The 230,686-nt window shown below is 68.9% G+C and carries 190 protein-coding genes and 5 pseudogenes (2 of these 195 cut by a window edge); 87 read left to right on the forward strand and 108 right to left on the reverse strand.

What is annotated here, in order from left to right:
- From AAW14_RS00570 to AAW14_RS00580, 3 genes and pseudogenes are all read left to right on the forward strand, one after another.
- A protein-coding gene (locus AAW14_RS00570) for a phosphotransferase (protein WP_265558629.1) crosses the window boundary here: on the forward strand, window positions 1-98 show its final stretch. It extends 1,795 nt beyond the left edge of the window; the window shows 98 of its 1,893 coding nt (coding positions 1,796-1,893); the start codon falls outside the window, past its left edge; the stop codon is at window positions 96-98.
- Window positions 40-777, forward strand: a pseudogene (locus AAW14_RS00575) (IS5 family transposase). The gene AAW14_RS00570 and the pseudogene AAW14_RS00575 overlap by 59 nt, the downstream one beginning before the upstream one ends.
- A 25-nt stretch (window positions 778-802) precedes the next feature.
- The gene (locus AAW14_RS00580) at window positions 803-1,426 is read left to right on the forward strand and encodes a hypothetical protein (protein ID WP_265559241.1); all 624 of its coding nucleotides are present in this window, start codon (window positions 803-805) and stop codon (window positions 1,424-1,426) included.
- 200 nt (window positions 1,427-1,626) lie between these two features.
- Here the strand turns inward: AAW14_RS00580 and AAW14_RS00585 are convergent, their stop codons facing one another.
- Both AAW14_RS00585 and AAW14_RS00590 read right to left on the reverse strand, forming a co-directional pair.
- Complete coding sequence (locus AAW14_RS00585) at window positions 1,627-1,950, reverse strand: winged helix-turn-helix domain-containing protein (RefSeq protein WP_265558631.1); 324 nt, start codon at window positions 1,948-1,950, stop codon at window positions 1,627-1,629.
- A gap of 90 nt (window positions 1,951-2,040) precedes the next feature.
- Complete coding sequence (locus AAW14_RS00590; protein ID WP_265558633.1) at window positions 2,041-2,493, reverse strand: SgcJ/EcaC family oxidoreductase; 453 nt, start codon at window positions 2,491-2,493, stop codon at window positions 2,041-2,043.
- 96 nt (window positions 2,494-2,589) lie between these two features.
- Between AAW14_RS00590 and AAW14_RS00595 the strand changes: the two genes are divergently transcribed.
- The 3 genes from AAW14_RS00595 to AAW14_RS00605 all read left to right on the forward strand — a co-directional run bounded on the left by AAW14_RS00595 (window position 2,590) and on the right by AAW14_RS00605 (window position 4,431).
- Entirely contained in the window at window positions 2,590-3,090 is a 501-nt protein-coding gene (locus tag AAW14_RS00595) for a MarR family winged helix-turn-helix transcriptional regulator (protein WP_265558635.1), read from the forward strand.
- A 385-nt stretch (window positions 3,091-3,475) separates the two neighbouring features.
- Complete coding sequence (locus AAW14_RS00600; protein ID WP_265558638.1) at window positions 3,476-4,105, forward strand: class I SAM-dependent methyltransferase; 630 nt, start codon at window positions 3,476-3,478, stop codon at window positions 4,103-4,105.
- Between the two features lie 38 nt (window positions 4,106-4,143).
- Window positions 4,144-4,431 (forward strand): Imm49 family immunity protein, encoded by a 288-nt coding sequence (locus AAW14_RS00605; protein ID WP_416223224.1) that lies wholly within the window; start codon window positions 4,144-4,146, stop codon window positions 4,429-4,431.
- Between the two features lie 317 nt (window positions 4,432-4,748).
- On the opposite strand, the gene AAW14_RS00610 is transcribed toward AAW14_RS00605, so the two are convergent.
- Entirely contained in the window at window positions 4,749-5,672 is a 924-nt protein-coding gene (locus AAW14_RS00610) for a DMT family transporter (protein ID WP_265559243.1), read from the reverse strand.
- Between the two features lie 81 nt (window positions 5,673-5,753).
- Between AAW14_RS00610 and AAW14_RS00615 the strand changes: the two genes are divergently transcribed.
- The 3 genes and pseudogenes from AAW14_RS00615 (at window position 5,754) to AAW14_RS00625 (ending at window position 7,315) form a co-directional block, all read left to right on the forward strand.
- Entirely contained in the window at window positions 5,754-6,701 is a 948-nt protein-coding gene (locus AAW14_RS00615; RefSeq protein WP_265558640.1) for a LysR family transcriptional regulator, read from the forward strand.
- Between the two features lie 16 nt (window positions 6,702-6,717).
- A pseudogene (locus AAW14_RS00620) lies at window positions 6,718-7,173 on the forward strand (hypothetical protein); the annotation flags it as partial.
- A complete protein-coding gene (locus tag AAW14_RS00625; protein ID WP_322740991.1) occupies window positions 7,166-7,315 on the forward strand; it encodes a hypothetical protein in 150 nt (49 codons plus the stop codon). The pseudogene AAW14_RS00620 and the gene AAW14_RS00625, both read left to right, overlap by 8 nt.
- Here AAW14_RS00625 and AAW14_RS00630 read toward each other — a convergent pair whose 3' ends face one another.
- The 4 genes from AAW14_RS00630 to AAW14_RS00645 form a co-directional block, all read right to left on the reverse strand.
- Window positions 7,316-8,179 (reverse strand): LLM class flavin-dependent oxidoreductase, encoded by an 864-nt coding sequence (locus tag AAW14_RS00630; RefSeq protein ID WP_265558642.1) that lies wholly within the window; start codon window positions 8,177-8,179, stop codon window positions 7,316-7,318.
- Between the two features lie 219 nt (window positions 8,180-8,398).
- Complete coding sequence (locus AAW14_RS39655; protein ID WP_416223225.1) at window positions 8,399-8,902, reverse strand: zinc ribbon domain-containing protein; 504 nt, start codon at window positions 8,900-8,902, stop codon at window positions 8,399-8,401.
- Window positions 8,903-9,112: 210 nt separating this feature from the next.
- A complete protein-coding gene (locus tag AAW14_RS00640) occupies window positions 9,113-9,466 on the reverse strand; it encodes a hypothetical protein (protein WP_265558645.1) in 354 nt (117 codons plus the stop codon).
- Window positions 9,467-9,546: 80 nt separating this feature from the next.
- Window positions 9,547-9,762 carry a hypothetical protein gene (locus AAW14_RS00645; RefSeq protein WP_416223226.1) on the reverse strand — a complete coding sequence of 72 codons (216 nt, stop codon included), beginning with the start codon at window positions 9,760-9,762 and terminating at the stop codon, window positions 9,547-9,549.
- A gap of 1,378 nt (window positions 9,763-11,140) precedes the next feature.
- On the opposite strand from AAW14_RS00645, the gene AAW14_RS00650 reads away from it, so the two are divergent.
- Together AAW14_RS00650 and AAW14_RS00655 are read left to right on the forward strand one after the other, a co-directional pair.
- Entirely contained in the window at window positions 11,141-12,136 is a 996-nt protein-coding gene (locus AAW14_RS00650) for a Kelch repeat-containing protein (RefSeq protein ID WP_265558647.1), read from the forward strand.
- Between the two features lie 479 nt (window positions 12,137-12,615).
- Window positions 12,616-12,972, forward strand: coding sequence for a hypothetical protein (locus AAW14_RS00655; protein WP_265558649.1), 357 nt, complete (start codon window positions 12,616-12,618; stop codon window positions 12,970-12,972).
- 1,302 nt (window positions 12,973-14,274) lie between these two features.
- Here the strand turns inward: AAW14_RS00655 and AAW14_RS00660 are convergent.
- On the reverse strand, window positions 14,275-14,613 hold the full coding sequence (locus AAW14_RS00660) for an amidohydrolase family protein (RefSeq protein ID WP_416223236.1): 339 nt from the start codon (window positions 14,611-14,613) through the stop codon (window positions 14,275-14,277).
- On the opposite strand from AAW14_RS00660, the gene AAW14_RS00665 reads away from it, so the two are divergent.
- Window positions 14,512-15,111, forward strand: a complete 600-nt coding sequence (locus AAW14_RS00665; RefSeq protein ID WP_416223237.1) for a dienelactone hydrolase family protein — start codon at window positions 14,512-14,514, stop codon at window positions 15,109-15,111. The two genes, AAW14_RS00660 and AAW14_RS00665, sit on opposite strands and share 102 nt — an antisense overlap.
- Window positions 15,112-15,199: 88 nt before the next feature.
- Here the strand turns inward: AAW14_RS00665 and AAW14_RS00670 are convergent, their stop codons facing one another.
- From AAW14_RS00670 to AAW14_RS00715, 10 genes are all read right to left on the reverse strand, one after another.
- Window positions 15,200-15,370, reverse strand: a complete 171-nt coding sequence (locus tag AAW14_RS00670) for a hypothetical protein (RefSeq protein WP_265559282.1) — start codon at window positions 15,368-15,370, stop codon at window positions 15,200-15,202.
- A 154-nt stretch (window positions 15,371-15,524) separates the two neighbouring features.
- Window positions 15,525-15,731 carry a SpoIIE family protein phosphatase gene (locus AAW14_RS00675; protein ID WP_322741002.1) on the reverse strand — a complete coding sequence of 69 codons (207 nt, stop codon included), beginning with the start codon at window positions 15,729-15,731 and terminating at the stop codon, window positions 15,525-15,527.
- Window positions 15,732-15,770: 39 nt separating this feature from the next.
- On the reverse strand, window positions 15,771-16,910 hold the full coding sequence (locus AAW14_RS00680) for a hypothetical protein (protein WP_265558653.1): 1,140 nt from the start codon (window positions 16,908-16,910) through the stop codon (window positions 15,771-15,773).
- A gap of 210 nt (window positions 16,911-17,120) precedes the next feature.
- Window positions 17,121-18,014: an amidohydrolase family protein gene (locus AAW14_RS00685; RefSeq protein ID WP_265558655.1), complete on the reverse strand. Its 894-nt coding sequence runs from the start codon at window positions 18,012-18,014 to the stop codon at window positions 17,121-17,123.
- A 400-nt stretch (window positions 18,015-18,414) separates the two neighbouring features.
- Window positions 18,415-19,209 (reverse strand): DeoR/GlpR family DNA-binding transcription regulator, encoded by a 795-nt coding sequence (locus AAW14_RS00690; RefSeq protein WP_265558657.1) that lies wholly within the window; start codon window positions 19,207-19,209, stop codon window positions 18,415-18,417.
- Window positions 19,210-19,563: 354 nt separating this feature from the next.
- Entirely contained in the window at window positions 19,564-20,598 is a 1,035-nt protein-coding gene (locus AAW14_RS00695) for a zinc-dependent alcohol dehydrogenase (RefSeq protein WP_265558659.1), read from the reverse strand.
- An 80-nt stretch (window positions 20,599-20,678) separates the two neighbouring features.
- Entirely contained in the window at window positions 20,679-20,816 is a 138-nt protein-coding gene (locus AAW14_RS00700; RefSeq protein WP_265558661.1) for a hypothetical protein, read from the reverse strand.
- A 99-nt stretch (window positions 20,817-20,915) separates the two neighbouring features.
- Complete coding sequence (locus tag AAW14_RS00705; RefSeq protein WP_265558663.1) at window positions 20,916-21,806, reverse strand: carbohydrate ABC transporter permease; 891 nt, start codon at window positions 21,804-21,806, stop codon at window positions 20,916-20,918.
- Window positions 21,803-22,765 (reverse strand): carbohydrate ABC transporter permease, encoded by a 963-nt coding sequence (locus AAW14_RS00710; RefSeq protein ID WP_265558666.1) that lies wholly within the window; start codon window positions 22,763-22,765, stop codon window positions 21,803-21,805. The genes AAW14_RS00705 and AAW14_RS00710 overlap by 4 nt, the downstream gene beginning before the upstream one ends.
- Before the next feature lie 85 nt (window positions 22,766-22,850).
- Entirely contained in the window at window positions 22,851-24,224 is a 1,374-nt protein-coding gene (locus AAW14_RS00715; RefSeq protein WP_265558668.1) for an ABC transporter substrate-binding protein, read from the reverse strand.
- Window positions 24,225-24,899: 675 nt separating this feature from the next.
- Here AAW14_RS00715 and AAW14_RS00720 point away from each other — a divergent pair.
- Complete coding sequence (locus AAW14_RS00720; protein WP_265559247.1) at window positions 24,900-25,637, forward strand: SDR family NAD(P)-dependent oxidoreductase; 738 nt, start codon at window positions 24,900-24,902, stop codon at window positions 25,635-25,637.
- Between the two features lie 176 nt (window positions 25,638-25,813).
- Here the strand turns inward: AAW14_RS00720 and AAW14_RS00725 are convergent, their stop codons facing one another.
- Together AAW14_RS00725 and AAW14_RS00730 are read right to left on the reverse strand one after the other, a co-directional pair.
- The gene (locus AAW14_RS00725) at window positions 25,814-27,187 is read right to left on the reverse strand and encodes an alpha/beta hydrolase family protein (protein WP_265558670.1); all 1,374 of its coding nucleotides are present in this window, start codon (window positions 27,185-27,187) and stop codon (window positions 25,814-25,816) included.
- Window positions 27,188-27,275: 88 nt separating this feature from the next.
- Window positions 27,276-27,839, reverse strand: coding sequence for an ArsR/SmtB family transcription factor (locus AAW14_RS00730; RefSeq protein WP_265558672.1), 564 nt, complete (start codon window positions 27,837-27,839; stop codon window positions 27,276-27,278).
- Window positions 27,840-28,199: 360 nt separating this feature from the next.
- On the opposite strand from AAW14_RS00730, the gene AAW14_RS00735 reads away from it, so the two are divergent.
- From AAW14_RS00735 to AAW14_RS00745, 3 genes are all read left to right on the forward strand, one after another.
- Complete coding sequence (locus AAW14_RS00735) at window positions 28,200-28,949, forward strand: phytanoyl-CoA dioxygenase family protein (RefSeq protein ID WP_265558674.1); 750 nt, start codon at window positions 28,200-28,202, stop codon at window positions 28,947-28,949.
- A 402-nt stretch (window positions 28,950-29,351) separates the two neighbouring features.
- A complete protein-coding gene (locus AAW14_RS00740) occupies window positions 29,352-30,953 on the forward strand; it encodes an alpha/beta hydrolase (protein WP_265558675.1) in 1,602 nt (533 codons plus the stop codon).
- Window positions 30,954-31,234: 281 nt separating this feature from the next.
- Complete coding sequence (locus AAW14_RS00745) at window positions 31,235-31,726, forward strand: DUF4231 domain-containing protein (protein ID WP_265558677.1); 492 nt, start codon at window positions 31,235-31,237, stop codon at window positions 31,724-31,726.
- Between the two features lie 333 nt (window positions 31,727-32,059).
- Here AAW14_RS00745 and AAW14_RS00750 read toward each other — a convergent pair whose 3' ends face one another.
- A complete protein-coding gene (locus AAW14_RS00750; RefSeq protein ID WP_265558679.1) occupies window positions 32,060-32,734 on the reverse strand; it encodes a polysaccharide deacetylase family protein in 675 nt (224 codons plus the stop codon).
- Between the two features lie 79 nt (window positions 32,735-32,813).
- Here AAW14_RS00750 and AAW14_RS00755 point away from each other — a divergent pair, with 79 nt between their 5' ends.
- Window positions 32,814-33,077 carry a hypothetical protein gene (locus AAW14_RS00755; protein WP_265558681.1) on the forward strand — a complete coding sequence of 88 codons (264 nt, stop codon included), beginning with the start codon at window positions 32,814-32,816 and terminating at the stop codon, window positions 33,075-33,077.
- Between the two features lie 819 nt (window positions 33,078-33,896).
- Here AAW14_RS00755 and AAW14_RS00760 read toward each other — a convergent pair.
- The gene (locus AAW14_RS00760) at window positions 33,897-34,541 is read right to left on the reverse strand and encodes a LysE family translocator (RefSeq protein ID WP_265558684.1); all 645 of its coding nucleotides are present in this window, start codon (window positions 34,539-34,541) and stop codon (window positions 33,897-33,899) included.
- A gap of 349 nt (window positions 34,542-34,890) precedes the next feature.
- On the opposite strand from AAW14_RS00760, the gene AAW14_RS00765 reads away from it, so the two are divergent.
- On the forward strand, window positions 34,891-35,292 hold the full coding sequence (locus tag AAW14_RS00765; protein WP_265558686.1) for a PPOX class F420-dependent oxidoreductase: 402 nt from the start codon (window positions 34,891-34,893) through the stop codon (window positions 35,290-35,292).
- Between the two features lie 132 nt (window positions 35,293-35,424).
- On the opposite strand, the gene AAW14_RS00770 is transcribed toward AAW14_RS00765, so the two are convergent.
- Together AAW14_RS00770 and AAW14_RS00775 are read right to left on the reverse strand one after the other, a co-directional pair.
- Complete coding sequence (locus AAW14_RS00770) at window positions 35,425-35,631, reverse strand: DUF6417 family protein (RefSeq protein ID WP_265558688.1); 207 nt, start codon at window positions 35,629-35,631, stop codon at window positions 35,425-35,427.
- A gap of 288 nt (window positions 35,632-35,919) precedes the next feature.
- The gene (locus AAW14_RS00775; RefSeq protein ID WP_265558690.1) at window positions 35,920-36,504 is read right to left on the reverse strand and encodes a hypothetical protein; all 585 of its coding nucleotides are present in this window, start codon (window positions 36,502-36,504) and stop codon (window positions 35,920-35,922) included.
- Window positions 36,505-36,932: 428 nt separating this feature from the next.
- Here AAW14_RS00775 and AAW14_RS00780 point away from each other — a divergent pair, with 428 nt between their 5' ends.
- From AAW14_RS00780 to AAW14_RS00795, 4 genes are all read left to right on the forward strand, one after another.
- Complete coding sequence (locus tag AAW14_RS00780) at window positions 36,933-37,439, forward strand: DUF485 domain-containing protein (RefSeq protein WP_265558692.1); 507 nt, start codon at window positions 36,933-36,935, stop codon at window positions 37,437-37,439.
- Window positions 37,436-39,052, forward strand: a complete 1,617-nt coding sequence (locus tag AAW14_RS00785; protein WP_265558694.1) for a cation acetate symporter — start codon at window positions 37,436-37,438, stop codon at window positions 39,050-39,052. The genes AAW14_RS00780 and AAW14_RS00785 overlap by 4 nt, the downstream gene beginning before the upstream one ends.
- 182 nt (window positions 39,053-39,234) lie before the next feature.
- Window positions 39,235-40,116 carry an alpha/beta hydrolase gene (locus AAW14_RS00790; RefSeq protein ID WP_322740992.1) on the forward strand — a complete coding sequence of 294 codons (882 nt, stop codon included), beginning with the start codon at window positions 39,235-39,237 and terminating at the stop codon, window positions 40,114-40,116.
- Window positions 40,117-40,370: 254 nt separating this feature from the next.
- A complete protein-coding gene (locus AAW14_RS00795; RefSeq protein ID WP_265558697.1) occupies window positions 40,371-41,192 on the forward strand; it encodes an SCO6745 family protein in 822 nt (273 codons plus the stop codon).
- A 151-nt stretch (window positions 41,193-41,343) separates the two neighbouring features.
- Here the strand turns inward: AAW14_RS00795 and AAW14_RS00800 are convergent, their stop codons facing one another.
- From AAW14_RS00800 to AAW14_RS00810, 3 genes are all read right to left on the reverse strand, one after another.
- Window positions 41,344-43,053 carry an MFS transporter gene (locus AAW14_RS00800; RefSeq protein ID WP_265558699.1) on the reverse strand — a complete coding sequence of 570 codons (1,710 nt, stop codon included), beginning with the start codon at window positions 43,051-43,053 and terminating at the stop codon, window positions 41,344-41,346.
- 353 nt (window positions 43,054-43,406) lie between these two features.
- Window positions 43,407-44,537 carry an alpha/beta hydrolase family protein gene (locus AAW14_RS00805; RefSeq protein ID WP_265558701.1) on the reverse strand — a complete coding sequence of 377 codons (1,131 nt, stop codon included), beginning with the start codon at window positions 44,535-44,537 and terminating at the stop codon, window positions 43,407-43,409.
- Window positions 44,538-45,083: 546 nt separating this feature from the next.
- Complete coding sequence (locus AAW14_RS00810; RefSeq protein WP_265558704.1) at window positions 45,084-46,436, reverse strand: helix-turn-helix domain-containing protein; 1,353 nt, start codon at window positions 46,434-46,436, stop codon at window positions 45,084-45,086.
- A 281-nt stretch (window positions 46,437-46,717) separates the two neighbouring features.
- On the opposite strand from AAW14_RS00810, the gene AAW14_RS00815 reads away from it, so the two are divergent.
- Window positions 46,718-47,686 (forward strand): esterase/lipase family protein, encoded by a 969-nt coding sequence (locus AAW14_RS00815; protein ID WP_265558706.1) that lies wholly within the window; start codon window positions 46,718-46,720, stop codon window positions 47,684-47,686.
- 409 nt (window positions 47,687-48,095) lie between these two features.
- Here AAW14_RS00815 and AAW14_RS00820 read toward each other — a convergent pair whose 3' ends face one another.
- Window positions 48,096-51,470 (reverse strand): pyruvate carboxylase, encoded by a 3,375-nt coding sequence (locus tag AAW14_RS00820; protein ID WP_265558708.1) that lies wholly within the window; start codon window positions 51,468-51,470, stop codon window positions 48,096-48,098.
- Between the two features lie 892 nt (window positions 51,471-52,362).
- Here AAW14_RS00820 and AAW14_RS00825 point away from each other — a divergent pair.
- Window positions 52,363-52,545 (forward strand): hypothetical protein, encoded by a 183-nt coding sequence (locus AAW14_RS00825; RefSeq protein ID WP_265558710.1) that lies wholly within the window; start codon window positions 52,363-52,365, stop codon window positions 52,543-52,545.
- 112 nt (window positions 52,546-52,657) lie between these two features.
- Window positions 52,658-52,894, forward strand: coding sequence for a hypothetical protein (locus AAW14_RS00830; protein WP_265559284.1), 237 nt, complete (start codon window positions 52,658-52,660; stop codon window positions 52,892-52,894).
- Between the two features lie 22 nt (window positions 52,895-52,916).
- On the opposite strand, the gene AAW14_RS00835 is transcribed toward AAW14_RS00830, so the two are convergent.
- Together AAW14_RS00835 and AAW14_RS00840 are read right to left on the reverse strand one after the other, a co-directional pair.
- A complete protein-coding gene (locus AAW14_RS00835) occupies window positions 52,917-53,558 on the reverse strand; it encodes a methyltransferase family protein (RefSeq protein ID WP_265558712.1) in 642 nt (213 codons plus the stop codon).
- A 414-nt stretch (window positions 53,559-53,972) separates the two neighbouring features.
- Window positions 53,973-55,208, reverse strand: a complete 1,236-nt coding sequence (locus AAW14_RS00840) for an epoxide hydrolase family protein (RefSeq protein ID WP_265558714.1) — start codon at window positions 55,206-55,208, stop codon at window positions 53,973-53,975.
- Window positions 55,209-55,484: 276 nt separating this feature from the next.
- Here AAW14_RS00840 and AAW14_RS00845 point away from each other — a divergent pair, with 276 nt between their 5' ends.
- From AAW14_RS00845 to AAW14_RS00855, 3 genes are all read left to right on the forward strand, one after another.
- Window positions 55,485-55,775 (forward strand): hypothetical protein, encoded by a 291-nt coding sequence (locus AAW14_RS00845; protein WP_265558716.1) that lies wholly within the window; start codon window positions 55,485-55,487, stop codon window positions 55,773-55,775.
- Window positions 55,776-56,671: 896 nt separating this feature from the next.
- Window positions 56,672-56,824, forward strand: a complete 153-nt coding sequence (locus AAW14_RS00850) for a hypothetical protein (protein WP_265558718.1) — start codon at window positions 56,672-56,674, stop codon at window positions 56,822-56,824.
- A gap of 65 nt (window positions 56,825-56,889) precedes the next feature.
- Window positions 56,890-58,824 (forward strand): hypothetical protein, encoded by a 1,935-nt coding sequence (locus tag AAW14_RS00855; RefSeq protein WP_265558720.1) that lies wholly within the window; start codon window positions 56,890-56,892, stop codon window positions 58,822-58,824.
- 174 nt (window positions 58,825-58,998) lie between these two features.
- Here AAW14_RS00855 and AAW14_RS00860 read toward each other — a convergent pair whose 3' ends face one another.
- The 4 genes from AAW14_RS00860 to AAW14_RS00875 form a co-directional block, all read right to left on the reverse strand.
- Window positions 58,999-60,465 (reverse strand): FAD-binding protein, encoded by a 1,467-nt coding sequence (locus AAW14_RS00860; protein WP_265558722.1) that lies wholly within the window; start codon window positions 60,463-60,465, stop codon window positions 58,999-59,001.
- Between the two features lie 422 nt (window positions 60,466-60,887).
- Window positions 60,888-61,538 carry a GTP cyclohydrolase I FolE gene (gene folE, locus AAW14_RS00865; RefSeq protein WP_416223227.1) on the reverse strand — a complete coding sequence of 217 codons (651 nt, stop codon included), beginning with the start codon at window positions 61,536-61,538 and terminating at the stop codon, window positions 60,888-60,890.
- Between the two features lies 1 nt (window position 61,539).
- On the reverse strand, window positions 61,540-61,965 hold the full coding sequence (locus AAW14_RS00870) for a hypothetical protein (protein ID WP_265558724.1): 426 nt from the start codon (window positions 61,963-61,965) through the stop codon (window positions 61,540-61,542).
- A 91-nt stretch (window positions 61,966-62,056) separates the two neighbouring features.
- Window positions 62,057-62,584 carry a DUF2231 domain-containing protein gene (locus AAW14_RS00875; protein WP_265558725.1) on the reverse strand — a complete coding sequence of 176 codons (528 nt, stop codon included), beginning with the start codon at window positions 62,582-62,584 and terminating at the stop codon, window positions 62,057-62,059.
- Window positions 62,585-62,864: 280 nt separating this feature from the next.
- Between AAW14_RS00875 and AAW14_RS00880 the strand changes: the two genes are divergently transcribed.
- On the forward strand, window positions 62,865-63,593 hold the full coding sequence (locus AAW14_RS00880) for a helix-turn-helix transcriptional regulator (RefSeq protein ID WP_265558726.1): 729 nt from the start codon (window positions 62,865-62,867) through the stop codon (window positions 63,591-63,593).
- A 264-nt stretch (window positions 63,594-63,857) separates the two neighbouring features.
- Here the strand turns inward: AAW14_RS00880 and AAW14_RS00885 are convergent, their stop codons facing one another.
- From AAW14_RS00885 to AAW14_RS00905, 5 genes are all read right to left on the reverse strand, one after another.
- On the reverse strand, window positions 63,858-64,028 hold the full coding sequence (locus AAW14_RS00885) for a hypothetical protein (RefSeq protein WP_265558727.1): 171 nt from the start codon (window positions 64,026-64,028) through the stop codon (window positions 63,858-63,860).
- 58 nt (window positions 64,029-64,086) lie between these two features.
- Window positions 64,087-64,443, reverse strand: a complete 357-nt coding sequence (locus AAW14_RS00890) for a PRC-barrel domain-containing protein (protein WP_265558728.1) — start codon at window positions 64,441-64,443, stop codon at window positions 64,087-64,089.
- Between the two features lie 886 nt (window positions 64,444-65,329).
- Entirely contained in the window at window positions 65,330-65,596 is a 267-nt protein-coding gene (locus AAW14_RS00895) for a hypothetical protein (RefSeq protein ID WP_265558729.1), read from the reverse strand.
- A 532-nt stretch (window positions 65,597-66,128) separates the two neighbouring features.
- Window positions 66,129-66,590, reverse strand: a complete 462-nt coding sequence (locus AAW14_RS00900) for a hypothetical protein (RefSeq protein ID WP_265558730.1) — start codon at window positions 66,588-66,590, stop codon at window positions 66,129-66,131.
- 364 nt (window positions 66,591-66,954) lie between these two features.
- Window positions 66,955-67,596, reverse strand: a complete 642-nt coding sequence (locus AAW14_RS00905; protein ID WP_265558732.1) for an NUDIX hydrolase — start codon at window positions 67,594-67,596, stop codon at window positions 66,955-66,957.
- Between the two features lie 182 nt (window positions 67,597-67,778).
- Here AAW14_RS00905 and AAW14_RS00910 point away from each other — a divergent pair, with 182 nt between their 5' ends.
- A complete protein-coding gene (locus AAW14_RS00910) occupies window positions 67,779-69,293 on the forward strand; it encodes a hypothetical protein (RefSeq protein ID WP_265558734.1) in 1,515 nt (504 codons plus the stop codon).
- Here AAW14_RS00910 and AAW14_RS00915 read toward each other — a convergent pair whose 3' ends face one another.
- Both AAW14_RS00915 and AAW14_RS00920 read right to left on the reverse strand, forming a co-directional pair.
- The gene (locus AAW14_RS00915; protein WP_265558736.1) at window positions 69,294-70,775 is read right to left on the reverse strand and encodes a hypothetical protein; all 1,482 of its coding nucleotides are present in this window, start codon (window positions 70,773-70,775) and stop codon (window positions 69,294-69,296) included.
- Between the two features lie 17 nt (window positions 70,776-70,792).
- Window positions 70,793-71,197, reverse strand: coding sequence for a hypothetical protein (locus AAW14_RS00920; RefSeq protein ID WP_265558738.1), 405 nt, complete (start codon window positions 71,195-71,197; stop codon window positions 70,793-70,795).
- Between the two features lie 232 nt (window positions 71,198-71,429).
- Between AAW14_RS00920 and AAW14_RS00925 the strand changes: the two genes are divergently transcribed.
- Entirely contained in the window at window positions 71,430-71,654 is a 225-nt protein-coding gene (locus tag AAW14_RS00925; protein WP_265558740.1) for a hypothetical protein, read from the forward strand.
- Between the two features lie 150 nt (window positions 71,655-71,804).
- Here AAW14_RS00925 and AAW14_RS00930 read toward each other — a convergent pair whose 3' ends face one another.
- Window positions 71,805-72,284, reverse strand: coding sequence for a MarR family winged helix-turn-helix transcriptional regulator (locus AAW14_RS00930; RefSeq protein ID WP_265558742.1), 480 nt, complete (start codon window positions 72,282-72,284; stop codon window positions 71,805-71,807).
- 134 nt (window positions 72,285-72,418) lie between these two features.
- On the opposite strand from AAW14_RS00930, the gene AAW14_RS00935 reads away from it, so the two are divergent.
- Together AAW14_RS00935 and AAW14_RS00940 are read left to right on the forward strand one after the other, a co-directional pair.
- On the forward strand, window positions 72,419-73,369 hold the full coding sequence (locus tag AAW14_RS00935) for a saccharopine dehydrogenase NADP-binding domain-containing protein (protein WP_265558743.1): 951 nt from the start codon (window positions 72,419-72,421) through the stop codon (window positions 73,367-73,369).
- A gap of 5 nt (window positions 73,370-73,374) precedes the next feature.
- Window positions 73,375-74,133, forward strand: coding sequence for an MBL fold metallo-hydrolase (locus tag AAW14_RS00940; protein ID WP_265558744.1), 759 nt, complete (start codon window positions 73,375-73,377; stop codon window positions 74,131-74,133).
- A gap of 167 nt (window positions 74,134-74,300) precedes the next feature.
- Here AAW14_RS00940 and AAW14_RS00945 read toward each other — a convergent pair whose 3' ends face one another.
- Window positions 74,301-76,784, reverse strand: a complete 2,484-nt coding sequence (locus tag AAW14_RS00945) for an RICIN domain-containing protein (RefSeq protein ID WP_265558745.1) — start codon at window positions 76,782-76,784, stop codon at window positions 74,301-74,303.
- A 799-nt stretch (window positions 76,785-77,583) separates the two neighbouring features.
- On the opposite strand from AAW14_RS00945, the gene AAW14_RS00950 reads away from it, so the two are divergent.
- Window positions 77,584-79,410: an RICIN domain-containing protein gene (locus tag AAW14_RS00950; RefSeq protein WP_265558746.1), complete on the forward strand. Its 1,827-nt coding sequence runs from the start codon at window positions 77,584-77,586 to the stop codon at window positions 79,408-79,410.
- Window positions 79,411-79,580: 170 nt separating this feature from the next.
- Here AAW14_RS00950 and AAW14_RS00955 read toward each other — a convergent pair whose 3' ends face one another.
- From AAW14_RS00955 to AAW14_RS00965, 3 genes are all read right to left on the reverse strand, one after another.
- Complete coding sequence (locus tag AAW14_RS00955; RefSeq protein ID WP_265558747.1) at window positions 79,581-80,345, reverse strand: alpha/beta hydrolase family protein; 765 nt, start codon at window positions 80,343-80,345, stop codon at window positions 79,581-79,583.
- A 245-nt stretch (window positions 80,346-80,590) separates the two neighbouring features.
- A complete protein-coding gene (locus AAW14_RS00960) occupies window positions 80,591-82,876 on the reverse strand; it encodes a SigE family RNA polymerase sigma factor (RefSeq protein ID WP_265558750.1) in 2,286 nt (761 codons plus the stop codon).
- Window positions 82,877-83,324: 448 nt separating this feature from the next.
- Window positions 83,325-83,885 carry an ATP-binding protein gene (locus AAW14_RS00965; RefSeq protein WP_265558753.1) on the reverse strand — a complete coding sequence of 187 codons (561 nt, stop codon included), beginning with the start codon at window positions 83,883-83,885 and terminating at the stop codon, window positions 83,325-83,327.
- Between the two features lie 372 nt (window positions 83,886-84,257).
- Here AAW14_RS00965 and AAW14_RS00970 point away from each other — a divergent pair, with 372 nt between their 5' ends.
- Window positions 84,258-85,232 carry an AfsR/SARP family transcriptional regulator gene (locus AAW14_RS00970; protein ID WP_265558755.1) on the forward strand — a complete coding sequence of 325 codons (975 nt, stop codon included), beginning with the start codon at window positions 84,258-84,260 and terminating at the stop codon, window positions 85,230-85,232.
- A 304-nt stretch (window positions 85,233-85,536) separates the two neighbouring features.
- Here the strand turns inward: AAW14_RS00970 and AAW14_RS00975 are convergent, their stop codons facing one another.
- Complete coding sequence (locus tag AAW14_RS00975; RefSeq protein ID WP_265558757.1) at window positions 85,537-87,945, reverse strand: helix-turn-helix transcriptional regulator; 2,409 nt, start codon at window positions 87,943-87,945, stop codon at window positions 85,537-85,539.
- Window positions 87,946-89,697: 1,752 nt separating this feature from the next.
- On the opposite strand from AAW14_RS00975, the gene AAW14_RS00980 reads away from it, so the two are divergent.
- Window positions 89,698-90,516 carry an AfsR/SARP family transcriptional regulator gene (locus tag AAW14_RS00980; RefSeq protein ID WP_265558759.1) on the forward strand — a complete coding sequence of 273 codons (819 nt, stop codon included), beginning with the start codon at window positions 89,698-89,700 and terminating at the stop codon, window positions 90,514-90,516.
- Here the strand turns inward: AAW14_RS00980 and AAW14_RS00985 are convergent.
- The 22 genes from AAW14_RS00985 to AAW14_RS01090 all read right to left on the reverse strand — a co-directional run bounded on the left by AAW14_RS00985 (window position 90,503) and on the right by AAW14_RS01090 (window position 128,901).
- Window positions 90,503-92,269: a choice-of-anchor C family protein gene (locus AAW14_RS00985; RefSeq protein WP_265558761.1), complete on the reverse strand. Its 1,767-nt coding sequence runs from the start codon at window positions 92,267-92,269 to the stop codon at window positions 90,503-90,505. The genes AAW14_RS00980 and AAW14_RS00985 overlap by 14 nt on opposite strands.
- Before the next feature lie 220 nt (window positions 92,270-92,489).
- Entirely contained in the window at window positions 92,490-93,113 is a 624-nt protein-coding gene (locus AAW14_RS00990; RefSeq protein ID WP_265558763.1) for a helix-turn-helix transcriptional regulator, read from the reverse strand.
- A 450-nt stretch (window positions 93,114-93,563) separates the two neighbouring features.
- A complete protein-coding gene (locus tag AAW14_RS00995) occupies window positions 93,564-94,853 on the reverse strand; it encodes an NAD(P)/FAD-dependent oxidoreductase (RefSeq protein ID WP_265558765.1) in 1,290 nt (429 codons plus the stop codon).
- A 28-nt stretch (window positions 94,854-94,881) separates the two neighbouring features.
- Entirely contained in the window at window positions 94,882-95,622 is a 741-nt protein-coding gene (locus tag AAW14_RS01000) for a 4'-phosphopantetheinyl transferase family protein (RefSeq protein ID WP_265558767.1), read from the reverse strand.
- Between the two features lie 27 nt (window positions 95,623-95,649).
- Window positions 95,650-97,443, reverse strand: coding sequence for an acyl-CoA dehydrogenase family protein (locus AAW14_RS01005; RefSeq protein WP_265558769.1), 1,794 nt, complete (start codon window positions 97,441-97,443; stop codon window positions 95,650-95,652).
- A gap of 9 nt (window positions 97,444-97,452) precedes the next feature.
- Window positions 97,453-99,150 carry an acyl-CoA dehydrogenase gene (locus AAW14_RS01010; protein ID WP_265558771.1) on the reverse strand — a complete coding sequence of 566 codons (1,698 nt, stop codon included), beginning with the start codon at window positions 99,148-99,150 and terminating at the stop codon, window positions 97,453-97,455.
- Window positions 99,147-100,772, reverse strand: coding sequence for a PfaD family polyunsaturated fatty acid/polyketide biosynthesis protein (locus tag AAW14_RS01015; protein ID WP_265558773.1), 1,626 nt, complete (start codon window positions 100,770-100,772; stop codon window positions 99,147-99,149). Before AAW14_RS01015 ends, AAW14_RS01010 begins: the two co-directional genes overlap by 4 nt.
- Before the next feature lie 39 nt (window positions 100,773-100,811).
- Window positions 100,812-108,206: a beta-ketoacyl synthase N-terminal-like domain-containing protein gene (locus AAW14_RS01020; RefSeq protein WP_265558775.1), complete on the reverse strand. Its 7,395-nt coding sequence runs from the start codon at window positions 108,204-108,206 to the stop codon at window positions 100,812-100,814.
- Window positions 108,207-108,328: 122 nt separating this feature from the next.
- Window positions 108,329-114,844, reverse strand: a complete 6,516-nt coding sequence (locus AAW14_RS01025) for a type I polyketide synthase (RefSeq protein WP_265558777.1) — start codon at window positions 114,842-114,844, stop codon at window positions 108,329-108,331.
- Between the two features lie 119 nt (window positions 114,845-114,963).
- Window positions 114,964-115,230 (reverse strand): acyl carrier protein, encoded by a 267-nt coding sequence (locus AAW14_RS01030; RefSeq protein ID WP_265558778.1) that lies wholly within the window; start codon window positions 115,228-115,230, stop codon window positions 114,964-114,966.
- Between the two features lie 443 nt (window positions 115,231-115,673).
- Window positions 115,674-116,351: a sterol desaturase family protein gene (locus AAW14_RS01035; protein ID WP_265558780.1), complete on the reverse strand. Its 678-nt coding sequence runs from the start codon at window positions 116,349-116,351 to the stop codon at window positions 115,674-115,676.
- A complete protein-coding gene (locus tag AAW14_RS01040; protein ID WP_265558782.1) occupies window positions 116,348-116,494 on the reverse strand; it encodes a hypothetical protein in 147 nt (48 codons plus the stop codon). The genes AAW14_RS01035 and AAW14_RS01040 overlap by 4 nt, the downstream gene beginning before the upstream one ends.
- Before the next feature lie 41 nt (window positions 116,495-116,535).
- Complete coding sequence (locus tag AAW14_RS01045) at window positions 116,536-117,063, reverse strand: flavin reductase family protein (protein ID WP_322740993.1); 528 nt, start codon at window positions 117,061-117,063, stop codon at window positions 116,536-116,538.
- The gene (locus AAW14_RS01050) at window positions 117,060-117,323 is read right to left on the reverse strand and encodes a hypothetical protein (protein ID WP_265558784.1); all 264 of its coding nucleotides are present in this window, start codon (window positions 117,321-117,323) and stop codon (window positions 117,060-117,062) included. The genes AAW14_RS01045 and AAW14_RS01050 overlap by 4 nt, the downstream gene beginning before the upstream one ends.
- Window positions 117,324-117,529: 206 nt before the next feature.
- Window positions 117,530-118,654, reverse strand: a complete 1,125-nt coding sequence (locus AAW14_RS01055) for an acyl-CoA dehydrogenase family protein (RefSeq protein ID WP_265558787.1) — start codon at window positions 118,652-118,654, stop codon at window positions 117,530-117,532.
- Between the two features lie 216 nt (window positions 118,655-118,870).
- Window positions 118,871-120,058: a thioester reductase domain-containing protein gene (locus AAW14_RS01060; protein ID WP_265558789.1), complete on the reverse strand. Its 1,188-nt coding sequence runs from the start codon at window positions 120,056-120,058 to the stop codon at window positions 118,871-118,873.
- A 38-nt stretch (window positions 120,059-120,096) separates the two neighbouring features.
- On the reverse strand, window positions 120,097-121,296 hold the full coding sequence (locus tag AAW14_RS01065) for an aspartate aminotransferase family protein (protein ID WP_265558791.1): 1,200 nt from the start codon (window positions 121,294-121,296) through the stop codon (window positions 120,097-120,099).
- A gap of 77 nt (window positions 121,297-121,373) precedes the next feature.
- Complete coding sequence (locus AAW14_RS01070; protein WP_265558793.1) at window positions 121,374-121,793, reverse strand: type II toxin-antitoxin system RatA family toxin; 420 nt, start codon at window positions 121,791-121,793, stop codon at window positions 121,374-121,376.
- Between the two features lie 297 nt (window positions 121,794-122,090).
- The gene (locus AAW14_RS01075; protein WP_265558795.1) at window positions 122,091-122,579 is read right to left on the reverse strand and encodes an SRPBCC family protein; all 489 of its coding nucleotides are present in this window, start codon (window positions 122,577-122,579) and stop codon (window positions 122,091-122,093) included.
- Between the two features lie 433 nt (window positions 122,580-123,012).
- Window positions 123,013-125,139, reverse strand: coding sequence for a BTAD domain-containing putative transcriptional regulator (locus tag AAW14_RS01080; RefSeq protein WP_322740994.1), 2,127 nt, complete (start codon window positions 125,137-125,139; stop codon window positions 123,013-123,015).
- Window positions 125,140-126,963: 1,824 nt separating this feature from the next.
- The gene (locus tag AAW14_RS01085) at window positions 126,964-128,388 is read right to left on the reverse strand and encodes an MFS transporter (RefSeq protein WP_265559255.1); all 1,425 of its coding nucleotides are present in this window, start codon (window positions 128,386-128,388) and stop codon (window positions 126,964-126,966) included.
- Window positions 128,389-128,481: 93 nt separating this feature from the next.
- Complete coding sequence (locus tag AAW14_RS01090; RefSeq protein WP_265558798.1) at window positions 128,482-128,901, reverse strand: DUF3291 domain-containing protein; 420 nt, start codon at window positions 128,899-128,901, stop codon at window positions 128,482-128,484.
- Window positions 128,902-129,042: 141 nt separating this feature from the next.
- On the opposite strand from AAW14_RS01090, the gene AAW14_RS01095 reads away from it, so the two are divergent.
- Window positions 129,043-129,660, forward strand: a complete 618-nt coding sequence (locus AAW14_RS01095) for a MerR family transcriptional regulator (RefSeq protein WP_265558801.1) — start codon at window positions 129,043-129,045, stop codon at window positions 129,658-129,660.
- Window positions 129,661-129,721: 61 nt separating this feature from the next.
- Here AAW14_RS01095 and AAW14_RS01100 read toward each other — a convergent pair whose 3' ends face one another.
- The 4 genes from AAW14_RS01100 to AAW14_RS01115 form a co-directional block, all read right to left on the reverse strand.
- A complete protein-coding gene (locus tag AAW14_RS01100; RefSeq protein ID WP_265558803.1) occupies window positions 129,722-130,540 on the reverse strand; it encodes a neprosin family prolyl endopeptidase in 819 nt (272 codons plus the stop codon).
- Between the two features lie 560 nt (window positions 130,541-131,100).
- A complete protein-coding gene (locus tag AAW14_RS01105) occupies window positions 131,101-133,176 on the reverse strand; it encodes a phosphocholine-specific phospholipase C (RefSeq protein ID WP_265558805.1) in 2,076 nt (691 codons plus the stop codon).
- Window positions 133,177-133,512: 336 nt separating this feature from the next.
- The gene (locus AAW14_RS01110; RefSeq protein WP_265558807.1) at window positions 133,513-134,619 is read right to left on the reverse strand and encodes a Ca2+-dependent phosphoinositide-specific phospholipase C; all 1,107 of its coding nucleotides are present in this window, start codon (window positions 134,617-134,619) and stop codon (window positions 133,513-133,515) included.
- Window positions 134,620-135,070: 451 nt separating this feature from the next.
- Entirely contained in the window at window positions 135,071-135,880 is an 810-nt protein-coding gene (locus AAW14_RS01115; RefSeq protein WP_265558809.1) for a helix-turn-helix transcriptional regulator, read from the reverse strand.
- A 77-nt stretch (window positions 135,881-135,957) separates the two neighbouring features.
- Between AAW14_RS01115 and AAW14_RS01120 the strand changes: the two genes are divergently transcribed.
- The 3 genes and pseudogenes from AAW14_RS01120 to AAW14_RS01130 all read left to right on the forward strand — a co-directional run bounded on the left by AAW14_RS01120 (window position 135,958) and on the right by AAW14_RS01130 (window position 137,172).
- Window positions 135,958-136,692 carry a dienelactone hydrolase family protein gene (locus AAW14_RS01120; RefSeq protein WP_265558811.1) on the forward strand — a complete coding sequence of 245 codons (735 nt, stop codon included), beginning with the start codon at window positions 135,958-135,960 and terminating at the stop codon, window positions 136,690-136,692.
- 49 nt (window positions 136,693-136,741) lie between these two features.
- A pseudogene (locus tag AAW14_RS01125) lies at window positions 136,742-136,870 on the forward strand (IS701 family transposase); the annotation flags it as partial.
- An 83-nt stretch (window positions 136,871-136,953) separates the two neighbouring features.
- The gene (locus tag AAW14_RS01130; RefSeq protein ID WP_265559257.1) at window positions 136,954-137,172 is read left to right on the forward strand and encodes a hypothetical protein; all 219 of its coding nucleotides are present in this window, start codon (window positions 136,954-136,956) and stop codon (window positions 137,170-137,172) included.
- An 868-nt stretch (window positions 137,173-138,040) separates the two neighbouring features.
- Here AAW14_RS01130 and AAW14_RS01135 read toward each other — a convergent pair.
- From AAW14_RS01135 to AAW14_RS01145, 3 genes are all read right to left on the reverse strand, one after another.
- The gene (locus AAW14_RS01135; RefSeq protein ID WP_265558814.1) at window positions 138,041-138,619 is read right to left on the reverse strand and encodes a hypothetical protein; all 579 of its coding nucleotides are present in this window, start codon (window positions 138,617-138,619) and stop codon (window positions 138,041-138,043) included.
- Window positions 138,620-138,702: 83 nt separating this feature from the next.
- On the reverse strand, window positions 138,703-139,773 hold the full coding sequence (locus AAW14_RS01140; protein ID WP_265558816.1) for a NucA/NucB deoxyribonuclease domain-containing protein: 1,071 nt from the start codon (window positions 139,771-139,773) through the stop codon (window positions 138,703-138,705).
- A gap of 360 nt (window positions 139,774-140,133) precedes the next feature.
- Window positions 140,134-140,751, reverse strand: coding sequence for a hypothetical protein (locus AAW14_RS01145; protein ID WP_265558818.1), 618 nt, complete (start codon window positions 140,749-140,751; stop codon window positions 140,134-140,136).
- A 523-nt stretch (window positions 140,752-141,274) separates the two neighbouring features.
- On the opposite strand from AAW14_RS01145, the gene AAW14_RS01150 reads away from it, so the two are divergent.
- Complete coding sequence (locus AAW14_RS01150; RefSeq protein WP_265558820.1) at window positions 141,275-141,670, forward strand: nuclear transport factor 2 family protein; 396 nt, start codon at window positions 141,275-141,277, stop codon at window positions 141,668-141,670.
- Window positions 141,671-142,164: 494 nt separating this feature from the next.
- On the opposite strand, the gene AAW14_RS39390 is transcribed toward AAW14_RS01150, so the two are convergent.
- The 3 genes from AAW14_RS39390 to AAW14_RS01160 all read right to left on the reverse strand — a co-directional run bounded on the left by AAW14_RS39390 (window position 142,165) and on the right by AAW14_RS01160 (window position 144,959).
- Entirely contained in the window at window positions 142,165-143,166 is a 1,002-nt protein-coding gene (locus AAW14_RS39390) for a hypothetical protein (RefSeq protein ID WP_322740995.1), read from the reverse strand.
- A gap of 3 nt (window positions 143,167-143,169) precedes the next feature.
- Window positions 143,170-143,790, reverse strand: coding sequence for an esterase/lipase family protein (locus tag AAW14_RS39395; RefSeq protein WP_322740996.1), 621 nt, complete (start codon window positions 143,788-143,790; stop codon window positions 143,170-143,172).
- A gap of 326 nt (window positions 143,791-144,116) precedes the next feature.
- Window positions 144,117-144,959 carry an SDR family oxidoreductase gene (locus tag AAW14_RS01160; RefSeq protein ID WP_265558822.1) on the reverse strand — a complete coding sequence of 281 codons (843 nt, stop codon included), beginning with the start codon at window positions 144,957-144,959 and terminating at the stop codon, window positions 144,117-144,119.
- Window positions 144,960-145,048: 89 nt separating this feature from the next.
- On the opposite strand from AAW14_RS01160, the gene AAW14_RS01165 reads away from it, so the two are divergent.
- The 4 genes from AAW14_RS01165 to AAW14_RS01180 all read left to right on the forward strand — a co-directional run bounded on the left by AAW14_RS01165 (window position 145,049) and on the right by AAW14_RS01180 (window position 149,303).
- Window positions 145,049-145,528, forward strand: a complete 480-nt coding sequence (locus tag AAW14_RS01165; protein WP_265558824.1) for a MarR family winged helix-turn-helix transcriptional regulator — start codon at window positions 145,049-145,051, stop codon at window positions 145,526-145,528.
- Window positions 145,529-145,863: 335 nt separating this feature from the next.
- A complete protein-coding gene (locus AAW14_RS01170; RefSeq protein WP_416223228.1) occupies window positions 145,864-147,822 on the forward strand; it encodes a PAS domain S-box protein in 1,959 nt (652 codons plus the stop codon).
- Between the two features lie 108 nt (window positions 147,823-147,930).
- A complete protein-coding gene (locus AAW14_RS01175; RefSeq protein WP_265558829.1) occupies window positions 147,931-148,503 on the forward strand; it encodes an EF-Tu/IF-2/RF-3 family GTPase in 573 nt (190 codons plus the stop codon).
- 158 nt (window positions 148,504-148,661) lie between these two features.
- On the forward strand, window positions 148,662-149,303 hold the full coding sequence (locus AAW14_RS01180; protein ID WP_265558830.1) for a hypothetical protein: 642 nt from the start codon (window positions 148,662-148,664) through the stop codon (window positions 149,301-149,303).
- Between the two features lie 253 nt (window positions 149,304-149,556).
- Here the strand turns inward: AAW14_RS01180 and AAW14_RS01185 are convergent, their stop codons facing one another.
- Window positions 149,557-150,285 (reverse strand): DUF2993 domain-containing protein, encoded by a 729-nt coding sequence (locus AAW14_RS01185; RefSeq protein ID WP_265558832.1) that lies wholly within the window; start codon window positions 150,283-150,285, stop codon window positions 149,557-149,559.
- Entirely contained in the window at window positions 150,282-150,905 is a 624-nt protein-coding gene (locus AAW14_RS01190) for a TetR family transcriptional regulator (protein WP_265558834.1), read from the reverse strand. Before AAW14_RS01190 ends, AAW14_RS01185 begins: the two co-directional genes overlap by 4 nt.
- Before the next feature lie 100 nt (window positions 150,906-151,005).
- Here AAW14_RS01190 and AAW14_RS01195 point away from each other — a divergent pair, with 100 nt between their 5' ends.
- Together AAW14_RS01195 and AAW14_RS01200 are read left to right on the forward strand one after the other, a co-directional pair.
- Complete coding sequence (locus tag AAW14_RS01195; protein ID WP_265558835.1) at window positions 151,006-153,180, forward strand: MMPL family transporter; 2,175 nt, start codon at window positions 151,006-151,008, stop codon at window positions 153,178-153,180.
- Window positions 153,181-153,311: 131 nt separating this feature from the next.
- Window positions 153,312-153,743 carry a nuclear transport factor 2 family protein gene (locus AAW14_RS01200; protein ID WP_265558836.1) on the forward strand — a complete coding sequence of 144 codons (432 nt, stop codon included), beginning with the start codon at window positions 153,312-153,314 and terminating at the stop codon, window positions 153,741-153,743.
- A 165-nt stretch (window positions 153,744-153,908) separates the two neighbouring features.
- Here AAW14_RS01200 and AAW14_RS01205 read toward each other — a convergent pair whose 3' ends face one another.
- Window positions 153,909-154,937: an MBL fold metallo-hydrolase gene (locus AAW14_RS01205; protein ID WP_265558839.1), complete on the reverse strand. Its 1,029-nt coding sequence runs from the start codon at window positions 154,935-154,937 to the stop codon at window positions 153,909-153,911.
- 231 nt (window positions 154,938-155,168) lie between these two features.
- Window positions 155,169-155,834 carry a TetR/AcrR family transcriptional regulator gene (locus AAW14_RS01210; protein WP_265558841.1) on the reverse strand — a complete coding sequence of 222 codons (666 nt, stop codon included), beginning with the start codon at window positions 155,832-155,834 and terminating at the stop codon, window positions 155,169-155,171.
- A gap of 224 nt (window positions 155,835-156,058) precedes the next feature.
- Between AAW14_RS01210 and AAW14_RS01215 the strand changes: the two genes are divergently transcribed.
- Genes AAW14_RS01215 through AAW14_RS01225 form a run of 3 tightly spaced genes read left to right on the forward strand, consistent with a single transcriptional unit; the run spans window position 156,059 to window position 158,870 of the window.
- Complete coding sequence (locus tag AAW14_RS01215) at window positions 156,059-156,286, forward strand: ferredoxin (RefSeq protein WP_265559259.1); 228 nt, start codon at window positions 156,059-156,061, stop codon at window positions 156,284-156,286.
- Window positions 156,283-157,599 (forward strand): NAD(P)/FAD-dependent oxidoreductase, encoded by a 1,317-nt coding sequence (locus AAW14_RS01220; RefSeq protein WP_265558842.1) that lies wholly within the window; start codon window positions 156,283-156,285, stop codon window positions 157,597-157,599. The genes AAW14_RS01215 and AAW14_RS01220 overlap by 4 nt, the downstream gene beginning before the upstream one ends.
- Window positions 157,600-157,610: 11 nt before the next feature.
- Window positions 157,611-158,870 carry a cytochrome P450 gene (locus tag AAW14_RS01225; protein WP_265558844.1) on the forward strand — a complete coding sequence of 420 codons (1,260 nt, stop codon included), beginning with the start codon at window positions 157,611-157,613 and terminating at the stop codon, window positions 158,868-158,870.
- A 395-nt stretch (window positions 158,871-159,265) separates the two neighbouring features.
- On the opposite strand, the gene AAW14_RS01230 is transcribed toward AAW14_RS01225, so the two are convergent.
- Window positions 159,266-161,071, reverse strand: coding sequence for an alkaline phosphatase family protein (locus tag AAW14_RS01230; RefSeq protein ID WP_265558846.1), 1,806 nt, complete (start codon window positions 161,069-161,071; stop codon window positions 159,266-159,268).
- 504 nt (window positions 161,072-161,575) lie between these two features.
- Window positions 161,576-162,853, reverse strand: a complete 1,278-nt coding sequence (locus tag AAW14_RS01235; RefSeq protein WP_265558847.1) for a cytochrome P450 family protein — start codon at window positions 162,851-162,853, stop codon at window positions 161,576-161,578.
- Between the two features lie 337 nt (window positions 162,854-163,190).
- On the opposite strand from AAW14_RS01235, the gene AAW14_RS01240 reads away from it, so the two are divergent.
- The 5 genes from AAW14_RS01240 to AAW14_RS01265 all read left to right on the forward strand — a co-directional run bounded on the left by AAW14_RS01240 (window position 163,191) and on the right by AAW14_RS01265 (window position 168,101).
- Window positions 163,191-164,810 carry an FAD-dependent oxidoreductase gene (locus AAW14_RS01240; RefSeq protein ID WP_265558849.1) on the forward strand — a complete coding sequence of 540 codons (1,620 nt, stop codon included), beginning with the start codon at window positions 163,191-163,193 and terminating at the stop codon, window positions 164,808-164,810.
- A gap of 57 nt (window positions 164,811-164,867) precedes the next feature.
- The gene (locus tag AAW14_RS01245; RefSeq protein ID WP_265558851.1) at window positions 164,868-165,914 is read left to right on the forward strand and encodes an amidohydrolase family protein; all 1,047 of its coding nucleotides are present in this window, start codon (window positions 164,868-164,870) and stop codon (window positions 165,912-165,914) included.
- Window positions 165,915-166,075: 161 nt separating this feature from the next.
- Window positions 166,076-166,483, forward strand: coding sequence for a hypothetical protein (locus AAW14_RS01250; RefSeq protein WP_265558853.1), 408 nt, complete (start codon window positions 166,076-166,078; stop codon window positions 166,481-166,483).
- Window positions 166,484-166,729: 246 nt separating this feature from the next.
- Window positions 166,730-167,035, forward strand: a complete 306-nt coding sequence (locus AAW14_RS01255; RefSeq protein WP_265558855.1) for a hypothetical protein — start codon at window positions 166,730-166,732, stop codon at window positions 167,033-167,035.
- A gap of 403 nt (window positions 167,036-167,438) precedes the next feature.
- On the forward strand, window positions 167,439-168,101 hold the full coding sequence (locus AAW14_RS01265; RefSeq protein WP_265558856.1) for a protein-L-isoaspartate(D-aspartate) O-methyltransferase: 663 nt from the start codon (window positions 167,439-167,441) through the stop codon (window positions 168,099-168,101).
- A 124-nt stretch (window positions 168,102-168,225) separates the two neighbouring features.
- On the opposite strand, the gene AAW14_RS01270 is transcribed toward AAW14_RS01265, so the two are convergent.
- Window positions 168,226-168,813, reverse strand: coding sequence for a hypothetical protein (locus AAW14_RS01270; protein ID WP_265558858.1), 588 nt, complete (start codon window positions 168,811-168,813; stop codon window positions 168,226-168,228).
- Window positions 168,814-169,334: 521 nt separating this feature from the next.
- Here AAW14_RS01270 and AAW14_RS01275 point away from each other — a divergent pair.
- Complete coding sequence (locus AAW14_RS01275; RefSeq protein ID WP_265558860.1) at window positions 169,335-170,198, forward strand: AfsR/SARP family transcriptional regulator; 864 nt, start codon at window positions 169,335-169,337, stop codon at window positions 170,196-170,198.
- 35 nt (window positions 170,199-170,233) lie between these two features.
- Here AAW14_RS01275 and AAW14_RS01280 read toward each other — a convergent pair whose 3' ends face one another.
- The 3 genes from AAW14_RS01280 to AAW14_RS01290 all read right to left on the reverse strand — a co-directional run bounded on the left by AAW14_RS01280 (window position 170,234) and on the right by AAW14_RS01290 (window position 173,220).
- Entirely contained in the window at window positions 170,234-171,067 is an 834-nt protein-coding gene (locus AAW14_RS01280) for a hypothetical protein (RefSeq protein WP_265558862.1), read from the reverse strand.
- Window positions 171,068-171,246: 179 nt separating this feature from the next.
- Window positions 171,247-171,858 (reverse strand): hypothetical protein, encoded by a 612-nt coding sequence (locus AAW14_RS01285; protein WP_265558864.1) that lies wholly within the window; start codon window positions 171,856-171,858, stop codon window positions 171,247-171,249.
- A gap of 114 nt (window positions 171,859-171,972) precedes the next feature.
- On the reverse strand, window positions 171,973-173,220 hold the full coding sequence (locus tag AAW14_RS01290; protein WP_265558866.1) for a GH25 family lysozyme: 1,248 nt from the start codon (window positions 173,218-173,220) through the stop codon (window positions 171,973-171,975).
- Window positions 173,221-173,561: 341 nt separating this feature from the next.
- Here AAW14_RS01290 and AAW14_RS01295 point away from each other — a divergent pair, with 341 nt between their 5' ends.
- The 6 genes from AAW14_RS01295 (at window position 173,562) to AAW14_RS01320 (ending at window position 182,653) form a co-directional block, all read left to right on the forward strand.
- The gene (locus AAW14_RS01295) at window positions 173,562-177,431 is read left to right on the forward strand and encodes a WD40 repeat domain-containing protein (protein ID WP_265558868.1); all 3,870 of its coding nucleotides are present in this window, start codon (window positions 173,562-173,564) and stop codon (window positions 177,429-177,431) included.
- A 316-nt stretch (window positions 177,432-177,747) separates the two neighbouring features.
- The gene (locus tag AAW14_RS01300) at window positions 177,748-179,238 is read left to right on the forward strand and encodes an AlkA N-terminal domain-containing protein (RefSeq protein WP_265558869.1); all 1,491 of its coding nucleotides are present in this window, start codon (window positions 177,748-177,750) and stop codon (window positions 179,236-179,238) included.
- An 89-nt stretch (window positions 179,239-179,327) separates the two neighbouring features.
- Window positions 179,328-179,834 carry a methylated-DNA--[protein]-cysteine S-methyltransferase gene (locus AAW14_RS01305; RefSeq protein WP_265558871.1) on the forward strand — a complete coding sequence of 169 codons (507 nt, stop codon included), beginning with the start codon at window positions 179,328-179,330 and terminating at the stop codon, window positions 179,832-179,834.
- A 71-nt stretch (window positions 179,835-179,905) separates the two neighbouring features.
- The gene (locus tag AAW14_RS01310; RefSeq protein WP_265558874.1) at window positions 179,906-180,637 is read left to right on the forward strand and encodes a 2OG-Fe(II) oxygenase; all 732 of its coding nucleotides are present in this window, start codon (window positions 179,906-179,908) and stop codon (window positions 180,635-180,637) included.
- A complete protein-coding gene (locus tag AAW14_RS01315) occupies window positions 180,634-180,936 on the forward strand; it encodes an Ada metal-binding domain-containing protein (protein ID WP_265558877.1) in 303 nt (100 codons plus the stop codon). Before AAW14_RS01310 ends, AAW14_RS01315 begins: the two co-directional genes overlap by 4 nt.
- A gap of 250 nt (window positions 180,937-181,186) precedes the next feature.
- Window positions 181,187-182,653 carry a protein kinase domain-containing protein gene (locus AAW14_RS01320; RefSeq protein ID WP_265558879.1) on the forward strand — a complete coding sequence of 489 codons (1,467 nt, stop codon included), beginning with the start codon at window positions 181,187-181,189 and terminating at the stop codon, window positions 182,651-182,653.
- Between the two features lie 222 nt (window positions 182,654-182,875).
- Here the strand turns inward: AAW14_RS01320 and AAW14_RS01325 are convergent, their stop codons facing one another.
- On the reverse strand, window positions 182,876-183,136 hold the full coding sequence (locus AAW14_RS01325) for a hypothetical protein (protein WP_265558880.1): 261 nt from the start codon (window positions 183,134-183,136) through the stop codon (window positions 182,876-182,878).
- 278 nt (window positions 183,137-183,414) lie between these two features.
- Window positions 183,415-183,618, reverse strand: a complete 204-nt coding sequence (locus tag AAW14_RS01330; protein WP_265558882.1) for a hypothetical protein — start codon at window positions 183,616-183,618, stop codon at window positions 183,415-183,417.
- Between the two features lie 176 nt (window positions 183,619-183,794).
- Here AAW14_RS01330 and AAW14_RS01335 point away from each other — a divergent pair, with 176 nt between their 5' ends.
- Together AAW14_RS01335 and AAW14_RS01340 are read left to right on the forward strand one after the other, a co-directional pair.
- The gene (locus AAW14_RS01335; RefSeq protein ID WP_265558884.1) at window positions 183,795-185,447 is read left to right on the forward strand and encodes a sigma-70 family RNA polymerase sigma factor; all 1,653 of its coding nucleotides are present in this window, start codon (window positions 183,795-183,797) and stop codon (window positions 185,445-185,447) included.
- A 279-nt stretch (window positions 185,448-185,726) separates the two neighbouring features.
- Window positions 185,727-186,392 (forward strand): rhomboid-like protein, encoded by a 666-nt coding sequence (locus tag AAW14_RS01340; RefSeq protein ID WP_265558886.1) that lies wholly within the window; start codon window positions 185,727-185,729, stop codon window positions 186,390-186,392.
- Between the two features lie 104 nt (window positions 186,393-186,496).
- Here the strand turns inward: AAW14_RS01340 and AAW14_RS01345 are convergent, their stop codons facing one another.
- Window positions 186,497-186,916, reverse strand: coding sequence for a nuclear transport factor 2 family protein (locus AAW14_RS01345; RefSeq protein WP_265558889.1), 420 nt, complete (start codon window positions 186,914-186,916; stop codon window positions 186,497-186,499).
- Window positions 186,917-187,006: 90 nt separating this feature from the next.
- Between AAW14_RS01345 and AAW14_RS01350 the strand changes: the two genes are divergently transcribed.
- A complete protein-coding gene (locus tag AAW14_RS01350) occupies window positions 187,007-187,588 on the forward strand; it encodes a TetR/AcrR family transcriptional regulator (RefSeq protein WP_265558891.1) in 582 nt (193 codons plus the stop codon).
- A gap of 139 nt (window positions 187,589-187,727) precedes the next feature.
- A complete protein-coding gene (locus AAW14_RS01355; protein WP_265558893.1) occupies window positions 187,728-188,489 on the forward strand; it encodes a sulfite exporter TauE/SafE family protein in 762 nt (253 codons plus the stop codon).
- Window positions 188,490-188,573: 84 nt separating this feature from the next.
- Here the strand turns inward: AAW14_RS01355 and bla are convergent, their stop codons facing one another.
- The gene (gene bla / locus AAW14_RS01360) at window positions 188,574-189,491 is read right to left on the reverse strand and encodes a class A beta-lactamase (RefSeq protein WP_265558895.1); all 918 of its coding nucleotides are present in this window, start codon (window positions 189,489-189,491) and stop codon (window positions 188,574-188,576) included.
- 130 nt (window positions 189,492-189,621) lie between these two features.
- Between bla and AAW14_RS01365 the strand changes: the two genes are divergently transcribed.
- Together AAW14_RS01365 and AAW14_RS01370 are read left to right on the forward strand one after the other, a co-directional pair.
- Window positions 189,622-190,635, forward strand: a complete 1,014-nt coding sequence (locus AAW14_RS01365; RefSeq protein ID WP_265558898.1) for a LysR family transcriptional regulator — start codon at window positions 189,622-189,624, stop codon at window positions 190,633-190,635.
- Window positions 190,632-191,567, forward strand: a complete 936-nt coding sequence (locus tag AAW14_RS01370; RefSeq protein ID WP_265558900.1) for a serine hydrolase — start codon at window positions 190,632-190,634, stop codon at window positions 191,565-191,567. The genes AAW14_RS01365 and AAW14_RS01370 overlap by 4 nt, the downstream gene beginning before the upstream one ends.
- Before the next feature lie 95 nt (window positions 191,568-191,662).
- Here the strand turns inward: AAW14_RS01370 and AAW14_RS01375 are convergent, their stop codons facing one another.
- The gene (locus tag AAW14_RS01375) at window positions 191,663-192,478 is read right to left on the reverse strand and encodes an SAM-dependent methyltransferase (protein WP_265558902.1); all 816 of its coding nucleotides are present in this window, start codon (window positions 192,476-192,478) and stop codon (window positions 191,663-191,665) included.
- 52 nt (window positions 192,479-192,530) lie between these two features.
- Between AAW14_RS01375 and AAW14_RS01380 the strand changes: the two genes are divergently transcribed.
- A complete protein-coding gene (locus AAW14_RS01380) occupies window positions 192,531-192,968 on the forward strand; it encodes a MarR family winged helix-turn-helix transcriptional regulator (RefSeq protein ID WP_265558903.1) in 438 nt (145 codons plus the stop codon).
- Window positions 192,969-193,108: 140 nt separating this feature from the next.
- On the opposite strand, the gene AAW14_RS01385 is transcribed toward AAW14_RS01380, so the two are convergent.
- A complete protein-coding gene (locus AAW14_RS01385; protein ID WP_265558905.1) occupies window positions 193,109-193,804 on the reverse strand; it encodes a TetR/AcrR family transcriptional regulator C-terminal domain-containing protein in 696 nt (231 codons plus the stop codon).
- Between the two features lie 413 nt (window positions 193,805-194,217).
- Here AAW14_RS01385 and AAW14_RS01390 point away from each other — a divergent pair, with 413 nt between their 5' ends.
- The 3 genes from AAW14_RS01390 (at window position 194,218) to AAW14_RS01400 (ending at window position 198,678) form a co-directional block, all read left to right on the forward strand.
- Window positions 194,218-194,889 (forward strand): DUF4386 domain-containing protein, encoded by a 672-nt coding sequence (locus AAW14_RS01390; RefSeq protein WP_265558907.1) that lies wholly within the window; start codon window positions 194,218-194,220, stop codon window positions 194,887-194,889.
- Between the two features lie 161 nt (window positions 194,890-195,050).
- A complete protein-coding gene (locus AAW14_RS01395) occupies window positions 195,051-198,038 on the forward strand; it encodes a trypsin-like peptidase domain-containing protein (protein WP_265558909.1) in 2,988 nt (995 codons plus the stop codon).
- A 46-nt stretch (window positions 198,039-198,084) separates the two neighbouring features.
- Window positions 198,085-198,678 (forward strand): NUDIX domain-containing protein, encoded by a 594-nt coding sequence (locus tag AAW14_RS01400; protein ID WP_265558912.1) that lies wholly within the window; start codon window positions 198,085-198,087, stop codon window positions 198,676-198,678.
- Here AAW14_RS01400 and AAW14_RS01405 read toward each other — a convergent pair.
- On the reverse strand, window positions 198,668-199,891 hold the full coding sequence (locus tag AAW14_RS01405; protein WP_265558913.1) for a hypothetical protein: 1,224 nt from the start codon (window positions 199,889-199,891) through the stop codon (window positions 198,668-198,670). The genes AAW14_RS01400 and AAW14_RS01405 overlap by 11 nt on opposite strands.
- Window positions 199,892-199,953: 62 nt before the next feature.
- On the opposite strand from AAW14_RS01405, the gene AAW14_RS01410 reads away from it, so the two are divergent.
- Entirely contained in the window at window positions 199,954-200,331 is a 378-nt protein-coding gene (locus tag AAW14_RS01410; RefSeq protein ID WP_265558915.1) for a CU044_2847 family protein, read from the forward strand.
- A 264-nt stretch (window positions 200,332-200,595) separates the two neighbouring features.
- Here the strand turns inward: AAW14_RS01410 and AAW14_RS01415 are convergent, their stop codons facing one another.
- From AAW14_RS01415 to AAW14_RS01425, 3 genes are all read right to left on the reverse strand, one after another.
- Window positions 200,596-201,663 carry a S1 family peptidase gene (locus AAW14_RS01415; protein ID WP_265558918.1) on the reverse strand — a complete coding sequence of 356 codons (1,068 nt, stop codon included), beginning with the start codon at window positions 201,661-201,663 and terminating at the stop codon, window positions 200,596-200,598.
- A gap of 550 nt (window positions 201,664-202,213) precedes the next feature.
- Window positions 202,214-203,422, reverse strand: a complete 1,209-nt coding sequence (locus tag AAW14_RS01420; RefSeq protein WP_265558919.1) for a S53 family peptidase — start codon at window positions 203,420-203,422, stop codon at window positions 202,214-202,216.
- A 221-nt stretch (window positions 203,423-203,643) separates the two neighbouring features.
- Window positions 203,644-204,477: a C39 family peptidase gene (locus tag AAW14_RS01425; protein ID WP_265558921.1), complete on the reverse strand. Its 834-nt coding sequence runs from the start codon at window positions 204,475-204,477 to the stop codon at window positions 203,644-203,646.
- A 268-nt stretch (window positions 204,478-204,745) separates the two neighbouring features.
- Here AAW14_RS01425 and AAW14_RS01430 point away from each other — a divergent pair, with 268 nt between their 5' ends.
- The 8 genes and pseudogenes from AAW14_RS01430 (at window position 204,746) to AAW14_RS01465 (ending at window position 215,738) form a co-directional block, all read left to right on the forward strand.
- Window positions 204,746-205,216 carry a hypothetical protein gene (locus tag AAW14_RS01430; protein WP_265558922.1) on the forward strand — a complete coding sequence of 157 codons (471 nt, stop codon included), beginning with the start codon at window positions 204,746-204,748 and terminating at the stop codon, window positions 205,214-205,216.
- Between the two features lie 1,171 nt (window positions 205,217-206,387).
- Window positions 206,388-206,621: a hypothetical protein gene (locus tag AAW14_RS01435; protein ID WP_265558924.1), complete on the forward strand. Its 234-nt coding sequence runs from the start codon at window positions 206,388-206,390 to the stop codon at window positions 206,619-206,621.
- Between the two features lie 486 nt (window positions 206,622-207,107).
- Window positions 207,108-210,173, forward strand: coding sequence for an FAD-binding and (Fe-S)-binding domain-containing protein (locus AAW14_RS01440; RefSeq protein WP_265558926.1), 3,066 nt, complete (start codon window positions 207,108-207,110; stop codon window positions 210,171-210,173).
- Window positions 210,174-210,212: 39 nt separating this feature from the next.
- Window positions 210,213-212,036 carry a thiamine pyrophosphate-requiring protein gene (locus AAW14_RS01445; protein WP_265558928.1) on the forward strand — a complete coding sequence of 608 codons (1,824 nt, stop codon included), beginning with the start codon at window positions 210,213-210,215 and terminating at the stop codon, window positions 212,034-212,036.
- Window positions 212,033-213,142, forward strand: a complete 1,110-nt coding sequence (locus tag AAW14_RS01450; RefSeq protein ID WP_265558930.1) for an enolase C-terminal domain-like protein — start codon at window positions 212,033-212,035, stop codon at window positions 213,140-213,142. Before AAW14_RS01445 ends, AAW14_RS01450 begins: the two co-directional genes overlap by 4 nt.
- A 58-nt stretch (window positions 213,143-213,200) precedes the next feature.
- Window positions 213,201-213,632 (forward strand): annotated as a pseudogene (locus AAW14_RS01455) (amino acid permease); the annotation flags it as partial.
- 231 nt (window positions 213,633-213,863) lie between these two features.
- Window positions 213,864-214,658: a polysaccharide deacetylase family protein gene (locus tag AAW14_RS01460; protein WP_265558931.1), complete on the forward strand. Its 795-nt coding sequence runs from the start codon at window positions 213,864-213,866 to the stop codon at window positions 214,656-214,658.
- A gap of 210 nt (window positions 214,659-214,868) precedes the next feature.
- Entirely contained in the window at window positions 214,869-215,738 is an 870-nt protein-coding gene (locus AAW14_RS01465; protein WP_265559261.1) for a polysaccharide deacetylase family protein, read from the forward strand.
- A 68-nt stretch (window positions 215,739-215,806) separates the two neighbouring features.
- Here AAW14_RS01465 and AAW14_RS01470 read toward each other — a convergent pair.
- From AAW14_RS01470 to AAW14_RS01490, 5 genes and pseudogenes are all read right to left on the reverse strand, one after another.
- Window positions 215,807-216,157: pseudogene (locus tag AAW14_RS01470) on the reverse strand (cysteine hydrolase family protein); the annotation flags it as partial.
- A 138-nt stretch (window positions 216,158-216,295) separates the two neighbouring features.
- Window positions 216,296-216,643: a DUF1330 domain-containing protein gene (locus tag AAW14_RS01475; RefSeq protein ID WP_265558933.1), complete on the reverse strand. Its 348-nt coding sequence runs from the start codon at window positions 216,641-216,643 to the stop codon at window positions 216,296-216,298.
- Window positions 216,644-216,815: 172 nt separating this feature from the next.
- Window positions 216,816-217,898 carry an alpha/beta hydrolase gene (locus tag AAW14_RS01480; RefSeq protein WP_265558935.1) on the reverse strand — a complete coding sequence of 361 codons (1,083 nt, stop codon included), beginning with the start codon at window positions 217,896-217,898 and terminating at the stop codon, window positions 216,816-216,818.
- A complete protein-coding gene (locus tag AAW14_RS01485) occupies window positions 217,895-218,530 on the reverse strand; it encodes a class I SAM-dependent methyltransferase (protein ID WP_322740997.1) in 636 nt (211 codons plus the stop codon). The genes AAW14_RS01480 and AAW14_RS01485 overlap by 4 nt, the downstream gene beginning before the upstream one ends.
- Before the next feature lie 120 nt (window positions 218,531-218,650).
- Entirely contained in the window at window positions 218,651-219,694 is a 1,044-nt protein-coding gene (locus AAW14_RS01490; protein ID WP_322741003.1) for a DUF4232 domain-containing protein, read from the reverse strand.
- Between the two features lie 125 nt (window positions 219,695-219,819).
- Here AAW14_RS01490 and AAW14_RS01495 point away from each other — a divergent pair, with 125 nt between their 5' ends.
- Together AAW14_RS01495 and AAW14_RS01500 are read left to right on the forward strand one after the other, a co-directional pair.
- Window positions 219,820-221,541 carry a hypothetical protein gene (locus AAW14_RS01495; protein ID WP_265558937.1) on the forward strand — a complete coding sequence of 574 codons (1,722 nt, stop codon included), beginning with the start codon at window positions 219,820-219,822 and terminating at the stop codon, window positions 221,539-221,541.
- On the forward strand, window positions 221,538-222,041 hold the full coding sequence (locus AAW14_RS01500) for a hypothetical protein (RefSeq protein WP_265558938.1): 504 nt from the start codon (window positions 221,538-221,540) through the stop codon (window positions 222,039-222,041). The genes AAW14_RS01495 and AAW14_RS01500 overlap by 4 nt, the downstream gene beginning before the upstream one ends.
- 38 nt (window positions 222,042-222,079) lie before the next feature.
- Here the strand turns inward: AAW14_RS01500 and AAW14_RS01505 are convergent, their stop codons facing one another.
- Window positions 222,080-223,066, reverse strand: coding sequence for an LLM class flavin-dependent oxidoreductase (locus AAW14_RS01505; protein ID WP_265558939.1), 987 nt, complete (start codon window positions 223,064-223,066; stop codon window positions 222,080-222,082).
- A 179-nt stretch (window positions 223,067-223,245) separates the two neighbouring features.
- On the opposite strand from AAW14_RS01505, the gene AAW14_RS01510 reads away from it, so the two are divergent.
- Window positions 223,246-224,457, forward strand: coding sequence for a carbohydrate-binding protein (locus AAW14_RS01510; protein ID WP_416223229.1), 1,212 nt, complete (start codon window positions 223,246-223,248; stop codon window positions 224,455-224,457).
- 94 nt (window positions 224,458-224,551) lie between these two features.
- Here the strand turns inward: AAW14_RS01510 and AAW14_RS01515 are convergent, their stop codons facing one another.
- From AAW14_RS01515 to AAW14_RS01525, 3 genes are all read right to left on the reverse strand, one after another.
- Window positions 224,552-225,364 carry a maleylpyruvate isomerase family mycothiol-dependent enzyme gene (locus AAW14_RS01515; RefSeq protein ID WP_265558941.1) on the reverse strand — a complete coding sequence of 271 codons (813 nt, stop codon included), beginning with the start codon at window positions 225,362-225,364 and terminating at the stop codon, window positions 224,552-224,554.
- 211 nt (window positions 225,365-225,575) lie between these two features.
- Window positions 225,576-226,679 (reverse strand): hypothetical protein, encoded by a 1,104-nt coding sequence (locus AAW14_RS01520; RefSeq protein WP_416223230.1) that lies wholly within the window; start codon window positions 226,677-226,679, stop codon window positions 225,576-225,578.
- Window positions 226,680-227,013: 334 nt separating this feature from the next.
- Window positions 227,014-227,433, reverse strand: coding sequence for an MscL family protein (locus AAW14_RS01525; protein ID WP_265558943.1), 420 nt, complete (start codon window positions 227,431-227,433; stop codon window positions 227,014-227,016).
- Between the two features lie 208 nt (window positions 227,434-227,641).
- Here AAW14_RS01525 and AAW14_RS01530 point away from each other — a divergent pair, with 208 nt between their 5' ends.
- The 3 genes from AAW14_RS01530 to AAW14_RS01540 all read left to right on the forward strand — a co-directional run.
- Window positions 227,642-228,550: a squalene/phytoene synthase family protein gene (locus tag AAW14_RS01530; RefSeq protein WP_265558944.1), complete on the forward strand. Its 909-nt coding sequence runs from the start codon at window positions 227,642-227,644 to the stop codon at window positions 228,548-228,550.
- 1,104 nt (window positions 228,551-229,654) lie between these two features.
- Window positions 229,655-230,332 carry an XRE family transcriptional regulator gene (locus tag AAW14_RS01535; RefSeq protein ID WP_322740998.1) on the forward strand — a complete coding sequence of 226 codons (678 nt, stop codon included), beginning with the start codon at window positions 229,655-229,657 and terminating at the stop codon, window positions 230,330-230,332.
- A gap of 189 nt (window positions 230,333-230,521) precedes the next feature.
- A protein-coding gene (locus AAW14_RS01540; RefSeq protein WP_265558946.1) for a dihydrofolate reductase family protein crosses the window boundary here: on the forward strand, window positions 230,522-230,686 show its 5' portion. 399 nt of this gene lie beyond the right edge of the window; the window shows 165 of its 564 coding nt (coding positions 1-165); its start codon is at window positions 230,522-230,524; its stop codon lies off the right edge, out of view.

Genomic DNA, 230,686 nt, shown 5'->3' on the forward strand with positions numbered 1-230,686 from the left:
CAGAAACCTGGGTACCCGCCACACACCGGCAAAGCACCCTTGCTGCCGCCGCGACAGGAATGTCGGAACCGGTACCCCGGCCGCCTTCCCGTGCCTGATCGGGTGGCGTTGGCAGGCATCATCTACGTGCTGCGCAAGGGCGTGGCCTGGCGTGACGTTCCTGTCCAGGTGGTGGGCTGTTCCGGCATCACCAGCTGGCGCCGACTACGGGACTGGACCGAGCCGGAGTCTGGCCGACCCTGCACCATGCCCCTGACTGGACTGCACGCTGCGGACGCGCTGGACATGGACGACTGCGCAGTCGACGGCTCCTACGTCCGGGCGCTCAAAAGGGGGATCACGTAGGGCCTTCGCCCGTCGACCGCGGGCGGCCCGAATCCAAGCATCACGTGATCGTGGACCGGCGGAAACCGTCACGACGTCACGCAGTTGATTCCACTGCACGACGCGATCCCCCGCATAGGCGGACTGCGGGGCCGCCCCCGGAACCGGCCCAAGCGGATGTTCGCCGATCGCGGCTACGACTTCGACAAGTACCGCCGCCTGCGGTGGAAGCGCGGCATCAAGCCACGCATCGCCAGGCGAGGTGTCGCTCATGGCTCCGGCCTGAGGAAGACCCGGTGGGTTGTCGAGCGCACCTTTGCCTGGCTCCACCAGTTCAAACGCCTACGCATCCGCCATGAACGCCGTGCCGGCCTCCACCACGGGCTCCTGCAACTGGCATGCTGCATCATTTGTCTCCGCCGACCGCAGGCATCGTCCCTGGAGGATCAGTAGGGTCGTTGGCGTGCGGGATGTACGGGTGGTTCTGATCGGCGGGACGTCGAACGTCGGGAAGTCGACCGTTGCCCAAGTGGTTGCGGGGAAGCTCGGGTTCGAGTGCCTGAGCACTGACGGGCTGGCCCGGCATCCTGGGCGACCCTGGAGAACGCCGGAGTGGGAGGTGCCAGCGCACGTCGCCGAGCACTACGGATCACTTACGGTTGACGAGCTGATCACGTCTGTTCTCGGCCACTACGATCGACTGTGGCCGCGCATCGAAGAGCTGATCACGGCCGCTGCGACCGAGGACCGCGGCAGGACGGGCCTGGTTCTGGAGGGGTCGGCACTCTGGCCCGTCCGCGTCGCGAGGCTGCAGGTCCCGCGCACGGCCGCTGTGTGGCTCACGACCGACGAATCTGTAGTACGCGCCCGCGTTCACGCGGCGGGCTGCTATGAAGCAGCCACAGACGAGGAACAGGTCCTGATGGACAAGTTCCTGGCCCGCACTGAGCGCTACCAGACACTCATGATCGATGCCATCGACAGGCTGGGCGTGGATCGCATCGATGCGGGTGGCGGACAGTCCGCCGCAGAACTGGCTGACACCGTGCTCGCGGCAGCCGACGCGCAGACCGCGGTGGGACGGTCATCCGCCGGTCGGTGACCACTCGTGGCGGCTCACCTACGGCACATCCCGACGCCAGGCGCCCACCAGCTCATATTGAAACGATCAGTAAGACCGCCAACACCAGCCAGCCCCGCCACCCCGCGTCTGCCCGGGACACGACGCCGCCACGACTGCACAACGAACGAACACCGTCGTCATGTCGTCATGTCGTCAAGGTGAGGCCGGTTGTGATCCAGTCACAGGTGTCGATGAACGCCTGCAGGCGGGCGTCTTTGTACACGTTCAGGTTGATGCCCCCATGTGCTGTCAACCGGTGCCAGGTGCCGGTTGTGGCAGTGCGACGGCTCGAATGTACTGGTAGATCTCGCGTGCCACGTAGCGCTTGAGACACCGGATGATCTCGGGCACTGACAGCGGAGTCCTTGACCATTTTGGCCACCCGGAGTTCTTCCACAGCGCCTTCGCTTGGCCTCCTTCATCCAACCGGTGACCGCTTCCTCGCTGCGCTCCACCCTGCGGCGAGCCGGGACCTGATGGCTGAAGCCGTGCCGGTGCAGCATCTGCGCAAATTCCTCGCCCGCGCTCGGTCGGCGCCCAGACCTGCTCGTGTTCCCACCCTTCTTGGGGCCACCAGGATGCGATGCCGGGGTTCACCTCTCGGCGTCCGGGATGAGGCCCGGGGCAAACCTGTAAGAGATCGACTCCATCAGCGGCTTGCGCTTCGTGTTGTGGAAGGCCGCGATGCGCCACGTGTCGTCCTGCTGCCGTACCAAGGTGTACGTCTGGATCTTGGTGAGCTTGCGTGGCCGTTTGCCCTTGAAGGTGTCGCCGCGCCCGTGGACCACGGCCACGTCGGGTCCGTGGAAACGGATGTCGAGGACCTCGTCCGCGAGCTTGGTGCCCTTGAGGAAGGTCGTGAAGAGGGTGCGGTGACTGTCCACGATGTCCCGGCGCCCCTGGTAGAAGGTGCCGACATAGGTGATGTAGGTGGCGTCTTGGGTGAACAGCTCGCCGTATGCGTCGGCGTCGTGCCGTTCCCATGCGGCAACGAGGCCGTTCAGCACGGAGGTTACTGCGGCGACGTCGTGGGGGGTTGCTGACATGGCGGAGGACTCCTTCTTCTGCCTAAACTGGACAAGACTCTGAACGCAAGCAGTATCTGCACGTGTGCAGATAAACCTAGGAGAGGACCTCCGGTGATGGCAACCCCCTCGGGCAGCGGGGAGGAGCATGTGATCTTCCGTCAGTACCTGGACGCAGTAGGCCTCCAGGGCTTGGCCAGCGCGGAAGCCGCTGGACTGCACACATCGGAGTGGTACGCACTCAGCCTGATCGTCCTGGAAGGTGGCCTCACCTCAGGCGAGCTCGCCACCAGGACGGGGCTTACCACCGGTGCCACCACGCGCCTGATCGACCGCCTCGAGCGGGCCGGATACGCTTGCCGCACCGCGGACCCCAAGGACCGCAGACGTGTGATCGTCGAGCCGATCCCGGGCGCGCTCGCCCGTATCGAGGAGGTCGTAAGCCCCGCCCGCCGCCACATCGCCGAGGTCCTGGCCCGCTACACCCCGGAGCAGCGAGATCTGCTCTTCAACTACTTCGAGCACGCCGCGCCCGCGTTCCGCGCGGCCACCGAGGAGATCCGCAAGACGACGGCTCCCCGGCGCAGGAGGGCCGCCCGGACCCAGGACGGTGACTGACCCCGGACACGCCGGCGTAGCGACCGACAGCAAGAAGCTCCCCCCGAAGGTCGGCGACTGCATGGCGGTCACACCCGCCGGACGGACACCAGCCGGCGAAATCCTAGTGGGTCAATCTCAGTGGCGAGAACGAACCGGTCTATCCTCTGCATCTGCTACCGACCGTTCGCCAAAGGCAGTGCGATCGTGACGCGTTGGAGGTGGTCCTACAGCCGGGCTCGCAGCAGGGGCGCGGACGGCGGGCGCGTAAGCGCGGGATCGGAATCGGTCGGTCCTGCGGTGTCAGTGGAGGCTGCCATCGAGCAGGCGCTCCAGGGCATGCGAGGGGTCGGCACAGCGCCCCCGGGGAAGCTGCGAACGCGCGCGGGTGTTAGCTTCCCTTCCCGTGATGAAGCACCAGGACGAGACCAGGGCGGCCTACGACAGGGTCGTCGAGCTGTATGCGTCGATGTTCACTGATCGGTTGGAGACGCACCCGTTCTCGCGGAACATGATCGCCACCTTCGCCGAACTGGTGCGCGGGACAGGGAACCCGCGGGCAGCCGACGTCGGGTGCGGGCCTGGACATCTGACGGCCATGCTGCACGACCTGGGGCTGGACGCCTTCGGGCTCGACCTCTCCCCGGCTATGGTCGACCACGCCCGGCGGGCCCATCCGGCGCTGCGGTTCGACGAGGCGCGGATGGAGGCCCTGCCGATCGAGGATTGCGCGCTCGGCGGCGTGCTGGCCCACTACTCGATGATCCATACCCCGCCCGGGGAATTGCCCGCGCTGCTCGCCGAGCAGGTACGTGTCCTGGCACCAGGCGGCCTGCTCCTGGTCTCGTTCTTCGCGACCAACGGATCGGAGCCGGTCCGCTTCGACCACAAGGTGACGCCCGCCTATAGCTGGCCGGTGGACCGGTTCGCCGAGTTGCTGGCCGGGGCCGGGCTCGTCACTTTCGCCCGGCTGCTCCACGACCCGGCCTCCGAGCGGGGCTTCCTCGACGCTCACTTGCTGGCCCGCCTCCCCTAGATCGTTTTGGGGCCAGCGCGCTGACTCCGGAGCAGCGGTTGCTGCGCGTACTGCTCGACGATGACCAGCACGCTTTCGAACAGGCCCTCGTCGAGCGGCTTGTGCAACACCGCAAGAGTGCCGGGGCCGATCCGGCCCCGAGGAGCCCTCTGCCGGAGGGGGCCATTGCGCTGGCCGCGCTCGCCTCCCTGGTGCACGGTTGGCAGTTGGGCGTTCGGTCCGCATACCTGCCGAATCGCTGCTGTGCGCCGCAGCAGCGCCCGGTGCCGCCGCCCCAGGCCCGGCGGCCGGGACTGCGACGAGTTCAAGTCCGGGGTCGAAGCTGAAGGGCAGGCCGGTGCCGGGGACGGCGTGGGCCAGTTGCTCGACCGTGGCCGCGTCGCAGAAACCGATGTAGCGGGCTGCGAACAGCGTGGGGATGGCGTTGAAGGTCCACACGCCGGTCGCCGGGGACGACCGCGAGCACGTAGCGAGTGACTCGCCGGTCGATCTTGACGATGCCGGTCGATCTTGACGATCAGGATGAGGCATTGCGCGGCTTCCGACTCCTGGTGTCCACGCAGTGCGCCGACCGTTTCGGTTGTGCCTTCCGGGTCGTGGTCAATGAGTTCGTACACGGTTGCGGTGCTGGCGAGCAGGTCGATCAGACGCTGGTAGGTGCCGTTGTCCGCCGTGGGAGCTCCTCTTTGTTGACGGAGCGGTGGGTGCGTTCGATGCTCTGTCCCCAGTACGTTCCGGTGACCATGAGCGCCGCCCCGAGGCCGGCAAGGACGGTGAACCTTTCGGCGCCGAGGCCGATGCCGACCGCGACGGCCCAGACCGGTTCGGTGCCCAGTAGCAGACTGGCCCGGCTTGCGGAGCTGTTCTGTACCGCCCAGGTCTGGGCGAGGAAGGCGAACACGCTGCAGAACAGGGCGAGATAGACCATCTGGCTCCAGACCGCGGCATCGACCTGAGTCAGTTTCGGAAGGCCGCTTGAGGCCGGCGCGGCGAACAGCGCCGAACCGACAACCGTCTGAACGGCCGTGAGCTGCAACGGCCGGACAACGCGGCCCTTCGTCAGTCGCCCCACGAGCGCAACGTGCACTGCGCGCACCACCGCGGCGGCGAGCATCAGCAGGTCACCGATCCGGGGAGTTTGGAAGCCGCTGTCGGACATGAGCAGTGTGACGGCCATCAGGCACACGCCTGCGGCGGCGAAAAAGCGCGGAGGCAGTCGGCCGCTACCTGCCATGCGGTCCAGCAGCGGGGTGAGCACGATGGTGAGGCTGATGATCAGGCCGGCGTTGGCCGCGCTGGTGTGGGCGACGCCGTACGTCTCGAGAACCAGGACAGCAGCCTGGGTCACCCCCAAGAGGGACCCGACACGCACCTCATCTGGCGTGTAGCGCCCCTCTTGGCGGATGGCGACGAGGACGAGGCAGGCGATCGCAGAGATCGCATACCGCACGAACAGCACCACCAGGACGGGCATGGCGTTGGTGGCCGTCTTCGCGGCCAGATAGCTGGAGCCCCAGACGATGGCGACCAGGAGAAGCACTGCGTCAGTGCGGCGGGCGTGAAACACCCCCCTACGCTGCACTGCTGCCACTCTGAAGCCAAGTACGAGCTTCTTAAGCAACCCTGAAGTATCACTACACTAAGAGGGGTGAATGAACGACAGTTGCAGATCTTGCGAGAGCTCGGCGAGCTCGGAAGCGTCACCGCGACCGCCGAGGCGCTGTTGATGACCCCCTCGGCGGTCTCCCAGCAGCTACGACTGCTGCAACGCTCGATCCCCGTCCCACTCACCGAACGTGATGGACGGAGGCTGGTGCTCACCGATGCCGGGCAAGCCCTGGCCGGCGCGGCCATCGAGGTGGAGACCGCGCTGGCCAGGGCTCGGCACACCATCGAGGAATTCGTCGACCGGCCGGACGCGGGTGTGTCGGTGGCGGCTTTCCACAGCGCGGCCGCCGCATTCTTCCCGCTGCTGCTGCGTGACCGGACCGGCCCTGGGCGCCCGCGGCTCTCGCTCGCCGACGAGGACGTCGCGCAAGACCACTTCCCGCGGCTGACCCGGGACTACGACCTCGTACTCGCCCACCGTCTCGACCAGGCGCCACCGTGGCCGGCTACGGTCGCCGCCAGCACGCTGCTGCGCGAACCGCTCGACATCGCCCTCCCGGCCGACCACCCCTTTGCCGCCAAACGACGCCTCACCCCGCGAGACGTCGCCGATCAACCCTGGATCACCGTTCACGGCGGCTTCCCACTGATGGCGACCATCGACGCCATCGCGACCGCCGCAAACCGGCGGCTCAACATCGTCCACCGCATCAACGAATTCGCGGTGGTCGCCGAAGCCGTGGCCGCCGGAGGCGGCCTGGCCCTGATGCCCCGCTGGACCACACGTCCGCACCCCTCAGTGATCCTCAGACCTCTCAGCGGCGTGAACACCCGACGCCACATCGATGTGCTCCACCGCCCCGAACGTGCCGCACGGCGAGCCGTACGGACGGTGCTCACCGAACTCCATCATGCAGCCGCAACGATCCAGAACCGAGACGTCAACACGGGTTCCGACGCGAATGAGACACTCCCCGACGAAGCCTGAATCGACGAATTGCCATCTGAGACCGGTCTCGAACAGCGCACGTGACAGACCGTCCGAGCACCTCTCGGGCCGGGGGTCACTGCCGGACGTACGCGTGCCTAACGCCTCGGTGGAGGACTGGCAGACCGTCCTTGACCTCATCGACGCGAGCGGGTGGAGGTGCCAGTACTCCGAGGGTGATGCCGTGATGCCGGTGCCGCGGGCAGAGGCAGTGTTGTCCCATCCGGCTGATGCCGAGTGTGCAGAACTGCGGGTCTGGCCGACACCCGATGTGCGCGCGATCTTCCGCTTCCTTGCGGCGGAGGAGGTCGACTTTGACATCGATCTGCGGGAGTTCCAGGGGCAGGAGCGACTCGATGTGCTCTGCGGACTTCTGCGGGCCATCGGGCAGCGGCTGGGCAAGCCGGTGCTCATGGACCCGGAGGGCGACTACGGGCATCCGGTGCTCGGGTTCGATGTGAAGGTTGACCGGACCCAACCCCGTCGTCGCGGAGTCGCTCCTGCACCGTCTGATCAACGCCAGCCACCACGTCATCATGAACGGCCCCAGCTACCTCCCCAACAAGCGCCCGAAGGGACCCACCGACGAGCCCGGCGCATTTTCGAACGGCTGATCAGACGGCCGGCGGCCCCGCCTCAATACGGCGTAGCACCGGGGGCAGACGATCCAGGTCGGGGCCGGTCTGGACCTGCCGCTCGTCCCACCAGGTGGCGCCGGCGTCGTGCAGCGGACCGATCACGTCCTTGGCCTTGGCCGCGTCCGGGGGCGTGGCTCCGCCGAGCACGAACTCGAAGGGGCGTTCGGCCCCGGCCGTACGCTGCTTGCGCACGTAGCCGACCAGCTCCCGTACCTCCGCCGCGTCCGGCACATGACCATGCCGGGCCGTCTCGAACAGCGGCACCGCGCCGTCCCACCGCGCCGCCCGCCGCATGGGCGCACGACGCGGCCAGAACCCGCCGATCCACACCGGCGGACCGGGCCGCTGCACGGTGGCGGGCTCCAGCGTCACGTCCCGGACCTCGTAGTGCTGGCCGTGGTGGTTCACCGGCTCGCCGGACCAGAAGCGCCTCACCAGCTCCAGTCCCTCGTCCAGCCGCTCGGCGAGGAGTTGCGGCTCGGCGGCGTCGCCGAAGCTGCGGTATTCGTCCTCGATCGGACCACCCAGGCCCGCGGCGAAGATCACCCGGCCGCCACTGAGGTGGTCCAGGGTGGCCACCTGGCGGGCGAGTTGCTGCGGACGGTAACGAGGGACCGGTGTCAGTAGGGTGCCGAGTCGGATCCGAGAGGTCGTCAGCGCGGCGGCGGTCAGCAGCATCCAGGGGTCCCCGAAGGGACGCCCCTGGTGCTGTCGGTGCAGTACGTGGTCCCAGACGAAGAGCCCGTCCCAGCCGGCCTGTTCGGCGGCAGCCGCTACGGTCGCGACGTTACGGGGGTCGGCGAAGTCGCCGAAGTTGGGGATGTTGATGGAGAAGCGCATCCCAGCAGGATGCTCAGCCAGCGGTGAAGGAGCAATCGGATTCGGATCCAGGCGGCTTCACGACAGGAAGCCGACAGGCACAGGCCTACGCCGCTCCATCGGGATACGTCAGCTACCCGGCTCTGAGGGCCGGGCTCGCAGGTAGGCCCTACTGGCTGTGAGGTGGCCTTCCGCGTCTGAGCCGTTCAGCCGGTTGGCTGAGCGGCTGGGACGGGTGACTCACGCCTCGCAGTCCACACGTTCGCCTCTGCGCGCCAGGACGTGGGAAGCGTTCCGACAGGCGTACGCACCGACGCCACACGACCGGCACACGAACTCGGCTTGGGAGATGCGGTTGAGCCGGTCGACGTGCCCGCACCGCGTGCACGCCTTCGAGGAGTAGGCGGGGTCCACGAACACGAGCGGGACACCGGCCCGCCGCGCCTCGTAGACAATCGCCGCCGTTCGCAGCTTGCCCGCCGTCACCAAGAGGGCCGGGAACGCTACGGCATCGGCCCCAACACCCGCGGCCGCCTCGATGCCTGCCTGGCCCAGAGCGCAACGGACGGCGCGTGGCCTCTCGCCCTCATCGCCCGCGCTGAACGCGCCTATCTCGACGTCTGCTTCTTCCATCCCTTCGACGACGGCAACGCCCGCTCCGCCTCCCTCGCCCTCGCCTTCGTCCTCGCCCGCGAGGGCGTCGCGCTCAACGGGGCAAGCCTCCTCCGTCGCATCACCTTCCAAGCCGACGACCCCAGGACGCGCCTGGTCGGGGCGCCGCCAGGGTCCGTCACCCGTCAGCAGCCCCCGGGACCGTCGGCAGCCCCTTCCCGGCGACGCGGAGCGACACGGCGTCGCCGGGCACCCCGCCGTCCGCGCGCCACGGGGGTCTGATGCGGCAGTCGCTATGAATGACGGCATCGCCACCACCGTCTTGTGAGGTGCCGCCGGAGATCACTCGCCGGGTCGGAACCGGAGCGCCGACCAGGTCTCGTCGATGGCAACCTGTCGCACGGGGCGCACACCCCGCTCGGAAAGCGCGGCGGCCAGGGTGTCGCGGTTCAGATCCGTTCCGAGCCTCCCGCCCTTCGGGTAGGCCACCCAGGCGAGGGCATCGCGCTGTGCGGCGGCAAGCGCCGCCTGCGCATCAGCCCCGAGAAGGTCACCGGAGGTGGTCACGAAGGCGATCACCGCATCGGCCGAAGCCGCGTCACCCGCGGCCTCGATCTCCAGGTGGACGTCGTTGGGCTTGCCCAGTACAACGACGCTCTGACCAGGCTTGATCTGCAGCTTACTAATGACTGACACCCCTCATCCTGCCATTCGAGGTGTGGGGTTGCACGCTGCCAGCGGGCGGGCCAGCCGCAGCCGCGTGCAGCAGGCGACGGTCAGCCAAGTCCAGCGGTCGGCCGCTCGGGGCTGCGGATCTTCGGGCACGTCCATCCCAGCGTACGTTTGAACAGCCTGAAGGTGTTCTCGACGTCGGAGCACCGCAGGAAGACCTGCCAGAGCAGCTCGAACGAGAGGCGGTGGCGCCGATGCCCGACCACCACAGCCACACCGGCTTCGGAGTGGCGCCGATCACGCAGCGGTCCAGACGACATCGCGCCTCGTTCAGCTCACCCTGGCGAAGGTTCGTCCGGCCACCTGTATCTCCCCACTGGCCCGGACGGCAGCCCCGTCCCGCCGGCCGGATCGAGGCCGTCCGTGACCGGCTCCGCGACCCTGCGGCGGCCCGCGACGTCCTCGGCCTCGACGGCTCCAACCCCCACGTCCAGAAAACGGTCCTCAAGACGCCCGGCTCCCGCGAACTGCTCGACCACCTCCCGGACTACGCCTGCTTTCCCGCAGTGCCCCCGCCGTATCGCCATCGAGTGTGCAGGAGACCGGCACCGTGCAAGCGGCCCCCAGGGACTGCGAATTTGTCGTACCGCGGCGACCGGACAGCGTCGATCAGCCTCGCTGGCACACCGCCGGGGCGCCCTGTCCTCGCCACGGGCAACACCGGCGAAGGACCGCCGCGCGGACCGACGCTTGCGTTCTCTCCTGGCGCGAACCACCGTGGGCTGCCGCGGCTGCACCGACGGCCACCTCTTGGCAATCCACAAGGCTCACGTCGCGAACTGCACGTCGATCCGGTCGCCTTTCCCGTCCCGTCCGACTGCGACCGGGCCGGTGGGTCCTCATGCGCTCCTCGGCTTGCGGGGCTTGGCCCAGTTGCCGTGTGGCCGGTTCCGTTCTCGGTCCAGCATCGCCGCTTCGAACTCGGCCTTTCTTGTCACTGCTCGTGGCTCAGGTACCTGTACTACGGATGAAGGAATGCCCCAAGGGAAAGGAGAGGTGCCGGAGGTGAAAGCTAGTCCCACGATTGCCGGAACGATTGCCCGGTAGGGCCTACGGCGCGCCGACGCGTCAGATCGCGGGCGGTGCGTGGAGATTTGGACGGGAGCCGCCACCGTCCGGCCGGACAGCTCCTCATCCGCTGTAACAACTGCCGCGCAAACCGCTGTCCGGCCTGGACCAGATCACCTCACCGGCGGCGCTGGAGTCCACGGCAGGCAGTTCCATGTGCGAGGCACGGCAGCGCTGAGTGTCCGCGACTTTCCGCGAATTCCCACTGAGCTGTTCCAACTGACTGATCTAATCGACAGTCTGACGATACTTCAGTGGCTGGCCGGTCGCGCCCCTGCGCTTTCTTCAGTGGTAACTATGTCTTAATAGGCAAGGAAGAGACCAATTTGCCCACTGATATCGCGATGTCACTGGGCCAGGACGAAGCGGCGCAGGTGATTGCTGATGCACGAAAAAAGCGACCGAACGAGAAGGCGAGGCAGGTGGTCTGGGGCTAGGCCGACGGCAGGTGCCTGCGGCTCCCCGTGGCGGGGAGTATGGCGGTCGCTGATTGTCTCGGCGCTGACGTCTCTGCTCGCCCTGACGACCACGCTTGCCCACGCGCAGGGCGTATGGCTGACGTTGCCGTCGATGCCCACTGCCCGCGAGTCGCTGGCGGGGGCGACCGCGCCCTGCCCCAAGGGAGTGAATGGACTCAAGGGCACCTGCGTGTTCGCCTTCGGCGGCTTCAACGGCAGCGACCTGAACACGATGGAGGCGTACAGTCCGGCCACGAACACCTGGGCGACGCTGCCTTCGATGCCCACCGCCCGCCATGCGCTGGCGGGGGCTGCAGCGCCCTGCCCCAGGGGGGTGGACGGGCTCGAGGGCACCTGCGTGTTCGCCATCGGCGGTCGGAACGGTTCAGGTTTCCTGAGCACGGTGGAGGCGTACAGTCCGGCCACGAACACCTGGGCGACGTTGCCTTCGATGCCCACCGCCCGCGAGTCGCTGGCGGGGGCGACCGCGCCCTGCCCCAAGGGGGTGGACGGGCGGGAGGGCACCTGCGTGTTCGCCATCGGCGGGGACAACCCCGGTTTCCTGAACACGGTGGAGGCGTACAGTCCGTCGGCGAACACCTGGGCGACCTTGCCCTCGATGCCCACCGCCCGCACGGCGCTGGCGGCGGCTGCCGCGCCCTGCCCCAAGGGGGTGGACGGGCTGAGGGGCACCTGCGTGTTCGCCATCGGCGGCTTCGGCGGCACCTTCCTGAACACGGTGGAGGCGTACAGCCCCTCCGCCAACACCTGGGCGACGCTGCCGCCGCTGCCCACCGCCCGCGACGGTCTGGCGGCGGCGACCGCGCCCTGCCCGGATGTACTGAGGGGCACCTGCGTGTATGCCGTTGGCGGGCATAACGATGGTGTTTTCCTGAGCACGGTGGAGACGTACAGTTCGTCCGCGAACACCTGGGCGACGCTGCCCCCGCTGCCCACCGCCCGCGAACTGTTGGCGGCGGGGTCCGCACCCTGCCCCGACGGGGTGGACCGGCCCTGCGTCTACGCCGTCGGCGGGGACAACCCCTCCGTCCTGAACACCGCGGAGGCCTTCGACATCGACATCGACATCGACGACGGGCACCGGTAGGTCAAGTCAATGCAGGGGGACGCGCTCTGTCGTGCGTCCCCCTGCCACGGCGCACGCCACCCGACCGCTTCAGAGCCGGCTGCGTCTTCCTCGCCGGGTATTCGGCCCACCTCCGTCTCCGCGACGGGAGCCGCCCGCCGCTGCCGAGGGCTCGCCCGGCGGAGTCGACGTCAACGCCCGCATCCGCAAAGCCCAGGTCCCCGGATCGCTCCGACCGCTTGCGGAAGGGACAATGCGATGGATCCTGATATCCGTACCAAGGCCGCACTCGAAGAACACTGGCGGGCATCGGAACGTGGGGATACCGCAGTGGGCTGTCCCTAATCCCCGGTGGAACGCGCGGCGTCAGATGCGGTGCATCGCAAGGCGGAGGGTCGTACTCATACGGGGCGTATTCGGTCGATCCGACAACGCAGCGAGGTGCCGTAGCTGTCGTCGTGCGCCCCCGGGGAGTACGGGACAGCCCTTAGGCTGCGCGCATGGACCAGCGAGAGACTATGCAGCGGGTCATCGGTATCCTCACGGAGGCCCTCGAGATCCGGCGCCAAGTCCGTGAGAACCCCGATACCGAAGTCGTCATCAGCGGAGCTGTCTCGGCACTGCTTGCGGAGGCGCTACCGGAGATCCAGGTGCCCGCCGATGCGAGCGCCGGCACGGTCACGGACATCATCACCGACGCCCTCGGGCCAGCCATCGTGCGCATCTCCAACTGCTTTGCGTTCGCCTTCACGCAGCTCGCCGAGGTTCACGACACCGGCCGAACCGACGCCTCCTCTGCGGATGTTCTGCGGTCTCTGTCTCTGCAATTCGCCCAAGGCGGAGAGGTGCAGCCGTAAGTTGCCTCTCGTGGGACCCCGCACCCCCAGATGTCGTCCTTGGCGCGCCCGGTCGCGTGCGCGTTGCGCACATTGAGCACGTTGAGCGCGTCGGCCAGGCCGCACGTGTTCAGCCACTGTTCGACGGCGGGACAAGTGTGCGGCGTTCCGGTAACCAATGAACGGGATCGCGTCGGTCGTCATGGCTTACTTCCCACGCTCGCGTCGCCCCAGCACCGCCCGTCTGACAGCAGCACCAATCTGGCCTGTCCCGGCGCTTCGGGCCAGTCGACGTCAGCAGGAGGGCGGATGGCCGCCGGTCCATCAGAGTCCTGCTCCTGGAGGAGGCGTAGGCGTGGGATACGCGGCTGTCCCGCGCATCTCCGGGGTGCGGGCATTGGGCAGCACTGGCGGGCCCGTACCCGATCCTCGTCGGATTCGGCCGTCGAGGTGATGACGGTTTCGGCTCCGATGAAGCCGCAGCCGTGGTCCCAGCAGAGTGGGCCCTCGCGGTCGGCCGACTCGAGCGCCCCCTCGGCGGCCAGAGCAGGGGCTGGTGAAGCAGTAGCTTTCGGGCGGCCCAAGTCGAGTGAGGCTGGGCAGCGCCCAGCCTGTTCGAACCGATCGGATGACAACCCTTCCGGCAGCGGCCGCCCTGCCCGCGCCTGCACCCCTCGTCTGCCGAATGCGGTCCCTGTCACCCCCATGTGGCTGTGTCGTCGGTTTCTGAGGGAGTCGTTTCGGCGTGACTTCGGGGTCGTCTTGCGGCGAGCAGCAGGATAAACGTCAGTGACTTTTGGCTTTTGATGTCAGAAGCTCGTTCTGTCCCGCTCTTCCGGTCCACCGCGTCTGGGCCAGACGTCCGACAGCGGTGCCCCTTGCCCTCTGCCTTCTGCCTTCTGCCTTCCGCCTTCTGCCTTCTGCCTTCTGCCTTCTGCCTTCTGCCTTCTGCCTTCTGCCTTCTGCCTTCTGAGGCTCGCCCGATCTGAGCAGATCACCGCGTCATCCGACGGCGCGCGGCCCGCGCCGCGCGCGCTCCGCGTCGACTGCCTTCGGCGAGGTCGGCAGGCGGCGCACGCCCAGGCCACCGCTCTCTCGGCGGGAACCACGGGATCTCCGGTGAGTTCCTCCAGCAGCGGGAAGGACGACTCCATGCCGTCGAGCCCGGCGGCGATGAGGCTGATGAGGCTACCGAGCGCGAGGTGCCAGAAGCGATAACCCGAGAATGCCGCAGGCCACACACGTACGACGGGTGAACTCTCGAATCCCTCAGCCACCCGATACCAGCCCCACCGAGACTGACGCTGAGAGGGCGCGAGCTCTTCAGTAGGTGCGTCCACCGGCGAGCCAAGTGCCCTGGACGCGTACCGATGCCAGGTCCTTCGGGGCAATCCGGAACGGATTCTCGGCAAGCCAGACGAGATCAGCAATGCTGCCGGGTGCGACAACGCCGCGGTGGCCCTCGGCCCCAGCTTGGTACGACGCGCCCGCCGTGTAGATGCGCAGTGCCTGAGGAGTCGTCAAACATTCTTCGGACAGCCACGCCTCGGTCGGCCCGTCATCAACGGTCCGGGTCACCGCGACGCCGATGCCTTCCATCGGGTGCAGGATGCTGACCGGCCAGTCGGTGCCGAACGACATTCGTGCCCCGGTGCCCAGCATGCTTGCCATCGGATACTGCGACGTGCTTCGGTCGCCAAGTCGTGGCACCGTGAGAAGCCGCGCGACGCCGACGCATACCTCAGGTTCCTCACCATCCAGCCCGAGGTCAGCGCCGGACCGGTCGCCGTGACCGGCTACTGCATGGGCGCCGTTCTGGCGATACGCACCGCAGCGGCTCACCCCGACCAGGTGGCCGCCGTCGCCGGATTCCACCCCGGCAACTTGGTCACCGTCGCACCCGACAGCCCGCATCGCCTTGTTCCCAAGCTCGCCGCTCAAGTCCACCTCGGCCACGCCGAGAACGACATGACGCCCAAGGCCATCAGTGAGCTCAACCAGGCCTTGGATGCCGCAGGTGTCGGCTACACATCAGAGACCTACCCCGGCACCGTCCACGGCTTCACCATGTCCGACACCGACGCCTTCAACCCCTCCGCACTGCAGCGCCACTGGGACCGCCTGCTGCCCCTTCTCGACCGCACCCTGGCCAACAGCTGAGGCCCGGCTCGGAAACCAAACCGAAGTACACGGCTCCGGAGTCCTGGCGATGTTTCGAAGCCGGTGTGAGGGCGGGCGCATCCCGCCCTCACCGATTGGGGAGCCATTGATTGATCGCGGCGATGTGGATGGTGGCCTGGTAGCGGACATCGAGTTTGTCGTACCCGGTGGCCACGGCCAGGTGGCGTTTGAGACGGTTGATGCCTCGTTCGACGGCGTTGCGGCCGCGATGGATGCCAGGCTCTTCCGGTCGCGCCAACCGCGACCTGCAGCACCTTCCCTGACTGTTTGTGAACCCCGGTCGCGGACAGCAGCAGATCGGTGGTCGTGCCGGTCGAGGCCGAACTCCGCTTTGTTCGCGTCGCGTGTCTCCACGACGCCGTCGGTGTAGAGCAGGACGTGGTCGCCCGGTTTCAGTCTCGTCTCGTGGACCGCCGGGCTGCCGGGGCGAGTTGGCCGACCAGGCCGATCGGGGGCTGCGGGGGGCTGTCCAGCGCCCCGTCGACCACTCGCTCGGAACGGATCAGCGTCGGCGGAGGGGGACCGCAATTGACCCAGCGCAGCACCCCGGTGACCGCATCGAGTTGGCACAGCGCGCCGGTGCAGAAATGGTCGGGCAGCCACCGGGCGAGCGCCTGGTCGACGGAGCCGACGTTCCATCACCCGGGCAACTTGCTGGTGTCACTGCCCCCGGCCAGACGCAGCGTCGCAAGGGCCGCCATCCCCGCCGCGATACCAAAGGTGACGGCGGCCGGGACGCCGTCGCCGAGCTTTGAGAACAGGTACACAGGCCCCCACACGGTGACAGTGTCGTCCATCGCCATGTGCAGTACTTGGCTCGCCAGCAGTCCCAGCACGGTCGCGCAGACCGCGCCCACCGCCATCGCCGGCACCGTGGTCCGGATGAGCAGGCCGGGCAGCAGCCGCAGCGCCCACCACACCACGGCGAGCATGAGCACGTCGGCGGCCCGGTAGAGCAGCCAGTCGCCGAGCGGCGTGGTCGCCGGGCCCGTCCAGCCGCCGAGCAGCAGCCACTCGCGCAGCAGGTCGCCGGGCTCGGACAGCAGCCCTCCGCCGCCGAACGAGGTCTGGATCCAGGCCGCCACCGATTCGTACGAAAGGATCACCAGCGACAGCGCGATCACCGCGGTCCCGGCGCTCGCGGCCAGGCGGGCAGCGCGCGGCGGCACACTTTGCCGGGGCAGCGGGTCCGCGCCCTTGGCGGTGACACGCGCCACGACCACCGTGAGCAGGGCGGACAACAGCGCTGCGAACACCATGACCGGCCCGCTCGATGCGATCACACCCGCCAGCTGCGGCAGGAACCGGTAGCTACCGTGCCCCCGGGATGCGATCAGCCACGGTGCGGAGACCGTCACGGCCAGGGTTCCGGCCACCGGGCCCCAGGCCCACAGCGCGAGCAGCGTGGCCGGCGTACGGCCCTGGGTCGGCGGGATCCTGCGGACCAGGAGCAGCGCGCCGGCCAGGAAGAACACGAAGACCGCCACGAACCTGATCTGCATCGCGGTGCTGTACAGATCGGCGTACTGGGTGCCTCCGTTCAAGGCCGTGTCCCCACTCGTGCCCCCGCCCGGAGGCCCGCCGGACAACAGCGCCATCGGGGGGTCGTGCGACCAGGGTGCGAGCCATCGCCGGAGTTCACTCGCGGACTGAACGTCGAACACGCCCGTGGTGCCGCGCAGTTGCAGTGCCTGCGCGCTCGCGCCCGCCCACCACAGCAACAGCGTAATCAGCAGGCCTCCGACCAGTGCCGGTATCACCGCGCGCCGATATGTCATGTGCCTTCCCCCGCCTCGGCCCTGTAGCCGTCAATATTTCGATCAGCCGAAGAGTACGGGGTGATGATCACGTGCCGTATGTGCCCTGGCGCGCGGCGGACAGTTCCAGAACGCCGGGAAGGTTCGCGCAACCCTTGGCGCAACGCATAGCCGCAACCCTTGGTGCAACAGTTGTCGCAACCAGCGCCGTTCCCCGAACAGCTTCCCTCTTCACAGTCCGAACAGCCCTGCCGCGTTGTCGTGGCACACCGCACGCAGCCACGCCTCTCCGAGACCCAGCCGCTCCAGGGCGTGGAGCTGGTGCACGTACGGATAGGGGATGTTGGGGAAGTCGGAGCCCAGCAGGATGCGGTCGCCGAGCCCGGCCAGCCGGGGCAGGGCATGACGGGGGAACGGCATGAACCCCTCGCTGAAGTCGGTGAACGCCATCGTCGTGTCCAGCCGCACCTCCCCGTACCGCTCGGCGACGGCGACAAACTCCTCGTACTCCGGCATCCCCAGATGCGCGACGACCAGTCGCAGCCGGGGGTGCCGCGCCAGCACCTGCGCGATCGGCTCGGGACCGGTGTGCTTGCCGGGCGCGGGCCCGGAGCCGCAGTGGATCACTACGGGGATCCGGGCCTCGGCCAGCAACCCCCATGCCTGCTGGAGGAGTTCGTCGGCCGGGTCGTACGCCCCCACCTGCACATGCGCCTTGAAGACGCGCGCGCCGGCCTCGACGGCCTCCCGGACGTATGCCTCGACGCCCGGCTCGGGGTAGAGGGTGGCGGTGTGCAGACAGCCGGGGGTGCGGCGGGCGAAGTCGGCCGCCCAGCCATTCAGCCACTGGGCCATGCCAGGCTTGTGCGGGTACAGCATCGCGGTGAAGGCCCGCACGCCGAACTTTCGCAGCAAGGCTGTCCGTTCCGCCTCCTCCTTGCGGTAAGTGATCGGCCACTCGAGACCACCGGTCAGCGGTCCGAGCGCGTCGAAGTAGTCCCAGACTTTGCGCAGGACGCGCTCGGGCATGAAGTGCGTGTGGACGTCGACCAGCCCGGGAAGACCGAGCCGACCCCAGAAACGGCGGACCTCACCGGACTCCTCATCCAGAGGCACGTCACTCATGGCCCTGCCCAAGCCCACGGCTGCACTCAGCCTTGGCGACCCACGCATAGCACGGGGAACCGTGGGCGCGGCTGCGTTCGGCAGAACTGGCAGGGTCGACAGATGCCGTGCGGTGATCGTTCATGCCGCCCACGATCGGCTCTGGTGGGGTGGCAGGTCCACTCCTTTGCGCAAGGGATCCGTGAGGGATCCATCACCTGGCCTTCCGGCTGCGAGGAAGCCCCGGCATGGCGCATTGGACCGACGGGTGGTGTGGTGCGGGCTTTTGGTCGGCTGCTTTGCGGCCGGGCAGCCGACGGCTTGCCCGACATCTCCGGAAGACGGCCTGCCGGGTCAGCGGCTACCGGCTCCGTGGAGCGCTCTCCACGGTGGTACGGCCCCCTGAGCGTCAGGAGGGCCGCTACTCGGGGGCGACTGTCTCTACGGGGACTCCGAGGTCGCGAATGGCCGTGAGTTCTGCCTCGGGAGTGCCGGTGTCGGTGATGACCGCGTGATAGTCGGCCACGCTGCCATAGGCATACGTGGCGGTCTTGCCGAATTTCGAATGGTCCGCCAGGAGCAGGGTCTGGTCGGCGGAGGCGAGCATGGCCAGCTTGACCTCGACGTAGTCGCTGAGGGGATGGAAGAGCCGGCCTTCCAGGATGGCGGTGGCGGACATCAGGGCGAGATCGGCGCGGATCTGGGACAGGGCGCGGGGGACGGCGGGACCGGTGCAGGAGTTGAAGTCGCTGCGGTAGCACCCGCCCAGGAGGGTGACGCTCACCGCGGGTGCGGATCCAAGACGCTGTGCCAGGCCGATCGAGTTGGTGACGACATGGAGCTGGTCCAACCGAGCCAGTGCGGGGACGAGGGGAAACAGGGTGGTCGAGTCGTCCATGAGCACCGTGCTGCCGGGCCTGATCCGGTCGGCGACGGCCGCGCACAGCGCTTCCTTGGCCGCGAGACTGCTGTTCTCCCGGAAGCGGGTCGCGGTTTCCATGGTGAGGGCCGGGAAGGCGACGGCCCGTCCGCGTTCCTTGCGCAGCAGGTGACGCGTCGCGAGGTCGTCCAGGTCCCGGTGCATCGTCATGAGACTCACGCCGAAGTGCAGGGCCAAGTCGTCGATGCGGGTCTCACCGTGTTCGGCGACGTACCGCAGGACGGCCTGCCTGCGCTCCTCGACGACGGCATGCGACGGTCGCGCACGGGCGGGCACAGCGCTCCCCTCCTTCCCTTTCGCGTCCTGCTTGTTCCACTGGATGCGGAACGGACCGACACCCTTGCACACAGCACCGCGGTTACGGCGCTGTCGACACCCGCTCGCCCCCACCGGTTCGTGCCCCGTCCGTCGGTGGGTTGGTTCCGCTCGGCGGACGGGCCGGAACGAGGATTCGGTGCAGGTGAAGTCGAAGGGCGGTCTGACGACTCCAGTGACGCAGTTTCGCATACGAGCCGGTGGCAGCCCAGGACAGTCTGGCCCCCCCTGAGCCCCCGGCGCTTGCCGGTCGCTGCTTGCCGGGTCGGCACAGACGTCGGCCCGCCCCAGCTCCCGTAGCACGACGGCCGTCCGCTACGGAACGTGCACGGCCACCAGCACCTTGACGTGCTCGGGGTCCATGGATGCGGCGAAAGCCTTGGCGGCGTCCTCCAGCCCGTAAGTGGCTGTGACGATCTCCGCGGTGTCGACGGCGCCCGATGCGATGAGGGACATGGCGGTGCGGTAGTCCTCGGTGGTGTACATCAGGGTGCCCTCGACACGGATCTCCCGATCTTGGACCAGGTCCAGGCGGATGGGTGTGACACCGGCGGCACCCACGCCCACGACGACGATATGGCCGCCCTTGGCCACCAGGTCGGTGGCCTGAGCCATGGACTGCTCGCGGGCCACGCAGTCGAAGACGACGTCGACGGGCCCGTCGAGTAGCGCCCGAGCCTGATGGATCAGGTCCGGGGCGTCGGCGGGCAAGGCCGCGTCGGCGCCCATGCGCAGGGCCCGCTCCCGCTTGCCCGGGAGCAGGTCCGTGACGGTGACACGGGCGGCGCCGGCGTGCCGGGCGGCGACGAGCGTGAGCAGCCCGATCGGCCCGGCGCCGAGAATGGCGACGCTACGGCCAGTGAGGTCGCCAGCCTTGGCAACGGCGTGTACGGGGGTGGCCAGCGGCTCTACCAGGGCGGCCTGGTGGTCGGTCATGTCGTCGGGCACGCGGTGGACGCGGTCGGCGGGAATGGTGAACAGGTCGGTCATGGCGCCGGGCGTCTGGCAGCCGAAGACCTTCAGCTCCTGGCAGATGTTGTAGCGGCCGGAGCGGCACTGGGGGCACCGGCCGCAGTAAAGGTTGGGTTCGACGATCACCCGGTCGCCGGTGGTGAAGTCGTCCGCGCCATTCCCTGCGGCGGCCACGATGCCAACCGCCTCGTGACCCGGGAGGTAGGGCAGGTCGATGAACGGGTGGTGGCCGGCCGCAGCATGGGTGTCGGAGCCACACACTCCGACGATCGTGGTACGCACCAGCAGCTCGTCGTCCCCGGGGACGGGGGCGGGTACGTGCTCGATGGTGATGTCGTCGAGGGAGCGGACGACGACGCGGCGGATCTGGTCGGTCATGGTGGCGGAGTTCCGTTCGGTTCGGGCGGTCACACGCTGGCGAGGCCGGGCTGGATCTGGGGCTGGATCAGGGTCTGGATCTAGATCTGGATCTGGATCTGGATCTGGATCTGGATCTGGATCTGGATCTGGATCTGGATCTGGATCTGGATCTGGATCTTGCGGGCCGATGCCCGCCCTGAGGCCGGCGACCGCGTCCGGGAACGCCGCCTGCGCAAGGCGGCTGCTGAGGGAGACGTCCGGTTCGCTGGCGCCGACGGTGGAGAGATCCGAAGCGCGCCGGAAACTGTGCAGGACAGCCGTGGGGACGGGGGCTCTCATTTGACGGCTCCCAGGGACAGACCGCGCACCAGCTTGTCCTGGGCGGCGAAACCGGCGATGAGGACCGGCAGGGACACCAGTGTGGCCGCAGCACACAATCGGGCCAGGAACAGGCCTTCGTTGGTGATGAAGCCCACCAGGAACACCGGCGCGGTGGACGCACGGGTCGCGGTGAGGTTCACGGCGAACATGAACTCGTTCCAGCTGAAGATGAAGCAGATCAGCGAGGTGGCGGCGAGTCCCGGCATGGCGACCGGCGCGACGATCCGCAGCAGCACGGTGGGCAGCCCGGCGCCGTCGACCTCGGCCGCCTCGAGGATCTCCTTGGGCACCTCGGCGAGGAACGACCGCATCATCCATGCCGCGATCGGCAGGTTCATCGACGTGTATAGGACAATCAGCGTCCAGACGTTGTCGAGCATGCCGACGTCCTTGACGATCACGTAGACCGGCAGCAGGGCCGCGATGAGGGGGAGGAACTTCGTGGACAGGAAGAAGAACATCACGTCGGTCCACTTCTCGACCGGCTTTATGGACAGCGCGTAGGCCGCCGGCACCGCCAGGACGAGGACCAGCAGGGTCGAGAAGACGCTGGCCATGGCCGAGTTGAGCAGGTACGGGGTGATGTCCCGGCCCAGCAGCAGCGCGTACTGGTGGAAGGTGAGCGGCGCGAACAGGCTGGGCGGATTGGTTGCCGCGTCGGACTCCTGGTGGAAGGACGTGAGCACCATCCACGCCACCGGCGCGAAGAAGGCCAGGGTGGCCAGCCAGGCGACGAAGGTCCACAAGGGCGACAGGCGTGGTGCCTGTTCGTCGTCGCCGTGGCGCCGGCGGATGAGCTTCTGCATGAGGGTTTCGGATGCTGCGGGGGTGGTCGTGGCGGTCATCGGGACGCCTCCTCACGGAACAGGGAGGCGACGACCCGCAGAGCGAATGTCGCAATGACGATCGAACCAATCACCACGACGACGCCGGCGGCTGCGGCCTGGCCGTACTCGAACTTACGGAACATGGTCAGGTAGATCTCGTAGGGCAGATTGGTGGTCTGGGAGCCTGGCCCGCCCTGGGTGATGGTGTAGACCGCGTCAAATGTCTGGACGACGAAGATGCTGCCGAGCACGATGCCCAGCTCGATGTACTGGCGCAGGTGCGGCAGTGTGATGTGGCGGAAGGTCTGCGGCGCGGAGGCCCCGTCGACCTTGGCGGCCTCCAGCACGTCACCGGGCTGTGCCTGCAGACCGGCCAGCAGGATGAGCATCATGAACGGGGTCCACTGCCACACCAGCGCGACCACCAGGGCCGACATGGGGAAGGACGACACCCAGTCGACGGTGGGGCCGTTGTCGGCGCCGAAGAGCCGGTACACCGCGTTCAGAGTGCCGTTGAGGAGGCCGTAGTCGGGGTTGTAGATGGCGTGCTTCCACAGCAGCGCGGCGGCGACCGGCATGACCAGGAACGGGGCGATGAGCAGGGTCCGCGCAAGGCCCCGGCCCGGGAAACGGCGGTCGAGCAGCAGGGCCAGGCCCAGTCCGAGGACCACACTGAGGACGACCACGGACACGGTGAGGACGACGGTGTTGACGACTGCGTTCCGCAGCCGCTCGTCGGTGAAGACGAAGGCGTAGTTGGACAGGCCGGTGAAGTGGCGGTCGCCGGGCCTCAGGATGTTCCACCGGAAGGTGGAGATGACGAGCGTGGCCGCGAACGGCAGCTGGGTGACGACGACCGTGAATATCAGGGCCGGCAGGAGCGGGAAGCGACGCTGCCACCTGTTGACGCCCGTGGGTCGGACGTGGCCGGCAAGTGGCCGGCCGTGCTTGTTGAGGGGGTGGGTCTGCGTGGTCATGGAGCGACTTTCTTCCGCCGTCGGCGGCCCGGGGTCAGGGAGACGGTGCCCCGGCCGGGCGAGGGAGCCGGCCGGGGCGAGCGGATTACTTGTAGTTCTTGGCGACGTCCTCCGCCTGCCTCTGGCCGTCGTTGAGTGCCGTGCCCACGCTGGTCTTGCCGGCGATGGCGGCGGAGATCTCCTGCGTCACCTTGGTCCCGAGATCCTGGAACTCGGGGATGGCGACGAACTGGATGCCCACCGTGGGCCGCGGCTGGAGCCCGGGGTTGGACGGATCGGCCTGCTGGATGGACTTCAGGGTGACGTCGCCGAAAGCCGCCGCCGCCTTCCTGTACTGAGGGATCTCATAGGTGCTGGCCCGCTTCCCGGCGGGCACCCGCGACCAGCCCAGCTTCTCGCCGACGAGCTTCTCGTACTGCTTGCTGGACGCCCAGAGCATGAACTTCGAGGCGGCGTCGGCGTTCTTCGTGGTCTTCGGCATCGCCCACGCCCAAGCCCACAGCCAGCCGCTGTTCTTGGTCTCCTGCACCGGCGCGTACGCGTAACCGATCTTGCCGGCGGCCTTGCTGGTGCTGGGGTCTTCCAGTGAGCCGGCCGCGCTGGTGGCGTCGTACCACATGGCGACCTTGCCCTGGCTCATCGCGTTCAGGCACTCGGTGAACCCGGACTGCGCAGCGCCCGCCTCACCGTGCCGACGGATCAGATCGACGTAGAAGTTGGTGGCCTGCTTGAAGCCGTCTCCGTTGACCTGTGCCTTCCAGTCCTTGGTGAACCAGGTGCCGCCGAAGGTGTTGACCACGCTGGTCAGCGGGGCTCCGAGCTCGCCCCAGCCGGGCAGGCCTCGCAGGCAGATGCCCTTCATCCCCGGCTTGGCGCCGTCGACCTTCGCGGCGAGGTCTGCGACCTGCTGCCAGGTCGGATGCTGAGGCATCGTCAGGCCCTTCTCGGCGAAGACGTCCTTGCGGTACATCAGGAAGGAGGACTCGCCGTAGAACGGCAGGGCGTAGAGCTTGCCGTCCGTGCCGGACAGCGACTGCACCATGGGCTTGAGGAGGTCATTCCTGTCGAAGTCCCTGGCCGTGTCGACGTAGCCGTCCAGGTCGCGCAACCACCCGTTCTTGTGCCAGATGGGTACTTCGTAGGCGCCGATGGTGGCGACGTCGTACTGGCCGGCCTGAGTGGCGATGTCCTGGGTGACCTTGTCGCGCAGCTCGTTCTCGGGAAGCACCGTGAAGTTCACCTTGATGCCGGTGTCCTTCGTGAACGTGCTGTCCGTCAGCTTCGCGATGTCCTCCATCTGCGGGTTGCCGACCATCAGCACGTTGATGCTCCTCCCGCCATCCGAGGAACCCCCGGCTCCGGCCCCGGCTCCGGAACAGGCTGTGGCGAGAAGGGCGGTGGCGGCAGAGCTGGCGATGAGGGCGTATCTGGTCGATCGGACGTATCTGGTCGATCGCATGACGGGGGACCTCTCGTGCGGGTGGGTCGGGAATGACGGCTTTGGGGCTCCACGGGCGGCACCGCTCGTGGGTGCAGCGGCTCAGCTGGCGGAATCTGCTCGAAGGCCTGCCTGAGGCCCCGCTGGGCGGACGGGAACGCGTCCCTGGGGTGTCGGGCGCGGCGTCGACGCCGGAATTATTATCAGAGTACTGCGGACTTGTTAACACATTATGCGAGAAGTTCTCGGCGGATCTATCGTCAAACCGCCTTGCGACGGGCGGGGACCTCCGTCCCACCTCCGCTCACCCGCTGACCCGGCCGAACATCAGGCCGCCGGGCGGAGTGTCCACCAGCTCCGGGTTCCGACTGTGTCCACCGCCGCTGAGGAGTACCGCATGTACACCACACCGACACCGCCGGACCGGCCCGCCGTCATCGTCGCCGAGGACGCGCCGGCGGCCCTCACTCACAGAGCTCGGGCGTTCTCGGTCGGCGCCCTCCTCCAGAGCGGTTGCGGTGCCCTGTTGCCAGTGATGCTGTGGAAGTCCGGCGGCCGTATCTCTTGCGTCTTTCTGAGCGGGCAGCCCGTTCCCGAGGGTGTGGCGTGGTCCCCGACGGAGCGGCCGTCCGCTGCCCGGACGGCGGTCGTGCATCTCGACTTCAACGGAAGGAACCGGCCGTGGCATCTGCGTCCATGCAGGGCAAGGTCGCGCTCGTGACCGGGGCAACCAGTGGCATCGGCGCTGCCACAGCGGAGGCGCTGGCCGAACGCGGCGCGCATGTGCTGGTGGCCGGCCGTGACGCCGCCCGCGGAGAACACGTCGTAGGGGCGATCCGGGAGCGCGGCGGAAGGGCAGGCTTCGTGAGCGCCGATCTACGCGACGCCACGGCGGTGCGGCGGCTTGCGCTCGACGCCCTGGGGCTGGCCGGCGGCCGGGTCGACGTCTTGGTCAACAATGCGGGCGTCTACCCCTTCGGGCCGACGAAGGACACGGAGGAGAGCCTCTTCGACGCCGTGTACGCGCTCAACGTCAAGGCGCCGTTCTACTTGGTGGCCGAGCTTGCACCGGGCATGGCCGAGCGGGGCGGCGGAGCGATCGTCAACGTGAGCACCATCGCGGCCGCGCTCGGGTTCTCGGGCATGGCGTTGTACGGGTCGAGCAAGGCGGCGCTGAATCTGCTGACGAAGGCGTGGGCGGCGGAGTACGGCCCGCGCGGAGTGCGGGTGAACGCCGTTCAGGTCGGTCCCACGCGGACCGAGACCACCGCTCAGGCCGAGGAGGAGCTGCGGAGTCTGGCCGCCCAGGCGCCCGCCGGACGGCCGGCGTCCGCCGCGGAGATCGCGGCGGCGATCGTGTACCTGGCCGACGACGAGGCAAGCTTCGTACAGGGAGCGGTGCTGCCCGTCGACGGCGGACGCACCGCCGTCTGACCACACGCCCCGGCCGGCCGTGAAGCCGGGAGCCTGCACGCCGAGGTGGAACAGGCCGACCGTGGCCTCTCGGATGCCCTAAAACTTACCTTGATGCGTTTGCCCCTCGGGTCTGTCTTCAGTCGTGATCAATAGGCGTTCATGAGGCCGCCGGAGTCGTAGAGGGGACGAGGCCGTCACGCAGCAACACCCCACCACACCGCCCACGGTACGAACCCGACCGCGGCGAGCCCGACCGGGGCCAGACGCAGCCAGACCGCCCAGCTCGGCGTCAGCTGTCGGCGCCAGAGCGCGGCTGCCGAGACACAGGCGGACACCACCACGGCGACGGCGAGCACTTGCACCACCAGCCACACAGCCGGGCGGCCCCACACAACGGGCGCCGCCGCAACGTTGCCCGCCACGAAGACGGCGATCGAACAGGCCACCGTCGCCATGACCGCCAACAGGCCGAGCCCGGCCAACCACCGCACCGGGCGCAAGACCGGGCCTTGGCCCAGGAGGGCACTCATCGGATAGGCGGCGAAGCCGAGGAGGAGCAGCGCCGGGGCGAGCCAGGCGTACCAGGCGTGGCCCGGTACGGGGGTGGTGACGAGTGCCTGCCCGGGTGCGGGGGCGGCACTCGACGCCGGTGGGTGGCTGGCTGCCACGGCCTGCACCCATGAGGTCATGGTCTGCGCGTAGCGCGGGGCCAGCTCCCCCAGCTTCTTTCCATGGAACAGTGGGCCACCGATCCGGTCGAACCCGTCCGACGTTCGGTGCCCGTTGTGCGCACCGTCGGCGACGAAGCCGATGACGGCGTGCCCGTTGCCCGCACGGGCCAGGGTCTCGCGGAAGATCCGTGCGCTCTCCTTGGGCGGCACCTGCGTGTCGTGATCGCCCCACAGCGCCAGCACCGGTGTTCGGTGGAGCCGCTCCAGCACCGGCAAGGGGTCGTAGCCAGCCGCGGGGAACAGACCAGTCGAGGCCACGAATTGGGCGGCGGGACCGGCCACGGTGCGACGGAAGGGTTCGCCCACCCCCTGGTGCTGCAGATGCGTGGTGAGGTTCCAGGCCTGGGTACGCAGCGAGTCGTAGCCGGACCCGCCGATGGTGACGACGAACGCGACGTCGGTCGAGCGCGACGCGGCCAGCGGCGCCACCCAGCCCCCTTCGCTGAACCCCCACAGCCCGACCTGGCGTGGGTTCACCCCGCTCCTGGACTGCAACAACCGCACTCCGGCAAGCGCGTCGTCGGCCAACAGGCTGAAGTCCCGGTGAAGCAGCGAGTAGCCGACGGTCCTCTTGTCGTAGACGAGCGTGGTGATCCCGGCCCGGGCGAACGCCTCGGCCTCCTGCCGGTACTCCTCCCGGGGCCCGGAGCCCGAGCCGCCGACGAGTACGATGCCAGGTTCCGGGCCGGGTAGTCCGTCCTTACGGAGGACGGTGCCGTGCAGGACGAGCCCACCGCCGCCCCGGAAGGTGACCTCCTGGCGGACCAGCCCGTCGCCGCGGGCGTACGCCATTGGCGCGGCCAGCAGCAGGAGCGCGCCGGCCAATGCTCCGGACAAAACGGTCAGTAAGGAGCGCATAGGTGATGCGGACGTAGCCGAGAGCAGCACGGCGTGAGCCCCCTTCGTTGTCGGTCGGGCCGCGCGGTCAGTCGGTCTCGGGAATTCCGAGCAACCGGACGAGCACGGTCCGCGCCCCGGGCGCGTTCCCGTGCTCCGGCGCCGAATACCGGTAGAGGAGCGCGATGTACTCCTCGAAGAACGCGTGGAGTTGGTCGGGGTCGACCCGGAGCGTGGCGCGCGAGAAGAGCGCCGCGTCGGCCCAGGGCCCCAGCGTGTCGCGCGCCTCCTCGAACCGCCGGGCGGAGTCGATCAGTTCGGCGAGACTGAGCCGATGCATCTCGGTCAGCGCCTCGCGCATCTCCGGCGTCTGTCGACTGTACGGCGGGAACCGCCGATCCCCCGGCACTGCCCGCCACCACCGCTCCCGCCCCTTCGCCAGCTCCGGGACCTCCTCGACGAAGCCGTGCTTGGCCAGCTGCCGCAGGTGGTAACTGACCAGCCCCGTACTCTCGCCCAACTCGCGTGCGAGCGCGGCAGAGTTGGCCGGTCCCCGGCGCAGGCATTGCTCGATCTTCTGCCGCATCGGGTGTGCGAAGGCGCGCAGCGCATCGACATCGGTGATCTCTTGGGCAGGCGGTTGTTCGGCCACGCCAGAAGGCTACGAGTTGCAAAGGCCATTTGCAAGTGACCCTTGCAACTCTCGAGTGCGGACCGGGCCACCACTTCGCCGCACATTGCCAACCAGCCGCGCACATTGAGTTGGGGTCAAAGCGTGGTTCCAGTGAGATCCTTGAGCCAGATCATCGAGGCGCGCAGGTGGAGGCCGACGAGGTAACTGTCGGGGTCTTGTCGCTGAGGCGGCACCAACCTCATGAGACGGCACACCTGGTGCTCTGACCGCCTAGGTTCGCCGGGTCGGGGGCGCATTGCGGGCCGAGATGGCTTTTGCCTCAAGCGGCGAGAGATAATTCGGTTGTCCGAGTCCTCAACTGCCTGTTGCACTGGCGACATGGGGCAGATCACTGGGGAGATGCGAGCCTCCTTCCTTCGCGACGGGTTCGTCGTCGTTCCGGACGTCCTGGACGCGGCGCAGATCGCGAGAGGGCGGCGGATCGTCGAGGGGATGCTGGAGCGGAAACCGCCGGACCCTGAGCACCGGGGACCGTACTTCCTGGTCCCCCGATTCGGCCCTGCAGGACATCCGCTTCTTGAGTTCTACCGGAGTGCAGGAATCGGTGAACTCGCGCGTGAGCTGCTGCGGCCCGGACTGAGCATGTATGAGCCGGAGTTCGCGCAGCTCGCCCTGACGCTGCCGCCGTGGCCGAACTCGCCCGGAGGTCCGCACGTCGACGGGCTCACCCCACCCGAACCGGACGGACGCCCCGGCACGTTTTCCCTGCTCGCCGGGGTGTGGTTGACCGACCAGACCTTCACCCACCGGGGGAACCTATGGATCTGGCCGGGCACCCACCTGCGCTTTGGGCGGTTCCTGGCCGAACATGGACCCGACGCATTGCGCCTTCAGAACATGGCACCCGGCCCGTACCCGCCCGTTGAACTGGGCGACCCCGTGCAGGCCGCCGGCACCGCTGGAAGCGTTCTTCTTGCGCACTACCTGCTGGGCCACAACATCGGGGATCACATCGGAGGCGAGCGGCGGGAGACGGTCTACTACCGGCTGATGACCCAGGGGCACCGGGAACGGTGGCGCGACTACGTCACTGACCCCCACGTCGAGTTCCGGGCGGAGCCGACGTAGCACCGCGTTGCTCGCCCCTTCCAGTCGAACGAAAGTCACGGTGCACTGCTGTGATCACACAGGCTCGCCAGTTGGTCAGGCGGGAAGCGTCAGGAGGCGTCCGCTAGGGAGGCCCCGGCTCGCAGCAGCCGTGCGCCCGGGCCACGGCCGACTCGACGAGTACGACGAACGCTTCAAGCAGGCCGCGGGGGTGAAGCGCGTACCGGACCTGGGGTTCCAACAGGGAGCACGGGAGGCGCGCCAGCGGTGCAGCCGAAGGTGCCACACAGGAGGCCCAAGACCGGAACGGGGACTTTCACGACGAACGGCCCTGTACACACCTGACCCGGCGTCATACGTCTGGCTCGGTAGGTATCGCATGTGTATTGCATGTGACATTGCACATGTCACATGATTCTTCTCATGAGAAGAATCAGAGCCCTGATATCCGCTGTCGCCGCCATCGGCGGAGCCTTGGCGGGCATCACTCCTGCCTCGGCTTCCGTGTCCGCACCGCAGGACATCGGTCAGGGGAAGCTCACCTGGAGCTCCTGTGCCGACCCCACCGCCCCCGCGCTGCAGTGCGCGATGCTTGAAGTGCCGCTGGACTACGCGCACCCGAACGGCGCCAAGATCAAGATCAAGGTGGACCGGTTACCGGCCACCGCACCCAAGAACAAGCAACAGGGCCCCATCCTGCTGAACCCTGGCGGTCCCGGCGACTCCGGTTTGTGGATGCCCGCCTACATCTCCGGAAAGATCCCTCAGGACGTCGCCTCGACATACGACTGGATCGGCTTCGACCCACGCGGCACCAACGCCAGCGAACCGCACGTGACATGCGACGCCCACTACTTCGACGCCGAGCGGCCGGACTACCAAGTCAGCAGAGGCACCTCGCAGGCATGGCTGGAGAAGTCGGCCAAGTACGCCGCCGACTGCGCCGCGAACTGGAGTTGGTTCCTGCCGCACATGACCACCGTCGACAACGCGCGCGACATGGACAGCGTACGGCGTGCGCTCGGCGTTCAGAAGATCAACTTCTATGGTGGCTCGTGGGGTACCTCGCTGGGTTCGACGTACGGTCAGCTCTTCCCCTCGCACGTACGCCGGATGGTCCTGGACAGCATCGTCGGCCCAACCATCAGTTGGTACGAACACAACATCCTGCAGGACAAGGAGCACCAGCGCCGATTCGACGCCTTCGCGGCGTGGACCGCCAAAGCCGACTCGGTCTACCACCTGGGCACTGACGCTGCCACGGTGGAGCAGAAGTACTACCAGGTCGAGGACGCGTTGCGGACCCATCCGGTGGGTGCCGCCCCGGCCCCCGGCAAGATCGGCCCCGCCGAGTTCGAAGACACCTTCTACGGTGGCGGGTACAACTTCCTGCGCTGGCCGCGGATGGCGACCGTGCTGTCGGCCTACCTCACGAAGAACGACACTCGCCCGCTGGACATCGCCTACAACCTCTACGCAGCCCCAGGTGCCGACGACGGCACATTCCCTGCGTACAACGCGGTGCAGTGCACCGAGAACAACTGGCCGCGCGACTGGGAGTCCTGGAAGAGGGACCAGGCCAAGGTCAACGCCGTCGCGCCCTTCTATACCTACAACAACATGTGGTACAACGCCGCTTGCATGTTCTGGCCCTACGAGGGCAACCGGGCGGGTCGGCTGAAGATCACTGGAAAGGGCCTGCCGCCCGTCCTGCTCTTCCAGGCCACCGAGGACGCGGCCACCCCCTACCCGGGCGCTGTCGCCATGCACAAGGCTCTGCCCGGCTCCAAGCTGGTCGTCCAACACGGCGGCAGTTTCCACGAGATCCTCTTCCACGGCGACGCCTGCCTGGACGACACCTTCACCGCCTATCTGCGGGACGGCAGCCTGCCGACCGGCAATGGATTCATCGCCAAGACCTGCGCCCCCGAACCCGACCCCATCCCGGTCTATGTGACCGCGCCTCCCGCCGGCGTGAAGGCCGAGCCCGCCCTCCCGCGAACCGGCCCCCAAGCCATCCCGTAACGGAACGCACGTCCGCTGCTGGCAGCGCACGGTGGCCGTACCGGGTACGGCCACCCTGCGGCCCATGCTGCAACGACCACTCAACTCAAGATCCGCGGGGCCCGGCCGGCGTTCCGCACCTGCGCGCGATCCGCAGGCTTCGCCCGGATCCTCGTCTAGCTGTGGTCTCTCACGACGTTGGTTCCACAGGTCCGGCTGATCACTGCCCCGTCTCGGGCGGCCTGGCAGGTTGTGCGGCACGCCCCGGACAGAGCGGGACACCATGCCGTAGGGTCACGCGCGTGACAGGCGGCGCAGGTGAAGCGAGCTTCTGGTGGACGGAGTTGCGGGGGTCGGACGGGGCCGAACTCCCGCCCAACGTGCGGGAACGAATGACGTGGTACGAGTGGCACAAGCGGCGGCAGCGGCTCGGCCACTACCTTTCGGAGGCCGTGCTGCTGCTGTTGTCCGCGTCCATACCGGCGTGTGCGGCGGCCGGTGCCTCCGTCACGGTGACAGGAGTTCTCGGTGCGTTGGTGGTGGTCTCGGCGGGACTCCGGCAGCTGTTCCGATGGGGTGAGAACTGGGTACGGGCGAGTTCCGTGCTGATGGCGCTCCAGGGCGAGCTCGTCAACTGGAGCTGTGGGTCGGCCCCGTACGACGGCGCGGACTCCTTGGCCGTGCTGGCGTCGAGAACCGAGGAGCTGGTGCGGTCGGAGGCCGGCGAATGGGCGGAGACACGGTCCTCGGCGCCCCAGCCCCCGGTCGCTGGACCTCCGGCCTCGGGCGGGTGAGCACAACGCCGACGCGCCGTCGGGGAGTGTCTCAGAGCGAGGGGCGCCGCAGGTCCGTACGTGGTCAGGATGGGCGTGAGCCCCGCCGCTGAGACTCGCCAGGCGCACAACGAAAAGCCGCCACCCGCCGAAACGCCACCCCACCAAGCCGGTTCCAGCCCGCGAGAGGCTCGCGGGCTGGAGCCGCCCGCAGTTCCGCAAGCACCGCCAGTCCCGCAGGCCCCGCTTGCTGTTACGAGCGCAATCCCGGCAATTACCGAGCGCAACCCAGGCAATTACTTGACCTTCGACGTAAGGACACGGTCTTGCAGTGGCCTGCCCAGTCGGGGCGTCTCAGGCCGGGAAGCCGTAGCTGTAGCCCTGAGCGTCCAGTTGGTGGAGGAGACGGGCGAGCGCCTGCACCGTCTGCGAACGGTCACCGCCGCCGTCGTGCATCAGGATGATCGCGCCAGGCCGCAAGTCCTGGTTGATGTTACGCAGGATGCCGTCCACACCCGGACGCCGCCAGTCGTTGGCGTCGTCGCTCCAGCCGAGCGGCCGCAGGTGGTTGGCGCCCGCTATCACCCGGACCGTAGTGCTCCAGTCGCCGCCGGGTGCCCGGTAGTACATCAGCTTGGCGCCGTTCCCCGCGGCGTCGGATATCTCGCGCTTGGCGTCGACGATCTCGTGGATGTTGTACTCGACCGGCTTGCGGCTCTGCTGCTCGTCATGGTGGACCGAGTGGTCGCACAGCCGGTCCCCGCCCGCGATGATCGCCTTGGTCAGGTTCGGGTAGCGCTGGGCGAGCGGCCCGATCTCGCAGAAGGTGGCCTTCGCGTGATGCTGGGCGAGGAGGGCCAGCACCTGCGGGGTCCACTGCGGGTCCGGGCCGTCGTCGAAGGTCAGGGCTACTGACTTGCCGCTGCCCTCCACACCGCTCCAGATCACCCGGTCGGAGCCCGTCGGAGCGCTCGGCAGCTGCCCGGCGGCGTTCGCCGAGCCGGACTGCGAAGCAGACCCGGACGGCACCGCGGGGCCGCCTCCGTTACGCCCGGACTGGGTGCCTCCTGTCGCGCGGCCGGATGCCGACGCAGACGGGGAGGCGGACGTGGGCGACGCCGCCGGGGACGACGAGTGCGCCCCGGGCAAGGAGAGCTTCGCCGAGGGAGTCACGCTGCTGGGCGAGCTCTGGGGTGTGTGCCCGACTGCGTGCGGCCCGCACGCAGTGAGAGCGGCTCCCGCGATCGCCGCGGTGAGGGCGGCTGCCGTTATCCCCTTGATTCTGGCCGATGCCACAGATCTACCTCCGTCGGCACCACTCGGTGCCGGTTCGGTGCTGGTACTGGTCACGTCGATGCGCAGGCAGGGCTGAGCACAGGCGCGCCGCCGGTCGATGGGCACGGCGGCGTCCGTGGTCACGTCCACTGGAGGGTCTACTTCCCTGCGCGTCCGCATCCCAGGGGCACGCCCCGGGATTACCGGTCGCTCCGAGCGCTCGGGGGGTCGGTCAGGCGGCGGGCTCCATTGCCCGGCCGCTGATCCCCCGCTCTCGATGGAGACGACCAGTACATCCGGTTTGTGCCTGGATGTCCGACCACAGTAAAGGACCGGCGCCGCCCCGATAAACAATTCCAATCTGTGATGAATGTCGCATTGCATTCCGATATGAAAGGAGACATGCCGAAAACAAGCATTTGGCAACGAAATCGGAGGTGGGATCAGAGCTCCGGTATGAGTCTGGGAGGGTGCCCATTTATTGGCCAGATGGCGTCCGGCATGCAGGCGGCGTGGGTCCGGGCTGTGGCATCCGCGCAGAAGAGGATGTCGATGCGGATGCCGGCCTTGTATTGAGCCGGAACCGTCCAGTTGCCTGTGTGATCGTGTGGCGGGCGTGACCGGCGTGACCGGCGTGACCGGCGTGACCGGCGTGACCGGCGTGGCGGGCGTGGCGGGCGTGGACGGCACCGGCGGAGACCCGGCCGACGGCTGGGCCGTCATCGGCCGGGGCGGGGCGAAGAACGAGCTCGCCGGGCGGCGCCGCGAGCGGAAGGTACAGCTCACTCGAGCCAAAAATGCAGCCGAGGCGGCCGCGCATTTCACGGTACGGTCACCCCCTCGCCGCGATGCGGCTGTGGCTGCGGCTGTGGCTGTGGTGGTGGCTGTGGCTTCGCTGAGGATCCCCGGACGGTCCTCAGTCGGTGCGGCCCGTCGCCGCCACGGTCACACCCAGGCCGATCATCGCGAGGCCCCCTGCCCCGCCGACCATCGACAGGCGGCGGTCCGAGCGGGCGAACCAGGAACGGGCCGCCGAGGCACCCAGGCCCCACAGGGTGTCCGTGATCAGACCGATGGTGATCGGAACCAGGCCCAACACCATCATCTGGAGAGGGACATGCCCCGCCGAGTGGTTGACGAACTGCGGTAGCACCGCAGCGAAGAAGACGATGCCCTTCGGGTTGGTGGTGCCTACGAAAATGCCGTCCAGGACCGTGCGCAGATCGCCGCGCTGCCCACCGGCCGGGGCCTCCATGGCCGCCACGCGCATGTCCCTGCGGTGCCGGAATGCTTGCACGCCCAGGTAGACGAGGTACACCGCTCCCGCCAGCTTCACTCCCGTGAACACAGCCGCTGAGGTCTCCACCAGCGCGCCGAGGCCCCAGGCCACAGCGGTCACCAGGGCGTAGGAGCCGACCACGTTGCCGAGGACCGTCTCCAGGGCCGTGCGGCGGCCGTGTGCGAGGGCTCTGCCGATCACGAACAGCACGCTCGGCCCGGGAACCACGATCACCAGTAGCGACATCGCCGCGAACGCGAGAATGCTCCCCGTGGACACCATGTCCCCGTCACCTCCTGGATCGCTGTGTACGGGGGTATACAAGCAGAGGTTGAAGCGTCCGCTCTAGGCGCTTACCCACGTGTCGATCTCGCGGCGGTCGCTGTCCCTGCGCACAGAACTCCGTGTGCGTGGGCTAGCGCAGTGCCCGCGCTTCCGGCACGCCGAGGTCCTCGTCGAGTCGATTGCGCCGGTCGGGGCTGAGCGTGGCGGTGACGGCGGCACATGTGCCGGATCAGGAGGCGGGGAAAATCAAAGATCCCTATCAGTTCGGGGGGCGGGGCAGGGCCGGGTTCCCTGCCGTGGCTACCGTGGCCCCAATACCCCACTGAACCGACTCCGGAGAGACCCCGTGCCTGTACCCCTCGGCGAGGACCTGGTGGCGCTGCTACGCCGCCCCAGCACGTGCTACATCGCTACGACGATGCCTGACGGCTCGCCCCAGCTCACCCAGACATGGGTCGACACCGACGGCGAGCACGTCCTGATCAACAGCGTTGAGTCGCATCAAAAGACCCGAAACATCGCGCGCGACCCGCGGGTAGCCATCGCAGTCGCCGACCCCTCGGAACCTGCCTCCTACGTCCAGATCCGCGGCCGTGTGGTGCGTGTGACCACCGAGGGAGCGGTCGACCACATCGAGGCGCTCGCGCAGAAGTACCTCGGCGGGCCCTACCCATGGTTCGGCGGCCGCGACCAAGTCCGGGTGATCTATGTGATCCAACCCGAACGGATAAGCAGCCCCCGCGGCTGACAGCTGACACGCACCCACGTCTGCTGCAGCACCGGCAGACGGCGCCACCCGCTCACCTCAGGGCTGCACCCCCGACCAGCACCTCCGCACCTTCGACCGGACAAGGCGCTCACCGAACTGCATGTCACAGCGTCAGTTCACCGAAGGGATGCGAGCGGCGATCTCCCGGGCCAGCCGGCCGGCCTCCTCCGACAGTTCTCCGCCGTCCTGTGCCACCGCCACAAGCAGCCGCAGCAGGTCGTGGGCCTCTTCCAGGCTCAAGAGGGCCAGCCGCTCGGTCGTACCGTCCACGGACGCGAAGTCGATGTGGCCCAGATCAAGGTGCTCGTAGTCGTCCATAGCCTGGGCAACGTACCCGGCCCGAGACCGGTCACGCACAAGCCGCCGCTCCCTTGCCCGGGAGCTGTCCAGCGCTTGGCGTATCACCGTGGCCGACCGTCAGGCTTGTGGCCGGCCACGCCGCGTACATGATCACGCCCCCCGTTTAGGCCTGAACCTTCACCCGGCATCCGGCGGACGGCACGATGGTCGTCCAGCGCTACCGCGGCGCCGTGGGAGAGCGGAGTGCGCGGTCGTCGTCCACACCGCCGACGGCGAGCGCGGCACCGCCTACTTCGCCTCAAAAGGTCACTCTGTGCCTGCCGTGGACCGGCAGTCGTTCCACAGAGCGGCAAGGCGAGCCGGGATCTGGGCGATGGCGGCACATCCCCGGGGGCCGGCGGGGAAACTGTCGCTGGCTACGTAGCGCCAACCGACGCCCGGGCGATCGATGAAGTACTTCATCGCAGCTCCGTCATCCTGCAGGGCGACCTGCTCCGCCTCCGTGCTGCCGGGAGTGAGGTGGAAGCGGGTTCCCGCGTAGAAGAGCCCACCGCAACTGCCGTAGTAGAACGTACCCTTGACCGGGGCGATGTGAGTGAGGGGCGGTTGAGCCTGTCTGCGGTAGGCCGCCGTGACGCTCGCCTTGACAGTGGGCGAGGCCGGCAGCGACCGGCAGCCACCGGTCTTGGCCGAGGAGCCGGCGGCAGTGTGCCCGGCAGAAGTATCCACCGTCGCGGACGCCACGGCCGACGAAGAAGGCGTTTGCACCGAGTTCGGAGTGCTGCTGTTCGCTGTGCTGCCGTTCTGCGTGCAGCTCGTGAGCAGAGCCACCGCGGCAGCGGCCATCCCCAGAGCGGCACCGCGGTACAGGGAGCGGATCCGGTGTGTCATTTCGAGCCAGCCTCTCTTGATACGTTCGCATAGCCCCGAGATGGCGTAAATCGGATACGTTCTCCCGGCCTTGGGGATCAAGACGCCGCGCCATGCACCGCGGTTTCAAGGCGTCCGCGTCGGCTCACCGGGGCACCCGGTCACCGCAGTCGGCGGCGCGGACTCGCCGCCGGCCGTCCTCTTCGACATCGTCGACGGGATCGGGACACCGACCGAGGGCGAGCAGCGTGAGGCCGCCAAGACGACCGATCCGACCCGTGCCGTGTCGGCCTCCGGCCGGTCCGTGCCTGGGGTGATGCCGCATCGACCTTGAAACGTGACGTCCAGCGCCCTACCAGGCATTCCAACCAGTCGGTATCGTGCGCCGCCGCAACCATTCTTTCCAGCTCACCTTTCCCCGGATCCAAGCAGCACTGGAAGGCCAGGCGATGACATACGCCGACGACAACCGGTACCCGCCATCAGCACCGACAGGTTGGCCGCAGCCGCAGACCGAGAGCCATCGGCTCCCGCCTCGGCGCGAGTCGTACGGGCGCGCCCCATGGCCGGAGTCGTACGGACACGACGCCGCTTCGTACGACTCGTACGGGCAAGCCCCTTGGGACGAGCCGTACGCGTACGAGACTCATCGGCACAGTGCCGACCTCACCGCCCTCCGCTCGGCCTACCGTGTGCTCCGCCGGGTCTCGACGCTCACTGCGCTCGGCTCCTTCGTGGTGTATGTCGTGCTGTCCTGCTGGGCGCCTGGTCTGATGGGGTCCAAGATCGCCGGGGAGCTGAGTCTCGGGATGGCCGTTGGGGTCCTCCAGCTCGTCGTCACCTTCGCGGCGGTCTTCTGGTACGGACGTAGCGCACAACGCTCGGTGGATCCGTTGGCGCGCGCCGTCAGGGAGCGCGCGGTCGCCACAGGCCGGGGGGCGGGGGTGGCGAGATGAACGGCTTCAGCTCCGGGACGCAGTCCACCGTCATTGTTGTGTTCACCGTCCTGGTCACCCTCACGCTGCTGATGTGCGTGATGGCGGGACCGGACCGCGACGACCTGACGAACTTCTACACCGGCTACCTCTCGCTGACTCCGCTCAAGAACGGCCTGGCGATCGCAGGCGACTACATCTCAGCGGCCACGGTGCTGAGCACCACCGGCATCATCGCGCTCGCCGGATACGACGGCTATGTCCTCGCGGTCAGCACCGCCCTGTCTCTGGTGCTGCTGATGTTCCTGCTGGCCGAACCGCTGCGGAACGCCGGCAGGTTCACCATGGGCGACGTCCTGGCCCGCAACATGCCCGGACGGGCCGTGCGTATCGCAGCCTGCGTGGTGACGCTTTCGGCGACCCTGCCCTTCCTGGTCGTCCAGCTCTCCGGGGCCGGGTCGCTGCTCACCTTCATCCTGAACATCCCGCACGTCGCGGGCGCCAGGACGACGTGCATCGTCATCGTCGGCAGCCTGATGATCATTTACGCGGCGATCGGCGGCATGAGGGGCACCGCGCTCATGCAGATGATCAAGATCGTGCTCCTGCTCGGCACCAGCGTCGTCGTCGCCGCCTTGGTACTGCGCCGCTTCGACTGGAGCCCCGGCGACGTCCTCAGAGCCGCCCAGCACGGCAGCGGCGCGGGCCCCGCCTTCCTGCGGCAGGGCCTTCAGTTGGGCACCTCGGCCGTTGACCGGGTGGACTTCGTCAGCCTCCAGATCACCGTGGTCCTCGGCGTGGCCTGCCTGCCCCACATCACGATGCGCCTGTACTCCGCGCGGGACGTGCCGGCCGTGCGCCGCTCCATGTCGTGGGCGGTCGGCACGGTCACCACGTTCTGCCTGCTCGTGATCATCATGGGTACGGGCGCGGCAGCGCTGGTGGGATCGCGGTACATCACCGCCGCCGACCCGCACGGCAGGACGTCGGTGCTCATGCTGTCGCAGGTGCTCGGCGGAGCCCCCACCTCCGCAGGAGCGACAATTCTCTACTCGGCCGTGGCGGGCATGGTGTTCATCACCCTGCTGTCCTCGGTCGCGGGGATGACCCTGGCCGCGGCCTCGTCGCTCGCCCACGACCTGTTCGCCCACGCGGTGCGGCGGGGAGAGGCCGAGCCGCGTACGGAGATGACGGTTGCAGCGTGGACGAGCGTGGCCGTGGGAACCGTTGCCATCGGGCTCTCCACCCTCGTCGAGAACTGGGACGTCGGCGTGCTGACCACTCTGGCCGTCTGCATAGGGGCGTCGGCGGTGGCACCCGCGCTCACCTACTCCCTGTTCTGGCGAGGGTTCACGCGCACCGGCCTGCTCGCGGCCCTCTACGGCGGCGCGGCCTGCGCGCTGCTGCTCATGGTCTTCTCCAAGGCCGTTTCGGGCACGCCGTCCGCCGTCTTCCCGGACGCCGACTTCCACCTGTTCCCCATGCAGTCCACCGGACTGGTCTCCATCCCGTTCGGCTACCTGGCGGGCTGGCTGGGCAGCCGTCTGGACCACCGGCGCCGCGCCGCCGACAGCCGCGAGTACCGGCGGCTGTACGAGGAGAGCGAGGCACGGCTGCTCGCCGCAGCCGAATGACCACGGCCGGGGGGCGTTTGCCGTGTCCGGGGATTCCGGCCCCGGGCACGGCGGCCTTCGGCCGGCGTCACATGCAAGCGGCCCGGACCAGTACGAAGGACGCAAAGCGCTCTGCCGTGCCCTTGACAATCCCATGTGCACGACTGGAGGCTGACCGACTAGTCGGTATGAAAGGTCGCATCGTGACCGAGCTGAGCATCTCCACCGCTGCGGGCGTGTTCGACGCGCTTGTGGCGGGTCCGCCCGAGGGCCGCCCGGTGTTGCTGCTGCACGGCTTCCCGCAGACGGGGCTGGTGTGGCAACGGCAGATCGCGGCGCTGGCCGCGCACGGCTACCGGGTGGTGGCACCCGACCAACGCGGGTACTCCCCCGGGGTCCGCCCCGAACGGCCCGAGGACTACCGCATCAGCGTCCTGGTCGACGATGTGGTCGCGCTCACGCAGGAACTGGGCTGGGCGTCGTTCGACCTGGTCGGTCATGACTGGGGAGGCGCGGTGGCGTGGTGGACCGCTCACGCCCATCCCGGCCGGGTGCGTAGCCTGTCGGTCGTCTCGACCCCCCACCCCGGCGCTCTGGCCACTGCCCTGCGCACCGTCCAGGAACAGCGTGAACGATCGCAATACATGATCGACTGGCGCGAAACCCCCGCGACCGAGGAGAGCATGCTCGCAGGCGATGCCGAGGGGCTCCGCGCCGCCTACGCCGGAAGGGTTCCGCAGGCCAGTGTCGAGGCCTACGTGCGACACCTGTCCCAGCCGGGCGCTCTCACCGCGGCGCTGAACTGGTATCGGGCCGGACGCCCTGATGGTGCGATCGGCGTCATCGACGTGCCCACGCTGTACGTCTGGAGCACGGAGGACAGCGCGTTCGGCCCGGCGGCCGCGCAGGAGACCGCGCAGTGGGTCAGCGGGCCGTACCGGTTCGAGACCCTCCAGGGCGTCAGCCACTGGGTCCCCGAGGAGGCGCCCGAGACGCTGAGCCGCCTGCTGCTCGAACACCTGCGAGCGCACGGCGAGTACGGAACCACAGCGAATACTGCGTCTGCCGAATCTCGGAAGACGTGACCCCTCGACCTGCTCCCCCTCGAAGACGAGGGGGAGTCCGCGGCTCTTGCCAGGGGAGTTTCCGCTTCGTCGCCGACTGCTTCTCTGGAGTACTCCGCTGAGGCTGCACCAGCTCCACAGTTGTCGCCATCTGCGGGGAGTCGACCGCGGGCCACCGATCCGCCCCGGTGACGAATCGGCATCACCCGCCCTGCTCTCCGCAAGAGCTGCTTCCTCCCCGGCCTGAAGGCGGGGGAATCCACGGAGGATTCCCGATGAAGTCAATGCGAGCAGCCTGGCGCCGACTCGAGCCCGTGCACGGCATGATCTACTTCGTCCCCGAGGCAAGGCGACGGTACGCGAACATCGGACTGAGCGGACGCGCCGGATATTTCGCGTCCCGGAGCGCCGCCTTTGGCCGAGCATCCGCCGAACTGGTCATCTCGACCTTCTACAACTTCAACCCCGATGTCGTACGGAAGGCTGTCGGCGGGATCTGGGACACGGCGACGCCACAGCAGGTGCTGGACGCGCGGCTCGCCGCCGCGGGCGAGGCCCTGCGACGAGCAGGGATCCACGAACTCCCCGCTTTCGGCGAGGTCTTGGCGCTGACCCGCAGGGCTGCCGAGGCCGCCTGCGAACACCCGCAGGGCCGCCCGCTGTTCGCCGCGCATGCCGCACTGCCCTGGCCGCAGGAACCGGTACTGCAACTGTGGCACGCCCAGACGCTGCTCCGGGAGTTCCGTGGAGACGGCCATGTCGCATGCTTGCTGAGCGAGGGCGTAGGGGGCTTGGAGGCTCTGATCCTGCACGCAGCCACTGGCGAGGTTCCCGTCGGCTTCCTCAAGGCAAGCCGCGCCTGGCCCGAGGAGGAGTGGGCCGCCACCGAGGAGCGTCTGCGCGCGCGAGGTCTCCTCGACGGCGGCTCCCTCAGCCCGGAAGGCGTACGTCTGCGACGGCACATCGAGGACCGCACCGACCTCCTGGCCCTTCCCGCCTACGCCGCCCTGGGTGACGCCGGCTGCGAACGTCTCGCCGATCTCGCGAGCTCCTTCGGCCGCGCCGTCGTCGAAGCCGGGCTCCTCGAACTCGGCTGAAGGGCCGCCCATGTGACGCTCGGTCTTCGACTCCCCCACCGACCGTGGACGACCACCCCATCCTCCTCGACGGTGTCCATTCTCCGACATGGCCACAGCCTGGGTGGGCAGCGCAGGTGCTGCCCACCCAGACTCGAGGGTGGCCGTGGGATCAGTCGCCCTCCCCCACGAGAGCGGCCATTTCGCGATCCACGGCACGCTGATGCTCCAGCGCCTCCTCGCGAGCCTTCCGCGGGCTCCAACGGCCGGCCATGACGAAGATGAACGGCAGGAAGATCAACTGTCCGGCGACACAGATCAGCCACCAGGTGCGCCACTGTTCGGGACCCTGGGCCGCGGCACTCTTCACCTGGGTTCCGTAGCGCTGCAGCAGCGCCAACTGCGGCTGTGCCGTGCGCACGGTGGCCAGGTCGTTGGCCCCGACCTCGCGCACCGCCTGAGCCGCCAGTGCCGGCGGAACTGCGGTCGGAGGGTACGCCTCAAGTTTGGCGAACAGCCGCGAGTGCGCGTCGATGACGGCCAGAGCGGGGGCGGCCTGGACACTCGCAGCCTTCACCTGGGCACCGTGCTCGACCAGTGGCGTGGCCGACGTGACCACGATCGGGACGAACGCTGTGGAGATCGCGACCACCGCCCGGATGATCCATCCCCACACGGCCAGACCGGTCGCCGTGGCGGCAGGGTTCTGCTTCTCCACGGTCTCGGTGAAGCTCGCCATCCAGGGTGCGTAGGTGACTCCGGTGAGCACACCGATGGCGACGAACAGTGCGGCAAAGGTGTAGTAACCGGTGCGCGGCTCCGTGGCGTGCAGGGCGAAGAGTGCGGTGACCACGATCGAGCCGATGGCTCCGGCGAGCATGAACGGCTTGCGCACCTTCAGCTTGTCGGAGAGCAGCCCGGCCGCCACCAGTGCCACCGCATTCGCCGCCCAGTACCAGTTGGCCAGCCCGTTGGTGCGCTGCTCGCTGTAGCCGAAGGTCGCGGCGAAGTAGACGACGAAGCTGCCCACAGCGCCGAAGTAGAGCAGGAGGAAGAGGCTGATGGCGACCGCCGAGCCGACCACGTCCAGCCGCAGCATCTGCCGCCAGTGGCCCTCGACCGCCGTCCTCGGATTGATGCCCTTGGCCCGGGCTTCGACCAGCGCACGGTCCCGGAGGCTGACCATGATCTGGTCACGCAGCCGGGGAGACAGCTCGCGAAGCCCCAGCAGCGCCAACACGAAAACGGCAAGCCCGGCCCAGCCGGAGTAGCGCAGCTCGTCCTGCCAGCCGGCGAAGGACAGGGTGCTGCTGGTGACGACGGTGACGACCAGGCTCCCGATGACCGGGCCCATGGTCCAGTAGCCCATCGCTGTGGCTCGGCCGAGCTGCGGGGAGAAGTCCCGGATCAGCGCCGGGGTGGCCACCAGCACGATGCCTTCGACGAAGCTGAGGCAGGCGAAGAGCACCAGGTAGGTGCCCTTGTCCGGGGCGCTGGGCAGGCCGAAGAGGCTGAGCAGGGCGGCGATCAGAAGACCGTAGACCACCATGTTGGCCCGGCCCCAGCGGTCGGCGAGGCCCGCCACGAGCGAGGCGAAGGCGCCGACCGCGTTGCCGATGACGGAGACCCATACGAAGTAGCTGTAGGTCATGTGGAAGTGCGTGATGATCGACGTGGCAACCGCGTACTGCACGTAGAGGGCGTAGTACAGGACGACGGTGGTCACCACCACGATCGCCAGGTATGCCATGCGGCGTGAGGTGACGGGGTACTGGTTGAGCTCTCGGTGCCACAGCCGGGCGGCGAGGCCTGGCGTTGTCGGCGTGGCGGCATCGGGCGTTCTGAGATTCGTGTCGTCGGGCGAAGCAGGCATGGTCGTCATGCGGCGGCTCCTGGGTTCGGGCCCATGGGCCCGGTGCGGTGGGTGCGGACGATGCGCGGCGCAGTGGCTGCGAGAACTGTTCGGCCGGGTGGGCCGGTTCGGCCGGATGGGCCGGACCCCGGGGTCTCTGTGTCCGGACGGGAAAGGTGTGCGCAGAGGCTAGTACCGACCAGTCGGTACGGCCTAGATGCCTGCGCGGGGATGCCGAAATGTGACCTTGCACCCCGGGGAGGGGTCCCGCTACGGCCGACGTCCAGCCCCGATCCGGGCGGGGAGCCGCGGTTCGGCGGGCGGACCGCCGGCGCGGCTCGACCCCTTTCGGCTGTAACCCGGTGACGGCCCGGTCGGCGGATTCATCTTGCGCTGCTGCGCGACGGGGTGCAGGCGCCGAGTCCGGTTCCGCCGTGGGTGTGGAGGAAGGCCAGGAGGTCGCACACGGACTGGCCGAGGACCTGGTTGTGGCCCGCACCGGGGTAGGTACGGTAGAGCACGGCGGGTGAGCCCAGGCGGCGCAGGTGGGCGACAACCGCGTCGGTCCAGGCGCGCGGTACGTCCTCGTCGGCCTCGCCCTGGATGACAAGCGCGGGGACGGTGACGGCGGAGCGGTCCGGGTCGCCGTAGGCCCCCATCCGCGCCCCCAACCGCCGCAGCTGGTCAACGCTCAACGGCAGCATCCGCTCGGTGTCCAGGCCGTTGAGTACGGGATCGCTGCCCGTCACACAGTCGGCGAGGACCCGGGATGCGGTGGCGGCTGCCGCGGGCTCCAGCAGGGACCGCAGATGCAGCGAGGGGTCGGCGGGGTCGGTGGCGGCCAGTCCGGCCAGGGAGTAGAACGCGAAGGACAACTCGCTGGGCACGTGGGAGGCTTTCACCCCGGCAAGCATCGACTCGAGGTGGCTGGCCGGGGCGATGGCCACCACCGCGCCAAGGTGCTGCGCGCCCGTCCGGCGCCCGGCGTGGGTGGCGAACAGCGCGGCCTGCCCTCCTTGGGAGTGCCCGACCGCGAACCAGACCGTCCCGAGGCCGGGCACGAGCCGACGGGCCGCGGTGACGATGTCGGCCACCGCGTTGCCCTCGTCCGCCCCGACCAGATAGGTGTGCACCCCGGGAGTGCCCAGCCCGAGGTAGTCCGAGGCAGTGACCGCGTACCCGGCACGAAGTAGCGCGCGAAGCTCCTGAGCGAAGGAGTCCGAGCCCATATTCGGCCATTGGGAGGGCGCACAGGCGTCGGCCACGCCGGTGGTGCCATGTGCCCACGACACCACGGGCCAACCGCCCTTGGGAGCGGGACCGGGCGGCAGCAGCACCGTGCCGCTGACCGGGACGTCCGCACCGTGGGTGTTGGTGGAGTGGTAGAGCACCGTCCAGCGCCGCGCTCCCTCCAGCCGCGCATCGGGGCCATGACCGGTCGCGGCGATCAATGCGCCCGGCGCACCGGCCGGCAGCGGATCGGGCACCTGGTAGGTGCGACCCACTGTGGTCACGTCCGGCAGTACAGGCCGGCCCGCGGTGTGAAGGCTCCCAGCGCGGTCCACCGGTTGGAAAAAGGCACAACCGCTCACTGCCGCGGCGAGCGCGGCCGCGACCGCGGCGGTGAGTGGCCCGGCGGCCCTCCGATGCCACGACGCCCTGGCTGGACCTGCCACCGGAAGGTGGAGCGGGCTCGGGATCCCCACGGGTTTACGCCCCTTTCGCAGCGATCTGTCAGCTGCTTCACAAATTCGCATCGCCACCACCGACGCGCATCCGGAGATCCGCCGCCCGCCGCCCACCGCCCGCGAGAGCCGTTCACCAGCGTGCTGAGCCGAACGCGTGAGCCGCACGCGCTCAGGCAGCAGCCAACCGGGTTTGCTCATGCGTCGGCCGATCGTCCGGTTGCACGGAACTGCACGTACTCGACGGTCGCGCCGCCGGGGTGCCGCACGGCCGGGTTGCGGCCCGTGGGCACCTCGTTGGGATCGTCGAGATTCTCCGCGCCGTGTTGCTCGCGCGTGGTGTCACGCCGCGGTCAGCGCGGAACATCGTGCTTCTCAGGTGATCTCCGGAGCCGGGGCGCCGTGGCCGAGTGCGCCCCTGAGGGCGGCTTCGGTCTCGAAGCGGGCGTCGGGGTCGGAGAGAACGTCGCCGAAGAGGCTGTGGACTTGATGGAGACGCTGTCGGGCTGTCTGGGGATGGATGCCGAGGTGTGCGGCGATCTCCGGAGCGGTGCCATGAGGAGTCTGGAGACAGGCCAGAAGGGTGGATGCAACACGTGCGCGCTGTTTGGAGGTGAGCGAGGCCAGGGGCTTGAGGTGCCGACTTGCCATAAGGCGTACCAGAGCAGGGTCTGCCAAGAGGAGCAGTTGGGCGAGGGACGGGTCGGTGAGGGGCGTGGCGCCAGGGCCGGGGGCGGCACCCGCGTTGCGGAGGCTGCGGGCCCAGCGAAGGGAGTCGGCCGTCTGGGACAGGGGTACGGCGGGGCCTACCACGCCTCCTGTCTCGCGGAGCAGCCGCTGTAGACGGGGGTCGGCGAGGAGGAGATGAGGGCTCGGGACGACCAGGCAGGGAGAGGCCCCGTCGAGGTCGGCGAGCACGGGTTCGGGGAGGTGGCGACGGAGCGAACTCCGCGGTACGCCGGAGGCGGGCTTGGGGGCGGCGCCGCTCGCCGCAACGGTGCCCCAGGCACTGAACTTCGGCGCCGCCGTGGCGTAAGACGCACCGCGGCCGGATTCGGGTAAAGGACCGAGCGCGGCGGCGGCGACGCTGTCAGGCAAGGGCCAGTCGGCGTCGGCGGCGACGCGACGGAGTACATCCGGGTCATGGCCGCCGTGGGCGGTGAGGAGGATGAGGAGGCGGTGCCGGCGGCGGCTCGTGGTGTCCGCGGCGTCGGCCTGGGCTTCCGCGTATGCCTGGACGGAGACGGCCGCGATCTCGTCAATGTGTGTGAAGACAGCCTCGGCGAGCAGGGCGACCGCCTCGGTGCCGAGGGCCAGCTTGCGGGCGACGCGTGCGTACCGGCGCCATGCGACGCGGGCACCGAGCCGGTACGCGGCCTGAAGTGCGTCGAGGCTGCGGCCCTCGACCAGCTCTCCGCGTCCGAGCGCGCGGTAGACAGGGACGCGGGCGGCCTCCAGGTGGCCGCCCGCCGAGGTGACACGGTCGGAGAATTCGACGAGGGCTGTCTCAACACCTTGCTGAATTGCGGCTCCGAATTGCCCGGACAGCGGCCGGGAGAATTCAGGAATTTGGGATCTGATCTCGTGGATGATTTCGGCCGCGACGGTACGGTTCTCCTTTTGCAGCTCGGCTCCGAGATGCCGCGGAAGGGCAACCCACGGACCACCGCGCAGTGACCTGCCGGTGTCGGGTCCCGCTCCGGCTGCGGCCCTCTCACTCGACGTCATCTTGTGGAGTATGAGATGAAGTTACCCACGGGTCAAGAGACTTGCCAAAGATCAACCGGCGCCGCCGACTGCCCTCACCTCAGGGTTTCCCAGCTCGCGTCCTTGCTGCCGCAGCAAAGCGCGCACTTGGATGAGCGTTTTACAGGTCGGCACGCCGCAGATATGCAACCGTCCTGAGTGGCCGTACCGTATGCCCGCGCATCCCATTGCTCACCGATCCGGTCTCCCCCTAATTTCGCTGCCGCCCCCACAGCCATTCCAGAACTGGGACGGTACTGGAAATGAGACGCAAAACATTCCGCACTGCTCTGGTCGCCGCAGCCGCGGCGTCCGGGATCTTCGCCGCGAGCAGCGGCACCGCCTATGCAGCCGACGGGCCGCTGGACGTGGAATACAACTTCACCGCCGGCTTCCTGAACGGGTTGTACAGGGCAGGTGAGGCCCCTCCCGGCGCCAACGACTGGGGCTGCCGCCCGACCGCCCAGCACCCCAACCCGGTCGTCCTGGTTCACGGGACGCTGGAAAACATGAACGACATCTGGCGAGGTGCCTCCCCACTGCTCGCCAACAACGGCTACTGCGTCTTCGCCTTCGACCATGGCGGTTCCTCCCCCACGGCTCCGCTCCAGGGCGTCGGCCACATGGCGGACAGTGCCGCCGTCCTCGCGGCCTTCGTGGACCGGGTCCGGGCCGCGACGGGAGCCGCCAAAGTCGACATCGTGGGCCACTCGCAGGGCGGCGGACCCGTGCCTCGCTATTACCTGAAGAACTTCCCGGGTGCTGTCGGCAAGGTCGACAAGCTCATCGGGATCAACCCCTCCAACCACGGCACCACACTGGACGGCCTCACCGAACTGGGGCGCACACTGCATCTGCTGGAGCCGGTCAACGGCCTGCTGGACGACAACTACCCGGCGATGGTGGAACAGGAGATCGGCTCAGAATTCAACCGCAGGCTCGATGCCGGCGGGGACACGGTCGCCGGGGTGGACTACACGGTCATCGTGACCAAGTTCGACCAGGTCGTCACCCCGTACACCAACGGCTACTTGACCGCCGGTCCGGGCGCGTCGGTGAACAACATCCAGGTACAGGACACGTGCGGGAAGGACGCCACCGACCACATGGAGGCGTCCTACGACCCGATCACCCTCACCAATGTCCTCAACGCCCTGGACCCGGCGCATCCGCGCACCGTGCAGTGCCAGACGGTTCTCGCGCTGACCGGACCGGTCGGTCGGGTGGACTGATATGACATCCACGGTCGTGCAGCCGTCCGCTGGGCGGAACGCACGGCCAGTCGGCGGGTAGCCCCACCGCACCAGGGTGCGCCAGACGGCCAAGCGCTCTGGCGCACCAGCGGCTCGGGCGTCGCGGCGCGCAGCGGTGCCGAAGTCCGGCAGCGAGCCGCCCACGAGGAGTCCATCGCGGGCGGCCCGTTGCGAGCCGCGACGCCAAGGCCGGGCAGAACGCGCACAGTTCGGCGGTGACGCACAGTCCCCGCCGGAAGCGGAGCGAACGGGGAACGTCACGTGCGTCGCAGTCGCCCGCTCTGCGACCGTCGATCACCTTGTCCACCACTGCTCGGGCCGAGGGTGCACCGAGCCCGGACCCGCTGCATCCAGTAGTGAGAGAACTGCCTGCCGGTGCGACGACGGCTCACCCGATCTCGACGAGCAGATCGCCGCCTTCCACCTGCTGGATCCGGTTGATGGCCAGCCGGGTCACCCTCCCGGCCTGCGGGGCGGTGATGGTGGCCTCCATCTTCATCGCCTCAATGGTGGCCACCGTGGCGCCCGCCTCCACCTCGTCGCCCTCGGCGACGGCGAGCGTCACCACGCCGGCGAACGGCGCCGCCACGTGGCCGGGGTTGGCGCGGTCGGCCTTCTCCGTGACCGGTACGTCGGAGGCTGCCGCGTTGTCGCGTACCTGGATCGGCCGGAGCTGGCCGTTGAGGGTGGACATCACGGTGCGCATGCCGCGTTCGTCGGCCTCGCCGACGGCCTGCAGCTCGATCAGGAGCCGTACGCCGGGCTCCAGGTCGACGGCGTACTCCTTGGCGGGACGCAGGCCGTAGAAGAAGTCCTTGCTGTCCAGGACGCTGGTGTCGCCGTAAGCCTGACGGTGGGTGTCGAAGTCGCGCGTCGGGCCGGGGAACAGAAGCCTGTTGAGTGTCGCGCGCGGTGCCTTCTCCAGGCCCTCACGGTCCTCGGCGGTCAGCTCCTGGACGGGCTTGGCTCCCGAACGTCCCTGGAGCGCCCTGGTCCGGAACGGCTCCGGCCATCCCCCGGGCGGGGTTCCCAGCTCGCCGCGCAGGAAGCCGATGACGGAGTCGGGGATGTCGTACTTCTCCGGTGCCGCCTCGAAGTCCTCCGGCTTCACTCCCGCGCCGACCAGGTGCAGGGCGAGGTCGCCGACCACCTTGGAGGACGGGGTGACCTTGACCAGGCGGCCCAGGATCCGGTCGGCGGCAGCGTACATCGCCTCGATGTCCTCGAATCGGTCTCCCAGGCCCAGGGCGACCGCCTGGGTGCGCAGGTTGGACAGCTGGCCGCCGGGGATCTCATGGTGGTAGACGCGTCCGGTCGGAGAGGCCAGGCCCGCCTCGAACGGCGCGTAGATACGGCGCACGCTCTCCCAGTACGGTTCCAGGTCACCCACGGCCTGCAGGTCCAGGCCCGTGGGCCGCTCGGAGTGATCGGTGGCGGCCACGAGCGCCGACAGCGACGGCTGCGAGGTCGTACCCGCCATCGACGCCACCGCCCCGTCCACCGCGTCCGCGCCTGCCTGGATCGCGGCGAGGTAGGTGGCGAGCTGGCCGCCCGCGGTGTCGTGGGTGTGCAGGTGCACCGGCAGGTCGAACTCGCGGCGCAGTGCCGACACGAGCCTGGCAGCGGCCGGGGCCCGCAGCAGGCCGGCCATGTCCTTGACGGCCAGGACGTGGGCGCCGGCGTCCACGATCTGCTCGGCCAGGCGCAGGTAGTAGTCCAGGGTGTACAGCCGCTCCGAGGGGTCGGAGAGGTCGGAGGTGTAGCACAGGGCGACCTCGGCGACCGCCGTCCCGGTCTCCCGTACGGCGTCGATGGCGGGACGCATCTGGCCGATGTCGTTGAGGGCGTCGAAGATCCGGAAGACGTCGATGCCGGTGGCGGCCGCCTCCTGTACGAACGCGTCGGTCACCTCGGTCGGATACGGCGTGTAGCCCACGGTGTTGCGGCCGCGCAGCAGCATTTGCAGGCAGATGTTGGGCACGGCCTCGCGCAGGGCCGCCAGCCGCTCCCAGGGGTCCTCGGCGAGGAAGCGCAGGGCGACGTCGTAGGTGGCGCCGCCCCAGCACTCCAGGGACAGCAACTGCGGCAGGGTCCGCGCCACCACGGGGGCGACGGCCAGCAGGTCCTTCGTGCGCACCCGGGTGGCGAGCAGCGACTGGTGGGCGTCGCGGAAGGTGGTGTCCGTGACGCCGATGGCCGGCGACTCGCGCAGCCAGCGGGCGAAGCCTTCCGGGCCGAGCTCGACGAGCCGCTGGCGGGAGCCGGCGGGCGGCTCACCGGCGGGCAGCAGCGGCAGCTTGGTGATCGGGTCGATGAGCTCGGGCCTGTCGCCGTGCGGCTTGTTCACCGTGACATCGGCGAGGTAGGTGAGCAGCTTGGTGCCGCGGTCGGCGGAGTGGCGGGCAGTGAGCAGGTGCGGCCGCTCCTCGATGAACGACGTCGTCACCCGCCCGGCCTGGAAGTCCGGGTCGTCCAGGACGGCCTGCAGGAACGGAATGTTCGTCGCCACCCCGCGGATGCGGAACTCGGCCACCGCGCGCCGGGCCCGGCCGATCGCGGCCTTGAAGTCCCGCCCCCGGCAGGTGAGTTTGACGAGCATCGAGTCGAAGTGCGCGCTGATCTCGGTACCTGCGTGCGTGGTGCCGCCGTCCAGGCGGATGCCCGAGCCGCCCGGCGAGCGGTAGGCGCTGATCCGGCCGGTGTCCGGGCGGAAGCCGTTGGCCGGGTCCTCGGTGGTGATGCGGCACTGCAGAGCGGCGCCTCGCAGGGTGACCGTCTCCTGCGACAGTCCGAGATCCGTCAGCGTCTCTCCGGCCGCGATGCGCAACTGCGCCTGCACCAGATCGACGTCGGTGACCTCCTCCGTCACCGTGTGCTCAACCTGAATGCGCGGGTTCATCTCGATGAAGACATGGTTGCCGTCGCGGTCGAGCAAGAACTCCACGGTACCGGCGTTGCGGTAGCCGATCTCACGGGCGAACCGCACCGCGTCGGCGCAGATCCGCTCCCGCAGCGCCGGGTCGAGATTCGGCGCGGGGGCCAGCTCGATCACCTTCTGATGGCGACGCTGCAACGAGCAGTCGCGCTCGAAGAGGTGCATGACGTTGCCGTTGCCGTCGGCGAGGATCTGTACCTCGATGTGGCGCGGATCGACGACGGCTTTCTCCAGGAAGACGGTCGAATCACCGAACGCCGACGCCGCTTCGCGGGACGCCGCCTCGATGGACTCTCGCAGCGCGGCCCGGTCCTCGACCCGGCGCATGCCGCGTCCGCCGCCCCCGGCAACCGCCTTGACGAACACGGGGAAGCCGATGTCCTCGGCGGCCCGTACCAATTCGTCGACGTCGGTGGAGGGTGCGGAGGAACCGAGCACCGGCACGCCGGCGGCGCGGGCGGCGGCCACCGCACGAGCCTTGTTCCCGGTCAGCTCGAGAGTGTCGGCGCTCGGCCCGACGAACGTGATCCCCGCCTCCTCGCAGGCGCGTGCCAGTTCCGGGTTCTCGGACAGAAAGCCGTAGCCCGGGTAGACAGCGTCGGCTCCCGACCGCCGAGCCGCACGGACGATCTCCTCGACGGAGAGGTAGGCCCGCACCGGGTGCCCCGGCTCGCCGATCTCGTAGGCCTCGTCGGCCTTCAGCCTGTGCAGCGAATTGCGGTCCTCGTGCGGGAAGACGGCGACGGTGCGCGCGCCCAGCTCGAAACCGGCGCGGAATGCGCGAATCGCAATCTCGCCACGGTTGGCGACCAGCACCTTACGGAACATCCTGGATCCCTTCAGCCTGCCCGGCGACACACACCAGAAAGTGTCAGCCACCCCATGCCCTACCCCGCCGCAACGTCAAGAGTCCCAGATGTGATCCATCGCCCAGTCCTTTCGTCGCGTCGTCGGCGTCGTGCGAGCCGCTGCACAGGCTGAGCTGGATGTTCTGCCTGCGAGGAGTCGGCGTACACAGACGACTGCACAGCGCCGGACCCGTGCAACGAGCCGACTGTCTGTGTCCCACGCCACGCCCGAGTCGCCGTCCGGCGACAGCGTCCAGCGGTGAGGCGCTGATCCGCGCCGAGGGTGCTGTTCGGGTCGACGCGGACGGCGAACTGGTGTGGCACCGCGCCACGGGCGGGGATTGCCTCGATGACTGCGGCGCCGGCCGGGCAGGACGGCTTCGCCGGCTGAGGGCCCCATTCCTCACCGCCGGATCGTTGTACGGCCGGCAGGAGGCGACCGCATGGCGTCCCGTGGCCGACGCTCCCGCCGCAAACACGCCGGGCACGGTGCGTGCACTGACTGAAACACACTGTGGGGCACGGCGGGAGGCCCGGCCCGGCGCGGGAGTGCGCCCGGACCTGGCACTGCCGCCCCGCCGCCGGGAGGACGCGTGTCGGTGCGCAGACGCCGGGCACACGACGCGCCGCAACGCCCAGGCATTGGATGTCCGGCCGTGCACGTCGTCGGATCCCGGAGCATGGGCTGCCACCTTGCCGGGGCGGACCCGGATCTCGTGACGGCCGTGCCCGAACCGTCGGCATGGCGGAGGTGGAGGCGCGGGTGACGGCGCAGGTGACGGCCCCACCACCGAACGCCACCCGCGTACGCCGGGTCGGCGGCGCCAGGGTGCCGGGGCCAAGACTCACCGCCGCCGACCTGGACGTCCGACGTGGTGGTGGTCGCCATCGGGACGTTGCCCTGCGACGAGGCGGTGGCCCGCCGCACCGAGCTGGGCGAGGCGAGCGCGATCGCCCTGAGCACGGTCAGCGAGGCGGACGCCGACGCCGTCCGTGGGGCGATCGGCGACGCCCACTCATCGTTCGTCCCGCTGATCAGAATGGCGAAGGCGTGAGCGAAAGCCCGCGGCCTTCACTCGGCACCGTTCGGCGGACTGCCCGGCCCGGCCCGGACGGTTCTGGCGGCGCGCACGGCACGCGAGGCCGGAGACCGTGTGATCGCCGCCCATGTCCAACTCCCGCTCGCCGGCCCGGCGGCCCGGCGGCCCGGCTGGAGGCTTCCCGGGCGGGCAGCAGGTCGACGCGGCGGGTTTCGACGTCCACGAGGACGGTGCCGTAATGGCGGCCCTTGCGGGTGGCGTACACGTCGGCGCCGACCACCCGCCACCCCGGCATCTCCGACTCGAGAAGGCTTCGACCAAGCGCAGGACCGTGCTGCGGCTGACGGATATCCCCAAGACGTAAGTAGGGTGACTCCGGCCCCCGGCTACTGCTGCTCGCCGTCGGCGTGGTGGGGGCCGACCCGGGCGGGACGCGTCCAAGGGATCAGTGCCGGGACGCGGGTGCGGTAGGCGTCGTAGGCAGCAGCGAACTGACCGGCCATCAGGCGGTCCTCAACCCGGACCCGGTGCAGCAGCCAAGGGACGGCGACCGCCAGGAAGGCGATCCAGACTCCGAAGCCGCAGGCGAGCATGCCGCCAACGATCAGGCCGAGCAAGCCGGTGTAGATGGGATGGCGGACCAGCTGGTAGGGACCGTCCGTACGCAGCTCGTGGTGCTCCTGGACCGTCGGAACACTGGCCCACATCGTGCCCAGGACCCAGCGGGCCCACAGCAGCAAGGCGGTGGAGGAGACGACGAGCAGGCCACCCAGGAGCGCGAGCTCAGGCTGCCAGTACTGGAGATGGCGCCAGAAATCGTGAGAATGCCTCACCAGCGTGGAAAACACGTAGGCGCCTGCCATCAGCAGAACCCGACGGGGCAACGTCCGACGCAGTCCACGCACCCAGCCGTGCAGACCGGCCTGGCTCTTCGAACCGAAATAGACAGCACCCACGATCCAGGCCACGACAAAGATCAGGACGCACACGCCGGTGAGAGCAACAAGTGCCGAATGAAGAGAGCCCATGCCTCAAGCCTGCTCCGCCTGCGAAGTGGATCACCACCACCCACGGGTTGATGGAGAGATCTCCACCCACCGACGGAGACCCGACAGCGGGCGGCACCGAGGGCGGCAGCGGCTCCCGACCAGCACCGCCCTACCCAGCCCGGTGGCGCCGCGGTCGCACGGCAGCGGCCCGTACGAATTCAGCTCGAGCGGCACGGCGAGATCGGCGGCGTGGACCGGGGCGAAAAGGTCGCGGTGTCAGCCGAAGGTGAGGCGGGGGTCACATTCCTTGGCGCAGATGTCACACTCCGGGCACACCCGCTGCTCCCCCTGCTCCCCTGCACTCCTGCTCCCCTGCTCCCCTGCTCCCCTGCTCCCCTGCTCCCGCCAGGCAACGTTCGCCCGGCCCGTCACCAGACGAGTCCGCAGGGTCGTTCAGAGCCTGCGGCCGTGGAAGGTGCGGCGCAGGTCGCTCACCCAGGCGTCGGGGTTCTCCCAGGGGATGAAGTGGCCGCCGTGATCGTGGGCGTTGACGTTGACGTGGTTGAACCAATCGGCCTGCGGGCCGGTCTTGAAGGCCCGGACGCGCTCGTCGGCGGTGTGGATGCCGGGCGGGTTCTCGTACGTGACGAAGGTGAGGCCGACCGGTGCCTGCACGACCGGGGTGCGGTCGTGGGCGGGGGCCCAGGGGTAGCGGTTGGCGTTGGCGTAGTAACGCATCGACGTGGCGATGGAGTTGTTCACCCAGTAGATCGTGGCGTGGGTGAGCAGGTCGTCCTTGGTGAAGACGGACTCGACGTCGCCGCCGTTGTCGCTCCAGGCGTTCCAGCGCTCCAGCAGCCAGGCGAGCAGTCCGGCGGGTGAGTCGCTCAGCCCGTGGGCCAGGGTGGCGCCGTCGAGCATGTGCACGGCGAGGTGGGACGCCGAGCGGTGGTCCAGCTCGATGATGCGGGCACGGACGTCGGCGGGCTGGTCGTCGGTGAGGGGCCGATTCCGGGCGAGGTCCCAGGCGCGGGGGCCGTTGAAGAAGTCGAGCGGCAGCCCGGAGCCGATGTGGATGCCGTACAGCTCGTCAGCGTACTTGTGGCCGAGCTGGCTGGAGACGATCCCGCCGATGTCGCAGCCCCCGGCGGCGTACTTCTCGTATCCCAGGGTCTCGGTCATCAGGGTGTGCCAGAGGTCGGAGACCTTCCAGAAGTTGACGTCCGAAAAGCCGGTGAGCGGTCCGGGGAAACCGAAGCCGGGCAGGGACGGCACGATGACGTCGAACGCGTCGGCGGGGTCACCGCCGAACGCGGCCGGGTCGGCGAGCGGGTCGATCACCTTCGACCAGTGCCAGAACGTCCACGGCCAGCCGTGGGTGAGGATCAACGGGATCGGGCTGGGCCCGCGGCCAGGCTTGCGCATGAAGTGCACCGGGACATCGGCGACGCTCGCCTGGTAGTGCTCGTACGCGTTGATGGCGGCCTCGGCCTTGCGCCAGTCGTAGCCGTCCCGCCAGTAGGCGACCAGCTCACGGAGATAGCTGTCCGGGACGCCGTAGGACCAGTCCCCATTCCCCTCGTCCAGCGGCGGACGGGTCAATGTGAGACGGGCACGCAGGTCGTCGAGGACCTCGTCGGACACATGGATCGGGCTGGGCTCCAGGGGGAAGGCGTGCGGGGTGGTCATGGCGTGGTTCCTTCTGGATAGGGGGGAAGGGGTGTCGTCGGCCTGTTGGGTGGTTGGGCGGCGAGCCGGGCCATTTCAAGGAGTGCGGGCAACGATGCGGCGAGTGCCTGCAGGTGGCGCGGGTCGAGCTGGTCGGCCACGGCGGCCAGCGCGGCCAGGCACCCGATGCGCTCCTTTCGTCAAGACTCGACCACCTTGGAACCAGCGCGGACACTCAACGGCTTTGACGATAGAACGTTTCCACATCCGCCCCGGGGCGGGTTGCATGGTGTCGCCGTGACCCTCGTCGTCCACGAGCACAAGCGGCTCGGCCGCGGCATCGAACTGGCCATGCTCGCCGAGGAGCTGAAGGCGAGCGACGTCGGCCTTGAGTTCCTCACCGGCGAGCGGAAGGGCTCACACGAACCCTCCGGCATCGTGTTCACCGCGCTCGCGGCCAGGTCCGGTTGCTTCGCCGCGATCACCATTACACCGTTCGCGGGTAGGAAGCGGCTCGGCGCGGCCCCGCCGGCCGACTTGGCGGCAGCCGGTGCCGCCCCGAACAGCAGTCGACAGTTCAAGGCGTAGGACAGCAACGGCAGTCGAGGGCGGGTCAACTGCTTCAATTCATGCACCGCTCGCTCCACCTTGCTGCGCTTCTTGTTCCGCTCCGGGTGTCCCCTGCTCGGAGGCAGTGCGAACTCTCAGGTAATGGCACGGGGTTGGGGCGCAAGCCGGCCGATCTTGGGTGAGGGCTTGAGCGAGGCTATTTGTCGTCGATTCCAAATCCCCGCCGAGGCCTGTCCGCAGCACGGGGGTTTTCGATTGCGGGGAGCGGAATAGCTGTGCTTGCGTTGCGAAGGTGGATGCGGCGAGGGGACTCCAGCCGGTAACAGGAGTCCCCTCTTCCACCAACTGATGTACGGCCGCGCCCAGGAAGGGGGGACGGCGATTTTCGGGGGCGGGGGTTCCGCTTGTTCAGCTCACCACCGTCCTGGCCGCTGCGCAAGATCTCCCGCTCTTCGGAAGCGTTCCGAACAGCGAACGTGCAGGTGATGGCGGTTCAAGGGCCTGACTGGGCAGGCGCGACGGTGCTGTGGAAGCCCGCCCTGCGGTCGGCATACGGTCGCAGTTTGACGTATTCGGAGGCCTGGCGAAGGAGCCGCTGGGGCACTGGAAAGGGCCGAGGACCGAGCAGAAAACGATGACGGCGGTCCTTTGGATGACGGTGAATGTTCGGGTTGCTTCCAGTCACGCCGAAGGGGTTGCCTCGGTCCGGATGACGGAATTACCTGGGTGCTGTCCGCATCACGGCCGGTAACCGGATGCGGAGCCGTATTCGTCGGCGGATCCTCGCCGAGCCCAGGGAGGGGAAGACTGTGTCACTACGCACAACGCGAGGGCGGCGCCCGCAGGCGACGTCACCGGATCAAGCTCTTTGCGGAGCGACTCTTGCGCCCGGGCACCGGATCACCATCTTCACGGTGATCCTGCTGGTGGTGATCGTCCTCGGGTGCAGCGGGCACTCCGTCAGTGACGCCCTCGGGCTGGTCATGGCGGCCGGAGCTGCGGCCGCGCAGATCGGCTGCTGGCTGAGCGGGCAGCGCCTGGCCGCCGGCTCGTCTGGAGGCATGTGATGGCGGAGTCGGAGGACGGGCAAGGCACCCCGGGCGACCATGGGACGTGGCCTGATCCACGGCGGGTGCGTAACCAGAAGGAGTTGCGCGACGCACTGGGCCAGTTGCGCGAGAGCCGGGGCATCACGCTCAAGCAAATGGAGAAGGCCAGTGATGACGGGTCCGGTAGGAAGCTGGCGCCCGCCACGGTCTCCAACGTGCTGAGCAAAGACGCTCTGCCCGGCAGAGACTTCGTCATCAGGTTTCTGCGCGCCTGTGGTCTGAGCAAGACGGAACAACAGGAACCGTGGCTGACGCGTTGGGAAGCGCTGAAGCTGGACGAGGCGGTACCCGTAGAGGAGGGCACGCCGGAAGACGCGGTTCCGCCTGGCCCCGGACCCGCAGTGGAGGGTTTGCAGGAAAGCCCGGTTCTGCCCGACAACAGCCCGCACCGACCGCCCCCAAGGGGCGGCAGGCGGTGGGTGCGCTTTCCAAGCGGGCGCTGGAAACTGCTTGCAGGTGTGATTGCGTGCACTGTGGTCACCGCCCTCGCCGTCGGTGTCGGGGCATGGCAGCTCCATCAGCAGCGGGTGCATGACCAGCAGGTGCAGGACCGGGCACGGTTCAAGAAGCAGCACTGCGGCACCCTCGATGCGAGCCTGGTCACCGGAGCTGGCGGCGAGTGCACGGGCATCACCGACGGCAGCGACGGCTCTGCCGTCTTCGGCAGCGATCTGGAGCCGGTCATGACGGCCATCGGCGCGGAGAACAGCGATGTGGCCAAGGGCGGGGACTATGTGACGGTGGCGTTCCTGACACCGCTGACCTCAAAGAGTGCGAACAACCTGACGGTCGGCCAGTACGTCGCCGAGCTCGAGGGCGCCTACACCGCCATTGAGGAGGAGAACGACAAGGACAGCCGGCCCAGGATCCAGCTGCTCGTGGCCAACATGGGCAGCAGCGAAACGCAGTGGGCGCAAGCCGTCGGCCAGTTGTCCGCCTTGGCGAGAGCAGGCCGTCTGGTGGCGGTGGCCGGCCTCGGATTGAGCCAGCAGGAAAGCGTCGACGCCGCCCGTCAGCTGAGCAAGGCCGAGCTTCCAATGGTCGGTGACTTGATCACTGCCGACGGTTTCGACTCCACTGGCGCCGTCGACGGCAAGGGACCGATCAACGGACTGGCCCGGGTCGCGCTCACCAACACAGACCAGCTCACCGCCATCAGCAAGGAACTCGGCCCCGCCCAGCGCACCGCGGCCCTGGTCAGCACGCAAGTGACACCCAACGGGACCAAGGACCTCTACACCGAATCCCTCAACCGCGGCTTCCACACCGTCAAGGGCCTCAAGAAGTACCTCGACAACACGTCGGACTTCACCTTCGACCCCCGCGGCGGGCCCGGCACCATCCTGCCCACCATCAGCCAGAACCTCTGCAACACCGGCAAGACGGTCGACACCGTCTACTACGCCGCCCGCGTCAAGTACCTGCCCGACTTCCTCGACGCACTGACGCGCCGCAGCTGCCACGCCCAGCCCATCACCGTCGTGACCGGCTCCGACGCATCATCCCTCGACCCCAAGACGCAAGCGCTCCACGATCCCGACGCGCCGATCACCGTCCTGTACGCGAACTTCCCCAGCGCAGCCCAGTTCCACAGCTCCGACAACCCCGACCACGGTCTCTACGACGCCTTCGCCAAAGACTTCACCGCCTCGCACCACGGACAGCAATTTGCCGGAGAGCACCTCACCAGCAGCTACTGGGCCATCGTCGCCCACGACGCCGTCCTCACCGCAGCAACCGCCCTGCACAACGCCGCAGCACACGGCGACGGCCCCACCAGCCTGCCCAACCGCTACGCCGTCAGAGACGAGCTCTTCGCACTGCGCAACGGCGCCGTAGCGGGGGCGAGCGGCCACTTCGGCATCGACAGCAACGGAAACCGCACGAACAGCACCACCATCGCCACCGTCCACCGCCTCGGCCAACCCCTGCCCACGCCCACCCAGCCCGCCAACTGACCAACCACGACGAACCCCAGGGGGCAGACCCGACACAGGTCTGCCCCCACCGCCAGGTGCCCCCGAACCGAGGGAGCGGCAGCGTCCAGGTCGGCTCAGCACAGTGAACGCCGGTATGAATGGCCACGGCCCGGCTACGACGGCGGTGCACCGGCGCGTCCGGGAAACTTCTCGTCAGAAAATGCCCTGGCCTGGTACCAGGATCCCGCGCGGGTCGTACGTGCGCCTGGCGGTGGAGAGCCTGGGCCAGGCGGAGCCGAAGTGGTCGCGCCAGTCTGCTCGGGTGAAGGGGATCGCGCCGACCGGGTACTGGGTGCCTCCGGCTGCGCGGGCTGCGTCGTAGGCGGAGCGGTTGGCAGTGATGAGGCGGTCCAGGGTTGCCGTGTCGTCCGGTGCCGTGGTGCGGAGGACGGCGAAGAGATACGGCACCGGGTCCTCGGGGGTGCGCAGCAGCGGGGTGTGGATCCGCTCGCGCAGCAACGGGTAGAGAAGGATGACTCCGGGGCCGAGGTCGGCCGGGGTGAGGACGTCCAGGGTGGAGCCCGCGAGGGAGGCGGCACAGCGGCTCGGCAGGAGGAGGTTGAGCCAGGGGTGGGCGTACGACCAGAGGCCGGCCGCCTTCAGGGCGGCAACGTCGGGGGCGATCCGATTGAGGAAGTCGTAGTAGGCGAGGTCGGAGGCTTGGACCCCGGAGGGGGCATGGTGCAGGCCCGCAAGGAGCGTGCTGTCGTCGGGGACGGGACCGACGGGCGGCCCGTAGGCCACGGCCTCCAGGACATACCTGCGGAAGGCGCCGCCGGCGTCGGTGGTCACCTGGCCCTCGACATAGGCGAAACGTCGTTCGCTGACGAGGGCCCGCTGGTCGTCGAGGAAGGTTTGCAGATTGTCGTACGGCAGCAGGTAGCGGCGCACGGTTTCGGGTGCCGGGACGAGGCGCAGGGTCGCGCCGACGATGACGGCGCACTGGCCGAGACCGGCGAGCACGGCGAAGAAGAGGTCGGCGTTCCGCACCGGCGAGCACCGGACGAACTCGCCGGCGCCGGTGACGACCTGCAGCTCGGTGACGTTGTCGGTCTGGGTGCCGTGCCGGTGGGCCTGACCGCCGATGCCGCCGACGGAGAGAGTGCCACCGACGGACAGTTCCAGGTAATCGGTGAAGACGGGTGGCGTGAGACCGAGGGCCAGGGTGGCTTCGACCACGCTGCTCCATCTGGCGCCCGCTCCGACCGTGACGGTGGTGCTGTGCGGTCCCACAGGGCCGATGGAGGCGAGCGGCCATGTCTCGATGATCAGCCCGCCCTGCACCTGGGCCTGGCCGAAAGTGGCGTGACCCTGGCCACGCGGGGCGACCTGCAGCCGGTGCGCGTTGCAGAACCTGACCATGGCGACCACGTCCCGTACCGAACCCGGCCGCAGGACGGCGACCGGGCGGCGGTGGATGATGTGGCCGAAGTCCTCAGCGTCGGCCGTCAGTGACGCGTCGTCGGTGTGGACGGTGCCGTCCAGCCGCGGGATGGCGATGAGTGATCGGTCCGACGCCGTGACCGCCCAACTACGGGTGAACGGATCAAAGCCGGTGACCGCAGCACCGGCGGCCGCCGTTCCGCGCAGCACGGTTCGTCGGGACGGTGTCTGGAACATCAGATTCCCCCCAGGCACCCGACGAGGGCACCCCGCACGGCGGGGACGGGAGCGAGAAGGTCGGCGGTGTCGTCCTTCGGTGGTTGCACCCGCGCGATCGTACAGAAACGGTGGGGTTCAAGTCCTGGGCCCGGCAGACTTTTTGACACAGTTTCTCGCGCATGATCGGGGGCCGGTACCAACGAACCGATTCCAGCGTGGCCGACGGAGTGACAGGCCGTGCGCGATCTCGGGCAGGCCGTCGGAGCTCTTCGCCGAGCCGGGACGACGGCGGGTCACCCGCCCCCGTCGTAGCGCAGCCGGGCGTGCTCGATCTCGTTGATGTAGCACTCCGCCCACTCCCGCACCGCCGCCAGCGGGGCGGAAGCGAAAGCCCCAGATTTCCATGGTGATGCCGGCTTCCTTCTCGGGGCGGGAGTGCGTCAGCCGGGCAGGCCGGTCAGGGCGAGAAATTCGCTCCGGGAACGGGGATCGGTGCGCAACAGGCCGAGCAGGGTTGAGGTGAGGGTGCTGGAGCCGGTGGCCTGTGCGCCTCGGAGGGTCATGCAGGTGTGCTCGGCTTCGATGACCACGCCGACGCCTTTGGGTTCCAGATGGGTCTGAATCCAGTCGGCGACCTGCTTGGTGAGGCGTTCTTGGACTTGGGGCCGGCAGGCGAAGTGCTCGACGACGCGGGCCAGTTTGGACAGGCCCAGGATGCGTCGGCCGGGGAGGTAGCCGACGTGGGCGGTGCCGACGAAGGGCAGTAGGTGGTGCTCGCAGACCGAGCGAAGCGGGATGCTACGGGCCAGGACGAGTTCGTCGTAGCCCTCGTCGTTGGGGAAGGTGGTCAGGTCGAAGGGCCGGGGGCTGAACAACTCGGCGTAGGCGCGGGCCATACGCCCGGGCGTGCCGCGCAGGCTCTCGGAGTCTGTTGGGATGCCAAGTGCGTGCAGAAAGTCGGCAGCGGCGCGCTCGGCCGCCGCCAGGTCCACGCTGTCGGCGTCGTGGACCACTCGCAGTGCGGGAGCGCCGGGTACCGGATCCTCCGGAGAGAGGGAAGGGCGGGGGGATGGGCGGCGGGACTCGTTCATGTCAGCTGCCACCGATACCGAGGGCGGTCAGCAGGACGATGACGACCGTGGCGACGGCGAACAGGCCGTGCGCGACGACGACGGGCACCGGGAAGTGGCGCTCGGCGGATTCCGCGTCACCAGCGCCCGAGGGCGCCCCGCGCACGGGGAGCCAGCGGGCCAGCATGGTGAATCCGAGCAGCGCGACCGGCACCAGCAGGCCGAAGGCGGTCCAGGCCAGAGCGGCCTTGTCGGTGACGAGATAGATGATCCAGACCACCAGGCCTGCGGCAGCGAGCGCGAAGTGCCCGAAGACGACGGGGACGGGCAGGCGGCTGGCACCGCCGGTTTGCTGCTGGCGCGCTCCCCCGCGCGAGATCCAGATGCCGAGCATGTAAAAGCCGCCGAGTGCGGTGACCAACCAGGTGATCAGTGCGGCGAGAGCCATGGGGACGCTCCGAAGAAGTGCAGGGGCTGGCTGTTCGGCAGCCTCGAGGTGGATAAGCATTTCGCGGTCGGAAAGGACAGGCGGCGCCAGGTCAGGACGGGCGGGTGGGGGCGTAGCCATCCGCCTGCGTGGACTCGTCCGCAACCCGGACGCCGTATCGGTAGGCGAGCTTGCCGCCGAGGAAGCCGGAGACGCCGAGCACTCCCAGGCTCATCGCGGACAGCGCGACCATGCCCACACCGACACTCCCGGTTTCCGGTCCGGCGGCGTGCCGCCACGCGAAGTTGACCGCGTACGCGGCGGTCACCAGCACATTCAGTGCCATATGAGTCAGGCCGGTGCGGAAGGCTCGCGTGCCCGTCGGGATGGCGAACAGGTCCAGGAATCCGACCAGCGCGGCCGCCAATGCGCCCAGCAGCCCGATCGCGATCAACCAGGCCGATCCGCGTGCCAGGAAGCCAGGAGCGTGCACGAGGTGGGAGGCGACGTCGAAGATCAGGCTCGCCACCCATGCGCCGATCGGCACGGTGACCAGGATCGGATGGAACGGATGCCCGTACGGTCCGGCCAGCACGGCACTGACCGGCTGCTTCGCTCTCAGCTGGGACTCATCGATCACGATGACCACCTCCCTCTTTCACTAATTAATATTGGTCTTATTGGGGGGACGAGGTCAAGAAGCCGTCCCGTTCTCGAGGCTCCATGACCCTTCCCGATCTTGAGTGAACGGGGGTTCGAGCCCAGGCGCTGCGGTGCCGCCCACGGGAGCAGCAACCGGTCCACCGTGGCCCTGTTGCACCAACTGCAGTGGCCGCTGGCGCCAAGTTGCACCGAAAGGCCCAGTTCCTTGGCCTGCTCGGAGGCCTCCGCCCATGCCATAAGGAGTTACCGTTGGCACTGTGGCAAGCGACTTGAACCCGCACCCGTCCGCGGCCGACGCCGCGCTGGAGTCCCTCAGCGTGCTGGGCGAGGAATCCCGGCGCCGCATGTTCGCCTTCATCCGCCGGGCCGGGCGTCCGGTCACCCGGGACGAGGCCGCCGCCAGTGTGGGCATCTCCCGCAAGCTGGCCGCCTTCCACCTCGACAAGCTCGTCGACGCCGGCCTGCTGCGCGCCCACTACGAGCACCCGGGCGGCCTGCGCAGGGTCGGCCGGCAGCCCAAGCTGTACGAGCCCTCCGGCATCCCCGTCCAGATCTCCATCCCGGACCGCCGCCACGAACTCCTCGCCGACATGCTCCTGGACGCGGTCCTGGACAAGAGCGAGGAGGAGGACGCCCGACAGGCCGCAGCACGCGTCGCCGGGGAACACGGCCGACGTCTCGGCGAGGCCGAACGGAAGGCCACTCGTCCCGGCCGCCTCGGCCCCGAACGCGGATTGACGTTGTGCGAGCGGATGCTGGACCAGCACGGCTTCGAACCCGCCCGCGAGACCCCCACCCGGCTGCGGCTGCGCAACTGCCCCTTCCACCCCCTCGCCGCCAAGGCGCCTGACCTGGTCTGCGCCATGAACCACGCCTTCCTCACCGGCTATCTGGAAGGCCTGCAGGTCAACGGCGTGCAGGCAGTCCTCGCACCCCGGCCCGGCCAATGCTGCGTCCAGCTCGCACCCATCGACCGGACCACCTGACGGCGGGACGGGGCCGGACCGTCGCGCACACGGCCCGGCGTTCGCCCCACGTGCCCAGCCTGCCGCGTGCACCCATGAGCACCGACCCGGAAAAGCAAATAAAATTTAGCTCTATCATGTGGCCGCGGACCACCGCGGACGCCGGCCTTCGGTGCGCGGGTGACGGAAGTAGAACTACCGGGCGCGATGTCTCTCGTTGCCGCTCGGCCCTCTCCTGTCTGGGCGCGGGCCGTCGTGGGCGGCGGCGTCGGTTTTTCGGCGGCCTCACCGCACGGTGTGCCGACCCGAGCGCCGGGACCAGCGCAAACCGCCGAGAATCAGGTCGGCCACGAGGACCACGACGCCGATGACCAGGAGGTAGAACATCCCCTGAGCCACCACGCCGATCAGTCCCAGGACGATCGCGACCAGGATCAGGAACAGGAAGAGCGCCATGGGTGAACACATCCTCCGGTCTGCGAGTAACGAGCGTTCGCGGTGATCGTCGAGCCGGTCAGCCGCGCGCGAGGCGCCGTCCGTGGTCGGTGCCGGGCTCGTAGCTCCTGCCGTAGTGCTTGAAGATCTCTTCTTCACGCTCGGCCGGCAGGACGTCGTCGAGTCCTATGGAAGGGGCCTTCTTCACCAGCCCTCTCGCGTGCGCCACCTTGACGTAACCCGGGCCCAGGGTGGCCTCGTCGAGGGGGACGAAGACCAGCCGCTGCCGGGTCGGCAGACCGGTACGGACCGTGGCCATGGCCGGCGCGTCGGTCGTGCTGTCCACATAGACCGCCTCCAAGGATCCGATCTTGCGTCCCTTGGGATCGATCACGTCGCGGTTGCGCCACTCGCGGATATCGGCTGAATGGATCATGCCTGGCTCCTTGCGCCCGCATACCCACAGCCACCCTGCACCGGGTGGCGATGGTTACGCCTGAATTGCACCGGTTTCACTTTACTCCGGGGGCTCATGCTTCGATCGTGCTTCTGATCCTGCGCGCGATGCCCGGCGTCAGGCGCTCACAGGGGTCGCGTACGGGGTCGCGTACGGGGTCGCGGGGGGTGTGGACATGGATGCGAGGGCATGGATGCGGTGTAGGCGGGTGGACACCGGCGATCCCACCTTGCGCAGGCGGTTGATGCGTTGATTTCGGCGCCGAGGATGTGCGCGGGAACGCGAATGGCTCGGTGCAGTCGTGACCACGGCACAGCGGTGGGACTGTGGGCCCATGGGCCTGTGGATGTCATGGACGCTCGCCGGCGTAGGCACCGCCGGCGCGACAGTGGACGATGTCGAGGCGGCTGTCCGCGCTCTGGAGGCCTCTGTGGAGCGATCACGGCTAGCCTTTGACTCCGCTGGGGACTGGGAGAGGCTGAGAGGTTCGGCAAATCTGGTGCGGGCCGGAATGCTCAACGAGGGGCGTGAGGCAGTGGAGCGGGGTCAGGCGTGGCGGTTGGCTCTCGGTGGTGTGCACGTTTATCTCGCTCCGTCGAAGTAATGTGAATATCTCGCTCCGTCGAAGTGATACGGGGTCCGTCACGCAGGCTCCGGGTAAGGCTCGGGGGCTCTTGAGCGTGCTCACGCGAGCCGCTCGACCGCATGCCCTGATCGACGCTGCGACAGGGTGGATCAAGGCGTGAGAGTGCCCGTGCAGAACGGGGTGTCACTCAGTGAGGGACACTGGGACACCCCGTTCTGCGACGGGTGCGCCTGCACACGGAGGCGGTGGGATTCGAAACCCGTCATTGTTGGGGCGAGCTCACGTGAACTCCAGGTGCAGCCTGATGACGCCGGAGTTGTTGCCCTTTGTGATCGTCCCGTCACCTCCGGCCCCGCGGAAGACCCCGCTGCCGCCCGTGACGACAACAGGAAGGACCTGCTCATCGTCACGGAGCTGAACGAACTGGATGGTCAATTGCCCTCCGGTCAGCCTCAGGGTGAAAATCCCCTGGGATTCGACGACCGAGTTATGCCCTGAACCCGTGACCCGCGTCGTCGTGAACGTGCCGTCCGCGACACCGATCATGCGACCTCTTTAAAACGTCCAGGCTCAGAATCATCTCGTCACCGAGACTTGGCCCGGGCGGACCCCCGAGGTTGAGTTTTTTCACCTGCGCGAATTGTACGTCGAACTGTACGAAGCAGTCGTCTCCATTGGGGTTTGCGGCGCTTGAGACGCGGCAGGGGCGCTGGTGATCGTGCCCGCGGTGGGTAGCTGCTGCTGAGGCAGCAAGGGAGGCGGAGGCTGTCGCCAGAGCGACCTGTAGCTGATCTATCGCAAGTGGATCTGACGGAGTGTCACCCGGCCCGCGGCTGTGATCACGCCACCCGGGGAATACCTGGAGGTGACCCTCACCTCACGAGCCGCAGTACATCGGCAACCCGGGCTGTTCGGCCGGTACTCGGTCCTCGATACGCGGCGCGCGGGACGCCTCGACGGAATGAGTACGCCGAACGTACGGCATGAGTACCTGATCAGCGGCCCCGAGCTGTGCAGCGGCGCCTGTACGCCGACGAGACCGGCCCCCCCCGGACGATCACGTGCCTCACCGGCACGCTCAGCGGCGGATGCGGTCGCTGACGAGTGCGGCCGCACCCGCGACGGCCAGTACCAGGCCGACGGTGAAGGCGAACCATCGGCGCTCGATCAGGTCCCAGGCGCCCCAGTGCAGGACACCGGCCGGCAGTGCTTCCTCCGGGTGGGCGGGATCGTAGACGACGGTGGTGTGCACGTACCCGTCGTCGTCGGCCGCGCCGCTCGGCACATACAGCGTCTGCGCAAGGCTGGGCTCCGCGGTGAACTGCGGAAGACCCGTGGCGTCGTGGAAGCTGAGCCACACCTTGCTCGGGGAGCAACTGCTGCCTCGGCCGGCCGAACATGCCCACTCTATGGAGGCGTCACCCGGCACCTGGCGCCCATGAGCGCGTAGCTCGGAGATCCGGCCGTCCCCCTGAAGCACCTCAACGATGTCGGCCGCAAGGACGCCCGCACCGACCAGCGCCATCACCGCGGCGGCCACGGTGCGGCTCCATCTCCTCGTAGGACTGTTGTTCTGCACCTCTCTACGCTATATGGCTCCGTGATCACCTGGCTTCGACGTGACGCCGGTCGTCGATCCCGCCGAGGGCACGTCAACCAGGTCCGCCGCACGAGCGATTGGACGGTGACCGCTCCCCTCGTACGGGACAACGCACCGTGCGACTCAGGTCGCTCCGGGGAAAGTGAGCGGGGCGCTGTTCGAAGACCACCACGGCACCCCGGACCGCGAAGGGGTCAAGTCAGCAGTTGTCCGCCATCGGCATGTGTCGGACACAGCCGTAGGCACGAACAGCGCGGCCGGGCCAGGGGTCTTCCTGCTCGAGCCGCGCTGTCGCCGGGGGCGGTCAGCGGGATTGCTGCACCAGGCCTCGAATCCTGGCCTGGGCGAGGGCGGCCAGTGTGAAACCGTCGGTCACCCGCCCGTCCAGGATGTGCTGGTCCAGCTCAGCAGGCGTCAACAGAACGGTCCCGCGGATGCCGGCCTCTGTCTCGAGGGATCCGATCGCGGTGAGTTGTGCGTAGTAGAGCCTGACTCGGGTGGCCTGCAGGCCGGTGTCGGGGTGGACGGCTCCCAGAGAGGTGAAGCTGGTGACGGTTGCCGACAGTTCCTCCTGCAACTCCTTGAGGGCATTGGCCTGGGGGTCCAGGCCGTTTGTGCCGAACCCACGAGGAATTTCCAGCGTCCAGGAGCGCAGGGCGTGGCGGTAGTGGTCGAGCATGACCACCTTTCCGTCGAGTACGGGGAGGATGGCGGCGCCTTCGGATGCCGTTGCGGGAATGATGCGCTGATAGGCGCCGATCCGGCCTCCGGGAAATCGGACCGGGTCCCGCACGAGACGGATCCAGGGGTCCTCGTAGAGAAGGCCGACGGGTCCGAGCTGTGGGTCTGCCTGCGCGCGATCGATGATCGTGATGGCTGCCGGGTCGTCATCGTTGCGGAACAGTTCGGGCTGCTCGGTGCGCAGGTCGTCGTAGGCGTCGGACACGACTGTCTCCTCGGTTGGGTGGTGGTCTGCAACGGGCATGTTCTCGGTACCCGTTACGCGCCCCGGGCGACGGCCGGCGCGGCGGGTGGGGCGGATGGTGGGCGTGCTGCTGACCGTAGCTGTCCACTGGATCGAATGCGGGAATGCGTGGGGGCGCCATGCCGTGGTCCCAGTGGGACTCGATGCTGTTGGAGATCACAGCCGAGGTGATGCGGATCAGCGTGGTCAAGACGTTGGACGACATGACGCCGACTGAGCGAAAACAGCTGTTCATCGCCTGCCGACGCAGCCTCGAGCGGGTCTGGGCGGCACAGCTGTGCCGCCTGGCGGCAGGCTTCCCCTCGGACCCGACCGAGCAGGACCACATCGCTGAGACCATCGGCCTGGAGCTGAATGAGCTGCGTCACCAGATGTTTCAAGCCCAAGAGGCAGCGGTATCCGGCTCGGGCGTCATCGAGCGTCCCCTGCCGTCCGTCGACGATGTCCTGCGCACCGGGCCGCGGGCGAAGGTCATGGGCGAGTTGGGTGCCCTGATCAAATCCGGCGACATCATGCTGACGACATTGCGCCCGAGGGCAGCGCGCAACTGTGGGCGGAACGAGACATCCGGGCCGTCGCGGGGAAAGTTGGAGAGGTGGTTCAAAGGCCAGGGCGTTACCGAAGCCGGAGTGTGCCAAATCCTGGATGCGGTAGCTGCCCACAACCCGGACCTCCTCGACCGCGAACTCTGGCTGCGTAGGTATCGCGCCGCCGACGATCCCCACACGGCCCTGGATGCTGCGTTCGAGGCACGGGCCATCCTCGCTGCGGCCGTCGCACATCGCAACGCTGCCGAACTCGCCTTGCTCTCCGGCCTCAAGGAGAATCAGGTCAGGAACGTTCTCCAGTGGTCGACGACGACCGAGTGGCAGCACGTGGAGGCGGTGGTGCGTCACCTCACGGTTACGGAAGCCGCGTTGGGACGACTGCGACGCCTGTGGTGTCTCGATCCCGCGGACAACTCCTCTGCCCGCGCCGGCGGCAGCAAGCAGACCTACGTGGATGCCTCCCCCGCCGCGGCGATTGCCGAGCAGCTCTCCCTGCTGAGGATATGGCTCGAGCGTCTCACCGAGGTGCCCCCCGGCTCCTTCGAGCAGGCGCCTCGGCCGCTGTGGGTGCCATCGTTGAAGGCATACGACGGAGCCACCGTGGGCCAGTTCATGCATGACCTCGGCGATTGTCTCGCGGCTGCCGGTATCACACAGGGCTCGCTGGCCGGGAAAACGGAGCAGAGCCGAGGTAAGAAGCTGAGCCAGCCGACTGTTTCGCGGTACCTGGCGGGGCGAGCCAGTGAGGAGGACGTGGCCCGTCTGATGGATGCGGTCGACAAATGCAGCCCGGAGAAGCGACAACGTGTGCCCGCACGCAATGTGGTGTTGCGTGCATTCCGGTACATCAGTGACCAACGCGGGGCTGAAGAAATGGAGGCAGTGGCGCGCCGGATCCTGAGTCACGGGGTCAACCCCGATGATCTCGAGTCTCTTGCCGGCGCGGCAGGGCTCCGGCCGGAGCAGGTCGCGGAGGCACTGAACTTCCCGCTGCTGGCCGACTGGGAAAGTATCGGGGCGGTGGCCCGGACCCACGGCCTGGACGAGGATCGGCTGCAGCGGCTGCAGCGCCTGTGGGCTCTGCAGCCGCTGCCCGACGACATGGACTGATCAGCTCGTGCGCTGCTGGTCGGCGGCGTTACCGGGGTGCGGCTGGGTGCCGCCGTCGGCAACGTCCGGTAGTGACCGAAGGCCCTTGGCGATCTCTGCTAGGCCGGCGGGCCCATCGGTCATCTGCGCCGAGACAATCGTGTTGGTCTCCTCCAGCGGGCCCAGCTTCCGCCTGCCGTCGCGGACGCAGATCCGGATGGACGTGGCAGCGGGCCGCGGCCGGGCCGGTACGTCGTCGATGTTCGGTGACGTACGCACGACGGGGCCCTCCTGCGTCACCAGCAGTTCGACATATCGGTCCTGCTGCTGGACGATCACGCTCGCTCCGCGGGAGGCCGGCCGGTCGTCCGCCCCGCTACGGATCACGTGCAGCTTGCGCAGCAAACGGTTCGACGCCTTCTCGTGCTCTGCCACCAGATGCGACAATCGCTCCGGCTCGTCGAGTCCCTGCACCGCGAACAGTTCATCGCCGGCCACGATGTGCTCGCGCCACACCTCCTCCTGCCGCAGCCGCACAATGTCGGCAAGGGCCACATCGGACCAGCACGGCGGGACGGGCAGCGGAGCGACCGCACCCTTGAGCCGGGCAACGGCGCGCCCGATTTCGAAGATACCGGGAGCGTCCAGTTCGGCGGAGCCCTCGAGCGAGGCGTCGATCAGGTCCCGCGGCGCGTTGTCGTGCGGCGTCAGCGCCCGCCGCCCCAAAAGGTCCGGCAGCCCCAGGCAGTAGGCAAGGTCCACCAGGTGCTTGAGCGCGCGTACGTGCGCGCCTGGCAGCAGGCGGTACCGCAGGTGGGCCTCCCCTTTGGGGGCGATGAAGGCGTCGTAGACGACCTGCCGCGTCAACGACTGGCCTGCTTCGCCGGTGTTTCGCGCCATATCGGCGACCTGCGGCAGCACGGTACCGGCCAGGTGCGCGGCGACGGTCGGCTCGATGCCCAGCCCGTGCAGGGACTTGGCGCTGATCGCGTCGAAGCGGGACAGGCGATCGGTGAAGGCTCGCCCCAGCACGGCCACACGGGCGCTGTTCTCCGCGTCGTCCCAGGACATGCGCAGGCAGGGGATGCGTGTGTCGACGGCAAGGTCCCGGACTGCCCGGTGCCCGGCCTTGTCGACACTGTAGTCGGCCAGATTGAAGGCGTGTTCCTCCTTGTAGAGGTGCACCACGAACGCGCCGCTTTCCAGGAGGGAGACGAACGCCGAACGGCCGGCGCCCCTGTGACGGAAGGCGTCCTGCAGCCCGGCCGCGTTGAGCATGAAGGCCCGGTTGCAGATGACCTGTTCGTGCAGCGCCAGCGCGCGCCGCAGTTCCGCCCCGATGTGGCTGCGGATGTGCTGCGCCTCCTCCTGCGGGGAACGCCCGCCCTGCACCAGTGCCAGCGGGGTCGACTGGTTGTCCAGGCCCGAGGCGACAACTGCGCCGGGCGCGATCTGATCGAGTGTCCACCGCTCTGCTGGAAGTGGTGTGTTGCTGTCGTACATTGAGTCCTCCCCCTATTTCAGTGCGAGGTTGTGCGCCTCACCCCGCCGGATTTCTGCCTCCTGCTGCGCCGAGGTGCCCGTCGGCCGCGGCGGCTCAGCACGTGCGCCACCGCCGCCACCGTGGTCGTCCACAGCAGGACCACGCCGCCCGCGTACACACACGCTGCGGGCGAGAGGCCAACCGCGCGCCCCACCAGCGCCGGCACGGCGAAGGCGAGGACCGAACTCAAGGCCCACACCACTGCCGCCAGCGCATCCGAGGCCGGAGTCCGTGACGGCAGGACGAGCCGGGTCCGCACCATGAGCGGACCGATCCTGATCTTCAAATCGGCGTTTTCGGTCGGCTGCTCCTGGGACAGATCCAGCTCATCCGGCCGCGAAGCGATCTGCGGCACACGTGCTCGGGCACGTCCCTTTGCCACGGCCCCTCCCCACCCTCGGCAACGGCACGACTGCGTACCGTCATTGGGGGAATACCCGGGCCAACCCCTCAATCTGCGGCACAAGGTGGCGAGATTTATTCACCGCGGGAGCCGACCGGTGTTTGCCGCACGCCCGCAGTGCGCATCATCCGAGTACAACTGATGCCATAAGCGCGCCAGCTGTATGTTGGCCACGCGGCCTCGAAGCTTCACCGCGGGGAAGGACACGATCATGGCAAGTGCGAACAAGCCTCCGCTCCGCACGACCGTCAATCTGACCAACCGCACAGTGGAAGCCCTGGAGTCCGTGACCCGGCTGACCGACTACAGCCGCACTGACGTCATCAATCGTTCCGTGCAGATCTACGCATACCTCGAGGGGATCTGGCGGGACGGAGGCGATGTCTGGGTCCAGGAACCCGGTGAAGAACACCCCTCCAAGCTGAAAGTCCTCTGACGCGCACCACGCATCGTGACCCCTTGAGGGCCGGCTCAACCCAGGGACTCGGAAAGCGTGCCCCCGCTGCGGAAGTGGAGGTACGGGCTTTGACCGCGCTGCGGCGCGCGTCCCGAGACGTGTGCCACGCCTAGCGAGGGCGTGAGGTGCTCAGTGCGGGAAGCGGCTCCGGATGGCCTGTGCGACGTCGGTGCCCTCGAGCAGTGTGTGCAGCAGGCCGGCGAGGGAGTCGATGTCGGCCGCCGAGAGTCGGCCGGCCATCTCGGCGGTCAGCCGACCGGTGGCCTCGCCGAGCCGAGCGGCCACGCTCCGGCCGTCGTCGGTGAGTTCGATCAAGACGGCACGCTTGTCCTGCTGGTGCGGTACGCGACTGACCAGGCCGCGCTGGACCAGGGAGTCGACCAAGCGACTGGGGCTGCCCTGTTCGCAGACCAGCAGCCGTCCCAGGGCGGCCAGGGTGACCGGCTGATGCCCGGCCAGAACGTCGACCACCTCGGCCTGAGCGGGCGTCAGACCAAGATGACGCAGGGACCCGCCGAGCCTGCGGCTGCCCTCCCGTTGGGCGGCCAGGAGCAGGTATCGCAGTTCGTCGTGGGTGGTCCGGGCAGGGCGGCGACGCTCGGCGGTCACGGGCTGTCCTTCGCTTCGCTCGTCGGTTGACTTCGGTACGGGCACCAGCGTATCAATGACACAACATCGATGACACGACATCAATGTTGCATCATTATTTCGGCGGCCCCCTTCCGGGCGGAAAGAGCGTGATCATGCGCAATGACTTCGTCGTACTCGGAGCGTCGGGCGCCACCGGGGGCCTGATCGCCGAACACCTGGTCCGTCGTGGCGCGAGAGTCGCGTTGGCCGGGCGGGACGCCGCACGGCTGGGTGAGACCGCAGCCCGACTCGACAGCGGGAGGGTGTCCGTGTTGACCGTCGAGATCGCGGACGCCGGCTCCTTGGCCGCGGTGGCCCGCGCGGGGCGGGTGCTGGTCAACACCGTCGGCCCCTTCACCCGGCTCGCACCGCCGGTGGTGACCGCCTGCCTCGACGCCGGTACCGCGTACGTGGACCTCGCCAACGAGCGGGCCGCCGTGCGTACCCTCCTCGACCGCGAGACCGAGGCGCGCGAGCGCGGTGTCGCTCTGGTGACCGGGGCCGGGTTCGGCCCGGCCGCCACCGAGGTGCCCGTCCTGGCCCTGGTCGGGCAGGGAATACACCCGGTCGCGGTGACCGTCGCCTCCGCGGCCGCCAGCGCGTACGCCACCGAGGGCGTGCGCCGCACGGTCGCCGAGACCGCCGCCGAGGGCGCGACCACGTACCGCGCGGGGCAGTTGGTCCGCGCGCCGCTCGGCGAGGGCGCCACCACGCTCACCTTCGGTGGTACGACACGCACGGTGATCCCGGTTCCCGTGGGCGATCTGGAGGCGGCGCGGCAGGCCAGCGGCGCGCTCGACGTCACCGCCTACGCCGTGCCGCGCGGCAGCGGCGACCCCGAGGACCGCTCTTACGGCTACGCGCAGATCACCGACGCGGACGGGCGAATCCATGTCGCCGAACTGAGCACGGGCGAGGGGTTCGCCTTCACCGGCGCACTGGCAGCCGAGACTGCGACCAGGCTGCTCGACGGCCCGCCGCCGGGCGCCTGGACGGCCGCGCGGTTGCTCGGCGCCGAGCGGGTCGCGGCTCTGCCCGGTACCACCATCGAGCTGGGCCGGTGATACCAGTGGCCGCTGCCCCTTCCTCGACGCACGCCATCCACCGGCTGGGCGACCACCTGGTCAACTTCTACCTCGTGGACACCGGGGCCGCCCTCGTCCTGGTCGACGCCGGACTGCCCACGCACTGGGACGGACTGATGGGCGCGCTTCGCCGCCTCGGCCGACCCGTCACCGACATCGCGGCGGTGATGATCACCCATGGCCACCCCGACCACGTGGGGCTCGCAGAGCGGGTCCGCTCGGCCTCCGGCGCCGACGTCTGGGTGCACGAGTCGGATGCGCCGATCCTCGCCGAACCGCGGTGGCTCAAGACCGCCTGGCAGCCGGAGCGGTCCCTGCTCGGCTACGCGATCCGCCGCCCGAGCGGCCTTCGGGCACCACTGCACCTGGCACGCCGCGGCGCCCTGCGCACGCCGGCCGTCCGGGAGCTTCGCACCTTCTCGGCCGACCAGCAACTCGACGTCCCCGGCCACCCGTTGGCCGTGCACACCCCGAGCCACACGCACGGCAGCACCAGCTACCTCTTCCCGGACAACTCCATCGCCTTCACCGGCGACGCCCTGGTCACCCACGACGCGGTCGCCGGGCGCGTCGGACCCTGCGTCATCTGCCGGGCTTTCACCCAGGACAGCCGGGCGGCGCTGGCATCGCTGGACAAGATCGCCGAGCATGAGATCGCCACCGTCCTGCCCGGCCACGGAGAACCCTGGACGCACGGCCTGGCAGAGGCCGCGCGGCAGGCGGTGGCGAGCGGAATCCGATAGCTCCCGGCGCGCCCGGCCGCGCGCCGGGGCACCGCACCGCCGCGGTGCCGTGGAGCGCCGGACGCGTCCTCGAGCGTGTGGAGCAGTGGTGCCGCGCCAGCCGCCGAGTTCCTGCCACGCCGGAAGGGGCGGAACCCAGCGGTTGGTGGGTGGTCACTGCCGGCCGGTCAGCCGACCTTCACCAGTTGCCACTGCTGGTTGGTGCCTCCATTGGGGTTCCACTGGATGACCGGGGTGTTCTGATCGGAAGAGGCGCCGGAGACATCGACCAGGTGGCCGCTGTTGCGGGATTCGATGGTGTAGGTGCCGTTGTCCGAGGGGGTTATGGCCCATTGTTGGTTGCTGCCGCCGTTGGGCTTCCACAGCTCCAGTTGCGTACCGGGCAACGTGCTGTACTTGTCGACGTCCAAGGCCTTGGCGCTCCCCACGCCTGTGATGGTGTAGTAGCCGTCGGCGTTGGAGGTCAGCGTCCACTGCTGGTTCGTGCCCTGGGTGGCCGGGTACTGGATGACGGGCGTCCCGTCCTTGGTGCCCTCGCCGCTGGCGTCGAGCAGCATGTGACTCTTGGCGTTGACGAGGTTGTACGTCCCGTTCAGGCTCGGCGTCGCGCCGGCCGTGATGGACAGGTTGGAGTACTGGACTCCGTAGTACCCCCTGGTGGTGGAGTTCCACACGGTGCCGAGCCCGATCTGTCCGGCGCCGTAGGTGTTGTCGCTGAGGTTGGCGACCTGGGTGCCGTCGACCTTCGCGGTGATGGTGCTGCCCTGGAAGGTGAGCGAGAGCTTGTGCCAGGTGTTGGTGCCTGGTGCCGTGGCGAGCTTGCCGCTCGCGCCGGGCAGCGTGGTGAAGTTCCACGACTGGTCGCTCTTCTGCAGTGACCACTTGCCCGCCGTGTCCAGTGTCAGGTGGTAGGCGCTGAGACCGTTGTTGTTCTGGTTCTGCCAGCCGACGCGGCCCAGCAGGTCGGCTCCGCCGCCCGACTGCTCCAGCAACACATCGGCGGAGACGGTGTAGTTGGACCAGTTGACGTCGCCCATCAGGGTGTAGGGCTGGTTCTTGGATTCGCCGGTCCACTGGATCGGCGAGGTGGTGGTCATCTGGCGCAGGCACTGGCCACCGCGTCCACCGCCGCAGGGCGCCGCCTCGAAGGCGCCGTTCATGGCGGCGAAGTACTTGGCCTCCGTACCAGTGGCGTAGCCGGCGAAGGTGTCGGAGTACGGAAGCTTGAGCACGGAGCGCTGCGGGCCCGTGGTGGTACCGGGCGTCTGGCCGGTCGTGGTGGTGACCGTGTAGAGGTGCTTGGGCTGCAGGGTGAACCGGTACGTGCCGCCGGAGGCCGCCAGGTCCGGTGCTGCCACCATGCGCGGGTGGTCGGTACTCAGGTCAGTGGTCCAGACGTGCAGCCTGCCGCCGCGCAGACCGCCCGCGGCGGTCAGGGAGATGGTCTGGTCCGCGGTGGCATCCATTGTCTCGAAGACCGTGCTCCAGGCCGACTTGTCCGGGGCCGCGTAGCTCACGTAGCTGCCGTTGGCCCGGTCGCCGCCGAGATAGCCGCTGGCGGTGTCCAGGTACTTCCAGCCTGGGGAGGTGAACTGGCTGGTCTGAGCCATGACCCACGCGCTGCGGCCGACGTTGTACGCCCCGGACCAGGGCTGGTTGGCCTGGATCAGGCCAACTCCGTTGTAGTCGAGATTGGGGGTGATCGAGGCCACGAGCGGCCAGTTGATGTAGGCGGTCGTCTTGCCGTCCAGGTACCCGCGGTTGATACCGCGGGCCATCGCGGTGGCTCCGGCGTCCGCGTCGTCCGAGCCGTTCTCGCTCGACCACAACTGCTTGCCCGACGCTTGCGCGTGGTCGGAGGCGGAGCAGCTCTTCTGGTCGGATCGGTAGCGGCAGGTGTAGTGCGCACCGATGATGTCCACGGCCGAGGCCAGCGCGGGCCGGCTCACGATGTCGTCGGCGATCGCCCAGTCGTTGTCGGCGCCCACGATCTTCGTGCGATAGCCCTTTTTCGCGAGGGCGGCGTGCAGGGCCTCGTACCAGGCTGGGCTCTGCCCGCTGTCGTACCTCTCGTTCCAGCCGCCGAGGTAGTCGATCGCGAAGTGCTGCTGCTTGGCGCAGTCGAGCCAGCTCATCAGGTAGTCCACCGTGGACGGCGAGCTGGTGGACCAGAAGTTGTGGCCGCCGAGGAAGCCCGGGGCGCCCCACGCGAGGGCGTACAGCTTGATCGCCGGGTTGCGCAGCTTGGCCTGCTGCATCAGCCACCACTCGTAGCCGTTGCCGGCGGTGCAGTTGATGTTGCCGGGTGAGTGTTCGATGCTGGACTCGGCGCCGTCGGTGGAGTTGGTGTCGCCACCGATCTCCACCTTGAGGATGTGCAGGGAGGCGCCGTAGCCGGGCTTGAAGAGGTAGTCGAGGATCTGACTGCGCTGCGGCTCGGGATAGTCGATGAGAAGGCGCGAGTTGCCGCCGCCACCGCTGATGGCTCCGACGCCGTCGAAGGTGCGGCCCGCCGAGTTCCCGTCGACAGCGATCGAAGTGGTTGCGGCCGCGGCGTGGGCGCGGGTTGGCGCCAAGCCGGTGACCAGCGCCAGGCACAGCGCAAGGACTGCCGCTGCGGCCGTCCAGTGGCGTCGGGCTCTCAAACGCACGGGATGTGGGTGCGTTGTGGTGTACACCAGGGTCGTCCTTCCTGAGAGAGGTACTTCAGGTCGCCGAACGGTCGCGTTCGGCGGTCTGGAAGACCGGAGTGGCCACCGTCGCTGTCGGGGTCTTCTGGATCACGTGTACGTGGGCACACGGATAAGTGCCCACTCCTGGCGGCGCGGTGGTCGGCGTGCGGGAGGCGCGCAGGTCTCCAGGTCGTCATGAGCGGTCCCGTCAAGTGCTTCCGGGGGGGAATGACGATGCATTTTGTGACCGAACACCGGGTGAAAGTCAACTAGTTCGCACAAGATTCATCACAACCGTTCAGCCGCCTAGGGCGCGCAGGCCGCCCTCCCCTGCAGCCCGGCACCCGGTGGTCTTCACCGATCACCGACCACGTTCACCGATAGCCGACCACCGACCACCGTTTGCCGACACGCGCAGCCAGCAGGCAGCCGAATTCACCATTGCTCACGGTAACGCAGCGCACCGAGCGTGCAGTTGGGTTGACAAGCGCCGGAACGCGACCCACCATCATCCAACAACTCTTTGAGCAAAACTGCTTGATTCTCATGGAAATCGAGCAGAGGTGAGCACACTTAGCCCCCTTCCGCACGCCGGTTCACCCTTGTCAAGCGCATGTCTCGCCACATGCCGGGTTCTTGTCGCGAACAGTTCGCGGCGAGAGGGGAACGGGCCTGTGCAGAAGCAAGCATCGAGCAGGGCCGGCGTACGGCCGTACGCCGGCATGAATCGGAGCGAGAGATGCCATCTCCTGGAAGGCCCGCCGCAGCGCTGCTCGCCATGACTCTGGCATGCGCGGGCGGCCGCGCGCTGACGCCGACGGCGTCAGCGACGCCGTCGTCCACCACGTACACCGTCGCCGTCGGCGCGAAGGGGTCCTGGGACCAACCGGACGACACCCCGGCGAACGCCTACATCGACAAGAACGGCACGTTCTACTACCAGGAGGCCCACTCGCTCTACGGCGCGAGCGACGACCGCGCGTGGAGCTTCTACTCCGGCATCGACTTCGACACCGCCACTCGCAACGATGCGATCAGCGACGCGCAGAACCCCGGCAATTCCAACGACAAGAACAACGACACCACTTGGCGGTGCAACAACAGCCCCACCGGCCTCGAGGCCACCCACGCGCCCGCCGGGTCACGCTACTCGCAGAGGAACTTCTGCGACCTGGTCGGCGTGTGGGTCGATCCGGACACGGGCGACTGGTACGGGCTGATCCACAACGAGTTCACCCCGCAACCCTTCGGCGACGGAGTCCACTTCGACGCCATCGACCACGCCGTCTCCACCGACCAGGGCAAGACATGGAAGATCAAGGACCACGTCATCACCTCGCCGTACAGCACCAAGCGGGGCGACAGCACGGCCTTTCCCAACCAGACGTTCTCCTATGGCGACGGCGACCAGCGACTGTTCGTCGACACGGCCTCGGGCTACTTCTACGTCTTCTACGGATCCCGCCTGGTGGACAAGAACGGCGGCTGGAAAGCCTTTTACGCACACGTGGCCCGTGCGCCGATCTCGGCCAAGATGGCGCCCGGCTCTTGGCAGAAGTGGTACGACGGCTCGTGGTCGCAGCCCGGAGTTGGCGGCAGGGAAAGCAACATGGTGCCGGTGACCTCCGCCGACAGCACCGGCTACACGCCCGCGGCGAACGAATACGACCCCGCCGGCGCCGGCACGGTGGAGCAGCAGGTCGCGGCCGGCGAGACGCCCCCGACCTCGCCACTTTTTGCCATGGACATCACCTACGACGCCTACCTGGGGCTGTACATCGGCGAGCCGCAGGCAGTCGACCAGAGCGGATCCGCGCCGCAGCAGTTCTACGCCACCGACAACCTCGCCACGCAGAAGTGGACGCTGATCGGCGACACGGGTAGCTACACCAACGCGTCGTGGTACCGCTGGTTCCTCGACGGCGCGAACAAGACCAGCTCCACCGTGGTCGGCAAGGGCTTCCGCTCCTACTGCTCCTATGGCTGTTCGGGAAACTCCGACTCCGAGTACATCAATGTCACGATCGGATCGTCCGCGCCGGCCACCTCGCCCTTCGACGCGGCCAGGACCTACCACATCGGCAGCGGAAGCGGCCGCATCCTCGCTCAGGTCCCCGGAAGCTCCGCCACCACCTCTCTGGCCGCCGCCACCGGAACCGGCCTGGACGCCTGGACCATCACCTCCAACGGCGACGGTTCCTATCGCATCGCCAATGCCTGTACCGGACGGCTCCTCGGCGTCACCTCCCACTCCCCCGCGGGCCGGGCCTGGGGAACCAGACCCACCGTCAGGGGAGTTGGCGCGGGCGGCCCCGCCGTCGGGCAGCAGTGGTTCGTCCTCGCCAACACCTCCGCCGCCGACGGCACCCCCACCGGCACCTACCGGCTGGTCAACCGCTACAGCGGCCTGGCGATCGGTCTGTCCTCCGACGCCGCCCGGCTCGCCGAGACCACACCGGCCCGCTTCTGGACGAGCACCACCGACAACTCCGTGGGGGGATCGCGGACCGCCGCCGATCAGACCCTGACCATGACCGCGGTCGGTGCGGACACCGGCAGTCCGAACGTCACACACACCCGAACCAGGGCCTGTTCGGAGCCGTGATCGATCTGATCTGGAGAAGGCCGATCAGGCCGTGAACCGGACGAAGCGCTGCAGCCCGGCGCTCGGCCGGTGTCGGCCCGGCGGGGCCTGGCCCATCTGGGCGCGCAGCCTCAATCCGGGGCCGCGATAGCGGCGCCCGACTCGCAAGCCGGACGCCGACACCACTTACGTCAGGCCGGAGACGTGACCGCTCGGCCGAGGTGCCGGGCGAAGAACCGGACCGCGCTGTCGGCCTCGAACCGGGGCACCTCCTTGTGCCTGCCCGCGTTGGCGTGCAACGTCTTCTCCTTCGAGGCGAAGGCGTCGAACAACGCGAGACCGGACTGGCGCGAGATGTGCTCGTCGTCCCACTGGAGCACGAACTCGATCGGGATGGTGATCTGCTTCGCCGTCTCGGCCAGGCGATCGGGCCAGTGGAGGCCGAAGACCGCGGCGGTGATCCTGGGTTCGATCGCCGTCAGCGGCACCCCGATCGCGGTGCCCATGTTCAGACCGAAGTAGCCGACCGGCCCTTCGGCGCCGATCTCCGGAAGTTCCTGGAGAGCGTCCAGGGCCGCCTGCCACTCGGGCACGGCGCGCTCCGCCAGGTGGGCGTTGTAGCGGACGACGATCGGGCCTTCCGGCTCGCCCGCCGACCTCGCCCGGTACAGCGCGGCGATCTCCTGCTCGTCGTGCTCCGTGCGCGGCCGGCCGCCGTGACCGGGCGCGTCGATGGTGGCGACATGGAAACCGCAGCCGGTCACGAGGCGGTGTGCACGGCCCACCATGCCCGGCCACTTCTTGTGCGTGCCGCCTCCGTGACCCATCAGCACCAGAGGTGCACGATCGGCTCCGGAAGCCGGCGACCAGAGAGCGCCGGTGACCTCGCCCACGGTGAAGTCCCGTTCGACGACACCGTCCGACGATGTCTTTGCGGTGAAATCCACAGAATGCATTGGTTGTTGCCTTTCGGGAGTGCCTTTTGTTGTGGCGCTCCCGACGACCCTTACGTCAATCGCCCGACCGTGACGAAAAGAGGGAGCACCCACAGGGATACAGCGTTCATGGGTCTCACCTCCTCGGACGATGTCGCGGCCGACTGAAAGCTACCAGCCCTAGCATCTTCCCGCCCAACCCTTTTTCCCTGGCAAAACCGGCTGGGGCAACGGGTCGCGGACAGTGCGTTGGGCGGCGAAACCGGTCAGTCGGCGAAGTCCTGAGTCAGCCAGAGGTTTCCGGAGCTTCCGTGCAGCACATTGATGCCGATGTGGTGGAAGTCCGGGTTGAGGATGTTGCGGCGATGGCCGTCGTTCGGCGGTTGTTCGGCGAGCATCGACTTGGTCAGGCCGACGGCCCGGGAGGCGAGATCGGCGGTGGTGTGGGCGAGGGACCCGTCGGTGCCTATGTTCTCGCCGGCCGCTCCCCAGCGGACGCCGGCCACGGTTTCCCGGTCGCCGAGTTGGGCCTCGCCGGGACACTCGTGCTGCAGGCCGCACCCCGTGGCCATGGTCCGGTTGTGCGCTCCCGAGCTCGATTCCAGGCCGGTGCTGGTCTCGAGGGGAGCCATGTTGTGGGCCGCGCGGGCCTGGTTGATGACTGAGAGGACTTCTGCAGCGGCTGCAGCCTCGGAGCCGGCGACGGCCGAATCAGCCCTGTGGCCAGGGACCGTGGTCCGGGGGATGGAAGCGGGCGTATGTCTCGTACGACTGGGAGCCGCGGTGGGCTCGTGGGGTGTCGTCGCTGCGGGCGTCGGCGTGGGTGCCGTAGTGGTTGCGGGCGCGGGCGTGGTGGTGTGCGGCTCGGTGCTGCCGGCGTCGTCCGGCGCCGAAAGGCCGGGCTGTCGGCCGGCCATCGGCTTTTCGCCGCCCGGGCCTGATGTCAGGGCTCCGATGCCGACCGCGGCGGTGAGGGTGGCAGTGAACGCGGCCGCCACCACCATCGGATTACCGGTGAACGAACCGAGCGAGCGCCCATTGCGGTGCCTGGAATTACGTCGGGTACGTCGGTGGGACACCGGGCCCGTATGGCCGGCCTCGGTCGCGGCGCTCGTCGTCTCGTAGCCGATGCCCGACAGGACGAACGCCGTGTAACCGAGTGGCAGCGGAACCAGGGCAAGGTTGGCCAGCAGACCCTCCAAGGGGACCAGACCTGCGCTCGGACCCCCGCAGGACCCACACCCGCGTACGTGCCGGGCCAGCCGCTTGCGCCACAGCCCTCCCGGTCTGCCGTCCCAAAGGTGGATGGTCCGCTCCAGGTCGGAGCAGCGGGGCGTGACGGCGAGCGCGCGCGCCACCACGCGCGCGATTTCGAGCTGCGACTTCATTCGGCTCACCCGGAGCGTGACGTGGTGCGCGTCCAGGCCGATCGCGGCCACCATCTCCGCCTGGGTCAGATGCCCGGCGGTGACCAGCCACCACAGCGAGAGCAGCTCCCGATCGTCCGCGTCCAGCCAGCGTGTCGCCTCGGCCGCCTCCCGCCGCTGCCCGGACAGTTGAAGCCGGTTCAGCGTCAGATCCACGAAGTCGGCGCCCGGGTCGGCCACGACCGCGAGCTCCTCCAGGACACGCGGCGGAGCAGGGTACGACTCACGGTGCGTGCGGATCTGGCTCATCGTCACCGCGACCAGCCAGGGCCGGAAAGCACTTCCGTCACAGAGCCCGGACAGGCCCCGCACGACACCCAGCATCGTCTCCTGAACCACGTCGTCCACGTCCGATGGTCCCGGCAAAGCCCGCCCGACGATGTTGTAGACGAGCGGCAGATACCGGCCCGCCAGCTCTTCCAGCGCCCCCTGCGCTCCCTGTCGCGCCGCCGACACCAGCTCCGCGTCCGCCGCTGGAAAGTTCATCTTCGCATTCCTTCCATCGACTCCAGTGCTGCCGTTCGTAAGAGAAGACCATGCAACAGCGGGTTCGGTCACAGAAACATCCCGGAGGGAAGCCGACGCACGCTCACGACCAGAGGCTGACGCCAAGTCGGATTCAAGGTCCCGGCGCTCCAGCTCCTGACGAAGCCGGATGAGCGCTCGGTGCAGAGTGCTCTTGACCGTTCCGGCCGGGATGCCGAGGGCGATGGCCGTCTCCTCAGTGGACATCTGCTCCCAGTGTCGCACCACGACGACACTGCGCTGCCTCGGAGTGAGGACCTTCAAGGCGTCCATGAGCAGGGCACGGACGGCGTGCTGCTCCGTGGGGTCGTCCACGGTCGTGTCCGGGAGCTGCTCGGTGGGTAACTCCGCCAACCTCCGTACCCGCCACCACTCGGTACGCGTGTTGATCATCACGCGGCGCAGATAGGCGTCCGCCAGGCGCTTGTCGGCGATGCCCTCCCAGCGGCCACAGGTACGCAGCAGCGCAGTCTGCAGCAGGTCCTCGGCATCGGCCGGGTCGGAAACCAGACGTCGGGCGGTGCGCAGCAGCGCGTCCTGCTGTGTACGTACGTACTCCTCGAAGTCCAGCACCTCGCCATGGTGCTCGCCCAGTTTCATGTGTGTGGTTCCTTACGTCGTAAGTGGGTTGGCATCGATCACTCATGACTCGAAAAGATCGAGGAATGCTGGTCGTGGTTGCAGAGTTCCTGCCCGTGGGTGCCTTCCATCCGGTTGACTCCCCAACGCCCCCGGAGCCGCAACGTATCGAGGGCGCCGGTCGGATGCGGTAGGAGAAATACCGGTCGCGTTCCATGGAATCCGGGCGATCGGCACCTGGCCACACGTGCCGAGCCCAACCCACCGTAGATTTCCCCACGGTTGTCGCGCTGCCAGGCAGGAAGTACGTGCTCTGCATCCCCCGGGATGCAGAGATGAAGACGTCCGTCACAGGTTGGTGCGCGTCGCTGGAAGCGAGTCCCGCTCGTGGCGGCCGGCCGCTGGGGGCAGGTGACCGGCCGCCACGAGCCTCGGGATGGTCAACAGTCGGACCCCGTGGAGTCCCGGCTCATACGCTCATCACCGCGCCGCGCTCCGCGAGCATGCCGCGGTCGCTTGGCTCCACCTCTCGCGGCAGCTTTGCCGGTGGGGCCTTGCCCGCCTCGGCGGAGACTTGTCCCCGCGGCGAATCCGAAGCAATGTGCACCCGTGCCCACACCGACTTCCCGTTCCCTGCAGCCGGGTATGTGTAACCCCAGGCCGCGCTCAGCCCGGCGACCAGCAGCAGGCCGCGCCCAGATTCCGCTTGGTCCGAGGGCTCCCTCAACACCGGGGGCCGGCGGTCCTGGTCATGGACGAGGATCAGCAGATGGTCGGGCATGAGCCTGAGGAGAAGTGAGCATCCGGGAACCTGCGGCCGGCCGGCGGATTCGTCTGGTCCGGAGTTCTGCTCAGGATGGGCGTGCAGCACGGCGTTGGCGATCAGCTCGTCAACGATCAGCAGCGCGTCATCCTTGACGGTGGCCGGAATCGGCCACCTCCCCAGCACGTCCTCTGCATGAAGACGGGCGTAACGAATCGCCGACGGCGTGGAAGCCAGGTCGAGCCGGTTGTGGGGCGGTTCCGGCACTAGTCCTCCTTCACGAGGCGGTCAGCAGCCAGACCTGTAGAGGTGCTTGCTGACCGCTGACTCGATCACGTTGGCAGGGTGATGGCGACCATGTCTGTGCCGCCTTCGACGGGCTTGCCGTCGAAGGCGGCCCCGAGCCTCCACTCGACCACTGGGAGCCCCCACGGTCCTGAGTAACCGTCACTCATGTCCGTCCCGCAGGCGCCGGGTGCGCCGCCGGGCAGGCAGTCCCCATTTCGCGCTGCGCCGCGGGCCCTGGCTCCAGCCCCGCGGGCGTTTGAGTACCCGACCACTCATGAGGCAGGGCCCTGGACTGTGATCACCTCGTGGACGTCACACGGTGCGCATCGCACAGAGCGGGTGGAGGCATGCATGCAGTTCCGACTACTGGGACCCCCTGGGATCTACGACGACGTCAGGCGGCGGAGTGTCCGGCTGACCAGTCCCAAGCAGCGGGTGCTGCTCGGGGCACTGCTGGTACGTATGGCTACTCCGGTGCCTACGGAGGAGCTGATCAACGAGCTGTGGGGACGCCACGCGCCGAAAAAGGCGGGAAACGCGCTGCAGGCCCACGCGTCGCGCCTGCGGCAGCAGCTCATCGCGGTGGAGCCCTTCGGAGCGAATGCGCCGCGGCTCGTCGCACAGGGCCCGGGTTATCTGCTCCACGTGCACCCCCAGGAGCTCGACAGCGTTCATTTCCGTCTCCACGTCTCCCGTGCACAGAGGCTGTTGGAGTCGGATCCCCACGCCGCGTGTGAGCTCCTGCGCAAGGCCCTGAGTCTATGGCGCGGCCCTGCGCTGGAGGGGGGCTGCCAGGGACCGCTGTGCGGTGGTGCCGCGGCACGCCTCGAGGAGGAGCGCCTGCTCGCGCTCGAGGATCTGTACGAGGCCTTGCTGCGATTGGGCCTGCATCATCAAGTCGCCGGGGAGCTCGAGGAGTTGGTTACCGCGCACCCCTTACGGAATCGGTTCCGCGACCAGTTGGCCCTCTCGCTCCAGCGCTGCGGGCGACACAACGAGGCGCAAAAGGCTCGGGACATCGAGCGGCGCCGACCATCCGGTGAAACGGATGCGGATGAGATGCGGCTACGGACCGCCTCGGTGCGGCTGCTGCGCGAGGCCGGCAGCGGGCGACCGGGCCATGAGCCCACGGGGCGCTCAGTGGCGGAGCTCCACGACGAGGCGGACCTCGCCGAGCTCTATGGTCCGCAGGACGAGGAGCTGGTTCGATTGCGGCGGCGGATCGACCAGTTGACCTCGGAACAGCATGCACTTCGTTCGGAACTCGACCGGCTGATGGTTCGGGGGGACAAGGACACCTCCGCGCGGGGCAGGGACTCGGCGTGAGGCACGAGGGGTTCTGCACCCAGAGCACCGGTTGTCAGCGCGTCGATTGCTCCCGGCCTGCGTGACAGTGCGGCTGATGTGCGGCAACACTGCTCGGCTGTCGGAACTGGGGCTCCTGGAACCCGGCGATGGCCGACGCGGTCCGTGCCCCGCCGGAGGTGATGACACACCGCCGAGTTGCACTCGGAGCCCATTCCTGTAGCCAGCCGCTGTTACTCGCGCATCCTGATCACGGCAATCACGGCAATCACGGCGCGACACGATCGCTCGAGGCGTCGGCGGACCATCCGCATCGCTCCGCGGCCTACTCCAGCTCACGCCGGAGAGCGTTGCGCGTTGTGATGCCCAACTTATGGTAGATGCGGTGCAGATGGTTCTCCACGGTACGCACGGAGACCACCAATTGATCCGCGATGTCGCGGTTCGGCAGCCCGGTGGCGGCCAACGCGGCCACTTCGCGTTCCCGGGGGGTGAGACGCGCGACGGCGAGGTCGCTGTGTCGACGGTTCTCGCACTCCAGCCACGGTGGCAGGGTGCCCTGGAATGCGCGCAGCAGCTCCCGGCACGTGGCCCACGCTTCACGGCTCTTGCGGCGCCGGCCGGACGCCCTGTACGCGCGGGCGGCCTGCGCGGCGGCCTCCGCGGAGAGCGGCAGCGCGCCCATGCTCCGGAACTGCGCGGACACCATGGACAGCGACGGCCCGTCGGCCTCGGCCAGCGCCCGAATGTGGTCGGCCATCACCAGCGTCAAGCTCCCCGTGGCCTTCTCCGCAAGCAGCTGGGCCCGCTCGCGGAACCGGAACGCCCCGGCGTCTATGATGCGTACGGCGAGGTGCAGCCCGTCGATCGCCGTCAACGTGCGCCCCGCAGCGGTCGCACGATCCGCAAGCTCCAGGGCTCGGGCAACGGCCCCCGAACGGTCCCCTGTATGGGCTAGGACCAGTGCCCGCTCGTAGGCCACGCCGTCCTCGGCGATCGGGGACGGCATGGTGTGGCTCAGTGATGCCCGTACCTCCACCAGAGTTCGCAGAGACTCGGGGCAGCGTCCCGACTCGGCCAATGCCGCGGCCAGTTGGGCCAGCAGCCGGGTCCGGTCGGCGTGGCGGCCGTCGGACGGGCCGACGACAATGGTCCGCCGCAGCAGCGCAACGGCAAGCTCGGGCTGCCCCATCAGGCGGAGCAGGCGTGCCCGGACAAGGACTCCCTGTACGAACGCGGGTCGACACCCGGTTCTGTCGAGCCGGTGGATGGCGTCCCAGCCCTCGGCCGCGCCGCGAAGATCGCCCATGAGGGTGGAGCAGCGCGCGGAGACCGAGTTGAAGAGAATCGCCGCGTCCGTATCCCAGTTGCGGACATCGTGCCGGTACCGGCTCAGCAGGTCCAAGGCCCCGGCCGGGTCGCCGAGTTCCGTGTGCGCCAAGGCCACGACGGGGAGCAGCACCTCGGTCACGGGCAGGACGGCAGTGTCCGCGCGCAGCACCTGGTCGCCGATGGCGACGGCCTCCTCGAGCCTGTCCGAGAACGCGGCGATCACGGCACGGCTGGCTTGCAGCACCGCCGCGCGATCGGGCTCGGCGGCCGAGACCGCGCGGGCCAGTTCGGCGTCGGCCTCCGAGACGCGCCGCAGGTTGCACGCCATGTTGACCAACCGGGCGTGAGCCGCGGCGATGTACTCCGAGTGGGACACCTCCACACCGGATCCGAGCGCTGTGGCCAGTACCGCCTCGGCTTCCTCATAGCACCCGTTGCCGACCAGAACCTGGCCGAGCAGCAGCGCGGTCCGGACGCAGTCCGTGGCGTGATCCGGGTCCTGCGATTCGTGCTTCACCGCGCGGCAGAGTTCCGCCGCGTACTGCGCCCGGTCGGGCACAGGCTCGCGAAGGGCCCTGTCCACGCCCAAGAGAGTGGCCCGCAGAGCCAGCAGACACAAACGCTCCGCAAGCACGAAGTCCGTCCGCCGAACGGCGATGCGTGCCGCGGCAAGCAGTTTCTCCCGCTCGGGCACGAGTCCCGCCTCGATGCGCAGCGAGACGATGCGCAGGAGGTCGTCCTCCCCACGCGCGCCCGAGCGTTCCAGAGCGTCGGCGACCTGACGGCGCAGCCGCTGGGCGGTGAGGTAGGACATCCCGGATGCCACCACGACCCGGCTCAGCGGTACAGCCAGCCGGAGATGAACGCAGGCCCGGGTGCCCTCCACGCCGACGATGCCGCGCAGCTCGAGCGACTCGGCCGCGTGGACAAGCCCCGACTCGGCGACGATCTCGGCTTCCAAGGGCTCGGCAACGGCGAGCATGTTGACGAGTTCGTGCTCGTCGGGGCTGAGACCGCCCAGCCCGACGCGAATGATGTCGGACAGCCGCTTGCCGAGGCGGTCGGTCAGGCCCTCCCAGGTCCAGGTCCCGTCGACGCAGCGCAGGGAACCGTCCTCCAGGGCGTGCTCGACGAGTTCGCGCAGGATCAGGGCCCTGCCGTGGGTTGCGGCCCACAGGCGCTCCAACGTCGCGGTCTCGGTGTGGCCGCCCAGCCGGGTGCGTAGCACCTCGCCCAGCTCGGTGCTGTCGAAGGGAGTGACTTCGACACGGTCGATGAGTCGCTCGATCCAGAGCTTGTCGATCCCGGCCGGGGCGTGCACATCCTGCCGAACGGTGGCGAGAACGCTGAGGCGTCCCGCCGCGACCAGCCGGTAGAGGCGGTCGCTGGTGGCGGGGTCCACGAGGTGGGCATCGTCGATGCCTACGAGTGTCCGATCCGATGAGGTAATCTCCGGCGTCGAGGTTTCGACCGCCTCCAGGCATTTGGCAAGCGACCCGAACCCCTGGGCTCGTGTCCCGCTTCTCCAGCTCGCTCCGCCGACTGAGAGGACCGTCCCGCCTGTATCGGCGGCCTGCTCCAGCGCGGTGGAAAAGAGAAGACTCTTGCCTACTCCGGGGCCGCCGACGAGAAGGGCACCGCCGCCCCTGCCGAGAGCGGTCTCGATGGCACGGAGTTCCCCCTCCCGCGCGGTTATTGGCCAGTGGAAATCAGCATCCATTGACATCATCCTGCAAGCCCCCGCTTGATGAATGCCAGCATCTTACGTAAGTGATCGCTGAGTGAACAGTCTGCATGTCGAGGGATATGAGGCGGCTCGGGAACCGTGTGCTCCGCTCTTGCCCGGACAGGACCGGCAGCCGCTTTCGTACGACCGGTTCCTGCAGACCCAGCAGAACTGTGGCAAGTATAGACCGGCACTTCGCAAGCCCAACTGGAATCACTCTGACGGTGACCCGACCCGCTGAAAGACCAGGTGGTTCCGGAACGCTGGGTTAGGAGCGGCAACATGACCGGCACTTCTGGCGTCCGGCGGTCGGCCACTCAGACGGGGTTTCGGCGTCTTTCGCTCCCGGGTTTCAGACGACTTTCCTACGACCGGTTACACGAACGTGATTGAGCGGTGATTCCACGTTTACATTGCCGAATTGACAGCCTGCCACACTTCCTGGCCAGTCCCGACGAGGCGGGCCTGTACGCCGGGGCGAGTCGGGCTTTCCCAATTCACTCACCGACACCGTTTACGTGCGCGGAGCGATAATTCGCGTGACGTCAGCCATCAGCCGACCTTGCATGAGATTATCCCGTCCTGCGCATCCGCGCGTCTCCGTATCTGTGGATGAGCCGTTCCTCGAGCCTGTGGCCGTGCGAAGCAGTCATACGACGACTGTAAGAGCGTGCCGAGATGACAGCAGCCGGCGAGCGGGAACACCTTCGTGCGACTCTGCTGCCCCAACAACCGCCCCGATCGGATGAGCGCGTGCGCGCGACCGGATTCTCGACCACGGCGCCGCTGCGATCCTCGAGGATCGTCAGGCACTGCTCGCCGGCGTCGAGGGGCACGCGGACGACGTCCCACTCGAAGCCGACGGCCACCAACCAATCGTCTCCTTGACGTCTTGGCCTGCGGCCGAGCCGGTCCGCGCCCACGACTCGACGGCTCGCGTGAACGCGGAAGCGCTTGATCTGCGAACGGCCGTCCCTACAAAGGTGGTTGGAGCATCCTGCGGGCACATGAACCGCACGAAGGTGTTCCCGGGCGCTCGTCGCCGACCGTCGTCGTCACTGACTGTCGTCGTGGTCGGGCCGACGGGCCGACGGGCTCACGGGCCGACAGGCCGACGGGCCGACGGGCTCACGGACGACTCAGAAGAATCTTGGGCTTCTTCCGTCATAGTGCGGTGGCAACCGCCTCTGTATAGGCGTGGACACGAATTGTCACGCACAGGAACGAGAAGACCGAAGCCGGCGCCCTGCCACCACGCCGAGCCGTACCGACGACCCCGGTGCCGGACCGGGGCCTACCGGCGCGTTGTCGACGGCCGCATCGGTCGGCGGGCCCAGGCCCGTCAGCCCGCGGCGACCGGTGCTGGCCTGCGTCCCCCGGCCCGAAAGCGAGCCCCGGGTGGCGATCTGGTGTTTCGGCGGATTCCGCATGGCCATCAGTGACCGGACCATCGACTGGCTGAAGGTTCGCCCCCGCGCCCGTGCCGCGATGCGATTACTCTCCTTACGGGCGGGTCGGCCGGTGCACAGGGAAACTCTGATAGAGGCGCTCTGGCCAGACGTGCCCGTAGAGTCGGCCATGGCCAGCCTGCAGGTGGCCATTTCCAGCCTGCGTGGTCTCGTGGAACCGGAACGGGGCCGCCGCAAGCCGCGGTTGGTGATCCGCGATGGCGACGCGTACATGCTCAACCTGCCGGCCGACGCCTACCTCGACACCCGTGCGTTCCAGACCGCGCTGACCCAAAACCAGCGGGCGAGGACGGTCGGGGACACCATTGGGGCCGTGCGGGCCCTGCGGGGCGCGCTCGCCGAGTACGGGGGTGAGCTGCTGCCCGAGGACGGCCCGGCCGAGTGGCTCCAGCAGGAACGGGAGATGTACCGGCACCAGGCGGCCAACGCCGCCGCACAACTCGCGTCCGCGGAACTCGCCGCCGACAACCCCCGGGACGCGGTGGCCGCGGCCGAGACGTGCCTGTTCATCGACACGTTCCATGACACAGGGTGGCAACTGCTGGTCACGGCCTACGAGCGTATGGGCGCGCCCGCTGCCGCCGAGCGGACCAGGCGCCGGTACACCGCAACACTCGCTTCGCTCGGCATCGGCACTGCCGAAGCCCCGGTGTCGCCCGCGCCCCGCCGACCTCCCTTCGACACAGGGTCCCGACGGGGCGACGGCGCCACGGCCGACGGGAGGCTGTTCGTCAACCGGTCGGCAAAGCCGCCGACGTGGCGTCCTACGCCCCGGTGACCTTGACGCCATCGATCTCCGGTCCGCACACGCTGGTCGGATCGGTGGTGCTGGTGAAGCGCAGCGTGGTCCGGTCGCCTGGAGCGGTGAACCGCACGGTCTCCAGGCGCCAACCCATGTCGGAAGGTGAATGCCCCGTCGTGTCGAAAGAGAATCGACGCTTGACCCGGCCCACTTGGACCTCCATCGTTTTGACCGTCGGTGTTTGGCACGTGACATTGCCGGCCAGGTGGAAGCTGACCACGTAGTGCCCACCGGAGGCCGTGGCGAAGGTCTGGGCAACCGCCCCGTTGGTGGGTCCGGGCAGATCACCGTTGAGGTCGATCGACTGGCTGCCGTCAGCGGGCTGCTCGTAGTCCGACCGGTGCACATCAATGGAGTTGGCGACGACCGTCCACGCTCCGATGTGCTGCCCCTTGCGGTAGAGCGTCACCGGAGCGGTGGCGGCAGGAGAGTCGAAACCGCCGTCGGCGATCAACGGAGCCGGGCCGGCAGTGGGTGGGTTGGCCGAGTGCGTCGGAGACGCCGAGGGCGTCACACCGACGTGTGTCGGACGCGCTGAGGGCGTCACGCCGACGTGCGTCGCGCTGGGCCGGGCCGGTGGAGGGGCCGACGCGGGGTTCGAGCGCGGCCGGGCCGGATGTCCGACCGGCCCGGAGTCCACCGGCCGGGACGGCGTCGGACGGGGCGACGCCGACTGCCGCGGTGCGGGCGCGGTCGTCACAGCGGAGGCCCTGCTGTGCGCACGTGGCTCTGAGGCGGTACTCGTCGAGGGCAGCGGCGAGGATGCCGTCGCGAGGACCGCCAGGCCGGCCGCGATCGCGACGCCGGTACCGACGGCTCGGGGCCCGGTGCCTTCGGTGCGTCCTGGCCACGACCGGGACGTGTTCTGGGGGTGCTGCCCGTTCGGCCGTGCCGTCCCGTCTGCCGAGTGATGCGACAACGCCGTGGCGTGCGAGGTGACGTAGCCCAAGAACGCCGGCCCCAGGACCAGGGGGCCAAGAATCCCGCGCAGCCTTCCGGAGACCTCACGAAGCTCCAGCAGCAGGCCCGAACAGCGCCGGCACCCGGCGAGGTGCCCTTCGACGTGTCGTCGATCCCGTGCCCCCAGAGAGCCACGCAGATACGCGGCCAATTTCGACGCGCACTTGCGGCACTCGCGTTCCATTTCCCCGGCGGATAAGTGCGCCTGCAGATACTCCGTACGCAGCCCTTCGCGAGCGCGGCTGGCCAGTGCGGCGGTGGCGTTTGCGGACAGCCCGAGCCGAGGCGCCACCTGTGCCGGGTTCTCGCCCTCCACCTCGGTGTGCCACAGCACGGTCTGCCAGCGCTCGGGCAGGGCGGCGAACGCGCGCCCGACCAGTGACGCCTCCAGATCGGCCAGCACGGGGTCCTCGAAGGAGACGGGCGATGTGTAGGTCTCCACCTCCGGGGTCGGGGTGGATCGCTTTCCCTGTGCGGCGGCGCCGGCCGCGATCCGGCGTACAGTCGTCAGCAAGTACGGGCGGAACGCCTGCCGTGGGCCTCCGCCGGCGCGGATGGCACCGAGCACCTGGGCGAAACCCTCGGAGGCTACGTCCTCGGCATCGGCCGGACTGGGCGCGTAGAGGCGGGCCAGACGGCAGGCCGCCTCGAAGTGCCGCTCGTAGAGGATGCCGAAGGCGGCGTCGTCCCCTGCCCGAGCATGCTCGATCAGTTCGGTGTCGGGCCGCTGCTGTGCGTCGTTCCCCTTCACTCCAAGGTCTCCGGACATCGGCCTCGGCTCTCCCATCGTCCCCGCCCCTCCACAGACCCGCTTCGTGCGTTCCGACCCATCGGATGAACTTGCCTCGACAGCCTCGTAAGACCCTGGAAACCCTAGCTGTCCGCGCGCCGGCGTTCCCGGGCTCGGCACATCGCGCGTAGTGACACAACGCTTCGCGGAGCGAGGAGGCGGACCGGATCGGCGGGGACCGGCTCCTCGCACACCGACGTCAGATCAGTCCGTGTCGCATGGCGTAGGCCACGGCATGGCAACGGTTGCGGAGCTGGAAGCGGTTCTGAATGTCGTGGAGGACCTGTTTCACCGTACGCGACGAGTAGGCGAGCCTGGTCGCGATCTCCGCGGTGTCGAACCCCTCGGAGACCAGCCGCAGCACCTCGATCTCCCTGTCCGTGAGGTTGCTGAAGTTCAGCCCGCGTGGCCCGAGTACCTGGCGTTGAACACGACCGACTTGATCGAGCAGCCGACCCAACAGATCCGGCGGAACCGCCCCTTCCCCCGCCGCCGCCAGGCGGACCGCTGTGACCAGCCGATCCGGGGTGGCCTCTCCGCGCCGGACCACCCCCACCACCCCCGCCTCCGCTGCCGAAACGAGATCCGTTCCATCGAGCTCCGTGCTCACCAGCACCAGTCGAGCCTTGCTTGTCTGCCCGACCGATCGCAGTACTTGGAGGCTGTGGTCGGTCACCTCGTCGGCGACGACCAAGGCGACCTTCGCCCGGTCCATCTCCGCGTCAGCGACAACCTCGACCTCCGGCCGCGGTCTGAGCGCTCCGGCCACACCGACCTGCGAGATCGGATCATCTGCGCGGACGCACACAGGAATGCGCTCCATCCATGCTCCTCATCAACCACACAGCGACACCGCCGAACGCGCGGCGTCTGTCCGCACAAGCTTCCCGATGGCTCTGGGCGTCTACTGAACGTGGACCTAACGCGTGGCCGTACGGGCCGAATTGCCGTCGGCTCGGTGCCGTGACTGCGCGTCCGGGCGGGAGAAGCCCCTGATCGGGCGGGCCAACCGGTTGTGCCGGCTGTTGCGCAGCTCGAACGGGAACCGACCTGACCCTTGTTCAGGCATCACTCGGACCGGCGGTGAGGACTCACCCGACTCCGGCCGGCCTCGGCACGAGGCAGCCCAGTTGCTAGGCCCGTGTGCTCGGCCGCCGGTTGACCGGTGAATTTCCTCGGGCGCACGGCCCCCCGCCCCGGCAGTGCGTGAAACAACGCGGCGCGTCCTTGCCCACCCGAACCGGGGGCGAGGACGCGCCTGACGAGTGCGGGTTCAGAGCTCCCGGATCAGCTGCGCCGCGGCCTCCATTCCGGAGGAATACCCGGCCTCGTGGGATCCGACAAGGTCCCGTCCGTGCCGCTTGGCATGGAAGTACGAGCCGCACAACTTCACTCGGGTTCCGACGTTTACGCCGTAGATGTCCTGCTGCATGTTGCGAACGTGAATGTCGATGATGGGGTGCGTGTACGGGAACTCCGCGATGACCGAATCCGGGGCGACCTCTCCCGGGTAGTCGAGCGTGACGAAGTAGTCCTTCTCCGCGGTGAAACCGTGCAGCTTGTTCATGTAGTACGCCACGTACGTGCGGGCCTGACCGCCAACCTCGACCTTGCCGTAGTTCCATGCCTCCCAGCGGTCGCGGTCCACGGGGACCACCGAGGCGTCGGTGTGCAGGATGACCCGCGACCTGTTGTAGCGGACCTTGGACAGCACCTCGTGCTGCCGCTCGGTGGGGTTGTCGATCAGGGCCAGCGCCTCGTCCGCATGGGCGCCCACGACCGCGTAGTCGAAACGCTCGATGCCCTTGGCGGTGGTCACCGTTACGCCATCGTCGTCCGGCTGGATACGCGTAGCCGGTTCGCCCGCCCGGATCTCCGGAGCGATGGCAGCGAGGGCCTTGCGGACGTAGGAGATCGAACCACCGCCGACTGTCCGCCAGTCCACCTGCCTCCCGCCCAGGCCGCCCTCGTCATGAGCCATGAAGAAGGCGATGACAGTGCTGGCGGGCATGTCCCAGATGAGCTCGGCCGGGATCGACCAGACCGCCGAGCAGAGCAGGATGACGTACGAGTTGCGGAATGCCCGGCTGTAGCCGCCGCGGTCGAGGTACCGGCCGAGAGGGAGGTCGGCGCGCTTGCGGATGAAGTCCCTTCGGCCTTCGGCGTGGAAGCGCCGGGCCTCGCGCCAGATCGTGAGGAACTCCTCGGAATAGCGGGCCGTGACCTCGCCCTCGGTCAGGTCGAGTTCGCTGGTGCCGTACTCGAGTCCGGTGTCCAGGTCGAAGAAGTTGAAGGCCCCGTGGTGCTCGACCGTCTCGACTCCCAGCTCGTCGAAGAACGCGCACAGGTTCGTGTAGGCCTGGCGATTGAACACGACGAAAGCGGTGTCGATGCCAAGGATCTTGCCGTTCTCCTCGACCTCCACGGTGTTGGCGTGACCGCCGAGGCGGTTCTCCCGCTCGAAGATGGTGATGCGTGCGCGGTCGCGCAGGTGATAGGCGGCGGAGAGGCCGGCGACACCGGCACCGACGACGGCGATTCGGGGGACGGTGGGCTGCGGCATGAGCATGTCCTTCAAGGTCGGTGGCACTTCATGGTCGGATGTGTCCGAGGTCGCAGAGCGAGAGGTCGGACAGGTCGGTGCGGCGCAGGCCTCCCGGGCGCCCGTCCTCGGTGGCGACGGCCAGGACGTGACTCGGGCCGGGGTGGAGCAGGTCGAACCACCAGCGGGCGTCCGCGCCCGCCGGCTGCTGCGGGTCTCGCACGGCTATGGGGCTCCCGGGCCGGCGCACGAAGGTGAATCCGTCAAGACTCCGGGTGAGGCCGGTGCCCAGTGCCTTCAGATACGCCTCTTTCAGTACCCACAGCTCGCTCGCCACGGCGGCGCGTGTACCGGGAGCGGCCTCGGTGAGCTCCGCGCGCTCAGCGGGGGCGAGGCGGCGGCCCAGGTGGAACGCCAGCTCCGCAGTGGAAGGCGTGCGAGTCACATCGACCCCGCACCGGCTCCCGTGGGTGACGACGCACGCGATGAGGCCGTCGTCGTGGGAGAGGTTGAACCGCACATCCTCGTAGTCAGGCTCCACTTCCGGCCGCCCGTGGGTGCCGTGGCGAAAGCGCCACTGGTCCACGGGGCGGCCGGTCTTGACGCTGAGGGCGTAACGGCACAGCAGGCGCGCGCCGAGGTACCGGCGCCGTGCGGCGGGCGTTGGACGCCGCTCCAGTCGGGTCCGCTCCTCGGCCGCGAGCAGTCGTGTGCCGCCGAGCGCGGCGGCGAAGCCGTCCACGGCAGGCTCGGGCAGCAGCCACAGGGACGTGGGGTCGCTCCGGGACATGCCAGGCTCCTGCATGCGTTGCACTCCTCAGAGGCGGACGGCCGACTCGTCGATGACGCGTTCGGCGAGTGGGAACTGCCAGTGCGAGAACAGCCGGTTCTCGCGGTGGAGTCGGCGCAGCACCTGCATCACCGCGTCGATCGTCGATTCGTCCGCGATGAGCTCGTGCGGGTACAGCTGCCTTCGCAGCCGCTCCAGCTGAAGGAGGAGCAGTGCACCGCTCGGCAGCGGGTGGTCCATGACGTCGTACGAGTGGACGAAGGTGAGCACGCAAGCGGCGACGGCGTGCAACAGGCAGTACTCCTTGGTCAGTTCGAAGAGCTCGGGCGACTGCGGGCAGTTCTTGCCGAGCGCGGCTGCGAGGGTGGTCGCCCTCTTGTTCATGGGGTCGGCCCTGGTGAGCAGTTCCTCGGCGAGGTCCGCCGCGCAACGCAGCCGGTCGTGCTCGGTGCCCGTGGCCTTCTCGGCCAGAGCGCGCAGCCGCCGCAGCCCTTCGGGCGCGGCCAGCACGGCGTCGTCGGAGCCGCGGCTGAACAGCTCCTGCTTCTCGGGCTCGAACACCGGGAGCTCGCGGTCCATGCCGAAGAGAGTGGCGGCGCGTTCGGCGGCGGCCTCGCGGGCGGCGTCCTCGGGCGCATTGGCCCTGTCCAGCAGACGGCCCAGCTGGTGGCCGAGGCTGCGCAGGTTCACCACGGTGTTCCCGTCGGTGACGTCGGTCATCAGAATGTCGCGCAGCATCTTCTGATGCATGCCGTAGTGCGGGTGGTCCCGTACGAAGGTGCGCGCCCCGAGCACCACGGTCAACTGCGCCATCGTCTTCTGCAGCAGCGTCGGCACGAAGTACTTCGCAACCGACGACCAGACGCTGACCTGCTCCGGCACCACCTGAAGGCTCCGGGCGGCGCCGAGGACAACCGCGTCGGCCACCATCAGGTCGGCGAACGCGTCCGCCAACTGGCGCCGGGTGTACGGGACATCGATGATCGCCTCGCCCAGCAGGACCCGGCGCTCGGCGAAGTCCATGGCGAGCCGGAGACTGGTGTCGACCGCCGACAGTGCCAGGTAGAGGAGCACCACACGCGCCGTCAGGCTGGTCTTGATGGCGATCTCCAGGCCCTGGCCCTCCCGTCCGATCAGCGCAGACTCCGGCACGAAGGCCTTGTTCATCCGGATCCCGCTGAGGTTCGCAGCGCGCACGCCATACAGGTTTTCGAAAGGCATGTCCTCGACCGTGTCGGCCTCGGTCCGCCACTTGTCCAGGATGAAGAGCGAGTAGGCAGCCGGGCCGCCGTGCCCGGCGGTGCGGGCGAAGACAATGATCTTGTCTGCGAACGTCGCATTGCCGATCGGCCACTTCTCACCGGTGAGCGCATAACCGCCGTCCACCTTCTCCGCCACCACCTCATTGGCCACCAAGTCGCTGCCGTGAGCGCGCTCGGAAAGACCCCAGGACACTGCGCCGCCGTGTTTGATGTCCGCGATCAGCGAGCGCTTCTGCTCCTCGGTGCCGAGGATCCACGCCGGCATGAATCCGAGGCTGGTGAGGGAGAGGCCGATGGCGGTCGACGGGTCCCGGCGGGCCACGAGCCGCATCAGACAGATCGAGGCCTCCACGCTTCCCGCCTTGCCGCCCTGCTCGGCGGGCAGACTGTATGCAGGGACGCCCCAGCGCCGGAGCAGGGTGAGGAACTGGTATGGATACCTTCCGCGTTCGTCGTGGTCCAGGACCTGGACGAAGGGCATTCGGCCGGCCGGGTCGTGCGGGTCGCCCAGGTACTGCTCCAGCTCCACGGCCAGGGCTGTCATGGCGGATTTGGACATGGTGAACTCCTATGGAATGGGTGCCAACTGGACAGGCAGGGCGGTCATCAGCCGGCCGGCGTCCCGCAGCGCACTGACGGCGTCGAGGGCGGGCAGGAGCAGCCCACCGTGATGCCGGGGATCCACACCCTCGGCGCGGGCGAGCAGGTAGCCGAGCGCCGCGCCCAGCCAACCGACGGAGCCGGGTTCGGTGCCGTACAGCGACCGATCCCGGTTGGCCCGCCACAGCTGGACGCAGGACGCGGCGGCGTGCAGCCAGGCATACCGCTCGGCCGCGTCCAGCGATGCGTTCGGGTCGGCGCCGCGCTGTCGCGCGGCCCGGGTCAGCTCCCCCAGGCCGGCCACGGCGTCGGCGAGGTCCGCCACCAGAGCCGCGACGGGTGCCGCGGTGTCGTCGCCCTCCAGCGCCGCGACGACGAACTCCGCGATCTCCGGCAGCCCGGCGAGCACTGGATCGACGCCCCCCGCGAGCATGTCGAGCCGGGTCGGCTCGTACGGGGGCAGCTGCGCTTCGAGCCTGAAGACGGTCTCGACGGCGGCGGGATGCGGCCTGCCCGCGCCCTCCGTCAGCATGGGCAGCTGACCGGCGTACGACTGCAGGTTGGCCAGCGTACTGGCGTCGATCACCCGGACCACCGCCGAGTCCCGCTGGAGCTTCTGGAACAGCCCCGCCCCGTGCTCGCCCTCGCGCAGGACCGACCTGGTGGCGAGGACCGTGCCGCAGTGCCGGATCAGCTCGTCGCAGGCCTCCGCCACCACGTGCTTGGCCGACAGCGCCCACACGCTGAACGCCTCCGGCACCACGTGCACGCCGCGGGCCGCGGTCAGCGCCACCACGTCCGCCGCCAGGAGGGCCGCCGCGGCGACCGCCAGCTCGCGCCGCGGGTACGGCGACCGAGCGAGGACCGTGCGGCCGAACCTGCGGTTCACGGCGAAATCCAGGGTGAGCCGTACGGCGCTGTCCGCAATGCCGAGGCTGCCGGCCATGCTCATCAGCCGTACGGCCTGCTGGGCCTTGACGGCGGCTTCGAGGCCCTCGCCCTCCTTGCCGACCAGCGCGCCGGGGGGAACCGGCAGGCCGGTGAAGCGCAGCGTCGCGAGGTCGATGCCCCGCATGCCGCCGGTGCGCGGCGCAGGGACCCGGCTCAGGTGCTCCTCGGGGACGTCCGCCAGGTCCAGCAGCACCGCCGAGAAGGCGGCAGGACCCCGCTCGCCGGTGCGGGCCACGACGTACGCCGCCGCGCAGCGCAGGCCCAGACCGACCATCCACTTCTCACCGTCGAGGCGCCCGTCCGGGCTCAGTCGCACCTCGTTCGCCAGCAGGTCGCTGCCGTGCTCGATCTCGGTGAGGGCGAAGCCGACGGCACCGCCTGCGCGCAGTATCTCCATCGCCCGCCGCTGCTGCTCCACGCTGCCGTGCAGTTGCAGACACGTCGCGGCGATGATGCTGAACATCGTGCCGGGCATGACGTTGACGTCCCGGCGGGCGGCCGACCGCACCAGGGTGAGGGCGCGGTCGAACGACTCGAACGTACCGCCCCACTCCTGCGGGAGGTATTCGAGGTGGAACCCGGCCCCGACCAGCGCTTCGCAGAGCGCTGCCGGGAACTCGTCGCGCTCGTCGCGGGCGACGGCGGCGGCGAAACCGTACGGGTTCGAGTCGTCGGCAGGGTCACCGAGCAGTGTCTCCAGCTCTTCCGGGGTCATCGCACCCCCGGAGAGGAGCTTTGGGCCGGGGTCTCCAGCGGAACGGGTCGGTAGTCGGCTGCGGTCGTCGGGATGTGCACACCTGCGCTGCGCAGCTGGGCAACGCGGGTGTGGAACGCGGCGCCGCGCATGAGGTGGTGGGCGACGTCGACGACCCGCCGGTTGCCCGGGGGCTTCAGATAGCTGCCGGTCACCCAGTCGTTGAAGCTCCCCATTGCCGGGCCGCACCAGACCTGGTAGTCCATGGCGCGGTCCTCGTCGCCAGTGACCGCCCAGCGCGACGACATGCCCAGGTACCAGCGGAAGACCAGGGCCATCCGTCGCTTGGGGCTGTTGGCCGCGCGTCGAAGCTGTTCGGGGTCACGCCGCTCGAAGTAGTGGACGCACTCCTGCCAGACGTCCTCCAGCGTGCGCCTGAAGATCTGCTGCTCCAGTTTGGCGCGGTCCGAGGCGGGGATCGACTCCAACCCGTCGTAGGCGTGGTAGAGCTGGTACATGCGTCGGGCCCGCATGGGGAAGAGGGTTCCCTTCTTCAGTACTTGGAGTTCAACACCCATCTCGAACATGTCGGCAGCTGGGGCCATCGCGCAGTCGGCGATGCCGGCCTCGGCGAGCATCGCCTTGGACCGAGTGGACGCCCCCGACTCCAGGCAGGACTGGTTGACGGAGCCGGTGACGACGTAGGCGGCACCCATCGCGAAGGCCGCGGCCACCGCGACGGGTGTGCCAAGACCGCCGCCCGCGCCGACGCGGACCGGCACGGTGTAGCGGCGCTCGCGCTGCACGGTGTCGCGCAGCCGCAGGATGGTCGGCAGCAGCGCGGGCAGTGGTCGGCGGTCGGTGTGTCCGCCTGAGTCCGCCTCCGCGGTGATGTCGTCGGCCAGCGGCACACGGCCGGCGAGCGCGGCCTGGTCCGCGGTGATCAGACCTTGTTCCAGCAGGGCGTTGACGAGGGCCGCCGGCGCCGGGCGCATGAAGCGCTCGGCGGTCTCGGCCTGTGAGATCTTGGCGATCAGCCGGTTCTCGGTGACGGGTCGGCCGTCCTGGTCGCGTCGAAGTCCGGCGAGCCGGTAGCGGACGACATGCGGCGTGAGGTCCATGTATGCCGATGCCTCCACGCAGCGCACGCCGTGCCGCAGAAACAGTTCGACTGCTTCCCGCTCCAGCCGGTCCTCGCTGGGGCTGTGGATCAGATTGACGGCATGGGGAAGTCCTGGGATCTCCGCGGCAAAGCGAACCAGGGCGTTCTCGATCGTCCGGGGCAGCAGCCCCGCCGCGCCGAAGGAGGACAGGAAACCCTCCCTGGCCAGGGCGATCACCATGTCGGCCGAGGCGATTCCGCCGGCCATCGCGCCGGCCATGTACGGCTGCCGCACACCGTGCGCGGCGAGGAAAGCCGCCGATCCGAGCCGTTCGGGAGGCAGCGGCTGGGCGGCGGCGAGCAGCGGCAGGCCGTCGCCGGCGGCCGCGGCGAAACCGCCGGAGACGGCTCCGATCCCTCCGGCGGTGAGGGCGATGAAACAGGGCTGGTCCAGGTCGGCGAGGGCGTGGTAGATCCCGGCGGGGTCAGTGCTGGGGTACCGGTCCCCGTGCCAGCGGAGAGGGGTGTCGCGAATGTCCATGAGGACCGAGCTCCTTGGGCAGAGCAGCTGGACGGTCGGTCAGGCCTCGGCGCTACGGACCTCGATGGCCGCGTCCGTGAGTTCGTAGATGCGCAAGTCCCGCTTCCACAGGCTCGCGTCACCGATGACCAGCAGGCGGTGAGCCTCGCGGCGGACCTCCTTGATGTGCACGTCGAACTGGAGCTCGCGGTCGTGGCGGAGGATCTGACCCCGGTACCTCCACGTCGTCTCGACATCGGTGGCCATCGCGAAGCGGGGTCGCTCGATGCCGTCGGCGAGGTTCTGCTCGATGACGAAGAGCCGCAGGGCCTGGAGGATCGCTTCGACGCCGAGTGACCCGGGCATCACGGGGTCGCGGTGGAAGTGGCAGTCGAAGTACCACTCGTCGGGGTGTACTTCGCGTTGTCCGTGCAGATAGCCGTGGCCGTACCGGCCTCCGTCCTCGACGAGGTCGACGCGGTCCACCAGGGCCAACTTCCCACCGGGAAGGCGCAGATGCCCGCCGTTCGGGTCCGTGAAGGCCGACGCGGTTTCGGACAGTTCGATGCGACGGACGCGCGCTGCGTCCACCTGCCCGCCCTCGATCCAGGGGGCGACGTGCTGTCCGTTGTCGAGGCCCACCTGGTTGGCCAGGGCCGCGTCGCTGAAGTAGCCGAAGAGTGATTCGCCGGTGTAGAAGACCTCGCCGTCGACCGAGAGTTCGTAGGAGAAGTTCTGCAGGACCGCGCCGGAGACCGCACTGGTCATCAGGAGCTTCGAGTGGTGCCGGATGGTCTTTCCGCGCAGGTCGACGTCCTTGACGAGGGTGGCCCGCCCGTCGAGGTTGCGGATCGCGTACCGCTCCTCGGGACTGCCGAGGGTGGCACCGAGGTAGTAGCCGAGGAAGATCGCCGCTTGAAGCGAGGTCTCCATGTACACACAGTTCGGCATGTGCGGGAAGGAGTTCTGCTCGTAGTACCAGGCGTCGTCCGGGGAGTCGTACTCGGTGACCATCTCCGCGCCGGGCGCCAGGTCTCCGCGGCAGCCCTGGAGAGACATGACGCGGTCGACGAACTGGAGGTCGCCGTTGGGGATGTAGGGGGCGCGGCTGTTGCGGTAGATCTCGAACTCCGGGCCCATCGCCGTGTCCAGCAAACCCTTGGCGGCGTGCGCCAGGTGCAGCTCGTTGATCATCGCTGCCTCGCCGGCACGGTTGCGCCGGCCCAGGAACTTCGGTACTCCGCCGGTCTCGGGGCGATAGGAGGAGCCGTCCTTCTCCCGGATCTGGAGACCGAGGTTCTTCATCCTGATGACGGGCTTGTCGCCGAGGTGGACGAGAACGTCAGCGATCACCGTGGGGCGCGGAAGGAGCGTCAGCTCCATCACCTCGACCTCGTAGCGGATCTCCTTGTGGGCCTGGGTGATCTGGCCACGGACCTGGACCTCGATCGGTGTGTCCGTTACGCACTGGAACCGTGCGTCGGGCAGCGTGAGGTGCATGCCCTGGTGCAGCAGGTAGATCTGGAGCAACTGCACGGCGCCCTCGGCCACCAAGGAGCCGGCAAGGACATGGTCGTCGGGGAAGTGGCAGGTGAAGTACCAGGCGTCCGGCTGAAGCCGCTTGATCGCGCTCAGTGTGCCGAGGCCGCGGGGGCCTGCCTTGCGGTCGATGACCACCTCGTCGACCATCCGCAGCTTTGCGTCCGGCAGGCACAGGGCCGGGTTGATGCCGGGGTCCTGGGCGTGGCCGGGACCGAAGACGTCGCCGGGACGGCCCTGGGCGAGCAGTTCCAGGTCGTCCGGGGTCAGATGGTTCTTGCCGGTGTGGGCGAGCGGCTTGAAGTAGCCCTTGGGGAGCGCGGCCCGGGCGGCCCTGTCCTTGTCGGTCATGACGATGCCGAGCGGGGTGTCCAGCTCTTGCCGGCTGAAGAACCCGGCGCACGCGTCGTGCAGTTCGAGGATCAGCTCGCCGTCGGCGTAGCACTCGTAGCTGAAGAAGAAGAGGGTGGTGTCGCCCTGGTGGACGAAACGGTCGATCGAGATGTCGTAGCGCAGGGTCTGGCCCACCCGGGGCAGGTTGCCGCGGAAGATCAGTGTGCTGTCGAGCAAGCGGTAGACGCGCTCCCCCTTGTTACGGAAGTCGATGCCGAGGTAGCTGACGAGCAGCAGGTCGCACTGGCCCGCCTCGACGGTCACGGCCGGCGGGACACCGCCGTCCACGGCGTACCAGGCGTCCTCGGGAACGTCGTACTCGGTGGTGATGGTGGCGGGCTCGAAGGCGCCGGTCCTGCCCTTCAGCGCGGTGACGCGCGTGACGAAGTGGTAGGGCGGTGCAGGCAGCCGTACGCGCTTGGCGTATCCGTCGATCACGCCGAACTCCGGGCCGAACACCTTGGCGACGGAGCCGACGGCGAATTCGAGGAGGTCGGCCTCGTCCCAGATGGCACCCTCCTTGACGTCATCGGCGTTCTCGGAGTCCTCTGCGTACGCCACCACGGCTGGGGGCGGCTGCTCGTCGCCCACGGAGCCGGGTGACGCCAGCGCTGCGGGGCGGACCGGCACGGCGGCCGTGACGGCGGGCTGCTCGACGACAGGAACGCTCCGCGGAGCGGCCGGGGCGGCGGCTCCGTCGAGTAACGCCTCCGCCCGGCTGAGCGTGGCGGACTGGAGGATGTGCTGGGTCTCCATCACCACCGAGTGCGTGACCACCATCTGCCGGCGGATCTCGCGGACCAGATCGGCGGCGGGCGCGTGCGGCGAGGCCACGGCGGTCCTCGGCCCTGCCGGCGCGGTGTCCACGGCGGGTGCGGGGACGGGGGCCGCGGGCACCACCGCGGACGAAGTGGCGGGGCTGGACGGCGCCCACGGCAGGAACGAGACGGGGGTGCCGTCGAAGACGATGACCTCGGCGTCGGCGAGAGTCGGGTCGGCAGGCATCAGAACTGGGTCCTCCGGCGGGACGGATGCGGGCGGCGTCACGGGCACGGCGACGCCGGGGCGGTGTTCAGGGGCAGACCCGGCGACCGGACCGGAGCCCGGGACGATCCGGTCGGCGGGACGGGGGGCCTGGACCGACTCGGCCGAAGGCGGGTATCCGGCGGCGGCTGTACCGGCCGCCGACGCCGCGGTCCTGGCTCCCGCGCCGACGACAGGTGCGGGGGGCGGACCGAAGCCCTTCAGGGCCGCCGCGATGCGACTGGGGGCGGGGTCGGCGCCGCCGACGCGGAACCGCGCGGGGCGGGCGGCCCGGATCTCGGCTGGGCGCAGCAGGGTCATCAAGTCCAGGTCCAGGCCGTGGGCCAGCAGGCGGGCCGCCAGCTGGGCAATGGACTTCGTGGCCGGAAGACCACGGCGGTCCACCGGCACCGCGACGTGCGCCGCATCGCCGAGCGTGTCGTGGATCCAGCGCGAGCAGGTGGCGCTGGGGCCGACCTCCAGGAAGTAGCGGAAGCCACGGTCGTAGGCACCCCGGACCAGGCGCGGGAAATCGATCGGGGAGCGCAGCGTCTGCGCGATGCGATGCGCGATCTCCTTGCGGTCAAGGGCCGGCAGTGGCTCGTAGTCATAGGCGCTCAGCAGTTCCAGGTCGCCGAACGAGCCCGTGGGGTAGTCGTTCAGACCCGCCAGACCCTCCGACTCGGCGTCCACCACCCGGCAGTGCATGACCGCGTGGACGGGCGAGCGTGCCGCAGCGCAGCCGACTTCCTCGACCAGGGCCCGGCACTGCAGCGGGTCCCCGGCGATCACCAGCTCGCCAGGAGTGTTGATGTGCGTGAGATGGACCCGGTTGTAGCGGGGCAGGACCTTGTTCACCGTGTCCGCGTCCGTGAGCAGGACGTAACTCGCCCACACGTCGGCATCCGGCGTGTCCCCGGGCAGGGACCATGCCTCGCGCACCGTGTTCCGGGGACCGCACAGCCGGTCCTTGAAAATCGGTGTGCCGCTGATCAGTTCGTCGTTGCGGCTCTCCGGCAGCCATCCCCGGGTGGCGAAGAGCATGCTCGACTCACCCAGGCTGTAGCCGAATCCGCCGTGCGCCGTGACGCCGAGCATGTCGCGGACCAGGTCGGTGTAGAGGATCGCGAAGCTCGTGCCGGTGGCGAGCATGAACGGGATGTCCTCGCCCAGTTGGGCCTCCAGCCCCATCAGTTCGCGCCGTCCGGGCGTGACCTGCGTCCGCGGGTACAGCGCGGCGGCCCGAAGGTGCCGATCCGGCTCGTCGGCCTGGCTCTCGAACCGGTCGAGGAGGCCGGGAAAGGCGCGGAAGAGGTCCTGGCCCAGTCCGGGGTAGGAGTTGAACGCACCGGGGTAGACCAGCGCGACCTTACCGTCGGGCCCGATGGGGCGGGCCGTGAAGCAGCTTCCGGCCGGGGTCGTCCACTCGCCGCCCGAGGCGTACGCGGCGGGCAGGTCGCGCGCGGCGAAGACGAGTTGGGCCCTCAGCTCCGCCCGGTCCCGCCCGACGAGCACCGCGCGCAGTTTCCGGCCCGGCAGCTCCCGGGCCGCCTCCCGGGCGACGGCGTACGGGTCGGCGTCGCCCCCGAGCAGTTCCCTGTGACGCTCGATCGCGGCGGACAGCCCGTCGAAGGTGTCGGCGGACAGCGGCAGGACGACGGGGCCCCCGGCGCGCTGCCAGTCGGACGGCACCACCGTGCCCCGGGTGCTGCCGGCCGAGAGCACGAGATGGCCGTGCGCGCCCGATGCGCCGATGAAGCTGACCGCCGCGTACCGGCGGGCTCCGTTGGCTCTGCGCAGCCACGGGCGGGAGGTGTCCGGGACGTACAGTCCGGAGGCGGCAAAGTCATCGGTCAGACCGGTGACCGGGCGGCTCCAGCCGCTGGTGCCGGGCAGATAGCCGTGGTGCAGGCAGAGCACGGAGCGGATGATCCCGGCCATGGCCGCGGCGCATCCGGCGTCGCCGATCTGCGCCTTGGCACTGCCGAGCGCCACCTCGGCACCACCGGCCGGGTAGGCCCGGGCCAAGCCGGCGATCTCGGCCCTGTCCTGGGCCTCGGTACCGCCCGCGTGAGCCTCCACGTACCCGATGTCCGCGGCCGTGACGCCCGCGGCGGTCAGCGCCGCCTCGACCGCGGCCGTCAGCGTCGCGGCGTCGGCTTCGGGGACCGTACCGGCCACCGGAGCCGCGTGGCGGATGGCGACCGAGTCCAGGCGCGCGTAGACCGTTGCCCCGGACTCACCGGGCCGGGTGACGACGAGCGCGCCCGCGCCCTCGCCGATCCGGCGGCCCCGACGGCCCTCCCCGAAGGTCAGCCCCACCTCGGCGACCACGTCGGGCCGCAGCAGCAGGTTCTCCGCCGAGCCGGCCAGGTCGACCGCGCCGACCAGGACCGCCTCGATGCCGGGGTCGAGCAGCAGCAGCCGCGCGGCCTCCAGGGCCTCGGCGGTACCGGAGCCGTCGGAGGAGACGGTGAAGGACGGGCCGGTCAGGTTCCACAGCGACGAGATGCGACTGGCCATGATGTTGCCTATGTAGCTGAGGACCTCGTTGGCCACGATCGGATCGACCACCGCGTCTCGCCCGACGGCGGCCAGCGCGGCCAGCCGGTCCTCGTCTACGGTCACGCCGGCGCGATCGAATTCCTCGCGCAGGAAGGCGCCGAGCCCGTACCGGGTGATCCTCAGGTGGGTGGTGGGCTCGATATCCATGGCGACGACGACCGCGATCCGGCGCGGTGCGGGCGAGGTCTCCCCCTTGGGCACGGCACGGCTGTAGCCGGCGTCCTTGAGGGCGTCGTCGGCGACCTTGATGGCCAGGGCGTGCTGGAGGTTGTACGTCCGCAGGTCGGCGGGCGGGATCTTGAGGTCCATGGGGTCGATGTCGAGCCCGTCCACGAACGCACCGTGCGGCAGCGCGTCCGGCGACACCCCTGCGCCGTGCTCGAGCGAACCGCCCCGTGTCTGGTCGAGGCCGCGCCAGCGGCGTTCGGGAAGCGGGCCGAGACAGTCGGTTCCGTCGTGGACTGAGCTCTCGAAGGCGTCGACGGAGTCGAAGGAGCCGAAGTGGGCGCCGAGCCCGACGATGTCGAGTGCGGGGACCTCGGCCGGGGATCGCGGTTCGTGCGAGGCGTCAGCGGCCTCGGTGCCCGGCTCGGAGAGCACCACATGCGCGTTGGTGCCGCCGAAGCCGAACGCGGAGACCGCTGCCCGGCGCGGCCCCTCGCCTCGCGGCCATTCCCGGCCGGTGCGCACCAGCGTGTGCTCGCCGACCCGTCCGTCCTTGGAGCCGATCGGCTGCCCGACTCCGATCGTCGGCGGGAGGTGACCGTGGCCCATCGCGAGGATGACCTTGAGCATGCTGCTCAGCCCGGCCACGGTGAGCAGGTGGCCTACGTTGCCCTTGACCGAGCCCATCAGCGGGACCCTGCCCGCTGCGCCGAAGAACTCGGCCACGGACCGGGCCTCGGTGGCGTCCCCGATCGGGGTGCCGGTCGCGTGGCATTCCAGGTAGTCGATGGCCGCCGGGTCGATACCCGCCTGCTCGTAGGCGAGTTCGTACGAGCCGAGCTGACCGCTGCCCTGAGGTGCGAGCAAGTGGCGTCCGCTGCCGTCGTTGGTCAGGCCGATGCCGTCGACGACGGCGTGGATCCTGTCGCCGCCCCGCACCGCGTCGGACAGCCGCTTCACGGCGACCATGCCGGCGCCCTGACCGGTGAGGATGCCTCCGGACCGACTGTCGAAGGGCTGGCTGAAGCCGTCGCGCGGATAGGCCTGAAGGTCCCCGAAGGACAGATGGATCAGGGTGGGATCGGGCGCGCAGACGCCACCGGCGAGGACCATGTCGGCTTGGCCGGATGCGAGGTGGTGGCAGGCCAGCTTGAGCGCGTACAGGGCCGAGGAGCAGGCGGCGTCGAGGGCGTAGCGGGGGCCGCCGAGTCCGAGCGCCGTGGCGGCAACCGACGCCGGGGAGCCGCTGACGCTGAGATCCTCGCGGTTCAGGCGCTCCCGGTCGATGCGCTGGTCCGCGTGGGCGAGCGCGCCGAGCGCCGGGTGCCCGGCCCTGCGCAGGCCCTCGAGAACCGCCTCCTGGACCAGCGGCACGCTGACCTGGGCCGAGGTGGGTGTGGGAAAGGAGTAGTTGCCGAGGATCAGCCCGGTGCGGGCCAGGATTTCGGGGCGGTCGGCATTGCCGCTGTCGCGCAGCGCCTCCCTGGCCGCGTACAGGGTCCAGTGGAAGATCCGGTCGAGGCCCGCAAGGTGGCGGGCGTCGAGGAGATACCCGGCCGGGTCGAAGGCGAAGTCGCTGATGAAGCCGCCCCGGGTGCAGTGGATGGCGTGCTGGGGATCGGTGTCCCTGGCATCGGGGGTGGGGCCGAAGATCTCCTCTCCCCCTTCCCGTCGGCTGTCCGCACCGGACCGGAGGTTCTGCCAGAACTCGGCAGGTGTCTTCGCTCCCGGAAACAGGCACGAGAGGCCAACGATGGCGTACTTGCTCATGAGAGCTGTCGGGTCCCTTCTGAAGGGGTGACCGGCCCGGGCGGACGGTCAGGGGGTGCCGCCCGGGCCGGCGCGATTGCTCACGTCCGGGTGCGGACCCTCGGGTCCGCCGCGAAGCGTGTTCAGCCGCTGATGAACCTGGCCGCCAGCTGGGGGGCCGAGGTCACGCAGACGCCGTCGAAGCGGGTGAGGACCCGGCCGCCGGGCGCGCACGCGGTGATCGTGAGCGCTGTCGTGGTGCCGTTGCCCCACGGCGTGGGCTCCACGACCACCAGGAACGGCTCACCGTCGGGCAGCGGGTGGTGCAGGTCGGCCCGGGCCACCGAGAGCGGCAGACCGGCCGTGCCGCGGAACAGGCGCACCCATACCAGGCCGCCCTGCAGAAGCAGATCAGCCGTGCCGGGCTGAAAGCGGGCGCTCCCGAACGCGCCTCCTCCCGGGCGGAGTTCGGGCAGGGCGCACTCCAGGACCAGCCGGGACTCGGACTCGGCGAGCACACGGCGCACCCCGCGCAAGGACGCGCCGTGGAAGAGAGTGCCGTCGCTGTAGAGCCGGCCGGCATGCCGGCCGCCGCCCAGGGCCGGCAGTCCGATGACGGTCTCCTTGGCAGGCACGGCCTGCGGGGCGACCACCGCCGCGTAGCGCGGCCGTACGGCTCCCTCCGCATCGGCCGTCCGGAGCGCGACCTGGATGGTGTCCCCGGCCGACGTCATCGTCAGGGCGACCCGCTCGGGCTGGGTGCCGTCGAAGACGATGCCGTTGTGGACCGTGAAGTCACGCACCTGGCGCACCTCCACGGCGTGGGTGCGCTCCACCGCACCGATCGCCCAGCCGAGCGCGACCACGGCCGGGAGCACCGGTGCATCGCCGATCAGGTGGTCGGCCACGACCGGGTCGGTCTCCAAGGCGTCCAGGCGCCGCTCCACGGTGACCGGGGACGTGGTGAGGGGCCGCTCGGGCCGCGACAGGGGCGTCGTCGGGCCGAGCACGGTCACCACGTCGCCCGCCCGCTCCCCTGCGAACTGCTCCGTGAACAGCCGGGCACCCGTGTCCACCGGGATCAGGGGGATGCCGCGCTCCTCGAACACGGCCTTGATCTCCGCAGAGACCATTCCGCTGTCCCAGGCACCCCAGTTGAGTGAGGTGACGTGCGCACCCGGGTGACGCCGCTTCCAGGACGACGCCCAGGCGTTGAGCACCTCGTTGGCCATCGCGTAGTCCGACTGGCCACGGTTGCCGAAGAACCCTGCGACCGATGAGAAGAGCACCACATGGCGCAGGGCATCGGCCGGAAGGGCCTCGCGCACCGTACGCAGTCCCGTCAGCTTGGGCGCAAGGACCCGCTCGATCTCGGACGCCTTCTTGTCGGCGATGAGCCGGTCGGCCAGGACGCCCGCGCCGTGCACCAGCCCCGTCACGCGTTCCTTGTACGGGGCCAGTGCGGCGCCGGTGGCAGCGGGGTCGGTGATGTCGACGGCCAGGTACTCCACCTCGCTGCCGACCGCCCGGATGTCGGCCAGCGTCCGGCGAATCTCCCGGGCGCCGACGACCGCCTGGTAGAGCTGCTCGACCCGCTTCGGGGTGGGCTTCTCACCCGCCGACTCCAGCCGGGCCATCGCGGCGGACTTCAGTCCCGCCTCGTCGATGCCGCGCGCCCACGCAGGCTCCTCGTCCAGCGGGGTGCGCCCCAGCAGTAGCAGACCCGGCCGGTGGGTCCTGGCGAGATCGACGGCGCAGGCGGCGGTGATGCCGCGGCCGCCTCCAGTGACGACCAGCAGGTCGTCCGAGGTGAGCTGCGGAACGTCCACCGCGGGGGTCAGTGGCTGTTCACCGAGGCCGAGGCCGACCCGGCGAGTGCCGTCGTGGCCGGCCTGTGTGGTGTTCGTGTCGGCGTCGTGGGCCTCGTTCAGTACGAGCGTGGCGGCGGCTTCCGGGGTGAGTCCGGGGGCGAGGTCGACGGCCCGGCAGAACAGCTGGGGCGCCTCCACGGCCAGTGTCTTGACCAGACCGGCCACACCCGCGGCGGGGGTGAGGTCCTCGGCCACCCCGGCAAGGCCGAAGACACCGTCCAGGCGGGTGACCGTCACGAAGGCGGCCCGGCCCGCGGCTGCCGCGGCGGTGAGCGGCTCGAGGGCGTGCTTGGCCAGGAGCAGTGTGTGCGCGAGGCGTCGCGTGCCCTCGGACCAGTCGGTGTGGTGAGCGCCGGAGAGGTCGACGACCAGGCTGATCCGGTCGGCGACGATGTCCTCCATGCACGCGGCGAGTTCGGTCACGCCCCAGCCGGACAGGGAGTGGTCCTTGACGTCGGTGATGCGCTGGGCCACGCCCGGCAGCCGCAGCACATGCACGTGGCGGCCGGACTCCATGAGCCGGCTCACGACGGCGGGCACCAGGTCCGCGCCGCCGTCCACGACGAGCGCACCGAAGCCCTTCACGTACGCGTCGACCAGCAGGTCGGGAGTGGGGAGTTCGACCAGAACGGCCTGGGCACGGCCGGTAGCGGGGCCGGGCTTGTCGTCGGCGGCCCCGATCGCGGCCTGTGGAGCCGAGGACGCCGACTGCGTGGCGCCCGCCATGAATTCCGCGATGTGACGCAGTGTCCGCAACTCCGCAAGCTGCTCCGGACCTACGGCCGCACTCCCGCCGAACCGCTGCTGCAACACACCCATGATCTCGACACGCTTGATCGAGTCGATCCCCAGGTCGGCCTCGACGTCCATGTCCAGCTCGAGCATCTCCACCGGATAGCCCGTCTTCCGACCGACCACCTCCAGCAACGCCGACCGGACGTCAGCCGCACTCACACCAGCAGTCGACTGCTCGGCAGCAGCCTGCTCGGCACCCACCGGTTCAGCGGCCACCGGCTCAGCGGCCACGGCAGCGGAAGCCGCTGTACCGGCCACGACCTCCACGATGTGACGCAGTGTCCGCAACTCCGCAAGCTGCTCCGGACCTACGGCCGCACTCCCGCCGAACCGCTGCTGCAACACACCCATGATCTCGACACGCTTGATCGAGTCGATCCCCAGGTCGGCCTCGACGTCCATGTCCAGCTCGAGCATCTCCACCGGATAGCCCGTCTTCCGACCGACCACCTCCAGGAGAACGGCCTCGGCGTCGAGGGCCGGAACGGCCGGCTCAGGGGCAGGCTCGGTGGCCGCCGGGTCGGCAACCGGCACCGCCGGGGCCTGGTCAGGGGCGGGAGCCGGGGCCGACGTCAGCGCCTGTGGGGCGGCGGGAGCCGGGGCAAGCGGGACCGCAGGCTGTGAGGCCGGGGCCATGCGGACCGGGGCGGGGCTCGGGGCTGCCGGGGCGGAGGCGGTGCCCAGCTCGAGGCCCGCCAGGTCGCGCAGGATCTCGTTGGCCCGCAGGTGGCTGCGCCCGATGTCCAGGCCGTGTTCCTTCACTGCGTTCACTCCGGCCAGCACCTGGCCGATCTGACCCTGGTCTGCCGCACGCTCCAGGAGACCGGCGAGGCGCTTGGCGCTTTGCAGCTGACTGGTGAGGTAGTCCTCGTGCAGGGCGAGATGATCGGCCACAAGATCGGCCAGGCGGTCACTGTCCACGTGGGTTGTCTCCATGAGGGTGGGGGCAGGGACGGGCGCGGCCAGGGACGCACCAGGAGCCGTCGCGACGACCGTGGACACCGGAGTCGGCGCTGGTGCCGGTGCGGCGGCCGGAACCGGGACGGGAGCCGGGACCGGAACGGGAGCCGGGACCGGAACGCTCCCCCTGCCGGCGCCGGTGGAGATGGCGGGTCCGCCCCCAGAGGCCGGGGCCGGAGCACCGGGCAGTGTCGGAACGGCGACCCGGTAGCCGTTCTCGATGGCGTCGCGATAGGCCGCCCTGCGCTGTGGAGAGACGTAGTTGATGCCGTTCAGGAGGATCGACATCCCCTTCGTCGGCTCGATCTCGACCGGCGGTGCGACATAGCGGTCGGTGGTGACCAGCGGTAGTCCGAGCACCGCGAGCTGCGCCACCGCCTGCTTCAGCGCGACGTCGGCGTCCCGGGCCGGCCCCCCGTCCAGGGCGACCGCGGTGTGCTCGCGGTTGCCGAGGATACGGCGCACCAGATGGGTGAGGATGCTCTTGGGGCCGAACTCCACGAAGGTCCGGATTCCGCGGGCGTACATCTCCTCCACACGGGCCTGGAAGTCCACCGGGTGGATGAGCTGCTCCGACAGGACGGTGCGGTTGGCGGCTACGTCGTCGCCGTAGACCGCGTCCTTGGTGTTGGCGAAGACGGGAGTGTTCGGCGTCCCGACCTCGGCCCGCTCGACCTCGGCCCGGAACACCTCTACCGCGTGGCCGACGAAGGGTGTGTGGAAGGCGGCCGACACGGGCAGCCTGCTCGCCCGGATGCCGGCCTCCTCGGCCTCTGCGACCAGCCGCTCCACCGCCACGGTGGCACCCCCGACCACGATCTGGTCCGGTGCGTTGCGGTTGCAGACCGCCACGTCGTGCTGCCCGGCCAGCAGGGCGGCCACGCGCTCCTGGGGAGCGACGAGCGCGGCCATCGCACCTGTGTCGAAGCCGGGTTCCTGTGGTGGGGCCATCGCCCGGCCACGGGCGCGGGCCAGCCCGAAGAAGGCCTCGTCGTCGAGGGCGCCGGCAGCCCAAAGGGCGGTCAGCTCACCGAAGCTGTGCCCGAGGAACCCATCGGCGGTGAAGCCGAGTTCCGTGAGGTAACGGAACTGACCGGCCGACAGCGCGCCGATGGCGGGCTGGGCGTACTCGGTCGCCCGGAGCGCGGCCTCCTGCGCCGTGCGCGCGGCGTCGTCGAACACCGGCGGCGGGAAGGCGACACAGGACAGCGGTTCGGTGCCCTCGAAGTGCCGGTTTGCCTGGTCGAAGGCCCCGCGCAGCGGCGGCAGCGCCATGACGGCGGTCCTGCCCGGGTTGACGTACTGGCTGCCCTGTCCCGCGAAGAGGGCACCGACCTTGCCGGTGGATGCGGCGCGGCGCCGGAAGTGGATGCCCTTGGGGTTCGACCAGGCCTCGGCGTCGGGCCGTGCGCGCAGCGCGCCGAGAGCCGCCTCACGCAAGGTCGTGAGCTCGTCGTCGGTGCGGGCCACCAGCGCCAGGCGCGCGTGGCCCGCCGGAGCCGGCCCTCCGGTCGCGGGCGCGCCCTCGGCCAGTGCCTTGGTCAGCATGGCGGTGTCCGGCGCGTGCCACAGGTGTACCGCGGCCACCGGGTACAGGACGCGCAGGTCGTCGCCATCACCGTGCTCCTCCAGGACCATGTGGAAATTGGTGCCGCCGAAGCCGAACGAGGAGATGGCGGCCCGGCGCCTGGGGCGCTCCGGGTCCCGGATCCACGGCCGCGCCTCGGTGTTGACATAGAACGGGCTCGTGAAGTCGATGGCCGGGTTGGGCTCGTCCACGTTGATGGTGGGTGGCAGCACCTTGTGGTGGAGCGCGAGCGCCAGCTTGATCATGCCGGCCGCACCGGCGGCCGCCTTGGTGTGCCCGATCTGCGACTTGACACTCCCGACGGCCGCGTACTGCTGGTTGTCGGTGACCTCGGAGACCACCGCCGACAGCGCGCTCAGCTCAGTGGCGTCGCCGACCGCGGTCCCGGTGCCGTGCGCCTCGAACAGCTCGATGCTCGCGGGCGAGATGTCGGCGTCCTCGTACGCGCGGCGCAGGGCGATCATCTGACCTTCCTTGCGCGGGGCGTAGATGGACTTGAAGCGGCCGTCGCTGGAGGTGCCGAGGCCCCGCAGGACCGCGTAGATCCTGTTGCCGTCGCGTTCGGCATCGGCCAGGCGGCGCATCGCGAGCATGCCTATGCCCTCACCGATCAGGGTGCCGTCGGCGTTTTTGTCGAACGGGCGAATGCGGCCGGACTTGGACAACGCGGGAGTCTTGCTGAAGCACAGATACATGAAGATCGTGTTCTCGGCGTCGCAGCCCCCCACCAGCATCGTGTCGGCACGGCCCTCGAGGAGCTCGCTGGTGGCGGCACGGACCGCGCCGAGGGAGCTGGCGCAGGCGGCGTCCACCGTCATGTTGATGGCGCCGAGGTCGAGCCGGTTGGCGATGCGTCCGGCGACGACGTTGCCGAGCATGCCGGGGAAGGAATTCTCCTCCCAGGGGGCGTACGCGAGGCGGAACTTGGCGACGATCTCGTCGGCGTCCCGCCGGGACAGACCGCAGGAGCGGACGACCTCCTTGAGCACGCCGCTCTGCAGCCGGGAGGTGAGCGGCTGGGTGAGCTGGTTGGCGCCGGTGATGCCGAGCACCACACCGGTGCGCGAGGCGTCGTACCAGGGCTGCTCGGCTCCGGCGTCCTTGAGCAGGTCGCGGGCGACGACCAGGCTGAGGAGCTGGAGGACGTCGGTGACCTCCAGGGTGTTGGGGGGAAGTCCGAACTCCAGCGGGTTGAACGGGACGTCGGGGATGAAGCCGCCGCGCTTGGAGTACGTCTTGTCCGGCGCCGAGGGGTCCGGGTCGTAGTGCTCGTCGACGTCCCAGTGACCATTGGGTACGTCGTCAATGCAGTCGGCGGCCGAAACGACGTTCGCCCAGAACTCCCGCAGATTGCCTGACTTGGGAAAGAGCGCAGAGAGGCCGACGATGGCGATGGGGTCCCGGGCGAGCCGACGGTCGAGGTGAGATTCCTGCGAAGAGTTCACGGCGAGTCCCTCTGGGTCTGGCGAACAGGGGTTTCGTTTTCGGCACCCGGGCCCGGCGGACCGACCCGCGCGCGCCCGGCGAGGCACGGCGGGTGCATGGTCCGGCCCGGTGGCCCGCGTCAGGCCGCGGTGGTGCGCCGCTCGCACTCCTCGGCGATGTGCGCTGCCAGTGCCTCGACGGTCGGGTGGTACCAGAGCGCCGTCGTGCCGAGCTCGAAGCCGAGCCAGCTCTCCAACTCACCGGCCATGATCAGCGCCGTGGTGCTGTCGAGGTCGAGTTCGTCGAAGTACTGGTCCGGCGGGACCTCCGACGGGTCGACGCCCAGGCGCTGCGCAATCTCTTCGGTCAACCACTTCCGGGCTTCGTCGGCCGTGACTTGCATCATGTTCGATCCTCTCCGAAGTGCTTTCGCGCGCCTTTCGGGGACGCTTGGAATATCCCCGGCGGCGCCTTGTACGAGGAAGGCACAAAAGCATTGATCAGCAATGGCCGGATCGGCCAATGGGCTGGTGGCGTTGGCGAATTGAAAACCTAGGGCGACAGGCCTGTCCGGGCAACTGAACTCGGCACCGAAAAAGGCCCATTGACCCGAACTCAATGGTGCGGGCGGCCCATTCGCGACGGCATTTTCAGACTGAGCTGCGGCGATTCTCCGGCAGGAGACGGGAGGCGGTGGCCGTGTCAGCCTGGTTGAAGGCTGTCAGCACCCGTGTCAGCCGCGCCCCAAGGACCGACCCCACAGCCGTCGGCTTCGGGCCGATGCCTCGCCGCGCGGGCGCCCACCCCGCCTTGTTGGCCCGGGCCTCTCCGGGCCCGGGCTGTTGCTGCTCAGGCGGTCCGGCCGCCTGACCGCGCGGTGCTGCGGCGGGGGCGGCGGGCGACGGAGGTGCCGAACAACTCGTCCCAGTAGGGGGCGGAGATCCCGAATCCGCAGGTGTCGTCACGGAAGTGGTGGCGCATATGGAGCGAACGCAGGCGGCGCATCAGCCGGTTCTTCGGGGTGGCGTGATGCAGGTAGAGGTGGCACAGGTCGTAGGTGAGGTAGCCAATGGCGTACCCGGCTCCGAACGTCAAGGGCAGCGAGCCCGGTCCGGAGGCCAGGTATATCGTGCCGGCAACCATGGGGATGCTCAGCAGCGGGCTCAAAATGGAGCGGCGGGCGTCTTGCGGGTAATCGTGGTGGACCCCATGGAGGATGTAGTGGAGCCGCGCCCCGAACCCCTTCTCGGGCTCGTAATGCAGCACGATGCGGTGGCCCCAGTACTCGGACAGAGTCCAGGTGACATATCCGGCCGCGGCCCATCCCATCAGCGCCCAGCTGCCGGCCTGTTCTCTTGCGATCGCGAACCAGACGCAGGCGATGATGACCGGGGTGTACATGGCCACGGTGATCACGGGGTGGACGTGGATGAGGTTGTCCAGCCACGACCAGCCGACGACGGCCGGCGCTTTGCCGCGGCGAATGGCGCCCTTGCTGGTGCTGGGTGCGGGTGTCGAGGAGGTCATGCGCCGGCTCCTGCCGCCGCAGGGACCCTCACCAGCGTCTCGTAGCCCGTGCAGGGGACGATGAACCGCTCGGCGTTCGTGCGGCCGATGCCCCAGCCGCCACCGGCGATGGGCACGGCCTCGTCGTTGAGAGTTCTGTGCACTGGTCCCTCCTGCTGTGTGAGGTGTTCTGGGGGCGAGGTGGTCAGGTGAGTGCGGTGAACATACGGTTGTGCCAGACCAGCGGCGGGCCGCCGCTGCGGCTGTCACCACTGCCGACGCTGCGCACGGTGGCGGTGACGATGGTGTGATCGCCGCCAGGATGCATGTGGGCGACCTGGCAGGTCAGCCAGGCCAGCGCGTCGCTCAGCACGGGCAGGGCGTCAATCTGGTGGTGACGGGTGCGGGCGAAGCGGTCGCCATGGCTGATCGCGGCGTCGGCGAACCGCTCTGCCAGGGGGGCTTGGTCGTGGCGCAGAAGGTTGAGCGCGAAGGCGCCGTTGACCTGGATCCCGGCGAGGGTGCGGCTTTGGTTGCTGAGGCAGACCAGCGCCATCAGCGGATCAAGGGAAAGCGAACACACGGCACTTGCGGTCATCCCACAGGGGCTGGTGCCGTCTGGGCTACTGGTCGTCACAATGGTGACTCCGGTGGGCAGTTGGGCGAACGCGTTCCGGAATGCCTCTGAGGTCACGGCCTGTTCAGGGGCGTGCAGGGCCCTCGGACGGCTCACGGCTGACCACCGCCGCCGGCCAGGGCGGAGGCGAGTGCGTTGTCGCCGTAGCGTCCGTGCGCTGCTGCCACCAGCCTGGTCCTGAACGGTTCCAGACCCGCACGGCGCTCGGTCAGGTCCCGCGCAGGTAGCCCGTGGGCGCTGGGGACCGGGGGGCGGCGGATCAGGGCGACCACATGGCAGCGCGACAGTTGGGGCATCAACGCCGCGCCGACGACGCCCGAGGGGCCGGTGGGTGGGAAGGCGGTGACAGAAGACACGTTCGAGCACCTCACGGGTGGGCGGCGTTGTACGTACGAGAGGCCGGAGCTCCGGGCGGGCGCTTGCTCGCGGCGACACGGTGCACGCACGGCTTGATGGGGACCCGGTGGTTCGTTGCCGGGCGGATGTCGGGGGGCGAAAGGTGAAGGATGCCGGTGCGGGCACGGAACCCGTTCTCCGCCCGCACCGGAAGCGGCGGTCGGAGTCAGGGAATGCGCAGCTCCTCGCCGGCCAGAGTGTCCACCAGCCGGGCGGCCATGCGGCCGCGCGAGGGGGGATGAAAGGCCAGCGCACGGCAGGCGGAGTTGAGGTAGGCGATGTCGCCGGAGGAGATGAAGGCCATTCCGCCCAGGGCCTCCACAGTGGCCGCCAACACGCGGTTGATCGCGTCCTGGGCGGCGTAGCGGCAGATCAGCGACTGAGTGAGGGTGTCCTGACCCATGGGCTCGGTGGATGCGGCCAGGGCCTCGACGGCGAGGACGGCCGCCTCGACGGCGGTGGCGGACTCGGCGCGGACGGCCGCGGCCACCTTCGTGTTGGCCAGGGTGCGTTCCACCAATGCGGAGGCCGCTCCCAGGTAACTGGCGGTCATCAGCAGCTCGAACCAGACGAAGCCGACTGTCTGCAGGTGGTCCAGGCGGCCGTCGTTGGTGACGTCGGTGCGCACCACCAGTTCGGCGGGCACCTCCACATTGTCGAGGACCACCTCGTCGCTTTCGGCTCCGGCCAGGATCGGGCTGCTCCAGAACGGACGGACGCTCACCCCGGGCGCGTCGGCCGGGATCACGGCGATAGCCAGTTGCGGCGTGCCATCGGGGCCGGGCAGCGCGACCGAAGCAGTGAGGAGATTCATTGACCGGGCGAGGCTGCACGGCTTCTTCGAGCCGCTCAGCCATACCTTCTCTCCCTCCACCCGGACGGTGAGATTCGGGGCAAGTATGCCCTGACCGGTGCACCCCTCGGCGAAGCCGGAGGCAAGCAGCAGTCGGTCCTGGGCGATCGCGGCCAGCAGCATCGATTCCGTGCCGTCGCCGTGCGCTGCGGCCTCGACCACGGCGGCGACGGAGAAGTGGTGCATTGTGGTGGCCACGGCCAGCGACGGAGAGCGGGCGCCCAGGGCGCGCTGTACACGCGTTGCGGTCAGCAGATCGGCTCCCCGCCCGCCGTGCTCGCCGGGAACCAGGAGAGCGGGCCCGCCCGCTTCGATGAACGCGGCCAGTGCCGGCCCATCGGGACTCTCCAGGTCCGCAAGTGAATGCGCGGCCAGCTTCCGGTCCAGCCCGGGCAGCGCGTTCTCCAAAGCGGTGCGCTCACGGTGCAAGAACTTCATCTCTACCTTCCCCCTCATGGTTTCGTGACCAACGGATAAATTGCTGCGCCGGGTCGGCAACCGCCGTGGCCTGCGTGAAGGCGACGCGGGGACGCGTCCGCCGCGGTGTGGACGAACCTCTCCGCAGAGGCGAGGACGGCCACTTCCGCGCGCTCCGAGGCGGCGAAGAGCGGACCGGCTGGTACGGATGCTCGGCGGGTAGGCGAGGACGGACCGTCAGGCGCCGTTGACCGTCGCGGGATCCGGCAGGACGCCTTGGCGGACGAAGTACGCCACGTACGTGGAGAACACCGCCTCATCGATGTCCGGGCTTGTGAAACCGGCATCGACAAGGAACTCCCGGGTGGACACATCCGAGAACTCGGCCATCTCGACCTTCTCCGATTCAGCCATCACGCGCATCAGCGGAACCATGGAGTTGGTGACGTCCGCAGCGATGGCCTTCATCCACTTCAGGATGCTGACCTCTGTCAACTCGTACCCGGCGCTGCGCAGCAGACGGAGGATCTCCTCCGGGCCCAGCACATCGGGACTGACCTGGTGGAAGATCCCGCCGATCGCCCGGGGGTTCCGTGAGAGGGCGACGATCGCGGCGCTGACGTAGTCGACCGGCACGATGTTCATGGACAGCCGGAACCTGCGTGGATACACGCCGGCCTGCAGGGAGCCCTTGATGAACCGCCAGACGAAGTCGTTCTCCTGGCAGGCTCCACTTCGTGAGTCGCCCCACACCTGACCGGGACGGTGGATCGTCACAGGTACGCCCCTGCGGCCTGCCTTCAGCACGAGTTGCTCGGCGACCCACTTGCTCTTGGCGTATCCCAGCTGCAGCGACTGCGGCGGCCCGGTCGGGTCGATCTCCGTCCGCGGCGACCGGTCCGCCCTCGGCTCGAACACGGCCGTGGTCGACACATGATGCAAGGTCGCCCCGGCCGCGCAGGCCAGTCTGAGTATTTCGTGGGTCGCGTCGACCGTCGCCCTGCGAAGCCACTTGTAGATCGTCAGGAAGTTGACCTTGGCCGCGGAGTGGTAGATGGCGCCGATCCGCCCGGCCAGCTCGGTGTAGGTCTCCTCCGGCATGCCGAGTCGGGGCTGTGTCACATCACCGGTCACCACCCTCACCGCGTCCAGATCGAGACCGTCGAGGAGTTCGTACGTGCGCAGGTTCTCCGTCAGCCGCTTGAGGCCGGTGTCGCAGTCCGGGGCCCGCACCAGGCAGTGCACGGTCAGGCCATGCGCGAGCAGTTCCCTCAGCAGAAACGCCCCGAGAAAACCGGTCGCGCCGGTGAGGAACACTTCGGATATGGTTTGCGGATCCTGTCCCGCGAAGCCCGTTATGTCGTCGTGCAGCCTGACATCGTCGGCGAATTCTCCGGTGACTTCTGAAAGCGTGGGCGAAGTCATCAGTTGTCTTCGTTCCTTCCCGCCGGCATCGGCTCCGGCTACGCGCCGACGGCGGCGGCCTCGGCCGCGTCGGTCAGCAGGGTCAGAGCCTCATCGAGGTCCTCGTCGGTCGCGACGATGGGTGGCAGCAGCCGGATCGTCGTGGGGCGCGTCATGCACGGGGAGACGACCAGGCCGCGCTCGGCGAGTCCGGTCAGCATGGCGCCGGCCAGCTCGGGCGAGCGGAGGTCGATGCCCCAGAGCAGTCCGCGGCCGCGCGTCTCCGCTACGACGTCTCCGTGCCGCTCCTGGATCTCCGCCAGCCCTGCGGCCATCGCAGTGGCGATGCGGACGCCGTCCTCTGCGTTCGCCTCGATCGTGTCCAGCGCCGTTGGGATCACTGCGGTGCCCAGCGGGTGACCACTGAAGGTCGCGGAGTGCATCATCGGGTCGGCCAGCAGGGGCTCGAAGAGCTGATCGGTGCCGACCGCGGCCGAGACCGGGACGACACCGCCGCCCAGAGGCTTGCCGAGCAGCACGCAGTCCACCGGCAGCCCCGCTTCCAGTGCCACCGAACGGGCACCGCAGCGCCGCAGCCCAACCTGGATCTCGTCGGAGATGACGAACGCGCCGTGCTCGTGAGCATCACGGCACCACTGCGCCAGGACGCGCTCGTCCAGCGGCCGCGCCCCGTTCTCGGCCTGGAGCGGCTCGAAGACGACGGCAGCGACCTCTTGTTCGCGCACGACACGTGCGACGGCCTCCGGATCGTCCGGCGAGACGTGCACGACGCCCTGCAGCAGCGATTCCAGGCCCTTCTTCAGTCGCGGGTTGTCGGTCAGCGCAAGGGCTCCGACGGTCTTGCCGTGGAAAGCTCCGTCGACCGCGATCACGGTCGCGCGGCTGGTGGCCATTCGGGCCAGCTTGACGGACGCCTCGACGGCGTCGGCCCCGCCGCACCCAAAATAGACGCGGTTGAGGGAGCCGCCGAGGTATCCGGCGAGGCTCTCTGCGGCGAGCGGCGGGACCGGGCTCTGGATGGACCTGGTCGACGTGGGCATCACGTCCAGCTGGGCACGTACCGCGTTGACTATCGCGGGGTTCCGGTGGCCGAGCAGGGCGACGGCGTACGAGCCGAAGTCCAGCACGGACCGGCCGTCCGAAAGCGTTATGCGGCTTCCTGCGGCGGATGCCTCGACGGCACCCTGTCCCATGAACTTGCCTGCCATTGCGAGTGCGGGCGAGAAATGGCGCTTCACGCGCCTGAATGTTTCTTTGGCAGCGGTCAATCGAGGATCCGTCAAGATTCCTCCTCCTTCAGAACTCCGGCGTTCTCCTACAAGCCGCGGCTGAGAATTCCCTGCTGGTAGGTCTGCAACGACTTCGCCACCGCGGGGTGGATCATTTCAGCCACCATGGGAAGTCCGATGTCGAACTCGACGTTGAGTTCGAGCGCCACGCCCTCGGTGTCCTCGAGGACTTGCCAATATCCCTCGTAGTGGGCGAGGTCCCCCTCGGTCTGACGAAACTCCCAGCGGAGCCGCTCGACGTCGATGACGTCCTCCTGGTCCCACTCCATCTCCGAACCCTTGAGCTCAACGACCCAGCTACTGGTGCGACGTCCGCCCTCCTCGCCTGTGACGGTGACCTCGTTGACGCCGTCCAGGAAGGTCGGGAAGGCCTCGCAGTCCAGGAGCACTTTCCACACCCGCTCGGCAGATCCGGCACCCTTGCACGTCACATTCAGTACGGCCATGAAACTCTCCTTCGGGACACTTCAGGGACGTATTCGGGACTGTTGGGGAAAGACTGGAATCCCTGCCCATCGGTATTCGCATCCTAGGATGCGCCGTCACTCATCAGGACAGTCAGTGCCCATACCTGACATGCAATTGACACGCTGACAAGCGGACTCCTTCATGCTTGACGGCGCCGGTCGTCCATGAGGTGATCACGACTCGTGGCCCGGCTTCGTGAGTAATCGAGTACTCAAACATCAGCGGGGTCCGGCCCCCGTCAAGTGGCGCCGTCCTACGGTTCTCCCGCGCAGGGCTCACCCCCCGGGCTCCAGGGTGTCCCGTAGGGCCTCGAGGGTGGCCCGCATGGTCACCTGGTTGCGGGCACTGCGACGGACGACACCGGTGGTCAGCGCGGCGACAGTGGTGAACACCCGGCCAAGGAGGCCGCGGCGGTCCTCCCACAACTCGGTCACCTGACAGCCGTCAGGCAGAGGCGCAAAGCTGTAGGTCCAGCGGGACAGCGGGATGGCCAGGAAGCTCACCCGGAAGGCGAAGCAGTGGCCCGGGTCGGCCACGACCACCCGGCACAGGGTGACCCACGGCAGCAGTCGGGCACGGTTACGGCCGAGGAACCACATCCCCGCCATCAGCGGGCCGCGACGCCGGGGCACCCATGCCCCGCGGCATTCGGGGCTCCACTCCCCCATCCTGGCGACATCGCTGACGGCGGCGTAGGCGGTGTCGGGCGGCACACGGATGACGACGGACTCGGTGAGCGAGGTGACAGCGGTCACGGAGCTCATGGCGTAATCCTCAGGTGCGGGGCGGGCGCATGAACGGGTAACCCAGGCGGGCCCTTGATTCGGAACTGCACGCTCTTGCCTCCCAAGTGCGGACGTACACGTACACGGCAGTCGCCGTGCCGATTTCCATACACGAGAACAACATGCAGGCGGCCCCACGGCGTGAGTCGTCGTTACTCACTCTCGACACCCCGGCCTCCGCGCATGAACGCGGCCCGGCCGCCGGCCCGTACACCGGATGCGAGTAGCGGCCACTGAAGCTTTCAGATGCGGACATGCCTCGTCGGCCAGACAGGAGATGCGGCTTAGGTCATGTCCGGTACCGAGACGTCCGGGTCGCAGTGCTCGTCGATGTCCCAACGGCCGTTGGGCACGCCGTCAGCGCGGTCGGCGGCCGAAATGGCGACGGCCGCGTCAGCGTGGCGCGGGACCGTCAGCGCCCGTGCCGGCCATTCGGGCCGGCGGCCCGTCGTCGTGCCTGCGGATCGCCTTCCCTCCGCGGTCGCTGTCCGTCCTGTGGGAGGTTCGCACCAGGCTGATGCGCGAGTTCGGCGACAACTGCGCGGACAGTGAGTCGCGGATTGGTGGCGAGCCGCGCCGCGACAGAGCGCAGCCGTAGCGGCAACTGCCTGCAGAGCGCGACCAGTTCGTCCGTGGCGTCGGGCTCCGCAGCCGTGCGCTCGGGGCCGACGTAGGCCTTGAGCAACGCATGTGCCTCGGTCGCGGACAACGGGTCGAGGGCGATCGGGGTGGCCCCATTGCGCGTCACCAGATCCATCAGCGGATGTTTGCTGGTGACAAGCACCAGGTTTCCCGGCGTGCCCGGCATTAGCGCACGCACCTGTGCCGGGTCCGAGACACCATCGAGCACCACAAGGAATTTGCCGCCCGCCAGCAGACTGCGGAAGAGGGCAGATCCCTCTTCCCGCGTCGCCGGCATCCAGTCGTCCGGTACACCGAGGGAGCGGAGGAACCGAGTGAGCACCGTCCGGACGTGCGCGGGCCCGTCCGGCGCGTCCCCGCCACCCTGTAAGTCGGCGTAGAGCTGACCGTCCGGGAACGCCTCGTGCCTGCGATGGGCCCAGCGCACGGCGAGGGAGGTCTTCCCTATCTCGGAGGGTCCGTGAATCACGGCGATACCCACGGAGTCGCAACTGTCGCGCCGTCGCGCCAATATCTCGTCCAGCGCGGTCAGTTGCTTGTGACGCCCGACGAACGGGACAGGGACCGGCGGAAGTTGCGCGGGCTGGGCGAGGCCGCGAGGTCGGTACGGGGGCGCAACAGGCGTTGCCACGCCCGACTCGCGCGCGCTCTCGTCGGCCACGTCGTAGGCCGGGGACGGCCTGCGAGAGTCCTGCCGCGGCAGGCCTCCAGCTGGTTCTTTGCCCGGAAGCTCGACGCGCCGGCCGTCGCCGTCCTGCGCCAGAATGGTCTGCCGCGCGAGCCAGACCTCGCTGCTCGGCTCAACACCGAGCTCCTTCTTCAACCTCGCTCGCAGGTCCGCGAACTGCCGCAGAGCCGCGGCCCTGCGGCCGCAGCCGGCGAGCGCGAGCATGACCCGCGACTGAAGCTCCTCGTGCAGGGGCTCCTCGTGCGAGGCGACCGTGAGCCGAGGGACCGCATAGGCAGGCCGGTTGAGCCGCAGCGCCAGGTCGGCGAACTCGATGACGACATCGATGTACCGTTGCGCCACCCTCACCACAGCGGGGTGCTGCCACAGCTGGGGCAGGTCCTGCAAGGGCCGTGTCTGCCAGCAGGACAGCGCGTGGTTGTACAACTCCAGTGCAGCGACCGGGTCTGCCGACGCGGTGCGGACGGCCCGGCCGACGCGCTCCTCGAACTGGTGGAGGTCCAGCCGGATCCCATCGCTGTTGAAGACATATCCGCCGTATACGGTGCTGATCCGGCGGCTCCCTGCATCGCGGCCGTGCCCCGTCTCGATGATGCGGCGCAGTCGGGCGACGTAGGTGTGTACCAGGTTCTGATGAGTGGGCGGGGCTTCACCGCCCCAGAGCAGGTCCGAGATCTCTTCATGACCGACTGTCTGGTCCGGCTGCACTACGAGCAGACCGAGCAGGGTCCGCTGCTTCAAGGGCATGGCAACCGGAAGTCCAGCGCACAGCACCGTCAATGGCCCCAGCAGGCGTATCTCGCAAGAGATTCCGGGTGTCTCACCCTTCGTGTCGGCCTCGCACCCGAGCCCGAGGGCGGCGGCCAGGTCGTACCCGACCACGCGTGACATGCGGATCAGCGTTTCCTGCCGGGGATTCCGGACGTGACCGTGTTCAAGATGACGGACCGTCCGAACACTGAGTCCGACCCGCCGGGCCAGTTCCTCCTGTGTCAATCCCGCCCTGATCCGAGCGGCACGCAGCCCATCCCCATAATGATCCTCGGTCATACACCCCGCCTTTCTCACCCGTCGACGCAGAGCAGTGGTCACCTTGGAATCAGCGTCGACCTCTTCACCGAAGCCGCCTTGACTCGGCGGCCAAGAACAAGATGCAGCCGTCTCGATGGACTGCCCGAACAGTTGGAAGGGGTCGGATGCGCGGAGCATCCTCCCCTTCCGCCGCCCTGTCCGGCTTCCACGGAAAGAGAGGCTCACGGCTGCGACTCCCCGCGGCGACTTTGCGAAGTCGCTGTGCAACGGAGGCACACCTCGCCGGTACACACCTTGGCTTCGAGACTCAGGGCAATTTCCTCCTGCAAAAAGTGCCCAGGGTGGGAGCGGTCGCTTCAGTGGCGTTCGCCCACTCGAGGGAGATGGGACCCTTGTGGCCGATAAAGCGTGCCGGGCACGGAAGTCGGCGGCCCTCTCACAGAAGCGCGGCGAACATAACGGGTGGAGAGACGGGTGCGCTGCCACTGTCCTTGGAAAGAGCTCTACTCGATTGCGGCGGGCGCGCGCTGTATCCGGAGACCGTCCGCGAAGGACGGGCAATGCTGGGTGCCGTTCGGATGCGCGAACGGCCAACGCACGAAATCCTTGAGACGGCGACCCGGCAGAACGATGTGTTTCTCGTCCATGTCCTTGGCAGCTCGGGCCCGGTGAGCCGGGGCGGTCCTTGTGGGATTTGCGCTGCGGGGGGATCGACAGCGCTCGGGAGGTGGCGTACCCCGGTCTTGCCGTGAGCACACTTCGCCAAATTAATGGGGGGACGGACAACGTGTTGACTCCTGTCGGTCAAGCAGGACTACACGGACGGTGCTGGGCCTGGGACCCCACGGGGCCTGCACCACACCAAGATTACATGGGATTTATTAGCGAGCGTCACATAGGACGTCCAAGGAATTCTGGAAATTTTCCGGGAACTGGAGGGTAGCTCAACAATATTCCTCGATGATTCATGAGGCACATGGGATGTCTGCCATTGGAACCGTTGACGTCTCTCCATCGTCTTCCCGTCGAGCCGCGCGGAATCCAGCAAGACCGCACACACGGCAGACGCCGGCCGTTCCCGTGTCACGCAGGCCCTGGGGTGTGCTTCATGCAGACGCCACCGAACGCAGTTCGGGAGCAATCCAGAAGCTTCGGTGAACGGTTGTCCCACCAAACCCGATCGGACGTCTCAAGCAGACGTGAGTGCGCCACGAGGGCTGCGGCGCGCTCACAGTGAAGTCGTGCTGGGCAGGTCCAGGCCGGAGTGACCTTGGATCGCGGCGGATGAAACCTCTGCGGCACGGCTTGATCCCGGCGAGGAAGGACTCGCCGGGATCAATCCTTCGACGCGCAGGCCGCCCATGTCGGTAAGGGCTGTCCCGTAATCCCCGGTGGATCGGCGCACGGCGTCAGATGCGGTGCGTCGCAAGGCGGAGGGTCGTCACTCATACTGGGCGTGTTCGGTCGATCCGACAACGCAGCGAGGTGCCGTAGCTGTCGTCGTGCGCCCGCCGGGGATGACGGGACAGCCCTTACCTGCACCGGGTCGTGTCGAGTTCCCGGGCGGAGGAAGCCGAGGCGCCCTTGAGTGTCTCGTTCGCCCGGTTGAGCCGAGCAGTCTCCTTGCGCAGGGCCGCAAGTTCCCCGGATTCGGCGGTGGTCAGCCGGTCGTCGCTCTCGCCGGCTGCCGACCTCGGCCTGCCCGATCCGGCCCCGCGTGGACTCGGTATGCGCGCCCGACTCGACGGCCGAGGGCCTGCACACTTCCTGATCGGCTGTCAGCTGGATCGGCTGTCTTTGGCGTCTCGGTGGGACCTCACCGGCTCGCACTCGGTCTTCGCGCTCCGGAAACGGGCTTCAACAGCCGAGCGACGGACGGCGCGAACTCGACCCGCTGGACGCCCGAGGCGCCACGGGGAGCATGGGCAAGGCAGTGGTTGGTCCCGACTGGCCGGGCGATACTGCGGCGGATCATGACTCACCGCGGTGCTGCCGAGCCTGTCAAACAGAGGCGGTCTGCTCGGTGTTGGCCGTGGGAGCGGTCGTCTCCCCCGGGGTTGGCTTCTCCCGGGGGATGAAGAGTCCGCACAGCCCGCCCGCCACCACAACTGCGGCCCCCACCCACACCGCTGGGTGCAGCCCGCGGACGAACTGCTCGGGCCCCGCCAAACTGCCATGTGCGACGAAGACACTGGTGAGCACGGCGATGCCCAGCGCACCGCCCACCTCGCGTACCGTGGTGTTCGCACCGGATGCTTTCCCCGCGTGCTCAGCGCTCACCGAGTCGAGCACCACGGCCGCGCTCGGCGCGAAGACGAGTCCCATGCCGGCACCGGCGACAATCATGGCGCCCACCAGGTGAGAGTACGGAGTGTTCGTTGTAGCCGCCAGGTTGATCCAGGCGAGTCCGCCCGCCTGGAGGAACAGACCGAGGGCCATCAGCCGGCCACCGCCGACCCGGTCAGTGATCGCGCCTGCCAGCGGCGCGACGAACATCGGCATCAACGTCCAGGCCAAGGTGAGCTCTCCGGCCCGCAGTGGTGTGCGGACCGGGGCTATCTGCAGGTACTGCGAGAGCAGGAAGATCGAGCCGAAGACGCCGAAGTACATGGTCGCCGAAACGATGTTGGTGAGGGTGAAGGCTCGTACCCGGTAGAAGCTCAGGGGCAGCATCGGGTGTGCCACCCGGCGCTCCCTGACCACGAAGGCGGCCAGCAGCACGGTCCCGGCCGCGAAGCCGCCCAGTACCTGGGTCGATGCCCACCCGTCGGTGGGTCCGTGGACAATTCCCCACACCACGGCGAGCAGCCCGGCAGCCGCCAGCAACATGCCGAGCAGGTCGAGGCGGACCCCCGTGAGGGAGCTCTCCCGAAGGGTGGCGCGCACCAGCGGAACCGCGACGACTCCCACGGGCACGTTGATCCAGAAGATCCATTGCCAGGCCAGACCGTCGACCACGGCGCCGCCAACCACCGGACCCATCGCGATGGCCAAGCCGCTCACTCCCGACCACAGACCAAGTGCCAGGCCGCGCAGCCTGGGCGGGACCGCCTCGGAGAGCAGTGTGAGCGACAGCGGCATGACGGCTGCCGCGCCGATGCCCTGGACCGCACGAGCAGCGATGAGTTCACCGCTGGTGTGCGACAGGCCGCATGCGATCGAGGCGAGGGTGAACGCAGCGATGCCGATCATGAACACCATGCGCCGGCCGAACCGGTCTCCCAGCGCGGCCCCGGTCATCAGCAGGCACGCGAAACTGAGGACGTAGGCATTGACGAACCACTGGAGGTCTTGGGTGGAAGCGTGCAGATCCACCGCGAGAGTCCGTAAGGCGGTGGAGACGACGAGGTTGTCGAGGGCGACCATGAACATGGGCACGCTGCACGCGACGATGGCCAGCCACAACGGCACCCGTCGTCCGTCCATGGCCCGGCCATCGCCGGTCTGCCGGTCGGGAGCCTTCTGATTCGTGGACGATGTCATGACAGAGATCTCCTAGCCAGTGGTGAGGGGTGGCGTTCAGTCGCAGGAGGGCTGGCTGCGATCCGCGTGCTCCTGCTCGGCCAGGCGAAGCTTCGCCTCGGACCAGCTGATCGGGAGCTCCTCGGCGGGTACTTCCCAGAAGGTGAAGGCCGATCGCCGCATGGTGGGGCGCAGCCCCGTCATGATCGTCCGATGGGGCTCGGCTTTCGCGTACGCGTGCAGGGCCTGCCCGTCCTCCCAGGCCGACAGGGTCCAGAAGGTCCGCTTGAGCGGTTCGGCGATCAGAGAGGCACCGACGGCGCCCCGCGCCGTGCGCACCTGCCTCCAAGCGGCAAGGGATTTCAGGAAGAAACGCGGGACGTCCCTGAGGGAGCGGACCTCGAGCCGCGATGCCATGATCAGCACCCGGGTGTCCGGCTGAGGGGGATGCGGGGTGGTCCAGGGCAAAGTGGGCACAACTGCGGCCTTCCTCCGAGTATGAGATGTGCGCTGCCACAGGACGTCGCTGATCACCGCCGCGGCGCCCCAAGATTGGAGAGTTCCACTATCCAGCATAGATAGTGGAACTATCGAATTGCCAGTGAGGAAGCGAACCTGATGCGAATCTCCGAGCTCAGTCGGCGCAGCGGAGTGTCCGTGGCCACGATCAAGTACTACATCCGGGAAGGGCTGTTGCCGACCGGCAGGCCGACGGCGGCCACCCAGGCCGAGTACGACGATCAGCACCTGCGGCGGCTGCGGCTGATACGCGCGCTGATCGGTGTGCGCGGACTGTCAGTGAACGCCACACGGGACGTCCTGGAGGCACTGTCGCAAGAGCAGGCCGACACCCACCGCATCCTCGGGCTCGCGCTCGGCGCGAGCCGGCTCGCGGAGGAGACCGCCCAGGAGCACCGGCAGCTGGCTGAAGTCGACACGCTGATCGAGGAGATGGGCTGGCGTGTGCACAGCAACGCGTCGGCACGGACCGCACTCGCCGACACGCTGGCGACCCTGGACGATCTCGGAGTGCCGCTGGACTGGGGGGCGTTGCTCCGGTACGCCAAGCTTGCGGAGCAGACCGCCGGAGTGGACCTGGATCAACTGGAGGGTGCCGAAGATCTGCTGGAGGCTGCGGAGCGCGCCGTGCTGCTTACCACGCTGCTCGAGCCTGCCCTGTTGGCGCTGCGTAAGCTCGCCCAGGAGCACGAGTCCGCCCGGCGCCACAACATCTGAGACCCTGCCGTGTGTTCCGCCCCGGGCGGAACACACAACGCAGCGAGCTGGGATTCGTCGGTCAGCACGGCCCGTTGCCAGGGCCGCCGAGGTGGAAGGATGTCGGAGTCACCGAACCGGAGTCGTACAGCTCCGGGCTCGTCTCGGTGACCGTCAGTTGGGAGGGATCGGCAGAGTCAAGGAGCTGGAAGGTGCTGATCCAGCTGGAACCCGATGCGCTGCCGTCAACGCCGTCCCCCATGGCCTCGCAGGTCACTCCGGTGGCGTGGGCGACCTCGCCGAACGCGCTGATGGTCTGTCCTCGTGTGAAGGTGCCGCCCCAGAGCGAACCGGGGAAGTAGCCGACGGCCTGCCGGTTGTAGAAGACCCACCAGTCGCCCGCCAGGTATTCGATGGCGTACTGGGCGGACCTCCCCGTCCGGACGGCCATGCCGGGCCTGACGCTGCGGGAGAGCCGCACGAAGCCGCAGCCGTTGTAGCAGCTCTCCTGACCGTCGACCCAGTGATAGACGAACAGGTGCGGGCGCAGGTCGCCGTTGAGGCCGAGGTCGACGGTCCAGCCGATCTCCACCGTGGACTTCTGGTCGCTGGACTGGACAGCCAGCTCCTGCAGGGAGTGCGACTCGATGTCGCCGGGGTACAGCTGCGGCGAGGCCTGGAACATCTGGATCGAGGCGCCTCCGGCGTCGGTCTTCTGACGGCCGGTCACATAGTCGAAGCAGGAGCCGTACCAGCAGATCGGACCGTATCCCGCGGACGCGGAAGCCGACGGGACGACAGGCGGAAGCGGGCCGGTTGGCGCCGTGGGAGCCACGCCGAGGAGACCGAACAGGATCGGAAGAGTGGCGGCGGTGCGGGCGATCGAGTGCCGTATGCGCATGGGGGGCATCCGTTTCAGCGAGGGCGGCTGGCACGTCCGACTTGGAACTCGAGCCTGAGTTAAGGGCAGAGTTAAGCTCGCTTACGTAAACGATTAAACTAGCGGCAGGAGCCAGATGAGCGCAACACCCCGTGCTGGGAAGGAAGTTGGCCGGGGTGCGCACGCGTCGGGTGCCCCTGCGGACCCACACCCCCAACGACGCGACGGCCCGCCGAGAACCGGTGGGCCGTCGGGTGGAAACCGCTGAAGGCGGCTGCTACGTGACGTCGAACTGTTTCAGCACGCGCCGGGCGGCTGCGAAGAGCATGCCGACGTTGACAGCGCTACGAGCCACGGCGACGGTGACGAGGTCTTCGTTCCCCGGGCTGACCATGAACAGGTGCACCAGGTTTGTGGGGTGTGGGCGCCACGCAGCTCAAAGCCCTCTGACCCACCGTGGCGCCATCCCGTTGAGGGATGTCAGTAATGCCACTGGGAGAGGGCGTGGTGACCCGCGTCGAAGGTCACCGGCGAACGCCGCATCGTCCGCGCGGCCACGGAACACTGGCCGGAGGCCGACGTCAGCCGGTGACGCTGGTCGCGCCGGTCTCGATGTGACCGGTGGCCCTGCGGCTCCAGCTGGAGTCGGAACTGACGGTCACGGTGAAGTCGTACCACCCGTTCTGGTGGGCCACGGCATTGAAGTGGTCCGAGACCGTCGCCCCGGGCGCCACCTGGTAGGTCCAGGGGCCGTCGGCGCGGTAGTTGGTGGAGGTGATGGTGAAGGTGACGGTGCTGGAACCGGTGTTGGTCATCTTGAACCAGGCCGCCTCCTTGCCCGTGTCCGGAGCCGGCGCGTAGTAGGTCGTCGCCTCGCAGCTCTTGCCGGCAGTGGTCGCATTGCCGGTGAACCGGCGCAGGAAGCGGTTGGGGCCCAGCACGGTCAGGTCGTACTGGCCGTCACCGTAGTTGGCACCGATGTTGAAGAAGTCGCTGGTGCCGCCGTCGGTGCCCGTGGTGGAGTCGTGGGGGGCAACGGTGTACTGCCACGGGCCACCGCTCCGGTACGCGTTGGCGTAGATCGAATAGTGGGCGTGGGCGGTCGCCTGCGGACCCTGGTTGGCCATGTCGATCCAGAGCAGGATCTGGTTGTTGGCGTCGTACTCGATCCGGTCCACCCAGGCGTTCGGTTGGTACGGCAGTGCGCGCGCGGGCTTCGTCCCGGACTCCTGTGTCGGCATGGAGTTCGTGCCGGGGCTGGGGTTGATCATGGAATTGGCGGTGGCCTGGCTGATGGTGGCGCTGGTGTCGGGCAGTGAGGGCAGTCCGTAGACAGGATTGGCGAAGTCGAAGGCGTCGGTGAGGTCACCGCAGACCTGGCGGCGCCAGGTGGATATGTTGTGGCAGACGGCCGGGGTGCCGAGAGCGGCAGTCCAGGTCTCGAGGAAGCGCAGGACGGAGGTGTGGTCGTAGACCTGCGAGTCGACCCAGCCGCCCCGGGTCCACGGAGATACGACGACCATCGGGACGCGGAAGCCGAGGCCGAGGCCGAGGCCGGTGCCCGAGTAGGACTCCGCCGCGGTGCCCGACGGCGCGACCGGCGGCGGAACGTGGTCGAAGAAGCCGTCGTTCTCGTCGTAGTTGAGGAACAGGACGGTCGAGTCGAACACCTCCTGGTTGGCGGCCAGTGCCTGGATGACCAGGTTCACGAAGTGTGCACCGTTCTCCGGCGGTCCGTCCGGGTGCTCGGAGAAGAGCTGATTGGCCACGACCCAGGAGACCTGCGGCAGCGTGCCGTTCAGTGAATCGTTCTTGATGGCGGCGGCGATGTCGTCGGGGGTGGACCCGGTGGATGAGGGGACCGAAGCCATCCCGTTCTGGTGGAGCGGGCTCGACGCGGGGGCGTTGGTGAACTGGGTGAAGTAGGCGAGGGCGTTGTCGCCGTAGTTGTCGTCGGCGTTCTGGTAGACCTTCCAGGTCACGCCCGCGTTCTGCAGGGCCTCGGCGTAGGTCCCCCAGGACAGCCCGGACTCGGAACCGCCGTCGTAGGCGGGGCCGCCGGCGGTGCCGGAGGGGTCGATCCAACCCGACCACAGATAGGTGCGGTTGGGGCCGGTGGCGGACAGGATCGAGCAGTGGTAGGCGTCGCAGATGGTGTAGGCGTCGGCGAGCGCGTAGTGGAACGGGATGTCCGAGCGGTTCATGAAGCCGAGCGTCCGTACCGACCCCTTCGCGGACACCCAGTTGTCCATCTTCCCGTTGTTCCACGCCTTGTGCTGGGTGGACCAGGAGTGGTCGAGCGAGCCGTCGCACTGGGCCAGCTGCTCACCACTCACACCCCACCACCAGGTCTTGGTCGCGCTGAGCTGCCAGGGGTACTGTCTGCCGCTGCCGTTGGGCTGGTCGAAGACACTGTGCCCGCCCGCCAGTTGGATGGTGGCGCGGTCACCGAAGCCCCGCACGCCCTTGAGGCTGCCGAAGTAGTGGTCGAAGCTGCGGTTCTCCTGCATCAGCACCACGACGTGCTTGACGTCGGTGATCGTGCCGGTGGTCGCGGCCGATGCGCGGGAGGCGGTGCCGGGCAGGGTGTCCAGGCCCAGGGCCGCGCCGAACGCGGCGGCGGATCCCAGGAAGGTGCGGCGGGTGACGGGCGCCACGTGAGGCCTCCGAAGCGGGGTTGGAAGGGAGAAAGTGGTGAGGTGCGAGTCCGGTCCCCGGACTGTCGGGCTTCCAAGTGACAACTGGCCAGTAACAAAGTGGCAGCGCGATGAAACGGATCGAACATCTGGACTGGACTCGTTACCGTGCTGCAACCTTCGCCGCTCGGCGCACTCTTGCGTGCGGCTGCAACGGACGTGTCGGCGCGTCAGCTCCGTCAAGCTCCCGCGGGGGAGCGAGCCTCGACAGGGTCTGAGGCATGCCCATGACAGCATTGGGGGCTGCGGTGGTCCATGGCGTGACGCGGTTTCGGGCCCGGTACCGGTCCCAGCGTTTCAGCAGTTGCGGGGCCAGACGGTGAACACACCGGGCACGTCGGTCCAATCGAAGGTGGTCGCGCTCGAGTGGTTCTCCTCAGCGAGGTACCTGACCCGCTCCGTGGCCGCGGCGGGGTCCGGATTGGTGTCGTCCAGAGCCGGAGCCACGCTCTCTGCGGCGGTCTGGGCGGTCAGGTAGTGGTTCGCGCAGTACCAGGACATGTCCCAGCTCATCCAGCTGGTGGCCTGGGCATCGAACATGACGAACCACGGGCGCAGCGAGGGGTCGTAGATGTCGCGGGGATCGCCGCCGCCCGAACCCGGATGCATGTCCGGCCACATCATGGCCTGGTCGAGCCTTCCCTCGGCCGCAAGATCCCGTACGTGTTCCGCGTACTCCTGTGCGGTGGAGAGGTTGTCCAACTGGTAACCCGCCAGCCGATTCTCGATCATACCGGTGATCGGGTAGAGGACGAACTTGCCGCGCAACTCCTTCCAGGTCGGCCAGGCGTCGGCCTTGGCGGCCGCGTCGAGGTCGGGATATCTCCCGGCCAGCATGTCGCTGGGTTTGAAGACCTTGTCCGCGCCGAGGTGCTTCCTGATCAGCTGGTCGAGCTCCGTCGGCCCCATGCCCGCGTTGCTGCGGAAGCCCCACTTCAGCTCCAGCTTGATGTAGATCGGGTCGTGGCCGGGGTGGCTGTCGCTCCAGTCCTTGAGATTGTCCAGGCAGGTGCGCAGGCTGCCGTTGCGTACCGTCGTGGTGAGGGTTCCGGAACCGATGGAGTAGGTGCAGTTGTTCTCGTTGAACAGCGGGTCCGCATGACTGACGACCCATCCGCCGTCCCCGCCGTAGGTGCTGTAGACGTCGAGCTCGAGGAGGTGCGCTCCCTTGTCGAGTTCCTTCGTCAGCCGGTTGGACTTGCTCTGCTCGTAGGCGTTGTGCAGACCGGGGACCGCGATGTGAGCCAGCCGCATGTCATCGAAGCCGCTGCCGGTTCCCTTCGGTGACGCTGCGTGGACCGGGGCCGAGGAGAGCAAGGGCATGGCCGCGGTGAACAGCAGCGCCGCGCCCAGGATCCGGGTCCTGCGGAGCGCATGTCTCAGATCGGCATTACGCACGGGCATCGGAACTCCTCGGGTCGGGCGGCGACTTGCGAGGCACGGCTCACGCACAGGGGCACTGCTTCGAGTGAGGGTCTGCCCGGGGCATGGCACGTGCAGGGCGTGCTACACAACTGTGCTGGCGGAGCTGCGATCTCACGGTGCGCAGTGGAGCGCAGTGGAGCGGCCTCTTCTGCCCGAGTAGGGCGTTGCTGACGAGCCCGAGCGGGACTGTAGCGTCGCCTGGCCGTCGGCGCTACCACTCGGTAAGAGTCAGTCGGGACGCGCATCAGGGGTCGGGGGACCCATGAGGAGTTGGGGCACGCATGATCCAGGGATGGGGAGAGCTACGCGCATCAGCGGGGCGGGGTCGCTTGGCGTATGCCCGCAACGGGCGTACGGCGGTGCGAACTTGATCAGGACCGGCGAGGATTGTGGTGGCCCAACACGTACTCCAAGGAAAAACGGCCCAACACTAGCCGACCGTGCCCGCCACCGAGTAGGTGACCAGGGTCTGATCGGGACTGTCCGCGAGTTGAAGCACGACATGGCTGTAGTCGAGCGGTCCGAGCGTCGGATGGCGCAGCCTCTTCACGCCGTTGCCCACCGCCACGACGTCGTGCCGCGGCCACCACTGCCGGACCTCCTCGCTGCGCCGCTTCAGCTCCCTGATCAGTGCCGCGAATCCGGGATCGTCCGGGTGCCCGGCCGCTGCAAGTCGGAACCTGCCGAGCATGGCCCGGGCCTCCGGCTCCCATTCGAGATACACCTGCCGGGCGCGAGGCGCCGTGAACATCCAGCGCACGAGGTTGCGCTCGTCGGCAGGCAACGCGTCCCAGTCGGCAAACAGCTCACGCGCAGCAGGGTTCGAGGCCAGCACGTCCCAGCGACGCCCTTTGACGAACGTCGGGAACGGCTCGAGCCGCTGCACCAGGGAGTCGACCTCGGGATCAATCCACTCGGCCGGTACCGCAGCGGCACCGGCGCCTGACGAGCCCTCGCCGCCACGTGCCAGCACCCGCAGGTACTGCCGTTCGGCGTCGGACATTCGCAGCGCGCCGGCCAGGGCGTCCAGCACCTGCTCCGAGGGCCGCACCGGACGGCCCTGCTCGAGGAATGTGTAGTACGTGGTGGACACGTTGGCCAGCAACGCGACCTCCTCGCGGCGCAGTCCCGCGGTGCGCCGACGCTGTCCGGCGGGCAGACCGACGTCGCCGGGGCGGAGGCGCTCGCGCCGCGACCGGAGCAGCTGTCCCAGGGCATGCGAATCTCCCGTAACTGCCATACAGCGCAGCCTACTCATGCCAGTACCAGTAACGAGGTGCTCTGGTTACCGGTTTGGGGATCGTCCATGCTCGGCGCATGACGATCACCCGGAAGACCATCACCATCCCTGTTGCCGACGGGACCACCGTGCCTGCCTACCTGGCCCGTCCGGCCGGTCCCACCGCCCCGGTCGCAGTGGTCGTCGCGCACGAACTGTTCGCGGTGAACCCCGACATCCGCGGCGTGGCCGACGACCTGGCGGAGGCCGGGCATCTGGTCCTGGCGCCGGAGTTCTACCACCGCCACGCCGATCCCGGCCACTGGCTCGAACGCACCGACGCCGGGCGCCAGGCGGGATTTGCCCTGCTGCACCAGCTGCACCGGGAGGAGGCTCTGGCCGACGTGGACGCCTGCCTGCGGTGGCTCGACTCGCAGCAAGGGATTCAGCGGACCGCGCTGATCGGCTTCAGCGCCGGTGGCCACCTGGCATATCTGGCAGCCTGTCAGCTGCCGATCAGCCGCACCGCGGTGCTGTACGGGGGCTGGCTGCCTACGAGCGACATCCCGATGAGCCGGCCCACACCCACGCTCGACCTGACCCCCGGGATGAGCGGCCGGCTGCTCTACCTGGTCGGCGAGGACGACGCGCTGATCGACGCAGGCCATCGGGACCAGATCCGCGCAGCACTGGAGCAAGCCGACGTCGAGTACGACATGGTCACCTACCCCGGTGTCGCTCACGCGTTCTTCTGGCCCGGAACGACCGCCTTCGACCAGAAGGCCCGAGACGACGCCTGGACCCGGATCCTGAGCCTGCTCGCCGGCCAGTAGTACTTCGTCAGGTCTTCCGATCTTGCATGCTCAGCGAGATGTTGCTGGTATGAGGCTTGGGGAGGTGGAACGGCTCCGGGGTGAGTCATCGGAGTTCGTTGCCGACGTGTTCGCCTCGCTGCCACGGCGGGACCAGCGCGGCTGGGGCCGGTGTTATCTGCGGGGTCCGATGCTGGACACCACGAAGCCCGGCTGCCGGGGAGCACCCGCCAGCATCACCAACCACAGGCGGAAGCACCACTAGAAGAGGGAGGGCTGACCGTGACGCAGCGACAGGCCCTTGAGCAGTCCATCCGGGCTCTCGGCGGTACGTGGGACACGTGGCGGGCGGTCACCGCGCTTCGGGACGCCGGGTACGGCGAGGGGGATCGCCGGCAGCAGGAGAAGCGCGCTCGCCAGGTGCTACGGGACATCGCCGAGACCGGACTCATCGTGAAGACCGACCCGGACAGCGCCACATACCGCGTCGCCGAACAGTAGGCACAACGGATCGCCCCGCTCCCCCACCGCGTGATGCGGCGAGGAGCGGGGCGTCGTGTGGTGTCAGTCGGTGCGACGTCCGGTGAGGTCGGCCCTCGGTGGGCTACGAGGGCGCTTGGGTGAGCGGGAGGAGGCGGGCGAGTGCCTGCTGGCAGTTCGCCGCAGTCCGAGCCGCCGCCTCCTGTCGGCTGCCAGGGTGGGATACGATCCGTGCCGTCTGGGCTGACGCGCTGGCTTGTGATGAAGGCCCCGCCGTCTCCCAAGGTGCTGCGCACCGCGCATGAGATCCCCTCATGCCTGGAGGCCCCGTGCCCAGCGATCACTTCCGTAAGGCTGCCATCCGCAAGCGAATGGCCGAGACCGGCGAGAGTCACCGGCAGGCCGCGTATGCCATCGACCACCCGCCTGTCGAGTGCCCCGGCACCGGCCCGGCGGATTGCCCCCTGCCGGACTGCTGCGCCTTCGACTACGTCTACGTGTGCCCGAAGTGCTGGTGGGTGTCCGGGGTCGACGAGAGCAGTCACCCTGCAGTTGTAGGTCTCGCTCCGGCCCAGTGCGCCGGTGTAGGTAAAGGTCCAGCAGGACGGCGGCGGCCCGGCGGGTCCGGTGTCGCCTTGTGGTCCCTGGGCTCCGGTGCCGCCGCGCGGTCCGTGGGGTCCGGCTGGTCCTGTCGGACTGGTGGCGCCTGGCTGCCCGACGGTTGCCGCAGCGCCGGATGGGCTGGGTGAGAACCGTACATCCCGCCGTCGACAAAGCGTCCGCGGGCGTAGAAGCCGAGCAGCCGGAGCTGGCGATCAGGGGAGCCGGCTCCTCTCCGGCATCAACGCGAGCCCGGTTCTCAGTCGCGCTCCGGTCGTACTCCTCTGTTTCACTGGCCGTGTGCGGGGTGATCACGACCGTAGCCAACGGTTTTTTTGTCGTACCAGTCGGGGCGCTGTCCCTTGGGCGTCTCGTCAGGCTCGCGCAGAGTGGCGCCGTAGGCGCTGGTGGCCTTGTGGAGTAGGGGTTTTTCTATGGGCGCCGGCCAAAGTTGGATGAGGTAGGTCTCCACGGGGTCGTCGTCGTCGCGTACGTCGCCGTCGTCCCGGTTGCGGCCGTGGGCGAGGAGCCGATATGTGCCGGGGCCCGGAAGGCGGAGGACAAGGTGAGTGTCTTCGTCGCCGATTTCCATGATGGCCGTGGGCCAGGTGATGCTGATCTCTGCAGCGTCCTGCCAGTCGTCCAGGTGCAGGGGCGGCGGGCCGTCCCACAGTTCGGCGGTGACGTGGATGTCGCCTGACTCCTGTTCGGTGGCGATGCCGACGAAGCCTGAATCATGGACGGCGACGAGTCCGTTGCCCGTGAATTCAACGTATTCGTAGCCCATGACGTTCGTGTCGAGGATGCCAAGGCAGTTGGAGTCGAGGGCGACGGCGCTGTTGTCGATGCGGTCGATGAGTGAGGGCATGGCCGGGGCTCCTGCGGAAGGAGAGGGACAGCATGTTCGCTGTCCCCCTGGGGTTTTACGCGGGTCGGTACGCTAGGCGGATGCTACGGGCACTGCACCAGCGGCCGCATCGTCTGGGCGCGGGCACCGGCCGGGATGTCGGTGACGTTGACCCAGAACTTTTCCCGCTCGAAGAGGCGGTTGGCGTTGTACCACTGCTTGCGGTAGTTGCCCTCGTTGGAGTTCTGCGCCTCGGGGACCATGTGGCACGAGAAGTCCGGGTTCAGCGAGGCGCCCTGGTAGGTGGAGGCGAACGGGTACTCGTCGCAGCTCTTACCGGACGGGCGGGGGATGGAGCTGGGGCATGCGGTGCGCCGGTTGCGCTTGATCAGGCTCTTGTCCATCGTCCGCGTCAGCGCTGGGCCGTGGCCCTGCCATCCCCAGTGGTGTCCCAGGTTGCGCTGGGCCCAGTCGATGTGCCAGGCGACCTGGTCGTAGGGGCCGGTGACGGAGATGTTGTAGGTGGGGGTGACGTCGGGGTAAACGCATCCGCCGTCCTGAACGGGGCTCATCTGCGGGGTGTTGTCACACCGCACGTTGATCTTCGGCCCGAGGTCGGTGTCAACCGGCGTGAACGGCGGCGCGGTGAAGACGAGGTGCGGAGCCTGGGCGTCGGTGATCGTCGCTGTGCCGGGCGAGTCGAGGACGAGGTGGTACGTCTTCGTCGCGCCGACGGTGAGTATCTGTGTGGCGCCACCGGTGGAGGTGCAGGAGCCGCAGGTTTCGCTGACGGTGGCTTCGCCGATTTCCGACGCCGGAACATCGGTCGCCGTCTGGGTGAGGGTGACGTCGTCGGTCCACTTGTGGCGGTTGCGGGGGTCGAGCCGGACGTGGGAGGTCCAGTTGATCTCGGAGTAGCCGACGTAGGTGTGGGACGGCTCCTCGTAGAAGCTGATGTCGAGCTGTCCGTGGAGACAGGAGCTGGTGCGATCGATGGTGCCGCCGGTGGTGGAGCAGGTCACATCGCCGGGGGCGCTGACGACCTCGGGCCGTGCAGTGACGGCTCTGATGGTGGCGCTGCCGTGGTGGGGTGTGGGTGCGGCGTTCGCGTCCAAGGCGAACGCGGAGCTGACCGCCAGAAAGGCGGCCAGGAGGATGGTCCCCCGTTTGATCATTTTCACTGAGCATGATCCTTTCGCTGTCTTTGGCGTGACCATGCTTCGCGTGCGCTTGACGGGGCGTCAACGTCATATAGATGCACGGTAGTTCTTTTCGGACGCTGGTGGCCCATGGGGGACTGTCCGTGTGCTGGCTGTGGAGTGTTGGGGGCTGGTGGCAGCTATGGGAATTGTTGTCCGAAACCCCTCTCTCCATATACCGGAAGGTCGGGGACCACGGGCACTGGCCCATTCGGCACAGCGACCCGTCTCCGGATCACGCTGGAGATGGAGCTTTGACGTATATGCGGGTCAATCCGTGGCGGTCAATCTGAGTTCAGGCTGCCTGCATGACGAGGCCGCGGTACGGCAGCGACATCACGGCGAGGATGTCGAGTCCCAGTTCCTTCTCAGGTGTTCCAGGCGTACAGCCGCTTCGGTGGGGTCGTCGGCCATGATTTTGGTTTCCGCGAACACCCCGGCGCCGGCCACCGCTGCAGCAAACACGGAAGTCACCTGCCCGCTCGAGAGGTACCAGACCGTCGCCATCCGGTCGAACCGCCAGCGCCCCCGGCTCCACCGAGTTTGCGTATCACCTCGTCCCGGGCCTGGACGAGATGCGGGAATTTCTCGGATTCCGGCAGCACCGCCCGCCACTGGCCCGAATGCGCGGGTCCCACCGACCAAAAGGCCGTCGAGGAAGAACTTGATATCGCCGCTTGTCCAGTCAATCCGGCTGACGTGCCACGTTCCCCAGGACTTGCCAGTGCCGAGGGCAACTTGCTGCCCGCAGTTGGAGGGGTGCATGAAGCCCGCGACCTGCGTGTCCCACTCCAACTCGGGAAAGTCGATCTCCGAGCAGCCCCCGCCGGACACGGGCCACAGCAGGTGAGCGCTCTTGTATCCGCGGGCGACGTGGGAGACCCGCCACCGCTCCTCGTCGACCCCGTACTTGATGAGTTTGGCCGCGGTGGCGTACAGGGCTTCGAAGTGCATGTCGTTGATCAGCAGCCTGGGGAGCGCGGCGAGGCCGCGCGGGCGGTTTCGCCTTTACGCCAGGCGTTGTTGCGCGGACCAGGGTAGGGAGCGGGCATGGCGGGCCTCCCGGCGCGGGGCGGCCACTGCCAATGGGACGGAGTCCTGCCCCTGCGAACAGTGCTGGTGGAACGGCCGGCCGATGAGACTTCACCGACCGGCTACTGCTGCGGTGCTGGACCGGCACATGCACCACCTGCGGTCGACCCCTCACCAGCAGAGCCAGAACCCAACGAAGCACTACTAGCCTCGACCTGCCGTGCGCCCAGCAGACCCGGAGCTCCCACAAATCCTCAAGGGGGCCGTGTATGGCCGGGCTTCGCTCGAACACTCCGCTTCCGTCTCTCCTCCCTAAGCCCCTGAGCTTCGGCCGCGCCCTGCAATGAGGGGTGGTGAGAGCACCAGGCTGCTGGTACGTGCTGCCAGGTCGAACCGCATAGGCTCGATGCAGAGTTGACGACAGCCGGTGAAGAACGGGAGACCCATGTCCACGCGGAGCGCCGCCCCTGCGATCGCCGAACGCTTCCTGGCTGCGTTCCAGGCCCGGGACTGGGAGAGGTTGCGGGACTTGCTGGCGGACGACATCACCTGGACCATGCCGGGGACCGGCACCATCTCGGGCACCATCACAGGCGCGGACGCGGTCGTGAACCGAGCCCGGCACATCGCGGGCCAAGGCCTGCGCACCGAGTTGCTGCACATGCTCGTCGGCGCGCACGGCGCCGCACTCTCGCTCCGCAACACCGCGACCGCCCCTGATGGACGCAAGCTCGACGAATATCTCGCGACGGTACTGACCACGCGCCACGGACGCATCACCGCCATCGACAGCTATCTGTCGGACGTCGATGGCATGAGCGCCTTCTTCACCGCGACGTGAGTTCGCCGACGGTCGGCAGACCCTGCCGGGAAACCGGAAGGGCAGGCGGGATTCACCCTGCCCAGCGATCACCATGACGGCCACCCGTACATGGACGGTCGCCACGGTCGTCGCGGCAGTTGGAGCCCGCTTCGGAGGCTGCGGTTCGGACGGCGGTTCGCCCCGGATCGAGGGGCGAACGGTCCAGGGTGAGACATGGTGGCAGGTCAGGCCGGGCGGTGTACTGGAGCCGTCGGAGACGGTCCGTGGGCCAGTCGCTCCGTTCGGCCGAGGTTGAGCAGCACGACCTTCGAGCGTCGAGCGGGGGCCCATTCACCCGAGCGGCGGGCCGCCCATTCCCCGGAACTGGCGCCTTGCCTTAATTGTCCGGCTTCCCCCCGTAGGCACCGTGGTCATAACACCAGGGCGGCCTCGAACGGACACTGACGGATGTCTGTACGGCGACCGGAAACCGACGGTACCCGGCACCCGGCGTTGGACGTCAACTCCCGTGTCTACCGGGTAGTTTGGCGGTCACACACGCTGATTCTCAGGCGAGCTTCGCCGCCCAGTACGGGAAGGGCCCGAGCTTCGGAGGGGAGCCCGACCTCGCCGATGTAGTGATCGCCCGCGCGCTGGAAAGTCACCGGCTCCCGTTGCCCGGCGGGCAGGCCCTCGGTGATGGGGTCGAAGCTGTCGTAGGAACCGCCCACCATGGAATTCCAGGCCGCCCAGGCCTGCAAGCCGCCCCCGTCCGCGCCGGGTCCCAAGTCGACGATGAGCCAGTCCTGCCAGTCGGGAACCTGCTCGAGGTGGTCGGAAAAGGCAAAGCCACCGTGGCGCTCGTTGAGCTTGAACACCCGCAGGGTCAGCGTGTAGCGCATCCGCCTGTCATGGGCGGACATGTTCCCCGGTGGCGGGAGCGGCTGTCCGGGCGCGGCGCGGTGTGGTTCGAGAAGGAACGTTCCGACGAGTGTGACCGCACGACCGGTCGTGTCCCGCCCGCGACGGATCTCCTCGTTGAGCTGGATGGGGCACCAGTGGGCGGCCATCTGCTCACTCATGACGATGGACAGCCCCCGGATCGACAGGCGCATGTCGGCCTGCCACACGGGCTCATCCTCAGCGTCCGGGAGGCCCACCAGGTCGACCCGTACCTGCCACCGGCCGAACAGGAACCGCCGCAGATTCTGGTAACCCTCCTCGGAGTTGACCTCACCGTAGCGCCCGGAGTGCGACTTGTAGACGTACGCCCGATGCGCGCGCCGGACATATGCGTTCTCGACGCGCACCAGCCCGTCGCTCTTGGGGCCGACCGCCATCCGTGGAAGCCCGTAGTCCTTCGGGTCGGTGCCGATCAGGCAGAAGATGTCGTCGGCGGCGAAGACCTCCTCCGGGACAGCCTGCGGGTCCCATGTGACGGAGCGCGGGGGCAAGGCGCCGAATTCCACTCCAGGGGTGAGGTAGCCGTACATCTTCTCGGGGGCGAAGATGCTCGACCCGGCAGGCCCGAACACCTGCTAGCCCCAGTCGAGCGCGTCCGACCGGAACGCGATCCCGCCGTGCGGTGTGCCGTAGGTGAAGAACCTTGCCACCAGGTCTTTCGCCGACAGGCGTTTGCTGCCCGGTTGGCGACAGATCTTCTGCATCATGCAGCGCGCGACAAGACCGCCCATGGAGTGAGCCACCAGATGGACCTTCGACGCACCGGTCTTCTCTCGGATGAGCATGATCAGCGCGTACAGGTCCTCCGCCGCGGACTCGATGTCGAAGCCCTCGGCCGTGACCTGCTGATGCATCTTCCTGAAGACACGGCGTACGACATTCTCGTGCGGCGGTGGCAGGAAGGTCGTGGCTGCCTGGTCGTAGAACCGATGGACCCACAGCGACGCCATGGGCACGTCCATGGCGTCGTGGAGGTACTGGCGTTGGTCGCCCTGCACGAGAAGCTGGTAACCCTCATCGGTCATCAGGCGCAGCAACGGCCCCTCGAACTGATAGAAGAGCGGGTCGCCGTCTCCCCCGACCCGCACATGGGTGGCGCCTCGGTTGAACCCGTAGAAGGGATCGTCGACCGCGCTGTCGATGCCGGCTGTCGGCCCGGCGTATCCCCGCACGTACACGATCGGCAACTTGTCCATCCGCGACCTCCGGCTGCATTCGGCACGGTCCCCGGAGGGATACCCAGGACTGGCGGAGGTTTGATCAGCGCTGTGCGGCCGTCACCCGTCTGACGGAAGTGCTCTGGGCAAGCCGCTCCACCTCAACGCAATGACCACCTCCCACTCCACCTTCGCCAGGCCCGGCTGCAGGACCGGCGACGTCTCCTATGCCTCCGCCGTCGGACAGGGGTCGGTCGTCGCCGAGTCCGCCGACCGCCGGGGCCGACCGTGTGACCTGGCCAGGGCCTCGGCAGCCGGAGAACCGTCCAGGCGGCGCCTGGCGGTGATGGCCACGTCTGCCGCGGTCAGGCAAGCCAGTTGCCGGTGACGCCCAAGACTGCGGAGCCGTCCAGGTCGGCGAGCTTGGTGCCGGTGAAGGTGCGGGCCCAGTCCGAGGTCTGGAGCCGGAAGGCGGGACGGTCCGCGGTCAGGGCCTCGATGACGGTTTCGGCGACTTCGGCCGGGGTCTGGGCTCCGGTGCCGAACTGGGCGACGGTCCGGTCGATGTACGACTTCATCACCGGGGCGTACGGTCCGGCTGCGATGAGCTCAGCCTCGACATCGATCCCGATGTTGTCGACGAACTCCGTGGCCACGGCGCCCGGTTCGATGACGCACACAGTCATTCCGAGGACGGACGCCACGGGGGCCAGGCTCTCCATATGGCCCTCGACGGCGAACTTGGCCGCGCAGTACGCCTCGTTGAAGGGCTGCCCAACGACACCGCCGACGCTGGTGACCGTGATCAGGCGACCGCCGGACGCGCGCAGATGAGGGAGGGCCGCCTTGGAGACGTTGAGGACTCCGAAGAAGTTGACCTCCATGACCGCGCGCACGTCGGCGATGGTCTCGTTCTCCAGGGTGCCGACGTGCCCGGCGCCCGCGTTGTTGACAACGGCGTCCAGCCGTCCGTGGTCGGCGAGGACGCCCTCGACGGCGGCGGCGACGGACGTCTCGTCGGTGACGTCCAGCTGGCGGACGTCGAGGTCGACCCCGGCGTCCGCCGCAGCCCGGTGCAGGGCGTCGGCGCGCCGGGGGTCGCGCAGGGTGGCGACCGTTCGCCAGCCGGCGCGGGCTGCCGCGACGGCGGAGGCGAGACCGATACCGGAGGAGGTGCCGGTGATGAGGACGACCTTGGAAGACGACATGGCGGACCTTTCGCTGAATTTCAGAGACATAAGTGTGTGTGCACACATTAAAATTGTGTGCGCACACACGCAAAAGCTAGGCTGGGGGCGTGGCGAAGAGAAAGCTCAATCAAGTGCAGATGCCAGACGCGGACTACGCGTTCTACGGGCTGGTGTGGGCCGGGACCACGCTCGCCCGGCTCGTGGACCGCGATCTCGGCAAGGCTCACGACCTTCCCGTCTCGTGGTTCGAGGTCATGCTGTGGCTCGCATCGAGTCCGGACCCTGTTCCGGCCTCCGTCCTCGGTAACACCACCATGCTCAGCCGCAGCCAGGTTTCCCGCGTCGTCGACGCCCTCCACGAGCGCGGACTGGTCACCCGCACCCCCTCGGCGCGTGACGGGCGGTCCGTCGAGATCGCCCTCACCCCGGAGGGCCGCCGCCTCTTCGAGGAGGCCGACGCCACCCGGCGCGCGACCCTGGCGCCCGTGTTCACCGACATTCTGGAGCCGGAGGAGCTGCGCACCCTCGCCGAGGTGTGGCGCAAGCTCAAGGTGCACAAGGAACAGCCGTCACCCAAGGATTCCTGAGCACGGACGGGGCTACGAGAACCCCCGCCCTGCGACGGCAGCCGACGATGCCATCGATCCCGTACGCCGGGCGTTCGCCCGCCGGTGCCGGTCGCTGTGCACACACGTGCGTACGCGGGTCGGAGCAGCCCGGTGGGACCTGCCCTGAAGCCGCCGGGCGTGTGAGGTGCTCCACCGCGTCGGTTGCGACCGGGCGGACGCGCACCAGGACCGGTCACAGCGGTCGCCGCCTGCGGACACGTTCGGGCGTTGTCGGGCCACTATGCGACATGCCGCCGCACAGCTGTCCGGGCTGCGCTGGGATGGCCCACTCATCGTGAGCCTGGGGGGCGGGGATGAAAACGCGCGACTTGGCCGAAGCGGTACCACCTGGCCCCGCCGACGTGGCGGGGCAGGGGACGTGCCGGTGTGGTGCCCGGAACCGATCGAGCGGTCCGGGAGCCGCGGAGGAGAGGTTCCGGGGGCTGCTGGAGGCGGCGCCGGACGCGATGGTCATCGTGGACGACACCGGGACGATCAGACTCGTCAACGCCCAGACCGAAGCGCTCTTCGGCTACCGGCGCGAAGAACTCCTCGGCCACCCCGTCGAAATCCTCGTCCCCGGCCGCTTCCGCGGCCACCACACCGAACACCGCAACGGCTACGCCCACAACCAGCAGGTCCGCCCCATGGGCGCCGGGCTCGACCTCTACGGACTACGCAAGAACGGCACCGAGTTCCCCGTCGAAATCAGCCTCAGCCCCCTCGAAACCTCCGACGGCCTCCTGGTCTCCGCCGCCGTACGCGACGTCAGCGAACGCAAAGCCGCAGAGGAGCGCATCAACGAGCTCGCCGCGATCGTAGAGTCGTCGCAGGACGCCATCCTCGCCAAGACCTTGGACGGCCGCATCACGTACTGGAACGCAGCGGCCCAGCGGCTCTACGGGTTCACGGCGGCCGATATCCTCGGGCGGCACGTGTCCCTGCTGGCTCCGCAGGACCGGGAGCACGAGGTCACCGCGCTCCTCGAGCGGCTGCGTCAGGGCGAGAAGGTCGAGCACTTCGAGACGCTGCGCGTCACCCGCTCCGGTGAACTGCTGGACGTCGACGTCACGTTGTGGCCGACCCGTGCCCGCAACGGTGCGGTCATCGGGGCGTGCGCCATCGTCCGGGACATCAGCGACCGCAAACGCGCCGAGGCGGAGCTGACGGAGCTGTACGAGCAGCAGCGGCACATCGCCCTGACGCTGCAGCGCAGTCTCATGGGGACGCCGCCCGCCATCCCCGGCCTCGCCACCGCGAGCCGATACCGTCCGGCGACCCAGGGCGCCGGCGTCGGCGGCGACTGGTTCGACCTGATTCCACTGGGCGCCGGACGGGTCGGGGTGCTGATCGGCGATGTGATGGGCCGTGGCCTGGAGGCCGCGGCCGTCATGGGCCAACTCCGCTCCGCCTCGCACGCCTTGGCGAAGACGGGGCTGCAGCCCCGTCAGCTGATGCAGGCGCTGGACACCGTGGTCGCCGACCTCGACGTGCCCGATCAGCTGGTCACCTGCTGTTATCTGGTCATCGCAGCCGACGCGGGCGAATTGACCCTGTGCTCCGCCGGACACCTTCCGGTTCTCGTCGCCGTCCCCGGTGAGGGCGTGCGGGCTCTCCCTGCGCCGGTGAACGCACCTCTCGGTGTCGGCGGAGTGATCTACGAGCACTGCAGCACCATGATCCCCCCGGGCGCCACTCTCGTGCTCTACACGGACGGTCTGATCGAGACCCCGGGTACCGACATCGAGGATCAACTCACCCAGCTGGTCACCGCGCTGGACCAGGTGGTGACCAAGGCGCCCGACCTCGAGGCGGCGGCGGACCAGGTCCTGTCGACCCTGCTGCCCGACGACGACGGCCACGACGACGTCACGCTCCTGCTGACCCAGTTGCCCGAGGCCCCGCTGGCCACGGCGGCGACGGACCTGCCCGCCATGCCGGACTCGGTGCGGAGGGGCCGCGAGTTCCTCGACAAGACGCTCGGTACGTGGGACTGCGCGGACTCGATTGACGACGCACGTCTCCTGCTCTCCGAGGTCCTCACCAACGCCGTGCAGCACGCACAGGGTCCCGTCGGGGTGCATGTGTGCCGCACGGACACCGACCTCACCGTCGAGGTCAGCGACCGCAGTCCCCATCTGCCCCAGCCGCGTCTGGCGGCCGAGGACGAGGAGTCCGGCCGCGGCCTGTTGCTCGTCCGTGCCCTCGCCGACGACTGGGGCGTGCGGCCCACGGACTACGGAAAGACGACGTGGTTCAGCCTTAAGCTCTGAGGACGCACCCGGACGCCGGGGCGTCGGCGGGGGCCAGGGGCCGGGGCCGACTGTGGCGGTCGGCTTCCGCTGCGTCGGTCACGGTGTTGGACGGTGAGGGGAGCGTTGGTGCAGATCGGGGAGAAGCCGTTCCTGATGGTCGTCGAGGATGTCTTCTGCCTGCACCAGGGCAGGGTGGTCATGGCGACCGGCCGGATCGGGCGCGGGCGGGTCCGCATGGGCGATGAGGTGGAGATGGTCGGCTCCCGCGGCGGCGCGATTGCCGGGGTCACCGGCATCGAGGCGCGCGGCCTGCGCGTCGATGAGGCGAGTGCGGGAATGAACGTGGGACTGCTGATGCCGGGTGCGGCGGGGGAAGCGGTGGAGCGGGGGCAGGTGGTCGCGGCGCCGGGATCCATCGGCGCACACATCGCCTTCGCTGCAGACATCGCACTGCTGTCGAAGGAAGACGGTGGGGCGGAGGTGCGCAACGGTGAAGGACTTGACTTCTGCATACACGCCGGGCGAGTCAGGGGCATCGTAACGCTGCCCTCTGAGACCGACGCGCTGCAGCCGCTTCACATGGCCGCGGTGAGGGTAACGCTCGAACGCACCGTCGCTCTTGAGGTAGGCCTGTCTTTCGCCTTCCGTCACCACGGTCGCGCTGCCGGATCAGGGACCGTGACCCAACTCCTGCGCTGATTCCGACCGGCAACGGATCCGGCAGCCGTCAGCCGTGCCGGGAGCCGGGACCCCGGTGGGGCCGTGGGTCGGCGGGTCCGCCAAGTCGGCGCGTATCCATGGCGCGGCATGGTCGGCATAAGGTCTACGTCATGCACGCTGACGATAGTCCGTCTTCCATGTCACGCCGTGTGCTGCTCGGCACCGCTCTGGCCTCGGTCGCCCAACTCGCCGTCGGGTGCGGGGACTCGCACCGCAAGGCCAAGGCCGTCGGCTCGAGCTCGCCGACGGTGAGCGCTGTGGACGGGACCGTGGTGATGGTGATCCGGCACGGCGAGAAGCCCACCTCCGGACGGACCGGGATCGACGACTCGGGGAGGCCGGACCGCAAGTCGTTGACCGCCCGCGGCTGGGAGCGGGCCCGAGCGCTGCCGGGGCTGTTCACGGCGCCCAGGGCGGGACTGGCCAGACCCGCGACGGTCTTCGCCGCCGCCGACCATGGCCCGCATGCGGGCGCCCACCGGATGCGCCAGACCGTGACCCCGCTGGCCCGACACCTCCGGCTGACCGTCGACACCGATTTCGCCGAGGGGTCCGAGCAACAGCTCGCGCAGGCCGCGCTGACCGCGCCGAGGCCGGTGCTGATCTGCTGGGAGCACACCCGCATCCCAGCGATCGTGGCCGGTCTCGGTGCGGTGGACGCCCCCGGGGTGCCGAGCGTCTGGCCGGACCGCTTCGACCTGGTGTGGGTGTTCCGCCACCGGGCCGGAACCTGGTCGTTCACCCAGGTCGAGCAGCACCTGCTGCCCGGCGATCAGTGACCGACGTTCAGTGACCGACAGACAACCACCGACAGTCAATGGCCCACAGTCAATGGCCGACAGACAACGACCGGCAGTCAACGACCGGCAGTCAATGACCGGCAGTCAATGACCGGCAGACACGCCGGATGCCCGCGATCGATCCCGATGCAGATCGCTGCTGGGAGCGGCCGACCGCCCCCGTGGACGTCTCTCGCTGCGGATGCGGGCGCGTTCCGTGCGTTCGCCCGACCGACCTGTCCCCCACACCCCATCACACTGTTGGGCACCCGCTCGAGGCCTTGCTGTGGGTACGGACGGCGCCGGGAGTCAGCTCAAGGCGGAGGACGAGGCCGTCTTCCGTGGCCTGTGCGCCGGTGGCTCGGACACCGGAGGGGAGGGCGCTGAGGGGAATGGTGCGTGGCTTCAGACCCTCGGCCAGTGAGGTGTCCCCTGTGCTGCTGAGGAGGGTGCTGACGGGGAGGGTGCGGCCGAGGACGGTGAGTTCGGCGGGGGTGACGACGAGGGTGTTTGCGCGCAGCGCGATGTGGGTGTGGACGGTGACTGGCAAGCCCAGGGTTCCGGCCGTGCCGGTGAGGGTCAGGCCGGTGCCGTCGGTGCCGGGCGTCCACGCGGTACCACTGCTGGGGCTGGGGATGCGTTTGGCGAGTTGGGCGTAGGGGATGGTCACGGTGGCGTTTCCGCCGTGGATGGCGCCGCTGGTCGTGACCTGGCGCAGGTGGGCGTCGAGGTCCATGGACGTGCCCTGACGCTCTAGTTCGCTGGCGTGGAGTTCGACGTCACCGACGCTGCCGCGGAGCATGGTCACTGACGCGAGCGGGCTGTCGAGGGTGGCGCTGACCTGGCCTACGGGGGCGAGGCGGCATGCGGCGGCGTGGCTGATGCGCTGTTCGGCCCGATGCGTGACCACGACACTGCCGGCCAGCGGCGCCATGACCATGACGGCCGCTGTGGCGGCGAGCAGGATACGTCGGCGGTTCATGGAGCGGCGTGTCCGATCTGTCGCAGGATCTCGAAGGCCCGAGGAAGCATGACGGTCGGTCTGTGGGTTCCGGCGGCCCGGCGGCTGCGCTGCGTGCGCAAGATGGCGCGGACGGTTCCCAGTGCGGCTCCGGCGACCACCGCGGCGTACAGGTCGGCGTCCGGAGTGTTCGCGGGCAGCCGTTCCAGAACCAGGCGGGTGAGACGTTCTTCGAACTCGGCGAAGGCCTGGATCAACCGCGCCGCGATCAACTGCTCGGTTCCGTCCAGGGGGTGGGTGAGGGCCGCCAGGCTGGTGCTCTGGAAAGGGGCGGCCGCGGCCAGGAGGGCGTTGTAGACGGCATCGAGGGGCGGCTCGTTCAAGGGGCGCCGTGCGAGGGCGTGTTCGACTGCGGCGAAGAGTTCGACACCGTCGGGCAGAAGCAGATCCTCCTTGCTGTCGAAGTAGCGGAAGAAGGTGCGGGTGGACACGTTCGCGCAGGCGGCGATGTCGGCGACGGTGGTGTCGGCGAAGCCCTGTTCGGCGAAGAGCTGGGCGGCGCAGGCACGCAGTTGCCGTCGTGTCTGGTCCTTCTTGCGTTCCCGCAGCCCTGGAGTGGGCGATGGGTCGTGAGTGGGCATGGCCCCAAGCATAACTTGTCACTAATGACAAATGGCACTCGTGACACTTTTGGTTTACTGTCGGCCTCCGCAGCCCCTCCCACCTCTGCTGGAGCCTCCTGTGCTTGCACCGTCCGACGTTGAGACGCCGACATCGCCCGCCCCCGCCCCACCCGCCGGCGTGCTCGCCCGGCTCGGCCTGTGGTGTGCCCGCCACCCCGTGGTGGTGATCGCGTTCTGGCTGCTGGCCCTGGCGGCAGCGCTGGCCGGCCGGAACGCCGTGGCACCCGTCTTCAGCGACCAGCTGAGCCTGTCGGGCACGCAGTCCAACACCGGCGCAGACCTGCTCACCGCCCACTCCCCCGGCACCGGCACATCGAGCGGCCGCGTCGTCTTCCACATCGACAGCGGCACTGTGACGGCCGACACTTCAGTGAACCGTTCGGTGACCAACCTCACGCATCTCCCGCACGTCGCGTCCGCCTCAAGCCCGGTGGTCAGCGAGGACGGACACACCGCCTACACCACCGTGCGGTTCGACGTGCAGGCCAAGACGCTCGGCCACGACTACACCCGGAAGCTGGACCAGGCGACACAGCCGGCCCGCGGCGCGCACCTGCGGGTCGCCTACGGCGGTGACCTCGACCAAGTCACCCGGCAGCCCGCCGACGACCGCGCCAGCGAACTGGTCGGCATCGCAACCGCCCTGCTGGTGCTGCTCCTTGCCTTCGGCAGCATCCTCGCCGCGCTGCTGCCCCTCGTCTCCGCCCTGATCGCGGTGGGCACCGGCATCGGTGTCGTCGGCATCGTCGCGGGCACCGTGTCCTTCGCCACCGCCGCCCCGACACTGGCCACCATGATCGGTCTCGGCGTGGGCGTCGACTACGCCCTCTTCCTGACCACCCGGTTCCGGCAGGACCTGATCGAGGGCCACGACCCGGTCACCGCTGCCGCCCGCACCACCGCGACGAGCGGCCGGGCCGCTCTGGTCGCCGGCGTCACCGTGGTCGTGGCCATGCTCAGCCTGTACGCCTGCGGTCTGTCCTTCATCGGCAAACTCGGCTTCGCCGCCTCCCTTTCCGTCGCCATCACCGCGACCGCCGCCGTCACTCTCGTCCCCGCCGCTCTCAGTCTCACCGGCCGCCGTATAGACCGGCTTGCCCTGCGCCGGCCGATCGCCGAGACCGCCGGCGACCGAGACGGCTGGCACCGCTACGCGGCCCGCGTCGCCCGGCGCCCCTGGCGTTACCTCGCCATCGGCACCGCGGTCCTGGGCCTGCTCGCCGTACCCGCCCTGTCCATGCGTCTGGGCCACGTCGACGCGAGCGCCGACCCTGCCGGCACCACCAGCCGCACCGCCTACGACCTCACCGCGAACGCGAGCGGTCCGGGTTTCGGTCCCGGCGCCAATGCCCCCCTGACCGTCGTCATCGATCTCGGCGGCGAGCGCGCCCAGGCGTCCGACCTGGCCCTGACCGTGCAGCACGCCCTGCAGAACACGCCGGACGTCGCCAACGTCACCACGCCCCGGCCCAGCCCGGACGGCAAGCTCCTGACAGCCACCGTCACCCCTGCCCACAGCCCCCAGGACGAGACCACCAGCAATCTGGTGACCGCCCTGGTCGACCACACGCTCCCCGAGACACTGCACGGCACGACCGCCCACGGCTATGTCACCGGTACCACCGCCGCCCAGGTCGACTTCCGCGACACCGTGCAGGAGCGCCTGCCCGCGATCATCGCCACCGTTCTCGCGGCGGCCTTCCTGCTGCTGATGACCGTCTTCCGCAGCGTGGTCATTCCGCTCAAGGCAGTCCTGCTCAACCTGGCCACCACCGCCGCCTCCTACGGCGTACTGACCGCCGTCTTCCAATGGGGCTGGGGCGGCAGTCTGCTCGGCCTGCACGAGCCGGTGCCCATCGAGTCCTACGTCCCGATGATGATGTTCGCCATCGTCTTCGGGCTCTCCATGGACTACGAGATCTTCCTGCTCTCCCGCATCGCCGACGTCTGGCACGCCGGCGCCGACAACACACGCTCCGTCGGCACGGGACTGGCCACCACCGGCCGCGTCATCTCCAGCGCCGCCCTCATCATGACCGCTGTTTTCCTGTCCTTCACGGCCTCACCCACCGTCGTCGTCAAGATGCTCGCCCTCGGCCTCGCCGTCAGTGTCATCCTCGACGCCACCCTGGTGCGCCTCGTCCTCGTACCCTCCACCATGTTCCTCCTCGGCCGCGCCAACTGGTGGCTTCCGGAATGGCTCAACCGCCGCCTGCCTCACCTGCACGCCTGATCCCGTACGGAAAAGCCCCCATGAACACACCCAACCGCCCACCGTCGCCTTCCCGATGCCCCCCGTCACCTGATACACCGGCCGTGATGGTCATGAATCTGTCACATGCATAACCACTGGAGGGTGCGCCAATGACCGCCGCAGACCGCTTCCGCGCCGCCGTCGACAACCGCGACCTTGCGGCCCTGGACGACTTGTTCACCGAGGACGTCCGCTTCTACAGCCCGGTGAAGTTCACTCCGTTCGAGGGCAAGCCGATGGTGCTGGGGCTCTTCGGAGTCCTCCTGCGCACGTTCAAGGACTTCCGCTATGTCGGCCACTACACCGGCACCGCACAGACCGGCAGCGACGGCATACCCGCTCCATCGGCAGTCCTGCTCTTCCGGGCAACGGCCGGCGGCAAGGAGATTCACGGCATCGATCTGCTGCACTTCGCCGACGACGGGCGGATCAAGGAGTTCACGGTCATGGTCCGGCCCCAGTCCGCGGTGCATGCGCTCGGCGAAGCCGTACTCGCCGGGCTGGTCGCAGACGGGCTCGTACCGACACCAACCGAACGGTAGGCAGGGGCTCCGGCCGCCGGCGCAGATTGCGGCGGCCCAGCGCTTTGATCCCCCAGCACACTGTTGCAGCGTGCCGGACCAGACCGGTCAGTGACCGCCGCACCTGCACAACGGCGAGACGCCCCACGGGCACCGACGATTCCTCCTGCCCAGGTCGAGCAGCGCCTATGGTCCGGTGCGCAAGTCGGCGGAGGGAGTGAGCGTGATGCTGGTGAAGGCGTCGAGGACACCGACCCTCGCGCCGTGAGAGTGGCGCCGCACGCGCTCGAAGGAGAGCGGGGTGTCGTCGATGAACTTGCGGTGGAACGGCAGGGGCGCGGCCACAGGGGCGAACAGGTCGTTCCAGTGCGTCAGCACGGCGAGCTCGGGACGCAACGTGCCAAGGGTCGCGTCCAGGTAGTCCCGCGCGAAGGTCTTGTCCACTCGCCCCAAAGTGCCGACGCTCAGGAAAAGCGTGTCTGCGACAACGTCGTCGAAAGCCCCGGGCACCCAGTTGACGGAGCCCTTGAAGAGCATGCGCTGCGCCCGTGCGGACACGAGGAAGTCGTAGGTACCGCCCTCCTTGTATGCCGTGATCGGTGCGGGCTGTGGAAGGGGCCGGTCGATCGTCGCCCCTTCGCCTCCCAGAGGGTGGGGGGAGTGCCGGGAGGCGAACGTGCGAACCGTGAACCCGCCCACAGTGACGGGACGCGTCGGGTCGAGCCCGGAGAGCTGGTCCTCAGGGACCGCGCCACCACGAGCAAGGTTGAGGGTGGACGCCGAGCCGTAGACGGTCGCGCCCGTGCGATGCGCGAGGTGGGCGACGTCGAGCGCGTGGTCGTGGTGCGCGTGCGAGACGAAGATCGCACGCACCCGATCCGCGCCCACCTGATCGAGGGCGTCATCGACGACGCGGGGGTCCGTGGCCACGGGTGTGCGCAGCGCGGCCGCGAGGAGGGGAACAGGGGTGAGGAAGGGGTCGATGACGATCTGGGTCACGCCGTCGTCGATGAGCATCATCGTGGTGCCCAACGACGTCACCCTCACGCCGCCGGGTGGGACGGTCCCGGTCTCCCTGCCGCCCATGAGCAAGTGCGGGAAGTCGGCGAGCGTGCCCGAGCGTCGCAGCCGGCGCTGCCACACAAGCGCGGCACCGGCGGCCCCGGCCACGGCGGCGAACCCGGCGAGGCGGGTGCCGAGTCGGTGTCCGGGCATCGGGACTTCCTCCGTGGGACCTGGTTCGACTGGTGCCCGGGGCGGGTGGGCGAGAGCTCGTTGACAAGGTCAGGGTATCGGCGGCTGACGTCGCGGGGGCGGCCTGCACGCGCCATCAGATCCCGTCGAGAACTGTTGCCGGTTCCGCCGTTCGCGCCCATCCTCGCTGAGGGGTTGACGGTGCCCTTCGCTCTGTGGCCGTAACCGCCGTCGGGCCGGCCGCAGTGGTGGTCATTGCTTGTCGGCGGCGGGGGCGGGCGTGGCGCCCGTCTTGATACCGGAGAACAGCCAGACCAGGGCCTGGGCGACGAGTTCCTCCGGGACGCCGGCGGGGGCGATGCGCCGCTGGAGTACGAGCCCTTGCAGCAGTGCCGTCACGACCGTGGCCACTGCGTCGGCGCGGACCTCGGCCGGTGCGTCAAGATCGGCGAGCCAGGTGGCGATCAGGCTCTCCAGCGCCTGGCGTGGCTCACGCATCGAGGCGGCCATGGTGTCCAGGACGTGCGGGTTGCGGACCGCGTAGAGCCAGAACTCGGCCTGGAGCGGGGCGAAGTCCATGTCCTTGTCGGCGGCGTCCACCAGCAGATGTCCGAGTTCGGCCGCGGCATGCCCGGTTCCGGCCTCGTGGCGGCCCAGAGTGCGGGCGGCCTCGGCGATGCGGTCGCGGCGGCGTTCGGCCATCAGCTCCAGGAAGAGGGCTTCCTTGCTGCTGAAGTTCGAGTACAGCGCGCCGATGGAGAAGCCCGCGGTCTCGGCGATCTCCTCCACCGAGGCCCCGGCGAAGCCTTTGCGGGCGAAGACCTGGGCTGCGGCGTCCAGGAGCAGCTGCCGGGTGCGGGCCTTGGCCTCCGCCCGGGTGAGTCGCCGTCGCACCGGTTCGTCACGCTCAGTATCCATATTGAGGAGGCTATTGAGATGGCGAAGACTATGTCAATCCGCGGATAGTGGGTACAGTTTGAGTAGTGGTTGCTATCTGAATGGTGGGTGCGATCGGGACATGGGAGAGTCAATCGGGACATGGGAGTGTCACCTGCGTCTGCCGATGACCTCCCGGAGGCCGACGGACCCGCCGCACCTGGCAGGAGAGCGAAGAGATGACCACCGATTCCCCTCCGACCGAGCTGCGGCTCGTGGTGGACCTGAACCGTTGCCAGAGCTACGGGCAGTGCGTCTATGCCGCACCGGCCGTCTTCCGATTCCACGGGGAGGAGGCACTGGAGTACGACTACGCGCCGGACCCCGGCAGGCGCCGTGAGGTCGAACGGGCCGCGGCGGCGTGCCCGGTGCAGGCGATCGGTCTGGGCAGGGCCACCGAGCCCGCGCCCTCGGCCGGGGAAGGTGCCCGATGACTTCCCCCGAGCGGATCGTGGTGGTCGGCGCCTCCCTGGCGGGCCTGCGGGCCGCCGAAGCCCTGCGGGACGAGGGGTTCGCCGGGGAGCTCACGCTCATCGGTGACGAGCTGTATGCGCCCTACGACCGGCCGCCACTGTCCAAGGCGGTGCTGTCCGGCCGGCTGACCACCGAGCACACCGTGCTGCCCCGTCTGCGCAACATCGACGCCCGATGGCTGCTCGGGACCGCCGCAGCCGGCCTTGACCTGGGCGAACGCCGGGTCCTGCTGGACGGTGGGCGGCAGGTGCCCTTCGACCGGCTGCTGGTCGCCACCGGCACCCGCGCCCGCTCCTGGCCTGCCGAGGCGGGTGGCGCCCTGCACGGGGTCCACACGCTGCGCACCCGGGACGACGCCGACCGCCTGCGCGGGGAGCTGGCAGCGGGCCCGCGCCGGGTACTGGTCATCGGCGCCGGTTTCACCGGAGGCGAGGTCGCCTCGGTCTGCCGCGACCTGGGACTGGCGGTGACCGTGACCCAGCGCAGTGGTGCGCCCTTGGGGAGCGCGCTGGGCGGTGTCATCGGCCGGGCCGCCCTCCGCTGGTATCACGATGCAGAGGTGGATCTGCGGCTGAACACCACGGTCCGTGCCCTGGAGGGCGACGGTCACGGTCGGCTGCGGCGGGCGGTGCTGTCCGACGGAACCGTGCTGGAGGCCGAGGTGGCCGTGGTCGCGGCCGGGGCCCTGGCCAACACCGAGTGGCTGACCGGCTCCGGGCTGGCCGCCGACCCGCGCGGGCTGGTGTGCGACGGCGTCTGCCGGGCACTGGCCGTCGACGGGACTCCGGTGGCGGACGTCTTCGCCGCCGGTGACGTCGCCCGCTGGCCGCACCCGCTCTACCCCGGGCAGCTGCTGCGGCTGGATCACTGGGACAACGCCGTCGCCCAAGCTCGTACCGCGGCCCACAACATGGTCCAGGCGCCAAGCGACCACCGTACCCACCGACCGCTTCCGGCGTTCTGGTCCAACCAGTTCGGGATCAACCTCAAGTGTGTGGGGCTGCCCGCGCTCGCCGACCAGGTCGTCGTCACCCAGGGCTCACCCGAGGGGCGGTGCTTTGTGGCCGCCTACGGCCGGCAGGGCCGCCTGATCGCCGCGGTCGCGGTGGACTCCCCCCGCGTGCTGGACGGATACGCCGCCCTCATCGAGGCCGGAGCGCCGTTCCCACCGGTGCTCAACGCCACTGACGGACCCGAGGACCTCAACCCGCTCGACGCCACCGACGAACCCGGCGGCCGGCCCACAACGCCTGTACCGGCCGGACGCCGGTGAGGGAGACCGGAATGACCACGACGACCCCGCACGCGGCCGGTGAACTGTTCGCCCAGGCCCTCCGGTACGACAACCGCCCCGACCCCTACCCCTACTACGCACAACTGCGCAGCGAGCCGGTGGTGTGCGCCCAGGACGGGACGTGGCTGGTCAGCGGCCACCGCGAGATCAGCCTGTTGCTGCGTGACCCGCGCCTGAGTGCCGACCGGCTCAACCCGCTGCAGCAACCTGTGCGCAAGAGCCTGCTGATGGAGGACCCGCCTCGCCATGACCAACTGCGCCACCTGGTCGTTCAGCACTTCGTCCCGCGCATCATGGGCATGCGCGAGCACATCGACGAACTCGTCACCGGTCTGCTCGACGCCCACACGAGTGAACGGCCGGGGCAGCTGGACGTCGTCGCCGACCTGGCGTATCCCCTGCCCGTCACGGTCATCTGCGAGCTGCTCGGCGTGCCGCGCGAGGACGAGTCCGTCTTCGGCGGCCTGGCCCGTCGCCTGACCCGGGGCCTGGATCCCGTCAACACCCAGACCGAGGACGAGCTGCGCGAACTGCAGCAGGCCCGGGCCGAGTTGGTGGACTACCTGGAAGGGCTCATCGCCCGCCACGGCGCCACCCCCACGGACGACCTGCTTTCCGCTCTCATGCGCGACCAGGGCCCCGAAGGCTCCATGGATCCGGTGGACCTGCGCGTCACTCTCGGCCTGCTCATGATCGCCGGGCACGAGACCACCGTCAACCTCATCGCCAACGGAACCCTCACCCTTCTGCGCCACCCCGACGCCCTCACCCGGCTGCGCACCGACCCCGATCTGGCAACCCCGATGGTGGAGGAAGTGCTGCGCTACGACCCACCCGTGCAGATGTCCGGACGCAGCACCGTGGCCGACATCGACATCGCCGGGGTCACCATCCCCAAGGGCGCGCGTGTCCGTCTGCTGCTGGCCGCCGGCAACCGCGACCCCCACCGCTTTTCCGAGCCGGACCGGTTCGTCCCCGACCGCCGGGACAACGCGCATCTCGGCTTCGGCGGGGGCATCCACTACTGCATCGGCGCCGGCCTCGCCCGCGCCGAAGCACAGATCGCCCTGACCGCCCTCGCCTGCCGGCTCCGGTCCCCCCGCCTGGTCGCCGACCCCCCGCCCTACCGGGAGAACGCCGTCCTGCGAGGTCCGGAACACCTCCTGATCACCTTCGACCGCCTCTCCCCCGCCCCGGTCCCCACCCCCGTACCAACCGGGTCGACGGCCACTTTCGGCACTTCCGGGTGACACAGCACAAGCCCCACGGCCACGTCACCTGCCCGCGCCCGGTCCGATGGATCACGACTTCGGATCGTGCCGGGAGGGCTTCGTCATAGCGGGCCGGGCGAATAGGGACATCAGCCTCCCCGGCGACCGTTCGACCGCCCGCTCGGGCGGCGGGTGAACCTCCGCCGCGCGGGCGGGCGTTGGGCGGCTCGTGCACAGGCGGTCGGCCAACTGCGAGGCCGCGACCGCCGCGTTCCCATCGACAGACGCTCGGCGTCGGCTCGAGCAACTCTCTTCATCCTGGTGCGGACGGGCCTACGCGCCCGGCCACTGGCGCCCCGCCGAGGCCGTGCGCCGCGGGGCGGCGACCTCGAGCCGGGGGCGGAGCGCGCAGACCCGTTACCCCTACCGGCGAATCAGCCGACGGACAGCGAGAAGGGCCCTGCCAGCGTGGAGTAGCCGTCGTCGGCCAGGTAGTACACGTCGTACGTGCCCGCGCCGTTGAGCTTGCTGGTGGAGAAGGTCAGCGCGCCGCTGGCGTTGGGGGCGTAGGACCAGGTCAGCGCGGACTGCTGGCCGGGGGTGACGCCCGCCGGGTAAATGCCGATCCAGTTCTTCGCGCTCACCTGGGCGGCGGACGGCACCGAGTACCGGAAGGTGACGTTGCCGCCGTTCGCGACTGCGTTCAGGTCGCCGGTGAGCGTCGGCGTCCTTGCGGTGGACGGCGCGAAGGCGGCGTTCAACGGCGTCGCATAGGTGTCGTTGGCGGTCAGACCGGGCAGGCCGAGGGCCGCCTCGATGGTGCGGGCGATGCCGTAGTGGTCGTAGTGGCTCGGGCTGCTGGTCCCGGCCGGCACGGTGCCCTGCGAGCCGACGGCCACGGTGGCCAGGTGGTTGTACGCCTCGTTCTCGCTCTCGTCCCAGGTCAGGAGGAGCAGCGAGCGCTGCTGCGTCCAGGCCGGGGAGGCCAGCACCGGGGCGAGGGTCTGCTTCAGCCAGCCGTCCTGCGTCTTCAGGCTGGTGGAGTTGCCGTTGCCGGAGCCCTCACCGTCGTAGTAGTCGTCGGCGGCGAGCCAGGAGAAGTTCGGTGTGGTCGCTGCCGAATGGAGGTCGGTGGTCAGCTGCGAGGTGTCGAACAGGTGCGCTGCGCAGCGGGACGCGTTGCCGCTGATATCGGTGTAATTGATGAACGGCGCGTCGTCGGGCATGTATTCGCTGTCGTAGTTCTTGTTGGTGTTGCAGGGCGTGCCCATGCCCTGCTCGTAGGCCTTCCAGCTCTTGCCGGCCTCCTCCAGCGTGTCGCCCAGGTTGCGCTCGGGGGAATTGATGTTGGGCCAGTAGGTGGCGCCCTTGGTGTAGGTGTCGCCGCCGGCGACGGCGAGGTAGTTCTCGTCGCTCGGGTGGTACACGCCGTGCGCGTCGGTCAGCGTCGCGCCCTGGGTCATCAGGCTGTGGATGTAGGGCGTGTCCGCCGGATCGTTCATGATCTCGGAGTAGTCGGTGTTCTCCATCATGACCATGAACACGTGGTCGTAGCCGGGCACCTTCGACGCGGGCGGGGCGACCGGGTTCGGCGCGCTGACCGGGGTGTTCAGGGTGAGGGAGAGGTTGTCCAGGTAGCCGGTCTCGTTGGACGTCGACAGGAACTGAACCTCGGTCTGGATGGACCGGGTTCCGGCGGGAACCGGGCCGGTGGCGCTGCGGGAGAGGAACTTGGTGGTCAGGCCCCGGTCGGTCGCGGAGACGGTCGGCAGCTTGGCCGGCGCGCCGATCGGGCGGCCGTTCGCGTCGTCGAAGTGCAGGCTGACCGCGACGTAGCCGCTGTAGACGGTCCAACCGCCGAGCCAGCCGGAGAGGTTGTAGCTCACCCCACCGCCGTCGATGGCCGAGGCCGCCGAGGAGACGTCCACGGTCTGCGTCATCGCGCCGTCGCCGAAGTTGCCGGGCCCGAAGAAGGCCTTGCCGGGTGCCCTGCCGTCGCTGGGCAGTCCGAAGGACCCGGCGGTGTAGCACATGACGTCGGGGCCGCCGGCCTCGGTGGTCCAGCCGGGTACGGTGGTGGCCGCGCCCCAGTCGTTGGTGCAGTAGCCGCCGGTCTCCGCGTCGCCGTTGATGATCAGGTTGCCGCTGCTCCCCGCCGCCTGTGCGGGGGCGGGAGCGGAGACGATCAGTGCGCCCAGGAGGGTGAGTAGCCCGCCGAGAGATCTCCACCGCAGTCGCATTCGTGTACCTCGTCCCGTTGGTGAGGGTGCCGTGAGGAGTGATGGTGTTACGGCCTGGCTGTGCGCCATGAACGGGACATAGGTACCGGTCTCCGCTGTCCAGCGGAAGAACCGCGGTCAAACCTGACTAGACAAGTTTGCGCCAGATGCAGGCGCAGGAGGCGGGCACGCCCGGCCGCTCCCGCTTCGGCCTGCGGGGAACTTACGGGCGGCAAGGCGTTGCCCGCGACAATGGTGAACAGGGCCGTGCCGACGCACGGCCGAGTTGCTCGGCACCACTCAACGGCACATCACTCGACGACCGTTCGCCGTGATGACCGCGACCGTCGTCCGGCCTGTTCCGACGGAGCAGATGCACGGCAATGAGGCGTCAAGGCCTGTACCGCCATCATGTGCTCGGCAGGCGTCCAGAGCCACGCACTCATCGAGACGGATACGGTTCGAAGATCCGCGTGGTCACCGTCCGGAAAGATATGTCAGTGACCGAGGGGTTGTGACGGGATGTCAGTCACCAAGAATTTGTGACGGATCCAGTACGACCGGAAGCCTCTCCAGCCCGCGGAAGGCGGGGAAGGGAACCTTGAGCCACTCTGCCTCGTGTGCGGCAACGGCCAGATCGATGTGCGGGAATTTCTCGAAGAGCGTGGTCAGCGCGATCCGCATCTCCATCCTTGCCAGCGGTGCACCGAGGCAGTAGTGCGGACCACTGCCGAAGCCGAGGTGGGAGCTCTGCAGCCCGGACCGCCTCACGTCGAAGGTGTCAGGTGCGGTGAACTTCTCCGGGTCCCGGTTGGCGGAGGCCACGGCGACTTGGACGAGAGCGCCCTTGGGGATCGTGGTGTCCCTGATGGTGACGTCCTCGAGGGCGTGCCGAAACGTCGCGTTCTCCACGGAGCCCTCGAAGCGAATGATCTCCTCGATGGCGTTCGGCAGCAGTTCCTGGTCCGCCAGGACTTCCCGCAACTGGTCGCGGTGGGTGAGCAGGTTGAACACGGCGTTGCCGATGAGGTAAGCGGTTGTTTTGTGCCCGGCGAAGAGCAGCACCCAAAGAGTCGACAGGAGCTCGCCGTCCGTCATGGCGCCTTGCTCGTCCTGCGTCCGGATCAGAGCACCGAGAAGGTCGTCGGACGCGCTACGGCGTTTCCGATCGATGAGTTCGGCGAAGTAGTCCCGCAAAGCCCCCTCGGCCAGGGCCAGTTTGTCCTTGTCTTCTTTGCTGAACCCCGTGCGCGCCACAACGGAGCACAACTTCTGTACTTCTTGGCGCTCATGCTCGGGAATGCCGATGAGCTCGCAGATCACGATGAGCGGCAGCGGGAAGGCGAATGTCGACAGCAGGTCGATGGGCGCATGCGTGCCGCAACTGTCCAACAGCTGGTTGGTGATCTGCTGAATTCGGGGTCGCAAGGACTCGATGCGGCGGGGGCTGAAGGCGCTGTTGACGATGCGACGCAGCCGTGTGTGCTTGGGTGGATCCGAGAAGAGCATGTTGTCGTCGAGCGCGATGGACGAGTCACCGAAAATGGTGTGGTAGGCGTCGATGGCCGCGTACATGTCCTTGCTGATGCGCGGATCCGTCAGGGCGGCCTTCGCGTCGTCGTACCGCGTGATCAGATAGGTCTCCACGCCATGAGGGGGCGACAGGGGACACACCGGGGCCGACTCACGCAGGCGTGCATACACCGGATAGGGATTGGCGCGATAGGCGGCGGAGCCGCGCGATGCCGCCGAAACCGCCTGCTCCGTTGATTCCACGCTGTCCCGTTCGTCGAGCTGAGTCATTCCTTCGGCCTTTCTGAATGTTCCCGCCACGGCCGCGGGACAGCGGATGCATGAGGTTGGACCAGTTCCTTCCCCGGTCGGATCCCGGCGGCAAACGCGATTCGCCCAATCGAACGTGCAGGGTGAGCCGAACGCCGCGTGGCACCTGCGTACCGCCGCCCGAGCGCTCCGGCACGACGGGTCGGCGCAACCGCCCGGCGGCCACCGGCCGGGTCCTCCGCTGGTCGGGTGATTGTGGGGTATCCCCCGTCAACGCGTGGCAAAAGGAAGAGGACCAAGTCATGGAAACCCTCGGCCGCTGCGTTACGGCGCTGCAGACCGCAGAGGAGAACACGCGATGAATGACCGCGGCGACGACTACGTGCCCGTCCTGATCGTTGGGGGGTCGCTCGTAGGATTGTCCGCATCCGTTTTCCTCGGGCGCCTCGGCATCCAGCACTGCGTCGTCGAGCGCCATGCGGCCACGTCGGCACATCCGCGCGGCCGTGGCAACAACATGCGGACGATGGAACTGTTCCGGACGGCACGCCTCGAGCCCGAGATCCGGAAAGCCGCGGCCACGCTGTCTCGGAACCACGGAATTCTCCAGGTGGGCACCCTGCGCGGGGAAAACCGGCGATGGCTGTCGCCCCGGATCACCGGAAGGCCGCCCGAGGCCGATCTGTGCTCGACGGTCCGATGCGCCTGCAGCCAGAACGACCTCGAACCCGTATTGCTCCAAGGCGCCCGGGATCTCGGCGGCGACGTGCGCTTCAGCACGGAACTGCTGTCCTTCACCCAGGACGGCAACGGCGTGCGCGCCGTCCTACGGGCCAGGGGTTCCGGCGAGACCTACACGATGCATGCGAACTACCTCCTCGCCGCTGACGGCCCCCGCAGCCCCGTGCGCGAGCGGCTCGGCATCAAGCACTCGGGAACAGGGGATCTGTTCCACAACGTCAGCGTCACTTTCCGCAGCAAGCGGCTTCGCGAGGTGGCGGGCGAGCAACGCTTCGTCGTCTGCTACGTCACCGACCCCTCCGGCGAGGGAGTGTTGCTGCCGGTGGACAACGAAGAGCAGTGGGTCTTTCACGTGCCGTGGTTTCCCGAACGTGGACAGACACTTGAGCACTTCACCGACGACCGGTGCATCGAGCACATCCGGGCAGCGGCCGGAGTGCGTGATCTGGACGTCGAGATCACCGGCAGAGCGCCTTGGCACGCGGCGGACCGCGTGGCGAACAAATATCGGGACGGCCGGGTGTTCCTCATCGGTGACTCCGCGCACGAAATGCCGCCGACCGGGGCGTTCGGCTCCAACACCGGTATCCAGGACGCACACAATCTCGCCTGGAAGATCGCCGCGGTACTGCGTGGCTGGGCAGGCTCCGGACTGCTCGAGAGTTACGAGGCCGAACGCCGGCCGGTGGCACAGGCCACCAGCGCACGAGCGACGCTGCAGGCGGCTCGTGAACAGCACCCCGGCTACACCGTCAGGTCGGCATCGAACGACCCCACCGATCTGATGACCACTGCGCTGGGCTATCGATACGTTTCCGGAGCGGTGATCGGCGCGCCTCCGGATGCACCCATCATCCCGGACCAGTTGCGACTGCGCGGCGAACCCGGCACTCGCGCACCGCACATGTGGGTCACCCGCTATGGGGCGACCGTTTCCACCGTCGACCTGTATGAACGCTCCTTCGTCCTGCTCTGCGGAGGTCAGCGCTGGCGCTCCGCCGCCGACACCGTGGCGCAGAAGCTCAACATGCCGCTCGATTCCTACGCCATCGGCAGCGGCGCGGGATACGACCTGGACACCGGCGACGGTCCGGACTGGTCGTCCGTGCACGGCACGACGCCGGAAGGTGCTGTCCTCGTACGGCCGGACGGCTTTGTGGCCTGGCGGGCCGACGGGGAGCCGGAAGACATGGAAAGGGCACTGACCGACGTTCTCCGCACGGTTCTCGGGCGCTGAAGAGACACCGGTTCGACGGATCAGCTCCTGGCGCGCCCAAAGGAATGAGGCCCATCCATGACGACACTGCAGACGGCGGCCGCGGGCGCAGCCCCAGGGCCCGATACGGACAAGGGCGCGTCCGCGGAAGGCGATGCCCGCCGGGCACGCGTGGACGTACATCACCACTACACCGCGCCCGAATGGCTCGACTGGGCCGAGAAGAAGGACATCGTCCATCGCAAGAAGCTGCCGCCATGGACTCGGTGGGACGTCGACAGTGCGCTCGCGCTGATGGACGGGGCGGGGATCCGAACCAGCGTGCTCACCGTGGCCATGCTGGGGCGCCTCCAGGAACCGAAGTTGCGCAAGGAGAGTGCTCGGGTCGCTCTGCAGGCCGCCAGTGACCTCATGGGGAGCCACCCCGACCGCTTCGCGTTCTACACCCCGGTCTTCCTCGACAGCCCTGAACTGTCAAGCTGGTCGCTCGGCCATGGAATGGACGAGCTCGGGGCAGTCGGCGTCAGCACGCGCACCAGTGCGGAAGGGCTCTATCTCGGACACCCCTCCCAGGACCGAATGCTGGCGGAACTCAACGAACGCTCGGCCGTGGTCAGCACGCATCCCATGGAGGTTCCCGGCGGGGATGCCGGACTGGAGGGAGTTCCTCCTTTCCTGTGCGATTTCCTGATGGACACCACACGCGCGGCCATCAGCCTCATCATCAATGGGACCCTGGACCGCTACCCGAACATCACCTTCATCCTGCCGCACGGCGGGGGCTTCCTTCCTTACATCTCAAGCCGCGTCGAGCTCTTCAGCCAGCATCTGACGCCGAAGGTGGAAGCAGCCCGGGTCCGCGACTACCTTCATCGCTTCTATTACGACACGGCCGGCCCCATGTCCCCTTCCTCGACGCCGAGTTTGCTGGCCGCTGTCGGCTCTTCCCGGATCCTCTACGGCACCGACTGGCCGCCTACCCCGTCTCATCTGGTCACCGGTGTCACCGCGCCTTCGCTCGACAACGATCCCGCCCTCGACGAGGATCAGCGCCGTTGCATCAACCGCGACAACGCCCACCACCTGCTGCCGTCACTCGCCCCGGGCCGCCCACGGCAGAACTGAGGTGGTGCCCGGTGTGCTCCTCGCGTCGGCGGTGGACGGCTTCGTCGCGTACGTGCCAGGCGTCGGTGTCGTTCGGGTGAATCCGGCCGGGTTGGTCGGCCTGGTGGCGGGGGCGGGGTTTTGACTGGCCTGGTACGGCCACGAACCCAAGGAGGACCGCCATGCTCGGCAGGACTTTGCTCGCCGCTGCGCTCGTCGCCACCGCGCTCACTGCTCCGGCAGCGCTCCCGGACGCCGACGCGGCGGCGCTGAGCAGAGTGACCCTGACCAACGGTGACGACGGGAGGACGATCAGCGTCCATACCGGCGACGAGATCACCGTCCGTCTCAAGGGCATCGTCGGTGACGGCGAAATGTGGCGGTGGAGTGTGCCCAAGAGCTCGGCCCCCGCGGTGTTGCGCCAGATCGCGGGTGGCACCTCGCCGAACGGGGACAGCCAGGCCGTCTTCCGCGTCTCCGGTGTCGGGACGAGTGACATCACCGCTCAAAAGGCATGTCAAGTCACACGTCCGGGACACATGTGCCCTCACATCGTGACCCGTTGGAAGGTGACCGTCGGGACCCACTGACGGCTCACGGCTTCATCCGCGGCCGTGGCATCCGCCCGGGACGCAAGTCACCGGGGTGCAGGAAGATGCGTGGGCGTGCCGCCCGCGCCGCCGGTGCGATCGGCCAGCCTTGCTGCCCGTGTGTGAGGAGTGTCGCGCGGGGTAAGCGCACGGTCCGGATTCCTCTACGGAAAGGTGCCCGAGATACCCGCATTGTCCGTGCCGCTCGGATGACACACACGATGGGCTGTGCAAGGAGGAAGGATCATGAAGAAGCTGATGTCGCGTATCGCGACCACTGGCATTTCCACCGTGATCGCCGCAGGCGCTCTCTTCGCCGCCGGCGGCTCCGCGATGGCGGCCACCCCTCAGACGGCCGGACAAACCCCCGCCCGGACCACCGTGGTCCACACCAGCGACCACTTCTACCGGCACCTCAACCCCCACCGGCGGATCGATCCCTGGGTCGCGGGCCAGTTGGCGATGTTCGAGCCCGCGGTTGCAAAGCGGCAGGCCATATTCGATCCCTGGGTCAAGGACCAGCTGGCGCTGTTCGAACCTGCGGCCGGGTAGGCACCGCAGAGGCTTGGATCTGGCGGAGTTGTCCCTGTCGCGCGGCGGGTGGGCGTCTTGCTGCTCGGCCATCGTGACTCCGCCGGTTTCCAGCCCCATGCAGTCAGCATTCCGGGAGACAGCCCGGCGCAGGTCGGGCAGCGATGCTGCCGCTGCCCGTCCACGATCCCTGTGCACCGTCCCAGTTGGCCGACTTAAACCGGAAGCGGTTTCCCCGTGCGTCGACGATGTACCGGCCACGAGTCGACAAGGGCGGTTGCCAGGTGGCGGCCGCCGCCGTTCCCGGTTGCCACCGCGCGAGAGGGCGGCGGAACTCCGCGCGGAACAGCGCACGGCCTGCCCGTGTGCACCACGCGATTCCTGCGCCCGCGGCCGCCTACGCTGGCGGTGTGGTGAGGCGCCCATGAACTCCGTGACCGGCCGGCCCGAAGATCTCGTGCGGGCCCTCAGAGCCGCCGGAATCAGGGACGAGCGGCTGCTCGAGGCCGTGCGGACGACACCCCGAACGGAATTCGTCCCGGCCGGTCAGAGGGCCGCCGCCTACCGAGACGTACCCGTACCGATCGGGCAGGGGCAGGTCACCACGCAGCCGTCTCTGTCCGCCATGATGATCGAGAGCCTTGAGCTGACAGGGAGCGAGCACATCCTTGAGATCGGTACCGGTCTCGGCTTCCAGACCGCGCTCCTCGCCCGGCTGGCCGACGACGTGGTCAGCATCGAGATGCGGCCGGACATCGCCCTGCAGGCGCGCGACAATCTCACCCGGCAGGGCGTGCGGAACGCGGAGCTGCGGGTCGGCGACGGCAGCGGCGGTGTGCCGGACCGCGCTCCCTACGACGCGGTCGTCGTGTCGGCCGCGTTCCCACAGGTGCCCGCGCCTCTCGTCGCGCAGGTACGACTGTCCGGCCGCCTCGTCCAGCCGATCGGGCCGGGCGGTCACGAGCAGGTGGTCTGTTTCGAGCGCACCGCATCGGGGCTGGAGCAATTGCGGGTGCTGACCGCGGCCTGCTTCGTCCGGCTGCGGGGACGGTACGGCTTCCCGCAGAACGACACGGAACTCGGCTGAAAGACGGCACGGACTCCCGTGTCTCCCGGGCGGCCCGCCTTGAGGCCTTCCAGCCCCGAGGCTGGTCAGGCCCCTGACATCCGCCGGGGCCTGCCAACGCCCGCCGACCGACCCCGGCGGGCGGTCATTGGATCGGCTTCACCGTCTCGGAGCGAACCTGGAGCGTGAGCCGCGCGTAGAACGAGAGCTGCACGTCCGAAGGATCCTGAGTGGCCGTCTTCTCGGTCATCGGGGCGACCATGGCTCCCGTGTTGTCGTCGGTCCAGGCGCACACGGGGTAGGTCATGGTCCTGCCCAGCTTCTTCTGGGTGAGCACTTCGCAGCTGACCGTGGGCAAGCCGTCCTGTGTGAAGGTCTTCGGGCCCCCGGCCAAGGTCACGCCGTCGGCCTCGGCGGCCCCCTTCAGCATGTTGTCGCGGGCCTCGTTCGTGTTCTGGAACCGACCGTACATGCCGGAGATCACCAATACGCCCTTGGTCTGATCACCACCCAGGGTGTACTGGCCGACCACGGCGTCGGTGACCTTGGCGTCCCAGGCGCCGTCCGCCTCGTCCTTGATGCGCCGCCCTTGGGAGTCGGAGAGGTCCTGGGCAAGCTCGTAGCGACCGTCGAGCAGCGTCTTGGGAAGCGTCAGTTCGAACTTGGCCGCCGGGAAGCCGCTCTCGGCCAACAGCCCGATCAGCGCGAGCACGACCACGATCGACACGATCACACCGCCCACGATGCCGAGGACGAGCCCGACCCGCCGCTTTTTCCAAGGCGGGACCACCGGCGGGGCGCCCCAGCCGTAGGGCTGCTGTGCATAAGGGGCGTACGGCCCCTGGGGCCCGGGCGGCTGTTGGCCGTAGGGGCCTGGCGACTGAGGCGGCTGCCGGGCGTACGGGCCTTGCGGAGGAGTCGCTTGCTGGCCGTACGGCGGCGGAGGGGGCTGCCGGCCGTACGGCCCCGGCGGCGGAGGCGGCTGCTGGCCATAGGGGTTCTGAGGCATGGAAGGCATGGACACGCCAGCACATTACTGCACGTGAGTGAGGTGCTCGGGGCGGCGGTACGGCGGCTCCGGCCTTCTGCCACCCGCACGGCATTCCCCCGCGGATGCCGCTTATTTCCGGATCCGGTTGTCCGGTGCATGTTGTCCGACCCGGAGGCCACCGACACCGGACAACGAACACGGCCTACACAGAAGGTCAGCCGGCTCACAGCCGGAAGCCGAAGCCGTACCGGAACGGGGGCCCTGTGGACGTCAGAGTGCTCGGCGCGCTGGAGATAGAGATCGACGGCGGGCCGCTGCGGCTCACCCGCCGCCGCGAACGATGCCTGCTCGGGGTGCTGCTCCTGGAAGCCAACACCGTCGTGCCGACCCGGCGGCTGGTCGACCTGCTGTGGGACGGCGCGCCGCCTCCGTCGGCCCGGGCCGGCGTGCAGGTGCACATCTCGCGGTTGCGCGCCCTCCTGGCCGCCCGGGACGACGGCACTGCGGGGGTGGGGCTGGAGCGGCAGGCGGACGGCTACGTGGCCCGAACCGACCCGGCCCGGGTGGATGCCCACCGCTTCCAGGCACTGGTCGCCCGCGCCAACTCCATCGCCCAGCAGCCCCGGGTGCAGGCTCGGCTGCTGCGGCAGGCGTTGGGGATGTGGCGCGGCCCACTGCTCGCCAATGAGGCCTCGGACTTGCTGCGCTCCCGCATCAGCGTCCCCTGGCGGGAGATGCGGCTGTCCGCCATCGAGTCCGTCGTCGAGGCGGAACTGTCCTGCGGACGGGCGCGGGAAGTGATCGGGGAACTGGCCACGCTCACGGAGCAGCACTTCCACCGGGAACGTTTCCACGAACTGCTGATGCTGGCCCTGTACCGGTGCGGACGGCAGGCTGAAGCCCTGGAGGTGTACCGCACCACGCGTGCGCGCCTGCGCGCGGACCTCGGCATCGAACCCGGGCCCGGCCTGCGCAGTCTGCACCAACAGATCCTCACCGGGGACCCCGCCCTCGGTTCACCGGGCGGCGGCCCCCACCCGCGCGTGGCCTCACCCGGCCACCGCCACACCCTCTCCTCCCGCAGGAGCACCTCGTCGAGAGCCGCCCGACGAACGTGGCGGAGCTGAGGCCACGCCCCGGTGCAGACACGGGAGGGTCCCCGTCAGTTCTCGGCCTCCGGTCCATATCGCCGCAGCAGGCGCCGGACATTGGCCGCCTGGACGTCCCGAGCCCTGCCCGCGCGGTCGATCTCCGCGGTGTGCCGGGCAATGGCCGTGTCCTGGTACTGCGACTCGACAGCGAACCAGATTCCCGTGAGGTTGGTCGACTTCTTGCAGGCGACGTCGGTCACCGCCTTCCGCACCTCGGCCGCATTCGGCCCGGGGCTGCGTACCGCGGTCATGTCCACCCCGGCGTTCAGCGGGTCCGAGTCCTGGTATCCGTGGCCCTTCATACACGCCGCCCAGCTACGGATGGCTGTCTTGACTCTCTCGTCGGCCAGAGAGGAGCGGAAGCTTTCGCCCTTCACCCGGGCCACGATGCCGCTGTCACCGTGGCCCGGTTGTGTGTCCACCGGGGTGTCCCCGTCAATGGCGCGCGCCGACTCCCCGGCGCATCCACCGTCGGGAACGTTCCATACGCGACCACTCCCGCCGTCGGCCCTGCGGCCGAGCAGGACCTCGCGTGCCCGCTGGGACAGGTTCAGGGCGGGCGGCGCCGATGCCCCGGAATCAGACGGCAGATGGTAACCCCATGTCCGGGCCGCGGCGGCGTCAGTGATGCCATACCGGCGGTACAGCACGGCGAGACGCTGCACGGGGTCACTGCCCGCGGACGGCAGCACGCCGACCGGATAGTCGAAGCCGAACCGTCGCATGCACGCACGGATACCGGCCGCGTAGACATGCCCGTAGGCGGCCGTCTGAGGCGCGGACAGCATGTACTTCTCGATCGGCAGATGAAGTCCGGTGACGTCACCGGCCACCGGTGTGGGCACCGGTTCGGCGGCCGGCGCCCGCGTCGTGCCTTGACCGCATCCTCCAACCAAGGCCATGCACACGGCCGTCAGCGCGACCGCAACCGAACTCCGACAGTGTGGACGCATAAGGCGTTTGTCCCCCTTCGCGAGAGGGGGCCCGCCACCGGCGAGCCCCGTCCCACCCGGCCGCAGACGGATCAGTGACCGAACTTCCCGTAGATCCCGGTGTGGGGGCAGGCCGCGTCGAGGACCGCAATCGACCGGTCGTTGTCGTACGTGGCGGAGAGATTCGCCCCCGTCCACGGGCGCAGCCAGTCGCTGTTCCCCGTGAACCCGCGGGAGTACCAGACGCCGACGTTGCAGTCCGAGGCATCCTCGGCGGACTCGGAGTTGTTGCCCACGATCTGCCCACTGCCCGCACCGTCATTGGTGGGATACCGGTAGTTGTTCAGGTCGTAGACGTAGGCATCCGCGTGGGGATACCCGAAGCCGGCACCCGTGTGGTTCTCCCCGTAGTACAGGCAGAACCAGTTCACCGAGTTGCAGCGAAACGACGACGGCGCGGCCGGTGCCGCCTCCGCCGAAGACGCGAAACCGGCCAGGGCCAACGCGGCCACCCCGACCCCCAACCGCGTAGCCAACTTCTTTGCGATCACGTCGTGTTCCCTCCCGTAGTCCGTGCACTCCATGAGCCGGAACCAGCGCTCCGGCCCCACGACGTCGAGGTTGCCTGCATGCCCCTGCCAAAGCCTTACCACCGGCTTGCCACGACGGGTGTGGCGGGACAGCCGGACAGGGCAGGGATCCACGCGCGCCGAATCCGGCAGACGAGGGCGGAGTGACGATCCTGTCGTCACTCCGCCGCGCAGATCGAAAGACCGCAGGCACCGTCGCGAATTGTCGGACATCGCCCACGGTCTGGTTCAACTCACCAGCGCCAGCCAGGCATGGGGGCCGACGATGCCGTCGGGGGTGAGGTGGTTGCGGGTCTGGAAGGCAACGACAGCGTTACGGGTACCGATGCCGAAGTGTCCGTCGACCGGCAGCCGAGCGCCATGGGCGTTGAGTTCGGCCTGCACCGCCTCGACGGCCGGGCCCCGGTCGCCTTCCCCGACGGTTGTGATGAGTGCTTGCCAGGTCTTGGAGCCGACAATGCCGTCGGCGGTGAGGTGGTTCTGGGTCTGGAAGGCGACAACAGCATCGCGGGTACCGATGCCGAAGTGTCCGTCGACCGGCAGCCGAGCGCCGTGGGCATTGAGCAGGTACTGAACGGTCGCCACCTGCCGACCGCCATACCCCTGCTGGATGACCGGCCATGCGGTGGCCGGTGGCGGTGGGGGCGGCGTATAGGTGCCCTTGGCCGCGAAGTTCTGCAGATCCCGTGCCGTGCCGTTGAACAGGTCCTGGTCGCCGGGAAAGGTTCCGGAGTCGGAGGTCTGCCAGATCGCGTACGTGGACCAGCCGTTCGGCAGTGGATGCGGGGTGCCGGTGTAGCTGCCGATCCAGAGCAGGTTGGTGGCGGCGAAGGCGGAGGAGTTGCCGGTGCACTGCGACCACCATGACTCGTTGGTGTTGATCACCGGGTGACGGCCGGTGCGCGCTCGATACTCCTCGTCGAACGACGCGATCCATTGCACCGTCGCGCCGGGACCGACCCCGTAGCAGGTGGGCAGGCCCGGGGTGGGCTCGACGTCCAGGACGCCGGGCAGGGTCTTGCCGTCGGGCCGCCAGGCGCCTCCGTGGTCCAGGAAGTAGTCGGCTTGGGCGCGACCGGAGGACTTGTCCGGTCTGGCGAAATGATAGGCACCGCGTTTCAGACCGACTCCAGCCGCTCCGTCGTACTGCTGTGAGAAACGGGAACTGATGTAGGAGGTGCCTTCGGTCGCTTTGATGTAGGCGAAGGAGGCCCCGTTGGCGGCGACCGAGGGCCAGTCGACGCTTTCCTGATAGGCGCTGACGTCGAGCCCGCGCACAGGAGCGGCGCCGGTCTGCCGCGTCGTCGGTGCGCCGACCCGGTCGACGCTGCCCCCGCGGCGGGCGAGGCCATCGGTCCGCGCGCGTACGACATCGGAGGTCGTCGTCGCGGACGCAAAGGCCGGTGCGGCGAGCAGAGCGCCGACGGCTGTCACGGCGGTGACGGCGGTCACGGCGCCCAGGGCGGAGGCACGCATACGGCGTTTCGCACCTCGCGACCTCTTCAACCGCCGTGGGGGATTTTTCGGATTCTGATCCATACGTGAATTTCCTTTCGATTCCTTGTCGGCTTCAGCGGTGCCTTTTCGCCATTCCGCCGCCGCAGTCGCGCAGCAGCCGTGAAAGGGCTCCCTCGCGTCTGCATCCGGAGCGCGGCCGACGGCACCCCCGTCGCCGTCGGCCGCTGACCTCGGTTCTACGGCAACGGTGTTGTCCGGTTTCGGCTTGTGGACGCCGGACAACAGAATCCGGACAATGAATCGCCAGATGCTGCGAGCACTCACGGGGAGGGATTCAAGTGCCGCGCAGGGAAAAACCTTTGGAAGACAGCACCAGTCCGTTGGTGCGCTTTGCTGCCGACCTGCGGGCCTTACGTGAGAAGGCGGGAAGCCCGCCCTATCGGCAACTGGCCCAGGAGGCCCACTACTCGTCCACGACGCTCGCGGACGCCGCGGGGGGCCGCAAACTGCCCACCCTCGCCGTGGCCCTGGCCTATGTTCGAGCGTGCGGCGGCGATCCGGGCGAGTGGCAGACGCGCTGGCACACGGTCGCCGCCGAACTGGCCGCCGAACTGGCCGTCACGCAAAGAGGCGAACCGGGCCTCGACACGGAGGACGACAAGGACTGCCCCTACGTCGGGCTCACCGCGTTCCAGCCTCAGGACGCCGCCCGGTTCTTCGGCCGGGACAGGCTCACCAACGACCTGACGGCCCGGGTCCGCTCCCAGCGTTTCGTCGCGGTCTTCGGCGCCTCGGGATCGGGCAAGTCCTCACTGCTGCGGGCCGGGCTGCTGCCAAGGGTTCACAACGGCGAAGAGCGGGGCACCGCCGGGTGGCCCACCCTGTTGTTCACGCCCGGCTCCCACCCGTTGGAGGAGTGCGCCGCGCAGTTGGCCGCGCTGACGGGGGGATCGGCCACCGCGCTGCACGACGAACTGGACAGTGAGCCCCGGGCGCTCCACCTCACCGCTCTGCAGGCGCTGGCCGACCGGGGCGCCGACAGTGAACTGCTGGTGATCGTCGACCAGTTCGAGGAGGTCTTCACCCTCTGCGCGAGTGCCCGGGAGCGCGGCCGGTTCATCGATGCCCTGGTCACAGCGTGCCAGGCCGCCAACAGCCGGACCCGCGTCGTGCTCGGAGTGCGCGCCGACTTCTACGCCCGCTGTGCGGAGCACCCCAAGCTCGTCGAGGTCCTGCGCGACGCACCCTTCCTCGTTGGTGCCATGACCACCGACGAACTGCGCCAGGCCATCAACAAGCCCGCAGTCCATGCCGGTTGCACGGTGGAAGGAGCACTGCTCGCCCGTGTCGTCGCCGACGCCACCGGCCAGGCCAACGCACTCCCCCTGGTCTCCCACGCCCTGCGCGAGACCTGGCGCCGCCGCCGCGGCAACACCCTGACCCTGGGCGGCTACGAGGCGGCGGGCGGCATTCAGCATGCCCTCGCCCACAGTGCGGAAGCCGTCCACACCCAGCTGAGCCCGCCGCAGCGTCAGCTGCTGCGCTGGATCTTCCTACGGCTGGTCGCCCTCGGCGAAGGCACGGACGACACCAAGCGCCGCGTCCCCCGCACCGACCTCTTGACCGCCGATCCCGAGACCGGCGCGGTGCTGGACGCGCTGGCCGAGGCCCGCCTCGTCACGCTGGACACCGACACCGTGGAGATCACCCATGAGGCGCTGCTCCAGGCGTGGCCCCGATTACGCGGCTGGCTCAACGAAGACCGCGCCGGACTGCTCGTCCACCAGCAGCTTTCTTCCGCTGCCGCCACATGGGAACGCGAGGGGCACGACCCCGGCCTGCTCTACCGGGGCGGCCGACTGGCCGCAGCCCGCGAATGGGCCGAACGACACCGCGGCGACGCCGTGTTGAGCGGCCGCGTCAGCGCGTTCCTGACGGCGTCGAGCCGGCATGAGCGACGAGCGGTCACCGTCCGTCGTGCCGCTGTCGCCGTCCTCGCCGTGCTGGCGGTACTCGCCTCGGCAACCGCCGTGATCGCCTTCCAGCAGCGCGCCACCGCACAGGCGGAGCGCAACCGTGCCGTGTCCCAGCAGATCATGGCCGAAGCGGACCAGGTCCGGGGCAGCGACCCCTCACTCGCCGCCCAACTGGACCTCGGGGCCTACCGGCTGGAGCCTGCACCGCAGGCGTCCACCTCTTTGCTCAACGCCCGCAATCTGCCCCTGTCACACCCACTGAGCGGTCACACCAAGGCGGTCTACGCCGTGGCCTTCAGTCCCGACGGCCGCACCCTGGCCACCGGCGCCGGCGACAAGACGATCCGGCTGTGGGACATGCGCGATCCAACTCACCCGAAACCGATGGGCAAACCGCTGGTCGGCCACACCGACTGGGTCTACTGGCTCCAGTTCAGCCCGGACGGCCACACTCTCGCCAGCGCGGCCCGCGACCGCACCGTCCGGCTGTGGGACGTGCGGGACCCCGCGCACCCCAAGCCCTGGGGCAAACCGCTGACCGGCCACTCCAGCTATGTCTTCTCCGTGTCCTTCAGCCCCGACGGCCGTACCCTGGCCACCGCGAGCCACGACCGGACGGTGCGGCTGTGGGACGTGGCCGATCCCGCTCACCCCGCGCCCCTCGCCCATCCACTCATCGGCCACACCGACTCCGTCGCCTCCGCGGCCTACAGCCCCGACGGCCGCACGGTGGCCAGCGCCGGACACGACCACACCATCCGCCTGTGGAACGTCACCGACCGGGCGCACCCGACCCTGTGGCGGCCGCCCCTGACCGGGCACACCGATGTCGTCTACGCCGTGGCCTTCAGCCCCGACAGCCGGATCCTGGCCAGCGTCGGCAACGACCGGACGGTGCGACTGTGGAACGTGGCCGACCCCGCACACAGCACTCCCCTCGGGCCTGCGCTGACCGGCCACACCAACACCCTTCTCACCGTGGCCTTCAGCCCCGACGGCCGTACCCTGGCCACCGGCGGCGCCGACAACACCATCCGGCTGTGGAACATGGCCGATCCCGCCCACCCCACCGCCCTCGGACAGCCCCTGGTCGGCCACACCGGCTTCGTCAACTGGATCGCCTTCAGTCCGGACAGCCACACCTTGGCCAGCGCCAGCGACGACACCACGGTGCGGGTGTGGAACCTCCCCCGAACCGCCCTGACCGGCCACACCGGCGCGGTCACCACGGTGGCGTACAGTCCCGACGGCCGCACCCTGGCCAGCGGCGGCGCCGATGGCACGGTCCGGCTGTGGAACGCCCGCGATGCGGCCCACGCCATGCCTCTGGGACCACCCCTCACCGTTCCCACCGGCGCCGTCAACACCATCGCGTTCAGCCCCGAGGGCCACGTCCTCGCCGCTGTCGGGGACGACCACACGCTACGACTGTGGAGCGCCGGCGACCCGGCCCACCCCAAGGAACTGGCCTCGGTGCCCACCGGGGACACCGACCCGTCGCACACCTTGGCGTTCAGCCCCACCGGGCACCTCCTCGCCACGGACGGGCCCGAGCACGCGCTGCGCCTGTGGGACGTCCACGACCCCGCGAACCCCACAGCGGTCGGCAGACCGCTGACCGGGGCGATCAGCCCCACCCACTGGGCAGGCTTCGGCCCGGACGGCCGCACCCTGGCCGGCGTCAGCGCGGACGACAAGGTACGGCTGTGGGACGTCAGCAGCCTCACGCACGCCCAGCCCGTCTCGGTGATCACCACCGGCGACACCGGAGGGATCTTCTGGGGCGCCTTCGACCCGGCCGGGCACATCCTGGCCACCGCAGGCGCCGACCACACGGTCAGGCTCTTCGATGTGCGCGATCCGGCTGCTCCCCGGGCGCTGGGTGAGCCGTTGAGCGGGCACACGGACTCGGTGTCGTGGGTGGGCTTCCGCCACGACGGCCGCGTCCTCGCCAGCTCGGGCCAGGACGCAACCATCCGCCTGTGGGACACCTCCGACCCCGCACACGCCGGACCGCTGGGAGGACCACTTACCGCCGACCACACCGGTGTCATCCGCGCGGCGGCCTTCGCTCCGAACGCAAGCACGCTGGCCAGCGCCGGCGACGACCACACCATCCAACTGACGGGCCTGAGCCTCGAGCAGGCGATCCGGCGCGTCTGCGCCACCACCGTCGACAACCTCACTCGCCGGCAGTGGGAGCAGTACGTGCCGGAACTGCCGTACGACCCGCCCTGCGCAGCCGAACACTGACCGGCAGCCGGGGACATTGCCGCCGGAGCAGGTCCGGACACGCCCGGCCTGCCCCGGCTGCAACAACAAGCCGACGCCTGGGAGGATCAGTCGGACATCCGGCTGCGGGCTTCGCCTCCAGGCGCTCACCAGGGCGTGCGGCCGCCGGGTGAGGGAGCCGGATTCCGGTGCATCTCCAGCGCCGCGGTCGACCGGTGAGCGTGATGTAGTGCAGACAGCGACCGGGACACCGTCGCCGCCCACCGGACCGCGCGGCGAACGTGATGTCCGATTACCGCCAGCAGGGGGGCACCGCCCGGCGCAGACTGGAACGGTGATGAACGACGACAGCATGTACGAGGCGTTGTGCAGCCGTGATGCCCGGTTCGACGGTGAGTTCTTCTTCGCCGTCTCGACCACAGGCATCTACTGCCGCCCCAGCTGTCCCGCCACCACGCCCAAGCGACACAATGTGCGCTTCTTCGCCACCGCCGCCGCTGCCCAGCACTCCGGTTTCAGAGCCTGCCGCCGCTGCCGACCCGACGCCGTGCCGGGCTCCGCTGAGTGGAATGTCCGTGCCGACGCGGTCGGCCGTGCCATGCGGCTGATCGGCGACGGCGTCGTCGATCGCGAGGGCGTGGCAGGACTGGCCGCACGCCTCGGCTACAGCGCCCGCCAGGTACAGCGGCAGCTGAACGCAGAGGTCGGCGCCGGCCCGATCGGCCTGGCCCGGGCCCAGCGGGCGCACACCGCCCGGATCCTGCTGCAGACCACCGGCATGCGGGCGACCGAGGTCGCGTTCGCCGCGGGTTTTGCCAGCGTGCGGCAGTTCAATGACACCATCCGGGAGATCTATGCCACCACGCCCAGCGGGTTGCGCGCGGCTGCCTCCGGGCGTCCTGCGCGCCCGGGGACGACGCCCGGTCCGGCGAACGAGGCGACCGGGGTGCCCCTCCGGCTGGCCTATCGGGGGCCGTACGCCGCCACCGAGGTCTTCGACTATCTCGCCGCACGCGCCCTCACCGGCGTCGAAGAACTCGTCGGTGCGCGAGGAACCCGCTGCTACCGGCGCACCCTGCGCCTTCCGCTCGGCACCGGTGTCGCCGAAGTCGGTGAGAAGCTCGGGAGGGGCGGCTGGCTCGAGTGCCGCCTGCATCTCAGCGATCTGCGCGACATGACGGCCGCCACCCAGCGTATGCGCCGTCTGCTGGACCTGGATGCCGATCCGTATGCCGTCGCCGAGCGTCTCGGCGCCGATGCCACGCTCGCCCCGCTGGTCGCCGCGCGCCCGGGCCTGCGCGCACCGGGCGCCGCAGACTCCCACGAGCTGGCCGCGCGAGCGGTACTCGGCCAGCAGGTCTCCGTCTCTTCCGGGCGCAGACTGGGCAACGCCCTGGTCGCCGCCTACGGTCAACCCTTCGCGGCCCCCAGCGGCGGCCTCACCCATCTCTTCCCCGACGCGGACGCCTTGGCGGAGGCGTCACTGGAGGAGCTGGGCATGCCCGAGTCACGCCGCGACACCCTGCGTACGCTCGCCGGTGCCCTCGCGTCCGGCACGATCCACCTCGATCCGGGCGCCGAGCGCGACGAGGCGGAGAAGGCTCTGCTGGATCTCCCGGGCATCGGGCCGTGGACGGCCGGCTACATCCGCATGCGGGCGCTGTGCGACCCCGACGTCCTACTCACCGGTGACGCGGCCGTCCAGGCGGGGATGCGGCACGCGGGAGCGGAGGCGGTCGACGCGGAGGCCTGGCGGCCATGGCGTACATATGCCATGCACCACTTCTGGAACGCCGCGGTCGGCCGACGCCGCGCCGCCCCCGCATGAACTCTGCAGTCCGCCGTCCGCATCGGTTCGCAAGGAGCGGAGTCGAAGGCGATGCACGACATGGAATCTCCGGGAAGGGAACAGGACCGATGACGGTCTACACGACAACGGACAGTCCGCTGGGCGAACTCCTTCTGGTGGGCGAGGAATCGTCCGCCGCGGGGGCCGGCATCGCGCTCGCCTCGCTGTCCATGCCCGGCCAGAAGAACGGCGCCGTCGTCCAGCCCGACTGGACCGCGGACGCCGATGCGTTCACGGAGGTCATCTCCCAGTTGCGGTCCTACTTCGACAGCCGGCGGACCTCCTTCGATCTGGACTGCGTCGACGGCGGCAGCGACTTCCGTCGCCGAGTGTGGCGGGCGTTGGACGCCATCCCGTACGGCACCACTGTCACCTACGGTGACATTGCCGCACGGGTCGGTGCCTCAAGGGCCGCCGTCCGCGCGGTCGGCACGGCCATCGGCGCGAATCCGCTGCTGATCGTGCGCCCCTGCCACCGAGTGATCGGCGCCGGCGGCGCGCTCACCGGCTACGCCGGGGGTCTGGAGCGCAAACAGCAGCTGCTGGCTCTCGAAAAGTTCCACCGGCCGACCTGACACGTCCTGCGCTCCGTGGGTCTTCGCGGGGCCCTCCGACATCCTCACCACCGGTGCAAGGAAACCTCACCATGATCGAGACCATCCGCCCGGCGGGCCACGTCGCTTCCCGCGTCGCCGAAGCGGACTGGGACGCGGTGGCCCACGAGCTCAACGAGCACGGCCACGCGCTCACCGGCAGTCTGCTCACTCCCGAGGAGTGTCACGAGATCGCCGCTCTCTACGATGACGCCGACCGCTTCCGTACGACCGTCGACATGGCACGACACCGCTTCGGCTCGGGTCAGTACCGCTACTTCACACACGAACTCCCCGTCGTCGTACAGGAATGCCGAGAAGCCTTCTACCCGCGGCTGCTGCCGATCGCCCGCGACTGGGCCGACAAGCTGCGCATGCCCGCTCCCTGGCCCGACACGCTCGAGGATTGGCTGACGCTGTGTCATGACGCCGGGCAGGCCAAGTCTGCGCAGATTCTGCTGCGTTACGGTCCCGGCGACTGGAACGCCCTGCACCGCGATGTCTTCGGCGACATGATTTTCCCGCTCCAGGTCGTCGTCGGACTCGGCCAGCCCGGAGTCGACTTCACCGGCGGTGAGTTCCTGATGACCGAGCAACGGCCCCGCGCCCAGTCCCGGGGATCGTCCATGACCATCCCGCAGGGCCAGGGACTGGTCTTCACCACGCGCGACCGCCCCGTGGCCACCAAGCGCGGCTGGTCGAACGGGCCGATGCGGCACGGCGTGAGCACGGTCCGCTCCGGCCGACGGCACACGCTGGGCCTCGTCTTCCACGACGCGGTATGAGCCACCCGCACCTCGACGCGAGCGGGCACCGGCGCACGTACACTCTGATCGGCCGGGACCGGCTGCCCTTTCGCAGCAGCACCCCGGGCGCCCTCGGCGGGCACTGGCGCCTGCGTCTGTACGGACGCCTGGACTGCCCGTCGGCACGGCGCGCCATCGCTCGCGGCCACTACGTCAGGTACCGGGTCTTCTTCCGGGACGAGGCCACCGCGATCGCAGCCGGATACCGCCCTTGCGCGGCGTGCCTGCCCGCTGAGTACGCCCGTTGGAAGGCGGACCGAGAAGGCACCCCACGATGATGTTTCCGACGGACCGCGCGATCTCCCACTCCCCCTGATCGGCGCCGGGGAACTGGCCGCCCACCGGGGTGACGGCGTGAGCGCACTGACCTCGACGGTCCCGCAGTGACTCCGAGGGCGACCGTGGCGTGCCGGGGAGGACCTCGGTGGCGACCACCGCGTGCGGGTGATGCAAGCGACGCTGCTCGAAGGTCCCGTTTCCGTATGTCCCCGTAAGCTTCGTCGAGGTTCTGAACAGGGGGAGGCATCAGTGGGGCGGGACAGGGTGCTCGGCGGCCGGTACGAGCTGGTCGAGAAACTCGGGCAGGGAGGCATGGGAACGGTCCATCGTGGAGTTGACCGGAGGCTGCGCCGCACCGTGGCGGTGAAGCTGCTCTCCTCGACGTTGGCCCACGATCCCCAGTCACGGGCCCGCTTCCGGCGCGAGGCACACGCGGCCGCCGCGCTGAACCACCCAGCCGTCGCGACCATCCACGACGTCGGCGAGGAACCGGACCCGGACGGCCCGCGCCCCTACCTGGTCATGGAGTACGTGCAGGGCACCACCCTCGCCGAAACCCTGAACGGCGGCCCCCTGCCGGTGGCCGAGGCGATCAAGGCGGCATGCGCGGTGCTGGAGGCACTGGGGCACAGCCACGAGCGCGGCATCGTGCACCGGGACGTCAAGCCCTCGAACATCATGCTCACCGGGCCGGACACCGTGAAGGTCCTCGACTTCGGCATCGCCAAGGCGTTCACCGAGGCCGCCACCCGCATCACCGGAAGTGGTGCGGCGATAGGCACCCCCGCCTACCTCTCGCCCGAGCAGATCAGCGGAGCGGAGGTCGACCACCGGGCCGATCTGTACGCGGTGGGATGTCTGCTGTACGAACTGCTGGCCGGGCAGCCGCCGTTCCGTGGCGAATCGCCCTTCGCCGTCATGCATCAGCACCTGTTCACCGAACCCGTGCCGGTCTCCCGGCTCCGACCGCAGGTACCGCCGGCTGTCGAGGCGGTGGTCGAGCGCGCCCTGCGCAAGGACCCCGCGGAGCGGTTCGCCGATGCGGGGCAGATGGGCGCGGCCCTCGCGGGCGCCCTGGCACAGGCCTCCATGGCGACGGTCCGGGCCACCACGTCCTTCCCGCCGGAAAAGCGATCCGGCGGCTCAACCCCGCTCCGGGACAGGTTCCGATTCTCATGGCGCCCTTCGCCGGAGAGCGCTGTGGCCCTGCTCGGATGCCTGCTGTCGTTCCTGTGCGCACGCGGGCAACTCGTGGACACCGCTCACTTCGGCTGGGTCGCCATCATGGCCGGCGTGTTCGGACTGATGACACTGCCCTGGTCGGCACGCCTGTCGTGCGCGGTGGCCTGGGGACCGGTGGCCGAGGCCGTGGCGGTCAACTCCGAACTGCGGCGCGCCTACGCAGGGTGGGACAGCTCGTACGTCGGCATCGCCGCCTTGCTGGCGCTGGCCGCCGTCGGCTGCCTCGTCGGCGCGGCACGCAGCCGGGGGCGCGGCGCCGGCTCACTGGTCGCCTTCTGGTTCAGTGCCACCGCATCGATCTGGTACGTCCTCGACGACCTGCACAAGCTCTTCGTCTTCTACCTGCTGCTGTCGCTGATGGCCATTGCCACCCTGTCGTGGGAGACCGCCGCACTCGTGCGGCGCCGGGCCGGGGCGGGGCGGGCGGCGCCGGAAGGGCCGCCCGCCAAGGCCGCATCGCCGCAAGAGCGGTGAGCGGGCCGTCGGGTGTTGAGGTGTCCCGAAGCGGCAGGGGCGTGACGGCGGGGCAGATCAGCAGGAGCCGGCCGTCGGGTTGCGGCGCTGCCAGGAGGTGGTCGGCCCAGAACAAAGAGGGCTGCAGGATGATGCCGTGGCCGTGAAGGGTGAGGTCGAGGTCGCGGGGAAAGCGTGCTTCAAGGGTCATGCCGCGCCAGCGGACGAACGGCGCCAGCCCGGTCAGGGCAGCGGCAGTCCCTGCTGGGCGATGATGCGGGAGCGCCAGGCCGCCTCGGCATGGAAGCCGGCCCGGATACGGGGCCACGCCTCGGTGATGACGTCGGCGTGGGCGGTGCGGACGGCCCCTTCGAGGGTCTGCCAGGCGTGCCGGTCCCGCTCGGCGAGCCGACGCACCCAGGGAGTGAGCGGGCGGTCGATGACGCACATCCGGCGCAGCTCCGCGCCCGCCCGGGCTCGGGGCGTGGACAGGGTCTGGTCCATGCCTTCTTCGAGACCGTGACTGGGTGGGTCCAGGAACAGCGGCCCGGCGCCCAATGGGGAGACCAGCTGCAATAGGGCCGCGCTCGCCGCGGAAGGGTGCGGGCCACGCGCTGCCGCCACGGAGTGAACACCGGGTGTGCATCGCGGCGCTGCAGCATTTCGAAGGCCAGGCAGAGTTCGGCCAGCGGGGCCGGCTGGTCGGCGACCGTCACCTTGAGCAGATCCTCTGACGTGCAGTGGACACGCAACACGTCAACCCCCGCCGATGCACGAACAATTCAGCTTTCACTCAAAGCATCGCGCCCCTCCACCGGAGCGGCGAGTCTGTTACACGCCAGACAACTGGCCCTCACACCGGCCATCGCAATCGCATCGGCCGGCGCGACCAAGCCGGACGGGGCGGAGTTGGCGGCGATGGCCGAACCCCAGTCGTGGCCGACGATCACCGCGCACTGCTCCCCCAAGGGCTCAATGCCGATCATGCTGCGCCGTAGGATGCCGCACCTCCACCCGAAGCCGACATTCACCGGGCCCGGTGCGAGGCGCCGCGTCGTACCGGCGGACGATACTCCCGCGGAATTTTTTGTGACCGACCGGCCTGCGCGGGGTCTCCACTTACGTAAACAGCATGGACGGGCTTTGTCGGAAGGAGCGCGAGATGACATACACCCAAGGGGACGCGCAGCTGGTGGCGGCGGCGCGCGAGGGAGTGCAGGAGGCACTGGACGAGCTGGTGAGCCAGTACCTTCCGCTCGTCTACAACATCGTCGGGCGTGCTCTGCTGGGACGCGCCGATGTGGACGACGTGGTGCAGGAGACGATGCTGCGCGTGGTACGGGGCCTGTCCGGGCTCCGGGACGAGCAGGCGTTCCGGTCCTGGCTCGTCGCGGTGACCATGAACCAGATTCGGACCTACCGCCAATCGCGCTCGACACCCTTGCACGACCTGGACGAGCTCGCGGCCGTGGCGGACCCCGGTGCGGACTTCGCGGACCTGACGCTGACCGAGCTCGGCCTGTCCGGACAACGACGGGAGACCGTGGAAGCAACCCGGTGGCTGGATGAGGACGACCGGGAGCTGCTCTCGCTGTGGTGGCTGGTCACGACCGGACACCTCACCCGTGCAGAGCTGGTGGACGCGGCAGGCCTGGACTCCCATCATGTGACGGTCCGGGTGAGCCGGATGAAGGCACAGCTGGAGACCGCGCGCATGGTGGTACGTGCGTTGGCCGCGGACCCCCGTTGCCCCGAACTGGCCCAGACCATCCACATGTGGGACGGCCGACCGAGCACGCTGTGGCGCAAGCGCCTGGCGCGCCATCTGCGCGAATGCGTGCACTGCGGCAGTCTGGGCGCGGATCTGGTCCCGGCGGAACGCCTGTTGGTGAATCTTGCCCTGGTTCCGCTGCCGCTCGGCATCACGGCGCTCGTCCTGGCGCGCACAGCGGGGCAGGCGGCGGCGCCCGCGGGATACGCGATGTCAGCGCCGTCGACGCATGACCGGCCGGTACCCCGCCGACGTATCCACGCACCCAAACACCGCGCCCGGCGCTCGCTCGCAGAGTTCACCGGCAAGCCGCTGTTGACGGCTGCCGCGGTCACGGCCACCGTCACGGCGGCAGTGGGCATCGGTGTCCTCGCCTCAGGCCCCGGCAGCGGGCATTCGACGGTGGGCCAAGAGCGCCTCGACGAGACAGGCGAGACCAGCGGTACCCCGACGCCGAGCGCGACAGCGACTCCCTCGGCCGAGACAACCCCTCCGAAGCCTTCACCGAGCAAGACCCCCAGGCATACCGCTTCCCCTTCCCCCACGCACACGGCCTCCTCCAGCCCTCACACGACGGCTGCTCACCCGCTCACGGCGTCTCCGTCCGCCGCCAGCCCGGAGGCCGCGGCCGCCGCGCAGGTCCTCGCCGTCATCAATCAGGCCCGCGCGGCGCAGAACCTGGCGCCGCTCCAGCCGCTCACGGGCCTGGAGTCGAGCGCGGGAGCGCACAACCAGACCATGGCTGCAGGCTGCGGCCTGCAACACCAGTGCCCTGGCGAAGCAGCCTTCGGCGACCGGGAGCACGCAGCAGGCGTCTCCTGGGGCGCGGCCGGCGAAAACATAGGCACCGGCGGGCCCATAGCGCACACCACGGCCGCACTCACCGACATGGCCGTGGGCATCACCAAGTCCATGCTCGCCGAGCAACCACCCAATGACGGCCACCGCCGGAACATCCTCAACCCCGGCTTCCGTCACATAGGCATCCAGATACTGCACGACAAATCTGGCACATTGTGGATGACTCAGGACTTCTCCGACTGAGGGCAGTCGCCTTGGGGAGTGCGTTCCTGCGCCGCCGCATCGCTCCGCGACTCCCTCTTGGAGCGACGCGTGCGGACGGCTCGGCAGCCGTCGGCGCACGCCGATCCTGCGGCCTGGGTGTGACGGTTTCGGCAGGCCTCCGTTGGAACCGGATGGTGCCGCCGATGGTCTGCTCATGCAAAAGGGCCGGGTGCACCCGCGGTTGGTGTCCCGGCGCTGTTGTCGAACGACGGGGAACGGGAACGGACGACGATGAAGGCCGGGAAGACGTTGAGGCGGGTGCCGGGCACCGCTGTGTACGTGACAGCCCTGCTGTCGACCGCATGGTGGCTGAAGGGGCAATCCGCTGCCGAACGCGCCCGTTTCGTGCGTCACAACAGCAGCAACGTCCATCACATCGACGTCGGCAAGTGGTGGACCCTGTTCACCAGCGGTCTGGTCGTCGACGGCGTCCCTGCGCTGGTGGGCATCGGGGCCGTGGCCGCGGTCCTGGGATGTGCGGAGTGGCGCCGGGGCACCTTGCGTGCCTGCACGGTGTTCGTCTACGGCCACCTCACGGCAACCCTGATGACCGAGGGCTTCCTGTGGCTGATGCACGTAGTCCGTCTGCCTGGTGTTCCCACCCGCGCCCGCGATGTGGGCATCAGCTACGGGCTGGTGACCACGGCTGCCTGTCTGCTCGCCCTCGCCGGGGGGCGCCTGGCCCGTTACGGGCTGGCACTGCTCGCCTCGGTGCTGACCGTCGCATTGCTCTACGACCAGGAACTTGCCGATGTCGGCCACCTGATCTCTCTCGTGCTGGGTGCCCTCGCGGCCCGCACCGACTGGCTGCGTGCCCCATCGGGCCCGGCAACGGCCGCGCCCGCCGCGCCGGCATCTCCTGACAGCGAGGAGTGGACAACTCCACGCCACACCCCGGCGCATACGGCGGGCCGTCAGGAGTAGTTCGGCGGCCTACGGTCGTCCAGCGCGTCGAGCGCGCCTCGGGCCCCAGGCACTCGACACGGAGCGGTCCGGCACGGCCATTTGCAGTATGACGAAGCCGGGCGCTACAGGGAGATGCGACGCTCGTCGGGGGTGATGGGCAAGTCGTTGATGCTGGCGTAGCGCTTGCGCATGAGGCCGTTTGCGTCGAACTCCCAGTTCTCATTGCCGTAGGCGCGGAACCAGTGGCCTTCGGCGGTGCGGTACTCGTACTCGAAGCGCACCGCGATCCTGTTGTCGGTGAATGCCCACAGCTCCTTGCGCAGCCGGTAGTCGAGCTCGCGCTCCCACTTGCCGCGCAGGAACCTGACGATCTCGGCTCGGCCGTTGATGAACTGGTCTCGATTGCGCCACTCGGAGTCCTCGGTATAGGCGAGGGCGACCTTTTCGGGGTCGCGGCTGTTCCAGGCGTCCTCGGCGAGCTGGACCTTCCGTCGGGCGGTGTCCTCGGTGAACGGCGGAAGCGGGGGGCGCCGGTCGGCCATGACATTCCTCTCCTCAAGGGAGAACGTTCGTTCTCCACTCTGTCGACTACAGTAGGAGAACGATGGTTCTCGCGCAAGAGGAGGGGTTCTGTGGCCACCGTAGACATCGAAACGCTCAGGACGCAGGTGCTGGACGCGGCCGAGAGCCTCTTCTACGGGCAAGGCCTCCAGGCGGTGGGGATGGACGCGATACGCTCCGCCGCCGGGGTCTCCCTCAAGCGGCTGTACCAGCTCTTCCCCTCCAAGGAGGACCTGGTCGAGGCCTACCTCTCACGCCGTGACGCGCGCTGGCGCGAGGAACTCGCCCGATACGTGGACGGCCACGGCTCCCCCCGCGAGCGCCTGCTCGCCGTCTTCGACTGGCTCCACCAGTGGTTCAGCGAGGAGGGCTTCCGTGGCTGCGCCTTCATCAACTCCTTCGGCGAGCTGGGCGCCGTCTCTCCGGGCATCACTCAAGCCGCCCGCGCCCACAAGGAGGCCTTCCACAGCTACCTGGCCGGTCTGGTGGCCGCAGCCGGCGAACCGGCCCGGCTGACCGAGCAACTCGCCCTGCTGGCCGAAGGAGCGATCACCACGGCGGCGATCTCCGGATCCCCCGAACCCGCCCGGCATGCCCGCGCCACCGCGGAGCACCTCCTGAGCGCATCGCCCGCGGCCACCGGCGCCCGGTAGCGCATCGCCCGCCCATGGCCTCACCCTCGCAGACCGCTCGCACGGCGTGGACCAAGAGCCGTCCGGCAGGTGCCTGCACGGGCAAGGACCTGTTCCCGATCCCCGGCCGTGAGTAGCCTGACGTTTTTGGACCGTTTGTATGTCCGAGAGGCTGCTGCCGGTGACGGGTGGGTGGGCACCGGGCCTGTTGCTGGGCGGGATCGTGCTACTGGGTGCCTGCGTGCAATGGCTCACCGGGATGGGGTTCGCGCTGGTCGCCGTTCCCGCGCTCGTGCTGCTCCTCGGGCCGGCCGAAGGCGTCGTACTCGCCAACTGCGCCGCCGGGGCCGTCAGTCTCGTCGGTCTCGCTGCCGGGTGGCGGCGGGTGCGGCTGGAGGCCATGGTGCCGTTGTGCGTCGCGGCCGTGTGCACCGTACCGGCCGGGACGTGGGTGGCGCGACGGCTGCCCGAGCCTTGGCTCATGGCCTGCCTGGGGGCTCTCGTCACCGCGGCTGTCGTGCTCGTGATGCACGGGACGCGAGTTGCCGCTCTGCGCGGCGGCGCCGGTTCGGTCACCGCTGGGGCCTTCGGCGGATTCATGAACTCCGCGGCGGGTGTGGGCGGCCCTCCCTTGTCCCTCTTCGCCCTCAACGCGGGGTGGTCCGTGAGGGAGTTCGTGCCCAACGCTCAGTTCTACGGGGTCGTCGTCAACACCGTCTCGGTGGCGTCCAACGGTATGCCGAGGCTCAGTCCCCCTGTATGGGGTCTCGCCGTCGCCGCAATGGCCGCGGGCGCTCTGATCGGCAGGCAACTCGCCGGGCACGTACCCGAGAAGCGGGGACGTCTGCTCGTACTCCTGCTTGCCCTGGCAGGAGGCGCGAGCACACTCGGAAAGGGGCTGTGGGGGCTGTGGCGGCCTTGAACACCGGGGCGTCATCCGGCGACCTACCAAGGACTCCCGCCCGGTGGGCAGGTCGGGCGAGAACGGACACGAGCTGCGTTGCGGTTACTCACACGGGGCGAGAGCCCGCGCGACAACGCGCGCCGCGTCGGCGATCAGCCCGTCGTCCGTCGGCGCGTCCTTGGTGGCCTTCGACGACAGAACAGTCAGCACGATCGGTGTCCTCCTGTTCGTCCAGGCGACGCCGATGTCGTTGGCGCTCGCATAGTCGCCCGTGCCCGTCTTGTCCGCCACGACCCAGCCGTCCGGCAACCCAGCGCGGAACCGTTTGCCGCTGGTGGTGTTGCCCTTCAGCCATGTCACGAGCTGCTCCCGGTCGGCACCGGCCAGCGCCCGGCCCAGCGTCAACCGCTCCAAGCTCCGACCGAGGGCCTCGGGTGTGGTGGTGTCGCGCAGGTCGCCGGGGAGGGCGGTGTTCAGATCGGTCTCCCAACGGTCGAGGCGGCTCACCGGATCGCCGATCGAGCGGAAGAACCGGGTGAGGCCGCGCGGTCCGCCGATCTGGCGCAGCAGGAGGTTGCCCGCCGCGTTGTCGCTGTACTGGATCGCCGCCGCGCACAGTTCGCCCACCGACATGCCGACATCCACGTGCTCCTTGGTCTTCGGGGAGTTGGGCAGGATGTCCCTCGGCGGGTAGTGGATCACCTTGTCCAGCGGCGCACAGCCGGCGTGGCCGCGGAGGATCGCCGCGGCGGCAAACGCCTTGAACGTCGAGCACATCGCGAAGCGCTCCTGCGCCCGGTGGGACATGACTTGCCCGGTGCGGACGTTGTGTGCGTACACCCCGAGGCGCGCGCCGTACCGCTGCTCCAGATCGCTCAACTCGTCTTCGGCGCCGCTCGGTCCGGAGTACGCCGTCGCCGATGCGGCCGGGGCCGACAGGGCAGGGACGGCTACGGCGGCGGAGAGGGCGAGGCCGGTCTTGAACAGGCCGCGCCGCGGCAGGGGGGTGGCAGTGGCCATGTGCAGAGATCTCCCGTTGGTCCGTCGTCATTGGATCAGGCCTTCGACGAGGGACAGCCAAACAGCAGAACTCCACCCATGTCCAAGAGTGAACATTGAAGGCGTCATAACTTATTGATATGAATGCCAGGTGGATCTACTCGCGCACCTCGAGGCGTACGTCGCGGCCGTCGACGAGGCGAGCTTCTCGCGCGCGGCCGACCGGCTCGGGATCGCCCAGCCACTCCTCAGCCGCCGCATCAGGACACTCGAGGAGCACTTCGGCGGCCTCCTGTTCGACCGTTCGCGGCGGCAGGTCACCACCACCGACTTCGGTGTACTTCTCCTGCCGTACGCCCAGGATGTGCTGGACCGAGCCCACCGGTTGCGACACATGGCCCGTTCGGCCCGGCAGTCGGCGGTACGTGCGGTCGGGGTGCCCGCCGACTGCGGCCCGGCGGCGCTGGCGCGAGTCATCCGCGCCGGAGCCGAGCACGGCACCACGCTCGGCGTGCACGAGCTGCCGCCGGAGGACAGGGCGGCGGGTCTGACCGACGGATCGCTTGCCTACGCCCTCGTCCGCGTTCCCCCGGAGGCCGCCGCACTGCGGGTGCCGCTCGGTCTGGCGTCCGCGCCGCCGCCGAACACGCCGGACGGCGCACACCCCGCCCCGGCCGGGGCCCGACCGGGGCCGCGTGGGCGCACGGTCCACCTGGAGGACCTGCGGCCACGACGTGGGCGCGGCGCAACGTACGCGAGGCGGGCCGCGCTGCCGATCCTCATCACGGCGGAGGACCAAGTCCCTTATGCACGAGAAAGGTTGAGCCGCGCAGCCGATCGTGCCGGGCTTCCCGAGGGCCTGGTCCGCCCAGCCGGGCCGATGGCGACCGCGCTCGCCGAGACCCTCGCCAACCGGGTGACACTGTTGTGCGCCGAGCCGTTCGCCCGGCGGCACGGGGCGAACTGGGCGCCCCTCGGCGATGTGTCACTGCACCGGGGATACGATCCGGGTGTGACACGGCGTCAACCGGGCGTGTCGGACGTACCGGACTGGTTGGTCGCACTGCTGGCGGCGGCAGTCGGCGCCGCACCGACCATGTCCGGCACGGCACAGTCCGACGCCGCGGGCGGCAACGCCCCGACGCGACTGGCGGCGCGCGGATGAGCGCCCGCCCGGCGTACCGCCCGGCCTACGCCGCCACCGACGGTGCCCACCTCGACGTCGCCGAGGCAATCGCCAAGGAATGGGCAGCTGTTGGTGTTCGTGGCTCGTTCCTCGCACGCAGCATCGATACGGGCGAGCAACTCGGCTTCGACGTCGATGAAGCGGTGCCGCTCGCCTCAGTGGTGAAGGTCCCGCTCGCCCTCGTCGCTCTGGACCGGATCGCGACCGGGGAACTCGACGCGGCGCGACCGGTGAGGGTCGACCCGGCCACGAGCAGCGTCGGGTCCACCGGACTGGCAGCGTTCCGACACCCCGCCGCCGTGGCCGTCGGCGACCTCCTGCTCCTCATGCTCACCGTCAGCGACAACGCCAGCGCCGACGCCCTGTTCGATCTCGTTCCGGTGGCGGACGTCGACGCCCGCCTGCGCTCATGGGGATGTTCGGGCATACGGGTGCGGCACCGGCTCAACCGCATGTACGAGTGCGCCGCCGGCGCCGCGGGCAACGATTTCTCACTCGCCCAGGAGGTCGCCATTCGCGACGACCACTCGGGGCGGCACGCGATCGAGACGCTGGACCCGGCCTGCGCCAACCTCGGCACCGTCACAGCACTCGTCGACCTGCTGCAGCGAGTGTGGCGTGACGAGATCGCCCATCCCGACGCGACCGCCGAACTCCGCCGGCTCATGGGACTGCAGGTTTTCACGCAGCGACTGGCAAGCGAACTTCGCGCGGACACCCTGCGGGTCAGCGGGAAGACAGGGACCTTCCTCCACCTACGGCACGAGATCGGCGTGGTGGAGGCCGAATCCGGCCACCGGGTGGCCATGGCCGCGCTCACCCGCTCCGACCGCCGCGCCAACCTGGCGCCGGACATCGACCTCGCCATCGGGATCGGCGCCCGGCACGCATTCGAGGCACTGCGCCGCTGAAGCGGGTGAGGGGAAGCTGCGGCCACACCGCCTCGGCGGCGCCGCAGGTTCCCGCATGATGACGCTCTCAGCCACCTCGACGCGTCGCCGGACCCTCAACCGGCCTTGGGCACGGTGCGCACGGCTGTGATGAAGCCGGTGCCGGACGGGTTGTCCATGGGCCGCCCGTAGTCGGCCGCGACGGTGTCGAGTGGATGGCTCTCGGCGTGCCAGCCGTGTTGGTCGAGCCAGTCGGCGGTGCCGGAGCCAAGGCCGCCCTTCCACAGCGAGGTGATGTGCGCGATGGACGGGTCGTCGAGAACGGTTTGCCCGCTGCGCCCGCGCTCCAACGCGAGCCGACTGGCAGGCGCGGACAGTTGGCCGACGGTGGAGAGCAGCGTGGCCGCCTCCTCGGCCGTGAGGTAGACCAGCAGGCCTTCGATGAGCCAGGCGGTCGGCCTGCCCGGGTCGAAGCCGGCCTCGACCAGCCGATCGGCCCAGGCAGGGCTCAACAGATCCGCGGGCACGGCCGTGCGGTCGCAGCGCGGCTCGGCGGACTCCGCCGCAAGCACGCGGTGCTTGAACTCCAGGACCGGCGGCAGGTCGAGCTCGTACAGACGGGTCCCGGGCGGCCAGGGGAGCCGGTAGGCGCGTGCGTCCAGACCGGCCGCGAGCAGGACTACCTGGTCGCAGCCGGAGTGGAGGAGCAGGTCGTCGTAGAAGCGGGTCCGGATGACGGTCTGGAATCTGAGGGCGGTCGCCAACGGACCGGGAGTTCGCCGCGGCCGCATCGGTTCTCCTGAGGCGGCCAGGAAGGCCCCGGCGTACGGATCATTGAACAAGGCGTCCCCGGCTGCGCTCTCGTGAGCGCGGACCCGGGCCACGGCCAGCGCCGTCTTCGACACGGCGCTCAGCGGTTTCGAGTTCATCATGAACCCGCACATTACATCGTCAGCGATGCATCTGTGACGATATATTCGGGCCATGGACGGAATGCAGCTGCTCAGACTCGGCAAGCGCCTGACCGAGCTGGGCCGTGACGCCATCGATCAGGCAAGTCCGACCTCGCTGACACCGGGCGAGGTGGCTGTGATCGCAGATGCCTTCCGGCATCCCGACTGCTCGGTCAGGGAGATCGTCGCGCGCACGGGCTTCGCGCAAAGCCATGTCTCCGCTTCGGTCAGCCGCCTGCGTGAACGGGGCCTCCTGGAGACGGCTCCGGATCCCGCCGACGGCCGCCGGACCCTGGTACACCTGACCGATCGGGCGCGCCGAGCCGTCCGCGCCCGCGCCGGGACCCCGGCCGACGAGGCGATCGTCAGAGCCGTCGCGGACCCCGGCCGCGCCGAACGGGTTACCGCGCTGCTCGATGAGCTCGCCGAGCTGCTGTTGCCGCCGACGCCCCACAGGCCGAGGAGCTGACCACACCCTGGAGTACGGGTCACAGGGGGCTAAGGCCGGGTCCGCGCGCTGCGCGAACCGGACAACCGACGTGGAGGCGCGGCGGATTGGGCGGCGCGAAGGTCCGTTGACCGGCGCCGCGGGAAGGCGCTGCCGTCGTGTCAGGACTGGTCGGCGGACGTCCAGCCTTGCCGGTGAAGTCGTTCGAACCCGTCCAGGAGGAGATCGATCGCGAACTCGAACTCGAACTGGTCGTCGCAGCCTTGGTTCACGACCGATTCGCCGTCATGGGTCCGGGCCGCCGCGATCTCCACGATGTAGGGGTATCTGGCGGCCATCTCACGGAACATGACCGCCTGCGCATCCGGGTCGACGTTCGGCGAGGCGGGAAACAGCTCCTGGGTGAATCCCCACACACGGCTGCCCAGGGCGTGCATCACATGGTGGGTCAGGTCCGCGGAGAGGCCACCGGCCCGGAACATGCCGATGACCGAGTCCAGGTAATCCAGCGCGCCCGGTGTGGGCGCGCTGCGCGATTCGATGACGCGCGAGGCCCAGGGATGGCGCAGCAGCGCCCGTCGGGCCGACAGGATTCGTTCGCGGACCGCGCTCTTCCAGTCCGCGCCGTGGGCAGGGGAGTCGATCTCGCCGACGATGACATCGACCATGCCGTCGAGAAGCTGCTCCTTGTTGGCCACGTGCTTGTAGAGCGCCATCGGCACCACGCCCAGTTCCTGGGCGAGGCTGCGCATGCTCAGCGCCTCGATGCCTACGCGGTCCGCGAGCGCGACGGCGGCATGCAGCACGCGGTCCCTGTTGAGGCGGGCCCGCTGCCCAGCGTCTGCCTGTTGGGCCATTCCCCGACCACCTCCTGTTCGACCGTCGCCGCCGGTCGCCGCCTTTACAGGCGTACAACGTACACCATACCGTGACACACGAAGGTGTACGTCGTACACCTTGGCCGGTGTGCGTGATCCAGTCATGCACCTGTGCATACGCGCGGCGCTGCTGCCCTGCGGAACGCCGACCGCTGCGCCGCCCCTCGTTCACAGAAGGAGTCCCGGTGGCCTCACCGAGAAAGCTCGCGACATCGGCGGGTGTGTGCTACCTAAGGGCTGTCCCGTAATCCCCGGCGGGCGCACGACGACAGCTACGGCACCTCGCTGCGTTGTCGGATCGACCGAATACGCCCAGTATGAGGACGACCCTCCGCCTTGCGATGCACCGCATCTGACGCCGCGCGCTGATCCACCGGGGATTACGACAGCCCTTGGTCACCCACGTCACCTCGATTGCCGGCCTGATCCTGTACGGCCCGGTGCTGAAGAACGCCGACTACGTCCTCGGTGCCGGCTCGGACACCCGGGTCCTCCTGGAAGCCCTGTCCGAGGTGATCCTCGCGCTCGCCATTGTCGGCACCGCGTGCACGCTCTTTCCCGTCACCAGGCGGCACAACGAAGCCCTGGCCATCGGCTACCTCGGCCTTCGCACGTTGGAAGCCGCCGTCATCACCGTCGGCATCGTCAGCATCCTCGGACTCGTGACGATACGTCAGCACCCACCGCACGGAGCGGACACGGCCTCACTCGTCACCGTCGGCAAGGCACTGGTCGCAGTCCACGACTGGACGTTCCTGATCGGGCCCAACTTCGTCTGCGGAGCCAACACCGTGCTGATGGCGTACCTGATGTACCGTTCCGGACTCGTCCCACGGTTCATCGCCCTGCTGGGCCTGACCGGTGGACTCCTGATCTTCGCCTCGGCGGTTGCCGAGCTCTTCGGCCTCTACAAGCAGGTGTCCGGGTGGGGCGTGCTCACTGCGATTCCGGTGTTCGCCTGGGAGTTGAGCCTCGCCGTCCGGCTCATCACCAGGGGATTCAAGTCGTCCGCCCCTGCGATCGACACCGTTGTTCCTTCCCTGGCGGACAGTGTGCACCACTGACGGCACGGCCCGGGCTTCCGGGGGCGCCACACGGATGCCTTGCTCATGCAGGATCGTAGTCCCGGTGTTCCGTGGTGAGTTGGAGAACAACCACCAGCCGCCGCCACCGGGCTTCGGCGGCAGCGGACGGAAACCTGGTCGCCCGACCCGGAGGAGTAGGCATGGCCGCTGACGAAGAGGCATGGCGGAGGCTGGACGAGTTGAACCGGTTGGCCGTCGGACAAGTCGTCGGCGTGGGGTCGGCGGACCACCCCCAAGGCTCCGGATTCCTGGTCTCCGAGGACACTGTCCTGACGTGCGCGCATGTCGTACAGAACGACACGGCGGTTTCGGTGTCGGTGCAGGGGCGCACCATCGATGCCGCAGTGGTCCGCATGGTTCCGGAGGACGGCGGCGAACGTCACATCTATGAGTTCCCCGATCTCGCGGAGCTCCGCCTCGGCCAGCCCCTGCCCGGCATCGGTGTGTGGCTCGGCGAGAAGGGTCCATCGCCGGGCGCAGAGGTGGCTGTCCACGGATTCAGCGAGCACACGTTGGAGTCCGGCGTGCAGCGGGACACGCTGCGCCTTGTCGTGGTGGGGCCGGCGGGACCGTTTGTGCGGCTCCAGGGGGACCAGGTCGTGCAGGGCTTCAGCGGCGCACCGGTGCTCGATCTCCGTACCGGGCGGGTGTGCGGCGTGCTCAAGGCGTCACGTGACGAGCAGGACACCCTCGGCGGCTGGCTGATTCCGGTCGACGCCGTACATCGCCATTTCCCCGAGCTGGCGGAGCGCAATCACCGTGCCCACCGGCCCGGCACTGCCTGGTGCGACGTGGCCCTGGACCGCTCGCGTCGGCAGACCGCGCTGTTCGGCCGCTTCGGACGCGGCGCTCGGCAGCGCGCCGTATCCCGGGTGACCCCGGCCCAGTTGCTGGCTCAAGGCACGATGCCTTTCCAGAATCGCCCGGAGCTCGAGGATCTGCGGGCATGGTGCGACGAGGGCCCGGACTACCTACTGCGCCTGCTGCACGCACCGGGTGGCTCCGGCAAGACCAGGCTCGCCGCCGAACTCTGCCGCGACATGCACGACCGGGGTTGGATCGCCGGGTTCTTGACCAAAGGGGACAACAGGGCGCCGGTCAGGCCGGAGTGGCTGAATGAACTCGTTGATGCCCTCTCGGCGGGCATTCCGGTACTGGTCGTCGTCGACTACGCCCAGGCTCGACTGGACGACATCTGTGCACAGTTGGAGCACGTGGACCAGTACGGACCCGAACGGCTGCGGTTGCGGTTACTGCTCCTCGCCCGCTCCGACGAACCGCTGTGGCAGGCACTGCAGCGCCGTGTGGATGACTGGGCACTGGCCGATGCGAGCGTGGTACAACTTCCCAGGGCCATCGCGGATTCCTCCTTGGCGTCCAAGGCCTTCACGGTGTTCGCCGACCGCCTCGGCTGCGGTTGGCTCACCCCACCGGATTCACTGGACGCACGCGCTGAGAAGCAGGACTCGCTCCTGGGCGTGCTCGCACTCGCGTTGGACGCCGTCCTCGCTCTGGAGCGGGGCGGCAGCTGGGCCGCAGCCGAGGATCCGCTGGAGCGCATCTGCGACCACGAGGTCAGGGGCTGGCACGGGTTGCTTGCGGCACGCCTGCCCGGAGAGGCGCCGCTGGCCGGAGAGAGTGGGGAGCGCCTGTCGGAAGGACTGCTGCTGGTACCCACTTTGGCTCCCGGGTTACCCGGGACCGATCTCACCGAGAAGTTGAAGCGAGTTCATTCGGCAGCCTTTCCCGGGCAACAGACGCCGAACATGTTCGGCGTCCACGCCTCTCTGCGGACGCTCTACCCCGCCGAAGGCGATCAGGTGGCCCCTCTGGAGCCTGACCGGATCGGTGAGATTCTGGTCCGGCGGGTCCTCGGTACGCCGGAGAGCTCAGGACATCCCCATGCCTATCTCGGCGCTCTGCTGCAGGCTCCCCAAACTGCCTCGGAGACGGCCCGGATCGCGGCGGCGGAGGAGACGGTCGAAGTGCTCGCCCGTGCCCGCGGCTGCACGGCCATGGGCCGGGTCGAGGTCCATCCCGCGCACCGGGCCTTGGACGCGGCCCTGGCTCAGGCCGTTTCCGAGCACCCGGAGGTGATGCTGCCCGCGCTGGTGACAGTCGGCGGGGTGCTGCCCCATGCCGAGCCGCTGGCCGACCTCATGCTGCCCGTGCTCGAGACGTGCGAGGCACCGTTGCTCGCCGCGGTCGAAAGCAGGCTGCCCGATTACCCCTCGAGTCTGTCGCCGGTGGCGGTGGTGGTCCTCGGCCGACTGCTGGAACTGCCGAGTGCGCACTTCACCGAGGAAGACCAACTCCTCAGGCTGCGCCGCCTTTCCCGCTACAGCCTGCGACTCGACGACACGGGGCGGAACGAGACGGCCTTGCGGACGGCCCGTCAGGCCGTCACGCTCAGCCGCGACCTGGTACGCCAATCCGGACGGCACATGGCCGAATACGCTGCGGCACTCAACAACCTGAGCCTGCTGCTGCACCGCGCGGGTGAGACAACGCCTGCGCTGGAACAGAGCAGGCTGGCGGTCGGCCTCTACGAGCAGTTGTCGGCACAGGCCGGGCAGAACGGCCCACAGCGGCAGACGTACCTCCTGGACACCGCCGCGGCGCTGACCACTCTCGCGCTGCTGCGTCTGGAGGACGGCCAGGTGCACGCCGCCGCCCGCGAGGCCGCTCGGGGAGTGCTGTTGTGCGAACAGGCGAGTCCGGGCGCCCGTCAGGACGAGACGATGCTGGACTGCCTGGAAGTACTCGCCGAGTGCAGACAACGGACCGGTCAGATCGAGGCTGCCGTCTTCTCCGGAGAGGAGTCCGTGGCGCTGCTCCGCGAACTGGCCGAGCGACGGCCCGGACGGTACCTGGCGAAGCTCCCCGAGTTGCTGTACCGGCACGCGAGGGGTCTCATCAGGGCAGGTCGGTACCGGCAGGCGTATTTGGCCCTGAGGGAGTCAGCGAACCTGCGCAATGGGCTGCCGGGCCGGGACCCCGCACAGCTGTCAGTGCACCGGCAATCGTTGCGTGCGCTGGCTGAACTGTGCTGCGACCTCGATGAGTTCTCCCATGAACGCGCTTCCTGGTTGGAGCAGCTGAATGCCTTGGCCGATCATGGCATTTGAGACCCGTCGTGTACGGGTGGTCCAAGACAGTCCAGGCAGGAGCGATATGCCGACCGATCACGAGACTTTCAGCTCTCCCGCTCCGATCCGGCGCCGGCAGGCGGTCGAGGTCTTCAGCAACCGCTTCGGGCAGCTGTACAACGACGACGTCGTCTCGCCGGGCGGGCTGCCGGGCACCTACCTTCGGTGGCAGTGGGCGCAGAGGGGGGTGGTGGTCGTGCCGGTGGGACCGGGGGGCATGGCCTTGGTGCCTACGTATCGCTATCCGGTGGGCGCTTCCTCCCTGGAGTTCCCGCGCGGCGGTTGCGAGCCCGGTGAGCGGCCCGAGAAGGCTGCTGCGCGCGAACTGTGGGAGGAGGCCGGGCTGGAGGCCTCCTCCGTACGGGCCATCGGGTTGCTCCATGCGGATACCGGTCTGATCGAGACCGGCATCCACGTCTGCTGTGCGAGCGTGCTTCCCGGGGAGCGCGAGGCCGCCCGGCCGGAGTCGATGGAGTCGGTGGCCGCACCTGTGTGGGTCTCGCAAGATGAGATGCTGGAGCTGGTGCGGCTGGGGCGCATCAGCTGCAGTCTCACGATCGCTGCCTTCACACTGGTGGCCGCCGACCGGAATGCGCTGCCGCCGGTGGCTAGAGGGTGACCACGCGGTCGAGCGGATCGAGGTCCTTCACCGGTCGCCGGGCAGCCTGGATCCAGTTGGCTTCCCCCGCCCCGGTCGGACGGTTCATCACATGGAACGACAGGTTCCGGGTAGTGTCGGCAGCCGCTGTCTGGATTTCCAGACCCGCTCCCAGCCGGCCCGTCGTCGGGTCCTCGTCCAAGCCGAAGCGCATCAGACGGGCCTCGCCCTGCAGGTGGTCCCACGCCTGGCCACCGCGGGCTCGGAACGTGCGGTCGAACGCCTCCAGCATCCACGAGCTGAACTCGTCGACAGCGGCCCGCAGGACCGGGACGTCCGGCTGCAGGCCCCGGCGCAGCCGCGCCAGCTCCCGCACCAGGGCGTTGCGGGACGGCTGCGCCGTCGCCTCGAACAGAACCTCGACAGGGAGCTGCGACAACAGGAAATTGTCCAGCATCGCCGCGGGCAGCTGGGCCTGTTCCAGAATACGGCGGCTTCGCGAGGTCGGGATCGTATCCGGTGCATCGCGCGGGCCGGCCATACCGACGTTCAACGCCGAGGGGAGACCCTGCCGATAGGACTCACCGGCCCAGTCGTCCACCGACTGCAGGGCCAGAACCACCTCCGCGCCTGCCCTCGGGGACGTCATCCGGAAGTGGTCCAGCCAGTCACGGAGCGACTTGTAGTACAGCACCTCCTGGTCCCTGGCCCACAGCAGAGCAGCGTCCAGGACCGCCCGGGTATCGCCTCGTGCCTGCTGGAGTCCCAGCTCCAGCCGATGCAGCACACCGGACTTGAAGGCAGCCTCCACCACCTTCCCCTCGTACGGCACGAAGTGCTCGGCCGCCATCGCCTCCAACTGGTCCACATAGGCGGGGGAGGGTACGTTGTCGACGTGCTTGGCCGCGTGTTCGTCCCTGATCCTTTGCAGTGTGTACCCCGCCCGGCGGGCCACCCGGATCCGGCCCGCTTCCAGCAGCGGGGCGAGATCCGCAAGCACGGTGCCTGCTGCGGCGTTCTCCACTTCCTGAGCTTCCCGGCCCGAGACGAGGGCACGGAAGTACTTGTTGTTGAGGCTCTGCGAGTCCCCGATCAGTAAGGTGTCCGCGAAGAGCACGTGCAGGAGTACGCGCGAGCGCAGATCCGGGGCCCTGTCAATCGGTGTCGCGGCGTGCGGCTCGACGTCGGAAAGGAAGATGCTCTCCTCGCCCGTCGTCAAAGTCTCTTCGTTCACCGGCCGTTCACCCTTCCAGACCAGATTTGTGTCTCGAGCATTACAGCATCAAGGAGGAGAAATTGTCAGAGATTGTCCAAGTGGAAACACCTGAGGGAAGTCTCTGGGTACGCATCGAGGAGCGCGGCGGTCCCAGGGATACGGCCTTTGGCGGCAGGTACCGACTGGATGATCTCCCTGGTACGCTGCAGACCGTCGTCGGCAATGTGCGCTCGGGACTGCGGAGAGCCGCTCCGGACGAGGTTACGCTCGAATTCGGAATCGAACTGGCCATCAAGGCCGGTGCTTTGGTGAGTGCGGTGACAAGCGCGGGCGGGAAGACCACCCTCAAGGTCTCGGCGACCTGGAGGAAGGGCGGCGAACCCGATCTCCAATTGACCGCGGCCGGCCGACCCGAAGAACCTGACGAAGCGAACGAACCCGATTCCCCCGTCACTTGAATCACTCCCGTTTCGAAAGTGCGACGGGGCCGACGGGCGTCTCGCGCGGCCAATTGCATCGGGCGGTCAAGGGGGACCCTCTGGAATCCGGTGAGGACGGCGGCGCGCATCTGTTCCGCCGTCACGCACTCCTGTTCCGCGGGGGCCGACGGCCGGGAAGAGCCGTCGACCCGCACCGAAGGCCGTCGGCGCGACCGTCTCCACGCATGCGGCGTGTCCACACCGTCACCGGGACGAGGTGAACACGCCGTGGATGCACACGGGTTACGGAATGCCGGCACCCTCCGCGGCCAACGCCGCCGTCACCGGCTGGAAGAAGGTCTCGCCGCCCGAGGTGCAGTCGCCGCTGCCGCCCGAGGTCATCCCGATCGCCGCGTCGCCGTCGAAGAGGGCACCGCCGCTGTCGCCGGGCTCGGCGCACACGTTCGTGTCGATCAGGCCCGAGACCGTACCCTCCTGGTAGTTCACGGTGGCGTCGAGCCCGGTGACCGATCCGCCGTACACGCCTGTGGTGCTGCCGCTGCGCTGCACCTGCTCGCCGACGTAGGCGTCTGCGGCGCGGGTGATCTGCTGTGCGCTGCCGTCGTACAGGTCCACCGCGCTGGGGTGGTCGGCGCCGGGGTCGTCGTACTGGACGAGGGCGTAGTCGGTGCCGGGGAACTGCGAGTCGACGGTCTGACCGATCTCCCCGCCGCCCTGGGAGTCGGACCAGGTCGAGGAGGCGTTGCCACAGTGTCCGGCGGTCAGGAAGTAGGGAGCACCGCCCACGGACACGTTGAAACCGAGCGAACAGCGCACTCCGCTGCCCCAGATCGCGTCACCGCCGGCGGCCAACGGCTTGAAGGGCGAGGCCGTATGCCTCAGAACGGCCTTGTCACCCAGGGAGTTGACCACAGCTGCGAGCCGAGTGCGCTTGGCTCCGGTGACCGTGGGGTCGGCAGTGACGACCACCTTGTCCTGGCGGGGGTCGAGTGCCCACGCGGTGCCGACGATCCGGGCCTGCTTGGCCAAGGTGACGGCTGCCGCGTGGAGTTGGGCCGCGGAGTAGCGCACCACTCTGGGCACCGCGCCTGCGCCGCGGACCTGCTGGGCCGCCGACGGGTCGGTGATGTTGACGACCAGCTGCCGGGATTGCGCATCGTAGTAGGAGCCGGCGGCACGGTCGCCCAGCTGGGCGACGACGGCCGCGGCGGACTTGGCCTGGACTGCCACCGAGGCGGGCGCGGCGGTGGCCGCGTCGGCGCCGGGCAGCAGAACGGCTGTGGCGGCGAGTGCCGCCGCGCCCGTCCCCGTGATGGCGAGGCGGACGGTGGATATCCGACGGTACGTCACGTATGACCTCCTGCGGGGGGTGTCCCACGCCTGCTCGGCAGGCCGGGGCCGGAGGGATGAGGAGCATGGACGCCCCCAGAGAGTTGCGAGGGGCGTGTGCATGCCAAATGCTGGGGTGTCGACGAGTATCGCGATGCGCTGCGCGTGCCCACAAGGCGCTCTTTGGGCCGCACCCCGGTTTGGCCCGGCGGCCCGTCCGGCTGCGAACAAGGGCTCGTCAGGCGCCTGCGAGACCGGGCGCGGTGACGGACCGTGGCCGCACCACTCGGTGTGCGCCTACGCGCCGTGCACCACCGGCTGACCGGATGGCGATGGTTCCGTCCGCTATGCGGAGCGGCGGTCCAGGCACCGGTCGCGAAAGACGAGCGGCACCGTCGGTGCGGGCACGTCTCACCGGTCAGGCGTCGGTGGCAAGCAGGCGGCGCGGATCCGGTGCTCGACTCCGGTGCCGACGGCGTGTGTCAGCTCAGCGGTGTGTTCGTCGCTTGCGGATGTCAGCCGCGGGCCGTCGCTTTCCGGTTCGGCTGCCGGTTCCGGCTGCTGCGTGCCATCACGACCCGGGGCGCAGTCCGTCGACACCGTCGGGGGTGCCGATACCGGTGGGGGCGTCGTAGCCCGGGCCGGCCGAGTAGGGGCCGGCGTGGCCGGTGATGATGTCGTTGAAGGCCTGCGGGCGGGCGTAGGGGTAGGAGTTGGGGTAGGTGCCGGGTGCGGGGTTGCCGGCCAGGGCGTACATCGCGGCCAGCAGCGGGGAGGACACACTGGTGCCGCCGGCAATGAACCATCCGGAGGCACCTGAATTGATGGGAACCGAGTCATAAACCGCAAGGCCGGTGGCCGGATCCGCGACCGCTGAGACATCGACGGTGGTGCGCTTGGCGGGGCAGATGGTGTCGTGCTGGAAGGGCGGCTTGGGCTCGTAGCGGGAACAGCCGCATCCGGTGCCGCTCCAGGCGGTCTCGGCCCAGCCGCGCCGGTTGTTCGCGCGGCTCAGCGTGGTACCGCCCACCGAGGTGACGTACGGGGAGACGGAACGGTAGACCGGTACCCCTCCGGTGTCGCCCGAGGCAAAGGTGAAGGCGACGCCGGGGTGGCCGCTGAAGTGGAAGTCGAAGTCCCTCTCGATGGATGTCTCAGGCACGAACCAGCTGCTGTTGATGAACTTCGTGCCCAGCGCGACGGCTTGGTCGATTCCGGCGATCTGGTCGCTGAAGAGGGCGCTGTCGTTTTCGACGACCAGGATGTGACAGTCAGAGCAGGCGGCGCTCACCGTGTCCACGTCGATGGACTCCTCGAACGACCAGACCGGGTCGACGGCGGACGGGAGAACAGTTCCGCCGCGCTGGTTGACGACACGGAGGCAGCCGTTGGCCTTGGTGCACGGCGGAAGGCTGAACCGGCGACGGTAGACGGCCAGATCGCTCTCCAGGTGGGGATCGTGGAAGGCGACGGTGATCGCCACGGTACGGCCCTCGCCGTGCCGGCCGAACAGGTTGTAGGCGCTGCGGATGTCCGAGGGGCCGAGGCCGGCCGGGTTCCTGCCCTGCGGAAGCGACGGGACGGGCTTCACGTCGGTGCGCATCATGGCCAGACAGGCCGTGTGGCTCTGATCGGACGGCTGGGGGCAGACGCGGACGGCGGTCGACCGACGGAGTCCGACGGCCGAGATGTGAGTCCCGGCGTGCGCGGAGAGTGCGGCCGGTCCCACCAGCGCGAGGGCCATGACCAGCAGCGAACGGATCGGGCGGGCGTGGTACATGACTCTCCTTCAGGCTGAACGGCCGACACCTGCTCGGGCCCGCGCAGCCCGGCCTGCGCGGCCGCGGCCACACCCGTCCCCTTGCGGCGTCAGCAGCGGTCCACGCGTGCCCGGACGGCGTCACCACCGGTCTGCGCGTCCCGGCGCGGCGCCTGTGGTGCCGCCCCCTGTCCGCGCCACCGCGGGCAGCTCCCGCCATGGCCCGCGAGCCGTCCAACTGGCTAATGCAGCACTACGGCCATGTTTCCGTAAGCGGCGTAGGCGTCAGTGAACCGGCCCAGAGGAATGACGTGTTTGCCCCGGGCCGGGTCGTTGACCGTCACAGTGCTGCCGGAATAGGCGGTGACGACTACAGCGTGTTCCGCGGGCCCCGCGTATGGAATACGGGCTCCGTCATAGGCCGTGTACGACGTGGTTGCCGCTCGGCGCCAGAAGTAGTCGACCCAGACGATCGCAGGATGCCCCTGGGAGACCTGGCTCCGTAGCTGGTCAAGTGAGACACCTTGTCCAGCCGCAAGCACGTTCAGGCCGAAGGAGCGGGCCGCTGCCGCCACGGGCGGGTAGTACACACCGAATCCCGTACCGGCTTTCTGGGAGCCGTTAGGATCTCCTACGAAGCTGCGGAAGGGGTTCCCCGACAACGCCCCGGATCGACCGAACTGGTAGTGCGTTCTGTCGATCCCGAACTGCTTCAGGATCGCCTGGTCCCCGGTTCGGATGCCTCGCGCGCCTAGCACCATCCGGAGAGACGCCGCCTCGCAGGTGTTGTTCAACTGCATCCCGTACAGCGGGACTTCACTCGCCCTTGCCGTCGAGTGCGATGCGCTCGGAGACGTCGACGGCTTCGGAGCGGCATGCTGCGACGGCTGAGACGTCATCGACGGCGGCGAGCTGGTGCGGTCGTTCGGCAGCGTGGGTCCGGGGGCCAGCGCCGGGGCCGAGGCGCCTGACACAAGGACGATGGCGCCCGCGGCCATGCCCCCGAGCATCGTCAGGCCGATGCGGAGGGCAGAGCGTATTCGAGGTTCCAGCTTCTGCAAGGGCTTCGCTCGCACACTCGACCTCCTCGGAGTGGACACGGTCAGCCACTTCTCGTGACTTTATGTGTCCGGCCTGGAGGGAGCTCTTCGTGCTACGCCATACGGGCGAAGCGGGACTCGGCGGCGCGACACCTTCCCGGTCGAGGCAGCTGCCCGACTGATTCGGCAGAAGGCGCCGGCCGGGCACGTACCGCATCGGTGGCCCCTGATCTGCAGCGGCGTCCTCCGCCGACCCGAGGTCGCTTCCTGACGGCGCGCGACAAGCGGCCTCGGCATCGAAGAGATGCCGAGGCCACCAGGTGAGGGGAACGAGGCCCTACTGCTGCGGCTGCTGCGGCTGCTGCGGCTGCTGCGGCTGCTGGGGTTGCTGCGGCTGCTGGGGTTGCTGCGGCTGCTGGGGTTGCTGCGGCTGCTGCGGCTGCTGCGGCTGCTGGGGTTGCTGCGGCTGCTGCGGGAGTTGCGGGTTCTGTGGAATCTGCGGGAGTTGCGGGTTCTGTGGAATCTGCGGGAGTTGCGGAATCTGCGGGACCTGCGGTTTCTGGGGCTGTTGCGGCTTCTGCGCCGGCGGCAGCTGTGGCACATTGGCCAGCTTGGCGCAGTTCACCTTGGCGAACTTCGAGCTGACGATGTAGCTGTCGTTCGGGAGCCCTGTGAACTCGAAGTGGCCGTCAGGGGTGGTTGTAAAGGTTCCCACCACGGCGCCCGCGGAATTCCTGGCCGTGACCAGCTCGTTGGCTGGGAATCCGGTGCCTGACACTCCGAAGAAGTTGCCTGGGCCGGATGTCAGGGCACATGAGAAGTCGTTGTGGGGAGCCGCATCAGCCGCTGGGGCGGCGACGACCAGCCCTCCCGCGAGTGCAGCGGCCACTACTGCAGCCGATATCATCGTCTTCCTCATCAGTTTCTCCCATCTCTGAGGGGAAGTCAGGAGCTGACTAGAAGCCACTGTGTCGAGCTAGGCATTGTGCATGAATCGGCCTGCGCTGCTTTCTGAGTAATGGTGGTTCTCGGCGCTGTCGTGCGCGCGATCCCGAGCGATTCGGAGGCTGCTTGTTTCCGGCACAGCACCGGCGGCGTTCTTTGGGCTGCCGTGCATGCGCTCGCGGTCATCCTAGGGACGGTCGGGGGGTGACGTGTGTTCCAGGAACTCAGTCATGAGCCTGGCTGAGTGTTGCTGTACAATCGCCCGCGCATCAAACGGTCTGCCGCGCGAACGGCTGTCACACTCGCAACGCGCAAGGGTTGAAGGACACCGAGACCCACTGGCTCGGCTCATGGTCCTCACCTCAACCGCGTGCATTCTCGAATACGCCTAGGCCACGTGCACTATGAGTGCTTGGAAGACGGTTCCGGGCTCCTGACCGGCCGCCCTCACTCTTCCAGACCAACACAGATCCACGCGTGATGCATCTGCTGGAGAAGAGTCCGGGCAGGGGCTCGGCCACTCCGGCCCGCAGCACAAGGGAGTTAGGGCCACGCAATCGGCCCGGCCTTTTCCTTTGCGGGCTCCGCGTTCGTACCATCCTCGAGCGGGAACTTCAACTGCACTGCGAGCGAGCATGCTTGCAGGGCCGCGCAGAAACCCGGCAAACAGTTGCCCGCCCAACGGAAATCCCCCGGCTCGTTGAGCCAGGAGCACCCTCATCGGCTGACGCTGCAGAGTCACGAGGATCCGCAGGTTGAACGCTCGGGCCTGGAAGGGGCGTCCGCACTCGTCGCCGCGGCCCCGTGTCGCTGTCGGCGGCCAAGGGAGGGAGTGGGCCGGTGAGGGCCGCTGGAATAACCCACCCCGACCTGGGGCACTCGGGACGCGTCGTCGAAGCGCCGATGATCGCGCACGGCCGCCTACGCGACCGTACGACTACGTTGAGTAATCACCGCGGATCCTGGACGCACGGATCGCGGCCACGCGAGAGGAGAGCGACATGACGAGCAGCACCGAGACCGGTAAGGTCACCGGCACTCTGGACAAGGACTACGACCTGGTCTGGTACGTGGAGTCGTGCCTGAACAACGCCCTACGTCTGGAGGCCTACATCGGCGACGCGGAGCGCGAGAACGACAGCCAGCTGGCGGAACTCTTCCGCAAAGCCCAGGCAGACAGCCGCAAGGGCGCCGAGATGGGCAAGGAACTGCTGCGGACCCGGCTCGCCGGCTGACTCACACACGCAACCGGCACAGGTCGCCGGAGCGGCGTCAGGACAGCTGCCCGAGGCGAGGCCGAGGTGGCACCGCCTGCTGCACCGCGAGCGCCGCCCGCTCCAGCAGGCGGATGTCCAAGGAGCGGCCGCGGTCGGCGGAACACCTGACGGGACGCATCGGCGTGCTCGTGCACGGCGTTGCCGTGTCCGGAGCCAGGCGCCGTGACGCTGTGTCCGCGCACGAGGTACGACGTGACCGGCCGCCCCGTCCCACGCTGCTGCCGGGCAGCGCTGGGTGCTCGGACGACTCATGACCCACACCATGCACGAGGACCGGAGGCCACCCGTGAGCAAAGGGGTCCGTTGGGCACACGGTGTCGTCAGTTCTGGAAGCGGGCGTACACAGGAGCGGTCGGACGGTCTTGGCTCTCCACCGTCCCAGCCGGGATGCGAGCCGGCAGATCGAGCAGAGCAAGACGGTGTGAAGGGGTGGCTGGAGGACCGATGACGCACACACCTGCGCGACGCGCGGCCGTCCTGGATGTGGCCGGCTTGGAGACTGCACTGCTTGCCGAGGTCGATGCAGAGGTTCGGTTCGACGCGGGGAGCAAGGGCGCATACGCAACCGACGGGTCCAATTACCGCCAGCCCCCCATCGGCATCGTCGTCCCGCGCGACGTGGAGGCCGGTGCCCGGGCCGTCGAGGTGTGCGCGCGGTTCGGCGCTCCGGTCCTGTCCCGTGGCGGCGGAACGAGCCTGGCCGGGCAGTCGACCAACACGGCTGTGATCATCGACTGGACGAAGTACTGCCATACCCTTGTGTCGGTCGACCCCGACGCCCGCACCTGCGTCGTGGAGCCGGGGATCGTCCTGGACGAGCTCAACCGTGAACTGTCCGACCATCGCCTGCAGTTCGGGCCGAAACCCTCGACCCATAGTCACTGCGCGCTGGGCGGCATGATCGGCAACAACTCGTGCGGGGGGTCCGCACAGGCGTACGGCAAGACCGTGGACAACGTACGTCGGCTGGAGATCCTCACCTATGACGGCGCACGCATGTGGGTGGGGCCCACGTCGAAGGCCGAACGAGCGCAGATCACGGCGGAGGGCGGCCACCGGGCCGAGATCTACGACGGTCTCGACCGCATCATCACCGAGTACCTCGCGGACGTGCGGCGCGGCTATCCGAAGATCCCGCGGCGCGTGTCCGGCTACAACCTGGACTCGCTGCTGCCGGAGAACGGCTTCGACGTCGCCAAGGCCCTGGTCGGCAGCGAGGGCACCCTGGTGACCGTGCTGCGCGCCGAGCTCGACCTCGTACCCGTGCCGCCGTTCCAGTCGCTACTGGCCCTCGGATACGAGGACATCTGCTCGGCCGCCGACGAAGTCCCCCGCCTCCTGGAGCACTGCCGCCCCACCCAGCTGGAGGCCCTCGACGGCCGGATGGCACAGCTGATGCGGGAGGAACACGCGTACCTCGACTCCCTCGACGCCCTTCCGGAAGGCGACAGCTGGCTGCTGGTGCAGTTCGGCGGCGACAGCCAGGACTCCGTCGACGACCAGGCGCACGCGCTGCTGCGGGCGCTGGGCCGCAGCGAGAAGGACCCGGGCGTGGCCTTCTCCGACGACCCGGCGCGCGAGCAGGAGATGCTCAGGGCCCGCGAGGCCGGGCTCGGGGTGACCGCCCGCCCCCCGGACGGGCGGGAGACCTGGGAGGGCTGGGAGGACTCCGCGGTGCCGCCCGACCGCCTGGGCGACTATCTGCGGGACCTGAAGAACCTTTTCGACGAGTTCGGCTACGACCACCCCTCGTTGTACGGCCACTTCGGGCAGGGCTGTGTGCACACCCGTATCCCCTTCGCGCTGACGACAGCCGAGGGCGTGGCCGACTTCCGCCGCTTCGTGGAACGCGCTGCCGACCTCGTGACGTCCTACGGCGGATCCCTGTCGGGAGAACACGGCGACGGACAGGCCCGGGGCGAGCTGCTGACCCGTATGTTCGGCGAGCGACTCGTGGCCGCCTTCGGCGAGATGAAGGCTCTCTTCGATCCGGACAACCGAATGAACCCGGGCAAGGTCGTCGATCCGAACCCGGTCGACGGACAGCTGCGGCTGGGCTCCGCCTGGCGGCCCGCCGCCGTGCGGTCCCATTTCGGCTACCCGAAGGACGAACACTCCTTCACCCGCGCCGTGATGCGGTGCGTCGGCATCGGCAACTGCCGCAGCCACCAGGGCGGCGTGATGTGTCCCTCCTACCGGGCCACCAAGGAGGAGGAACACTCCACGCGGGGCCGTGCGCGGCTGCTGTTCGAGATGCTCGACGGCCACGCGGATTCCGCGATCACCGACGGCTGGCGCTCCACCGAGGTCCGCGACGCCCTGGACCTCTGCCTGGCGTGCAAGGGCTGCCGGTCGGACTGTCCCACCGGCGTCGACATGGCCACCTACAAGGCCGAGTTCCTCGCTCACCACTACGCGGGCAGGCCTCGCCCGGCCGCGCACTACTCGATGGGTTGGCTGCCGGTGTGGGCCAGGTTGTCCCGCCTCGCCCCGTCCCTGGCCAACAGCGTGCTGCACGCGCCCGGACTGTCCGACGCGGGCAAAAGGCTCGCCGGCGTCGACGGGGCTCGCCAAGCCCCCGTGTTCGCGCGAGAATCCTTCCTGCAGTGGTGGCGGTCCCGGGGCACCGAGGAGCCGGACCCCGGCGACTCCCGCACCGTTGTGCTGTGGCCCGACACCTTCAGCACCTACTTCCACCCGGCGATCGCCGAGTCGGCCGTCCGGGTCCTGGAGGACGCGGGGTTCCGTGTCGCCGTCCCCGGCCGTCCCGTGTGCTGCGGGCTGACCTGGATCTCCACCGGGCAGTTGACCGTGGCCAAGAAGGTACTGCGGCACACACTCGGCGTCCTGCGCCCCTGGGTGGAGGCAGGCACCCCCGTCATCGGCCTCGAACCGTCCTGCACCGCCGTGTTCCGGTCGGACGCGCCGGAACTGATGCCGGACGACCAGGACGTGCAGCGCCTGGCCGGGCAGTTCCGTACCTTCGCCGAGCATCTCGTCCACCACGCACCCGACGACTGGCAGCCGCCCGCTCTGGCCCGGCAGGCGACGGTGCAGACCCACTGCCACCAGCACGCGGTCCTGCACGACGACGCCGATCGGGAGTTGATGCGCCGCGCCCACATCGACGCCGACGTCCTCGACGAGGGCTGCTGCGGACTCGCCGGCAACTTCGGATTCGAACGCGGCCACCACGAGGTGTCCATGGCCGTCGCCGAGCAGGGCGTCCTTCCCGCCGTCCGCGCGGCCTCCCCCTCCAGCCTGCTCCTCGCGGACGGCTTCAGCTGCCGCACCCAGATCGAGCAGGCCGACACCGGCCGCCGGGCCCTGCACCTCGCGGAGGCACTGGCGCTGGGTCTCGAGGGGGCCCTGCCCGGCGAGATGCCCGAACGCCTCGCGCAGCGCCCCGTCCCGCCCTCAGGCGTCAGCACCTGGGCGACCTTCGCGGGCGCCGCCGCCCTGACGGCCGTCGGCCTGGGTGCGGTGCGCCGCCTGCGTCGCCCCGACTAGACCACCTGCTCCCTCTGCCTCAGCGGAAAGGTTTCAGGCATGTCCATGAAAGTCTCCGACTACGTCCTGCAGCGCCTGCGCGAGTGGGAGGTGGAGTATGTCTTCGCCTATCCCGGCGACGGCATCAACGGCCTGCTCGCCGCCTGGGGCCGTGCCGACAACCGGCCCCGGTTCGTCCAGGCCCGGCACGAGGAGATGGCCGCCTTCGAGGCCGTCGGCTACGCCAAGTTCTCCGGCCGGATCGGCGTGTGCGCCGCCACCTCGGGGCCCGGCGCCATCCACCTCCTCAACGGCCTGTACGACGCCAAGCTGGACCATGTGCCCGTGGTCGCGATCGTCGGCCAGACCAACCGCAGTGCCATGGGCGGCTCCTACCAGCAGGAGGTCGACCTGCTGAGCCTCTACAAGGACGTGGCCGGCGACTTCTGCGAGATGGTCACCGTCCCCGAGCAACTGCCCAACGTGATCGACCGGGCCATGCGCACCGCCATGGCCCGGCGTTCCGTGACCGCCGTGATCATCCCCGCCGACGTACAGGAACTCAACTACACACCGCCGGAGCATGCCTTCAAAATGGTGCCCTCCAGCCTGGGCATGCCCCACTTCGCGCCGGTGCCCTCCGACGAGGATCTCACCCGGGCCGCCGAGGTCCTCAACGCCGGGAAGAAGCCCGCGATGCTCATCGGTCAAGGCGCCCGCGGTGCACGGCCGGAGGTGATGGGGGTCGCCGACCGGCTCGGGGCCGGCGTGGCCAAGGCGCTGCTGGGCAAGGACGCCCTCGACGACGACCTGCCCTACGTCACCGGCGCGATCGGTCTGCTGGGCACCCGGCCCTCGTACGAGATGATGCGGGACTGCGACACACTGCTGGTGATCGGTTCCAGCTTCCCGTACACACAGTTCCTGCCCGAGTTCGGCCAGGCGCGGGCCGTGCAGATCGACATCGATCCGCACATGGTCGGCCTGCGCTATCCCTTCGAGGTCAATCTGGTCGGCGACGCCGCTCAGACGTTGCGCCGGCTGCTGCCGCTGCTCGAAGGGGCGAAGGAGCGGGGGTGGCGGAAGAAGATCGAGGAGAACACCGCACGCTGGTGGGAGGTCATGCAACGGCGGGCGGCCGTCGACGCGGACCCGATCAACCCCGAATACGTCGCCCATGCGCTCAACGACCTGCTGCCGCAGAACGTGATCCTGGCCGCCGACTCCGGCTCGGCCGCCAACTGGTACGCACGCCACCTCAAGTTGCGCGGCGCGATGCGCGGCTCGCTGTCCGGCACACTCGCCACCATGGGGCCCGGTGTCCCCTACGTCATCGGCGCCAAGTTCACGCACGGCGACCGGCCCGCGATCGCCCTGGTGGGCGACGGGGCGATGCAGATGAACGGCATGGCCGAGCTGATCACCGTCTCCAAGTACTGGCAGGAGTGGGCGGATCCGCGGCTGGTGGTGGCCGTGCTGAACAACCGGGACCTCAACCAGGTCACGTGGGAGATGCGCGCCATGGAAGGCGCCCCGCAGTTCCTGCCCTCGCAGTCCATCCCCGATGTCGCCTACGCCGACTTCGCGCGCTCACTGGGCCTGGGCGGCATGCGCGTGGACAAGCCGACGGACGTGCCGGGCGCCTGGGAAGCCGCCCTGACCGCCGACCGGCCCTTCGTGCTGGACTTCCAGACCGACCCCGCGGTGCCGCCCATCCCGCCGCACGCCACGCTCGACCAGATCGAGGCCGCCGCGGCCTCCGTTCTCAAGGGCGACAGCGACCGCGCCGCGATGGTCCGCCAGGGTCTCAAGGCCAAGGTCCAGGAATTCCTCCCCGGACACCACCGGCACGAGAACCGGCCCACGCCGGGAGGCGGACGGTGACGGACGTGCCGACCGTGAGCCAGGTCGACAGCGCCGTCTACACCGTGCCCACCGACACCCCCGAGGCGGACGGCACCCTCAGCTGGGACAGCACCACCCTCGTCCTGGCCACCGTCCGCTGCGGCGAGGTCGAAGGCCTGGGCTACACCTACGCGCCCGCCGCCGCGGCTCGCGTCATCGACGATCTGCTCGCCCCCGTCGTCACCGGCTCCCCCGCCTCCGACGTGCCGCGCCTGAACGAGGGCATGCAGCGCGCCGTGCGCAACGCCGGACTGCCCGGCCTCGCGGCGCAGGCCATAGCCGCCGTCGACATCGCTCTGTGGGACTGCAAGGCCCGCCTGCTCGGCCTGCCCCTCGTCCGCCTGCTCGGCGCCGCCCGCGACGACGTGCCGGTCTACGGCAGCGGCGGCTTCACCACTTACGACGAGCAGCGGCAGGACCGGCAACTGCGCGGCTGGGTCGAAGAAGACGGCATTCCCCGCGTCAAGATCAAGATCGGGGAATCGTGGGGCCGACGCGAGGAGCGGGATCTGCGGCGGGTCGCGCAGGCCCGCGCGAGCATCGGGGAGACGGCCGAGCTGTATGTCGACGCCAACGGCGGCTACAGCGCGAAACAGGCGGTCCGAGTCGCGGCCGCCTTGGCCGAGAAGAACGTGACCTGGTTCGAGGAGCCAGTCTCCTCCGACCACCTCTCCGCCCTCGCCGCGATCCGCAACCAGATCACCGCGGACGTCGCGGCGGGCGAGTACGGATACACGCTGCCCTATTTCGCGCACATGCTGGCCGCCGGAGCCGTGGACTGCCTCCAGGCCGACGTCACCCGCTGCGGCGGCATCACCGTGTGGCTCCGCGCCGCCGCCCTGGCGCAGGGCCACGGACTGCAAATCTCCGGACACTGCGCTCCCCACGCCCACGCCCATGTCGCGGCCGCCGTGCCCAACCTGCGACACCTGGAGTGGTTCCACGACCATGTGCGCCTCGAACACCTCCTCTTCGACGGCACCCTCGACCCCGCAGGCGGCAGCGTCACCCCCGGCGGCGACGGAACATCCGGCCTGGGACTGCGCCTGGCAGCCGAGCGGGCGCAACGGTTCCGCGTGGCCTGACACCCGAGCCGGAACGCGTGGGACGGGCAGGGCGGCGGGCCCCGGCGGTTTCAACGTCGACCGGCGGGTGTCCACCGCGCCCTTCTCGGACGCCGTGAACGCCATGTCCGGCGGCACCTGGGGCGGTTGGGCCGTCGCGCTCGCCGCCCTCGTGCAGATGACCGGCTGCCTCAACGGCTGGACGCTGCTGAGCGCGCAGACCCCGTACGCCGCGGCGCAGGACGGGCTGTTCCCCGCCGCCTTCGCTCGCCGAGTGCGGGGCGTTCCGACCGTCGGTGTCACCGTCGCCCTCGCCTCGCTGCTCACCGTCTACAACTGCATGTCGGGTTCGGCCAAGGTCTTCGAGATCCTCGCGGCGGTCGCGGCGGCCTTCTCGACGTGGCTCATCGTGGGCGCCGGGTTCGCGGCGGTGTACCAGGGGGTGCTGTTCCTGTTCGCGGGGGTCGTGGTCTACGCGGTGCTCGCGGCCCGGCGGCAGAGGACGGCCTGATCCGGCGGACGCCTCCGTCACTCTCCTGGCTCAATCCCTGGGCGGCTGCGGCTGCGGCTGCGGCACCAAGATCCACGGCCGGACCACGTGGCGGCAGCCGTTGGTCCGCCCGATCCGTCGCAAAACCCTCGCGGAATTGTCCGTGATCGGTAACAGACACATCCTGTGGCCTTCTTTCTCCGTCCTGACAGGTGCATGGGACCCACGAGGACAGCAAGGGGCGGGGCAGACATGGTGAGGCGTGGCGGGCGGGGATGGCATGGTCGGGTGCTCGCGGCGGCGGTAGGTTTGACGGCGGCGGCCGCTGCCACCTCGGTGTGGACAGCACAAGCCGGTCCCGTCGAGGGGCCGCCCGCGCGAGCGGGCGTCTCTGCGGGCCCTTCCGCGCCGGATGCCCGGCCGCAGGGCCCCGGAGGGGCGCCGGTTTCGGTGGACATCGCCCATGCCTCGGACGCCGGCGCCCGGGGCGTCAACATCACCATCGACGACGGTCCCGACCCGGTCTGGACGCCGCAAGTGCTCCAGGTGCTGCGTGACAACGGTGTGAAGGCAACGTTCTGCATGGTGGGCACACAGGTCCAGGCGCATCCGGACCTGGTCAAGGCGGTCGTGGCGGCCGGGCACCGGCTGTGCGACCACACCGTGTCGCACAACACCGCCATGGACCGCAAGTCCGAGGCATATCAGTCACAGCAGATCCTGGACGCCGAACGCATGATCACCGACGCGTCCGGGGGTGTCCGGCCGCTGTACTACCGGGCCCCGGGCGGTGCCTTCACCCCGTACAGCCGCCGTCTCGCCGCCTCCCACGGGATGCGGCCGCTGGGCTGGAACGTCGACTCCAAGGACTTCGAGCGTCCCGGCACGGCCGCCATCGTCGCCACGGTCAAGCGAGAGATATCCAACGGCCCGACCGTCCTCTTCCACGACGCGGGCGGAGACCGTTCCCAGACCGTGAGCGCCCTGCGCGAGGTCCTGCCATGGTTGAAGCAGCATGGGTACTCGTTCGGCTACCCGGTGCACTGAGCACGGCTCGGGCGTAGGGGGCTCTACGCCCGACCGGCGACGTTGCCGGAACCAACACGGACACACGGGGCGGTGCGGCAGCACGAAGCAGCCAACACCGGCCCCAGCCGCTGAACGCCCATCCCGCGCAGCCGGGTGGCGTACCCAGCGGAGTCAACGACGGCACAGCAGTGACAGGAGACCGGCGCAGTGAAGCAGGACAACAGCGCGGTGAAGCGGCAGAACAGGCGGAGCAGGCTGTACGGGTCACTGACGGGTGCGGTCGTGGCGGCCCTGACGGTGGGCGGCTGCGGCTCGGGCACCGGAGCCGGTCCGGCTGCCACTTCGTCGCAGCCCACCCCCACCGGCGGCACCACCAGCACCGCGCCGAGTGCCACAGCCGACGCCACCGCCTGGCGGAAGTGGGGCCTGACGCCGCTGCCCGCCGCCCCGAACCCCCCGGCCGACAAGCCGATCAAACTCTCCGCCACCGGAACCGTCCCGGTGTTCGCACACATACCGACCTCGCAGAAGGTCGTCTTCATAACCATCGACGACGGACAGGAAAAGGACCCCAAGTTCATCGAGATGATGCGGGACTTGAAGATCCCGTTCACGATGTTCCTGATGAACGACGCCATCAAGTCGGACTACGCGTACTTCAAAACGCTGCAGGCGATGGGCAACCACATACAGAACCACACCCTGCATCACCCCGCGATGAACACCGTCCCGCTGGCTCGCCAGAAGGAGGAGGTGTGCGGCGACCAGAAGGTCCTCACCAAGCAGTACGGCACCGCGCCACTGCTGTTCCGGCCGCCTTACGGCGCGTACAACACCAACACCAAGATCGCGGTGGGCGAGTGCGGGCCCCGGGCGATCGTCTGGTGGCGGGAGTCCATGCAGATCACCAACATGCAGTACCAGCAACCGGACAAGAAGTTGCGCCCCGGCGACATCATCCTCGCCCACTTCCGCGGGCCCATGGAACTCAAGGGCGCCACGATGACGAAGATGTTCGGCAATCTGCTCAAGCGCATACAGGAGCAGGGGTTCGCGGTGGCGCGCCTGGAGGACTACATCCAGCCACCCGCCCGGTGAGTCCCTGGGACAGAGCTACGCGGTAGACGTCCCGCGCGATCAGCCGCCGGCCGCGCGGGAACATCCGCTACACCACGCGCCCTGAGCACCAGATCGAGATCGCTGCCGGAGCACGCGCTCGCTCGCCTCTTGGTGACCACGATGTCGCCCTGCTGGGGCGCTACGTCGTGGTGGATCCCGGTCCCGGGGTCGCCCTCGGTGAACAGGCCGGCCCGCACGGCCGAGGCGAGCACCCTGTTGCGCGTGCTGGCTTCCGGATGGCCCGGGCGAAGGCCGATGACGACGCAGATCACGGGGATGCCAGTCGCCCGGGCACCGTCGATCGCCCTGCGCAGGCGTGGCAGATATCCGGATCCGTCGTCGGCGATGTCCACGATGTCTCGCTGGACGTCCATCACGAGGAGGGCGCTGTTCGCCATGCCCGCCATCCCTTCTCACTGGGGAACACGAGCAAGTGTCGTGAATCCGCAGAGCCGCGATGGGAGTTCCGTAGGTCTGTTACGCCGGTACGGTCGGCGCAGGGCCCGGGGCTTCGCGCCGACCGTGAACCGAGGGACTCACTGGGAAGGCAGGGCCTCCCGCAGCGCCTTTGCCGTGACAGTCGGGTCGTAGTCCTCGGGGACGCCCTCGACGAGGATGATGTCGCCCTCGATGTGCCGCGAGCGCAGTGGTGCGATCTCCTGGTACGCGGGTGAGTCCCACCAGGACCGCGCCTCGCCGATGCCGGGGAAGACGATCACCACGACATGCCCGGGCCAGCTGCCCTCCTTCACCTCGTGCTGAGTGGCGTGCACGAGGAAGCGGCCGCCGTACGGCTCGAAGGTGGCGGAGATGCGCTCGATGTACTCGGCGATCTCCGGGTGCGGGGCGGCCTCCTGCAGATGAGCTATGGCGTAGGCGGGCATGACGTCCTTCCGGTCGGTCGGGCTCCGTACGCGAAGATCGTGACATGCGGAGACGCCTGGGGCGATGACCTGACCGGTGAGCGGCGGGTCCACCGACGCAAACCCGCCACCTGGGCCGGCACGCGCTGCGGACCACCTGTGCCCGAACCCCGCACAGCTGCGTGCGGCTCTTTCAGTGCCGTGCCTTGGCAGCTGGCTGATGGGGGGCGTCGAGTCGGCGGCTGAAGAAGCTGAAGGCGTCCGGGTACATCCGTGTCCAGGTGTTGTAGTTGTGGCCGCCGCTGGAGAGCACCAGCGTCTGCGTCTGCACCCGCGTGCCGGCGGCGTCCCGTACGAACTGCTGGATGTAACTCGGCGGGCTCAGCCGGTCCTGGGCCGAAGTGGCGAGGAACAGGCTCACGGCAGCGGCGCTGTGCCGCACCAGACCAGTGGGGCTGGTGCGTGCCCGCAGCGCCGGGTCCTTTATGACACTCTTGTCCCCGGTGAGCGGGTCGGGGTCGAGCGCGGCGCCGGCACCGAAGACGCTCGGGTAGACCAGCGGCAGCCGAGCAGCGCAGAAGCCGCCGGTGGAGAAGCCCATGAGTCCCCAGCCGCGCGGGCCGGACAGGGTCCGGAACTTCCGGCTGATCAGCTCCGGCACGTCTTGAGCCATCCAGGTGGCGACCTTGCGGTCCGGTACATCGATGCAGTCGGTGTCGATGCCGCCCGGGTCGACCACCGGCATGGCCAGGATGAACGGATGGACTGAACCCTTGTTCATCAATTCCTGGAAGTCCTGTGGGATGCCTCCGTGCTCGATCCAGGAGGCGGGGCTGCCCGGCACTCCGTGCAGCAGCATCACCACCGGAAAGTGGGTATTGCGGTATTGCGGCATGTCGTACTGGGGCGGTGTCCAGACGATGACCTCTCCGGACAGCTTGGAGTGCGCACCGCGGAAGTAGGTGTCCAGCAGCCCCGTATCGCCACGGGTGAACTTGGCACGAGCGGGCGGTGGGCCCGGCATGGCGGCGGTACGGGTGCCGTTGTCCTTGCCCATCAGGTCGTCCCAGGAGGCGTACAGGCCGTAGCTGTTGTTGATCCAGGTCGCCACCACCGAGATTGCGGTGAGCTGGCAGAGACCGATCATGAACAGCCGCAGCACCCAGCGCAGCGGTCGCGGCCCCCGCATCAGCGACCACAGCACCATGGTGCCGACCACGCAGACTATGGTGGCCAGGTTGAGCAGGACGAAGAACGGCGTCCCGGTGAGACTCACGCGTCGGCCTCCCAGTCGGTCGAATCCAGCACGGGCAGAGACATTCGATTTACGGAACCACAGCCCGGCGAGTTGATCAAAATCCGCCGTAACGGACAGGTCACGAGATCTCGCAGCGGCCATCCGTCCACCCGGGGCGCAGGGGCGTGGAGGATGCGTCCGGCCTCAGCCGACTCCGCCGCAGGGGAGGCGCCGGATCCACCCGGCAGCGCCAGGGCGTGGACGTCGCCCGGCCGGACGTCCACCACAAACTGGTCGGCGGTGCGTGCCCGGGCCGCCTCGACCATGGCCTGGATGTGGTCGACACCGATCACTGCTCCCGCCGCCGTGACCGCTCCGGTCAGGACCCCGAGACCGGTGCCCGGTCCACAGCCGGGGTCGAGCACGGTCTGCCCCGCGGAGGTGGCGGGAGACGGGAGGACCAGAAGGACCCCCACGACACTGCCGGGCGAGCGGCGCAAGCCGTCCGTGCCTGGGGACCGCTGGTGATCACGACGCTGCGAGCGCTGTGGGACCTGCCGGCCTCCGGGAATGGCGACGGTCCCGCCCACTGACAGGCGGGACCGTCGCGGGTGGAGGTCTCCGTCTGACGCTCGCGACGACCGGGCGGGGCTCTCCTGCGCGGTCATCATCCATCACTGCGGACCATGCTCGCCGTACCACACGTGAGCCACACGGGAAGCCCCACCCGTCGCAGTGGAAGGAAGCCCCTTGGTACCGAGCCGGACGCGGTTCTCAGGGGAGCCGCAGGGTCAGGAGGGCTTCACCGCCGAGACCGCGGTGACCGTCACCTTGTTGTCGCACTCGGCGAAGACACCGTCCTGGAGGGCGACTTGATGTGCGCCCGATCCCGGCAGGCCGACCACCAAGGTCGGATACACGACGGGCTTGGAGCCGGACTTGCAGTAGCCGTCAGCTTCACCCTGCACCTGGACGAAGGTCAACTTCACCCATGCCTTGCCGCCGGGTGCCACGCGCACCGGCGACGCGGAGCCCGTGCGCGTCACCGACAGTGGAGCGTTGTGCTGCGGGGCGCCGTTGGCCGCCCCGGCCACCGAAGGGTGGCCCTCCAGGACGCACGGGGATCCGGAAATGTTGGTGAACTCGATCACCGCCGCTCCGGTTCCCGTGCCCTCCGGACGATCAGCAGCCTGATACGCGGCCGTCCTCAGGCTGGTCGCGGCACACGTCTTGACCCGCTTGCCGGAGGATCCGGATGCGTGGGAAGCGCCTGCCCCGGACGACGTCGACCCGCCTGCGCCGGAGGCCTTCGAGGCCGTGGAACCGGGCGCCTTGGAAGAGGGCGCCGCTGCACTCGGCGCTCCCGACTGCGACCCGGCTGCCCCCGGCTCGCTGCCACCAGGCTGACAAGCGGTCACCGACAGCGCGGCCGAAACCACGGCCATCGCCATCGCGGCCTTGCGTATGCCATTTCCGTACTGCATGTGGTCCCCCGAAATCGGATTACATAGGGCCGGCCCTGCGCCGGCACTCACGGAGACAGGCCTGCTGGACGCCGGGTTCCACACTGGATCACCTGTGACAGGGCAGTGACAAAGGCCGGGCCGGTTCAGTGTCAGCGGCGAACGGCGCAGGTCGTCCGATGCCTGTATCCCCCATGCCCTGCCGGATGGCGCCCGTCCGAGCCCGTGAGCGCAGGCGGGTGGCGTTCTCGGGGAGACGAGCCGCATGCGCTGTGGAGAGCCGCGGCGAAAAATCCGGCGACGGACGCCGTCCGCCCGCACGTAGAGGAGATGAAGGCCCGCCCTGTACCGCCAGGCACCACCACCCCTCATCCAGCTCACGAACCCACGAGGTACCTGTGGCTCTCCTCTCCGCGCTCCGTCTTCGCCGCCACCCGCGGTCGCGGGGGCGTGTCGCCGTCGGGTTGCTGGCGCTCGTCGCGGGCACCCTGCCGAGCATGTCGGCCGATGCCGCGGCTCCGCCCTCCGGATCTGTCAGCGACACGGCGCCCACGACCACGTGGAACGGCGGCCCCTTCGCCGTCCCGAACGTCTCCGGCACCGCCGGGACGGTGAACTGTGGGGCCCCGCAGCTCTGCGACGACTACGCGCTGAAGGTGTCCGTGCCCGCCGGCTACGACGCCGGTCACCGCCTGCGCATCGACGTCAAGTGGCCCGACTCCGCAGCCGACTTCGACCTGTACGTCCTCGATGCGAACGGCCGCGAGGTGGCGGCCGCGGCCTCCTCCGCCGACCCCGAGACCGTGCTGCTTCCGGCGGTGACGGCTTCGTACACCGTGCGCGTGGTGCCCTACGCACCGCTCGGCGACAGCTTCAGGGGCACCGCGAGTCTGGTGGCCAACCCGGTTGATCCGCCGCCGAGTTCTGCCGTCCCGCCGACGTACGGGAGTTCCTCGGCACCCGACGGCATCAAGGACGCGCACAACGCCGGTGAGCCCTCGATCGGCGTCGACCGCGCGACCGGCGCCGCGATGTTCCAGGCGTACACCTCGACGCTCAAGGTCACCTACAACAGCGCCGGTACCGCCACCTGGCAGGACAAGAGCGCGAACGCGGCCGACGGCTGTCCCCAGGGGAGCATCACCAGCCTCGACCCGATCCTGTTCACCGACCCGTCCACCCACCGCACCTTCGAGTCACAGCTCGCCGGGAAGACCGCCCTGACCTGTTACACCGACGACGACGGCGGGACGTGGACGCCGACGGGCGGCTCGGGCGTCAATTCCGGTGTGGACCACCAGACCATCGGCGGCGGCCCCTTCGCCGCGGGCGGGCCGGGCGCCGTCTCGTCGTACCGCAACGCCGTCTACTACTGCTCGCAGGACATCGCCGACGCCTCCTGCGCGGTCAGCCGGGACGGCGGTTTGGCCTACGGCCCCGCCGTCCCGATGTACTCGCTGCTGGACTGCGGCGGCCTGCACGGTCATGTGAAGGTCGCCCCGGACGGCACGGTCTACGTACCGAACAAGGGCTGCGGCGGCAACCAGGCCGTGGCCGTCTCCGAGGACAACGGGCTCACGTGGGCCGTGCGCAAGAACCCGTCCAGCACCCCCGGCGACTCCGACCCGAGCGTGGGGATCGGGGCCGGCGGAACCGTCTACATGGGCTACCAGAACAGCGACGGCACCGCGCATGTCGCTGTCAGCCACGACAGGGGCAAGACGTGGCTGTACGACCAGAACGTCGGTGCGCCGCTCGGCGTCAAGAACATCGTCTTCCCGGCCGTGACCGCCGGCGACGACAGTCGCGCCGCCTTCGCCTTCCTGGGCACCACCACTGGTGGCAACTACCAGGACACGAACAACTTCCACGGCGTCTGGCACCTGTACGTGGCGACCACGTACGACGGCGGCCAGTCCTGGGTCACTGTCGACGCCACCCCCACGGACCCCGTTCAGCGGGGGTCGATCTGTACGGGCGGCACCACCTGCGGGAAGGATCGCAACCTCCTGGACTTCATCGACGTCACCCTCGACGCACGGGGCCGCGTGCTCGTCGCCTACGCCGACGGCTGCACCGGCACCTGCGCAACCGGCGGCGCCCAGAACTACGACGCGCTCGCCTCCATCGCCCGTCAGTCCTCCGGCAGCACGCTGTACGGCGCGTACGACGCCGTGACCGGAGCCGGCACGAGAAGCCCGAGGGAGGCCGGTCAGTGAAACCATTCCGCGCTGCTGCCCTACTGGTCGGCGCCGTCCTCAGCCTGACGGCAGTCACCGGATGTTCGGCGACGCCCCACCAATCCGGCCCCTCGCGTGCGACGCCGTCCGCAACGGGGCAGGCCCAAGACGCCTCGGCCGGGAATACGGCCGGCCCCAGGCCCGGCGGCTGCCCCACTGCCGTCTCGCTCCCGCTGCCCAAGGACTTCCCGGCGAACCTGCCGGTGCCCGACGGCGCGGTTGTGACCTCGGTCGAGCATCGCACCCACGGCCGGCTCGTGGTCGGCACAGTGGTGAGGGACGGCTTCGACGCCGCCCTGAGCTTCCTGCACAAGCAGCTCCCCAAAGCCGGATACGCCTTGAAGGAGGGCGAGGTGGAGCAGGACGACGCCGAGTCGAACTTCTCCTCCCCGACCGTGGAAGGCCGCTGGACCCTGCGGAAGATGCCCGACTGTGCGAGAGGGGTGTATCTGACGTACCTGACGTCTGCCGCCTCCTGAGGGTCGCTCACCAGAAGTCAGCCGACGGAGTCCACGGTCTATGAGGCGGTCGGCATCATGATGTGCTGCTTGACGAGTTCGTACGACCTCAGACGGTCGGCCAACGCGTAGACAGGCGTCACCAGCATGAGTTCGTCCGCCCCGGTCACGTCCGCGAGGTTTGTCAGCTGCTTCGCGACGATCTCGGGTGCGCCGTATGCCTGTTGGGCGCGGAAGCTCGCCAGCGCCTGCGTTTCCTCTGCGGTGAACGAGTGGGCGGCAGCCTCTTCGGGTGTGGGGAAGGGGATGTCGCCTCGTCCCTTGAGGAGTCCGGCCTTGACAACCTCCATCGGGCCCCCGAGCCGGGCCGCCTCCTCCTGCGTCTCGGCACACACCGTTTCCACGCAGATCAGCACGCGCGGGCGCTCGCACCAACGAGAGGGAGAAAAGTGCTCGCGGTAGTGATGGAGTGCAGAGAGGGTGTTGTCGGGACGAATGTGGTGGGCGAAGGCGATCGGCAGTCCAAGTTCCGCAGCGAGCGCGGCGCCGGCCGTGCTCGAGGACAGCAGCCATGGTTCCGGGAGCGGGCCGAGCGCGACCTCGTCCACCAAGAAGTGCAGAGTCGCTGACACGTCGTTGCGGTACTCGTCGTCCGAAGTCGGTCCGGCCCCGCGCCGCAGCGCCCGCGCCGTCGACTCGTCGAAGGTACCGGGGCCGCGGCCAATGCCCAGGTCGATGCGGCCCGTGTGCAGTGCGGCCAGCGTGCCGAATTGCTCCGCCAGCATGATCGGGGCGTGGTTGGGGGCCAGAACGCCCCCGGATCCGAGACGTATCGACGACGTCAACGCGGCCGCGTGGGCGGTCAGGACGACGGGCGGGAACGCTCCGATGGCCGGTGAATGGTGATGCTCGGCGTACCAGAGTCGCAGGTATCCGAGGTCTTCGAGGCGCCGGGCGAACTCTGTGGTGTCCCGTAATGCGTCTGTGGCTCGGGCGCCCGTTTGGACCATGGCCACTTCGAGCGCGCTGAGCGGAACGTTGATCATCCGGTCAGTATAGGAAGCATTCATCGGCGTCAACGCCCCCGCGCGCACCGGCCCTTCACGGTCAAGGAATCCTCTGGTCTAGTCCAAAGTTCCACTTGGTCTAGTCCAAAGCGTTGACGCGACCGCGACAGCATCAGGAGGCTGTGCCCACTCCCTCCCACCCCCACTGGAGGTACGCAGTGAGACGTCTTCGGACATGTTTGGGCGCGACCGCACTCGGGCTCGCCACCGCGGGCACGACGGTACTGATCGGCGGCCACGCATCGGGGGCGACCAGCGCGCTCAGCAACCGCTGGTACGCCGCGGCCCCCTATCTGATGCCGCTGGACAACGACCCGCCGGACCCGGCCGCCATCATGGACGCCACCGGCCTCAAGGCGTTCCAGCTCGCCTTCGTTCTCGCGCCCAACGGTGGCGGCTGCTCCCCCACATGGGGCGGCACAGCCCCGGTCTCCTCCGACACTGCCGTGCAGTCGGCCATCGACGCCATCCGCGCCAAGGGCGGTGACGTCTCCGTCTCCATCGGCGGTTACGGCGGTACCAAGCTCGGCCAGGTGTGCTCGGACGCGACCGCCACGGCGGCGGCGTACCAGCAGGTCATCACCAAGTACGGTCTGCACGCGATCGATTTCGATCTGGAGGAGCCGGAGTACGAGAACACGGCGGCGATCAAGAACGAGATCGGTGCCGCCAGGATCCTTCAGCAGAACAATCCCGGACTCTACGTCTCCGTCACCACGGCCGGCACGGCGGACGGAACCGGCTGGTTCGGCAAGCAGATGCTGCTGGAGGCGAAGTCGCAGGGATTCACACCGAACAACTTCTCCATCATGCCGTTCGACGGCGGGTTCAACGGCGCCGCCTCGCAGACCGGCGCGCTCACCAACTTCAATGCGATTCTGCAGTCCACCTTCGGCTGGGACCAGGCGACCGCCTACGCTCACGAAGGGTTCTCCGGGATGAACGGACGCAGTGACTCCGGCGAGATCTTCACGCAGGCCGACTTCCAGACCGTGCTGGACTACGCGATCAGCCACAACATGGACCGCTTCACCTTCTGGTCCCTCAACCGCGACCGTCAGTGCACACCCGCCGACAACGGCGGCCGCACGTCCGGCACCTGTTCCAGCGTGGCGCAGAACCCATGGGACTTCGCCAAGTACTCGGTGACGTTCGCCGGTTCGACCCCGCCCTCGCCCACGCCCACCCCGCCGGGGACGCCGACGCCACCGAGCGCCACCTGCACGTCGGCCTGGAGTGCGACGGCGGTCTACACCGCGGGCAACGAGGTGTCGTACGACCAGCACAACTGGAAGGCCAAGTGGTGGACCCAGAACGAGGTGCCCGGCGCCTCGCCCTGGGGGCCCTGGCAGGACGAAGGCGCCTGCTGACGCCCGCACCATCCGTAGCGAGCGTGGGCCGGGCCTGCCACAGGCAGCCCGGCCCGCGTGCGCGGTGCAGCCGACGCATCGACCCGCGTTGCGATCAGAAGGCCGTGTGGGCGAACCAGCGGTCGAGCGCCTCACCCTCTCCCGAGACCTCGAAGGCACCCTCCTGGTAGGACCTCCGCCCGTAGAGCAGCAGCAGGAGGTCCGCCGCCTGCCCCCGTACCGCCGCCTGCGGCCCGGATGGTGTGGCCTCGGCCTCCGCCCGCGGCAGCAGGCGGAAACCGTCCGGCTCCAACCGCACCCGCCACTCCTCGCCGATTCCGCCGGCCGGGTCGGCACACTGGAAGGCGATGGTCTCGCCGTTGCCGTTGAGCTTCGTCACGCCCGGGGCGAAGACACCCGCGTAGGGCAGGTTGACGAGGAACTCGTCCACCCCGTCCACCGCGAGCACGGGGTCGATGTCCGGCTCCCGGCCGACGGCACGCTCCGCATCCACCCGGTGCACGAGCGTTTCGAACAGCATCCGGCGGGCCCAGAAGCGCGCACGCTGGTCCTCACCCCAGGCCCACATCGCCGCCTGGGGATCCGTGGTGCGCAGCACGGCCGCCACATCGGGTACGCCCGCCGCCACCCAGTCGGCATACTCCTCCGCACGTTCGGGCAGCCCCAGATCCACGTCGCGGCTGCGTGGGGGCTCCTGCACCAACCGGGTCAGCAGCGTGGAGAACCAGCGTTGCAGCGCTCCCACGTGCCGGGTGAGGTCGGCCAGCGTCCAGTCGGGGCAGGAGGGCACGGCGGTCGCGGGGTCCATGCCCTTCACCGCCTCGGCGAAGCGGAGGGTCTCACGCTCGATCGCCTGCCGGTAGCTGTCGTAGGGCAGAGGGTGCCCCGCCCCGCTCGTCGTGTCCATCTGCTGCCTCCCTGACCCAGCACGGATTCCGTCATGATCAGTGTGGAGGCTGGAGTCCACTCCAAGGCAAATCCGAGAGAGGTACTCCCACGACGGCACCCGTCGTGCGGCGGCCCGCGTGCCAGTGCCGAGCGGCACCGGTGTCGGCGGGCGCGGCGATGTCGACCAGGTTGATCGACGGAGCGCACCGGTGGGCTCCGCCGCGGGCGGCCTACCGCGCCGTCACTGTCAGGTAGCCCGTCTTCTTCACCCGGCCGTGGTGGGCGACGATCGTCACGGGGTAGCGGCCCGGCTTGAGGTCGGCCCGGATGGTGGCCGTGTCGAAGTAGCGCGGGTCGTCTCCGTCGGCGGCCTTGCTGTCGTCGCGCTTGAGGTGGAGTACGTGGGTGAATGCCGGGGAGGTGGCGGTCAGCCGCGTCTCCTCACCCGGGTCCGGGTACGCGTCGTGCCACATGACCGCGACCTGCCCTCCGAGGCGGACCTTGAAGTCGTGCCCGTGCGCCCTGTCGAGGTAGCCGGTGCGCGGGTCGTAGAAGCCGGGGCCGTACGCCTTGCCGAGATAGTCGGGGTCGCCGGGCCGGGACGCGCGGACCGTCAGACGCTTCTCGGTGATGCGGTTGCCGTGCGGGCCGTACAACTCGAAGGTGTACGTGCCGTCCGCCAGGCCCGGCTTGAGCTCCGGCTGGGCCGAGAAGACCCGTGGGTTGTAGAAGTCGATCACCTTGTCGTGGACAAGACGCACGGGCTGCGGCAGAGCAGCGGACCGCACGGTGAAGTCGGTGCCCTGCTCACCGGGGTACAGATCGTCGAAGCGCAGCGACACCGGCTGCCCGGGCCGGGCCATGCCCGAGAACACCAGCACCTTGAACGCCGGGCGCTCGGAGCGCACGACCTGAATCCTGTCGCGGGCCACGGTACGGCCCGCCATGGTGACCGTGAGCGGATACCAGCCGGGCTTGTCCGTCATCGGGAGGGCCGCCACGGCCCCGTAGGCGCCGTCCTGCCATCGCAGCCGCACGGGCGCGCTGAACGCCGGCGACTGTGCGGTCACCGCGTCGTGTCCCTGGGCACGGCTGACGCCGTCGAGCAGCATGTCGACCAATTGGCCCGGGCGGGCGTCGAATTGCCCGTTCAGGATCAGCACGGGGTCGCGGCGCGCGGCTGCAGGCGTGCTCCCGGCGTTGAGCGCGGTCGTCTGCGCGCCGGGCGCAGAAGGACCCGGGCTATGCGCCGCCCCGGCCGTGCTCGCCGAACTGGCACACCCGCACAACACCAGACAGGCGGCCGTAACGCCCACGAGCCTTGACGGATTCATCGTATCCCCCAGCCTTTGGTCACACACGAAGATGACTGAATGGCGCTGCTGGTTGCCTGCGCACAGCGGCAGAAGGGCGGATGACTCCGAGACCGCGGTGCCCAGCGCCCGTCAGCGGTCAGACCGGCTCCGAGGAGGCTGCGCCCTGCAGCACCCCGCAGTTGGCTGCGGCCACGTCTGCCGGATGCGAGACCGGCGAGAGGTGGCCGGAGCTCCGTTCGGTGATCGTGGCACCCGTACCTTCGGCGAACCACCGTTGTGGTCCCACCCGTACGCCTGTGATTCTTCACCCCCGTCGGGCACGAACCGCGCTCGCCCCCGTGATCCACTGCTCTCAGACCTGGGCGGTGCCGCAGTACCGGCACTTGGTGGCTGCCTCGGGCAGATCTTCCGACACGCACGCCGGACACGTCTTGGCGGGCGTGGGGTCGCCGAAGACCGTCACGCCCCGCCGGGCCTGGATGTGCTTGTACGGGACGACGATCAGGAAGTAGACGACCGCCATGAAGACGACGAAGTAGATCAGCGCGGAGATGAAGGCGCCGATGTTCAGGTAGGTCGCGGGGTTGCCCGGCCGGCCGAGCTGCCAGCCCAGACCGGGCGACATGCCGCCCTGGGCACTGGCGATGACCGGGTTGATCACGTTGTCGGTGAACGCCTTGATCAGCGTGCTCAGCGCCAGCGCCACGATCAGCCCGACGGCCACAACGATGACGTCGCCGCGCATCAGGAAGTTCTTGAAGCCCCGCAGCATGGATGGTCCTCGCTTCTTCGCGCTCCAAGCAGCCGACCGGTGTCGTGCTCGTCACGGTCAGTCTCGCCAGGCTCGGCACGAGCCGCACTCGGGAGACCCCCGATCGGGCACGTGAGTCGGGGGACCCCTTGCCGTGCAGCCGTGCGATGGCTTCCCCGTCGCTCCGGGCGGAGCCGTGGTGCCCGGAGGGTACGTCTACGATCGGCTCATGAGTGGGTGGAAGCAGAGCCTGAATGCGGCGGGGATCCGGGAGCCGGAGTTGCGGCGCGACTACGACGCCCAGCGACAACTGGTCGCGCGCTTCCGCCGCACCTCGTACCTGGCGGCCCGGGTGCTGCTGCCGCGGCCGGTGCTGCCGCACGCGGTGGCGGCGACGGCCGTGATGCACCACGGGGACAACCTTCTGGACACTGGTCCGAAGCCGCAGCGGGTCGCGGCCTGGGCGTCCTGGGAGCAGCAGGTGCGCAAGGCTCTGGACACGGGAGTGAGCGACGAGCCGCTGATCCGCGCGCTGCTGCACACCGTCGCGGTGTATCCGCGGCTTCGGGCCGTGGTGGAGGAGTATCTGTCCACCGCCACTGCCGAACTGGAGTTCACCGGCTTCGCCACCGAGGCCGACTACCAGGCCTATGTGGACGCCTACTCGCTGCCCGCCTTCATGCTGGTCGGCGAGTTGCTGGGGCCTGAGGCCGACGACGGGCGGTACCGGGCGGCCTGCCGGACCCTGCTCGACGGCAGTCAACGGCTGGACTTCGTCAACGACCTTGCGGAGGACGTGCGGGAGGGCCGGCTGGGCATCCCGACCGAGACACTGGAGCGTTTCTCTGTCACGGTGGAGGACATCGCGGCGGGCCACGAGTCGCCGGGCATACGTGAGCTGGTGGGCCATCAGGTCAAGGCGGCACGCGCCACCTTGGAGGCGGCTCGGGAGCTGCCCGCCCGGACCGCGGCCCCCTACCGGCCGCTGATGGGCGCGCTGGTCGAGATCGAGCTGCTCACGGCGGACGCGGTTCTGGCGAGTGGCGCCGGGGTGCTGCGCGGCTCGGCGACTCCGCCGCTGGTGGGCGCGGCGCGGGTACTGCTGGGCGCCCGCCGGCAGGCACGTGGGCAGCGCTGACCACCGAACTCGAGGCCCCGGTCGCCGCGCAGGCTCACCGCCCACAGGCCGAGCCGGCCGTCAGCCGGCTGGGGCGTGGTACTGCTCCCCCAGGGCCCGGCACCGGACGCCCGCGGCCCGGCCGCCACTTGGCCGCGCCGGGCGCTGGAGCAGCGAGCGGCCCGGGCGGCGCACCGCGGAGCCGTGTGATGGACCAGCCGCTCCCCGTCCGCCGACCGCCGTGCGGCAGGATGGGGCCATGAGCAGTCATGGTTGCTGCGGCTCTTCGGCCACCTGGTCGGCAGGCACGGTCCACTCGCGACCGCCATGCTCGGGGCGCAGATAGGCAGTTCCGCCCTGCACATCAGTGAGAATGCCGATCTTCCCTTCTGGGTCGCGGCATCTCTTGCCGATTCGGGAGTCATATCCGTCGCGCGTCCGGCCGGGGCTGATGCGTGCCTCGCGGTAGGTGGCCCACAAAGCCTGACCGGTCTCACAGCCGCTGCTCGGTTTCCCGGCGGACCTGCACCCGTCGCACGACTCTGCGTGCCGTAGCCATTCCCTGTACGCGTCGTACATGGCGCCTTCCGCGAGTGCGATCGAGCTTGCGACGCGCCCGTTCATGAAACATCGCCCCAAAGATGCGCTACGTAGGGCCGGACCATTGCGCACGTGTCCTCCCACGCTGCGAGCGGCTGGCGCCGTCCGCGGGCTACAACCAGCAGCGCTCCCCTCACGTTCGGGGTAGGCGGTGCAGGGGGCGCCACAGCGCGCTTTGCGCCACGGCTGTGTTTGCCGGGGGTGCGTCGCCCTAACGGGGCTGCAATCACCCATTCGAGCGCTCTGCGGATAAGGTCTGTCACGTCGTCGCTCCCTTGAAGCGTCGGCCACGCCCCCGGGCCGTTCGAGCGGTCGCGGGGGTTCTTGTTGTCAGGCCATGGTGACCACCCATGCGGGACGTATTGGCCCGCTACCAGGGACAGTTGGGCCGTTTGGCCGCTACGTCGGAACAACGCCCAAACGCCCCTAGGGGGAGCCTTGAACACTGCCCTACGATCAGCTATGGACAGCGCTGGCCTGTCACCCCGGCAACTGGCTCTGAGGGTGGGTGTCTCAGGGAAGACGGTGGAGCGGTGGGTCAGCGACTCCGAGCTGATCCCGCACGCAAGGAACCGCGAAGACGCTTGTAAAGCACTGGGAGTTGACGAGGAAATGTTGTGGCCGAAGGCGGTTAAGGACCGGATCAAAACCGGGGGTGACCGTGAGATCATTCGGTCATACCCCTACCGCTCTTCCTGCCCGTCGTCGGTGTGGGGCGAATTGGTAGCCAGCGCTGAGCGGGAAGTCTTCTTCGCTGGCTACACGAACTACTTCCTATGGATCGACCAACCCGCATTCGCAACCACCTTGCGCCAGAAACTTGACAGCGGATGCCGGGTGCGATTCCTGCTCGGCGATCCTGACGGCGAAGTTACCCGAAATCGCGAGAGCGTCGAAGAGGTGGCACTGACCGTGTCCACGCGCATCCGGATCACACTTGAGAATCTCGAGAAACTCGGCGCGCACGAAGGGCTCGAGACCCGGTTCTCAGCAGCGAGCGACGCGGTGAACCACGTATCGCTTTCGGTGTTCCGCTTCGATGATGACGCGCTCGTAACACCGCACCTTGCCCGGCTAGTCGGCCACGATTCCCCGCTGCTGCACCTGAGGCGGCATGCGGAAGGCGGAATGTTCGATCGCTTCGCTGAGCATGCCGAAGAGCTGTGGTCCCGCGGCACTCCGCAGCGGCAAACCATCGCCTGAAAACGAAACGAGCCCCCGTACCGGCCACCAATCAGGTAGCCGGTACGGGGCTCATGCCATGCGGCCATTGCCAGGTATCGGCGGCCGGTCCGCTCGGACGCTCCGAAATGGCGCGCCAGGGCGGCGCCGGTCACGCGCTGCGGCGTCCGGCGGTCGTACTGTCGAACCCGCTACCGAAGAGGACTTCTGATGCGCAGCGTGACGTATTCGATGGGCGTCTCACTGGACGGCTACATCGTCGGGCCGGACGGCGGCTTCGACTGGACGCCGCCCGACGAGGAGGTCTTTCGCTTCGCTACCGACGAGGTGCGAGAGGCCGGTGTCCACCTGTTGGGACGACGGCTGTACGAGACG

It is taken from the genome of Streptomyces hygroscopicus, from assembly GCF_026168105.1.
GTDB lineage: Bacteria > Actinomycetota > Actinomycetes > Streptomycetales > Streptomycetaceae > Streptomyces > Streptomyces hygroscopicus_D.

What these genes read in the sequence shown, in the direction of transcription:
- AAW14_RS00585 (WP_265558631.1), bottom strand. Translation starts at nt 1,950, where the DNA reads ATGCTGCACCGGCACGGCTTCAGCCATCAGGTCCCGGCTCGCCGCAGG.
- AAW14_RS00590 (WP_265558633.1), bottom strand. Translation starts at nt 2,493, where the DNA reads ATGTCAGCAACCCCCCACGACGTCGCCGCAGTAACCTCCGTGCTGAAC.
- AAW14_RS00595 (WP_265558635.1), top strand. Translation starts at nt 2,590, where the DNA reads ATGGCAACCCCCTCGGGCAGCGGGGAGGAGCATGTGATCTTCCGTCAG.
- AAW14_RS00630 (WP_265558642.1), bottom strand. Translation starts at nt 8,179, where the DNA reads ATGCGCTTCTCCATCAACATCCCCAACTTCGGCGACTTCGCCGACCCC.
- AAW14_RS00645 (WP_416223226.1), bottom strand. Translation starts at nt 9,762, where the DNA reads ATGTCGTCTGGACCGCTGCGTGATCGGCGCCACTCCGAAGCCGGTGTG.
- AAW14_RS00650 (WP_265558647.1), top strand. Translation starts at nt 11,141, where the DNA reads ATGCCCACTGCCCGCGAGTCGCTGGCGGGGGCGACCGCGCCCTGCCCC.
- AAW14_RS00655 (WP_265558649.1), top strand. Translation starts at nt 12,616, where the DNA reads ATGGACCAGCGAGAGACTATGCAGCGGGTCATCGGTATCCTCACGGAG.
- AAW14_RS00660 (WP_416223236.1), bottom strand. Translation starts at nt 14,613, where the DNA reads ATGCTGGGCACCGGGGCACGAATGTCGTTCGGCACCGACTGGCCGGTC.
- AAW14_RS00680 (WP_265558653.1), bottom strand. Translation starts at nt 16,910, where the DNA reads ATGACATATCGGCGCGCGGTGATACCGGCACTGGTCGGAGGCCTGCTG.
- AAW14_RS00685 (WP_265558655.1), bottom strand. Translation starts at nt 18,014, where the DNA reads ATGAGTGACGTGCCTCTGGATGAGGAGTCCGGTGAGGTCCGCCGTTTC.
- AAW14_RS00695 (WP_265558659.1), bottom strand. Translation starts at nt 20,598, where the DNA reads ATGACCGACCAGATCCGCCGCGTCGTCGTCCGCTCCCTCGACGACATC.
- AAW14_RS00705 (WP_265558663.1), bottom strand. Translation starts at nt 21,806, where the DNA reads ATGACCGCCACGACCACCCCCGCAGCATCCGAAACCCTCATGCAGAAG.
- AAW14_RS00710 (WP_265558666.1), bottom strand. Translation starts at nt 22,765, where the DNA reads ATGACCACGCAGACCCACCCCCTCAACAAGCACGGCCGGCCACTTGCC.
- AAW14_RS00715 (WP_265558668.1), bottom strand. Translation starts at nt 24,224, where the DNA reads ATGCGATCGACCAGATACGTCCGATCGACCAGATACGCCCTCATCGCC.
- AAW14_RS00720 (WP_265559247.1), top strand. Translation starts at nt 24,900, where the DNA reads ATGCAGGGCAAGGTCGCGCTCGTGACCGGGGCAACCAGTGGCATCGGC.
- AAW14_RS00735 (WP_265558674.1), top strand. Translation starts at nt 28,200, where the DNA reads ATGGGGCAGATCACTGGGGAGATGCGAGCCTCCTTCCTTCGCGACGGG.
- AAW14_RS00740 (WP_265558675.1), top strand. Translation starts at nt 29,352, where the DNA reads ATGAGAAGAATCAGAGCCCTGATATCCGCTGTCGCCGCCATCGGCGGA.
- AAW14_RS00760 (WP_265558684.1), bottom strand. Translation starts at nt 34,541, where the DNA reads ATGGTGTCCACGGGGAGCATTCTCGCGTTCGCGGCGATGTCGCTACTG.
- AAW14_RS00770 (WP_265558688.1), bottom strand. Translation starts at nt 35,631, where the DNA reads ATGGACGACTACGAGCACCTTGATCTGGGCCACATCGACTTCGCGTCC.
- AAW14_RS00775 (WP_265558690.1), bottom strand. Translation starts at nt 36,504, where the DNA reads ATGACACACCGGATCCGCTCCCTGTACCGCGGTGCCGCTCTGGGGATG.
- AAW14_RS00780 (WP_265558692.1), top strand. Translation starts at nt 36,933, where the DNA reads ATGACATACGCCGACGACAACCGGTACCCGCCATCAGCACCGACAGGT.
- AAW14_RS00785 (WP_265558694.1), top strand. Translation starts at nt 37,436, where the DNA reads ATGAACGGCTTCAGCTCCGGGACGCAGTCCACCGTCATTGTTGTGTTC.
- AAW14_RS00795 (WP_265558697.1), top strand. Translation starts at nt 40,371, where the DNA reads ATGAAGTCAATGCGAGCAGCCTGGCGCCGACTCGAGCCCGTGCACGGC.
- AAW14_RS00800 (WP_265558699.1), bottom strand. Translation starts at nt 43,053, where the DNA reads ATGACGACCATGCCTGCTTCGCCCGACGACACGAATCTCAGAACGCCC.
- AAW14_RS00810 (WP_265558704.1), bottom strand. Translation starts at nt 46,436, where the DNA reads ATGACGTCGAGTGAGAGGGCCGCAGCCGGAGCGGGACCCGACACCGGC.
- AAW14_RS00815 (WP_265558706.1), top strand. Translation starts at nt 46,718, where the DNA reads ATGAGACGCAAAACATTCCGCACTGCTCTGGTCGCCGCAGCCGCGGCG.
- AAW14_RS00820 (WP_265558708.1), bottom strand. Translation starts at nt 51,470, where the DNA reads ATGTTCCGTAAGGTGCTGGTCGCCAACCGTGGCGAGATTGCGATTCGC.
- AAW14_RS00830 (WP_265559284.1), top strand. Translation starts at nt 52,658, where the DNA reads ATGTCCAACTCCCGCTCGCCGGCCCGGCGGCCCGGCGGCCCGGCTGGA.
- AAW14_RS00835 (WP_265558712.1), bottom strand. Translation starts at nt 53,558, where the DNA reads ATGGGCTCTCTTCATTCGGCACTTGTTGCTCTCACCGGCGTGTGCGTC.
- AAW14_RS00840 (WP_265558714.1), bottom strand. Translation starts at nt 55,208, where the DNA reads ATGACCACCCCGCACGCCTTCCCCCTGGAGCCCAGCCCGATCCATGTG.
- AAW14_RS00860 (WP_265558722.1), bottom strand. Translation starts at nt 60,465, where the DNA reads ATGTTCCAGACACCGTCCCGACGAACCGTGCTGCGCGGAACGGCGGCC.
- folE (WP_416223227.1), bottom strand. Translation starts at nt 61,538, where the DNA reads ATGAACGAGTCCCGCCGCCCATCCCCCCGCCCTTCCCTCTCTCCGGAG.
- AAW14_RS00870 (WP_265558724.1), bottom strand. Translation starts at nt 61,965, where the DNA reads ATGGCTCTCGCCGCACTGATCACCTGGTTGGTCACCGCACTCGGCGGC.
- AAW14_RS00885 (WP_265558727.1), bottom strand. Translation starts at nt 64,028, where the DNA reads ATGGCGCTCTTCCTGTTCCTGATCCTGGTCGCGATCGTCCTGGGACTG.
- AAW14_RS00890 (WP_265558728.1), bottom strand. Translation starts at nt 64,443, where the DNA reads ATGATCCATTCAGCCGATATCCGCGAGTGGCGCAACCGCGACGTGATC.
- AAW14_RS00895 (WP_265558729.1), bottom strand. Translation starts at nt 65,596, where the DNA reads ATGATCGGTGTCGCGGACGGCACGTTCACGACGACGCGGGTCACGGGT.
- AAW14_RS00910 (WP_265558734.1), top strand. Translation starts at nt 67,779, where the DNA reads ATGCTGTTGGAGATCACAGCCGAGGTGATGCGGATCAGCGTGGTCAAG.
- AAW14_RS00915 (WP_265558736.1), bottom strand. Translation starts at nt 70,775, where the DNA reads ATGTACGACAGCAACACACCACTTCCAGCAGAGCGGTGGACACTCGAT.
- AAW14_RS00925 (WP_265558740.1), top strand. Translation starts at nt 71,430, where the DNA reads ATGGCAAGTGCGAACAAGCCTCCGCTCCGCACGACCGTCAATCTGACC.
- AAW14_RS00935 (WP_265558743.1), top strand. Translation starts at nt 72,419, where the DNA reads ATGCGCAATGACTTCGTCGTACTCGGAGCGTCGGGCGCCACCGGGGGC.
- AAW14_RS00950 (WP_265558746.1), top strand. Translation starts at nt 77,584, where the DNA reads ATGACTCTGGCATGCGCGGGCGGCCGCGCGCTGACGCCGACGGCGTCA.
- AAW14_RS00955 (WP_265558747.1), bottom strand. Translation starts at nt 80,345, where the DNA reads ATGCATTCTGTGGATTTCACCGCAAAGACATCGTCGGACGGTGTCGTC.
- AAW14_RS00960 (WP_265558750.1), bottom strand. Translation starts at nt 82,876, where the DNA reads ATGAAACTGGGCGAGCACCATGGCGAGGTGCTGGACTTCGAGGAGTAC.
- AAW14_RS00970 (WP_265558755.1), top strand. Translation starts at nt 84,258, where the DNA reads ATGCAGTTCCGACTACTGGGACCCCCTGGGATCTACGACGACGTCAGG.
- AAW14_RS00980 (WP_265558759.1), top strand. Translation starts at nt 89,698, where the DNA reads ATGGCCATCAGTGACCGGACCATCGACTGGCTGAAGGTTCGCCCCCGC.
- AAW14_RS00985 (WP_265558761.1), bottom strand. Translation starts at nt 92,269, where the DNA reads ATGTCCGGAGACCTTGGAGTGAAGGGGAACGACGCACAGCAGCGGCCC.
- AAW14_RS00990 (WP_265558763.1), bottom strand. Translation starts at nt 93,113, where the DNA reads ATGGAGCGCATTCCTGTGTGCGTCCGCGCAGATGATCCGATCTCGCAG.
- AAW14_RS00995 (WP_265558765.1), bottom strand. Translation starts at nt 94,853, where the DNA reads ATGCCGCAGCCCACCGTCCCCCGAATCGCCGTCGTCGGTGCCGGTGTC.
- AAW14_RS01000 (WP_265558767.1), bottom strand. Translation starts at nt 95,622, where the DNA reads ATGTCCCGGAGCGACCCCACGTCCCTGTGGCTGCTGCCCGAGCCTGCC.
- AAW14_RS01005 (WP_265558769.1), bottom strand. Translation starts at nt 97,443, where the DNA reads ATGTCCAAATCCGCCATGACAGCCCTGGCCGTGGAGCTGGAGCAGTAC.
- AAW14_RS01010 (WP_265558771.1), bottom strand. Translation starts at nt 99,150, where the DNA reads ATGACCCCGGAAGAGCTGGAGACACTGCTCGGTGACCCTGCCGACGAC.
- AAW14_RS01015 (WP_265558773.1), bottom strand. Translation starts at nt 100,772, where the DNA reads ATGGACATTCGCGACACCCCTCTCCGCTGGCACGGGGACCGGTACCCC.
- AAW14_RS01020 (WP_265558775.1), bottom strand. Translation starts at nt 108,206, where the DNA reads ATGAGCAAGTACGCCATCGTTGGCCTCTCGTGCCTGTTTCCGGGAGCG.
- AAW14_RS01030 (WP_265558778.1), bottom strand. Translation starts at nt 115,230, where the DNA reads ATGATGCAAGTCACGGCCGACGAAGCCCGGAAGTGGTTGACCGAAGAG.
- AAW14_RS01035 (WP_265558780.1), bottom strand. Translation starts at nt 116,351, where the DNA reads ATGACCTCCTCGACACCCGCACCCAGCACCAGCAAGGGCGCCATTCGC.
- AAW14_RS01055 (WP_265558787.1), bottom strand. Translation starts at nt 118,654, where the DNA reads ATGAAGTTCTTGCACCGTGAGCGCACCGCTTTGGAGAACGCGCTGCCC.
- AAW14_RS01060 (WP_265558789.1), bottom strand. Translation starts at nt 120,058, where the DNA reads ATGACTTCGCCCACGCTTTCAGAAGTCACCGGAGAATTCGCCGACGAT.
- AAW14_RS01070 (WP_265558793.1), bottom strand. Translation starts at nt 121,793, where the DNA reads ATGGCCGTACTGAATGTGACGTGCAAGGGTGCCGGATCTGCCGAGCGG.
- AAW14_RS01075 (WP_265558795.1), bottom strand. Translation starts at nt 122,579, where the DNA reads ATGAGCTCCGTGACCGCTGTCACCTCGCTCACCGAGTCCGTCGTCATC.
- AAW14_RS01080 (WP_322740994.1), bottom strand. Translation starts at nt 125,139, where the DNA reads ATGCTCCGCGCATCCGACCCCTTCCAACTGTTCGGGCAGTCCATCGAG.
- AAW14_RS01085 (WP_265559255.1), bottom strand. Translation starts at nt 128,388, where the DNA reads ATGGACGGACGACGGGTGCCGTTGTGGCTGGCCATCGTCGCGTGCAGC.
- AAW14_RS01095 (WP_265558801.1), top strand. Translation starts at nt 129,043, where the DNA reads ATGCGAATCTCCGAGCTCAGTCGGCGCAGCGGAGTGTCCGTGGCCACG.
- AAW14_RS01100 (WP_265558803.1), bottom strand. Translation starts at nt 130,540, where the DNA reads ATGCGCATACGGCACTCGATCGCCCGCACCGCCGCCACTCTTCCGATC.
- AAW14_RS01110 (WP_265558807.1), bottom strand. Translation starts at nt 134,619, where the DNA reads ATGCCCGTGCGTAATGCCGATCTGAGACATGCGCTCCGCAGGACCCGG.
- AAW14_RS01115 (WP_265558809.1), bottom strand. Translation starts at nt 135,880, where the DNA reads ATGGCAGTTACGGGAGATTCGCATGCCCTGGGACAGCTGCTCCGGTCG.
- AAW14_RS01120 (WP_265558811.1), top strand. Translation starts at nt 135,958, where the DNA reads ATGACGATCACCCGGAAGACCATCACCATCCCTGTTGCCGACGGGACC.
- AAW14_RS01135 (WP_265558814.1), bottom strand. Translation starts at nt 138,619, where the DNA reads ATGCCCTCACTCATCGACCGCATCGACAACAGCGCCGTCGCCCTCGAC.
- AAW14_RS01140 (WP_265558816.1), bottom strand. Translation starts at nt 139,773, where the DNA reads ATGATCAAACGGGGGACCATCCTCCTGGCCGCCTTTCTGGCGGTCAGC.
- AAW14_RS01145 (WP_265558818.1), bottom strand. Translation starts at nt 140,751, where the DNA reads ATGCACTTCGAAGCCCTGTACGCCACCGCGGCCAAACTCATCAAGTAC.
- AAW14_RS01150 (WP_265558820.1), top strand. Translation starts at nt 141,275, where the DNA reads ATGTCCACGCGGAGCGCCGCCCCTGCGATCGCCGAACGCTTCCTGGCT.
- AAW14_RS39395 (WP_322740996.1), bottom strand. Translation starts at nt 143,790, where the DNA reads ATGGACAAGTTGCCGATCGTGTACGTGCGGGGATACGCCGGGCCGACA.
- AAW14_RS01160 (WP_265558822.1), bottom strand. Translation starts at nt 144,959, where the DNA reads ATGTCGTCTTCCAAGGTCGTCCTCATCACCGGCACCTCCTCCGGTATC.
- AAW14_RS01170 (WP_416223228.1), top strand. Translation starts at nt 145,864, where the DNA reads ATGAAAACGCGCGACTTGGCCGAAGCGGTACCACCTGGCCCCGCCGAC.
- AAW14_RS01180 (WP_265558830.1), top strand. Translation starts at nt 148,662, where the DNA reads ATGTCACGCCGTGTGCTGCTCGGCACCGCTCTGGCCTCGGTCGCCCAA.
- AAW14_RS01185 (WP_265558832.1), bottom strand. Translation starts at nt 150,285, where the DNA reads ATGAACCGCCGACGTATCCTGCTCGCCGCCACAGCGGCCGTCATGGTC.
- AAW14_RS01190 (WP_265558834.1), bottom strand. Translation starts at nt 150,905, where the DNA reads ATGCCCACTCACGACCCATCGCCCACTCCAGGGCTGCGGGAACGCAAG.
- AAW14_RS01200 (WP_265558836.1), top strand. Translation starts at nt 153,312, where the DNA reads ATGACCGCCGCAGACCGCTTCCGCGCCGCCGTCGACAACCGCGACCTT.
- AAW14_RS01205 (WP_265558839.1), bottom strand. Translation starts at nt 154,937, where the DNA reads ATGCCCGGACACCGACTCGGCACCCGCCTCGCCGGGTTCGCCGCCGTG.
- AAW14_RS01210 (WP_265558841.1), bottom strand. Translation starts at nt 155,834, where the DNA reads ATGGATACTGAGCGTGACGAACCGGTGCGACGGCGACTCACCCGGGCG.
- AAW14_RS01220 (WP_265558842.1), top strand. Translation starts at nt 156,283, where the DNA reads ATGACTTCCCCCGAGCGGATCGTGGTGGTCGGCGCCTCCCTGGCGGGC.
- AAW14_RS01225 (WP_265558844.1), top strand. Translation starts at nt 157,611, where the DNA reads ATGACCACGACGACCCCGCACGCGGCCGGTGAACTGTTCGCCCAGGCC.
- AAW14_RS01230 (WP_265558846.1), bottom strand. Translation starts at nt 161,071, where the DNA reads ATGCGACTGCGGTGGAGATCTCTCGGCGGGCTACTCACCCTCCTGGGC.
- AAW14_RS01235 (WP_265558847.1), bottom strand. Translation starts at nt 162,853, where the DNA reads ATGACTCAGCTCGACGAACGGGACAGCGTGGAATCAACGGAGCAGGCG.
- AAW14_RS01240 (WP_265558849.1), top strand. Translation starts at nt 163,191, where the DNA reads ATGAATGACCGCGGCGACGACTACGTGCCCGTCCTGATCGTTGGGGGG.
- AAW14_RS01245 (WP_265558851.1), top strand. Translation starts at nt 164,868, where the DNA reads ATGACGACACTGCAGACGGCGGCCGCGGGCGCAGCCCCAGGGCCCGAT.
- AAW14_RS01250 (WP_265558853.1), top strand. Translation starts at nt 166,076, where the DNA reads ATGCTCGGCAGGACTTTGCTCGCCGCTGCGCTCGTCGCCACCGCGCTC.
- AAW14_RS01255 (WP_265558855.1), top strand. Translation starts at nt 166,730, where the DNA reads ATGAAGAAGCTGATGTCGCGTATCGCGACCACTGGCATTTCCACCGTG.
- AAW14_RS01265 (WP_265558856.1), top strand. Translation starts at nt 167,439, where the DNA reads ATGAACTCCGTGACCGGCCGGCCCGAAGATCTCGTGCGGGCCCTCAGA.
- AAW14_RS01290 (WP_265558866.1), bottom strand. Translation starts at nt 173,220, where the DNA reads ATGCGTGCCTCCGCCCTGGGCGCCGTGACCGCCGTCACCGCCGTGACA.
- AAW14_RS01300 (WP_265558869.1), top strand. Translation starts at nt 177,748, where the DNA reads ATGAACGACGACAGCATGTACGAGGCGTTGTGCAGCCGTGATGCCCGG.
- AAW14_RS01305 (WP_265558871.1), top strand. Translation starts at nt 179,328, where the DNA reads ATGACGGTCTACACGACAACGGACAGTCCGCTGGGCGAACTCCTTCTG.
- AAW14_RS01310 (WP_265558874.1), top strand. Translation starts at nt 179,906, where the DNA reads ATGATCGAGACCATCCGCCCGGCGGGCCACGTCGCTTCCCGCGTCGCC.
- AAW14_RS01315 (WP_265558877.1), top strand. Translation starts at nt 180,634, where the DNA reads ATGAGCCACCCGCACCTCGACGCGAGCGGGCACCGGCGCACGTACACT.
- AAW14_RS01325 (WP_265558880.1), bottom strand. Translation starts at nt 183,136, where the DNA reads ATGGACCAGACCCTGTCCACGCCCCGAGCCCGGGCGGGCGCGGAGCTG.
- AAW14_RS01330 (WP_265558882.1), bottom strand. Translation starts at nt 183,618, where the DNA reads ATGATCGGCATTGAGCCCTTGGGGGAGCAGTGCGCGGTGATCGTCGGC.
- AAW14_RS01335 (WP_265558884.1), top strand. Translation starts at nt 183,795, where the DNA reads ATGACATACACCCAAGGGGACGCGCAGCTGGTGGCGGCGGCGCGCGAG.
- AAW14_RS01345 (WP_265558889.1), bottom strand. Translation starts at nt 186,916, where the DNA reads ATGGCCGACCGGCGCCCCCCGCTTCCGCCGTTCACCGAGGACACCGCC.
- AAW14_RS01355 (WP_265558893.1), top strand. Translation starts at nt 187,728, where the DNA reads ATGTCCGAGAGGCTGCTGCCGGTGACGGGTGGGTGGGCACCGGGCCTG.
- bla (WP_265558895.1), bottom strand. Translation starts at nt 189,491, where the DNA reads ATGGCCACTGCCACCCCCCTGCCGCGGCGCGGCCTGTTCAAGACCGGC.
- AAW14_RS01370 (WP_265558900.1), top strand. Translation starts at nt 190,632, where the DNA reads ATGAGCGCCCGCCCGGCGTACCGCCCGGCCTACGCCGCCACCGACGGT.
- AAW14_RS01375 (WP_265558902.1), bottom strand. Translation starts at nt 192,478, where the DNA reads ATGATGAACTCGAAACCGCTGAGCGCCGTGTCGAAGACGGCGCTGGCC.
- AAW14_RS01380 (WP_265558903.1), top strand. Translation starts at nt 192,531, where the DNA reads ATGGACGGAATGCAGCTGCTCAGACTCGGCAAGCGCCTGACCGAGCTG.
- AAW14_RS01385 (WP_265558905.1), bottom strand. Translation starts at nt 193,804, where the DNA reads ATGGCCCAACAGGCAGACGCTGGGCAGCGGGCCCGCCTCAACAGGGAC.
- AAW14_RS01395 (WP_265558909.1), top strand. Translation starts at nt 195,051, where the DNA reads ATGGCCGCTGACGAAGAGGCATGGCGGAGGCTGGACGAGTTGAACCGG.
- AAW14_RS01400 (WP_265558912.1), top strand. Translation starts at nt 198,085, where the DNA reads ATGCCGACCGATCACGAGACTTTCAGCTCTCCCGCTCCGATCCGGCGC.
- AAW14_RS01420 (WP_265558919.1), bottom strand. Translation starts at nt 203,422, where the DNA reads ATGTACCACGCCCGCCCGATCCGTTCGCTGCTGGTCATGGCCCTCGCG.
- AAW14_RS01430 (WP_265558922.1), top strand. Translation starts at nt 204,746, where the DNA reads ATGCCGAGGCCACCAGGTGAGGGGAACGAGGCCCTACTGCTGCGGCTG.
- AAW14_RS01435 (WP_265558924.1), top strand. Translation starts at nt 206,388, where the DNA reads ATGACGAGCAGCACCGAGACCGGTAAGGTCACCGGCACTCTGGACAAG.
- AAW14_RS01440 (WP_265558926.1), top strand. Translation starts at nt 207,108, where the DNA reads ATGACGCACACACCTGCGCGACGCGCGGCCGTCCTGGATGTGGCCGGC.
- AAW14_RS01445 (WP_265558928.1), top strand. Translation starts at nt 210,213, where the DNA reads ATGTCCATGAAAGTCTCCGACTACGTCCTGCAGCGCCTGCGCGAGTGG.
- AAW14_RS01460 (WP_265558931.1), top strand. Translation starts at nt 213,864, where the DNA reads ATGGTGAGGCGTGGCGGGCGGGGATGGCATGGTCGGGTGCTCGCGGCG.
- AAW14_RS01475 (WP_265558933.1), bottom strand. Translation starts at nt 216,643, where the DNA reads ATGCCCGCCTACGCCATAGCTCATCTGCAGGAGGCCGCCCCGCACCCG.
- AAW14_RS01485 (WP_322740997.1), bottom strand. Translation starts at nt 218,530, where the DNA reads ATGATGACCGCGCAGGAGAGCCCCGCCCGGTCGTCGCGAGCGTCAGAC.
- AAW14_RS01490 (WP_322741003.1), bottom strand. Translation starts at nt 219,694, where the DNA reads ATGAGGGGTGGTGGTGCCTGGCGGTACAGGGCGGGCCTTCATCTCCTC.
- AAW14_RS01495 (WP_265558937.1), top strand. Translation starts at nt 219,820, where the DNA reads ATGTCGGCCGATGCCGCGGCTCCGCCCTCCGGATCTGTCAGCGACACG.
- AAW14_RS01505 (WP_265558939.1), bottom strand. Translation starts at nt 223,066, where the DNA reads ATGATCAACGTTCCGCTCAGCGCGCTCGAAGTGGCCATGGTCCAAACG.
- AAW14_RS01515 (WP_265558941.1), bottom strand. Translation starts at nt 225,364, where the DNA reads ATGGACACGACGAGCGGGGCGGGGCACCCTCTGCCCTACGACAGCTAC.
- AAW14_RS01520 (WP_416223230.1), bottom strand. Translation starts at nt 226,679, where the DNA reads ATGAATCCGTCAAGGCTCGTGGGCGTTACGGCCGCCTGTCTGGTGTTG.
- AAW14_RS01525 (WP_265558943.1), bottom strand. Translation starts at nt 227,433, where the DNA reads ATGCTGCGGGGCTTCAAGAACTTCCTGATGCGCGGCGACGTCATCGTT.
- AAW14_RS01530 (WP_265558944.1), top strand. Translation starts at nt 227,642, where the DNA reads ATGAGTGGGTGGAAGCAGAGCCTGAATGCGGCGGGGATCCGGGAGCCG.